Annotated in this window: 211 protein-coding genes, 4 pseudogenes and 1 riboswitch (1 of these 216 only partly in view); of the genes and pseudogenes, 92 read left to right on the top strand and 123 right to left on the bottom strand. The window is 61.1% G+C overall.

The genetic code is table 11. The features are described 5' to 3' along the window. The 5 genes and pseudogenes from BFC21_RS04335 to BFC21_RS04315 form a co-directional block, all read right to left on the bottom strand. A pseudogene (locus tag BFC21_RS04335) lies at positions 1 to 458 on the bottom strand (GNAT family N-acetyltransferase); it reaches 28 nt to the left of the window's first position. An 11-nt stretch (positions 459 to 469) separates the two neighbouring features. Continuing rightward, entirely contained in the window at positions 470 to 802 is a 333-nt protein-coding gene (locus BFC21_RS04330; protein ID WP_371914960.1) for a GNAT family N-acetyltransferase, read from the bottom strand. 109 nt (positions 803 to 911) lie between these two features. Then, positions 912 to 1396, bottom strand: a pseudogene (locus BFC21_RS04325) (DUF2867 domain-containing protein). Positions 1397 to 1441: 45 nt separating this feature from the next. Continuing rightward, positions 1442 to 1837, bottom strand: coding sequence for a GFA family protein (locus BFC21_RS04320; RefSeq protein ID WP_088377319.1), 396 nt, complete (start codon positions 1835 to 1837; stop codon positions 1442 to 1444). Continuing rightward, positions 1837 to 2484, bottom strand: coding sequence for a class I SAM-dependent methyltransferase (locus BFC21_RS04315; protein ID WP_088377318.1), 648 nt, complete (start codon positions 2482 to 2484; stop codon positions 1837 to 1839). Before BFC21_RS04315 ends, BFC21_RS04320 begins: the two co-directional genes overlap by 1 nt. Positions 2485 to 2630: 146 nt before the next feature. Here BFC21_RS04315 and BFC21_RS04310 point away from each other — a divergent pair, with 146 nt between their 5' ends. The 3 genes from BFC21_RS04310 to BFC21_RS04300 are packed head-to-tail and all read left to right on the top strand — an operon-like array spanning position 2631 to position 6409. After that, positions 2631 to 4049, top strand: coding sequence for an FAD-binding oxidoreductase (locus BFC21_RS04310; RefSeq protein ID WP_088377317.1), 1419 nt, complete (start codon positions 2631 to 2633; stop codon positions 4047 to 4049). A gap of 52 nt (positions 4050 to 4101) precedes the next feature. Continuing rightward, complete coding sequence (locus BFC21_RS04305; protein WP_088377316.1) at positions 4102 to 5040, top strand: LysR family transcriptional regulator; 939 nt, start codon at positions 4102 to 4104, stop codon at positions 5038 to 5040. 40 nt (positions 5041 to 5080) lie between these two features. Next, positions 5081 to 6409, top strand: coding sequence for an MFS transporter (locus BFC21_RS04300; protein WP_088377315.1), 1329 nt, complete (start codon positions 5081 to 5083; stop codon positions 6407 to 6409). A gap of 9 nt (positions 6410 to 6418) precedes the next feature. Here BFC21_RS04300 and BFC21_RS04295 read toward each other — a convergent pair whose 3' ends face one another. Both BFC21_RS04295 and BFC21_RS04290 read right to left on the bottom strand, forming a co-directional pair. Then, positions 6419 to 7447: an LLM class oxidoreductase gene (locus BFC21_RS04295; RefSeq protein WP_120265737.1), complete on the bottom strand. Its 1029-nt coding sequence runs from the start codon at positions 7445 to 7447 to the stop codon at positions 6419 to 6421. 14 nt (positions 7448 to 7461) lie between these two features. Beyond that, positions 7462 to 8085 carry a glutathione S-transferase family protein gene (locus BFC21_RS04290; protein WP_088377313.1) on the bottom strand — a complete coding sequence of 208 codons (624 nt, stop codon included), beginning with the start codon at positions 8083 to 8085 and terminating at the stop codon, positions 7462 to 7464. 139 nt (positions 8086 to 8224) lie between these two features. Between BFC21_RS04290 and BFC21_RS04285 the strand changes: the two genes are divergently transcribed. Next, complete coding sequence (locus tag BFC21_RS04285) at positions 8225 to 9112, top strand: LysR substrate-binding domain-containing protein (RefSeq protein WP_120265736.1); 888 nt, start codon at positions 8225 to 8227, stop codon at positions 9110 to 9112. Here the strand turns inward: BFC21_RS04285 and BFC21_RS04280 are convergent. From BFC21_RS04280 to BFC21_RS04270, 3 genes are all read right to left on the bottom strand, one after another. Beyond that, complete coding sequence (locus BFC21_RS04280) at positions 9087 to 9581, bottom strand: ATP-binding protein (protein WP_088377311.1); 495 nt, start codon at positions 9579 to 9581, stop codon at positions 9087 to 9089. The genes BFC21_RS04285 and BFC21_RS04280 overlap by 26 nt on opposite strands. Before the next feature lie 159 nt (positions 9582 to 9740). Continuing rightward, positions 9741 to 10916 carry a collagen-like triple helix repeat-containing protein gene (locus tag BFC21_RS04275; RefSeq protein WP_120265735.1) on the bottom strand — a complete coding sequence of 392 codons (1176 nt, stop codon included), beginning with the start codon at positions 10914 to 10916 and terminating at the stop codon, positions 9741 to 9743. Positions 10917 to 11196: 280 nt separating this feature from the next. Further along, a complete protein-coding gene (locus BFC21_RS04270) occupies positions 11197 to 12042 on the bottom strand; it encodes an SDR family NAD(P)-dependent oxidoreductase (protein ID WP_088377309.1) in 846 nt (281 codons plus the stop codon). 185 nt (positions 12043 to 12227) lie between these two features. On the opposite strand from BFC21_RS04270, the gene BFC21_RS04265 reads away from it, so the two are divergent. Then, positions 12228 to 13133 carry a LysR substrate-binding domain-containing protein gene (locus BFC21_RS04265; RefSeq protein ID WP_088377308.1) on the top strand — a complete coding sequence of 302 codons (906 nt, stop codon included), beginning with the start codon at positions 12228 to 12230 and terminating at the stop codon, positions 13131 to 13133. Between the two features lie 6 nt (positions 13134 to 13139). On the opposite strand, the gene BFC21_RS04260 is transcribed toward BFC21_RS04265, so the two are convergent. Further along, positions 13140 to 13748, bottom strand: coding sequence for a LysE family translocator (locus BFC21_RS04260; protein ID WP_088377307.1), 609 nt, complete (start codon positions 13746 to 13748; stop codon positions 13140 to 13142). A gap of 66 nt (positions 13749 to 13814) precedes the next feature. On the opposite strand from BFC21_RS04260, the gene BFC21_RS04255 reads away from it, so the two are divergent. Then, positions 13815 to 14738, top strand: coding sequence for a LysR family transcriptional regulator (locus BFC21_RS04255; protein ID WP_120265734.1), 924 nt, complete (start codon positions 13815 to 13817; stop codon positions 14736 to 14738). 3 nt (positions 14739 to 14741) lie between these two features. On the opposite strand, the gene BFC21_RS04250 is transcribed toward BFC21_RS04255, so the two are convergent. Then, positions 14742 to 15437 (bottom strand): tRNA (adenine(22)-N(1))-methyltransferase TrmK, encoded by a 696-nt coding sequence (locus BFC21_RS04250; protein WP_088377305.1) that lies wholly within the window; start codon positions 15435 to 15437, stop codon positions 14742 to 14744. Between the two features lie 1427 nt (positions 15438 to 16864). On the opposite strand from BFC21_RS04250, the gene BFC21_RS04245 reads away from it, so the two are divergent. The 4 genes from BFC21_RS04245 to arsH are packed head-to-tail and all read left to right on the top strand — an operon-like array spanning position 16865 to position 19722. Next, positions 16865 to 17212 carry a metalloregulator ArsR/SmtB family transcription factor gene (locus tag BFC21_RS04245; protein WP_088377304.1) on the top strand — a complete coding sequence of 116 codons (348 nt, stop codon included), beginning with the start codon at positions 16865 to 16867 and terminating at the stop codon, positions 17210 to 17212. A 24-nt stretch (positions 17213 to 17236) separates the two neighbouring features. Continuing rightward, on the top strand, positions 17237 to 18520 hold the full coding sequence (locus tag BFC21_RS04240; RefSeq protein ID WP_088377303.1) for an arsenic transporter: 1284 nt from the start codon (positions 17237 to 17239) through the stop codon (positions 18518 to 18520). Between the two features lie 24 nt (positions 18521 to 18544). Continuing rightward, positions 18545 to 19015: an arsenate reductase ArsC gene (locus tag BFC21_RS04235; protein WP_088377302.1), complete on the top strand. Its 471-nt coding sequence runs from the start codon at positions 18545 to 18547 to the stop codon at positions 19013 to 19015. Between the two features lie 11 nt (positions 19016 to 19026). Then, the gene (arsH, locus tag BFC21_RS04230) at positions 19027 to 19722 is read left to right on the top strand and encodes an arsenical resistance protein ArsH (RefSeq protein ID WP_083369504.1); all 696 of its coding nucleotides are present in this window, start codon (positions 19027 to 19029) and stop codon (positions 19720 to 19722) included. An 11-nt stretch (positions 19723 to 19733) separates the two neighbouring features. Here the strand turns inward: arsH and BFC21_RS04225 are convergent, their stop codons facing one another. The 3 genes from BFC21_RS04225 to BFC21_RS04215 all read right to left on the bottom strand — a co-directional run bounded on the left by BFC21_RS04225 (position 19734) and on the right by BFC21_RS04215 (position 21201). Beyond that, a complete protein-coding gene (locus tag BFC21_RS04225) occupies positions 19734 to 20042 on the bottom strand; it encodes an AzlD family protein (RefSeq protein ID WP_016780775.1) in 309 nt (102 codons plus the stop codon). After that, the gene (locus BFC21_RS04220) at positions 20039 to 20749 is read right to left on the bottom strand and encodes an AzlC family ABC transporter permease (protein ID WP_088377301.1); all 711 of its coding nucleotides are present in this window, start codon (positions 20747 to 20749) and stop codon (positions 20039 to 20041) included. The genes BFC21_RS04225 and BFC21_RS04220 overlap by 4 nt, the downstream gene beginning before the upstream one ends. Before the next feature lie 122 nt (positions 20750 to 20871). Then, positions 20872 to 21201, bottom strand: coding sequence for a DUF2834 domain-containing protein (locus BFC21_RS04215; RefSeq protein WP_088377300.1), 330 nt, complete (start codon positions 21199 to 21201; stop codon positions 20872 to 20874). A 114-nt stretch (positions 21202 to 21315) separates the two neighbouring features. Between BFC21_RS04215 and BFC21_RS04210 the strand changes: the two genes are divergently transcribed. Beyond that, complete coding sequence (locus BFC21_RS04210; protein WP_088377299.1) at positions 21316 to 22137, top strand: helix-turn-helix domain-containing protein; 822 nt, start codon at positions 21316 to 21318, stop codon at positions 22135 to 22137. A 40-nt stretch (positions 22138 to 22177) separates the two neighbouring features. On the opposite strand, the gene BFC21_RS04205 is transcribed toward BFC21_RS04210, so the two are convergent. From BFC21_RS04205 to BFC21_RS04150, 12 genes and pseudogenes are all read right to left on the bottom strand, one after another. Further along, positions 22178 to 23224, bottom strand: coding sequence for a hypothetical protein (locus BFC21_RS04205; protein WP_088377298.1), 1047 nt, complete (start codon positions 23222 to 23224; stop codon positions 22178 to 22180). Between the two features lie 20 nt (positions 23225 to 23244). After that, positions 23245 to 24150 (bottom strand): annotated as a pseudogene (gene flgL / locus BFC21_RS04200) (flagellar hook-associated protein FlgL). A gap of 35 nt (positions 24151 to 24185) precedes the next feature. Beyond that, positions 24186 to 25553 carry a flagellar hook-associated protein FlgK gene (gene flgK, locus BFC21_RS04195; protein ID WP_088377296.1) on the bottom strand — a complete coding sequence of 456 codons (1368 nt, stop codon included), beginning with the start codon at positions 25551 to 25553 and terminating at the stop codon, positions 24186 to 24188. After that, positions 25550 to 26647 (bottom strand): transglycosylase SLT domain-containing protein, encoded by a 1098-nt coding sequence (locus BFC21_RS04190; RefSeq protein WP_120265733.1) that lies wholly within the window; start codon positions 26645 to 26647, stop codon positions 25550 to 25552. The genes flgK and BFC21_RS04190 overlap by 4 nt, the downstream gene beginning before the upstream one ends. Before the next feature lie 11 nt (positions 26648 to 26658). Further along, a complete protein-coding gene (locus BFC21_RS04185) occupies positions 26659 to 27762 on the bottom strand; it encodes a flagellar basal body P-ring protein FlgI (RefSeq protein ID WP_120265732.1) in 1104 nt (367 codons plus the stop codon). A gap of 14 nt (positions 27763 to 27776) precedes the next feature. Then, the gene (gene flgH / locus BFC21_RS04180) at positions 27777 to 28439 is read right to left on the bottom strand and encodes a flagellar basal body L-ring protein FlgH (RefSeq protein WP_016780767.1); all 663 of its coding nucleotides are present in this window, start codon (positions 28437 to 28439) and stop codon (positions 27777 to 27779) included. 8 nt (positions 28440 to 28447) lie between these two features. Continuing rightward, on the bottom strand, positions 28448 to 29233 hold the full coding sequence (gene flgG / locus BFC21_RS04175) for a flagellar basal-body rod protein FlgG (RefSeq protein WP_088377293.1): 786 nt from the start codon (positions 29231 to 29233) through the stop codon (positions 28448 to 28450). 20 nt (positions 29234 to 29253) lie between these two features. Further along, the gene (locus BFC21_RS04170; RefSeq protein ID WP_088377292.1) at positions 29254 to 29982 is read right to left on the bottom strand and encodes a flagellar basal body rod protein FlgF; all 729 of its coding nucleotides are present in this window, start codon (positions 29980 to 29982) and stop codon (positions 29254 to 29256) included. Between the two features lie 9 nt (positions 29983 to 29991). Beyond that, positions 29992 to 31179, bottom strand: a complete 1188-nt coding sequence (gene flgE, locus BFC21_RS04165) for a flagellar hook protein FlgE (RefSeq protein ID WP_088377291.1) — start codon at positions 31177 to 31179, stop codon at positions 29992 to 29994. Further along, positions 31176 to 31901 carry a flagellar hook capping FlgD N-terminal domain-containing protein gene (locus BFC21_RS04160; protein WP_088377290.1) on the bottom strand — a complete coding sequence of 242 codons (726 nt, stop codon included), beginning with the start codon at positions 31899 to 31901 and terminating at the stop codon, positions 31176 to 31178. The genes flgE and BFC21_RS04160 overlap by 4 nt, the downstream gene beginning before the upstream one ends. Continuing rightward, positions 31901 to 32329, bottom strand: a complete 429-nt coding sequence (flgC, locus tag BFC21_RS04155; protein ID WP_016780762.1) for a flagellar basal body rod protein FlgC — start codon at positions 32327 to 32329, stop codon at positions 31901 to 31903. The genes BFC21_RS04160 and flgC overlap by 1 nt, the downstream gene beginning before the upstream one ends. Positions 32330 to 32334: 5 nt before the next feature. After that, a complete protein-coding gene (locus BFC21_RS04150) occupies positions 32335 to 32685 on the bottom strand; it encodes a flagellar basal body protein (protein WP_088377289.1) in 351 nt (116 codons plus the stop codon). 110 nt (positions 32686 to 32795) lie between these two features. Between BFC21_RS04150 and flgA the strand changes: the two genes are divergently transcribed. The 3 genes from flgA to lafA (BFC21_RS04135) all read left to right on the top strand — a co-directional run bounded on the left by flgA (position 32796) and on the right by lafA (BFC21_RS04135) (position 35717). Further along, positions 32796 to 33596: a flagellar basal body P-ring formation chaperone FlgA gene (flgA, locus tag BFC21_RS04145; RefSeq protein ID WP_088377288.1), complete on the top strand. Its 801-nt coding sequence runs from the start codon at positions 32796 to 32798 to the stop codon at positions 33594 to 33596. A gap of 118 nt (positions 33597 to 33714) precedes the next feature. Beyond that, positions 33715 to 34596 (top strand): lateral flagellin LafA, encoded by an 882-nt coding sequence (gene lafA / locus BFC21_RS04140; RefSeq protein ID WP_120265731.1) that lies wholly within the window; start codon positions 33715 to 33717, stop codon positions 34594 to 34596. Positions 34597 to 34829: 233 nt separating this feature from the next. Continuing rightward, the gene (lafA, locus tag BFC21_RS04135) at positions 34830 to 35717 is read left to right on the top strand and encodes a lateral flagellin LafA (RefSeq protein WP_120265730.1); all 888 of its coding nucleotides are present in this window, start codon (positions 34830 to 34832) and stop codon (positions 35715 to 35717) included. 123 nt (positions 35718 to 35840) lie between these two features. Here the strand turns inward: lafA (BFC21_RS04135) and BFC21_RS04130 are convergent, their stop codons facing one another. From BFC21_RS04130 to BFC21_RS04095, 8 genes are all read right to left on the bottom strand, one after another. Beyond that, positions 35841 to 39359 carry a glycosyltransferase gene (locus BFC21_RS04130; protein WP_088377285.1) on the bottom strand — a complete coding sequence of 1173 codons (3519 nt, stop codon included), beginning with the start codon at positions 39357 to 39359 and terminating at the stop codon, positions 35841 to 35843. A 118-nt stretch (positions 39360 to 39477) separates the two neighbouring features. Further along, positions 39478 to 40098, bottom strand: a complete 621-nt coding sequence (locus BFC21_RS04125; protein ID WP_120265729.1) for an acetyltransferase — start codon at positions 40096 to 40098, stop codon at positions 39478 to 39480. Then, positions 40095 to 41231 carry an aromatic ring-hydroxylating dioxygenase subunit alpha gene (locus BFC21_RS04120; protein WP_095004804.1) on the bottom strand — a complete coding sequence of 379 codons (1137 nt, stop codon included), beginning with the start codon at positions 41229 to 41231 and terminating at the stop codon, positions 40095 to 40097. Before BFC21_RS04120 ends, BFC21_RS04125 begins: the two co-directional genes overlap by 4 nt. Positions 41232 to 41251: 20 nt before the next feature. Next, a complete protein-coding gene (locus BFC21_RS04115; RefSeq protein WP_120265728.1) occupies positions 41252 to 41917 on the bottom strand; it encodes an acetyltransferase in 666 nt (221 codons plus the stop codon). 18 nt (positions 41918 to 41935) lie between these two features. After that, the gene (locus tag BFC21_RS04110; RefSeq protein ID WP_244904357.1) at positions 41936 to 42715 is read right to left on the bottom strand and encodes an SDR family NAD(P)-dependent oxidoreductase; all 780 of its coding nucleotides are present in this window, start codon (positions 42713 to 42715) and stop codon (positions 41936 to 41938) included. Continuing rightward, a complete protein-coding gene (locus BFC21_RS04105; RefSeq protein ID WP_120265727.1) occupies positions 42712 to 43752 on the bottom strand; it encodes a ketoacyl-ACP synthase III in 1041 nt (346 codons plus the stop codon). Before BFC21_RS04105 ends, BFC21_RS04110 begins: the two co-directional genes overlap by 4 nt. Positions 43753 to 43756: 4 nt before the next feature. Then, on the bottom strand, positions 43757 to 43978 hold the full coding sequence (locus BFC21_RS04100; RefSeq protein ID WP_095004800.1) for an acyl carrier protein: 222 nt from the start codon (positions 43976 to 43978) through the stop codon (positions 43757 to 43759). Positions 43979 to 44003: 25 nt separating this feature from the next. Next, a complete protein-coding gene (locus tag BFC21_RS04095) occupies positions 44004 to 45131 on the bottom strand; it encodes a DegT/DnrJ/EryC1/StrS aminotransferase family protein (protein WP_088379467.1) in 1128 nt (375 codons plus the stop codon). Positions 45132 to 45544: 413 nt separating this feature from the next. Between BFC21_RS04095 and BFC21_RS04090 the strand changes: the two genes are divergently transcribed. After that, complete coding sequence (locus BFC21_RS04090; RefSeq protein WP_244904356.1) at positions 45545 to 46351, top strand: winged helix-turn-helix domain-containing protein; 807 nt, start codon at positions 45545 to 45547, stop codon at positions 46349 to 46351. 55 nt (positions 46352 to 46406) lie between these two features. Here the strand turns inward: BFC21_RS04090 and BFC21_RS04085 are convergent, their stop codons facing one another. From BFC21_RS04085 to BFC21_RS04005, 17 genes are all read right to left on the bottom strand, one after another. Then, entirely contained in the window at positions 46407 to 47351 is a 945-nt protein-coding gene (locus BFC21_RS04085) for an OmpA family protein (RefSeq protein ID WP_120265725.1), read from the bottom strand. Continuing rightward, on the bottom strand, positions 47338 to 48213 hold the full coding sequence (gene motA / locus BFC21_RS04080; protein ID WP_095004796.1) for a flagellar motor stator protein MotA: 876 nt from the start codon (positions 48211 to 48213) through the stop codon (positions 47338 to 47340). Before motA ends, BFC21_RS04085 begins: the two co-directional genes overlap by 14 nt. Beyond that, the gene (locus tag BFC21_RS04075) at positions 48198 to 48950 is read right to left on the bottom strand and encodes a FliA/WhiG family RNA polymerase sigma factor (RefSeq protein WP_120265724.1); all 753 of its coding nucleotides are present in this window, start codon (positions 48948 to 48950) and stop codon (positions 48198 to 48200) included. Before BFC21_RS04075 ends, motA begins: the two co-directional genes overlap by 16 nt. A gap of 7 nt (positions 48951 to 48957) precedes the next feature. Then, positions 48958 to 49416 carry a flagellar basal body-associated protein FliL gene (fliL, locus tag BFC21_RS04070; protein ID WP_095004794.1) on the bottom strand — a complete coding sequence of 153 codons (459 nt, stop codon included), beginning with the start codon at positions 49414 to 49416 and terminating at the stop codon, positions 48958 to 48960. A 57-nt stretch (positions 49417 to 49473) separates the two neighbouring features. Then, complete coding sequence (locus BFC21_RS04065; RefSeq protein ID WP_120265723.1) at positions 49474 to 50574, bottom strand: flagellar hook-length control protein FliK; 1101 nt, start codon at positions 50572 to 50574, stop codon at positions 49474 to 49476. After that, positions 50571 to 50894 carry a hypothetical protein gene (locus BFC21_RS04060; RefSeq protein WP_095004792.1) on the bottom strand — a complete coding sequence of 108 codons (324 nt, stop codon included), beginning with the start codon at positions 50892 to 50894 and terminating at the stop codon, positions 50571 to 50573. The genes BFC21_RS04065 and BFC21_RS04060 overlap by 4 nt, the downstream gene beginning before the upstream one ends. Further along, positions 50878 to 51261: a flagellar export chaperone FliS gene (gene fliS, locus BFC21_RS04055; protein ID WP_095004791.1), complete on the bottom strand. Its 384-nt coding sequence runs from the start codon at positions 51259 to 51261 to the stop codon at positions 50878 to 50880. Before fliS ends, BFC21_RS04060 begins: the two co-directional genes overlap by 17 nt. A 9-nt stretch (positions 51262 to 51270) precedes the next feature. Continuing rightward, positions 51271 to 52596, bottom strand: coding sequence for a flagellar filament capping protein FliD (gene fliD / locus BFC21_RS04050; protein WP_120265722.1), 1326 nt, complete (start codon positions 52594 to 52596; stop codon positions 51271 to 51273). Between the two features lie 279 nt (positions 52597 to 52875). Further along, positions 52876 to 53310 (bottom strand): flagellar export chaperone FlgN, encoded by a 435-nt coding sequence (flgN, locus tag BFC21_RS04045; protein ID WP_120265721.1) that lies wholly within the window; start codon positions 53308 to 53310, stop codon positions 52876 to 52878. After that, positions 53307 to 53588, bottom strand: a complete 282-nt coding sequence (locus tag BFC21_RS04040; protein ID WP_095004788.1) for a flagellar biosynthesis anti-sigma factor FlgM — start codon at positions 53586 to 53588, stop codon at positions 53307 to 53309. The genes flgN and BFC21_RS04040 overlap by 4 nt, the downstream gene beginning before the upstream one ends. 76 nt (positions 53589 to 53664) lie before the next feature. Then, a complete protein-coding gene (locus BFC21_RS04035) occupies positions 53665 to 54102 on the bottom strand; it encodes a flagellar export protein FliJ (protein WP_095004787.1) in 438 nt (145 codons plus the stop codon). Between the two features lie 25 nt (positions 54103 to 54127). Further along, positions 54128 to 55447 (bottom strand): flagellar protein export ATPase FliI, encoded by a 1320-nt coding sequence (gene fliI / locus BFC21_RS04030; protein WP_095004786.1) that lies wholly within the window; start codon positions 55445 to 55447, stop codon positions 54128 to 54130. Positions 55448 to 55450: 3 nt separating this feature from the next. After that, positions 55451 to 56143: a flagellar assembly protein FliH gene (gene fliH / locus BFC21_RS04025; protein ID WP_095004785.1), complete on the bottom strand. Its 693-nt coding sequence runs from the start codon at positions 56141 to 56143 to the stop codon at positions 55451 to 55453. 10 nt (positions 56144 to 56153) lie between these two features. Further along, on the bottom strand, positions 56154 to 57206 hold the full coding sequence (locus tag BFC21_RS04020; protein ID WP_371914932.1) for a FliG C-terminal domain-containing protein: 1053 nt from the start codon (positions 57204 to 57206) through the stop codon (positions 56154 to 56156). Beyond that, positions 57181 to 58848, bottom strand: a complete 1668-nt coding sequence (gene fliF, locus BFC21_RS04015; RefSeq protein ID WP_095004952.1) for a flagellar basal-body MS-ring/collar protein FliF — start codon at positions 58846 to 58848, stop codon at positions 57181 to 57183. The genes BFC21_RS04020 and fliF overlap by 26 nt, the downstream gene beginning before the upstream one ends. 20 nt (positions 58849 to 58868) lie before the next feature. Beyond that, positions 58869 to 59201: a flagellar hook-basal body complex protein FliE gene (locus BFC21_RS04010; RefSeq protein ID WP_095004784.1), complete on the bottom strand. Its 333-nt coding sequence runs from the start codon at positions 59199 to 59201 to the stop codon at positions 58869 to 58871. A 45-nt stretch (positions 59202 to 59246) separates the two neighbouring features. After that, positions 59247 to 60539 carry a sigma-54 dependent transcriptional regulator gene (locus BFC21_RS04005; protein WP_186350196.1) on the bottom strand — a complete coding sequence of 431 codons (1293 nt, stop codon included), beginning with the start codon at positions 60537 to 60539 and terminating at the stop codon, positions 59247 to 59249. 544 nt (positions 60540 to 61083) lie between these two features. On the opposite strand from BFC21_RS04005, the gene BFC21_RS04000 reads away from it, so the two are divergent. The 13 genes from BFC21_RS04000 to BFC21_RS03940 all read left to right on the top strand — a co-directional run bounded on the left by BFC21_RS04000 (position 61084) and on the right by BFC21_RS03940 (position 71705). Continuing rightward, positions 61084 to 61923, top strand: a complete 840-nt coding sequence (locus BFC21_RS04000) for a FliM/FliN family flagellar motor switch protein (protein WP_095004782.1) — start codon at positions 61084 to 61086, stop codon at positions 61921 to 61923. Further along, positions 61920 to 62291: a FliM/FliN family flagellar motor switch protein gene (locus BFC21_RS03995; RefSeq protein WP_095004781.1), complete on the top strand. Its 372-nt coding sequence runs from the start codon at positions 61920 to 61922 to the stop codon at positions 62289 to 62291. Before BFC21_RS04000 ends, BFC21_RS03995 begins: the two co-directional genes overlap by 4 nt. Further along, complete coding sequence (gene fliP, locus BFC21_RS03990) at positions 62288 to 63055, top strand: flagellar type III secretion system pore protein FliP (protein WP_095004780.1); 768 nt, start codon at positions 62288 to 62290, stop codon at positions 63053 to 63055. Before BFC21_RS03995 ends, fliP begins: the two co-directional genes overlap by 4 nt. Further along, complete coding sequence (locus tag BFC21_RS03985; protein ID WP_095004779.1) at positions 63055 to 63327, top strand: flagellar biosynthetic protein FliQ; 273 nt, start codon at positions 63055 to 63057, stop codon at positions 63325 to 63327. The genes fliP and BFC21_RS03985 overlap by 1 nt, the downstream gene beginning before the upstream one ends. 4 nt (positions 63328 to 63331) lie before the next feature. Continuing rightward, entirely contained in the window at positions 63332 to 64132 is an 801-nt protein-coding gene (fliR, locus tag BFC21_RS03980) for a flagellar biosynthetic protein FliR (RefSeq protein WP_120265720.1), read from the top strand. Next, positions 64125 to 65255, top strand: a complete 1131-nt coding sequence (gene flhB, locus BFC21_RS03975; protein ID WP_095004777.1) for a flagellar biosynthesis protein FlhB — start codon at positions 64125 to 64127, stop codon at positions 65253 to 65255. Before fliR ends, flhB begins: the two co-directional genes overlap by 8 nt. A gap of 2 nt (positions 65256 to 65257) precedes the next feature. Beyond that, positions 65258 to 67354 carry a flagellar biosynthesis protein FlhA gene (locus BFC21_RS03970; protein WP_120265719.1) on the top strand — a complete coding sequence of 699 codons (2097 nt, stop codon included), beginning with the start codon at positions 65258 to 65260 and terminating at the stop codon, positions 67352 to 67354. 265 nt (positions 67355 to 67619) lie between these two features. Next, entirely contained in the window at positions 67620 to 67838 is a 219-nt protein-coding gene (locus BFC21_RS03965) for a hypothetical protein (RefSeq protein WP_120265718.1), read from the top strand. Between the two features lie 85 nt (positions 67839 to 67923). After that, the gene (locus tag BFC21_RS03960; protein WP_086799585.1) at positions 67924 to 68688 is read left to right on the top strand and encodes a hypothetical protein; all 765 of its coding nucleotides are present in this window, start codon (positions 67924 to 67926) and stop codon (positions 68686 to 68688) included. Between the two features lie 28 nt (positions 68689 to 68716). Beyond that, positions 68717 to 69142, top strand: a complete 426-nt coding sequence (locus BFC21_RS03955) for a hypothetical protein (protein ID WP_088377283.1) — start codon at positions 68717 to 68719, stop codon at positions 69140 to 69142. Between the two features lie 76 nt (positions 69143 to 69218). Beyond that, positions 69219 to 69884 (top strand): response regulator, encoded by a 666-nt coding sequence (locus BFC21_RS03950; RefSeq protein ID WP_088377282.1) that lies wholly within the window; start codon positions 69219 to 69221, stop codon positions 69882 to 69884. Continuing rightward, a complete protein-coding gene (locus BFC21_RS03945; protein ID WP_088377281.1) occupies positions 69860 to 71215 on the top strand; it encodes an ATP-binding protein in 1356 nt (451 codons plus the stop codon). Before BFC21_RS03950 ends, BFC21_RS03945 begins: the two co-directional genes overlap by 25 nt. Positions 71216 to 71264: 49 nt before the next feature. Next, positions 71265 to 71705 (top strand): EamA family transporter, encoded by a 441-nt coding sequence (locus tag BFC21_RS03940; RefSeq protein WP_088377280.1) that lies wholly within the window; start codon positions 71265 to 71267, stop codon positions 71703 to 71705. 37 nt (positions 71706 to 71742) lie between these two features. Here the strand turns inward: BFC21_RS03940 and BFC21_RS27500 are convergent, their stop codons facing one another. Next, positions 71743 to 73011 carry a hypothetical protein gene (locus BFC21_RS27500; protein WP_256557625.1) on the bottom strand — a complete coding sequence of 423 codons (1269 nt, stop codon included), beginning with the start codon at positions 73009 to 73011 and terminating at the stop codon, positions 71743 to 71745. Positions 73012 to 73334: 323 nt separating this feature from the next. Here BFC21_RS27500 and alr point away from each other — a divergent pair, with 323 nt between their 5' ends. From alr to BFC21_RS03910, 3 genes are all read left to right on the top strand, one after another. Beyond that, complete coding sequence (alr, locus tag BFC21_RS03930; RefSeq protein ID WP_088377278.1) at positions 73335 to 74564, top strand: alanine racemase; 1230 nt, start codon at positions 73335 to 73337, stop codon at positions 74562 to 74564. Positions 74565 to 75497: 933 nt separating this feature from the next. Continuing rightward, on the top strand, positions 75498 to 77609 hold the full coding sequence (locus BFC21_RS03915) for a TonB-dependent siderophore receptor (protein ID WP_088377277.1): 2112 nt from the start codon (positions 75498 to 75500) through the stop codon (positions 77607 to 77609). Between the two features lie 92 nt (positions 77610 to 77701). Further along, the gene (locus BFC21_RS03910; protein WP_088377276.1) at positions 77702 to 78937 is read left to right on the top strand and encodes an alkaline phosphatase family protein; all 1236 of its coding nucleotides are present in this window, start codon (positions 77702 to 77704) and stop codon (positions 78935 to 78937) included. A 121-nt stretch (positions 78938 to 79058) separates the two neighbouring features. Here the strand turns inward: BFC21_RS03910 and pepN are convergent, their stop codons facing one another. The 6 genes from pepN to BFC21_RS03880 form a co-directional block, all read right to left on the bottom strand. Next, positions 79059 to 81716, bottom strand: a complete 2658-nt coding sequence (gene pepN / locus BFC21_RS03905) for an aminopeptidase N (protein ID WP_120265716.1) — start codon at positions 81714 to 81716, stop codon at positions 79059 to 79061. Between the two features lie 12 nt (positions 81717 to 81728). Next, on the bottom strand, positions 81729 to 82559 hold the full coding sequence (locus BFC21_RS03900) for a DUF2797 domain-containing protein (protein ID WP_088377274.1): 831 nt from the start codon (positions 82557 to 82559) through the stop codon (positions 81729 to 81731). Next, positions 82556 to 82816 carry a YeaC family protein gene (locus BFC21_RS03895; RefSeq protein WP_016780738.1) on the bottom strand — a complete coding sequence of 87 codons (261 nt, stop codon included), beginning with the start codon at positions 82814 to 82816 and terminating at the stop codon, positions 82556 to 82558. Before BFC21_RS03895 ends, BFC21_RS03900 begins: the two co-directional genes overlap by 4 nt. 145 nt (positions 82817 to 82961) lie before the next feature. Next, the gene (locus BFC21_RS03890) at positions 82962 to 83834 is read right to left on the bottom strand and encodes a rhomboid family intramembrane serine protease (protein WP_088377273.1); all 873 of its coding nucleotides are present in this window, start codon (positions 83832 to 83834) and stop codon (positions 82962 to 82964) included. Continuing rightward, on the bottom strand, positions 83831 to 84805 hold the full coding sequence (locus tag BFC21_RS03885; RefSeq protein ID WP_369782744.1) for a metallophosphoesterase: 975 nt from the start codon (positions 84803 to 84805) through the stop codon (positions 83831 to 83833). The genes BFC21_RS03890 and BFC21_RS03885 overlap by 4 nt, the downstream gene beginning before the upstream one ends. Next, entirely contained in the window at positions 84802 to 85692 is an 891-nt protein-coding gene (locus tag BFC21_RS03880) for an NAD(+) kinase (RefSeq protein ID WP_016780735.1), read from the bottom strand. Before BFC21_RS03880 ends, BFC21_RS03885 begins: the two co-directional genes overlap by 4 nt. 101 nt (positions 85693 to 85793) lie before the next feature. Between BFC21_RS03880 and BFC21_RS03875 the strand changes: the two genes are divergently transcribed. Beyond that, entirely contained in the window at positions 85794 to 86750 is a 957-nt protein-coding gene (locus BFC21_RS03875) for a DUF1853 family protein (protein ID WP_088377271.1), read from the top strand. 93 nt (positions 86751 to 86843) lie between these two features. Then, positions 86844 to 87392, top strand: coding sequence for a cytochrome b (locus tag BFC21_RS03870; protein WP_016780733.1), 549 nt, complete (start codon positions 86844 to 86846; stop codon positions 87390 to 87392). Positions 87393 to 88192: 800 nt separating this feature from the next. Here the strand turns inward: BFC21_RS03870 and BFC21_RS03860 are convergent. Further along, on the bottom strand, positions 88193 to 89107 hold the full coding sequence (locus BFC21_RS03860) for a 1-aminocyclopropane-1-carboxylate deaminase/D-cysteine desulfhydrase (RefSeq protein WP_120265714.1): 915 nt from the start codon (positions 89105 to 89107) through the stop codon (positions 88193 to 88195). 154 nt (positions 89108 to 89261) lie between these two features. Between BFC21_RS03860 and mrdA the strand changes: the two are divergent. Continuing rightward, positions 89262 to 91156 (top strand): annotated as a pseudogene (mrdA, locus tag BFC21_RS03855) (penicillin-binding protein 2). Between the two features lie 131 nt (positions 91157 to 91287). Here the strand turns inward: mrdA and BFC21_RS03850 are convergent. Further along, on the bottom strand, positions 91288 to 93330 hold the full coding sequence (locus BFC21_RS03850; RefSeq protein ID WP_120265713.1) for a c-type cytochrome: 2043 nt from the start codon (positions 93328 to 93330) through the stop codon (positions 91288 to 91290). 269 nt (positions 93331 to 93599) lie between these two features. Between BFC21_RS03850 and tauA the strand changes: the two genes are divergently transcribed. Both tauA and BFC21_RS03840 read left to right on the top strand, forming a co-directional pair. Then, entirely contained in the window at positions 93600 to 94574 is a 975-nt protein-coding gene (gene tauA / locus BFC21_RS03845; protein ID WP_088377266.1) for a taurine ABC transporter substrate-binding protein, read from the top strand. Between the two features lie 144 nt (positions 94575 to 94718). Further along, complete coding sequence (locus BFC21_RS03840; RefSeq protein WP_083369498.1) at positions 94719 to 95714, top strand: GlxA family transcriptional regulator; 996 nt, start codon at positions 94719 to 94721, stop codon at positions 95712 to 95714. A gap of 1387 nt (positions 95715 to 97101) precedes the next feature. On the opposite strand, the gene BFC21_RS03820 is transcribed toward BFC21_RS03840, so the two are convergent. Next, positions 97102 to 98448, bottom strand: a complete 1347-nt coding sequence (locus BFC21_RS03820) for an MFS transporter (protein WP_120265709.1) — start codon at positions 98446 to 98448, stop codon at positions 97102 to 97104. Between the two features lie 271 nt (positions 98449 to 98719). Next, a complete protein-coding gene (locus BFC21_RS03815) occupies positions 98720 to 99931 on the bottom strand; it encodes a M24 family metallopeptidase (protein ID WP_088377265.1) in 1212 nt (403 codons plus the stop codon). Positions 99932 to 100148: 217 nt separating this feature from the next. On the opposite strand from BFC21_RS03815, the gene BFC21_RS03810 reads away from it, so the two are divergent. From BFC21_RS03810 to BFC21_RS03790, 5 genes are all read left to right on the top strand, one after another. Continuing rightward, entirely contained in the window at positions 100149 to 100847 is a 699-nt protein-coding gene (locus BFC21_RS03810) for a response regulator transcription factor (protein WP_088377264.1), read from the top strand. Then, positions 100847 to 102193 carry a sensor histidine kinase gene (locus BFC21_RS03805; protein ID WP_095004758.1) on the top strand — a complete coding sequence of 449 codons (1347 nt, stop codon included), beginning with the start codon at positions 100847 to 100849 and terminating at the stop codon, positions 102191 to 102193. The genes BFC21_RS03810 and BFC21_RS03805 overlap by 1 nt, the downstream gene beginning before the upstream one ends. 193 nt (positions 102194 to 102386) lie before the next feature. Continuing rightward, positions 102387 to 104609, top strand: a complete 2223-nt coding sequence (locus BFC21_RS03800) for a TonB-dependent siderophore receptor (protein WP_088377262.1) — start codon at positions 102387 to 102389, stop codon at positions 104607 to 104609. 18 nt (positions 104610 to 104627) lie between these two features. Continuing rightward, on the top strand, positions 104628 to 105509 hold the full coding sequence (locus BFC21_RS03795) for an alpha/beta hydrolase (RefSeq protein WP_120265708.1): 882 nt from the start codon (positions 104628 to 104630) through the stop codon (positions 105507 to 105509). A gap of 170 nt (positions 105510 to 105679) precedes the next feature. Beyond that, positions 105680 to 106117, top strand: a complete 438-nt coding sequence (locus BFC21_RS03790) for a YqaA family protein (RefSeq protein WP_088377261.1) — start codon at positions 105680 to 105682, stop codon at positions 106115 to 106117. A gap of 13 nt (positions 106118 to 106130) precedes the next feature. Here the strand turns inward: BFC21_RS03790 and BFC21_RS03785 are convergent, their stop codons facing one another. Then, positions 106131 to 107117, bottom strand: a complete 987-nt coding sequence (locus BFC21_RS03785; RefSeq protein ID WP_088377260.1) for a hypothetical protein — start codon at positions 107115 to 107117, stop codon at positions 106131 to 106133. Between the two features lie 478 nt (positions 107118 to 107595). Here BFC21_RS03785 and BFC21_RS03780 point away from each other — a divergent pair, with 478 nt between their 5' ends. The 9 genes from BFC21_RS03780 (at position 107596) to BFC21_RS03740 (ending at position 117074) form a co-directional block, all read left to right on the top strand. Next, entirely contained in the window at positions 107596 to 108003 is a 408-nt protein-coding gene (locus BFC21_RS03780) for a biopolymer transporter ExbD (protein WP_016780717.1), read from the top strand. A gap of 3 nt (positions 108004 to 108006) precedes the next feature. After that, positions 108007 to 108771, top strand: a complete 765-nt coding sequence (locus BFC21_RS03775; RefSeq protein ID WP_120265707.1) for an energy transducer TonB — start codon at positions 108007 to 108009, stop codon at positions 108769 to 108771. Positions 108772 to 108816: 45 nt separating this feature from the next. Further along, the gene (locus BFC21_RS03770; protein WP_120265706.1) at positions 108817 to 111057 is read left to right on the top strand and encodes a TonB-dependent receptor; all 2241 of its coding nucleotides are present in this window, start codon (positions 108817 to 108819) and stop codon (positions 111055 to 111057) included. A gap of 65 nt (positions 111058 to 111122) precedes the next feature. Continuing rightward, a complete protein-coding gene (locus tag BFC21_RS03765) occupies positions 111123 to 111770 on the top strand; it encodes a MotA/TolQ/ExbB proton channel family protein (RefSeq protein WP_088377257.1) in 648 nt (215 codons plus the stop codon). Positions 111771 to 111789: 19 nt separating this feature from the next. Continuing rightward, positions 111790 to 113523, top strand: coding sequence for a bifunctional UDP-sugar hydrolase/5'-nucleotidase (locus tag BFC21_RS03760; protein WP_120265705.1), 1734 nt, complete (start codon positions 111790 to 111792; stop codon positions 113521 to 113523). Further along, entirely contained in the window at positions 113520 to 113936 is a 417-nt protein-coding gene (gene cdd, locus BFC21_RS03755; protein WP_088377255.1) for a cytidine deaminase, read from the top strand. Before BFC21_RS03760 ends, cdd begins: the two co-directional genes overlap by 4 nt. A 41-nt stretch (positions 113937 to 113977) precedes the next feature. Continuing rightward, positions 113978 to 115237 carry a NupC/NupG family nucleoside CNT transporter gene (locus BFC21_RS03750; RefSeq protein WP_088377254.1) on the top strand — a complete coding sequence of 420 codons (1260 nt, stop codon included), beginning with the start codon at positions 113978 to 113980 and terminating at the stop codon, positions 115235 to 115237. A 77-nt stretch (positions 115238 to 115314) separates the two neighbouring features. Then, a complete protein-coding gene (locus tag BFC21_RS03745; RefSeq protein WP_088377253.1) occupies positions 115315 to 116403 on the top strand; it encodes an endonuclease/exonuclease/phosphatase family protein in 1089 nt (362 codons plus the stop codon). A gap of 50 nt (positions 116404 to 116453) precedes the next feature. Then, positions 116454 to 117074 (top strand): TetR/AcrR family transcriptional regulator, encoded by a 621-nt coding sequence (locus BFC21_RS03740; RefSeq protein WP_088377252.1) that lies wholly within the window; start codon positions 116454 to 116456, stop codon positions 117072 to 117074. A gap of 283 nt (positions 117075 to 117357) precedes the next feature. Here BFC21_RS03740 and BFC21_RS03735 read toward each other — a convergent pair whose 3' ends face one another. Genes BFC21_RS03735 through BFC21_RS03720 form a run of 4 tightly spaced genes read right to left on the bottom strand, consistent with a single transcriptional unit; the run spans position 117358 to position 121050 of the window. After that, positions 117358 to 118224, bottom strand: a complete 867-nt coding sequence (locus BFC21_RS03735) for an ABC transporter permease (RefSeq protein WP_086796764.1) — start codon at positions 118222 to 118224, stop codon at positions 117358 to 117360. A gap of 18 nt (positions 118225 to 118242) precedes the next feature. Beyond that, positions 118243 to 119103 carry an ABC transporter ATP-binding protein gene (locus BFC21_RS03730; protein WP_120265704.1) on the bottom strand — a complete coding sequence of 287 codons (861 nt, stop codon included), beginning with the start codon at positions 119101 to 119103 and terminating at the stop codon, positions 118243 to 118245. Between the two features lie 5 nt (positions 119104 to 119108). Further along, a complete protein-coding gene (locus BFC21_RS03725; RefSeq protein ID WP_016780706.1) occupies positions 119109 to 120128 on the bottom strand; it encodes an ABC transporter substrate-binding protein in 1020 nt (339 codons plus the stop codon). A gap of 25 nt (positions 120129 to 120153) precedes the next feature. Further along, positions 120154 to 121050, bottom strand: coding sequence for a TauD/TfdA family dioxygenase (locus tag BFC21_RS03720; protein WP_088377250.1), 897 nt, complete (start codon positions 121048 to 121050; stop codon positions 120154 to 120156). A gap of 265 nt (positions 121051 to 121315) precedes the next feature. On the opposite strand from BFC21_RS03720, the gene BFC21_RS03715 reads away from it, so the two are divergent. Both BFC21_RS03715 and mntP read left to right on the top strand, forming a co-directional pair. Further along, complete coding sequence (locus tag BFC21_RS03715; RefSeq protein WP_088377249.1) at positions 121316 to 121753, top strand: hypothetical protein; 438 nt, start codon at positions 121316 to 121318, stop codon at positions 121751 to 121753. Between the two features lie 1318 nt (positions 121754 to 123071). Next, a riboswitch (yybP-ykoY riboswitch) is annotated at positions 123072 to 123242 on the top strand. Positions 123243 to 123248: 6 nt separating this feature from the next. Then, positions 123249 to 123818, top strand: a complete 570-nt coding sequence (gene mntP, locus BFC21_RS03685) for a manganese efflux pump MntP (protein ID WP_088377248.1) — start codon at positions 123249 to 123251, stop codon at positions 123816 to 123818. A gap of 41 nt (positions 123819 to 123859) precedes the next feature. On the opposite strand, the gene BFC21_RS03680 is transcribed toward mntP, so the two are convergent. Beyond that, the gene (locus tag BFC21_RS03680; protein WP_095005572.1) at positions 123860 to 125044 is read right to left on the bottom strand and encodes a sugar transporter; all 1185 of its coding nucleotides are present in this window, start codon (positions 125042 to 125044) and stop codon (positions 123860 to 123862) included. A gap of 247 nt (positions 125045 to 125291) precedes the next feature. Here BFC21_RS03680 and BFC21_RS03675 point away from each other — a divergent pair, with 247 nt between their 5' ends. Beyond that, on the top strand, positions 125292 to 126512 hold the full coding sequence (locus tag BFC21_RS03675) for an MFS transporter (RefSeq protein WP_088377246.1): 1221 nt from the start codon (positions 125292 to 125294) through the stop codon (positions 126510 to 126512). A gap of 55 nt (positions 126513 to 126567) precedes the next feature. Here the strand turns inward: BFC21_RS03675 and nikR are convergent, their stop codons facing one another. After that, positions 126568 to 126975 (bottom strand): nickel-responsive transcriptional regulator NikR, encoded by a 408-nt coding sequence (gene nikR, locus BFC21_RS03670; protein ID WP_088379465.1) that lies wholly within the window; start codon positions 126973 to 126975, stop codon positions 126568 to 126570. Between the two features lie 90 nt (positions 126976 to 127065). Here nikR and nikA point away from each other — a divergent pair, with 90 nt between their 5' ends. From nikA to BFC21_RS03630, 7 genes are all read left to right on the top strand, one after another. Further along, entirely contained in the window at positions 127066 to 128640 is a 1575-nt protein-coding gene (nikA, locus tag BFC21_RS03665; protein WP_120265701.1) for a nickel ABC transporter substrate-binding protein, read from the top strand. Between the two features lie 3 nt (positions 128641 to 128643). Continuing rightward, positions 128644 to 129585: a nickel ABC transporter permease subunit NikB gene (nikB, locus tag BFC21_RS03660; protein WP_088377244.1), complete on the top strand. Its 942-nt coding sequence runs from the start codon at positions 128644 to 128646 to the stop codon at positions 129583 to 129585. Beyond that, on the top strand, positions 129582 to 130427 hold the full coding sequence (gene nikC / locus BFC21_RS03655; protein WP_016780697.1) for a nickel ABC transporter permease subunit NikC: 846 nt from the start codon (positions 129582 to 129584) through the stop codon (positions 130425 to 130427). The genes nikB and nikC overlap by 4 nt, the downstream gene beginning before the upstream one ends. Next, positions 130424 to 131197, top strand: a complete 774-nt coding sequence (locus BFC21_RS03650) for an ATP-binding cassette domain-containing protein (protein ID WP_120265700.1) — start codon at positions 130424 to 130426, stop codon at positions 131195 to 131197. Before nikC ends, BFC21_RS03650 begins: the two co-directional genes overlap by 4 nt. Continuing rightward, complete coding sequence (locus BFC21_RS03645; RefSeq protein ID WP_120265699.1) at positions 131194 to 131979, top strand: ATP-binding cassette domain-containing protein; 786 nt, start codon at positions 131194 to 131196, stop codon at positions 131977 to 131979. Before BFC21_RS03650 ends, BFC21_RS03645 begins: the two co-directional genes overlap by 4 nt. 374 nt (positions 131980 to 132353) lie before the next feature. Next, entirely contained in the window at positions 132354 to 133136 is a 783-nt protein-coding gene (locus tag BFC21_RS03635; RefSeq protein ID WP_088377241.1) for a helix-turn-helix transcriptional regulator, read from the top strand. Between the two features lie 103 nt (positions 133137 to 133239). Beyond that, entirely contained in the window at positions 133240 to 134979 is a 1740-nt protein-coding gene (locus tag BFC21_RS03630) for a dipeptidase (RefSeq protein WP_120265697.1), read from the top strand. 119 nt (positions 134980 to 135098) lie between these two features. Here the strand turns inward: BFC21_RS03630 and BFC21_RS03625 are convergent, their stop codons facing one another. The 11 genes from BFC21_RS03625 to BFC21_RS03570 form a co-directional block, all read right to left on the bottom strand. Beyond that, complete coding sequence (locus BFC21_RS03625) at positions 135099 to 136199, bottom strand: P1 family peptidase (protein WP_120265696.1); 1101 nt, start codon at positions 136197 to 136199, stop codon at positions 135099 to 135101. A gap of 89 nt (positions 136200 to 136288) precedes the next feature. After that, positions 136289 to 137389 carry a polyamine ABC transporter substrate-binding protein gene (locus tag BFC21_RS03620; RefSeq protein WP_088377240.1) on the bottom strand — a complete coding sequence of 367 codons (1101 nt, stop codon included), beginning with the start codon at positions 137387 to 137389 and terminating at the stop codon, positions 136289 to 136291. Positions 137390 to 137525: 136 nt separating this feature from the next. After that, complete coding sequence (locus tag BFC21_RS03615; RefSeq protein ID WP_120265695.1) at positions 137526 to 138962, bottom strand: FAD/NAD(P)-binding protein; 1437 nt, start codon at positions 138960 to 138962, stop codon at positions 137526 to 137528. A gap of 85 nt (positions 138963 to 139047) precedes the next feature. Further along, on the bottom strand, positions 139048 to 139965 hold the full coding sequence (gene catA, locus BFC21_RS03610) for a catechol 1,2-dioxygenase (RefSeq protein WP_088377238.1): 918 nt from the start codon (positions 139963 to 139965) through the stop codon (positions 139048 to 139050). 41 nt (positions 139966 to 140006) lie between these two features. Beyond that, positions 140007 to 140297, bottom strand: coding sequence for a muconolactone Delta-isomerase (gene catC / locus BFC21_RS03605; RefSeq protein WP_088377237.1), 291 nt, complete (start codon positions 140295 to 140297; stop codon positions 140007 to 140009). 134 nt (positions 140298 to 140431) lie between these two features. Next, entirely contained in the window at positions 140432 to 141550 is a 1119-nt protein-coding gene (locus tag BFC21_RS03600) for a muconate cycloisomerase family protein (RefSeq protein ID WP_120265694.1), read from the bottom strand. A 26-nt stretch (positions 141551 to 141576) separates the two neighbouring features. Continuing rightward, a complete protein-coding gene (locus BFC21_RS03595; protein ID WP_120265693.1) occupies positions 141577 to 142338 on the bottom strand; it encodes a 1,6-dihydroxycyclohexa-2,4-diene-1-carboxylate dehydrogenase in 762 nt (253 codons plus the stop codon). Between the two features lie 19 nt (positions 142339 to 142357). Then, a complete protein-coding gene (benC, locus tag BFC21_RS03590; protein WP_088377234.1) occupies positions 142358 to 143368 on the bottom strand; it encodes a benzoate 1,2-dioxygenase electron transfer component BenC in 1011 nt (336 codons plus the stop codon). Between the two features lie 70 nt (positions 143369 to 143438). Continuing rightward, positions 143439 to 143927 carry a benzoate 1,2-dioxygenase small subunit gene (gene benB / locus BFC21_RS03585; protein ID WP_088377233.1) on the bottom strand — a complete coding sequence of 163 codons (489 nt, stop codon included), beginning with the start codon at positions 143925 to 143927 and terminating at the stop codon, positions 143439 to 143441. Next, positions 143924 to 145282, bottom strand: a complete 1359-nt coding sequence (gene benA, locus BFC21_RS03580; RefSeq protein ID WP_088377232.1) for a benzoate 1,2-dioxygenase large subunit — start codon at positions 145280 to 145282, stop codon at positions 143924 to 143926. Before benA ends, benB begins: the two co-directional genes overlap by 4 nt. Before the next feature lie 221 nt (positions 145283 to 145503). Continuing rightward, positions 145504 to 146460, bottom strand: coding sequence for an AraC family transcriptional regulator (locus BFC21_RS03570; RefSeq protein WP_088377231.1), 957 nt, complete (start codon positions 146458 to 146460; stop codon positions 145504 to 145506). Between the two features lie 191 nt (positions 146461 to 146651). Here BFC21_RS03570 and BFC21_RS03565 point away from each other — a divergent pair, with 191 nt between their 5' ends. Next, complete coding sequence (locus BFC21_RS03565; protein ID WP_088377230.1) at positions 146652 to 147983, top strand: amidohydrolase; 1332 nt, start codon at positions 146652 to 146654, stop codon at positions 147981 to 147983. 67 nt (positions 147984 to 148050) lie between these two features. On the opposite strand, the gene mnmH is transcribed toward BFC21_RS03565, so the two are convergent. Beyond that, positions 148051 to 149148 (bottom strand): tRNA 2-selenouridine(34) synthase MnmH, encoded by a 1098-nt coding sequence (mnmH, locus tag BFC21_RS03560; protein ID WP_088379463.1) that lies wholly within the window; start codon positions 149146 to 149148, stop codon positions 148051 to 148053. Then, positions 149148 to 150182, bottom strand: a complete 1035-nt coding sequence (gene selD / locus BFC21_RS03555; RefSeq protein ID WP_083369490.1) for a selenide, water dikinase SelD — start codon at positions 150180 to 150182, stop codon at positions 149148 to 149150. The genes mnmH and selD overlap by 1 nt, the downstream gene beginning before the upstream one ends. A 585-nt stretch (positions 150183 to 150767) precedes the next feature. On the opposite strand from selD, the gene BFC21_RS03550 reads away from it, so the two are divergent. Further along, positions 150768 to 151097: a hypothetical protein gene (locus BFC21_RS03550; RefSeq protein WP_016780679.1), complete on the top strand. Its 330-nt coding sequence runs from the start codon at positions 150768 to 150770 to the stop codon at positions 151095 to 151097. 51 nt (positions 151098 to 151148) lie between these two features. Here the strand turns inward: BFC21_RS03550 and BFC21_RS03545 are convergent, their stop codons facing one another. From BFC21_RS03545 to BFC21_RS03510, 8 genes are all read right to left on the bottom strand, one after another. Further along, positions 151149 to 151637, bottom strand: coding sequence for a hypothetical protein (locus BFC21_RS03545; protein WP_088377229.1), 489 nt, complete (start codon positions 151635 to 151637; stop codon positions 151149 to 151151). Between the two features lie 156 nt (positions 151638 to 151793). Then, entirely contained in the window at positions 151794 to 152723 is a 930-nt protein-coding gene (locus tag BFC21_RS03540; protein ID WP_088377228.1) for an electron transfer flavoprotein subunit alpha/FixB family protein, read from the bottom strand. Positions 152724 to 152725: 2 nt separating this feature from the next. Then, positions 152726 to 153490 carry an electron transfer flavoprotein subunit beta/FixA family protein gene (locus tag BFC21_RS03535; protein WP_120265691.1) on the bottom strand — a complete coding sequence of 255 codons (765 nt, stop codon included), beginning with the start codon at positions 153488 to 153490 and terminating at the stop codon, positions 152726 to 152728. 36 nt (positions 153491 to 153526) lie between these two features. Further along, complete coding sequence (locus BFC21_RS03530) at positions 153527 to 154954, bottom strand: cytosine permease (RefSeq protein ID WP_088377227.1); 1428 nt, start codon at positions 154952 to 154954, stop codon at positions 153527 to 153529. A 76-nt stretch (positions 154955 to 155030) separates the two neighbouring features. Continuing rightward, a complete protein-coding gene (locus BFC21_RS03525; protein WP_095005160.1) occupies positions 155031 to 156173 on the bottom strand; it encodes an acyl-CoA dehydrogenase family protein in 1143 nt (380 codons plus the stop codon). Beyond that, positions 156170 to 157330: a CaiB/BaiF CoA-transferase family protein gene (locus BFC21_RS03520; protein WP_088377225.1), complete on the bottom strand. Its 1161-nt coding sequence runs from the start codon at positions 157328 to 157330 to the stop codon at positions 156170 to 156172. The genes BFC21_RS03525 and BFC21_RS03520 overlap by 4 nt, the downstream gene beginning before the upstream one ends. A gap of 299 nt (positions 157331 to 157629) precedes the next feature. After that, complete coding sequence (hutC, locus tag BFC21_RS03515; RefSeq protein ID WP_088377224.1) at positions 157630 to 158382, bottom strand: histidine utilization repressor; 753 nt, start codon at positions 158380 to 158382, stop codon at positions 157630 to 157632. Positions 158383 to 158462: 80 nt separating this feature from the next. Further along, positions 158463 to 159167 carry a YoaK family protein gene (locus BFC21_RS03510; RefSeq protein ID WP_088377223.1) on the bottom strand — a complete coding sequence of 235 codons (705 nt, stop codon included), beginning with the start codon at positions 159165 to 159167 and terminating at the stop codon, positions 158463 to 158465. A 260-nt stretch (positions 159168 to 159427) separates the two neighbouring features. On the opposite strand from BFC21_RS03510, the gene BFC21_RS03505 reads away from it, so the two are divergent. Further along, positions 159428 to 160102, top strand: coding sequence for a histidine phosphatase family protein (locus BFC21_RS03505; protein ID WP_088377222.1), 675 nt, complete (start codon positions 159428 to 159430; stop codon positions 160100 to 160102). Positions 160103 to 160118: 16 nt separating this feature from the next. Here BFC21_RS03505 and BFC21_RS03500 read toward each other — a convergent pair whose 3' ends face one another. Further along, positions 160119 to 161057 carry a DMT family transporter gene (locus tag BFC21_RS03500; RefSeq protein WP_088377221.1) on the bottom strand — a complete coding sequence of 313 codons (939 nt, stop codon included), beginning with the start codon at positions 161055 to 161057 and terminating at the stop codon, positions 160119 to 160121. Between the two features lie 203 nt (positions 161058 to 161260). On the opposite strand from BFC21_RS03500, the gene BFC21_RS03495 reads away from it, so the two are divergent. Further along, positions 161261 to 162181 carry a LysR substrate-binding domain-containing protein gene (locus BFC21_RS03495; protein ID WP_088377220.1) on the top strand — a complete coding sequence of 307 codons (921 nt, stop codon included), beginning with the start codon at positions 161261 to 161263 and terminating at the stop codon, positions 162179 to 162181. A 14-nt stretch (positions 162182 to 162195) separates the two neighbouring features. Next, a complete protein-coding gene (locus BFC21_RS03490) occupies positions 162196 to 162417 on the top strand; it encodes a YgdI/YgdR family lipoprotein (RefSeq protein ID WP_016780667.1) in 222 nt (73 codons plus the stop codon). 61 nt (positions 162418 to 162478) lie between these two features. Here BFC21_RS03490 and BFC21_RS03485 read toward each other — a convergent pair whose 3' ends face one another. The 3 genes from BFC21_RS03485 to BFC21_RS03475 are packed head-to-tail and all read right to left on the bottom strand — an operon-like array spanning position 162479 to position 165245. Further along, positions 162479 to 163771 carry an FAD-binding oxidoreductase gene (locus BFC21_RS03485; protein ID WP_088377219.1) on the bottom strand — a complete coding sequence of 431 codons (1293 nt, stop codon included), beginning with the start codon at positions 163769 to 163771 and terminating at the stop codon, positions 162479 to 162481. Further along, positions 163768 to 164424 carry an amino acid ABC transporter permease gene (locus BFC21_RS03480; RefSeq protein ID WP_016780665.1) on the bottom strand — a complete coding sequence of 219 codons (657 nt, stop codon included), beginning with the start codon at positions 164422 to 164424 and terminating at the stop codon, positions 163768 to 163770. The genes BFC21_RS03485 and BFC21_RS03480 overlap by 4 nt, the downstream gene beginning before the upstream one ends. Before the next feature lie 59 nt (positions 164425 to 164483). Then, on the bottom strand, positions 164484 to 165245 hold the full coding sequence (locus BFC21_RS03475) for an ABC transporter substrate-binding protein (protein ID WP_088377218.1): 762 nt from the start codon (positions 165243 to 165245) through the stop codon (positions 164484 to 164486). Positions 165246 to 165416: 171 nt separating this feature from the next. Between BFC21_RS03475 and BFC21_RS03470 the strand changes: the two genes are divergently transcribed. Both BFC21_RS03470 and BFC21_RS03465 read left to right on the top strand, forming a co-directional pair. Then, the gene (locus tag BFC21_RS03470) at positions 165417 to 166193 is read left to right on the top strand and encodes an IclR family transcriptional regulator (protein ID WP_120265690.1); all 777 of its coding nucleotides are present in this window, start codon (positions 165417 to 165419) and stop codon (positions 166191 to 166193) included. Positions 166194 to 166381: 188 nt separating this feature from the next. After that, complete coding sequence (locus BFC21_RS03465; protein WP_086796594.1) at positions 166382 to 167437, top strand: permease; 1056 nt, start codon at positions 166382 to 166384, stop codon at positions 167435 to 167437. Between the two features lie 35 nt (positions 167438 to 167472). On the opposite strand, the gene BFC21_RS03460 is transcribed toward BFC21_RS03465, so the two are convergent. From BFC21_RS03460 to BFC21_RS03420, 8 genes are all read right to left on the bottom strand, one after another. Continuing rightward, positions 167473 to 168486, bottom strand: a complete 1014-nt coding sequence (locus tag BFC21_RS03460) for an AraC family transcriptional regulator (RefSeq protein ID WP_088377216.1) — start codon at positions 168484 to 168486, stop codon at positions 167473 to 167475. Between the two features lie 125 nt (positions 168487 to 168611). Beyond that, complete coding sequence (locus BFC21_RS03455) at positions 168612 to 169649, bottom strand: Rieske 2Fe-2S domain-containing protein (protein WP_095005164.1); 1038 nt, start codon at positions 169647 to 169649, stop codon at positions 168612 to 168614. A 197-nt stretch (positions 169650 to 169846) separates the two neighbouring features. Then, complete coding sequence (locus BFC21_RS03445) at positions 169847 to 170683, bottom strand: SDR family NAD(P)-dependent oxidoreductase (protein WP_088377214.1); 837 nt, start codon at positions 170681 to 170683, stop codon at positions 169847 to 169849. 16 nt (positions 170684 to 170699) lie between these two features. Next, positions 170700 to 171467, bottom strand: a complete 768-nt coding sequence (locus BFC21_RS03440; protein ID WP_086796585.1) for an SDR family oxidoreductase — start codon at positions 171465 to 171467, stop codon at positions 170700 to 170702. A 90-nt stretch (positions 171468 to 171557) separates the two neighbouring features. After that, entirely contained in the window at positions 171558 to 172808 is a 1251-nt protein-coding gene (locus BFC21_RS03435; protein WP_088377213.1) for a helix-turn-helix transcriptional regulator, read from the bottom strand. Between the two features lie 149 nt (positions 172809 to 172957). Next, positions 172958 to 175354 carry an RND family transporter gene (locus BFC21_RS03430; protein ID WP_371914959.1) on the bottom strand — a complete coding sequence of 799 codons (2397 nt, stop codon included), beginning with the start codon at positions 175352 to 175354 and terminating at the stop codon, positions 172958 to 172960. 22 nt (positions 175355 to 175376) lie between these two features. After that, entirely contained in the window at positions 175377 to 176360 is a 984-nt protein-coding gene (locus BFC21_RS03425; protein WP_088377211.1) for a YCF48-related protein, read from the bottom strand. A 302-nt stretch (positions 176361 to 176662) separates the two neighbouring features. Further along, entirely contained in the window at positions 176663 to 178018 is a 1356-nt protein-coding gene (locus BFC21_RS03420; RefSeq protein WP_088377210.1) for an MATE family efflux transporter, read from the bottom strand. 204 nt (positions 178019 to 178222) lie between these two features. Between BFC21_RS03420 and BFC21_RS03415 the strand changes: the two genes are divergently transcribed. From BFC21_RS03415 to BFC21_RS03365, 11 genes are all read left to right on the top strand, one after another. After that, positions 178223 to 178906: a response regulator transcription factor gene (locus BFC21_RS03415; protein ID WP_016780653.1), complete on the top strand. Its 684-nt coding sequence runs from the start codon at positions 178223 to 178225 to the stop codon at positions 178904 to 178906. After that, positions 178884 to 180272, top strand: a complete 1389-nt coding sequence (locus BFC21_RS03410; RefSeq protein WP_088377209.1) for a HAMP domain-containing sensor histidine kinase — start codon at positions 178884 to 178886, stop codon at positions 180270 to 180272. Before BFC21_RS03415 ends, BFC21_RS03410 begins: the two co-directional genes overlap by 23 nt. A 551-nt stretch (positions 180273 to 180823) precedes the next feature. Beyond that, the gene (locus tag BFC21_RS03405; RefSeq protein WP_120265689.1) at positions 180824 to 182647 is read left to right on the top strand and encodes an ABC transporter ATP-binding protein; all 1824 of its coding nucleotides are present in this window, start codon (positions 180824 to 180826) and stop codon (positions 182645 to 182647) included. A 687-nt stretch (positions 182648 to 183334) separates the two neighbouring features. Continuing rightward, positions 183335 to 184153, top strand: a complete 819-nt coding sequence (locus BFC21_RS03400) for an energy transducer TonB (protein ID WP_120265688.1) — start codon at positions 183335 to 183337, stop codon at positions 184151 to 184153. A 53-nt stretch (positions 184154 to 184206) separates the two neighbouring features. Then, on the top strand, positions 184207 to 184911 hold the full coding sequence (locus tag BFC21_RS03395) for a MotA/TolQ/ExbB proton channel family protein (RefSeq protein ID WP_029611376.1): 705 nt from the start codon (positions 184207 to 184209) through the stop codon (positions 184909 to 184911). Further along, entirely contained in the window at positions 184911 to 185312 is a 402-nt protein-coding gene (locus BFC21_RS03390; RefSeq protein WP_016780647.1) for a biopolymer transporter ExbD, read from the top strand. The genes BFC21_RS03395 and BFC21_RS03390 overlap by 1 nt, the downstream gene beginning before the upstream one ends. Positions 185313 to 185565: 253 nt before the next feature. Beyond that, a complete protein-coding gene (locus tag BFC21_RS03385) occupies positions 185566 to 188280 on the top strand; it encodes a TonB-dependent receptor (protein ID WP_088377205.1) in 2715 nt (904 codons plus the stop codon). 136 nt (positions 188281 to 188416) lie between these two features. Further along, positions 188417 to 190294: an extracellular solute-binding protein gene (locus BFC21_RS03380; RefSeq protein ID WP_120265687.1), complete on the top strand. Its 1878-nt coding sequence runs from the start codon at positions 188417 to 188419 to the stop codon at positions 190292 to 190294. 1 nt (position 190295) lies between these two features. Then, positions 190296 to 191366 carry a microcin C ABC transporter permease YejB gene (locus BFC21_RS03375; protein WP_016780644.1) on the top strand — a complete coding sequence of 357 codons (1071 nt, stop codon included), beginning with the start codon at positions 190296 to 190298 and terminating at the stop codon, positions 191364 to 191366. Then, the gene (locus BFC21_RS03370) at positions 191366 to 192388 is read left to right on the top strand and encodes an ABC transporter permease (protein WP_088377203.1); all 1023 of its coding nucleotides are present in this window, start codon (positions 191366 to 191368) and stop codon (positions 192386 to 192388) included. Before BFC21_RS03375 ends, BFC21_RS03370 begins: the two co-directional genes overlap by 1 nt. A gap of 8 nt (positions 192389 to 192396) precedes the next feature. After that, on the top strand, positions 192397 to 194004 hold the full coding sequence (locus BFC21_RS03365) for an ABC transporter ATP-binding protein (protein ID WP_088377202.1): 1608 nt from the start codon (positions 192397 to 192399) through the stop codon (positions 194002 to 194004). Between the two features lie 229 nt (positions 194005 to 194233). Here BFC21_RS03365 and BFC21_RS03360 read toward each other — a convergent pair whose 3' ends face one another. Next, entirely contained in the window at positions 194234 to 194812 is a 579-nt protein-coding gene (locus tag BFC21_RS03360) for a hypothetical protein (RefSeq protein WP_157700489.1), read from the bottom strand. Positions 194813 to 194851: 39 nt separating this feature from the next. Between BFC21_RS03360 and BFC21_RS27130 the strand changes: the two genes are divergently transcribed. From BFC21_RS27130 to BFC21_RS03345, 4 genes are all read left to right on the top strand, one after another. After that, complete coding sequence (locus BFC21_RS27130; protein WP_162939284.1) at positions 194852 to 195130, top strand: hypothetical protein; 279 nt, start codon at positions 194852 to 194854, stop codon at positions 195128 to 195130. 51 nt (positions 195131 to 195181) lie between these two features. Continuing rightward, positions 195182 to 195988, top strand: coding sequence for an ABC transporter substrate-binding protein (locus BFC21_RS03355; protein ID WP_088377200.1), 807 nt, complete (start codon positions 195182 to 195184; stop codon positions 195986 to 195988). 75 nt (positions 195989 to 196063) lie between these two features. Beyond that, on the top strand, positions 196064 to 196792 hold the full coding sequence (locus BFC21_RS03350) for an amino acid ABC transporter permease (protein WP_088377199.1): 729 nt from the start codon (positions 196064 to 196066) through the stop codon (positions 196790 to 196792). Positions 196793 to 196795: 3 nt separating this feature from the next. Continuing rightward, on the top strand, positions 196796 to 197470 hold the full coding sequence (locus tag BFC21_RS03345) for an amino acid ABC transporter permease (protein WP_095005175.1): 675 nt from the start codon (positions 196796 to 196798) through the stop codon (positions 197468 to 197470). A 151-nt stretch (positions 197471 to 197621) separates the two neighbouring features. Here BFC21_RS03345 and BFC21_RS03340 read toward each other — a convergent pair whose 3' ends face one another. The 4 genes from BFC21_RS03340 to BFC21_RS03325 all read right to left on the bottom strand — a co-directional run bounded on the left by BFC21_RS03340 (position 197622) and on the right by BFC21_RS03325 (position 202147). After that, the gene (locus BFC21_RS03340; RefSeq protein ID WP_088377197.1) at positions 197622 to 197957 is read right to left on the bottom strand and encodes a DUF3325 domain-containing protein; all 336 of its coding nucleotides are present in this window, start codon (positions 197955 to 197957) and stop codon (positions 197622 to 197624) included. A 1-nt stretch (position 197958) separates the two neighbouring features. Beyond that, positions 197959 to 199497: a PepSY domain-containing protein gene (locus BFC21_RS03335; RefSeq protein WP_120265686.1), complete on the bottom strand. Its 1539-nt coding sequence runs from the start codon at positions 199495 to 199497 to the stop codon at positions 197959 to 197961. Then, a complete protein-coding gene (locus BFC21_RS03330; RefSeq protein WP_016780635.1) occupies positions 199494 to 199784 on the bottom strand; it encodes a hypothetical protein in 291 nt (96 codons plus the stop codon). The genes BFC21_RS03335 and BFC21_RS03330 overlap by 4 nt, the downstream gene beginning before the upstream one ends. A gap of 104 nt (positions 199785 to 199888) precedes the next feature. After that, positions 199889 to 202147, bottom strand: coding sequence for a FepA family TonB-dependent siderophore receptor (locus BFC21_RS03325; RefSeq protein ID WP_120265685.1), 2259 nt, complete (start codon positions 202145 to 202147; stop codon positions 199889 to 199891). A gap of 305 nt (positions 202148 to 202452) precedes the next feature. Here BFC21_RS03325 and BFC21_RS03320 point away from each other — a divergent pair, with 305 nt between their 5' ends. From BFC21_RS03320 to BFC21_RS03310, 3 genes are all read left to right on the top strand, one after another. Then, positions 202453 to 202794 (top strand): FKBP-type peptidyl-prolyl cis-trans isomerase, encoded by a 342-nt coding sequence (locus BFC21_RS03320; protein ID WP_088377194.1) that lies wholly within the window; start codon positions 202453 to 202455, stop codon positions 202792 to 202794. Positions 202795 to 202867: 73 nt separating this feature from the next. Then, positions 202868 to 203938, top strand: a complete 1071-nt coding sequence (locus BFC21_RS03315; RefSeq protein WP_120265684.1) for a DUF1615 domain-containing protein — start codon at positions 202868 to 202870, stop codon at positions 203936 to 203938. A 163-nt stretch (positions 203939 to 204101) separates the two neighbouring features. Continuing rightward, positions 204102 to 204641, top strand: a complete 540-nt coding sequence (locus BFC21_RS03310; protein ID WP_120265683.1) for a DUF1523 family protein — start codon at positions 204102 to 204104, stop codon at positions 204639 to 204641. Between the two features lie 35 nt (positions 204642 to 204676). Here the strand turns inward: BFC21_RS03310 and BFC21_RS03305 are convergent, their stop codons facing one another. Further along, the gene (locus BFC21_RS03305) at positions 204677 to 205216 is read right to left on the bottom strand and encodes an Rrf2 family transcriptional regulator (RefSeq protein ID WP_088377191.1); all 540 of its coding nucleotides are present in this window, start codon (positions 205214 to 205216) and stop codon (positions 204677 to 204679) included. Between the two features lie 276 nt (positions 205217 to 205492). Here BFC21_RS03305 and BFC21_RS03300 point away from each other — a divergent pair, with 276 nt between their 5' ends. After that, a complete protein-coding gene (locus tag BFC21_RS03300; protein ID WP_088377190.1) occupies positions 205493 to 206698 on the top strand; it encodes an NAD(P)/FAD-dependent oxidoreductase in 1206 nt (401 codons plus the stop codon). 9 nt (positions 206699 to 206707) lie between these two features. On the opposite strand, the gene BFC21_RS03295 is transcribed toward BFC21_RS03300, so the two are convergent. Both BFC21_RS03295 and BFC21_RS03290 read right to left on the bottom strand, forming a co-directional pair. Beyond that, the gene (locus tag BFC21_RS03295) at positions 206708 to 208009 is read right to left on the bottom strand and encodes an MFS transporter (RefSeq protein WP_088377189.1); all 1302 of its coding nucleotides are present in this window, start codon (positions 208007 to 208009) and stop codon (positions 206708 to 206710) included. Between the two features lie 273 nt (positions 208010 to 208282). Continuing rightward, the gene (locus BFC21_RS03290) at positions 208283 to 209146 is read right to left on the bottom strand and encodes a GGDEF domain-containing protein (protein ID WP_088377188.1); all 864 of its coding nucleotides are present in this window, start codon (positions 209144 to 209146) and stop codon (positions 208283 to 208285) included. Between the two features lie 183 nt (positions 209147 to 209329). On the opposite strand from BFC21_RS03290, the gene BFC21_RS03285 reads away from it, so the two are divergent. The 4 genes from BFC21_RS03285 (at position 209330) to BFC21_RS03270 (ending at position 213747) form a co-directional block, all read left to right on the top strand. Further along, a complete protein-coding gene (locus BFC21_RS03285; RefSeq protein ID WP_088377187.1) occupies positions 209330 to 209701 on the top strand; it encodes a GFA family protein in 372 nt (123 codons plus the stop codon). A 488-nt stretch (positions 209702 to 210189) separates the two neighbouring features. Further along, positions 210190 to 211548: an 8-oxoguanine deaminase gene (locus tag BFC21_RS03280; RefSeq protein WP_088377186.1), complete on the top strand. Its 1359-nt coding sequence runs from the start codon at positions 210190 to 210192 to the stop codon at positions 211546 to 211548. Positions 211549 to 211644: 96 nt separating this feature from the next. After that, complete coding sequence (locus tag BFC21_RS03275) at positions 211645 to 213159, top strand: nucleobase:cation symporter-2 family protein (RefSeq protein ID WP_120265682.1); 1515 nt, start codon at positions 211645 to 211647, stop codon at positions 213157 to 213159. Positions 213160 to 213381: 222 nt separating this feature from the next. Beyond that, on the top strand, positions 213382 to 213747 hold the full coding sequence (locus BFC21_RS03270) for a hypothetical protein (RefSeq protein ID WP_162939283.1): 366 nt from the start codon (positions 213382 to 213384) through the stop codon (positions 213745 to 213747). A gap of 45 nt (positions 213748 to 213792) precedes the next feature. Here BFC21_RS03270 and BFC21_RS03265 read toward each other — a convergent pair whose 3' ends face one another. The 9 genes from BFC21_RS03265 to BFC21_RS03225 form a co-directional block, all read right to left on the bottom strand. After that, positions 213793 to 215004 carry a YeeE/YedE family protein gene (locus BFC21_RS03265; RefSeq protein WP_088377183.1) on the bottom strand — a complete coding sequence of 404 codons (1212 nt, stop codon included), beginning with the start codon at positions 215002 to 215004 and terminating at the stop codon, positions 213793 to 213795. A 570-nt stretch (positions 215005 to 215574) separates the two neighbouring features. Further along, entirely contained in the window at positions 215575 to 216855 is a 1281-nt protein-coding gene (dctM, locus tag BFC21_RS03260; RefSeq protein WP_016780617.1) for a C4-dicarboxylate TRAP transporter large permease protein DctM, read from the bottom strand. Continuing rightward, positions 216852 to 217490, bottom strand: coding sequence for a TRAP transporter small permease (locus BFC21_RS03255; protein WP_086796503.1), 639 nt, complete (start codon positions 217488 to 217490; stop codon positions 216852 to 216854). Before BFC21_RS03255 ends, dctM begins: the two co-directional genes overlap by 4 nt. Before the next feature lie 87 nt (positions 217491 to 217577). Continuing rightward, complete coding sequence (locus BFC21_RS03250; RefSeq protein ID WP_016780615.1) at positions 217578 to 218570, bottom strand: TRAP transporter substrate-binding protein; 993 nt, start codon at positions 218568 to 218570, stop codon at positions 217578 to 217580. 78 nt (positions 218571 to 218648) lie between these two features. Next, positions 218649 to 219476: a CoA ester lyase gene (locus BFC21_RS03245; RefSeq protein WP_120265681.1), complete on the bottom strand. Its 828-nt coding sequence runs from the start codon at positions 219474 to 219476 to the stop codon at positions 218649 to 218651. 16 nt (positions 219477 to 219492) lie between these two features. After that, positions 219493 to 220698, bottom strand: a complete 1206-nt coding sequence (locus BFC21_RS03240) for a CaiB/BaiF CoA-transferase family protein (protein WP_088377181.1) — start codon at positions 220696 to 220698, stop codon at positions 219493 to 219495. Then, the gene (locus tag BFC21_RS03235; RefSeq protein WP_088377180.1) at positions 220695 to 222065 is read right to left on the bottom strand and encodes an MmgE/PrpD family protein; all 1371 of its coding nucleotides are present in this window, start codon (positions 222063 to 222065) and stop codon (positions 220695 to 220697) included. Before BFC21_RS03235 ends, BFC21_RS03240 begins: the two co-directional genes overlap by 4 nt. Positions 222066 to 222102: 37 nt before the next feature. Beyond that, positions 222103 to 223266, bottom strand: a complete 1164-nt coding sequence (locus BFC21_RS03230; protein WP_088377179.1) for an acyl-CoA dehydrogenase family protein — start codon at positions 223264 to 223266, stop codon at positions 222103 to 222105. A gap of 21 nt (positions 223267 to 223287) precedes the next feature. Next, a complete protein-coding gene (locus tag BFC21_RS03225) occupies positions 223288 to 224115 on the bottom strand; it encodes a MaoC family dehydratase N-terminal domain-containing protein (RefSeq protein ID WP_095005191.1) in 828 nt (275 codons plus the stop codon). 123 nt (positions 224116 to 224238) lie between these two features. On the opposite strand from BFC21_RS03225, the gene BFC21_RS03220 reads away from it, so the two are divergent. Next, positions 224239 to 225168 (top strand): LysR family transcriptional regulator, encoded by a 930-nt coding sequence (locus BFC21_RS03220; protein ID WP_016780609.1) that lies wholly within the window; start codon positions 224239 to 224241, stop codon positions 225166 to 225168. A gap of 2 nt (positions 225169 to 225170) precedes the next feature. Here the strand turns inward: BFC21_RS03220 and BFC21_RS03215 are convergent, their stop codons facing one another. After that, positions 225171 to 226229, bottom strand: a complete 1059-nt coding sequence (locus tag BFC21_RS03215) for a GlxA family transcriptional regulator (RefSeq protein WP_120265680.1) — start codon at positions 226227 to 226229, stop codon at positions 225171 to 225173. An 82-nt stretch (positions 226230 to 226311) separates the two neighbouring features. Here BFC21_RS03215 and BFC21_RS03210 point away from each other — a divergent pair, with 82 nt between their 5' ends. After that, positions 226312 to 227433: an aryl-sulfate sulfotransferase gene (locus BFC21_RS03210; protein WP_120265679.1), complete on the top strand. Its 1122-nt coding sequence runs from the start codon at positions 226312 to 226314 to the stop codon at positions 227431 to 227433. 104 nt (positions 227434 to 227537) lie between these two features. On the opposite strand, the gene rssC is transcribed toward BFC21_RS03210, so the two are convergent. Together rssC and rssB are read right to left on the bottom strand one after the other, a co-directional pair. Next, on the bottom strand, positions 227538 to 228020 hold the full coding sequence (rssC, locus tag BFC21_RS03205) for an anti-sigma factor antagonist RssC (RefSeq protein WP_016780601.1): 483 nt from the start codon (positions 228018 to 228020) through the stop codon (positions 227538 to 227540). Next, on the bottom strand, positions 228017 to 229201 hold the full coding sequence (rssB, locus tag BFC21_RS03200; RefSeq protein WP_088379462.1) for a two-component system response regulator RssB: 1185 nt from the start codon (positions 229199 to 229201) through the stop codon (positions 228017 to 228019). Before rssB ends, rssC begins: the two co-directional genes overlap by 4 nt. Between the last annotated feature and the right edge of the window lie 145 nt (positions 229202 to 229346).

Below are 229346 nucleotides of genomic sequence, written 5' to 3'. Positions count from 1 at the left end.
TGCACCCTGATATGGGGGTGGCTGGCCAAGGGCTCCCATTCGTCCATAAAGACGAAATCCTGATTCAGATAGAAACCGCAAGCTCTGCCATTGTCCGGGGATACGTCCAGATACACACTGTCATGACCACTCTGCCGCGCCCGGGCTTTCACTGCGCCCACCAGTCGGGCAGCTGCCCCGGCGCCCCGCCATTGAGGCGCAACCCACATGCCGATCAAGTTATAGCGGGCCGCCTGGCTGATCCCCGCACCTATCATGCCGACCGGCTTGCCGCCCTCGAAGGCCAGCCAGAACTACGTACCGATCTGCGACGAGGCACGCTCCTGCCATTGTTCATCGGTGTCGCTGGCCGCCGTTTGATAGCTCACGCCAAATGCCGTCGGCGCATCCTGAAGTGCTGCCAGGCGAACCTGCTTCAACAACATCCAGTCACTGGTTTGCGTCAATCGAATGTCCATGCCCTTCCCTGCTACGTCCGTGATTTTTCAAAGCGAATATCACCTTCAGGCAAATTCGCCACCGCCTGCCAGCCAAGGGTCCGGTAAAAACCGCTGGCACGGCTGTTTTCAGCAGTCTCCAGCCAAATCGTGGGGTGATGCTGAAACAGAAACTGCTCGGCCCTGGCCATAAGACTGCGACCGAGTCCGAGCCCCTCGAATTCAGCCCGGACAAAAGCGGCAAATACACAGCCATCTGCGGCATCTGCCATGGCAAACCCCACCGCAACACCCTCGACCTCGGCCACCCAGATGCAGGGAGCAGCTTCCATCGCCTGGCATAGGGCGTCGGGGGTAATGCCCATTTCAGTTAACTGTTGATGAGAAAGAGCGTTCTCCCTGACGCTGGTGCGGATGGCAAAAATCGTCGGGATATCTGCCTGATTGGCAAGCCTTGTGGTTATGTTCATGAGTTCAGGGCTCCATCCCTTGCAACTTGCGCTGCAGGCGCTTGAGATAGCTGTTGACGATAAGTTTGTGGCTGGCCCCACCGGCAGCATATAGAGGCGGCCAAAGGTGTTATGGGTGACCACAGAGGAGGTGATTGTCAGTACGCGATCAGCCAACGAAACACAGGTCATGACATCCAGATGCCGGTCACGCTCGGTCAGCACCAGTACCTCGGGGGCGCTGTGCTCTACCAGAAAGAAATCCAGATAATCGCCGGCCTGCACGACCTCGCGCCGGGTACCGGAGAAACCCCCGATGCGCTTGACGCCAAATAACGAAGAAATTGCGTCCCGGGTTCGAAACGCCAGGCGCATCAGCGGCCCCTGCTCGGCCGTCATCAGGTTCCAGGCTTGCAGAGCCGTGATCTGCACAGGCAGCAGGACTGATCTGCTGTCGTGGTAATCCAGTTCGGGCAGCGGGCGCAGGGTTTGAATGGATGCACGGGTCACTAACGGTTATCTCCCTGATAAAAGTTAAATAATGCCACTGACACACTAGCGCCCCGGCTGCCATTGCGGGTATACCGCAAGGTCTTCATGTTCAAGCCATGGGGCATCCTGCTCAGCCCAGATATGGTATTGCGGGCGATCGCCCGGGTCCTCGTCCAGGGTCGCAACACGAACAATCACCGCCGCGGCGCCATCACGTTCAGCCACAAGGTGGCAACCGCACAGCGAGCAAAAGCGCCGCAGCTTGCCGGGGGACGACTCGTAGTTGCTGAGCTTTTCCTGCCCCCTCGTCCAATGGAAGTGCTCACGCAATACACCGGCCGTGGTGACAAATGCAGCAGCATGGGTTTTGCGACACGACTGGCAATGACAATGGCTGACAGGCAGGTCGATACGGTCAATTTCATAGCCAACGGCACCGCAGGCGCAACTTCCCTTCATCACCGGCTCCTTGGTTCAGTACGGTATTTATCGTCGCCTTGCGGCTTGCTGGCAATGATATCGAAGCGGTGCCAGGCCATGTCCCCCTGCAAACGGGCACCCGGCTGTTCGAACTCGCGCAACAGATGCAGCTCAAGATTACCGCACAGCAAGCGCGCCTGCGCTTCGGTGTGAAAGGTCATATGGGCAAGTGCCGCCCAGCCGTGCCGCTCGCCAAACAGATGGCCGACAAATACACCACCCGGCTCAAGCGCCGTAGTCACAAGCCGCCAAAGGGTCTCAAAATACTCTGGCCGACAGAACGGCAAGGCAAGACCGGCATGGATCAATCTGGATGCCGGTAACTGCGTCAGCTGTTCAAAATCGCAGGCCAGGGTCGCCAGCCGGCCGCCGCTGACACCCTGTAACAAGGCAGATGTTCGCGCAATGGCGCCGGCTTCGCGGTCAATGGCCAGTACGTCCCAGCCTGCGGCCAGCAATTGCCGGGTTTCCATTCCAGCCCCACACCCCAGGTCCACGGCCTGACGTGCCCCCTCATTCGCGCTGATCAGGCTCAAGGCCCTGCTCAGCAAGGGCGATTGCCCGCGCTGTTCACTTGCCTGGTAATAGGCTTCCCAGTCACTCAACTCAAGTTCCTTCTTGATCATCACATTTGTCATAGACCATCTCAAAAACAGATGGCTCCATCTGAAATCAGCACTACGAGTGTGTACCAAAGGCTGCCTAAGATAAGCCATAACTCCCCACATATGCCGCCTGCCACAGGTGGCGCAGAACAAACGGAGATTGCCTGATGAGCCTTCCTGCTGCCTGTGAGCATCCGCCCCTGGCCGAATCCTTGCGCGAGGAGCTGAGCCAATTGCTCGGCACCCGCTTCTCCACCTCGGCCAGCGTGCGCGAACACCACGGCAGCGATATTTCCGCGCTGGACCCCATGCCCCCGGATGCCGTGGCCTACGCCAACAGCCTTGAGGATATCGTCAGTATCAGCAGCGCCTGTTATCGCCACGATACACCGATGATCGCCTATGGCAGCGGCACCTCGCTGGAAGGCTGGCTGCAGGCCTCCCACGGTGGTGTCAGCATGGATGTGTCGGGGATGAACCAGGTGCTTGCCATTCGCGTTGACGATATGGACGCCACCGTACAACCGGGGGTAACCCGCAAACAGTTGAATGCGGCGTTGCACGGCACCGGGTTGTTTTTCCCCATCGACCCTGGTGCCGATGCGTCCCTGGGCGGCATGGCGGCGACCCGTGCTTCCGGGACCAACGCCGTGCGCTACGGCACCATGCGCGAAAACGTGCTGGCCATGACGGCGGTGCTGGCCGACGGCCGGGTGATCAACACCGGCGGGCGGGCGCGCAAGTCTTCCGCCGGCTATGACTTGACCCATTTGCTGGTCGGCTCGGGCGGGACGCTGGCGACCATCGCCGAGCTGACCGTCAAGCTGCACCCGATTCCTGAGGCCATTTCGGCAGCCGTGTGCCGTTTTCCCAGTGTGGACCTGGCCGTGCGCGCGGTGATCCAGATCATCCAGCTCGGTGTGCCGGTCGCCCGCATTGAACTGCTCGATGCCTTGACCATGCGCGCCCTCAACGCCTACAGCAGCACGCAGTTGCGCGAGGCGCCCTCCCTGCTCTTTGAGCTGCATGGTTCTGAAGCTGGCGTGAAAGAACAGATCGAGACCGTGCGCATGGTCGCCGATGAACACCAGGGCATGGACTTCGAGTGGGCCGTGCATCCAGAGGATCGCAGCCGTCTGTGGCAGGCCCGGCATGACGGCTACTTCGCCGCCCTCGCCCTGCGCCCCGGTTGCCGCGCCCTGACCACCGATGCCGTGGTGCCGATTTCGCGGCTGGCCGAATGCATTGAAGCCACGGCGGCGGATCTGGCGCAAAACGGCTTTCTCGCACCGATTTTCGGCCATGTCGGCGATGGTAACTTCCATGCCGTGATCCTGGTCGACCCGCACAACCCCGACGAGATCGAACGCGCCGAAGCCGTGGCCCATCGCCTGGCCGAGCGGGCCATTGCCCTGCAGGGCAGTTGCACCGGCGAGCACGGCATCGGCTTGACCAAACAGCACTTTATGGCCGTTGAGCACGGGCAAAACGCCGTGGACGTCATGCAGTCGATCAAGGCGGCGCTCGACCCGAAACAGCTGATGAACCCCGGCAAGATTTTCCCTCGCGCACACTCCGCAGGCTGACCCGCGCTACCATCATCGGCCCATATAGCCGAGCCCTGCAGGAAGCACCGCAATGGAAATCCGCCAGATCAAATACTTTGTCGCCGTGATCGATTGCGGCAGCCTGTCCAGCGCCGCCCGCCAAGTGCATGTGGCGCAATCGGCATTGAGCAAGCAGATGTCGGCGCTGGAGGACGACCTGGGAGTGCAGCTGTTCCATCGCAGCCACAACGGCGTGGTCGCCAGCGAGGCCGGCAAGGTGTTTTACGAATACGCCCAGGGCATGCTCAAGCATCTGGGCGATGCCCGGGCTGCGGTCAGCAGCAGCCCCGACGCCCTCAGCGGTTCGATTACCGTGGCGCTGCCGCAAAGCGTCGCCACCCTCCTGGCCATGCCGCTGATGCGTGCCGTGGCCGCCCGTTACCCGCAGGTGGCCTTTCATCTCAATGAGGAACTGACCGGCAATGTCATGGACCAGTTGCTGCACGGGCGCATTGATCTGGCCCTGTTCAGCGCCATCGACCTGCCCCCGCAAGTGTTGTTCAGCGCATTGATCGAAGAGGATTTTTACCTGATCCACCGTGCCGATGCCGCCGATGCCCCCGCTGCCGGCGAGGTGTGCCTGGAGCAGGCGCTGGCCCGGCCGCTGGTGTTCCCCAGCCAGGCCCACGGCCACTGCACCCGCACGCTGGTTGAACACGCGGTTAAACAGCACGGCCTGGCCGTGGGCGAAATCGTCATGGAGGTCAACTCCGTGCATATTCTTAAAAGTGCGGTCGAGGCCGGCATCGGGCACACCATCATGCCGCTGAACCTGGCCGTACGCGAAATTGAAGACGGCCGTCTGGTTGCCCACCGCATTGCCGCTGAAGGCCTATCCCGCACCCTGGGCATTTGCAGCTGTGCGTCGATGCCTGCCAGCCACCTGAAAACCCTGATCAGCGAATTGATCCGCGAAGTCGTGCGCGCCATGTGCGCGGGCGGTGACTGGCCGGGAGGCCGTGCGCTCTGATCTGCAAACCGCCCCTAAAACAACAACAATGAGGCTCAACATGAACACCCAAGCGCCGCTCCCCGCCGACATGCCGGACCACGCCCTGCACTCGGCCTACCGCAAGACCGCGTGGCGGGTCATTCCGCTGCTGATGGTCTGTTACCTGGTGGCCTATCTGGACCGGGTCAATGTCGGCTTTGCCAAGCTGCAGATGCTCGATGACCTGAAGTTCAGCGAAGCGGTCTACGGGCTGGGGGCCGGGGTGTTTTTTGTCGGTTACCTGATGTTCGAGATCCCCAGCAATATCGCCCTGCACAAGTACGGCGCCAGGCGCTGGATCGCGCGGATCATGATGAGCTGGGGCCTGCTGTCGGCGGCCATGATGTTTGTCGAAACGCCCATGAGCTTCTACCTGCTGCGGTTTTTGATCGGCATTGCCGAGGCGGGTTTTTTCCCGGGGATCATTTTCTATCTCACCACCTGGTTTCCGAGCCATCGCCGGGGTGTGATGATTTCCCTGTTTATCGCCGCCCTGCCGATCTCCAGCATGCTGGGTTCACTGATTTCCGGCTTGATCATGCAAACCCTCGATGGCGTGGCGGGTTACGCCGGCTGGCAATGGCTGTTCGTGATCGAAGGCTTGCCGGCCGTGGCCCTGGGCGCCGCCGTGTTCTTCCTGCTGCACGACCGGATTGCCGACGCCCGCTGGCTCAGCCCCGACGAAAAACGCGGCATGCAAGCCGCGCTGGATCGCGAAGCCAGGGCTAAGGCCCATCATTCGGTGCGCGATGGCCTGCTCAACCCGAAAATCTGGTTGCTGGGCGCGGTGTATTTTTGCCTGGTGCTGGGCCAGTACGTGATCAGTTTCTGGATGCCGACCATTATCCGCAACAGCGGTGTCGCCGAACCCTGGGCTATCGGCGTGCTGAGCGCGATTCCCTACTCGGTGGCAACCGTGTGCATGGTGCTGGTGGGGCGCAGCAGCGACCGGGTTCGCGAGTATCGCTGGCACCTGGCGATCTGCGCCTTTATCGGCGCTGGCGGAGTGGTATTCGGTACCCTGTTCGGTGCCAGCCTGTGGTTGTCGATGATCGGCCTGACCATCGGCACTGCGGCGATGATCAGCAGCTTGCCGGTGTTCTGGGGCATGCCCACCGCCGTGGTCGGCGGCGCCGCAGCGGCGGCCGGGATCGCGCTGATCAACTCCCTGGGCAATGTCGCCGGCTTTTTCAGCACCATTGTGGTCGGCTGGCTGACCCAATTGACCGGCAACACCCAGGCGGCCATGTACTTTATGGCTGGCGCGCTGGTGCTCGGCGGGCTGCTGGGCCTGAGCGTGTCACGCACACGCAGCACGCCGGTTGTGGAGATGAAAACGGTAAGTTGATCGTTGTCTTCACCATGCCAGCCCGGCCCCCTCCGGCACCTGATGTGACGGAAAATGCGGCAGTACGTCTTCAGCCAGTTCCTGGATGACGTCTGCCGCAGGCCGGGCCGAAAACTGGATACCCAAGGCCGCATGGTTGACACCTGCCGCTTGCCATTCACCCAGCAGATCAAGCAGGCCATTGCGTCCGGTGCGCAACACATAACCGCCCTGTAAAGGCGTACGGGGGTAATCAGGATCATCAACCAGGTCAAGCCATTCATTGGTCATATGCGGCCTGAACCCGCCATCCGGGATCAACTGGCGCCAGGCCCGGATCTTCTCGCCCAGGCGCTGCGGCCCCTGGCGGTCATGGGTCGATTCGGGAAAGGTCAGCCAGCCATCGGCGTGCTCGCCGATCCAGGCCAGTGACTGACGGGATGAACCGGTGATCATCAGGGGGATGGCGCCCGCCACGGGCCGGGGCAGAAATTCGGCTCCGGCCAGGTGCCCCAGCGCAGAATCGATAACGGGCGCACGGGCCTGCATCAGCTGGCGGAAATACGTCACGCTCTGGGCAAACCGCTCACCCCGCCGGGCGTGTTCAAGACCATAGGCGGGGAACTCAATGGCCCGGTCTCCCGAGGCAATACCCATGACCAGCCGTCCATTCGACAACTGATCGATGGTGGCACTGGCCTTGGCCAGGTCAATGGGATGGCGCAACGAGAAGATCGCACTGCCGGTTGCCAGCGCAAGTGAACGGGTGTGAGCCGCCAGAAAGGCCAGATAGGTAAAGGGATCGAATACTTGCCCCGCATCACCAAAGGCAGGATCGAACAGCGGTACGTCGCGCACCCAGACTGCGGCAAAACCATATCGGTCGATGTCGCGAACCAACTCGGCCTGCCCGGCCAGCACCGCCATGTCACCTTTGTAAAAGCGCAATGGCAAAAAAATCCCGAGGGTCAGCTGATTGGCCGCGAACATGCGCCGATAACCGCGGTGGCTGGCGAATGCGGGCGAGGACTGGCCTGTGGCCTGATCGGTAGTGTTCATGTTGGCCCCCAGATTCAAGCGCCTGTGGCGCGCGTTGGCAGAACGATACCGCGCTGCACGGCGGGTCTGGCGCCGATACGTTGGTACCAGGTACTCAGGTGCTTATAGGCGCTGAAATCGAAGTCGATGACCTGGGCGATATGGGTCCAGCCAAACTGGGCGATATCGGCAATCGAATACTCGTCACCGGCCAGATAGGGATGCTCGGCCAAGCGGTTGTCCAGAGTGGCAAAGGCTTCATCCATCAAGGATCGGTAGCGTGCAATGGCCTGGGGATTTTTGTCTGCGGCAAACAGCTCGAAGTGAACGCGCTGGCCCATCACAGGCCCCACGCTGGCAGCATGAAACATCAGCCACTGGATGGCTTGCCAGCGCCTGGCGGGTTCGACGGGCAAGAGCCGGCCAGTGATATCAGCCAGATACAGCAGGATGGCTGCCGATTCGAACAGCGTAATGCCGTTGCTGGCGTCGACCAGCACCGGGATGCGCCCGTGGGGGTTGAGGCGTAAAAACGCCGGGCTGCGATTTTCGCCCTGGTCAATTTTTACGTGCCGCAGGTGGTAGGTTAAACCGAGTTCCTCCAGGGCAATGGTGATCTTGAAACCATTGGGCGAGCTGTCGGTATACAACGTGATCATGGGGTTCATGCAGGGCGTCCGGTTAGATATAGTTTTACTGAACTTGCACAGCCTCTCTAAACTCAGGACATCATCGCTTTCACTGTACGTCAGCGGAAACGATCCTTTCTGCACACCGGATTCAGGAAAACTAAAGCCTATGGCGACTTCACTGCCCCTTCTCGCTTTGCGAGCGTTTGTCGAAGTTGGCCAGCAAGGCAGCATCAAGGCAGCGGCGCAAACGTTGAATGTCACCTCAGGTGCAGTCAGCCAGCAGATCCGCCTGCTGGAAGACCGGGTTGGCATACCGCTGTTTACCCGCGAGCGCAGCGGCTTGCGGCTCACGCAGGCCGCTGCCGCTGTACACCCGGCCCTGTTTGAGGCCTTCGGGCAAATCGAACAGGCCATGCAGGCACTGCAACAAAGCACTGCGCGCCAGACCCTGACGATCAGCACCGTGGCCACCTTTGCCGCGTCATGGCTGGTGCCGCGCCTGGGGCGATTCAACCGCTTGCATCCGGATATCGAGGTGCGTGTCGAGGCCACTTCCGCGCTGGTGGACATGCACCGCGGGCGTGTCGATATTGCCCTGCGCCACGGGCTTGGGGTGTATCCCGGCCTGCAGGTGACCCGCCTGATGGCGCCCGTGCTGGTCCCCGTTGCCAGCCCGGCTTTGCTGGCCGACTACCCGCCGCTCACGCAGCCGCAGGACTGCCTCGACCTCCCCCTGCTGCACGACGCTGACCGTGCCGACTGGCTGTTGTGGCTCAGCGCCCATGACGTGGGCAAAGACACGCGCGCACAACGCGGCACGGCTTTCGAGGACGATTTTTTATTGATCCGCGCAGCCGAAGCCGGCCAGGGGCTGGCCTTGGTGCCCCAGGAGTACGCAACCGAAGAAATCGCTGCAGGCCGACTGGTGCAAGTCATGGACAAGCCGTGGCCGGCACGCTTTGCCTACTACGCCGTCACACGGGTGGAGGCAATGCAACGGGATGAGGTCAGGGCATTTATGCACTGGATCATGCAAGAAGCCGGGGGTAAGTGACAATCACCAAGCCCTCGTCTGTGCCCGGGGCACGGAAGTAGCTGGTGATCAGGTCAAACTCGGCATCCGAGGCCGCAAAGTCATGCTCGGCAAGCCGGTTGCGCACATGCAGCCGCGCACGACACACCTCATCGTCCACCTCGAGATAGTGCAGGCAGTGCGGCATTCGTGCCGTTTCTGCCAGGCCCAGCAGCCACTCGCGGCTGGCGATGGTATTGGCCGGAAAATCCAGCACCACACTCACTCCGCACTCCAGCATGTCGACCACCAGAGGCCCCAGCACACTGCGGATCCTCAGGCTGTAGCCTGTGTAATCAGTGACCGAGTTGATCGCACCGGGATACAGGGAGGCGAGCCATTTATCCTCGCTCAGCAAAATCGCGCTGTGTTGCACAGCAAGGGTTTTGGCCAGGGTTGATTTGCCTGATGCAATCTTGCCGCACATCAGATGCAGTGTCGCTGTGACCATGGGAAAGCTTCCTTGAGTGCGGACATGGATAATGCCCAGCGCTGGCAGAGGACGCAATTGCCAATAAAACAGGCCATAGGTGAACGAAAAACAGTCCGGTCTGCACCTGAACAGCAGGGGCACAGGCCGAACCGTACAACACCGTCCGCGCGCGCCCCGTCAGTTTTTGTTGAGCAAGCCGCCAAGCAGGCCACCAAGACCACCGGAAGCGCTTGCCCCACCCGAGGCACCGGTACCGGTCTGGGTACCGGTAGTACCGCCCAGGCTGCCAAGCAAGCCAGTGCTGCCACCCAGCAAACCACCTGAGCCGCCGGTGTTTGTCTGCGTACCGGTTGCGCCGGTGGCAGCGCCCAGCCCGCCCAGCAAACCGCCCAGCCCGCCGGTAGTGGTGCCGGTGCCGGTGGTTGTCGCCGGGTTCAGGTAACCGCCGGATTTATCCAGTGCCCCACCCACACCACCCAGTACGCCGCCCACCACATTGGTGAGCGGGTTCTTGCCGGTATCGACCACCTTGTCACCCAGCCCGCCGACCACGCCGCCAACCTTCGTCAACAACCCGTCCACTGGCTGCCCCAGGCCGGTGGTGGTGCCCACCTTGCCTGTAACGTTTTCCACCAGTGAGATCACGGGTACTACAACCTTGTCATTCAAACCGCCGGTAGCCTTGCCCAATTGCCCGCTGGTCACGTTGGTAGTCAGGGTGTTGCCGAGCATGGTCACGGTGGTGCCAACCTGGTTAACCAGCCCGCCTGCGGTGTCGGTGACCTTGCCCACGACACCGCCCACCAGCGGTACCTGGCTGATCGGTGTGTTGCCGACCAGACCGCTGACACCGGTACCGAGTGATGAAACCCCTTTGCCAATATCACTGACCCCGTTGGTGACACCGGCAACGGTGATTCCCAGCGAGTTTTTGTCCGTACCCAGCGAACCCAGGCCGTTGGTGACGCCATCGGTAATGGACGTCACGGCATTGCCGGTATTGACCACCAGACCGCCCGCCGCGCCGACCACCGGAACGCTGGTCAGGGTGGTGCCCACGCCGCTGACCAGGGTACCGACACCGCCCAGGCCGGTGCCGACTTCAGCGGCGACCTGCCCCGTGACCAAAGGCGGGGTAACTGACGGGTTGGTCGGTGTGGTCGGTGTGGTCGGATCGGTCGGGTCAGTCGGTGTAGTGGGATCCGTGGGTGTGGTCGGGTTGGTCGGCGTCGTTGGCGTGCTTGCGCTGTCACTGCTGTGATGCCCGCCACCGCCGCTGTGGCAGCCCGCCAGGCTGGCGCTCATGACCAACAACAGGGCCGTGCTTGTTTTCAACCAGAGTGAGGTGTTCATAATCAGCTCCCTTGAATCTGTCATGCCTGAGTTCGAAAGCTCCCTGCACTCGCATCAGAGGGAGTTTCCATCCTTCAAACATGACAACGCCACGCGCGAGAACCCACAACTCACTCCTTGGTATTAACACTCTCTATAGGGCGGCCGTGACTGCACTTAAGGACTAATACTGCAGTGATAAAAACCACCGCTGATCCACCCGCCCAGGGCTTTTTTACGCCATTGCGCCAGCCCCTCCCTACTTAAGTGTTAAGCACAATTAACCCGACCGACCCCGGCCTCAACACTCCTTGATCCGCGCCCACAGCCGGGCGACCTGCTCGGCGCTGCCGGCCTTGATCCGGGCCAGATCCAGGGGGTAGTCCACCCCCAGGTTCTCGACAAAGCGGGTTGCCGTGAACTGGCCATTGCTGGCCCGCAAAATATAGCCGCTGTCCTGGCACTGATCCGAGGCCAGAAAGATCACCCCCGGGGTCACCCACTGGGGCTTGAGATTGTCCGGTTCGCCGTTGACACCCCACATCCGGGTCTTGGCCACCGGCGAAATCGCGTTCACCAGAATGCCATCGACCGCGCCTTCCATGCTCAGGGCATTCATGATGCCCAGCTGTGCCATCTTGCCGGCGGCGTAGGCCGTCAGGCCCGGCTGGGCATAGGGCTGGTACATGGCCCGGTCCGAAGACGTCAGCACCACCCGCGCCGCCGATGATTGGCGCAGGTACGGCCAGGCATGCTTGCACAGCCAGATCGGGCTATACACATTGACCCCCAGCGCCCGCTCGATAAACTCGGGTTGTGCCTCTTCAATGGCCTGGTAACCGACCCAGCCGGCGTTGTGGATCACAATATCCAGTTGCCCGAACGCTTCGACGGCTGTTTCGACCAACTGCCGGCACCCCGCCTCGCTGACCAGCTCACCGTGATGGCCGATCACGCTGTAGCCTTGGGCGGCAAGCGCCTGCGCGGCATCAAGGGCAACGCTGGCATCCGCCCCCGCACCCTGGCTGTCTGCACCAATATCACTGATCAGCACATGGGCGCCCAGCCGTGCCAGCTCGCTGGCATAACTTAAGCCCAGGCCCCGCCCAGCGCCCGTGACAATTGCGGTTTTGCCGGTAAAGTCCATAGGGCTGTCCTCTTGATTGAGACGTCACCGTAGCAATCAACAGGCGTGTTGTTTAATACCGATCGACAGACCGATTGATACCCGGCGCATATCAGCGCCTCCCTGATAGGAGCGCGGCGCCTGCATCGCGAGCAAGCCCGCTCCCACCGCGCAGATACCACGGTTCAAAGGAAGGAACACTGCACATGATCGAAACCCGACTGCTCCGCCAGTTTATCGCGGTGGCCGAGGAGCTGCATTTTCACCGGGCTGCCGAGCGCCTGCATATGGCCCAGCCCCCCCTGAGCCAGGCGATCAGCCGTCTGGAAGACAAGCTGGGCTTGCGCCTGTTCACCCGCAGCAGGCGCGAGGTGGTGCTGACACCCGCAGGCCAGGCCTTTGTGCAGACGGCCTATCGCACACTCAAGGAGCTGGAACAGGGGGTCGCATACGCACGCCAGGTGGCGCAAGGGGTTGCCGGTGTACTCACGGTCACGGCGGTGTCTATTGCGTACTACGAACCGTTGCTCAACACGCTCAGGCAGTTTCGCCAGGCCTTCCCCTTGGTCCAGTTGGTGATCAAGGAGATGCCCTCCTCCTGCCAGGCCAAGGCGCTGCTGGCCGCCGAGGCCGATATCGCCTTTATGCGCAAACTGCCCTTCAGCGCAGCCGCCCTCGAATCGCGCCTGTTGCTCGACGAAGCCATTGTCATGGCCCTGCCCCTGGATCATCCCAAGGCCCAGTCAGGGCCTGTCGAGCTGCGCGATTTCGCCGACGAAGACTTTGTCTTCACCCCACAAGCCCTGGGCAGCGGCTATCACGGCCAACTGGTCGGCCTGTGCGAAGCCGCCGGGTTCTTTCCCCGGGTGGTCCAGGAGGCTGCACAGCTGCATACCCTGATCGGGCTGGTCAGTTGTGGTTTTGGCGTGGCCCTGGTGCCACAGTCGATTGCCGCCTCGACACTGCGCGACAAGGTTGCGTTCCGCCCAATCCGGCCACTGACAGGGCCTGCCAACCCGACCCTCGGCCTGTACATGAACTGGCATGCCGACAACCCGTCACCGCTGATCCAGCGCTTTATTGCCATGTTCGACAGCAACGTGGAGCCCTGACCAGGCTCAGCGCCCCACTGCCAGCAACACCCCAAACCCCACCAGCAACCCACCGAATACACGGTCTACCCAGTGCCGCACGGCCAGCAGCTGCTGGCGTACCGTCCCCGTTGAAAAACACAGTGCAACCAGCGTGAACCAGGCCATATGTGCTACTGAAATAAAGCAGCCATAACCGATCTGCACGGCCAGCGGCGTTTCGGGCCGAACCACCTGGATAAACAGGCTGACAATAAACAGGGTGGTCTTGGGGTTCAGGACATTGGCGAAAAAACCTGTGCGCAGCGCCGCCAGATCCGACAGCGGAACCTGCTTGCCAGCGGCTGCCACCCCTCCTGCCCTGGCCCGCAGCATCTTCACTCCGAGGTAGATCAGGTAACAGGCACCCGCCAGCCTGAGGGTATTGAACAGCCACGGCGACTGCTCAATCAGCAGGCCTACACCCACCAGGGTATAGGCCACATGCACCAGCACGCCAAGGCCGATACCCAGGGCCGTGAACACCCCGGCGCGGCGCGACTGCAGCAAGCTGTTGCGCGTGACCATTGCAAAGTCCGGCCCCGGGCTGATAATGGCCAGCAGGGTTATTGTGATTACAGCTATCAGTTCTGTCATGGCGTATCCTGTCGATAATTCAAAAATATGCGCCATGTTATGGCCGACAGGCCCTGAGCAATAACGATGCTTTCTGATAACAGTTGTGAGCCAGACTCACCATTAAACCAGGCACGCCTGCCTTCGCTGCTGGCCCTGCGCTGCTTCGAAGCAGCCGCTCGCCTGGAAAACTTCAGCCGCGCCGGCGTCGAGTTGCACCTCACCCCCGGGGCCGTCAGCCGTGCCGTGCGCCTGCTCGAAAATGAGCTGGGGGTGGCGCTGTTCGAACGCCGCAGCCGCCGCGTGTTTCTAACCGATGCCGGGCGCGTGTTGGCCAGGGCCACAGGTGACGGGTTCGGCCTGATATCCCGGGCGATCAACGAACTGCGCGCCAACGCCGCCCGAAAGCGCAGCTGGGTGCTGTCGTGTGAGCCGACATTGCTGATGCGCTGGCTGATCCCGCGCTGGCCGGACTTTCAGGCTAAGCACCCGCAGATCGACGTGCAGTTGGTCGCGGGCGGCGGGCCATTCACATTCAATGGCACCATCGACCTGGCCATCCGCCGGGACGATTTCCCCTGGCCTGACAGTTACCACGCCGAGCCCTTGTTTGCGGAAAAGATCGGCCTGGTGTGTCGCCCGGACAACGTGGCGCAGTGGTTCGCCGGGCAGCCTGCCGACGCCGTGCTGCGCCCCGAGGCACCGCCCCTGCACTCGCGCACACGACCCCAGGCTTGGCAGGAATGGGCCGGCGCGACGGGCATGGGGTTGCCCGAGGCGGCGGGGCAGTATTTCGAGCACTTTTATTTCAGCCTGCAGGCGGCCGTCGCAGGGCTGGGCGTGGCCATCGGCCCCTGGCATCTGGTGCGTGACGATCTGCACAGCGGCGTGCTGAGCGCACCCTTGGGTTTTGTCGAGGACGGTTCAGGTTACTGCCTGCTGTCACCCGCACCGTTGCCCGCCACCAGCCCTCAGGCACACTTGCTGGCATGGCTGCGCAGCATGAGTTGAAGGTCAGGCCAGCAGTTCGCTGATCCACCTGGCCTGCCGGGCAATTTCCTCCATTCGGGCCTCGGGCACGGCCTGGCGCGCTTGGGCCAGATTGCTCAACACTTTGCGCTTCTCAACCAGCATGCGTTGCCACTTGCCCAGAAACAGCGGGCTGCGCGCCTGCATCTGCAAGGGGCCAAAGTACAGTTGCTCGGCGCTGTAACTCACCGGTCCGATGCGTTCGGCGACGATGATTTCGTAGTAGAAGCGGTTTTCCTGCAGCAACTCTTCGCAGAGGATGTGGTAGTGGTTTTCCATCAACCATTGGCGCAAGGGCTGCTCGCCGCCATTGGGTTGCAGGACCAGGCGCTCCCGTCCGCTGAGGTGGGCACTGCCGCTTGCAAGAATATCGCGGATGGTCTCGCCGCCCATGCCGCAGATGCTGACCACGCTAATCTCGTCCTGCGCAGCAATCGCCGCCAGACCATTGGCATGGCGCACGCTGATGTGTTGCTCAAGGCCGTTTTCGCGCACGGTACGCCGGGCCGCGTGAAAGGGCGTCAGGGCCACCTCGCCTGCCACGGCAGCGGCAATGGCCCCGCGGCGCAACAACGCCACCGGCAAATAAGCATGATCCGAGCCGATATCGGCCAGGCGCGCACCGGCTGGCATATGGGCGGCCACGCGCTCCAGGCGCATGGACAATGTGTGTTCGTTCAACTGCTGTTCCTTTTCGCCACGGATGCCCGCCAGTGTGGGGGGCGGCACATGATGCGCGGTGAGCAGGCCCGGGTAAAGCACCGGCACACGCCGCCTCTGTGGGAGTAGGAGCGGGCTTGCTCGCGATTCGGGCGATACGGTCAATCAGGCACACCGCGGCGCGGCCATCGCGGGCAAGCCCGGCTCCCACAGGCACTAGGCCGACCTTGTGGGAGCGGGCTTGCTCGCGATTCAGGCGATACGGTCAGTCAGGCACACCGCGGCGCGGCCATCGCGGGCAAGCCCGGCTCCCACAGGCATTGCGCCGATTTTGTGGGAGCGGGCTTGCTCGCGATTCGGGCGATACGGTCAGTCAGGCACACCGCGGCGCAGCCATCGTGGGCAAGCCCGGCTCCCACAGGCATTGCGCCGATTTTGTGGGAGCGGGCTTGCTCGCGATTCGGGCGATGCGGTCAGTCAGGCACACCGCAGCGCGGCCATCGCGGGCAAGCCCGGCTCCCACAGGCATTGCGCCGACCTTGTGGGAGCGGGCTTGCTCGCGATTCGGGCGATATGGTCAGTCAGGCACACCGCGGCGCGGCCATCGCGGGCAAGCCCGACTCCCACAGGCATTGCGCCGACCTTGTGGGAGCGGGCTTGCTCGCGATTCAGGCGATACGGTCAGTCAGGCACACCGCGGCGCAGCCATCGCGGGCAAGCCCGGCTCCCACAGGCATTGCGCCGACCTTGTGGGAGCGGGCTTGCTCGCGATTCGGGCGATGCGGTCAGTCAGGCACACCGCGGCGCGGCCATCGCGGGCAAGCCCGGCTCCCACAGGCACTAGGCCGACCTTGTGGGAGCGGGCTTGCTCGCGATTCGGGCGATGCGGTCAGTCAGGCACACCGCGGCGCAGCCATCGCGGGCAAGCCCGGCTCCCACAGGCATTGCGCCGACCTTGTGGGAGCGGGCTTGCTCGCGATTCGGGCGATACGGTCAGTCAGGCACACCGCGGCGCGGCCATCGCGGGCAAGCCCGACTCCCACAGGCATTTCGCCGATCTTGTGGTAGCGGGCTTGCTCGCGATTCGGGCGATGCGGTCAGTCAGGCACACCGCGGCGCGGCCATCGCGGGCAAGCCCGGCTCCCACAGGCATTGCGCCGATCTTGTGGGAGCGGGCTTGCTCGCGATTCGGGCGATACGGCCAGTCAGGCACACCGCGGCGCGGCCATCGTGGGCAAGCCCGACTCCCACAGGCATTGCGCCGACCTTGTGGGAGCGGGCTTGCTCGCGATTCAGGCGATACGGTCAGTCAGGCACACCGCGGCGCGGCCATCGTGGGCAAGTCCGGCTCCCACCTCTACCGAGCACGTCTTGCGGGAGATCGGGGTTGCCACAACATATGGATATCCGTATATTCGTATTTCCATATGTACGCATAGAGAGTCATCATGCTCAGTCCCGCCGCCCTGTTCAAATGCCTGTCTGATGAAACCCGCGCCAGGGCCACCCTGCTGATCGCCCGCGAGGGCGAGCTCTGTGTATGTGAGCTGGTCTGTGCCCTTGACGACAGCCAGCCAAAAGTTTCGCGCCATCTGGCCCAGCTTCGTGGTTGCGGGCTGTTGCTCGACCGCCGCCAGGGGCAGTGGGTGTATTACCGGCTTAACCCGCACCTGCCGGACTGGGTACGCACTGTCATCGACACAACCCTGAGCGCCAATACCGACTGGCTGGCCCATGACAGCGCACGACTGGCCGCCATGGGCGACCGCCCGCTTAGTACGCCAGCCTGCTGCTGACCCTATAACCAGCCGAGATTTATCATGCTCAGCGCTTTCGCTATTTTTTTAGTCACTCTGGTTCTGGTCATCTGGCAACCCAAAGGCCTGGGCGTAGGCTGGAGCGCATCCTTGGGTGCGGGCCTGGCATTGCTGGCAGGTGTGGTCTCGCTCAGCGATGTTGCCCTGGTGTGGGCCATTGTCTGGAATGCCACGGCCACCTTCATCGCCGTGATCATCATCAGCCTGCTGCTCGACGAGGCCGGTTTCTTCCAGTGGGCAGCCTTGCATGTGGCACGCTGGGCCAAGGGTGACGGCCGGCGCCTGTTTGTATTTAGCGTGCTGTTGGGGGCCGGGGTATCAGCACTGTTCGCCAATGACGGCGCTGCGCTGATCCTAACCCCGATTGTTATCTCGATACTGCTCGCCCTGCGATTCAGCGCCGCATCGACCCTGGCATTCGTCATGGCAGCGGGGTTTATTGCCGATACGGCCAGCCTGCCGCTGGTGGTTTCCAACCTCGTCAATATCGTATCGGCAGACTACTTCCATCTGGGCTTTAGCGAATATGCCGCCGTCATGGTGCCAGTCAATCTGGTTGCCATCGCCAGCACCCTGCTGGTGCTGTACGTTTTTTTCCGCCGGGACATTCCGCGTCACTACTCGCTGGAGCAACTGGCCGAGCCACGCAGTGCCATACGCGACCCGCTGACCTTCAAGGTGGGCTGGGCGGTGTTGGCCTTGCTGCTCGCGGGTCTGTTTGCGCTGGAGCCACTGGGTATCCCCGTGAGTGCGATTGCCGCCGTGTGCGCCGCCCTGCTGTTCGCTGTGGCTGCCCGCGGCCATGTCATTTCAACACGGCGGGTGTTGCGCGAAGCACCCTGGCAGGTGGTGACGTTCTCGCTGGGCATGTACCTGGTGGTGTACGGGTTGAAAAATGCCGGGCTGACCCATCACTTAACACTGGCCCTCAACCAGCTGGGCGAATCCGGCCTCTGGGCCACCACCCTGGGCACCGGCGTGCTCGCCGCACTGTTGTCTTCGGTGATGAACAACATGCCCGGGGTCTTGCTCGGCGCCCTGTCGATCCAGGCCAGTGAGGCCAGCGGGGTGATCCGCGAAGCCATGATCTACGCCAATGTCATCGGCTCCGACCTGGGCCCGAAAATCACCCCCATCGGCAGCCTCGCCACGTTGCTGTGGTTGCATGTGCTGGCACGCAAGGGAATTCGTATCACCTGGGGTTACTACTTCAAGGTGGGGCTGATCCTGACCCTGCCGATTCTGCTGGTCACCCTGTCTGCCCTGGCTTTGCGCCTGAGCCTTTAACTACCACCGCAAAGAGCAAATACCATGCGCGTTCTGTTTATGTGTACCGCCAATAGCTGTCGCAGCATCCTGTCCGAAGCCATGTTCAACCACCTGGCGCCGCAAGGGTTCCAGGCCATCAGTGCTGGCAGCTTTCCCAAGGGCCAGGTGTTGCCCCGCAGCCTGATAACCCTGCAAGAAGCCGGCATCGGCATTGACGGCCTGAGCAGCAAGGGCAATGACGCCTTCGCAGCCAACCCGCCGGATATTGTCATTACCGTCTGCGACAAGGCCGCCGCCGAGGCGTGCCCGGTGTATTTCGGCCCGGCCATCAAAGCCCATTGGGGGCTGGCAGACCCCTCGGAGGTCAAGGGTGACGAGGCCACGGTAGCCGCCGCGTTCCACGCCACCCTGGCACATATCGAAACGCGCTGCCGGGCCTTTCTTGCCCTGCCCTTTGCCCGGCTTGAGCCCGCGGCACTCAAACGCGAACTCGACCGCATCAGTACCCTGTAACCGGAGCCACCATGAACGACACACTGCCCAATCTCGACAGCACATTGATCCCTGCCAAAACCGCTCAACCCGACAACCCGCACAAGCCACGCATCCTGCTGTTGTATGGCTCGACCCGCGAACGCTCGTTCAGCCGCCTGCTGGTCGAGGAAGCAGCCAGATTGCTCGAACACTTCGGCGCCCAGACACGGATCTTCAACCCCTCTGGCCTGCCGCTGCCCGATGATGCGCCGAATGATCACCCCAAAGTCCAGGAGCTGCTGGAACTGATGCAATGGTCTGAAGGCCAGGTGTGGTGTTCACCGGAGCGTCACGGTGCCATGTCGGCGGTGTTCAAGGCGCAAATCGACTGGGTGCCACTGGCCCTGGGTGCCGTGCGCCCGACGCAGGGTAAAACCCTTGCCGTGATGCAGGTGTGTGGCGGCTCCCAGTCCTTTAACGTGGTCAATCAACTGCGTGTGTTGGGGCGCTGGATGCGCATGTTCACCATCCCCAACCAGTCCTCGGTACCCAAGGCCTATCTGGAGTTTGACTCGCATAACCGCATGAAACCGTCTGCGCTGTATGACCGCGTGGTCGATGTCATGGAAGAGCTGGTGAAGTTCACCCTGTTGCTGCGCGATCGCCCGGATCTGGTAGACCGCTATTCCGAGCGCAAGGAGTCGGCCCAGGAGCTGAGCCAGCGAGTCAATCAGCCGTCAATTTGAACAACAGCCCTTCACAGATGCCTGAACAGCGCAGCCGCGATCACCCCGGCGGCAATCGCCGGCAGCGGTTTCTTGAGCAGCAGCATCACAGCCGCCGTGGTCAGCAACGCCAGTCGTGCGCCGTTATCGCCGTTGAGGGCCAGGGGCGCGAGCAAGGCAACCAGCACCGAACCCGACATGGCGCTGATAAATTGCTGCACCCGGTAGTTGATGGGCACAAAGGACATCACGAAAACCCCGCCCAAACGGGTGATCAGCGTGACCACAGCCATGATCAAAACAATGATGAAGGTGCCGTAGCCGGCGGTATCGATGCTCATTTTTTCTTCTCCATCCACACCGCGCCCAACACACCGCCCGCCAATGCGCCGACCACCACATGGCTGTTTTCAGGCAAATAGCGGTACGCCAGCAGCGACGAAGCAGCTGCCACGCACCAGATAATCAGCATGCGCAGGTTTTTTTGCCCGCCAATCACCATCGCCAGCAAAAAGCAGCCCATGACCATGTCCAGCCCCAGGCTGACCGGGTCCTGGATTTCACTGCCAAAATACACCCCCAGCCAACTGCCCAGCACCCAGGCTGCCCACAGAGCAATGCCACCGCCCAGGATCAGGCCGATACCCGATTTGCCGCTGTTGAACGCCTGCATCGACATCGCCCAGTTGGCGTCCGAGATCACCATCATCACGCCATAGCGCTTGGCCGCAGGCAGCTCGCGCAGCCAGGGATACAAGGTCGCGCCCATCAACAGATGGCGGGCATTGATGGCGAACACCGTGACGATCAGGGGTACGACCGGCACCTGCGCGCCCCACAGATCAAGGGCGCCAAACTGCGAGGCGCCGGCAAATACCAACGCGCTCATCAACAAACTGGCGCTGTTGTCCAGACCGGTCTGCGCGGCAGCCAGGCCGAAGGCCACACCGAAGACCACGACAAACATGGAAATGGGCAACAGTTGCTTGAAACCATCCCCTACCTCGGCCCAGTTCAGCTCGACCACGCTGTTATCACTGTTCGACAACCCATCACCCCTTCGGCGCTACGCCATACTGTTTTTGTGCCAGCATTATGCGGGGGTCAATCCAATGCACACCAGTGCGCAAGTGTCCGAGATGTCGCAATAACAAGGTTTGTGGGGCGTTTTCAGCGATACCCGGCAGAGGGTGCGGGGGTGCGGGCAAACCCCTCGACCACGATATACAGCAGCGGGCCGATGGAAACGAACACCGCCGTCAGCAGCAGGTATGGCAGCACACTGGCCAGCGAGCGGCCTTTGCCACGCGCATCGCGGTACATCCACACGCAGGCCAGCGCCGCCAGCAGGTACAGGTCGATCACCACCTGGGCGGTGTCCGGGCTGGCCATCAACCCCAGTGCGAAAGCCACCAGGGACTGTTGGGCCGTCAACATCGTGAAGGCCGTATAAAAAGAGAAACCGAGCAAGGCGGCAAGGGCGAGGTAGGGTTTTTTCATTGGATTTACCGAATTGACGAAGTGGACAAGGCCCCAGTAAGTGATACTTTTGCCCCACCGGCAATGACCTCACGGGTCATGGACCCGGCCGTTTACCCCTGCCAGAGTTTATGGATGAACAACCCGACCTTTCCCCGCATCAACGCCCCGACAACGGCTGGCCCGCAACTGCGCTTGCTGCGCCGTCAGGCCCGCATGAGCCAGCTGGAGCTGGCCTTGATCACGGGAATTTCCCAACGCCATTTGAGCTGTATCGAGACCGGGCGCGCCAAACCCGGGCCCGGCACCTTGCATAACCTGCTGATGGCCCTTGAGGTTCCGCTGGAGCAATGCAACAGCCTGTTTCTGGCCTCGGGTTATGCGCCCCGTTACGAAACCACTCCGCTGTCTTCACCGGCAATGGACGCCGTGCGTGAAGCCATCAGCCATGTGTTGCACGCCAACAATCCGGCTCCGGCGATCGTGCTGGGCAGTCATTGGGAGGTGCTGGCAGCCAACGCCAGTACTGCAGCCCTGTTCAATCTGGTCGGGTTGCCCGCAGAGGCGGCCCAAGGTTTGAACCTGCTGACCACCCTGGTGCAACCCGGTGGCCTGGGCGATCACCTGATCAACCACGAAGAAATAAGAAACCTGGCCTGGCAACGGGCGAGCCGCGAGGCCCTGGCCAACCCCGCGCTGGCAAGCCTTATGCAAACCCTCAAAGCCCCGGACACCCCCGCAGCCCCGCCACGGGAAATGCCGCCACTGGTCTTGACCCGTATTGCCTGCCCTCATGGCGAGCTGAACTTCATGTCCACCTTCACCACCTTCGGCATGCCGCTGGACATCACCGTCACGTCACTGCGCATCGAGCACCTGATACCGGCCGATGCCGGCACCTGGCAGGTCATGACCCGCGCCTACGAACAGTCACTGTTGCTCCCGCAAGAGGCTTGACAGCTGCAGGGCATGGTACTGGCGCAGCCAGCCCGAGGCATCAGCCCATCAGCCCGACCACCCGGTGCCGCGACACATTGGCCTGGCACTGCACCAGTTGTGCCACCTGCAGGTAGTCACGGCCCTGCCCCGTGTCACGCGCAAAGGCTCGCGCGGCGAAATCATGGGCCCAGCGTTTTTCATCCCGGCTTTCGTGGCGGCCGATCTGCTCCCGGGCGTGCCCCTGGCGCTGGTTGAGCTGCTCAATCACTCCGTTGACCCTGACCAGCCCTTTGTCCACCGTGTCCAGCAACTGGCGCAGTTCGGCGCGGCTGGTGCCTTGGGGAGCCACCAGCGGCGCGCCCAGCAGGTTCTCTTCCCGGCTTTGCACCGGGCTGAAGCTGGCCCGGGGGAAGAGTTTGTCTTCACCCTGGATCGACATCTGGTCCTTGAGCTTGCCCCACTGCGACTCCGCGGCCGAGAAACGCAACTGCGACTGCGCGGTGACTTCGGCATGCAGGCCGGCCTGGGCCAGGCTGGTGTTGAAGCGACGCAGGATCTGGCTGTCGCTCAGGTCATCGTCCAGCACCACGGCAATCGGCCCCGGCATGTGGCGCCCGGCACTGAACAACAGGGTCTCGCTGCCCGAGGCCTGCACACCTTGCAGTGATTCCAGGCCCTTGATGGTAAAGCGGCTGCGCAAGGGCTGATCCAGGTTCAGGCCCAGCTGCGCATCAACGCTGGCGGCGGACAACCGGCTACGGTTCTCCAGCAGGTGGTTGAGGCGCTTGACCGAGCGCCCCAGGGTTTCAACGTCCGGGCCACCCTTGGTGGCGCCGCTGAGGCCACGCCCCAGATCGCGTTTGAAACTGCTCAGTTGCTCGGTCACCTGAGTCAGGTAACGGTGCGCGGCCTGGATAGAAGACGACTGCTGGTTCAATTGCAGGCTCAGCCCCGCCATTTTACCCGGCTGACGCGGCGCAGGGGCAGGCTCGGGCGACCTGGCATTGCCGACGCGCTGCTGGGGGGCGGTATCACGCAACTGGGCCCGGGTACGCATGCCCAGGTCATAGGAGGCGATGGCCGAACGTTCGTTTACAACTTTCATGTCTGGTGTTCCGGCTCGGTTTACATCAGGTCAAACAAGGAGATGGCCGCCACGCGGGTATAGACCTTCTGGCTGGCCTGCATCGACAGTTCGTAGCCACTGATCTGCAAGAAGGCAGCGCCCACGTCCAGCTGCGACAGGTCACCCTGGATCTTCTGGTTGACCAGCGACACATCGGCATTGCCGTTGCCCAGCAGGGTCAGGGTGTTCTGCCGTCCGCCCAGGTCGGTCAACTGGCCCAGCACCCGGCCGTGGGTCTGGTCCAGGGACTCCAGCGTGTCCTTGAGCTGCTGGCGGGTGGCCGGGTCATTGGGCGCGCTCTTCAGGCTGTCGATCAGACCGTGCAGATCGTTGAGCAGGTCGGCACCGGCGCCCAGAATGGAGTGGGCAGTCACGTTGTCATCAATCATTACCCCGTTGCCGACCACTGCCTGGCGTTACTGATCATTGCCAGTGACGGTATAGCTGCCAGTGGCCGCATCGAAGGTGACTGCCGGGGTGTTGCTCAACGTGCCGGAGAACAGGTAATTGCCCGCCTCATCCTTGGCATTGAAGTAGCTGACAATGCTCTGCTCCAGGCTCGCCATTTCCCCCGCAATGGCTGACAGGTCCTCGCCGCTGTTGCTGTCGTTGCTGGCCCACAACAGCAGGTCGCGCACACTGAGCATGGCGTCGGAGGTGGATTTCAAATAGGTCTCCTGCACCATCAGGTTGTCCGATACGCGGCCAATATTGAGGTTGTATTGCCCCAGGCTGGCCTGCTCGCGCTCGATGCGCATCAACCGCGCGCTGGCAATCGGGTCGTCCGAAGGTTTCTGGATGCGCAGGCCGCTGCCGATTTGCGCCTGCAACTTGCCAATGGCTTCGGCGTTGCGGTTCATGTTGGCGTGCATCAGGGCAGAGGTTTGGGCGTTGCTGATTCGCATGGTCGTGAGCCTTTAATCAAGTCGGGGGCCGGGTGTCAAACAGCCGCCAGAATGGTGTCGAAAATGCTGTTGGCCGTCTGGATGACCTTCATGTTGGCTTGCAGGGCCTTGTTGTATTCCATAACGGCCTGGGCTTCTTCGCTGTCACTCACCGCACTCACGCTGTCGCGCTGGTTCTGCGCTTGTTCAACGACGGTCGAGGCGGACTTGAGGTCGGCCTGGTTCTGCCGGCTGGCACTGGCCACGTCACCCAGCATGCCGCTGTAGGCTTCATTGAGAGTGACTGAATTACCGCCCACCGTGACCCGGGTGTTTTTCAGTTCGATCAGCGCCAACAACACCTTGTTGTTACCGCTTTCCCCGGCCGTGTCAGAAAACGCCAATTCCTCAGGCTTGAGGTCATTGATCTGGAGCAGGCCGTTGCTGCTGTTGGGGTTAAACGCAAGCAGCGGCTGCCCCGGGTTGCCATTGAGGTCGTAGCCGCCGGACAGGGTATCGTTGACCAGGGTGGCCAGGGCCCCCGCCATCTCCTTGAGGCTTTCACGCGCCGGCAGCAGGCTGTTCTGCTCAACACTGTAGAGCCCGCCGAAGGCACCGCCCAGGCTGTCCTGGCGCAAGGGGAAGCTGGTACCTGCAAAGGTCAGGGCCACTTCCTGCTCGCCCGCCGCGTTAAGGCTGATCGACAATTGCCCGGCAGTCTTGCCACTGACTAGCGGCTGGCCGTTGGCCAGGGACACGGTCAGCGAACCGTCACGGCTTTCGCTGACGCGCAGGTCGGCGTATTTGCTCAGTTCGCCCACCAGCGACTCGCGATGGTCGCGCAGCGCCGAACTGTCGGCACCGGTGGACTCGGCCTGGACGATCTTCTGGTTGAGCAGCGCCAGGTTTTGGGTCAGGCCGTTGATTTCGTTGCCCATGGCCGAGCGCTGCTCATGCAGGGCCTTGAGCTGGTTGTCGATATTGCTGTTGAGCCCGTTGAAGCGCTGGCTGAGGTTCTTCATCTCGGACAGGATCTGCTGGCGTAACGGGATATCACCGGGGCTGCTGCTGGCCGCACTCAGGGCCGCATAAAAGTTGTTGAGCCCGGTGCCCAGGCTGGAGCCTTCGCCCGCCATTACCCCTTCGAGCGAGCTGAGGTAGTCCTGGCCGGCCTGGTAGTAATGCATGTCGGTGGTAGCGCGCCACAGCTGTTGGGTCTTGAAGTTGTCGCTCATACGCTTGACGCCGATGACATGGACCCCGCCGCCCACCTGCTGCTGGCCTTGCCCGCCGACCGAGCCCAACTGGGTAGTCAGCCGGCTGTAGCCTGGTGTGTTGACGTTGGCAATGTTCTGCGCAGCGCTGTTCAGGGCGATTTGTGCCGCCGATACACCGGAATAACCGATCTGGCTCATAAGGCTCATGTTTCAATCTCCTTGCGCGCAACCCGCATATTCTGGGCAAAGGCCGGTGAACGGCGTTCGGTTGCACGGTTGACGGTGGAAGTAGGGTCCTGAGGGTTTAAGGCGACCCTATCGGCCGCGGACTTAAATGCCGTCTCCTCAACACGCACCGTGCGCGGCAGCGCGGGCTTGCCCAGGTCCGCGAGAATCGACCGGGTGTAGTTGCGGGTTTCCTTGAAGGGAATGCGCTCTACCCACTGGCTGACGCTGATCGCACCCTTGCGCGGGTCACCATTGCTCTTGAGCCATTCGTCTACCCGCCCGGGGCCGGCGTTGTAGGCAGCCACCGCCAGCGCCGTGGCACCGTCATAGCGCTTGAGCAACTTGTCCAGGTAGGCCGTGCCCAACTGCTTGTTGTACTCGCCATCACGGACCAGGCGCTGCTCGCTGTAGTGCAGGTTAAGCTCCTGGGCCATTTCCCGGGCGGTCCCCGGCATCAGTTGCATCAGGCCGCGGGCGCCCTTGGGCGATACCACCGCCACGCGACCACCGGACTCGTGCTGGATGACTTTTTCAACCAGCGCCATCAACCCGGCGGCACCTTTGCCCAGGCTGTCGATACCGCGCTGCCAGGTGTTGACAATGGGCGCCAGCAAGCTGTCCACCATGTGCGGTTTAGGGGCGGCAGGCGGCATGTCGTAATGGGTTGCCCGCACCGCGGTCAACGCCTTGTTTGCCCCCAGTAACCCCACAGGGGCCAGTGGCGTGGCGCACTGCCCGTCGTGCAGCGGCGCAGCCGCCGGTGTGACAGGCGCCTGGCCGTGGGACAACTGCTTGACCAGCATGTTGGCAATGCCGCTCTTGCGCTGGCCGGCCAGGTTCTGGGCCAAGGCTTCATCATGGAACTCGCGCAAGGTATCGCCCTGGCGACTGCGCATTGGGCTGTCTTCGGACAGCACGTCACCTGCCTTGCGCATTTGCTTGAGGATCTGCTGCAGAAACATCGCTTCGAACTGCTCCGCGACATTTTCCAGTTTGGCCTGACGCACCGCAGCTGCATCGCCGGGGGTGTGCTGCAGCGGTTTACGGTGTTGCGAAATAGGGGTAATGCTCATGGCGTTGGACCTTAAATCACGATCAATTCAGCGTTCAGGGCACCTGCCTGTTCCAGTGCCTGCAAGATGCTCATCACATCATCCGGTGTGGCCCCGAGGCTGTTTACCGTCTTGATGATGTTGTCCAGGTCGGCGCCATCGGGCCAGGCGAACATGGGGTTGCGCTGCTGGCTGACGTCGATGCCGGTGCGCGGTACAACGGCGGTCTGCCAGCCGGAGAACGGCCCCGGCTGGCTGACCTGCGGGGTTTCACTGATGGTCACGGTCAAGCTGCCGTGGGATACGGCCGCAGCCTTGACCCGCACCCCCTGCCCCACCACCACGGTGCCGGTGCGGCTGTTGAACACCACCTTGGGCTGCACCCGGCCTTCCTGCACGTCCAGCGACTCCAGCACCGCCATGTAGCTGACCCGCTGATTGCTGGAAATCGGCGCGGTTACCGCCACCTTGGTGCCGCTCAGGGCCGTGGCGCTGCCGGCGCCAAAGCGCGCATTGACCGCTTCGGCAACCCGGCTGGCGGTCTGGAAGCTGGGCTTGCGCAAGTTGAGCATGACGTCGGCGCGCTCATTGAAATCGCTGGGGATCATCCGCTCGACCGTCGCCCCGTTGGGGATCAGCCCCGAGTTGGAGCTGTTGACCGCCACACTCGAACCGCTGCGCCCCGAGGCCTTGACCCCGCCCACCACCACCGCCCCCTGGGCCAGCGCATAGACTTCACCGTCCACGCCCATCAGCTGGGTCAGCAACAGTTGGCCGCCGCGCAGGCTTTTCGCATCGCCCAGGGACGAGACCGTGACATCCAGGGTCTGCCCGGCACTGTACGAAGCAGGAATGGTTGCCGTCACCGTTACCGCCGCCACGTTTTTCAACTTGGGGTCGACATTGGCCGGCAGATTGATGCCGAACTGCTTGACCAGGTTGACCACTGACTGATTGGTAAACTTGACCTGATTCTTGTCGCCACTGCCATCAAGCCCCACCACCAGGCCATAACCGATGACCTGATTGGCACGGATACCTTCGATATCCACCAGATCCATCAGCGGGGTTGCCCGCACGGGCAAGGCCAGCAACAGGGCCAGTACAATCAGCCCACTATTGAGAACGCTACGCATAAAAAACTGTCCACTCACATCGGAAACAAGGGGCTGGCGAAAAAGCGCGTCAGCCAGCCTGGCGAGTTGCTGTCATTGAGCACCCCTCGCCCGGCATAGGAAATACGGGCGTTGGCCACGCTCTGGGAAGACACCTGGTTGTAGCGGTTGATGTCGTCAATGCGCACCAGCCCCGCCAGGCGAATAAACTCGTCCCCCTGGTTCAGGCGCAATGCCTTCTCACCCTTGACCAGCAAGGTGCCGTTGGGCAGGACCTGATGCACCGTCACCGCAATCGAGCCGCGCAGGGTGTTCTGCTGCGAGCTGTTGGATGAGCCGGAAAAGTCCCGACCCGCGCCCAGCTTGGTTTCCAGATTGGGATAGGCCTTGCCCATGATGGTCGGGATATCGATGCCTACACCGGACTTCTTGCCGAAGCTGGTGCCGGCACTTTTGCTCGACTGGGTCGACTCATCGAGCACGATGGTCAGAATGTCGCCCACCCGAACTGCCCGCTTGTCCTGGTACAGCGAACCGCCGTACCCCTGACGGTACAGCCCGCCACTGCTGGTGGCCGGCACGCTGTAATCCAGCGGCGGCGGTTCGAAGACACTGGAGTCCTCATCAGGCAGCATTTCGTTGAAGCTCTGGCAACCACCGAGCAGTAATGCCAGAGACAACAGGATGAAAATACGCATAGGCCTGCTCAGACAGTCTGGTTGAGGAATTTCAACATACCGGACGAGGCGTCCAGTACCTTGGCATTGGCTTCATACGCGCGCTGGATGGCCATCATCGAGACCATTGCTTCCACCACTTCCACGTTGGAGCCTTCCAGTTGGCCCTGCTTGATCTGCCCCAGGCCATCCTGGCCGGCGACGCCTTCGACCGGCGCACCACTGGCAACCGATTCCTGGTACAGATTGCCGCCCAGGGCCTGCAGGCCGGCCGGGTTGGCAAAGTTGACCAGGGTGATCTGCCCCAGTTGAACCGGCTCGGTACCCCCGGGCAAAATCGCAGTGACAATCCCGTCAGTGCCCACCATGAAATTCTTGTGCCCTACCGGCAGCTGGATTGCCGGGGTCAGCGGCAGGCCCTGGGTGTTGACCAGCATGCCTTCGGCATTGAGTTGCAATTGGCCGTTTTCGGTGTAGAAGGTTTCACCGTTGGGGCCTTCAATCTGGAAGAACCCCGGACCACTGATGGCCAGATCCATCGGCTGGCCGGTGGTCTGCACGTTGCCTTCGGTAAACACCTTTTGCGTGCCCACCACCCGCACGCCGCTGCCCAGCTGAATGCCCGTAGGCACGGTGTTGACCTCGTCAGCCTGGGCGCCGGGCGGGACTTCAATGCTGTAGAACAAATCTTCGAACACCACGCGGTCGCTTTTGAAACCCACGGTGTTGACGTTGGCCAGGTTGTTGGCCACGGCGGCCATCGCCTTGTCTTGCGCGGCCAGGCCGGTCTTGCTGATCCAGAGTGCAGAGCTCATGTGTCAATTCCTGGCGGGCATCAATTGCCGCGCATCAAACTGTTACCCGACGTGGACAAGTCCTCGGCGGCTTTCATCATCTTTACCTGGGTCTCGAACAACCGGCTCAGGCTCATGGTCCCGACCAACTGATCGATGGCCGAGACATTGCTGGCTTCCAGAAACCCGGACACCAGTTGCACGTTGTCGTCGGTTGCCGCCGGCACGCCATTGCGGGTCACCAGCAACCCGGCGTTGTCCTTGCTCAACTGCCCGGCAGGCACGTCCACCAGTTTGATCTGATCGATTTCGACCATTAGCGGCTCGCCGCGGGGCAGCACCGAAATGCGTCCGTCACCGGCAATGCGGATAGAGTCGAACTGGGGCAGTACGATCGGCCCGCCCTCGCCCAGCACGGCACGGCCGTTGAGGGTCAGTTGCATGTCGGCATCCACCTGCAGGCTGCCGTGACGGGTATAGGCTTCACCTTCCGGCCCCTGTACCGCGATCAGGCCCGGGCCCTTGATGGCAAAATCCATGTCCCGACCGGTGGCCATCAGCGCGCCTGGCGCCAGGCTGACGCCATTGCCCTGTGAGTGGGCCAGGTGCCGGCTGTCATAGCCGTAGCCCTGCACGGCAACACTGGCCGACTGCTCAAGGTCGCTGCGAAAGCCCGGGGTATTGACGTTGGCCAGGTTGTTGGCGCGCACGTCCAGCGCCGTCATGGTGCGGCTGGCGGCGGTCATTGCGGTGTATCCCAAACGATCCATCGGTCATCCTCAAATGGAGTTGAAGAGCACTTGGGTCAGCTCTTTGTTGGTCGACAGCACCTTGCTGTTGGCCTGGTAGTTGCGTTGGCCTTCCATCAGGCCGACCAGTTGCTGGGTCATGTCGACGTTGGAACTTTCCAGCGCGCCTGCCGTCAGGTCGCCAAACAGGCCGGTGCCCGGGGCGCCGATCAGCGGGATACCCGACTCGCCCGTGGCGCTCCAGCGGGTGTTGTTTTCGTTTTTCAGACCATTGGGGTTGGCGAAGTTGGCCAGCACCACCTGGCCTTGCAGCATCCGTTCACCGTTGCTGTAAGTGGCGTAGACCTTGCCGTCTTTCTCGACCGTGACACCGGTGTTTTCACCGGCGGAATAGCCGTTGGGGTTGTTGGTAGTGACTGAGAAATCCGAGGCACTCTGGGTGCTGCGGGTGTAGTCGATATCGATGCTCATGGCATTCACCCCCGGCAGGGTGAAGCTGATATTGACCGGCGCCAGCGGCGTGCTGAGCTGGCCCGAGGTATCGAACGTCATGCCTTCGGGGCCACCCACTGCGGTGTTGCCAACGTAGTAATGGGTTTCCCAGGTGTTGTCCGCGGTCTTGACGAAATATTGGGTCAGGGAATGCTGCTTGCCCTGGGAGTCGTACACCGGCGTGGTCTGGCTGCTGGTGTAGCTGTTGACGTTGGCCGGATCAAATGGTGTAACGCTGACCACTGCCTTGCTGGCATCCAGGTTGGCCACGAAATCGACCCGGTCGGTGGCTTTGGCCGGCAGGTTGCCGTTCTGCAGGCGCAGATCGCTGACGATACCCACCTGCAGATTACCCGCAGCATCCACGGGGTAGCCCTGCAGGTATTGGCCGCTGGCATCCACCAGGAAGTTGTCGCGGTCCTTGCCGAAGGCGCCGGCGCGGGTGTAGTTGATATCGCCGCTGGGGCTGCGGGTTACGAAAAAGCCGCTTTCGGAGATCGCCAGGTTGAGGTTGTTGCCCGTGGCAAAGTGCGAGCCACCCAGGCTCATGCTCTGGGTATGCCCCAACACTCCGACCCCCATCGCCTGGGTGCCGGAGTACAGGCTGCCAAACTCGGTACGCGACGACTTGAAGCCCACGGTGCCGGAGTTGGCAATGTTGTTGCTGATGGTATTGAGCTGCTGGGACACGGCGTTGAGCCCGGTCAGGGCGATATTGAAACTCATGAACGTTGACCTTGTGCAAATTGACTGAGGGAGCGCTGGAAAGGATTGAGCCCGGTGGGCGCCATGACACCGGCAAACACCGAGTCTTCACTGAATTCGGTGATTTTGTAGAAAGGCACCTCACCGACACCTTCGATGGACAACACCGGGCCATCACTGCCCAAGCGCACGCTGTTGACCTTGCCCTTGACTTCAACCTTCAGGCTTTCACCGCTGGCAGACTTGACTTCAATAGCGTACTTGCCCGGTTTCAAGCCCAATGCCTGGGGGTCGATATCAAAGCCGACCCGGCCCGGCTCACTGGGTGGCAGCGGAATTTCGGTTTTCACGCCGTTGGCGTCGGTCAGTACCGCAACCAGGTCCGAAGCGCTGTGTTGCAACTCCACTTCGGCCTGCACTTTCTTGTCGCTCAGGTCCAGTTGGTCGGTGCTGACCTTGACGGTCTGGCCCACCAGGGTGGACGCGCTCAGGTACTGCAGGTTTTCCAGCAGTACCATGTTGTTTTCGGTCAGGAATGACATTTTTTCCAGGCTTTGCACCTGGGACATGGTGGCGAACTGGCTAAGGAACTCGCTGCTGTCCACCGGCTTGGTGGGGTCCTGGTTCTTGATTTGCGCAACCATCAATTGAATGAAGGTGTTCTGCATTTCAGCGCCGTTGGTTTTTGGCCCCTGCTGCCCGGTATTACCCGTGTTGCGGGTGTCGTTATTGACGGTGCTCATCAGGCTTCTCCCAGCTTGAGCAGGCCCTGCTGCATGCTCTTGATACGATTGAGGACTTCCACCCCGGTTTCAAAACTGCGGGTCGCGGACATCATGTCGGTCATTTCTTCGATTTCACTGATGTCCGGGTAGAACACCGAGCCGCTGCTGTCGGCCAGAGGATGGTCGGGCTCATAACGTTTTTTCGCTTCGCGCCCCGAGGTCACCACATCCATGACTTGCACATGGGCTCCGCCCATGCCAACGCCACGGGTCAACTGGTTGTTTTCATAGACGGCGGCAAACACCGGCTTGCGGGCCTGGTATACATCCTTGGCGGTACCTGCGGCCGAATCGATGTTGGCCAGGTTGCTGGCTACAGTGTTGAGGCGCACGGTCTGGGCATTCATGGCAGAGCCGGCGATCTGGTAGATAGAGTCAAAAGCCATAAGGGTCAGCGTCCTTCGATGGCCTGTTTGAGGCCGCGAAATTTCATGTTGAGAAAGGTCAGGCTGGTCTGGTAATCCGAGGTGCTCTTGGCGAAGGCCGCCTGTTCGACGCTCAACTCCACGGTATTGCCGTCCTGCGATGCCTGGGCCGGCACACGGTATTGCAGGCGAGCCTGCGCACGGCTGCCGGACGCGGCGCTGTTGCGGTTCATTTCTGCAGCGAAATCCAGATCCCGGGCCTTGAACCCCGGGGTGTCTTCGTTGGCCAGATTGGCCGCCAGTATTTCGGTACGTTTCATATGCAGCCCAAGCGCACGCGTATGCACACCGAGGGCCTCATCTATCCTTATACTCATTGCAGGTACCATTGATTGAAGGTGAGGCCGTGCCTCTTGCCCGCAGGTAATAGCAGGAACCGTGCCCACTTCTAAAAACAACAGTAACATCATGATTTATAAGACTATTTATGAAACTCACAGAACAATCGGTGACCGTCCGGCTTCCGCTTCCAGGCCCTGACGGGCAATCGGGAGGAAGCGGCGTTTCCCCCGCCGGGGCGCTGTGTGCCCTGCTGCTGGCATTGGCTAGCAGCAACGCACCAGCCAATGAAGCGCTGGACCGGCAAGTCGACCAGGCCGTACACCAGCACTTCACGCGACAGCTGGCCGACAAAGCCGCCGAGGAAGGCTGGCAAAACCCGCGTTTTACCCAGAAGGTCTTTGCCCTGCCCGACGGCGCCCCCACCGGGCCCTGCGAGCAGCCATTGCAGACCAGAGGCACAGAACAGCACTGGAGTGGCTACGGGCGCCTGCGCCTGACCCTTGCCTGCCCTGCACCCGCATGGTCGGTTGACGTGACCGTCCAGGCCACGGTCTATATCCAGGCCGTGATGGCAACCCGGGTGATCGAGCGCGAACAGCTCATCACCAGCGCCATGCTCGGCTATCAGGAAGTGGCGGTGAGCCGCCAGAGCAGCGGCTATTTCAACCGGATTGACCAGGTCGCCGGTCTCAGCGCCAAGCGTCGCACCCGCAGCCAGCAAGTGCTTAGCCGCGACATGCTGGTCGAGCCCTGGCAGGTGCGCCGCGGCGAGCGCGTCACGGTGGTGGCCAATCACGGCGACATACACGCCAGCACCGAAGGCGAAGCCCTGCAGGACGGGCACATGGGCATGCTGATCCGGGTCAGGAACACCGCCAGCGGCAAGGTTATCGAGGCCCGGGTGATCGGCCGCGCCAGAGTCACCAGCACCCTGGAACGCCCCTAAAAATAATTCTCAGCGAGATTTAAGCGGGCGCCGATACCTGTCGCCCTTGAGTGTCAGCGGCAACAAAAGATGCGCCGCACTTAACTTCGATACTCAATGCAAAACAGGAATTTCGCTCATGGCCCTGACCATCCACACCAACTACTCGTCGCTGCTGACCCAGACCAACCTGAACAAGACCAACAACGCCCTGGCCACCAACCAGCAGCGCCTGGGTACCGGCCTGCGCATCAACTCGGCAGCCGACGACGCCGCCGGCCTGCAGATCGCCACCCGCATGAACGCGCAGACCAAAGGCATGGCCGTGGCCCTGCGCAACGTCAGCGACGCCTCCTCGCTGCTGCAGACCGCCGATGGCGCGCTCAATGAAATGACCGACATCATGCAGCGCATGAAAGACCTCGCCACCCAGTCTGCCAACGGCACCAACAGCGATGCCGACCGCAAGTCGATGCAGGCCGAATACAACGAGCTGGGCAAAGAACTGGGCAATATCATGGACAACACCAGCTTTGCCGGTGAAAAGCTGTTCAGCAGTGACCCAACCAACAGCACCTCCAAATTCAATAGCGCGGTCAACTTCCAGATCGGCGCCACATCAGCCGAGACCCTGGAGTTGAACGTTTCGAGCGGTGTCGCGAGCCTGGCCACTTCCCTGTCAGGGATTTCCGCTCCGTTCAGCGACAGCACAGTCTCAGGCAGCGAGATCACCACCGTCAGCGGCGCCCAGAACATGATTGATAAATTGACTGGCGCACTGGACAAAGTCGGCGAGCTGCGCGGCCAGTTCGGCGCCAATATCAACCGCCTTAACCACACCGCCAACAACCTGGCCAATATCAAGGACAACACCGAAATGGCCCGTGGCCGCATCATGGATGCCGACTTCGCCAGCGAAAGCGCGATGATGAGCAAGAACTCCATGCTGATGCAGTCGGGTATTTCCATGCTCAAGCAAACCGGGCAAATGCCAAGCATGGTCATGTCGTTGCTGGGCTAACCCCTGCAGGCAAACCCGGTATCAACAAAGCGCCCCCGAAGTGATTCGGGGGCGCTTTTTCAGCTGCCTTTTATTTGCTCCCGGCAAGGCGCAGCAGCACCTGCAACGGCTGGAAAATAGTGGCCCATACGGTTTAAGTGCAACGAGCAACCTGTCGCCTTTAAGTGTCAGCGGGCAACAAAAACTGCGCCGTTCTTTACTCCGTCACTCAATGCAAAACAGGAATCTCGCTCATGGCCCTGACCATCCACACCAACTACTCGTCGCTGCTGACCCAGACCAACCTGAACAAGACCAACAACGCCCTGGCCACCAACCAGCAGCGCCTGGGTACTGGTCTGCGCATCAACTCGGCAGCCGACGACGCCGCCGGCCTGCAGATCGCCACCCGCATGAACGCGCAGACCAAAGGCATGGCCGTGGCCCTGCGCAACGTCAGCGACGCCTCCTCGCTGCTGCAGACCGCCGATGGCGCGCTCAATGAAATGACCGACATCATGCAGCGCATGAAAGACCTCGCCACCCAGTCTGCCAACGGCACCAACAGCGATGCCGACCGCAAGTCGATGCAGGCCGAATACAACGAGCTGGGCAAAGAGCTGAGCAATATCATGGAAAACAGCAGCTTTGCCGGTGAAAAACTGTTCAGCAAAGACGGTACCAGCGGCAAGTTCGGCGCCGAAGTATCCTTCCAGATCGGTGCTACCAAGGATGAAACCCTGGCGCTGAATGTTTCCAGCAGTCTCACAACACTGGCAAGTGGTATGAACGATGTCTCCCAGTCGTATACCAGCGGCAACGTCTCGGGCGCCGTCTCGGGCACCGAGATCACCACCGTCAGCGGCGCCCAGGACATGATTGATAAATTGACTGGCGCACTGGACAAAGTCGGTGAGCTGCGCGGCCAGTTCGGCGCCAATATCAACCGCCTTAACCACACCGCCAACAACCTGGCCAATATCAAGGACAACACCGAAATGGCCCGTGGCCGCATCATGGATGCCGACTTCGCCAGCGAAAGCGCGATGATGAGCAAGAACTCCATGCTGATGCAGTCGGGTATTTCCATGCTCAAGCAAACCGGGCAAATGCCAAGCATGGTCATGTCGTTGCTGGGCTAACCCCTACAGGCAAACCCGGTATCAACAAAACGCCCCCGAAGTGATTCGGGGGCGTTTTTTTTAACGGCAGCTTTACGTTGGGCAAAAAAATGGCCCGCCAGGCGGGCCGTGTCTACCTGGCGATCAATCCGCCAGCCAGGCCTTGCGCCACTGTTGCAGGCCGACCTCGTCCAGCATCCAGTCCCGATGTATACAGTCGCGCAGCGTATCCCCCGCCACAGCCGCCGCATCCAGGTCGTTGACATGCATGCGGATTGCCTCCACCCAGTCACGAAAACGGTTATTGACCCGGGTCACCGGCAGGTCACCGCGATAGCTCGGTCCGTCGCTGCACACTACCGGGATGGCACAGGCACCGTACTCCAGCAGGCGCAGATTGCTTTTGCAGGCGTTGAACAGGTTATCTTCAAGCGGTGCCACGGCCAGATCCAGATCCAGCCGGGCCAGTGCCGCGGGGTACAGGTCAATGCGGATGCCCGGGTGGAATTCTTTGACAAAGGGCCGCAAGCGCTGCGGGCACATGCCAAAAAACACCCAGTCGACTTCGTCGCACAAGGCCTTGACCACATCGGCGATCAGCTCCAGGTCACCGGTATGGCCAGAGCCTCCGGCCCAGCCGACCCGGGGCTTGCGCGAAGTCCTGCGTGCGCTTGGCGGCAGGGCTGCCCACCACTGCGGGTCAAGGCGGTTCTTGACCACATGGATCTTCGAGTGAAAGTTGCCCAGGGCCTCCGCCAGCGGTTCAGTGGACACCACAAAACGATCGGCGCAAGCCAGGCCCCGGCGCAGCGACCGCATGATGTCCTTGGGTACACTGCCACGGTGGACGCTTTTCAGCGGAACGTTGGGGTAGTAGTCGTCCAGCTCATAGACCTTGAACACCTGGCTGAAGGCCTTGATTTTTTCGATCGCCTCCAGGCTCTGCTCCTGCAGGGGCCGTTGCATGACCAGGGTATCCGGGGCATAGCGTTGCAGCTGCATCAGCCCGGGCAAACCGTGGATTAATGCGCCCTCGGCGTGCCCGGCGTTTTTCAGCGCCTGCAGTGGCTGGATGATGCGGTAATGCCCGCACCCATACACATCCGCAGCCCGCGCCAGAATGACCGGCAGGGGTTTCCAGCTTAGCGGCTGCCAGGCCAGTTGGGCATCGGCGAGTTTGAAGCCACCGGCATCGCCCAGGGACAGGCTGGTGTTGTAGGCCGGGTCGCGGGGCAACTCGGCTGCCCAGCGGCGCTGGAATGAGTGGCGTACAGCCAGGGGCACGGCGGTTTGCGGGTGGTCATGAATGATCGCGGCGTGGGGTGTCCATACAGTCAGATAGCCCGTGCGGGCCACGCGCAGGCACAGGTCGATATCCGCAGCACCCTGCTCGAAAACCTCGGCATCCAGGCCATTTACCGCCTCGAACACCTCTCGGCGAATCATCAGGCACACGTCAGACACCGCACTGTAGTTCTGGTCGACAAACAGGCGGTTCATATAGCCCGAAGCACTCATCGCCTGCCCGGCAAAACCGTGGCCGGCGCTCTCTTCAAGGCCGAGGATGATCCCGGCATGGGTGATCGTGCGTGCAGTAGACACCGCCTTGGCCCCGACAATCGCCACCTCCGGACGCTGGGCGTGGTTGAGCAACTCATCCAGCCATTGCTCCTGCATCAGGACCGTGTCGCTGCGCAGCAACAGCAGGTATTCGCCCCGGGCTTGTGCCGCACCCAGGTTAATGGCCGATGCCCGCCCCCGGGCGAGCGGCAGATCAACCACCTGCAGGCGCTCGCCCAGCAGCCGTCGGCTGCCGGCAAGCCAGGCGGCGGCCTGCGGATCGGCGCAGGCATTGTTGACGATCAACAGTTCGTAATTCGGGTAGCGGGTGTGCTCCAGCAGGCTGATAACGCAGCGCTGCAGGGCCGGCAGGTCCGTATCGAGCACTAGCACGATGGACACCGACGGTCGCTGTGGGTGACCGTAACGAATCCTGAACTGACCGCTGCGCAGGCTCAGCACCTGCGCCTGGGCATAGCCCCGCTCCTGCAGGTGCAAGCCCAGCACTTCGGCAAACTCGGGGCTGTCGGCCAGCGCAGCGCGCTGGTTGATGACCAGCGGCTCGCACAGATGGCCAAAGCCGACCATGCCCTGGCGGTTGATCATGCGCAGGATCAGCTCCAGCTCCAGCGCCGCTGGATACTGCTCATTGAAACCACCCGCCTCGGCCACCGCGCTGGCGCGAAATAGCCAGTTGCGGGCCAGCACACCCGGCATGCTGAGCAGATAGTCGAGGTTAAAATCCGGGCGCAGGGCCGGGCTTACGACATCGCCGTGTTCATGCACCATTGCATCGCCGTAGATGGCTCGGCATTGGGGATCGTCCAGCAACTCCAGGGACGAAATCAGCATCCCGCTGTCGGTCAGACGGTCCCCCGCCTCCACCAGCATCAACCAGCGATGATCGCCACTGCGGGCAATTCGGTTGATCTGTGCGACAAAGCCGTCGCGCTGGCAGCTGCAGTACTGCATGTCATCGCCCGGTGACTGGCGGCGGGACTGCGGCGTGAGCACAATCCCCTGCAACATGGCCCCTGTGCTGCGTGCATGGACAATGCTGGCGAGGGTCGCCTGCAGCGCCTGGCTGTCGCCTGCGGGGTCAAGCACTATCACGGCAATCGTCGGCCCCTCGGCCATTTGTGCCAGGCGCTGGCCAATCAGTCGCGACTGCGGCTCGCTAGGCACCCGCGCTGCCAGCCACTGGCGTTGCTGCTCCTGTTGTACAAGGGTGTTACGCACGTCATTGAGGTGGGCAATGATATCAACCTGCTGTACCACCTCGGGGTTGTCCAGTCGCGCCACGGCCACCTGCCGTGGCCCCTCCACCGGTTGGTGCCAGCCCAGCTCACGAAGCTGGTGACGAAAGTTGTCATGCCCCTGCTGGCCAATACCGGGCGTGTCGCGCCCCTGCTGGCTGAACTGCTCGCTCGACACCCGCACCCACGTCAGGGTCTGCGGCAGGTACGCCAGGTGCCCGTACTGCAGGAGCTTGACGTAAATGCTCAAGTCGCCGACCCAGTCAATGGGCTGGCCATTAAGCGACATCAATTGATCGCCGTAGGCCAACACATCTGCCCGTCGGCACAGCACGCAACTGGGCTCGCCGATAAAGTTCAGGGTGTGTTCGGCCAGCAGCGAGACCAGACCCGGGCCATCGATCCGCACCGGCTGGGGAAAGGCCGTCACAGTGGCCAGAATATCCGCCAGGGGCTGCCCGGCACTGTCGATGCGCTCGCGCCTGGAGGTTGCCAGGGCAATGTGCGGATCGGCCTCCATCGTCGCAACCAGGCGGGTAACACAGTCCGGGGCCAGCACATCGTCGTCGTGCAGGAACTTGATGTAAAAACCGCGGGCCAGCCGTATGCACTCGACGGTGTTGCGCATTTCATGCAAGGGCTGCTGATTGCGTTGATAGCGAATAGGCACCTGCTGGCTGCCCGCATAGCGCTCGACAATGGCGCCGATCACGGCCCCGTCACTGTCATCGCAAACGATGATTTCCAGGTTGTCATAGGTCTGCGCGCAGGCGCTGGCAAGCGCCGTTTCAAACCAGGAGGCTTTGTAGGCCGGTATGATCACACTGACAAGAGGCAAATCTTTCATGGCGTTACACTTCTGTTAGCAAAGGGGGCTGCGGGGAGAAACCGGAAAAAAAACATGAGAACCTCGACACAAACAGGCCTGGCCTGCCTCCATGCGCCAGGGAGGGATAAAGGGATTTTCAATGGCGGTAAATCCTGGCGCCTTCGGGCAATACCGCGTCATAAAAGCTGTAGTCCGCCAATTGCGAAGGCAGCGTCGCCCCCAGCAGCCACTCGCAGCGCTTGCCCACTGCGCTGCCGGCCAGGGCCAGGCTGCCCGTGCCCAGGGTTGCCCCCGCGCCTACACTGACCTGCTCGCCCAGCACCACGGCACTGCCCAGGGTCACACAGGTGCCCAGGCTGACCCCGCGCTCAAGCATCACTGCGCGGCCCAGCCAACACCCGGTGCCCAGCGAGCACTGCGGGCCAACGCTGGAACCCGGGCCGATATACACATTGCCGGCAATCTCTGCTGCCGGGTCCAGCGTGACTCCGGGCGCTACCAGGCTGACCAGCGGGTAACCGGCCAATTGCACGCGGGTAATCAACTGGTGGCGAACATCGTTCACGGCCCGCCCATCCATCGCCACGAACACCCGGGTTTGCCCGGGGGCATGGGCCGACAGCAAGGGGGCCAGATCGAAGTTGAATTGGTCGCAGGTCACCAATGGCAACCTCAGTGCCTCACTGAACAGTTCACTGGCCACTGCCCAGGCATCGTCCAGTGCAGTGCCGGCACCCAGGATCACCACCCGGCTCATGGCTGCTCTCCCAGAACATTGGCCCGATACCACAGGTGCTGGTCCACCAGCATGCCTTCGTAGTCGCCATGACAGACCTGACCGCTATGCAGTCCAAATCCTGCCTGCATGCGTTCCAGCACTTGGGTGTCCTCGGCGATCACCTGGCGCTCACCACGGATCAGGGTGCTGAGCAAGGCGGTGAAATCGGTGCGTGTGTCCTTGCGTCGGGCAGTCATCATCCACAGGTGATAATCCGTTTCACCTGGCGCGACCGGGTCATATTGCTGCAACAGAAAATGCCCGCCCTTGACGCTGCAAAAATTGACGTTGGGGTAGACAAACCAGTTGTTGTAGTGGGTGCCATCGCCATAGGTGTCACAGTCCTTGGCAAACCAGGCGGGTGCAGAGTTCATGGGCAGCCCGCCGGTGTAACTCAATGCGCACAGCTTGACCGCGTCGGGGCGGCGAAGCCGCTGCACCACGGACGCTGGCGGCTCGCCCGGCAAGCAGGCCCCAGGCGCCTGAACAGGGGCCTTGAGGGCCGGGAAAAAAGTTTTAGGGTGGATAAACGGCACATGGTTGAAGTCTTTGACGTTCTCCATATTCAGCTTCCAGTTGTAACGCACGCGGTGGCAGCTGTAGACCAGGTGGCTATCCAGGTACGCCGACACATCGCGCAACTGCGCGAGGAAGTCTTCGCTGAACTGCTCGCTCAACGCCAGCGGATCATCCCCCAGGTTGACGAAGATCAATTGCCCGACCACCTCGACCGGCAAAGCCTGCAGGTGCAGCGCCGCCTTTTCGGCGGCATCGAACTGGTACAACCGGGCATTGGGCGTGGAACGCAATTGGCCTTCGGGGCCAAACGTCCAGGCGTGGTAGGGGCACACCAGGGGCCGGGTACCGGAGCAGGCAGTCTGGATCGGCGACTTGCGGTGCGGGCATTGATTGACAAAGGCCCGTACCCCGGCCTGCGTGCGCTGCACCAGCACCGGGATACCGGCCAGGTGCCGGGTAAAGAATTGATTGCGCCCGGCAACCATCGAACTGAAACCGGCAAACAACCATAGCTTGCCGAACAGCCGTTGCTGCTCCAGCAAAAAGGTGCGTGAATCGGTGTAATGCTGGATATCCAAAACGTGACGCGACATGCAAACCTCGATAAACGCGCTTAGGCCACAACCGCAGTGGTGCGCCCGGTGTCATGGGCCGTCGCAATAATCCGTGCCGGATTGCCCAGCACCGTCGCGCCCGGCGGAACATCGCGCAGTACCACTGCGCCCATGCCGATCACCGCACCATCGCCCACCCGTATACCCCGAGACAGCAACGCCCCGGAATGAATCACCACCTCGTTGCCAACCGTCACATAGCCCGCCACGATGCAACGTGGGCTGATGTGGACATAGTCACCCAGGGTCACATCGTGGCCCAGCAGGGTTTGCTGCTCGATAAAGCCGTAGTCGCCAATGCGGCAGTCAACCCCGGCACTGACGTCATAGCCGAAAAAAGTGGCGCCGTAGCGGGTGCGCAAGTCCAGATAGCAGCGCGTGTGGATCGAAACGAATGTGGCGCCCTTGGCCAGCAGCGGTTCGACTTGCGCGCGCCGGCTTTGCGGGTTGCCCACCGCACACACAAACACATGCTGCGGGCCGGGCTCGAACGACGCCGGATACCCCAGCCACGGGAACGTTGCGTCCGGTGCCAGCACCTGAGGCCCACGCTCATCCAGATAGCCTGCGATCAGCCATTCGGTGCCGTGGGCGTAATCAGCGACCAGTTGGGTCAAGGCCTGACGCCCCAACCCTCCGGCGCCGACAATTACTAATTGTTTCATTACTGTTCCTGAAAAGACTCAACCGATGGTGACGCCGCCATCCATGACCAGTGTGCTGCCGGTCACCCAGCGACTGGCGGGTGACAGCATGAAAACGGTGGCGTTGGCGATGTCTTCAGGCTCACCGATACCCAGCGGGTAACGCTTGAGCTGCTCATCGAACGCGGCCGTGCATTTGCGCGCCTGCTCCAGCAAGGGGGTATTGGCCAGCCCCGGCGCCAGGCAATTAACCCGGATGCCGCGCTTGCACACTTCCATCGCCAGGCAGCGGGCCATTGCAATCAGCGCTGCCTTGGTGCCCGAGTACGCTCCCACACCGGCCACGCCGATATGGGCGGCGATGGAGGCGACAAACAGGATCGAGCCGCCGTTGGCCATCAAGTTGTTGCGCAGGATTTTCTGCGTCAGCAGCATCGGCGCTTCCACATTGATGCGGTGCAAGGTGCGCAAGTGTTCTTCTGAGAACAGCCGGGTCGGGCAAATCAGCGACGTGCCGGCGTTATGCACCAGGCCGTGAATTTCACCGCCCAGCGCCTCAACCAACGCGGCCCTGCCACTGTCCTCGGTCAGGTCGGCGAGCACACCCGTGTGCGGCAAGGCACTGATGCCGTGCAGTTGCTCAAGGGTGCGGCCCAGGCGCCCGGCATCGCGCCCAGTCGCAATCACCACCGCGCCCATGCGGGCACAGGCCAGGGCAATGGCCAGGCCAAAACCGGAACTGGCACCGGTAACCAGCACCCGTTTGCCTGCCAGGGTGAACGGGTTAAAGGGCTCAGCCATCCAGGTTGGTGCACTCATGATTCGATCATCGGCGGGAAACAGGCCTGGTTGATGTCCACCAGGCAAGTGCCCCAGGACAGCCCTATGCCAAAACCGCACAACAGCACGCGGTTGGGGCCAGCCAACAGTTGTTCGCGGATGCACGCCGTCATGGTCACCGGCAATGAAGCACCACTGGTATTGCCATACTCACGCAGCGTGCCGGGGACTTTCGCTTCAGGCAGGCCGAGTTTTTTACGCAGGGTCTCGTTGATCATCCGGTTGGCCTGATGAAACACGAAATAGTCCACCTCGTCCTTGCCGACATTGGCGTAGCTGAGCAGGGCTTCGACCGCAGGCGGGATGCGCCGGGTGGAAAATGACAGCACCGCCGGGCCATCGAGCACCAGGTCCACCGCACGGCTCCAGGGCGCCAGCGGATCGTCGAGGCGTGCCAGCAGGTGTTCGTGGGAGATCGGCTCACGATGCCCGCCAACCGGCTTGATAATGGCCTGGTAGCCGCTGCCATCGCTGTTGAGGTCGAAGTACATGGGGGGCGCACTGGCATCGAACTCCAGGGCGGTGGCAGTTCCGGCGTCGGAGAACAGCGGATCATGGGGGCCGGACGCCTTGTCACCGACCAGCACCAGCCCCTTGCGCACGCTACCGCTGGCGATCATTGACCCCAGCAGGTGCAAGGCAAAGGGATACGCCGAGCACCCCAGGTTGACATCAAAGGCCAGGGTTGAATGGGCCAGGCCCAGGCGGTCCTGGAGAATGATCGCGGTGGCCGGTACCAGATAGTCGGGGGACTGGGTGACCACAATCAGCGCGTCCACCTCCTCCCGCGCCCAGCCCAGCTCGTCAAGCAGGCTTTGCGTGGCATCAAAGGCCAGATCGGAAAAGCACTGCCAGGGTTGCGCCACCCGGCGGTATTCGATGCCGATATTGCGGACCAGACGCTCACGTTCGCCGCGCATGGCCGGCGGGCAATCGGTCAGGTTGGAAACCCGGCCCTTGGGTACACAGCTGGCCATGCCGGCAAAGCGGACATGGTGAAGGATACATTGCGGCATTGACTCAACCCACCCAGCGGTACAGGTCGCCCACAGTCACGGCCTGGTACAGGTCATCGCCGGACACGGTTTTTTGATACTCCATGTCAAACATCACGATCACGCCCAGCGCAGCCAGCGAGTCCCATTCGGGCAAGGTACGAAATTCGGTGTCCAGGCTTATATCCACCGGGGTGACAAAATCGGTGGCGTTAATAAAATTGGCAATAAAGTTTTCAGCAGTCATGGTTGTGTCTCAGGTTGCAGCGCCGCTATGGCGCCTGGTGATAGCCGGGCGAGGCGACAGCGCAGTGGCGAACAGCAGCCACCACACGCTCGACATCACTCGGGCTCAGGTCTGGATGAATCGGCAGGCACAGGATCTTGCGGGCGATTTGCGTGGCCACCGGCAAGGGCTGTGGCACATGTCCGGTACGATCGGCGTAGGCCTGCATGTCGCTGACCAACGGGTAGAAATAGCGCCGCACATACACCTGTCGCGTCTTGAAAAAGTCGTACAGGGCATCGCGGCTGACCGGGAACGTGTCCTCGACCAGAATTGGGAAATAACCGTGGTTCTGTGCCTCACGGCACAAGGTGATACCGGGGATATCAGCCAGCCGCGTGCGGTACAGGCCGTCGATCGCGGCACGCCGCTCCAGGGCCCGGTCAATATGCTCAAGCTGCAACAGGCCGAAAGCCGCGTTGAACTCGCTCATCTTGCCGTTGATACCGCAACTCACCACCGAGGTTTCATTGACGAAGCCGAAGTTGCGCAACTGGTCCACCCGCAGCTTGGTTGCCGCGTCGGGGCAGACAATGGCGCCCCCCTCAAAGGTGTTGAACACCTTGGTGGCATGCAGGCTCAAAACGCTCATGTGGCCGTGGCGCAATACACTGCCGCCGCCCTCCTCGACTGCAAACCCGTGGGCAGCGTCATACAGCACACGTAACCCGTAACGGTCGGCCAATTGCTCGATAGCGCGCACATCGCACGGTACTCCGTAGCAATGAACGGCGAGGATGGCGCGGGTTTGCTCGGTGATGGCCGCCTCAATGGCAACGGGGTCAAGGTTGAAGGTGTGCGGGTCTATATCGACAAACACCGGTGTCAGGTGATTCCACACCAGCGCATGGGCCGTGGCGGCAAAGGTATAAGGCGTGGTGATCACCTCACCTTCGATTTGCAGGGCCTGCAGTGCGGTCAACAGGGCGGTCGTACCATTGTTGAACAATGACAGATGTTCCACCCCCAGATACTCGGCCAGTCGACGTTCGAAGGTCTGATGAAAGGGGCCGTTATTGGTCAGGCACTTGCTGTCCCAGATCTGCTGCAGGTACGGCATGAATGCCTGCAATTCCGGCAGCAAGGGGCTGGTTACATAAATATCGTGGTCCATGAACAGCATCTTCAAAGGGTTCGGCGATCCGAAGGGAGCGCGAGACCGGGCCTGGCGCAGTATCGGCCCGATTGGCATGGCCGCCGTCTTGTAACCGGGATGAAAAACCCGGCTGAAACAGGCAGCCTGCCACTCAAATGCAGAAGCCGTGCCAACCCCAAAAAGATGACTTATCTACTTGATCTATATGTATTTTTTCAAAAGACAGCAGGGTTATATAAAACGCCTTGGCTTCCCTTTTCTGCGCAAGCGCTTCCCCCTGCAGGAAGCACCACTTCCGCCTCTGCGCCCTGGCGGGAGCCCATGGGAAATGGAGATAAGATATATCTTGTAAATCAACTTCAGAATTACCCTACAGAAGGTGAAATACCCCAAATAGTAAAGTGGTATTCCCTACATGGTGAATGCTCTTGATGAACACTCTTTTTGCACATGCCACTGCCATGCACAGCCAGCAACATGCTGTCTTTTGCCCGGTGCTTTACACGCTGACCTTGTTCAGGGACGAAGACAAACGCACAGTCGAACTGGGCTATTCTGCTGGCAGGCTGCTTGAGCGCCTGTTACAGCAACCGGGTGAAGTGATTGAGCGGGACACCCTGGTGGCCTATGCCTGGGCGGACCGTATCGTCGGTCCCGGCAGCCTCAACCAACAGGTGTACACCCTGCGCAAGATCCTGGGTGACGAAAAAAACCTGCAGATCATTCAGACCGTTCCGCGTCGCGGCTACCGCCTTAACCCGACCTTCGTCATTGAACTGAGTACGCTGGCCAACAAGCCCCAAGCCACCACACCCGCAACGGTTCCCGCCCCGGAACCGGTATCGGCATCACCGGCCTCGGCACCTGCTGGTTTTTTTGCCGGCCTGCGCCGTCAGCTTGTGGCCATCGGCACCATCACCATCGCCGTGGCCGGGTATGTCTTTACCCAGCCTGCCCAGGAACTCTATGCCAGCGTGCAAAAAGTGGGTGCCAGTACCGTGATGTACGTTGATCAACAAGAGCCACAGGTCCAGCAACTGATCAATACCACCCGCACGCTCAGCGATCGGTTGCTGCGCCTGAGTGAACAACCGGTCGAGCTGGCAATCGTCGGCAACGCCAATGGTGACTACCAGGTCTATTGCTCGCTCCATACAGGCCAGCACCATGTGCTCAACCTTCATCGCAACGAAATCCACAGTGTCAGCGACGCGCGCCTGCGCAGTTGCGTGGATTGACCTCCCGGTTTGCAGCCTGCGCGGCCTTGCGGCCGCGCAAAAAACTACCCTGCCCCTACTTCACGCCTCGTTTGTCATCCGCCTCGATGTACTCGACGCGGCTCGGCGCGTAGCTCACATGCCCTTGGGCAAACAACTGGCGGTACAGCGCCTCGGCCTGATGAGTCAGTAGCAGCAACTCGATACGCCGGTTAAGTCCACTCAGCGGCTCGTCCGGGCGCAGCGGCATCACATCGGCCTGTGCCGAAACCTGCAACACCCCCTTGGCCGACAAGCCCGCTGCCACCATCACACCCCGCGCCTGCAAGGCACGCTCGCCCGACAGGTTCCAGTTGTCGTATTCGCGCTTGCCACGATACGGCGTGGCATCGGTATGGCCGCTGATAATCAGCTTGTTGTCGATCTTGCCCAGCTCCTGGGCCAGCGCCACCAGCAGGGTACGAAAATGCGGGTTGATGGTGGCGCTGCCGCGCTCGAACATAAAGCGGCGCGCATCATCCTTGATCAGGATCCGCAGCCCCTGGGGCACGACTTGCACCTCGATATTGGCCATTGCGTCCGTGCGCGCGGCCAGCTGGTTCATCAACCGGGCCAGGGCCTGCAAATCGGCCTCGGTGTCATAGTGCGCAGTGTCCCGCGGTGCGCTGTCTTGCGGTTGCGCCGGTTCAATCCGGGACAGTACCGGCTCTTGCCACGGCGCAGCCGCTTCCTGGGCCTGAGTGGCTTGCCCGGCCACGGGGTTTTCCAGCGGCACGGCGCTCAGACCATCAAAAATACCGGCCCCGCCGTCGAACACGGTTTCATAACCATCGCCCTTGAGGGCCATACGCTCTTCGTCAGCCTGGGGCTGAATGATCCACAACACCATGAACAAGGCCATCATGGCCAGGGTGAAGTCGGCAAACGCAACCTTCCACGCACCGCTGTGCAGTACCTCATGGCCGCGCTTGGTGCGGCGTTTGACGATGATCTGCTCGCCCAGTTCGTTACCCCTTCTCATTGAACCTGTCCTCGTAGTTGTTAACCCAGGTTTCCAGGCGTTTGAAGGTCGGTTTGACGTCCTGTTCGATCAGCTTGCGGCCTGCATCCACGGCCAGCAGTGTCGGCTTGCCCGCCAGATGAGCCACCAGGGTGGTGCGCACGCATTCCAGGGCCGACATTTCCGTGCGGATACGCTGGGCCATCGAGTTGCTCAGTGGCTCCATCAGGCAGTAGCAAAAGAAGATCCCGAGGAAGGTCCCCACCAGTGCCGCCGCCACATGGGCACCGATCTCGGCCACCGAGCCACCGATGCTGTCCATCGTGATAATGATCCCGAGGATCGCGGCCAGGATCCCGAACCCCGGCATTGCCTCCCCCACCTTGAACAGCGAGCGCGAGGGCAGCAACAAGGCTTCGTGCATGGCATCCAGTTCCTGCTCCAGGAAGCCTTCCAGTTCATGGGCACTGATCTTGCCCATTGCCATCAACCGGAAGTTGTCGGCAATAAAGGCCATCAGGTTTCTTTCCTGGAGGATCAACGGGTATTTGCTGAACAGGTCACTTTGCTCAGGCTCCTCGATATGCGCATCCAGCGCCTTGAGCCCCCCGTCCTCGACGGTTTCCAGCAATTCGTAGAGCAACATCAGCAGCTCGCGCTGAAACTGTTCTCCGCGACGGCGGAAAGAAAAAATCCCCTTGATTTGATGCCACATTTCAATCAGCACTTCCTTGGGGTTGCCGATAATCAGGCTGCCCAGTGCTGCGCCCAAGACAATCAGCAGTTCGGAGGGCTGCCACAACACCTGCAATGAACCACCCGCAACGGCAAACCCGCCCAGCACGCAGCCGAGGATGATGATTGCACCTAAAATTTTCTGCACGTCAAATTACTCTTGGTTAAAAAATGGTGAGCCTTTTCGATCGCCTGTTTGCTCAGCTGGCAAACCCTGGCATCGCTGATATCCAGTACCAGGCCGATTTCCTTGAGGCTCAGTTCATGCTGGTAGTAGAGCGTCAGCACCAGCCGCTCACGCTCGTCGAGCTGGGCCAGTGCCTGGGTCAACAGACGTTCGCCGAGGACATATTCCTCGACGCCGCTGCCTGATTGCTGAAACTCCCGCGACCCCTCGAGCAGCAAGGCATCCAGGCTCTCGATGGCCTCTGCGGCTTCTGCCCGCAGGTAGCTCTGGTACTGGGCTTCGCTCAGCCCCGTGGCCCTGAGCACCTCTTCATCTCGCGGGGCCCGACCCAGTTGGCGGGTCAGGCTGCGCAAGGTATCGCGCACTTTGTGGGCCTGCTGGCGCACTTGTCGCGGGCGCCAGTCGAGGCGGCGCAGTTCGTCCAGGATCGCTCCGCGTACCCTCAGTGCGGCAAAACGCGCGAACTGTTCATCCGGCGTGCCGTAGCGCCGTAATCCCTGCAACAGGCCCATCAGGCCAATCTGCTCCATGTCCTCACGGTCCAGCACCTGGCTGGCCTGCAACGACAACTGGTTGACGATGCGCTTGACCAGCGGCAAATAATTGAGGATCCAGTGTTGCTCAACATCCGGGGTCAGGGTCTGTGCGCAACGCTCTGCGCAACCCGAGCCGTAATCGGCCAAAAGATGATTAGTCATGGCGCGTTTACTGCACCAGCAACTTGCTGACCAGCACCGCCTCGAACGGAACGGTCATGCTTTTATCGGCAAAGTCCTGGCGCAAGCGGCTTTCGATCCGGCCCTGCACGTCACTGACAGGTAACTGGCGCAGCTCGTCGAACGGCAGTTGCGACAGCGAACTGATCACCGAGTGACGCACCAGCGGTTCGATCTGCTTGAAGGTGGCCGTATTGAGCTTGCTGTCTGCCTGCAGGGCCAAGTCGAGCACCATATAGCGCTCACGCTTTGGCCCCGGCAGATTCACGATGACTTTCTCGATCGGGTAAAACGTAAAGTCGCTGATCGGTCGCACTGCAGCGGTGCCAGCCACCGCACCTTTGCCGGTGATGACCGGAGCCAGGTACAGATACCCCCACGCCATTGCCCCCACGGCCAGCACCGTGTTCAGCCCCACTAAAGATAAAATGACACGCGACATCAACATGAAAAGATTCATCCACTTGTAATTCGGTTTCGGGTAAGCCGTACAACGGCGCTTGGGTTAAACAGTCACCAGCACACCGTTGTCGCGCTGCGTGGATGATTCGGCCGATGCCTGCGCTTGCGGCGCAGCCTCGGCAATGGCATGTTCACGCGGTGACCTGCCCTGATCGCGTGGTGAGTGGCCTTGGGAGTCACTGGACACTTGCACCTGCACTTGCACCTGCACTTGCAGGCTGTTGTGTTCCACCAGCTCCTGGCGCAGCCGTTCACTGGTGGACGCCAGCAATCGGGCTACATCGGCCTGGGCCGCCGAGATATGCACACTCAGGCGCCCGGATTCATGGCTGACATAGATCTCCAGGCTGCCCAGTTCGGGCGGGTCCAGGCGAATCGTGGCCTGCTGGAAACGCTGCTGGACCTGCACCTCTACGGTCTCGCGCAGGGCGTGCAGCATCTGCTCGCCCCAACGGGCCTGCGGCGTGTCCAGCTTGAGCCCGCGTTCAAGCACCGGCCCGTGAGCGGGCGCCCCCTGCGCCAGGGCCGCAGGCGCGGTTGCCAGTTCCGGGCCAGGCAGCGCCTGAACGAGGGCGGCCAACGGTGCGCTGTCGCGGGGGATGGCCAGCGCCAGCAAGATGTGCGCGGCCGGCGGCTCACGTCGTTGGAGCTGTATCGCCAGGCCTTCAGCAGCCGGGCCGCGGTCCGTTCTGGCCGGCCCGGCCAGCGGTGCCAGCACATCGGTATCCTGCGCGTCGGCATCATGGTCGCCTGCCGGCTGCTGGCCGTTGGGCGCTGCCATGCCTGGCGGCACGGGGGCTGTGTTGGGTTCAGCGTTCAGACCCGGGCTGGCAGAGACCGCCAAGTCACGGGCCTGCACCTGCACGGCCTGCTGGCTGAGCATCATGTAGAGCCATTGCTGCGGGTCCATCGCGGGGTCCTGTTGCACATCGGCTGGCTGCCCGGGCTGCTCCTCGTGAGCCAGCTCGCTGGCCACCAACGGCGGCATGTCAACAGACGGCGGTAAAGGCGCTTCGAACTCGGCGAGGGGTGCCAGGTACGCCAACACCCCCTGATCATCCGCCATCGGGGCGGCTTCCACCGGTAGTTCACGCAGCTCCAGGGCTGCCGCAAACCCGCTGGGCAGAGTAAGGCTCACGTTCATGCCTGGCCCTCCTCCTGCACACTGTCGAGCAAGGAGTAGGCAAGACGACCTTCCCCATGCTGAGCAAGACTGCCAAGCAAATCGCCCAGGCGCTGGTGTTCACGCATGCACGCCTGCCGTGCCCGGGCATAGCAAGCCTTGAGCGGCGCCAGACGGGCCTGCAGATCAGCTCCCGGTTGCCCGTTGGCACTCAGGCGTTGCAGGCCCTGGCGAATCAGCCGATCGATTTCACCGACACGCGCCCAATCCTTTTGCTCCAGCGCCCCGGCCAGCAACTGCCCCAGGTGATCCAGGCGACGCAGATCAATGGCGTGCGGCATTGACACCTTCCCAGCCGTCACGTATCTGCCCCAACAGATGCGCGACTTCATCAATACCGGCCACCGACAGCGACACACTGACATCCACCAGACGGTGCATGCAGTAGTCATACAGCCGTGACAGGTCATGGACCAGTTCACCGCCCTCTTCATAATCGAGCGTGCTGTTGAGTGCATTGAGAATGTTCATGCACTTTTCCAGCGACAGGCCCTTGAGTTCGTAGTGGCTGGCTTCGATATGCCCGCGTGCCCTGTTCAATTCGTCGAGCAGACCATCGAACAACACCAGTACCAGTTCATACGGTGAGGAGGCACACACGCGGACCTCAAGGTCGACCGCGCGGTACCCGTCATAGCTATCATTCATTATTCATAATCATCCAAACATGCTGAAGGTTTGCTCCATCGACGCCATAACCTGCGCCAATTGGGTGTACTGCTTGAGGTAACGCTGATAGTGGTTCTGGTATTTGTTCTCCAGCTCGTCGTACTTGACTTCGATCCGCTGCAACATGCTGTTGAGGTTGTCCTTGCGGGCCTTCATCGCCCCGGTCGTGCCACTGGTGTAAGTCGCCAGGCTCTTGTCCAGGCTGTCGATCAGGTTGCCCTGGCCGGAGAAGAGCGCTTCGAACGCATCCGGGTTGGCATCGAGCATCTTTTCGAACGACTTGGTGTCGACTTTCAAATTGCCCTTGGAGTCCGCGAGGATGCCGAACTCCATCAGCGTGATACCGTTGAACGGGGTGCGCAGCACCGTATTGATCATTGACTCGACTGCGCGGATCCCCGAGTCACCGGCCAGCGGGCCGCGCTTGCCGCCCTCGACGCCCGCCGCAGTGAGGGTGTCGAAGGTGCCGAACAGGGCATTGATGGCCGAGATAAACTCATTGAGCTTGGCGTTGGTTGCACTCTGGTCGCGGCTGATATTTACGGTCAGCGGCTCGTCACCGCTCTGGTGGACCTTGTTGAACGTCAGGCTGACGCCGTCGATCATGTCCTTGAAGGTGTTGGAGCTTTGCTGCAGCTTCATGCCGCTGGCGTCAGCGCCCAGGTAAACGATGGCATCCTGACCTTTGGCCAATTCCTGCTGGCTGCCCAGGCTGGTCTCCAGCGCGCTGCCGGTGGCGTCAGTGCGCAATTCGATGCGGTTCTTTTCCCCGCTGTTTTCAGCGGCCAAAACCAGCGTTACCTCACCACCGCTGCGCACCAGCGTGGCCTTGACGCCCTTGTTGTCAGGGTGGGCATTGATTGCGGCCGCCAGTTCTTCCTGGGACAGCTTGCCGTCGCCATCGCTGTCGCCGGTGCTCAGGTCAATGGCAAACTCGACACCGTCCTGCTTGATATAAAAATTTCCGGAACGGGCGGCATCGTCGCCCAGACCGCTGAGTGCAACCTGATGCCGACTGGCCAGTTGCTGAACAAAAAACTGATAACTGCCTTCCTTCGCGCTGGGGCCAAGGGTGGCGCTGGCCATGCCTTCCTTGCTGAAAGCCGCAGCGTTGATCAGCATGCTCTTGTCGGTTCCCTTGAGGCCTTTGACGGCCGAACCCAGCGCCTTGAGCGCGGTGTCCAGCGTCGACACAGCCGCCAACTGAGCCTTGTACTTGGACTCATTGCGCTGAGCCTGCAGCAGTTCACGCTGAACTTCATATTCAGCAAGAATCTTGGCCTGGTTCTGGATGTAAGTGGTATCGATAGCCATGTCTAATCTCTCCTTGCGGGGGTAGTTAGCAAAACCAGTGCCAACATTTAACTAGTTGATTTATAAGAACTTATTTCAGACTGACGAGAAATTTAGTTTCCGCCTTGAGGGGGGAAGCCTGCCCGGGGTGGAAGGCGTATTTCCGCTTTTTCGCCCACCAAGAAGGCTCAGCGCCTGTTCGTTACAGGCGACCTCGAGGCGGGGTGGGTCAACCCCTCGGGAACAGTGGCAACACACAATGAAAGGCCCGTGCCCGGCGCTGGCGGGCACCGCATCGGGTCAGAAAGTAGGGGAATACACCTGGGCACAATCGGGCTTGGCCAACTGCTGGAAAATCTCGCTGTGCATCGCCAGCAACTTGCCGTTGCGCTCATTCAGGTCACGGCAGCGTTCGACACTGCTGATCAGGGTGTGCCAGGCCCGGGCCAGGGGCGCCTGACGCTGCGGGGGGTAGAGACCGATCAGGCTTTCCATCGCGCGGCTGTCGGTCCCCAGATGAAAGACTTCCAGCACCCGGCTGCGACGACGGGCACGCGCCCCGGCGGTATCCATCAGCGCCGAGATCTGTTCATTGGCCGCAGCAATGGCGTCACAGTCGCGCGCCATCAGGCTTGCTTGCAGGCGGCTCATGCAACCCAGCAGGTGGGCAAACCCGGCCAGGTCGTCATGTACATCCTGCTCGACCACCCTGAGCAGCTGTGCGCGCTGGCTCACCGCTCGCCCCGGTGGTAGGTGAGCATGGCCGCGCTCAGCGTGGCACTGTCCGTGCTCAGTTCGCCGGCGGCCAGGGCGGCCTTGAGGTTCGCGACCTTGCCCAGGTCCACTTGCGGCAATTGCCCAAGCGCTGCCTGGATGCGCTCCAGGCCCGGCTTGACCGGCGCAGTTGCGCTGATCGCGGCCACGGGGCCGCCTGGGCTGCGCTCGCTGCTGCCGGAGGCGGCAATCTCGGCGAGCGGGCTGATAGTGATGGCAGGCTGTCGTGTGATTTCCATGATTAAGGTCCTGAGCGGGGGAATACTGAGTAAAGGCGACCCGTTGTGGGAGGCACTTAAATGCGCAAGGCAAAAATCAGCCAAATACATCCCGGGCCTTGTTGCGCCACCAGGTCTGACTCGCCAGGCCGTCCTGGATTTTCTGCTCCTGCTGCGCCAGCGTGGCCAGCCACTGGCGCATCCGGTCTTCGATCACTTGCGCCAGCACCTTCTCCTGGCGCACCACCTGCTGCAATTCATCCTGGATCCGCTTGAGGGTTTGCTCGGCCAGCTTGAGCTCACGCACCTGCAGATTGGTCATGGCATGCAGGGTGGCCTTGTACTGCTGCTGGTTATGCCGCTGCAACGGGGTGGTGGTGGCCGTGGTGAAGCCGCACAAGCGGGTCAGCCCGGCAATATTGTTGCGATAGCGCTCGCACAGGTTCTGCTGATAAGTCACCCGGCCCATGATCTGGCGCGCCTGGACAGCACGCAGCTGGGCCAGGCGGTTGAGCACATTGATACGTTCTTTCATGTTCGCCGGCTCGCGTCATGGCCCATCATTTGACGATGCTCTGCAGCGTGTCGATGCACACGCCCAGCGGCGCCCCGGCCTCCACATCCTGGCGCAGGTAACGCTCCAGATTCGGCGCGAGCCTGACGGCGCGATCCGTGCCCGGGTCCATCCCCGGGGTGTAACCGCCCAGCGGGATCAGGTCTTTGATGCCGTCATACACACTGCTGCATTCCTTGAACGAACGGGCCGCATCCAGGTGCTTGCGCCCGGCCACCTGGCTCATGCAACGGCTGACCGACGCGGCCACATCAATGGCTGGGTAATGCCCGACATCTGCCAGCTTGCGCGACAGCACGATATGGCCATCGAGAATGGCCCGGGCACAGTCAACGATGGGGTCCTGATGATCGTCGCCTTCGGCCAGCACGGTGTAGATCGCACTCAGGCTGCCCTGGCTGCTTTCGCCGTTACCGGCACTTTCCACCAGCTCCGGCAGCATGCCGAACACCGACGGCGGGTAGCCCTTGGTGGCGGGCGGCTCGCCCAGGGCCAGGGCGATTTCACGCTGGGCCATCGCGTAACGGGTCAGGGAATCGATCAGCAACAGAACATGCTTACCCTGGTCCCGGTAATAAGCCGCAATGCTATGGCACAGCTCTGTCGCCTTGAGCCGCATCAGCGGTGACTCATTGGCAGGTGCGACCACCACCACCGCCTTGCGCAGGCCTTCGGGGCCCAGGGAATGCTGGATAAACTCCTGTACCTCGCGGCCCCGCTCACCAATCAGGCCGACCACCACCACTTGGGCTTCGGTCTGGCGGGTAATCATGCCCAGCAACACGCTCTTGCCTACCCCGCTGCCCGCGAACAGGCCGACGCGCTGGCCCTTGCCCAGGGTCAGCAGGCCATTGATCGCCCGCACCCCCACATCCAGCGGCTCGTTCACCGGCTGACGCTTGAGCGGGTTGACCCTGGGCAGCTCTACTTGCAATTCGTCCCGCCCGGTGAGCCGACCCAGGTCGTCCATCGGTTCGCCCAGACCGTTGAGCACACGGCCAAGCCAGGACTCATCAATCTGCAGCGCTGCTTCCTGTGGGGCGGCAAACACCCGCGACCCCGAACTCAGGCCCACCGGTTTCTTGAACGGCATCAGGTAGGTGATGTCACGGTTGAAGCCCACCACCTGAGCCTCGAGCATTTGCCCGTCAGCCTGTTCGACAGCGCAGCGCTGCCCGGTCACCTGCTGGCAACCCAGGCTTTCGAGCAGGATCCCGGACATGCGCACCAGCCGCCCGCTGACCTTGGCCAACTGAACCGTATCCAGCGAGCGCAAAGCCTCATCCAGCGCAAAGGGTTTGAGCACGCCCTACTCCTCAATCAAGTGCAAATGTTCAGACAGGGTGGCCACGCACGCATCCAGGCGCTGCTGGCAGCCTACGTCGACCTCGGCCTGCGGGGTGACGATCCGGCACTCCCCCAGCGCCAGCGTGTCGTTGGCCACCAGACGCCAGCTTGCCGCGCGCTCGGGCACCAGATCCCTGATCCGCGCAAACTCCTGTGGGTGCAGGTTGATATGCGCCTCCAGCGCCTCCAGCGGCATGCTGGCCAACGCCTCTTCTGCCAGGGTGAGCAATTGCGTCGGGTTGAGGGTCAGTTCGCAACGGATCACCTGCTCCGAAACTTTCTTGACCAGCGCCAGCAACTCCTCGCGCCGAGCCAGCTCAACCCCCTCAACAAAGCTGCGCAACTGGCGATTGATGGCGTCCAGCGGCGCACTGGCCTGATCGAAGGACTCGCGCCCTTGCGCCCGCCCCTGTGCCAGCCCCTCCTGCAAGCCCTGCTGCAGGCCGCTGTCATAGCCTTGCTGGTGACCCTGCGCCTGGCCCTGGTCGAGACCTTCCTGATAGCCCTTCTCCATGCCTTCCTGAAAGCCGTCGGCGATTGCCCGTTGCAGGGCAATCGGGTCGTTTTTCCATTCCGGGGCCAGCCCCTGCGGCAAGGGCGGAAAACGGTAGGGCCGCCAGTCACGGGGCTTGCCTTTGAGTATTTTGATCGACACTGCGCGCCCCTTACTCTACGGTCTGTTCACGGAACAGTTGCACCGCGAGGCCACCTTCGGTCGCCATCTGCCGCACCACCGCCATGATTTCCTTGCGCACCTGCTCGACCCGGCTAATGGGCACCGGGCCCTGTCGACGGTTCTGCGCTTCCATCTGCTGCATCTGTCGACGCGGCATCGCCCCCTGGATCGCCTTGACCAGCGCCGGCTCTGCGCCCTTGAGGGCCACCACCCACTCGCTCAGCGGAATGGCTTCGAGCAGGGCCGACAACACTTCCTGGCTCTGGCGCGAGAGGATAAAGAAGTCATACATCTCATCCTCGATGCGCTCCACCAAGGACGTGTCATGGGCACGCAACAGTTCGAACATCTGGTCGCGGTCACCCTTGTAGCGGTTCATGATATCGGCCGCCTGCTTGACCCCGCGCACCTGCGAGCCCTGGGTCGACAGCACCGACAGGCTGCGATCGATCAGTTGCTCCAGTTCCTTGATGACTTCACCGTTGATCTCGTTAAGGTTGGCAATGCGGTACAACAACTCGTCCTGGCGCCAGGCGGGCATGCTTTCCAGCACTTCGCTGGCCATCCCCGGCGGCAGGAAGGCGAGAAACACCGCCTGCATCTGCGCGTGTTCCTTGGCAATCAGCGAGGCAAACTGCTTGGGGTCGACCCATTCGAGCTTGACCATCTTGGCGCGAATTTCCTCGCCATAGATGCTGTCCAGCAAGCTACGGGTAATGTCGCTGCCCAGCGCCTTGCCCAACATGCCCGACAGGTAACTGCGCGAGGCACCCTTGATGCTGCTTTGCTCCTTGTAGTCGTCAAAGAAGCGGCTGATGACTTCACCCACCATCGGCTGCTTGACGTTGCTCAAGCGCGCCATCGCCTGGCTGATAATGACAATCTCTTCACGGGAAAAATGCCGCAGCACCCCCGCCGAGACGCTGTCGCCCATGCTCAACATCAGGATCGAAGCCTGCTCAAGAGACGTCATGTTGCGGTTCAATGAGTTGCGGGCGCTCAATATCTGCATGACATCAGGCTGGGTTGACATTGGTTTCATTGCGGCCTATCCACTGCTTAATTACTTCCGACACACGTTCGGGGTCGTTTTTTGCCAACATTTGCAAATGCTCGATTTGCAGCTCAAGCCCTGAGCCCGGTGCCGGCAGGCAAATTTCTGACAACGGGTTCGTTTCGCCCAGCATGGTTGCGAAGTTGCTGTTCTCAATGCCCTTCTGCAGCGGCTGGGGCAGCATGGCGCTGTCCTGATGCAACTCGCCGCTGCCCTGCACCTCAGGGAGCAGCACCGGCTCCTTGCGCCCCAGCAGGCGACCCAGTGCCGGGCGCACCACCATCAGCAGCAACAACAGGCTGATCAAGCCGAACAGAGCGATCTTGACCAGTTGATGCAGCTTGTCGTCCTGCCACCACAACGCTTGTTCGACCGTCATGTCGCCGGCGGCAAACGGGAAGACACTCAGGGTCAGGACATCACCGCGGCTGCTGTTGAACCCCACTGCGCTCTTGAGCATGGTTTCCAGCTCGGTACGCGCTTGCGGCGACCAGCCCCCGTCGGCCTCGGCCGTACCGTTCAAGACCACGGCAATGCTCTGGCTGCGCAGGCTGAACGGTGAGTATTTGACGTGAGTGACACTCTGGTCGTAATCCAGTTTGCGGGTGGACTCCTTGCGGATCGAGGTAGCCCCCTTGTCCGCCGTATTGGCCCGTGCCCCTGCTGCAGGCTGGGCCTGGGCAGCAGTGGGCGGCCGGTTGCTCAGCGAACCGGGGACTCCCAGCGCCAGTTGGTCCAGCACGCTTTCATCCTGCAGCACCTCATTGCGCAGGCGTGGGGTGTCGCCAAAGGCTTGTACGGTCTCTTCTTTCTGGCTGAAATCGATATCGGCGGTGACGCTTATGCGGTAGTTGCCGTGGCCCAGGATGGGCGCCAGCACCTGCTCGACATTGCTCGATGCTTTTTGCTGGTATTCCTCGACCAACTGCCAGCTTTGCGCCGGGGCGCCGTCCATGTTGAGCCCGCGGGACAACAGCGCCCCGTACTGGTCGACCACGCTGACGTCCTTGGCTTGCAACTTGGGCACGCTGTTGGCCAGCAGATTGACGATGGCCCCCACCTGCTCGGGCTGCAGCCGTGCCCCGGGGCTCATCTGCAACATCACCGAGGCCTTGGCCGGCTCCCGGTTGCTGACCACAAAGGAGCTGCTTTCCTGCATTGCCAAGTGTACCCGGGCATTGTCGATGCCCTTGAGGGCCATGATGGTGCGGGCCAGTTCGCCTTCCAGGCTGCGCTTGAGGCGCACATCCTGGACAAACTGGCTGGTGCCTAGCGGCTCATCCTTGTCGAACAGGTCATAGCCAGCGGGTACGGCCACCTGCACACCCTTGGCACTGAGCAGCATGCGAGCGCGGCCCAGGTCGGCCTCACGCACCAGGATCTGGCCGCTCTGGGGATGCAGCTGGTAAGCGATTTTGTCGGCATCGAGCACCTGCATCACTTCCGCCGCCGGGTACGCTTCCCCGGCACCGTACAGCGAACGCATGGCGCCTTGATCACGCCACAGGTAAAACACCACGCCAATGGCCAGCAGGCCAGCCAGAGCGGCCATCAGCCCCAGCCCCAGACGCGGGTCAAGCTTGACTCCGCCCAGCAGCGTCTTGAGTTTATCGTTGATTGTTTGCAGCACGTTCAGCACTCACTCGTCGATTACAACGGCATTCTCATCACGTCATCAAATGCCGTGGTCAATTTGTTGCGTACTTGCAGCAAGGCACTGAACGCGACACTGGCTTTCTGGCTTTCAATCATCGCGCCGGCCAGGTCATCGCTCTTGCCGCTGTCAACGTCGGCCATCGCCTTGCTTGCCACATGCTGCTGGGTATCGACTGCGCGCATGGCCTGTTCGAAGGCAGCACCGATGCCGCCGCCAACGCTCTGATCGAATACCGCGGCAGGTTGAATCATCGGGCCTTGCGCCAGGCTCCTGGCCTGTTCCATCTGGCCCAACAGGTTTTGCTGGACACTCAAAATCGAGCTCATGGGTTATGTTCCACTGGGGTTGGCCTATCGGTTGAAGGTATAAAATCAGAAAGCCGGCATCGATATGCCCTGCTCGCGCATGGCACTCAGTCGATAACGCAAGGCTCGGGGAGTCATGCCCAGGCTTTGCGCCGCCTTGCTTTTATGGCCGTCGAATTTGCGGATGGTGTCCAGCACATGCTGGTATTCGGCCCACTTGCCGGTAGCACGCAAGGCCGCCTTGCCGTCACCGGCATCGAGGTCCGGCAGCCGCGGCGCACCGACAGGCGCAGCCGCGAATGCCAGCCCCAGGTCCTGGGGCTGGATAAACAGCCCCTTGCGCAGGATCAGCGCGCGTTGCAGGGTGTTCTCCAATTCGCGCACATTGCCCGGCCAGTCGTGCTGCAACAGGGCCTGGCAGGCCTGTTCGGTCAGCAGGTGCTCGGCATCTTCCTGGGGCGCATAGCGGCTGATAAAACGCCGTGCCAGCGCCAGCACGTCATCCTGGCGCTCGCGCAGCGGGCAGATATGCAGGGGCAGCACATCCAGGCGGAACATCAGGTCCGAGCGAAAACGCCCCTGGGCTACCTCCTCGCTCAGGTCACGGTTGGTCGCGGCAATGATGCGCACGTCCAGGGCGATCTCCTTGTGCCCGCCCAGGCGCTCTACGCGCTGCTCCTGCAGCACGCGCAACAGCTTGGCCTGCAAGCCCAGCGGCAACTCGCCGATCTCATCCAGCAGCAGGGTGCCGCCGTTGGCCATTTCAAACTTGCCGCACTGGGCCGTCACCGCCCCGGTGAAGGCCCCGCGCTCGTGGCCGAACAGCAGCGACTCAAGCATCTGCTCAGGGATGGCGGCACAGTTGACCGCTATAAACGGGGCATTGTCCCCCGAGGCAAAACGATGGATATAGCGCGCCATCATCTCTTTGCCGGTGCCCGTTTCACCGGTAATCAGAATCGGCGCACGGGTCACGGCCACCCTTTGGGCCATTGCCAGCAGACGACGCCCGGCGGCAGAGCAGGAAACAAAACTTTCCTGAGCACTGGCGGCTGCGGCATGGCGCTGCAGCAATGCCTTGATCTGGGTGCTGCTGAACGGCGCCAGCAGGTAATCCACACAGCCTCTCTCCAGCAGCGCCGTGGCCCTTTCCTGTTCGGCGTATTCCACCACCGGAATCACGCTGATATGCGGAGCGCGGCGGATCAGCGCTTCAGTTTCAGCATTCAACAGTTGAACGGAAAAACCGCTGACCAACACAAACACCAGCGTGGCCTGTTCAAGTACATGGTCATATAACTGCCCATGATGCTCAACGCAGATCACCTCGCAGCGCTGCCCGGACAAACTGTCTACCAATATTGAAAAACCCTTGTTATCTGCAGTGCCCACAACAATAACGGGGGCCTGTTCAATACGAGTTTCAAATGGTGCAGTGCCTGCCTGACTATACGAATTAATAACCGGTTTCACCCTGTATACCTGCGGTTTGGATCGCCTGTTGCTGTTGGCCACTCGCGGTTTGCCGATGCACCTGAGCGGGTAGCCCAAGGCGATACCTGAGCGTGTTCGTTTCGGTTGTTGGCTGCATCCCGGGCAACCGGCGAAGACTCACGTTCCTGTGACGGCTCGAACTGTAGGCAAGGGCGCGAAAAAACTGAAATCATTAACAATCAAATCGTACTGATCGTTATCAAAGCGCGATTTGACAGTTTTTGATTTAGGTATTTGCACACACATTCCTATACTCGCTGACAGCCAAAGGGACCGGCCACACGCTACTCGGCCTTGGCAGGCAGCGGATGCCTGCTCCTCGATTCCAGAACACGAATCACCTGCCCGACGGTCAGGTACGAGACACCAAAGGATGCGCGCTACAACTTTCAGGAACAACTTTTCAACTATGACCCGTTATAGAAAAGTTCAACATCAGGTACCGGCAGACGGACTGTTGTTTTTAAAGCCCGAAAAATTGGGGCGCTATTATCACAAAGTACCTGTTTATATTAAAAAACTGGCTGGCAAATACCCTCGGGCGATCAGCGATTATTTCTTAAGTCACTATCGAATCAACAGTGACCTGCGTGAAGTTATTGTGCTGGAAGCGCGCCACCCCGCTCCGCAATGCCGGTATAGCACGGCCATTGGCAAAATCGGTTTCAGCATCGACCGCCCCTTGTTGAGCGAGTTGCTGGAAAGTTACTACGGTGGCAGCGCCCGACCGGCCCAGGACGAGCCGCCGATCAGTTCTTCGGAAGATCGCATGCGCACCCGCCTGGGTGTCGATATCTCGACCATTTGCGCGCGCATCCTGATGGGCAACATTGCACTGGGCACTGTCGACAGCGCGGTGAGCACCTACGAAGAAATTCACTGGGCCTACAGCATCGAGTTCGTGTTCTGCAGCACCGCCACCCATCTGGAGTCGTCGGTGTACCTCTACCTGGATGCACACGCCGTCGATGAGCTGACTCGCCGCCTCAGCGAGGACTCGCTCGCGCCCCAGGCCGAGGGCGGCGGGAATCACATCGCCGGGCTGCCGGTACGCCTCGACTGCATCCTGGCACGGGCACAAATGCCCCTGGCTTCCGTGCTCGCGCTGCAGGTGGGCGAGATCCTGATGGTGCGCCTGCTGGAGCGCTGCGAAGTGCATATCAAGCAACAAAAATTGTTTCACGGGGCCATCTCCGAAGATGACGGCGCCTTGTTCTTAACTTCTCTCGACAGTGTCAACAACCCATGAACAACTCCATCTCTGATTCCGATTTCGACAACCTGCTCAATGACAACCTGCCGGCCTTTGACGACGACAGCGACATGCCTGCAAGCGCCCCGGCGGCCGCACCCCTGCCACAACAAGACCTGAAGTTCTTCGGCAAAATCCCGGTCACCGTCACCCTGGAGGTGGCCTCCACGGAAATATCCCTGCGCGAACTGATGGACGTTGACACCAGCAGTGTCATTGCCCTGGACAAACTGGCTGGTGCGCCACTGGACGTCAAGGTCAACGGTGCCCAGTTTGCCAAGGCCGAAGTGGTCGTGGTGCATGGTAACTACGGCTTGCGCATCGTCGAACTCAGCGGCTCCAGCCTGAGTGACCTGGCGCTATGAGATTGATCAAACCGATCGGCTTTGCCCTTTTGGTTCTGCTCATGATCCTGGTGCCGAAATGCGCCTGGGCGGCCAATGGCGAAATCTCGTTGCTGAACCTTACTGACGGTGAAAATGGCCAGCAACTGAGCATCAAGCTGCAAATCCTGGTGATGATGACGCTGCTGGGGTTTCTGCCGGCCATGTTGATGATGATGACCAGCTTTACCCGCTTCATCATTGTCCTGGCCATCCTGCGCCAGGCCCTGGGCCTGCAACAGAGCCCGCCCAACCAGATCCTGATCGGCATTGCGCTGTGCCTGACCATGCTGGTGATGCGCCCGGTATGGCAGGAGATCTACCACGATGCCTACCAGCCGTTCCAGAACGACCAGATCACGATGGACCAGGGCCTGGACGTGGCCAAGAAGAGCATCAGCGGCTTTATGCTGGCGCAAACCAACAAGGCCTCGCTGGAGACAATGGTGGGCCTGGCCAACGAAACAATGCCCGAGGACCTCAAGGAGCTGGACTTCTCCCTGCTGCTGCCGGCTTTCGTGCTCAGCGAAGTCAAGGCCGCGTTCCAGCTGGGTTTCATGATCTTCCTGCCGTTTCTGGTGATTGATCTGGTGGTGGCCAGTGTGCTGATGGCAATGGGCATGATGATGCTGTCACCCATGATGATTTCGCTGCCCTTCAAGCTGATGGTGTTTGTGCTGGTGGACGGCTGGGCCTTGTTGATGGGCACCCTGGCCAGCAGTGTCCAGCCCTTCGGAGGTGCGTGATGATGACCCCGGAAATCGCCGTCGGCCTGGTGGGCCATGCGGTACAGATCACCGCGCTGATTGTCTGCGTGCTGGTAGTGCCCAGCCTGCTGGGCGGCCTGTTGGTCAGCGTGTTCCAGGCGGCAACACAGATCAACGAACAGATGCTCAGCTTTTTGCCGCGGTTGCTGATTACCCTGGGCATGCTGATGTTCGGTGGCCACTGGATCCTGCGCAAACTCAGCGACCTGTTTATCGAAACCTTCAAGATGGCCGGGGCCCTGGTGGGCTGAATCGATGAACGCGACCGAACCCCTGCTGCAGGCCAGCCAGTACCTGCACACACTGCAAGGCTACTGGTGGCCGTTTTGCCGGCTGCTGGCGGTGTTCAGCATGGCCCCGCTGTTCAATCACAAGGCCATGTCGAAAAAACTCCGGGTGTTGCTCGCTCTGGTGGTCACGGCCGCCATTAGCGGCGCCCTGCCCCCCATGCCGCAGGTCAACCCGTTGTCGGCTGAAGGCGCCTTGCTGGCACTGGAACAGATCGCGTTCGGCCTGATCCTGGGGTTGTGCCTGCAACTGGTCTTCACCGTGTTCAGTGTGGTCGGCGAAGTGGTCTCGGCGCAGATGGGCATGACAATGGCGCGCTACAACGACCCGGTAAACGCCGTGTCGTCGTCCTCTATCGTCTATCAGCTGTATTTCGTGCTGCTGGTATTTCTGTTTTTGTCCATCGACGGCCATCTGCTGACCCTCAGTGTGCTGTTCAAGAGTTTCAGCCACTGGCCGGTCGGCAGCGGCCTCAACTACCAGAGCTACACGACGTTCATGCAGGCCATTGCCTGGGTATTCAGCGCCGCCGTGCTGCTGACCCTGCCGATGGTGTTCTGCGTGGTACTGGTGCAGTTCTGCTTTGGCCTGCTCAACCGTATTTCGCCGTCAATGAACCTGTTTTCCCTGGGTTTCCCGATCACCATCCTGGTGGGGCTGCTGTGCATCTACATGACCTTGCCCAACCTGCCGGAAAATTACCTGCACCTGACCCGCGACCTGCTGGACAACATCGCTGCGATGCTCGAAGGAGGGCCCGATGTCTAACAACAGCGCCCAGGAGAAAACCGAAGACGCAACGCCCCAGAAGCTGCGCAAGAGCCGTGAAGACGGCCAGGTCACCCGCTCCAAGGACCTGGCCACCACCGTCTCGCTGATTGCCACCTTGCTGATCCTGCGGATGGTGTTTTCCAGCTATTACCAGGGGCTGGAGCAGAGCTTCCGGATTTCGTTCCTGAACTTTCACGCCAGCGAAATCACCCAGCAAGACCTCGGCCTGATTCTCAGTCACAACCTGGCCCTGTTTGTGAAAATACTCGCGCCGCTGCTGCTGACCAGCCTGCTGGTGGTGGTGTTTTCCCTGATCCCGGGGGGCTGGTTGTTTGTGGCCAAGAACTTTTACCCTAAATTCAGCAAGCTCAACCCGATTACCGGGCTGGGGCGCATCGTGTCCAAGCAGAACTGGGTCGAGCTGCTCAAGTCGATGGCCAAGATTGCCGTGCTGATTGGCGTGGCCTGGTTGCTGATCAGCGACGCCATCCCGCAGCTGATCGCCCTGCAGCGCACCAGCCTGCCCACGGCTATTGGTACGGCCTTCAACATGGCGTTCAATATCCTGATCGCGCTGATGGGGATTTTTGTGCTGTTTGCAGCCATCGACATACCCATACAGCGCTATTTCTTCCTGAAAAAGCTGCGCATGACCAAACAGGAGCGCAAGGAAGAACACAAGAACCAGGAAGGTCGACCCGAGGTCAAGGCACGGATCAAGCAGATCCAGCGTCAGATTTCCCAGCGCCAGATCAGCAAGGTGATCCAGAACGCCGATGCCGTGATCGTCAACCCGCAGCACTATGCCGTGGCCATCAAATATGACACCAACAAGGCCCAGGCGCCCTTCGTGATCGCCAAGGGTGTCGATGACATGGCTCTGTACATCCGCAAGCTGGCCATTGCAAACACACTCGAAGTGCTTGAAATACCGCCCCTGGCGCGGGCCATTTACTTTACCACCCAGGTCAACCAGCAAATCCCGGCACCGCTGTATGCCGCGGTGGCGCATGTGTTGACCTACATCCTGCAACTCAAGGCATACAGGAACGGCATGCGTGCCAGACCGCAGTTGCCCGACAACCTCCCGATACCTGCAAGCATGGCGAACAAGGCGTAATCATGAACGTACTGAACATATTCCTCCCGACGCTGCGCAGCGGCCGGATCGGGATCCCGCTGGTTATCCTGTCCATCCTGGCCATGATTATCCTGCCGTTGCCGCCCTTGTTACTGGATATCCTGTTTACCTTCAATATCGCGATGGCGGTGCTGGTGCTGATGGTCAGCGTGTCATCCAAAAGCCCGCTGGACTTCTCGCTGTTCCCCACGGTAATCCTGATTACCACCCTGCTGCGTCTGACCCTGAACGTGGCCTCGACCCGCATCGTGCTGCTTGAGGGCCACAATGGCACGGGCGCGGCGGGCAAGGTGATCGAGTCGTTCGGCGAGGTGGTGATCGGCGGCAACTTCATTGTCGGGATGATCGTGTTTGTGATCCTGATGATTATCAACTTCATGGTGGTCACCAAGGGCGGCGAGCGGATTTCCGAGGTGACGGCGCGTTTTACCCTGGACGCCCTGCCCGGCAAACAGATGGCCATTGATGCCGACCTCAATGCCGGGCTGATCACCCAGGATCAGGCCAAGCAGCGCCGCCAGACCATCGCCAAGGAAGCCGATTTTTACGGGGCAATGGACGGTGCGTCGAAGTTTGTGCGCGGTGACGCGATTGCCGGGATCCTGATCCTGCTGATCAACCTGTTCGGCGGCTTTGCCATCGGTCTGTTTGTCTACGACCTGCCCGCGGGCCTGGCCTTCAAGCAATTTGCCCTGCTGACCATTGGTGACGGCCTGGTGGCACAGATCCCGGCGTTGCTGTTGTCGACCGCCGCCGCGCTGATCGTGACACGGATCAACGAGTCTGCCGAAATCACCACTCAGGTGCGCCGTCAGTTGCTGGCCTCGCCTGCACTGCTCTACACCGTGGCCGGGATCCTGCTGGTACTGGGCCTGGTGCCCGGCATGCCGCATCTGGCCTTCCTCGGGTTTGCCGCCATTGTCGGGGGTGTGGCCTGGAGTGTGTCGCGCTTTCAGCCACCCGCCGAAGCCGTTGAACTTGAAGCCGTCAGCGCATTGAGCGTGGCCATGAACAACGAGCGCAGCCACAGCCTGGCCTGGGATGACATCCCCCATGTCGAGCGGTTGTCGGTGTCTCTGGGCTACAAACTGGTGGGTCTGGTCAATGAGGCCGCGGGCGCCCCCCTGACCCAGCGCGTGCGCGGCCTGCGCCAGACCCTCTCGGAGAACCTGGGCTTTCTCCTGCCCGAGATCCAGATCCGTGACAGCCTGCGACTCAAGGCGGCGCACTACAGCATCCACATCAACGGCGAGCAGATCGAGGGCGCCGAAATCCATGCCGACCACCTGATGGCCATTCCTTCGGCCGAACTGTACGGTGAAGTGGACGGTATTCTTGGCATCGACCCTGCCTACAAGATGCCGGTGGTGTGGATCAACCCCGCCGACAAGAGCCGCGCCCTGAACCTGGGCTACCAGGTGGTGGACTGCGCGGGGGTGATCGCCACGCATCTGAACAAGGTGATTCGCGACAACCTCGCGGACATCTTCAAACATGATGACGTCGACAGCCTGATGCAGCGCCTGACCGAACTGGCGCCCAAGCTGGCCGAAAACCTCAGAAGCCAGCTGTCGTATACCCAACAACACCGGGTGTACCGCCAATTGCTGGTGGAGAACATCTCGGTGCGCGACATCGTCACCGTAGCCACGGCGCTGGTCGAAAGCAGCGAGACCACCAAGGACCCGGTGCTGCTGGCATCCGACGTGCGCTATGCCTTGCGCCGCAACATTGTGGCGAGTATCAGCGGGCGCCGCGATGAAATCAGCGTATTCGTGCTCGACAATGCCCTGGAAAACACCCTGCTGGGGGCCTTGAGCATTGCCCAGCAGGCAGGACCGGTGAGCCTGGACAACATTCCCGTGGAGCCCAACCTGCTTAACCAGCTGCAAAATGCGATGCCGGTGGTCAAGGAAAAACTGCGCAAGGACGGCCACCCGCCGGTGCTCACCGTCATGCCGCAATTGCGCCCGTTGCTGGCGCGTTATGCGCGGGTCTTCAGCCCGGGGCTGCATGTGCTGTCGCAGAATGAAATCCCGGAGAACGTCAGCGTTAATATCATCGGCACACTGGGGTAAACAGGCTGCGAACGCCACAAATCCCCTCTGTGGGAGCGGGCTTGCCCGCGATTGCATCACCGCGGTGCAGCACAAACACCGCGCCGGCGCATCGCGAGCAAGCCCGCTCCCACAATCACTCTATTTCACCGTTTATTTGACGATTTTTTCTCAGCGCCGGCTCTACATTCGCTGCGATTAGACATGCTAATGATTCCTGTTTATTCACGACGCCTCAGCGTCGCCTTCCCCCTGAAAAACTCAAATAAACAGGACTGCCCGCGCCATGACTCCCCGTCGCTTTGCCCTGCTCAGCAATGCCCTGCTCAGCAATGCCCTGCTGGCCGCAGCCCTGGTCAGCACCGTTGACGCCCATGCGGCAACTGGCGACGCCGGCATCGTGGTCTTCTACCAGTCGCCCTGCGACACACAAACCGCGTTGTTCCTCGGTGACGCCGTGCTACTGCCCGCCACCCTGGGCCTGGCCCATGTACTGCCCCATTGATGCGTGCCGGCTCAGTCCCGGCTAAGTCTTGCGCCGTACCTTTGCCCTGCGCCACACAACGCACCATACCGCAGAGGTCAAGACCATGAACAACGCAGCCCGCTGGCTGAACAAAGTGCCCGAGGTGACCCTGTCCTTCTGGGTGATCAAGATCATGTCCACCACCGTGGGCGAAACAGGTGCCGATTATCTGGCCGTAGATGCCGGATTCGGCGCCGGCCCCACCAGCCTCGGCATGGCCATGCTGCTGGCCGTAACGCTGTTCTGCCAATTGCGCACCCGCGCCTGCACCCCTTGGCTCTACTGGCTGAACGTGGTGCTGGTGAGCGTGGTGGGCACCCAGATCACCGATATCCTCACCGACAAGCTGGACGTCAGCTTGTACACCAGCACGGCGCTGTTTTCGCTGCTGCTGGCGGTCACCTTTGCGCTCTGGTATCGCAGCGAGCGCAGCCTGTCGATCCGCGATATCACCACTGCGCGGCGCGAGCTGTTCTATTGGGCCACGGTGCTCTGCACCTTCGCCCTGGGCACTGCGGCAGGGGATCTGGCCACCGAGGCCCTGGGCCTGGGCTTTACCCTCGGCGCGGTGATCTTCGCGGCGCTGATAGGGGTCACGCTACTGGCCTGGCGCATGGGCGCCAATGCGGTGCTGACATTCTGGATCGCCTACATCCTGACCCGACCGTTTGGCGCGTCCCTGGGTGACCTGTTGACCCAGGCCAAAACCTACGGCGGGCTGGGCATGGGCGCCAGCTGGACCAGCGCGCTGTTCCTGTGCGTGATCGTGCTGCTGGTCGGCGCCGCGCAACTCAATGCCGGCAGCAACCGCAAGGCGATCGCCGAGTAACCTTTCACCGTCAACCAAGGACATCCCCATGCGCCATGCACACCGCGTTATCCGTCACTTCGCCCTGGCCACCACACTCGTGGTTCTGGGCCTGAACGCCGGCTGCTCCAAACCCGCCGACGCGCCGACTCACCAGGTCAGCGCCAGCCAGAACCCGAGTGCCTCGAAGTTGGGCGACCTGTCGCAGTTTCATGCCATTGCCGCAGAGGTCGGGGCACTGGTGGCGAACAACGATCTGGCCGCGGCCAAAACCCGCATCAAGGACCTGGAAACCGGTTGGGATGCGGCCGAGGCCGGCATCAAGCCGCGCGCGGCCAGCGACTGGCATGTGCTGGACAAGGCCATCGACCGGGCCCTGGAAGCCCTGCGCGCCAGCACGCCCAACCCCGCCGACTGCAAGCTGGCAATGGACAACCTGCTCAAGGCCTTTGACAACCTTAAAGGTGGCGCATAAGCGCAAAACGCCAGCGAATAACGGCACAGATGCTTCACTTGGATCTGAGCCACTGGCTTTTATGATGGAGAGGGACATGCGCATATTGCTGGTCGAAGATGACCCCATGATTGGCGACGCGATACAGGGTGCGCTGACGGATGCCAGCTATGCCGCCGACTGGGTGCAGAACGGCGCGCACGCCCTCAGTGCCCTGGCCACGCACACCTACGCGTTGGTGCTGCTGGACCTCGGCCTGCCCGGCCAGGACGGCTTTGAGGTACTGGCCCGCATTCGGGCGCGTAACAACCCGGTGCCGCTGCTGATTATCACCGCGCGCGACAGCCTCGATGACCGCTTGCGCGGCCTGGACGGTGGCGCCGACGACTACCTGCTCAAGCCATTTGCAATGGCCGAACTGCTGGCGCGCATGCGCGCGGTGCTGCGCCGCCTGGGCGGCAGCGCCGTGCCCGTGCTTGGCAATGGCGTGGTATCGCTGGACCTGGTGTGCAAGCAGGCCAGCACCGCAGCACACCACGCCGTGCCCCTGTCCAGCCGTGAATTCGCCCTGTTGCAGGCTCTACTGGTACGGCCCGGGGCGATTCTGTCGCGCAGTGAACTCGAAGAGCGCCTGTACGGATGGGGCAACGAAGTCGAAAGCAACGCTGTCGAGTTCCTGATCCACGCTTTGCGGCGCAAGTTGGGCAGCCATGTCATCAGGAATGTCAGGGGGCTGGGATGGATGGTTTCAAAAAACGCCTGAGCGAATCTGTCCAGCTCAGGCTGTCGGTGGCCCTGTCATTGACCATTGTGCTGGTGGCCGTGGCAGCCAGCGCGTTCGTATTTGTTTCGGCTCTCGACGAGGCCCATGAACTGCAGGACGACACCCTGCGCCAGGTGGCCATGTTGTATGACCGCCAGCACATGACCCTGCACTATCCCGAAGGCCCGGCCCTGGAGGGCGATGACGAAGAGTCCCGGGTCATCATCCAGCACCTGGCTGACGGCAGCCAGGCCTTGGCCAATGGTGACGAAACCCTGCCACTGCCACTGCCCGCCACCCTGGTCGATGGCCTGGCCACGGTTGATGTCGGTGGCGAAGCCTTTCGTGTCCTGGTGCACAGCACAAGCCGCGGCGAACGCATAGCCGTGGCCCAGGAGGTGGGCGCGCGCGACAAGGACGCCCGCGAAAGTGCCTGGCGCAGTCTGCTGCCGTTCCTGATCCTGTTCCCGGTATTGCTGCTGGTGGTCGGTGATCTGGTGCGCAAGCTGTTTCGCCCTATCGCCAGCCTTGCTGCTGAAATCGACCGCCGGGGCGAACAGTTACTGCACCCGATTGACGAACAGCACCTGCCTGCCGAAGTACGCCCGTTTGTGGTGGCCATCAACCGTTTACTGGCCCGGGTGGCTCAGGCAATGGACGGCCAGCGGCGCTTTGTCGCCGATGCTGCCCATGAGCTGCGCTCGCCCATGACAGCGTTGTCCCTGCAAGCCGAGCGGCTGGCCGCCTGCTCCTTGCAGGTGTCGGCACGCGAACGCCTGCTGCCCTTGTGCCAGGGCATTGAGCGCAGCCGTCAGTTGATTGATCAGTTGCTCAGCCTGGCTGCCGCCCAGGCCGCCGTTCCCCGCCCGCAAGCCCGGATCGGGGTTCACGCGGTGTACCGTCGAGTGCTCGAAGACTTGCTGCCACTGGCCGAGCAAAAACACCTCGATATCGGTGTTGAAGGCAGCGCAGATGTGCAGTTGCTGATAAACCCGATGGACCTGTTCACCCTGATCAAGAACCTGGTGGACAATGCCATCCGCTATACCCCAGCAGGCGGCACCATCGACCTGTGCCTGACACAGACCGACACCGGTGTATGCCTGCAGGTCAAGGATTCGGGCCCTGGCATCAGCGTCGAGGAGCACGATCGGGTGTTCGATCCGTTCTACCGTACCCTGGGCTCGGGTGAGACTGGCTCCGGGCTGGGGCTGTCGATCGTGAGGGCGATTGCCGAGCGGGTCGGCGCCAGGGTTGCACTGGGTTTTACTGATGAAACCAGCCGGCGCGGGCTGTGTGTTTCACTCTGGTTCCCCTGCGCCAGGGGCTAAAGCTGGCGTATGCTTTGCGCCATTCCCAACCACCACCGCAGCAGGCCTTATGAGCACACCTCTGCTTTCATCCTGGATTTTCTGGGCGCTGCTCTCGGCAGTTTTTGCCGCCATGACGGCCATTTTCGGCAAGATCGGCATTACCGGCATCAATTCCGACTTTGCCACTTTACTGCGTACCGTGGTGGTGCTGGTGAGCCTGGCGTTGATCCTCTATGCCACCCGCCAGTACCAGTCGCTGAGCTCGATTTCGGCACGCAGTTATTTGTTTCTGGTGTTGTCGGGGCTGGCCACAGGAGCCTCGTGGATCTGCTATTACCGGGCTCTGCAACTGGGCCAGGCGTCGCTGGTAGCCCCCGTGGACAAGCTCAGCGTGGTGATTGTCGCCGTGCTGGGGGTGGCCTTTCTGGGCGAGAAGCTCGACATCCGCCAATGGGCCGGGATCGGCCTGATCACTGTGGGCGTGGTGGTGCTGGCGTGGCGGCGCTAGGCTATTGTGCCGTTGGCGGCCGCCAGGCTTGGCACCCTCAGTGCAGCTCGCTGTCAAAAATCACGGTGATGGTGCCCCTATAGGTGCTGCCTGAATGATCGGCGATCATACTGGCCACCTGATCGCGCTCAACGTTGAATTGTAATGTTGCAGCGCCATTGTCGACATAGTGGCTCGGTGAAAAAATGGTCGGGGTAGTGGTCAACAGATAGCGGTTCACGGGTTGACTGGAGGCATCGCGCAGGCCGTTGGGCAGGGTTATCCGGGTGTCCACGGTGACCGTATGGCCTGCGGGGTTGCGTATACCGCACCGCGAGGCCTCGGTGTATTCACATTGCAGCTCGACGCTCAATGGCGTCGATGCCCAGATATTGAAGGCCTGGCTCGCTGCCAGTGCTTGCGGGCGCCGCCCGCGGTCCAACCATTGTTGCCAGCCGCCTGCCGGGTACAGGCTGATGCGATTATAATTGGCCGGAAACTGGAACTTGAGCGTGTGCTGCACATCAAGGGATAAATTGAACGTGACCTCGGTTTCGCTGGTGGTCAGATTGTCGCCAAAATCGAAGTCGCCATTAGGGCCAACCGAGTAGGTGATGGAGCCGACATAGGTGCCGCTTTCCATTCTCAGCGGGTCCGGGGTAGTCATCCGGTAAGCCACGCTGGGATTGCGTAACCGCAACCAGGGGATTTCAAACTTCGCAAGCTTGCCACAGGCTTGCTGCACAGGTGTAAACCAGAAAAAATCTGCATCCAGATAAGAGGGGGCAGTCATCTGAGCCCCAAGTGTGCAGGGGGCGGCAGCAAAATAAGACCAGTTCTCCCCCCACAAAGCATTATGGGCAGAAAACGGTCCTGAATTGACACCGGTTATTGTGTTTACGTACGGATTCGTTCTGATAGTCCCGCTTAAAGCCGTAATGGATAACGCCACTTCGGCCGTTTGCCCCGATGGGCCGGTCACTTGAACGGTTCTGGTATCCGCTGGGACCTTGAACATTGCGCTGTCCCGAAGACTGGAGGGGTTGGCCGGGATGGGATACTGCGTAGTGGGCTCCATTCCCAGACGGATGCTGTACAGCGGCGGCCTGCACATACTGGGAAACGTGAGGCACAACCCGGAATTGGGCGTGGTGTTCTTGAACTCGTTGACATTCGGATTGGCCGGATCCGGCGAGAACACTGCGGTTATTTCGACCACTGCCGCCTGAGCCCTGGGCACTGCAAACAGCGCCAGTATCAGGCAAAACCATAGAAAAAAACCTGCTTGCACCTGCAGATTCAAAGGGGATTTATCAAGCTTGCGCATGGCTGGGGTTTGACCTTGGCAGACCGGTTACCGTGAATCGACACCCCATCCAGCAGGTGCCCGTTAACCAATATTAGACTTAACCGGCTTTCCCCCAGTCCACCCGCAAACGGCAACAAATCGTGTCGTTCCCACTGCCCACACAGCGTACCCGCCCATGCCGGTTGGAAGACGTCTCACGCTTGACTAACGCGCACCCTATTGCGCCACGACACTTTCAGACAGATCTGCGGCCGAGGGAGTGACTTTTCCTACAGGCAGGTTCTAGTATTGCCGCGCCTCACCCTGCCCCCCTAAAAAAATAACGTATGGAAACTGCACAAATGCCCTTCACCCGTACCCTTCTCGCCCTTTCCCTGGGCATGGCTCTCCTGCAAAACCCGGCGTTCGCGGCACCGCCCCTGTCGATGGTCGACGGCGTTGCTCAGGTCAATACACAAGACAGCAACGCCTGGGTCGAGATCAACAAAGCTGCGTTCGTGCACAACATTGGCGTGTTGCAAGCGACTGTCGGTGACAAATCGAAAATCTGCGCAGTGCTCAAGGCCGATGCCTACGGTCATGGCATCGGCCTGTTGATGCCCTCGATCATCGCCACCGGTGTGCCTTGCGTAGGCGTGGCCAGCAATGAAGAAGCCCGTGTGGTGCGCGAAAGCGGCTTCAAGGGCCAACTGATCCGCGTGCGCACGGCAGCACTCAGCGAGCTGGAAGCAGCGCTGCCATACAATATGGAAGAGTTGGTGGGCAACCTTGATTTCGCCGTCAAAGCCAGCCTGATCGCCGAAAAACACGGCCGTCCGCTGGTGGTTCACCTGGGCCTGAACTCCAGCGGCATGAGCCGCAACGGCGTGGAAATGACCACTGCCGAGGGCCGCCGCGACGCCGTCGCGATCACCAAGGTGCCGAACCTTGAAGTGCGCGCGATCATGACCCACTTCGCCGTCGAAGATGCCGACGACGTACGTGCCGGGCTCAAGGCGTTCAACGAACAGGCGCAATGGCTGATGAACGTGGCCCAGCTTGATCGCAGCAAAATCACCCTGCACGCGGCCAACTCGTTCGCCACCCTGGAAGTGCCCGAGTCGCACCTGGACATGGTCCGCCCGGGCGGCGCCCTGTTCGGCGACACCGTGCCGTCGCACACCGACTACCAGCGCGTGATGCAATTCAAGTCCCATGTGGCCTCGGTCAACAGCTACCCCAAGGGCAACACCGTGGGTTACGACCGCACCTGGACCCTGGGCCGTGACTCGAAACTGGCCAACATCACCGTGGGCTACTCCGACGGCTACCGTCGCGCCTTCACCAACAAAGGCATCGTGCTAATCAACGGCCACCGCGTGCCAGTGGTGGGCAAGGTGTCGATGAATACGCTGATGGTCGATGTTACTGACGCGCCGGATGTCAAAAGCGGCGATGAGGTTGTGCTGTTCGGGCAACAGGGCAAGGCCGAAATCAGCCAGGCAGAAGTTGAAGACATCAACGGCGCACTGCTGGCCGACCTGTACACGGTGTGGGGCAACTCCAACCCGAAGGTACTGATCGACAAGTGACCGACAACCTGTCGGCCGCCCACGCGAGGTAAGGCTTGCTACCCGTCGGGATTTTCAGGGCAACAGTCACCCCGCCCTGAAAGCGGAAAATTGTTGATCTTGATCTGGCTCTGGCTCTGGCTCTGGCTGTTGATTTTGATCTACCGCCCCATCGGGAGGCCGAGAGGAGGTTCTGCGCAGTGGGTCGACCGGCATGGATGCCGGGAGAGCCGCGATGGGCCAGGGATGGCCCGTGGCGGCGGGCCCACGGAGCGGGACCGTAACGAGGGAACCTGAGCGCAGCGAAGGCCGGACGCCAGGGGCAAGCCTTTTTGGTTACTTTTTCGGCGTCTGGAAAAAGTGACTCGCCGTAAGGGCGAAACCAATATTCCAGTTAAACGCAAATGCCGGATATGTACTCGGTACACCGGTTAAAACCACCGAGTACATATCCATTGGATGAGTCACGGCTGTCTACGGGTTTCGCCCTTGCGGCCGACTCGCCGAGGCTCGCCGTTGCCCTCGCTCCGGCAGTGTTATGGGGCCACATAACAGCACCTGCGCTCGGCCTTCAGTGAGGGGCATTCGCGTCGTCTGGACAATCGAGTGGCTACAACAACATTAATCCCTTGTGGGAGCGGGCTTGCCCGCGATGGCAGCACTTCGGTCATCCAGATAGAACGAGGTGCCTGCATCGCGGGCAAGCCCGGCTCCCACAGAGGAAATATGTCGGTAACAAATCCTGCATTCAAACAGCTCGGCCGCCTCCTTGGCAGAACCTCCACTCGGCCTCCCGATGGGGCAGTCGATCAAAAGCCAGATCAAAGGAACTCCACAGGGTTTTTGCCACAAATAGTAAAGATGCGTTAACGGCATTGATTATCATTTGCGTAAATGTAATTATTTGTAACTAATTCTCGTTTACGCATTTCCTTGCCGGAGTATTCGCAGATCATGCGCTCACTGTTCAGCCTTCCTACGTCTGCCCTTACGCTTGTCGCACTAGGGATTCTCAACACGGCTTCTGCCGAAGAGAACACCCTCAACCTGCCCTCCACCAGCATCACCTCCACCGCAGACGATGAAGCGCCGCAAGGCTATCAAGCCAAACCCAGTGCCACGACCACACGCCTGAATCTCACCGCCGGGCAGACCCCCCAGGGCATTTCCAGCATCAAGCGCGAGCAGATGGACGACTTCAAGCTCAACAGCATTCGCGATGTCATGGACAGTACTCCGGGGGTCAATGTGCAAAAGGTCGAAACCGACCGCACCTACTTCACCGCCCGCGGTTTCGATATCACCAACTTCCAGTACGACGGCATGGGCATGGGCCTCGCCGGCGGGGTGCTGGTGGGCGATATCGACACCGCACCCTACGAGCAGGTGGATATCCTGCACGGCGCCAACGGTTTGATGACCGGCAGCGGCAACCCCTCGGCCACGGTCAACTTCATCCGCAAACGGCCCACTTATGAACCCGAGGCCAAGGTCAGCGTGAGCGCCGGTTCCTGGGACAAGCGTCGGGTCGACCTGGATGTGTCCGGGCCGCTGACCGATTCGGGCAATGTGCGCGGCCGGCTGATCTATGCCAACGAAGTGGGTAACTCATACCTGGACCGCTACTCCCGGGAAAAGAACATCTTCAGTGGCCTGCTGGCCTTTGACCTGACTGACGACGACACCCTGACCGTCGGCTACGAAGAGCAAAAAAGCAACGCCAACGGTGCCAGCTGGGGCGCGTTGCCCCTGACCGACAGCAGCGGCAACGCCCTGCACTACAGCAGCACCAGCGCCAATATTTCGCAGCCCTGGGTGTACTGGGACGTGCGCACCAGCCACGCCTTTGCCGAATGGCAACACAACTTCGCCAATGACTGGAAGTCCACGCTGACCGTGACCGCGATGGAACACCGCGAAGACACCGACATGTTCTATATCTATGGCGACAGCACCTCCAGCACCGGCTACACGGGGCTGGCGTCCAATTACAAGGGCAAAACCCGCGAACTGGATGGCGACCTCTCGTTCAGTGGCCCCTTCAGCCTGGGCGGTCGCGAGCACCAATTGACCGTCGGCGCCAACGTGGCACGCTCACGCACCCGGGAAACCTCGCTGTACGGCACCTCGTCCTACTACACACCGGTGTCGCTGGAAGATGCCCTCAACGGCGTCATCCCCAAGCCCACCTACAACATGGCCAACGCCGACGCCACGTCAGACTTCACCGACCGACAGAAAAGCCTCTACGCCGGTGCCCGTTTCAGCCTCACCGACGACCTGCACCTGATCACCGGTGCGCGCATGCTCAGCGCCGACAGCGATGGTGAAAACTACGGTTCGGGGCGCGATGTGAGGATTCATGGCAAGGTCACGCCTTACGCCGGGGTGGTTTATGACCTCACACCGCAGTACTCGCTGTACGCCAGCTACACCGAAATCTTCAACCCGCAGTACTACCTCAACACCCAAGGTCAGGTGCTCGACCCGCTGGAAGGCAAAAGCTACGAAGCCGGGATCAAGGGGCACCTGCTGGACAAGCGCCTCGACGTGTCTGCCGCGGTGTTCCACACCAAACAGGACAACGTCGCGACCTACGCAGGCTTCAACCCTTCCCTGGGCGGCTATTTGTATGAGGGCATGTCGTATAAAAGCAGCGGTGTAGAACTCGAAGCTACTGGCGAACTGGCACCGGGCCTGCAAGTCAGCGGCGGCTATACCTATGTCTATATCACCGATGCCGACAACAACCGCGGGCGCAAATTTATCCCGCGCAATGCGCTCACCTCCTCCATGACTTACAAACTGCCGATGGCGCCCAAGGTCAAAGTAGGTGGCAGCCTGAAGTGGCAGAGCAAGGTCGAAAATGACGACACCCCGGCGGCAAATCAGGCCGCCTATGCCCTGGTGGGCCTGATGGCCAGCTACGATATCGATCAGCACTGGAGTACCCAGCTCAACCTCGACAACCTGACCAACGAGAAATACCTGCAAAGCGTGCGCTATGGCCAGAGCAATTACGGAGCACCGCGTAACGTCACGGCATCGGTAAGCTGGAAGTTCTAGAGCGGGTAAAACCGGATGTGGTGTCGGGACAATAACCAGGGGTTGTCTAAACTGCTGGGAGCCGTCAACCATTGCCACGTCGCGGAGATGCCATGAGCCACGCCACTGTTGCGCTGTCCCTCGCTTTCAGTCTGGGCCTGATAACCTGCGGCGCGGTATCCCACGCCGCGCCGCTCCCCCCGCCTGACGCCCCCCAGGCCAATCCCCACAAAGCCCTGCTGATTGGCGTGGACGGTTTGCAATACGAAAAGCTGCGCCAGGCCATTAAACAGGGCATGGCGCCCAACCTGGCGCGGCTGCAACTGGCCAAAAGCTATGTGGGCGGCATCGACGGCACAACCACCGAGCAAACGACGGGCAGCGGCCCGGGCTGGACGACGATACTGACCGGCAGTTGGGTCGACCGGCATAAAGTCCCGTCCAACAACGATGAATGGCGCAACCAGGCCCCCAGTGTGTTCAAGCAGCTCAAGCTCGCAGACCCCCAGCGCAAAACCGCCAGCATCGTCAGCTGGAATACCATTAACCACAACTTCGCTGATGACATTGCCAATGGCTATATCGACCTCGCCGTCGACTGCGCCGAAGACGACCAGTGCGTCGCCGACAAGACCGGTGAGGAACTTGAGCACGGTCAATCGGACCTGGTGTTCGTACACCTGGACGAAACCGACACGGTAGGCCACAGGGACGGGTTTTCACCCGCCTATCAGCAGGCGATCCAGAGCGTGGACAGCCATGTGGGCCAGTTACTGGCAGCATTGAGCCGTCGTCAAGCGACCCACCCGCAAGAAGACTGGCTGGTAATTGTCGCCCCTGATCACGGCCGCCGCCTGCCGGACGGCCACGACCACGGCAAGCAGACCCTGAGTGAGAAAACCACCTTTATTGCCCTGAACAAACCCGGCAACGCACAATTGACAGCCCCCATCGCCCACCCGGCCAACCCCGCCCATAAAGGCCTGTACGGTTATGCCAGCCAGGCAGACATAACTCCGACACTGCTGGCCCACTTGGGCGCCCTGCCCGCTGCCGCGCAATATTCGATGGATGGATTGCCCTTGATCGGGCCTGTGGGGGCCAGGCAATTGACAGTGCGCCAGCTACCCGGCCGGGCAGACGTGAAGTTGACCTGGCACACGGACCGGCCCACCGGCACGCCGGTGCAGATTTATCGCAACGGCGAGCCTATCGCCACGCTCAAGGACACTCAACAGGCGTATGTCGACACCGGGACGCAGGCACTCGAAGGCCCCGTCAATTACACGGTGGTTGTGCATCAAGTGCCGGAGTCACGCTTGATTACCCTGGGCGACAAGGCGCACTGAAATAGGCGCCGGCCCTCACCCCAATCCTCTCCCACAGGGAGAGGGAGCTGATTGGCGGTGTTCTTGAAGTCGCGTGCGCCCAGCCCTCTCTCCCACCGGGAGAGGGGCTTTTGATCCAGCGTTACGCGAGGCTTTTGCTGACCACTTCAAACACGTCACTGGACAGCTCGCCCGAGTCGCGGATACGCACCAGTTCGGCCTTCATCAGCGCCTGTCGCGCCGCGTCGTATTTGCGCCAGCGGGTCAATGGCGCCAGTTGTCGCGAAGCAATCTGCGGGTTGAAGCCATTGAGTTCGATCACCAGATCCGCCAGGAAGCGATAACCCGAACCGTCCGCCGCATGGAAGTTGATCAGGTTTTGCCCGGCAAACGCACCCACCAGGGCACGTACCTTGTTCGGGTTCTTGAGGGTGAACGCCGGGTGCTCCATCAACTCGCGCACACGCTGCAAACCACCCGGCAGGGTGCTGCCCGCCTGCACGCTGAACCACTGATCCATAACCAGCGGGTTGTCCTTGAACTGCTCGGCGAAACTGGCCAGTGCCGCGGCTTTTTCCGCCTCGAAAGGCGAGTTGACCAGCACCGCCAGCGCCGTCAGGCGTTCGGTCATATTGTCGCTGTGCTCGAACTGCTCCAGCGCCGCTGCCAGCACTTGCGGCTTACCGCTAAGCATCAGGTACGACAACGCAATGTTTTGCAGGGCACGGCGGGCAAAGTGCTCGGCTTCAGCGACATAAGGCGTTGCTTTGGACACGGCACGATTGGCCTGGTAGCGCGCCCACAAACCGTCGAACAGGCTGTCGGCCAGTTGCTTACGGGCGAATTCGCGGGCGCTGTGGATCGCCTCGACATCGGCCACGTCGCTAATTTCCGTGAGGTAGGCTTCGCCCGGCAACGACAGCATTTCCGCGACCATTGCCTGATCCAGTTGGTCATTGCCCAACACCGTGCGCAAGGCCTGCACCAGGCGCGGGTCCAAGACCTGCGCTTCACCGCGCTGGTGTTGGCCAATCAGTTCCTGCAACACCTGCACCGACAGTTGCTGGCCGGCATCCCAGCGGTTGAAGCCGTCGGTGTCGTGTTGCATGAGGAACATCAATTGGTCACGGCTGTAGTCAAAGCTCAGCTTCACCGGTGCCGAAAAACCGCGCAGCAAGGATGGCAACGGTTTTTCGTTGACGCCAACAAAGGTGTAGGTCTGCTCGGCTTGCGTGACCGACAGCACGCGACTGGTGCCGGATGCGACCGTTTCACCGGCCAGTTGCAGGGCGATCTCGCCGCCCTGGGCATCCAGCAGGCCCAACTCGACCGGGATCACGAAAGGCAGTTTTTCGACCTTGTCCGGGGTTGGCGGGCAGCTTTGCGCAAAAGTCAGGCTGTAGGTGTGCTGTTGCGCGTCGTAGTGCTCGCTGACGGCCAGGCGCGGCGTGCCTGCCTGGCTGTACCAGCGCTTGAACTGGCTCAGGTCGGCACCGTTGGCGTCCTCCATCGCCTTGATAAAGTCGTCGCAGGTCACCGCCTGGCCATCATGGCGCTCGAAGTACAGGTCGCTGCCCTTGCGGAAGCCTTCGGCCCCTAGCAGGGTGTGGATCATGCGCACCACTTCCGAGCCCTTCTCGTAAACGGTCAGGGTGTAGAAGTTGGAGATCTCGATAAAGCTCTCCGGGCGCACGGCGTGGGCCATGGGACCGGCGTCTTCGGCGAACTGGTGGGTGCGCAGGTAAGCCACGTCCTGGATGCGCTTGACGGTGCGCGAGTTCATGTCCGCCGAGAACTCGGAGTCACGGAACACCGTGAAGCCTTCCTTGAGCGACAGCTGGAACCAGTCGCGGCAGGTCACGCGGTTGCCCGACCAGTTGTGGAAGTATTCGTGGGCGACGATCGCTTCGACCCGCTGGTGCGCAGCGTCGGTGGCGGTTTCGGCGCGGGCCAGCACGGCGCTGGAGTTGAAGATGTTGAGGCCCTTGTTCTCCATCGCGCCCATGTTGAAGTCGTTGACGGCCACAATCATAAAGATGTCCAGGTCGTATTCACGACCGTAGGTCTCTTCGTCCCAGCGCATGGATTTTTTCAGGCTGGTCATGGCGTGCTGGCACTTGTCGATGTTTTCCGGCTCGACATAGATGCGCAGCGCCACGCTGCGCTCGCTCATGGTGGTGAAGGTGTCTTCGACGCACCACAGGTCACCAGCCACCAGCGCGAACAGGTAGGCCGGTTTCATGAACGGGTCTTCCCAGGTCGCCCAGTGCCGGCCGTCTTCGTCCGGGCCGCTGGCAATCGGGTTGCCGTTGGACAGCAGGATCGGGTAGCTGTGCTGCTCGGCCACCACGGTGGTGGTGAACTTGCTCATCACGTCCGGACGATCAAGGTAGTAGGTGATCTTGCGAAAGCCTTCGGCCTCGCACTGGGTGCAGAACATGCCACCGGATTTGTACAGGCCTTCCAGCGCGGTGTTGGTTTCGGGGTGGATGCGCACGCTGGTGTCGACCACGAACTGTTCGCTGGTCGGGTGCAGGATCAGGTGGCTGTCGCTGAGCTGGTAGTCGTCAGCCGCCTGTTCGATGTCGTCGAGGCTGACCGACAGCAGCTCCAGTTGCTGGCCGTCCAGCGCCAGGGCCGGCAGGCCGGGGCCACGGGCCGGGTTGCGGCGCATCAGCAGTTGCGCATGGACCAGCGTGTGGTCCTCGAACAACTCGAAGGTCAGGTGCGTCTCGTCGATCAGGTAATCGGGCGCCTGGTAGTCCTTCAGGTAGATCATTTGCGGTTGTTCGGTGCGCATGCTGGAGTCCTTTTACTGATGCACGGCCAGCTGGTAGGCCGTGTATTTGCGGATATTGATAACGCCGGTGTCAAAGATCAGGTACTGGCCCTTGATCCCCATCAGCGTGCCTTCGACGATCGGGTCTTTATCCAGATTGAAGCTGACAATCTTGGTCGGGTACTGCTCGACCGGGTAGCAAATCTCGATGGGCTCGACGCTATGCAAAGGCTGTACCGCTTGCAGGCCAAAACGCTCCTGCAGGGTGTGCAGGCCCTCGGCACAGCTATCGAACAGCTGATCGCGCACCGCGCTGAGGTCTACCGGCTCGGCATCGCCCTTGAGCAGTGCGCGCCAGTTGGTGCGGTCAGCCACTTGCGAGCGGAACAGGTCTTCGACAAAGCCCGATTGCTGACGCGTGGCGACCCGCACGATCGGCAATGCCTGGCTGGCGCCCTGGTCGAGCCAGCGGGTCGGCAACTGGGTGGCGCGGGTGATGCCGACCTTGACCCCGGAGGAGTTGGCCAAGTACACCACATGGTCAGTCATGCAGAACTGCTCGCCCCACGACGGATCACGGCAGGTGCCCGCGTCGTAGTGGCAGCGTTCGGGGCTCATGATGCACACATCACACTGCGCCAGCTTGGTCATGCACGGGTAGCAGTACCCCTGGCTGAAGCTCTTTTTGGTTTTACGCCCGCAGTGGGAGCAGTTGATCTCTCCCAGGTATTCCAGACGCAATTTTGTGCCGATCAGGGGGTTGACCGGCACCTCGGTATCGCCCAGGCGAAACGCATACTGAACGCTCGGCGTTTGCAGGCTTGCCGACATCTTGCTGATTGCACCGCGACCAATCTCAATCAATGGATGGCATCCGACTTGAACAGGATGTTGGGCACTGGCGCCGATTTGGAGCTGCACTCCTGCGGGCCCATATAACCAGTGCGCTGGTCTTCAGGCAGGTTCTGCACTTCCCAGGCAATCATCGCCTGCAACGACAGCTCGCGCTGTTCAGCGGTGAGTTTGTTGCCGTCAGCCCATTTACCGATTTCCACGGCCAGTTTCAGGCTCTGGTAGATCTCGGGAGTGATGTTTTGAATCATTTCGTTGAAAGAGGACATGGTTCTGTTTCCGCTCTTAAAAAAATCAGATGACATTTCTATCTGTGGGAGCGGGCTTGCTCGCGATTCAGGCAACTCGGTGCGTCTGAATCAACGGGTTGATGCCATCGCGAGCAAGCCCGCTCCCACACGACAATTCGAAATTCTATACAGCCTGCTTGCGCCGCGCCCACAGCCCGCCCAGCAACCCGGTCAGGCAACCGATGACCAGCCCGCCCACATGGGCCGCGTTGGCGATCTGGCCAAAGCCGATCATCGACACCAGCCCCGACATGCACAATGCCAGCCACACCAGCATCATCACCAACACCCCGCGAGGCAGGTTGTACAGCGGGTTGGGCGCCATCAGCTGGTAAATCCACACATGCCCCAGCAAGCCGTACAGCAAGCCGGACAACCCACCAAACAGGCTCGGACCGCCAAACAGGTACTGGGCAAAGTTGGACACCAGGCTGAACAACAGGCTCAAGCCGATCAGGTTGATGCTGCCCTGGCGCATTTCAATGCGCCGCCCCAGTTCCCAGTACCACATGCCGTTCATGGCAATGTGCAGGAAACCGAAGTGGATCAACATCGGGGTAAACAGTCGCCACCACTGCCCCGCCGCCAGGCTGTCGGCCATCGGGGTGAATTCTATGTATTGCCCGTGGATGCTGAAGTCCAGGAACGTCAGCCAGCGCAGGGCCGACAGATTGTCCCCCAGTTGGGTAACGGCAGCCACGATCACGCACAACAGCAACACGATGGCCGTGGCCGGGCTATCGCGCAGCTGCTGCGCAAAACCCGGGCGGTTCATGGCCTGCGGGCGTTCAACAATCGGCAGCTCGTGGTCAGGATCACCTGCAGGGAAACGCTGATAGAGGCTGAGCACATCCTGGGCAATCGACTCGGGCGCCCACAGCACTAGCTCGCCGGCCTCTTCGCTGACCCGATGGGGCACCTGCATGCGCCGCAACAAGGCAACAAAACCACTCAGGTCCACGGACAACGGCAAACGTAATACAGCAACAGCACTCATTGAATGGCCTCAGGGCGATCGACGTTCACCCATACAAATTTGTTCGGATCGAGCCGGGTTTCCTGGTCCAGGCGGTAAGCCACCAGTTTGCCGTACAGCACCGCGCTGTAATCCAGGCACGCCAGGTTAGGGCGGATCGGCGCGGGCCGCCCGCTGCGCCAGTAGTGCCCGACAAACAACAGCGGTTCATCAATGCCGTAGCGTAACAGGGCACTTTTCTCGGTGGAGGACAGCGGCTGCTGTGCCACCCGCTCGGGCAGTGCGTCAGGCTGGAAGACGATATCGCCGTAGGTCTTGGGGTCGTCTTCCCAGAATTTGGTGCGGAAGAACGCCCGCGTCAGGCCATCGCCACCGGTCAGGGTCATGCCGCCGGGCAGGCGCATGTCGGTACCGCGCAACAAACGATTGAAGCTCAGGTTGGCGAAGCTGTCCGGCACCGCTGCGGCCTGCAAGAAGGCCTCGTCGATGCAGCCGTCGGGGTATTGTGCGCGCAAGGTTGCAATCACCTCGCGGTCCCAGCAGGCATGCACCACGCGAAAGCGCCCGGCGTCGACAAACAGCGGCATGTCGTAGAACCACTGCACGAACTCGCGCCATTCGGCGGGATAGTGCTCGAACTGCTCGAGGGTTTCGTGGATCAGCCGGGCATGGCGCGGCGTGTGCTCGCGCACAAACTGCTTGCCACTGCCGGCAGGCGCTGGCGTACACCAGCCCAGCGCGTTGAATTCATGGTTGCCCATCAGGCACAGGGCCTGACCGCTGCGCACCATGTCGTAGACAATATGCAGCGACTCACGAATGCGCGGACCGCGGTCAATGATGTCACCCAGAAACACCGCCATCCGTTGCGGGTGTCGCCAGATACCGGCGAGTTTGCGATAGCCCAGACGCTCCAGCAGGTGCTCAAGGGTATGAGCACAGCCATGCACGTCACCGATCAGATCGTAACTGCGCGCAGGATCGAGCATCAGTCAGCCCTGCCGCCCAGTCGGCTACCCCAGCCAAGCTTGGTCCGACACACTTCATAGTAGTTGTGGTCCAACGGGTGGATCAGGCGCAGCTTCTGCGCTTTTTTGCTCACGGTAATGGTGTCGCCCGGCGCGCAGGTGAAATGGTTCTGCCCGTCGCACGAGACTTGCGGGTAGATCTGCATGTCCTTGGCTACCACGATTTTAAGTTCGCTGTTGCCATCCACCACGATCGGGCGGCTGCTCAGGGTATGCGGGTACATCGGCACAATCACGATGGCGTCGAGCTTGGGGTGCATGATCGGCCCGCCCGCCGACATGGCGTAGGCCGTGGAGCCGGTGGGCGTGGCGACGATCAGGCCGTCGGCCTTCTGGCTGCAGACGAACTGGCCGTCGATATGCAGCTCGAATTCGATCATGCGCGTGGACTTGCCGGGGTGCAGCACCACGTCGTTGAGGGCATCGCCCTGGCCGATGGCTTCGCCGTGACGGCGCACTTCGGCCTGGAGCAGAAAGCGGTTTTCGACCAGGTAGTGGCCGTCAAGCACTTCAGCAACCTTGACTTCCAACTCATCGGGGCGGATGTCGGTCAGAAAGCCCAGGCTGCCACGGTTGATACCCAGCACCGGGACATTGTGCCGGGCCAGGGCGCGGGCGGCGCCCAGCAGGCTGCCATCGCCGCCGACCACAATGACCATGTCACAGACTTCGCCGAGCATTTTGCGTGACGAAGTTTGCAGGCCATGACCGGGCAATACCTCGGCAATCGTGTCTTCAAGGATCACGTGCATGTGCCGCTCGAGCAGGAATTTTTTCAGTCGGCGAACCGTATCGAGCACTTGCGAGCTGCCCAGACGACCTATGATGCCGATATTGCGAAATTGCTCCATGGGGCTCCTGCGGGATTCAATGCGTGCGAAAATAACGATTATGGGCGAAAGACGACGATAGACAAAACCCTTTCAGCCCCGCGAGCGGCTATGCTCGCACAATGACCCTCTTCCCCGACTTGCTCAACCTGCCCCATCAATTGCGTCACCCCGAGGTGCGCGATCTGGCGTGGGTGATCCTCGCCCCGCCCATGCTGACCCGGACGCCCTGGCCACAACGCCATCCCCTGGCAGGCAGCGACTGGGTGCAGGCGCCGCAGCAACTGGCGGCGTGGCTGCGCGAGCTGGACGGCAACAGCCAACCGCTGCAACAGTGGCTGGCCCTGGCGACCACCCGGCGCCTGGGGCGCTACTACGAACGCTTGTGGCAGTTTGCGGTGCAACATGCCCCGGGTGTGGAGCTGATTGCCGCCAACCTGCCGATCCGCCAGGGCGGGCATACCCTGGGCGAGCTGGACTTGTTAGTGCGCGACCGTGACGGCGTGCATCACCTGGAACTGGCGATCAAGCTCTACCTCGGGCCACAGGACGGCGATGGCACAGACCCCGCGCAATGGCTCGGCCCTGGCAGCAACGACCGGCTGGACCGCAAGCTCAGGCACTTCAGCCAGCACCAACTGCCCATGTCCAGTCGCCCGGAGAGCCGCGAAGTGCTGGCAAGCCTGGATGTACAGGGGTTCAGCGCCCATCTGTGGCTAGGTGGCTACCTGTTGTACCCGTGGCCCGGGCAGGCTTGCCCGCCGACGGGAGCCAACCCGCAGCACCTGCGCGGGCGCTGGCTGCATCAGAGCGACTGGCCGGCGTTTATCCGCCAGAGCGCCGCCGGGCGCTGGCAGCCCCTGCCCCGCCATGCCTGGCTGGCCCCGGCGCACTATGGCCCTGAAGGGGTCTGGACCGCGCAGCAGCTCGACACCTGGCTGGCAGAGTTGCACCCCCAGGCCCCGGCGCAACTGCTGGTACGCCTGAGCGAGAATGCAGAGGGTGACTGGGAAGAGGCTGAGCGCTTGTTTCTGGTGTCTGATCTTTGGCCAAATGTGCCTGGCACACCTGAAAGCTGACCCATCTCAGTGCAAAATGGCCCAACAGCTTTAAAGTTAAGGCACTCCGTCAACAAGAACGGGGGCCCAAGACCTGAACCGTGAGGAACCACCATGACCTGGAAAAGCACCGCCCATCATTACAGTCGAATGTCCATCGCCCTGCACTGGCTAATGGTGCTGCTGTTTATCCTGATCTACGCCTCGATTGAGTTTCGCGGCATTTTCCCCAAGGACAGTGACGGCCGCAACCTGATGAAGGACGCGCACTTCATGCTTGGCCTGACGGTATTTGCGCTGGTCTGGCTGCGGCTGCTGGCCCGCAGCCTGGGTGTTGCACCGCCAATCACCCCGGCCCCACCCGCCTGGCAAACCGCCCTGGCCACCTTGATGCACTGGGCGCTGTACCTGTTCATGATCGCCATGCCGGTACTGGGTTATCTGGTGCTGAGCTACAACGACAAGCCGGTGTACTTCTATGGCTTCGACATTTTGCCGCTGACCGCCAAGGACCCGGATTTTGCCAAGCAGATCAAGGGTTGGCATGAACTGGGCGGCACCATCGGCTACTGGTTGATCGGCCTGCATGCCGTGGCCGGGCTGGGGCATCACTACTTGATCAAGGACAACACCCTGCTGCGCATGTTGCCCGGGCGCAGCTGAACCCGCAGCCTGATGAGGGAGTGGCTTGCCTGCGATGCCAGCGACGCGGTCTGGCTGGTAAACCGCAGTGATGCCATCGCGAGCAAGCCCGCTCCCACATGGTCCCCCTGGCAAGTCACAACGTCTTGGGACACCACAAAACCTGTGGGAGCTGGCTTGCCTGCGATGCCAGCGACGCTGCTCTGGCGGATAAACCGCAGTGATCCCATCGCGAGCAAGCCCGCTCCCACATCGTCCCCCTGGCAAGTCACAACGTCTTGAGACACCACAAAACCTGTGGGAGCTGGCTTGCCTGCGATGCCAGCGACGCGGTCTGGCTGGTAAACCGCAGTGATCCCGTCGCGAGCAAGCCCGCTCCCACATCGTCCCCCTGGCAAGTCACAACGTCTTGGGACACCACAAAACCTGTGGGAGCTGGCTTGCCTGCGATGACAGCGACGCGGTCTGGCTGGTAAACCGCAGTGATCCCATCGCGAGCAAGCCCGCTCCCACATCGTCCCCCTGGCAAGTCACAACGTCTTGGGACACCACAAAACCTGTGGGAGCTGGCTTGCCTGCGATGCCTGCGACGCGGTCTGGCTGGTAAACCCCAGTGATCCCATCGCGAGCAGCCCGCACCCACATCGTCCCCCTGGCAAGTCACAACGTCTTGGGACACCACAAAACCTGTGGGAGCTGGCTTGCCTGCGATGCCAGCGACGCTGCTCTGGCGGATAAACCGCAGTGATCCCATCGCGAGCAAGCCCGATCCCACTTGGTCCCCCCTGGCATGTCGCAGCTTCTTTGAACAGGGCGTCGGGTTATGCAAACCCCCGGCGGCCTTGCAAGCCGCCGGTGTGGACAAACACCAGACGCCGCCCCCGGGAAATTAACCCTTCTTTAACCGCCTGCTCCAGCGCCATCAAGGCCTTGGCCGTGTACAACGGCTCCAGCAGCAGACCACTGGCTGCTTCGCTGGCCCGCATAAACCCCAGCAAGGCATCATCCACCCGGGCAAAACCGCCGCGGCTGGCGTCGATCAGTTCAACGTTGCGCGCTGCCAACCCGCCAGCCTGCAAGATGGCCTCCACTTGCGGGGCCACGCCGTGATCCTCTGGCACCGCCAGTGCCCCATATACCCGCCGCCTGCCGGCTTCGCCCAGCACCACACCGGCCAGGGTCGTGCCAGTACCCGCCGCCAGCCACCAACCGTCATAATCGTCCCAACCGACCGTCGCCAGTTGCTCACGCACCTGGTTCACCAGTGGTTTGCAGCCCAGGGCGCCCGCCAGCCCGCCTCCGCCCTCGGGCACCTGATGCAGATTCGGGTACTGCGCCTGCCAAGGCTGCCAAAAACCCGGTTCATGGCGCGCCCGGTACCCGGCAAAACCCAGCCAGTGCAGCTGCATGCCATAGCGTTCAAGGTCCAGCGTGGTGGGCGTTTGCTGGGGATGACCACGCAGCAGCCCCACGGTGGCAAAGCCAAAACGCTTGCCGGCAGCGGCCAGGGCATGCAGATGGTTGGAATGGGCACCCCCCAGGCTGATCAGCCCGTCTGCCCCTGCTTGATGGGCGGCGCGCAGATGCTCGGTGAGCTTGAACCACTTGTTGCCGCTGATCAGCGGGTCGATCAGGTCCAGGCGCAGCACCGCCACTTCCACCCCGGCCTGGTGCAACCAGTCCAGATGCAGGCGCTGCAAGGGTGCATGGGGGTGCCAGTCGATCAAGGGCAGCATGGCTGGGGCTCAATTGAAAAACAGCAAGTTTACCGCAGCCCGTCGATTTTCATGTTCAGAACGGCCAATAAACTGACTCCAGCTGCGGCTTCTTGTTAAGGTGTGCGCCGAATTTTGTAGTGCTGCTATCTGTTTTTTCACGCGAGCCCCCTGAATGCCTGAGCCGATCCCTCTTAAAGATCACGAATCCGAAAAACGGCTGGTCAATAAAAGACTGATCGCCTGTGCGGCACTGGTGCTGGCCATCAGCTGTGCCCTGATCGGCCGCATGTATTTTCTGCAAGTCACCGAGTTCGACTACAACTCCACGGTGTCCGAGAACAACCGGGTGCATGTGCTGCCCATCCCCCCGAGCGCGGTTTTATCTACGACCGCAACGGCGTGCTGCTGGCGGACAACCAGCCCAGCTTCAACATGACCATCACCCGCGAGCGCGCCGGCGATACCGCCAAGGTGCTGGATTCCGTGATCAGCATCCTGCACTTGCCCGAAGAAGACCGCGCGGTGTTCGCCAAAGCGATGAAACAGGCCCGCCATCCGTTTGATCCTTCGACCCTGTTGTACGAGTTGACGGAAGACCAGATCGCCCTGTTGGCCGTCAACCAGTTCCGCCTGCCCGGCATTGATGTTGAGGCGCAGTTTGTGCGCCATTACCCGCAAGGCGATCATTTTGCCCACTCTGTGGGTTATGTCGGGCGGATCAACGAGAAAGAAGCCAAGCAGGTCGATGCCACCCAATACCGGGGTACCCAGTCCATCGGCAAGACCGGCATCGAACGCTTTTATGAAAACGAACTGCACGGCAAGGTCGGTTTCGAAGAAGTGGAAACCAACGCCCAGGGCCGGGTCATGCGTGTGCTGCGCCATACCGATGCAGTGGCGGGCAAGAACATCGTCCTGAGCCTGGACATCAAGTTGCAGGAAGCCGCCGAGGATGCCCTGGGCGACCGCCGAGGCTCGATCATTGCCCTGGATCCGAAAACCGGCGAAGTGCTGGCGATGGTCAGCAAGCCGAGCTTCGACCCCAACCTGTTCGTCACCGGTATCAGTTCCAGGGACTACTCGGGCCTGCGCGACTCCATCGACAAGCCGCTGTTCAACCGCGCCCTGCGCGGGCTGTATGCACCGGGCTCGACGATCAAGCCCGAAGTGGCGATTGCCGGGCTGGACAGCGGCGTGATCTCGGCCTCGACCCGGGTGTTCGACCCTGGTTACTTCCAACTGCCCAATGTCGACCACAAATACCGCAACTGGAACCACAGCGGCGACGGCTGGGTGGACTTGAACGCGGCGATCATGCGCTCCAACGACACCTACTTCTATGACCTGGCGTCCAAGCTGGGCATCGACCGCATGCACGACTACATGGCCGAGTTCGGGTTGGGGCAAAAAGTCTCGCTGGACATGTTCGAAGAGTCCTCGGGCCTGATGCCGTCCCGCGAGTGGAAGCGCAGCACCCGCCGCCAGGCCTGGTTCCCCGGCGAAACGGTGATCCTGGGCATTGGCCAGGGCTATATGCAGGTCACGCCGCTGCAACTGGCCCAGGCCACGGCGCTGATTGCCAACAAGGGCGTATGGAACCGTCCGCACCTGGCCAGGACCGTGGACGGCACACCGCCCGTGGACGAACACCCGATCCCCAACCTGGTGCTGCGTGATCCGCGGGACTGGGATCAGGTCAACCACGCCATGCAACTGGTGATGCACGACCCGCGTGGTATCGCCCGGGCAGCGGCCCAGGGTGTGCAATACCGCATCGCCGGCAAGAGTGGTACGGCGCAAGTGGTGGCAATCAAGCAGGGCGAGCGTTACAACCGCCTCAAGACCGCCGAGCGCAACCGTGACAATGCCCTGTTCGTCGGCTTTGCCCCGGCCGAAGACCCGCAGATCGTGATTTCGGTAATGATCGAAAACGGCGAAGCCGGTGGCCGCGTAGCCGGCCCCGTGGTACGCAAGGTGATGGATGCCTGGCTGCTGGACAACCAGGGCCTGCTCAAGCCGCAATACGCCAGCCCGCAGGTCAAGGCGCATACCACGCCGCATGTTTGAAGCGCGGCCCTCACCCGTAGGCAGAGGCCGCTTGATGGGCGGCGTTACGCAGATCTGCTTTTGCCTTTCGTCCCCTCTCCCTCCGGGAGAGGGTTAGGGTGAGGGGCTTGTGCTTTTGCGCGAGCGTTCCCTTAATACCGCGCATCCACCGGCTTGCCGCCCTTGGGCCAGTCCTTGGCCTTGTCGACAAAATCAGGCCGTGGCTGATGGGAAAAGTACTCGGCCACATCCACCGCATCCTGATCCGATAATCCGCCCTGCCCCAGCGGGAATTTCTCGTGCATGCCGATCGGCATATTGCGCTTCACAAACGCTGCCGCCGTATAGGTGCGCGCCATGCCCGCACCAATATTGAACGACTCGTCGCCCCACAGCGGCGGGTACACAAAGCTGCCATCGGCGTGCTTCAAGCCCTCGCCGTTGTCACCGTGGCACACCGCACATTGCTGCACATACACGGCCTTGCCGTTCACCGGGTCCGGCTTGATGGCCGGGTCCACCTTGCCCACGCCACGCCCTGCCACCTTGTCCCCTGCCACGGTGTTCATTTTCATCCAGTCAAAATAAGCCACCATCGCCTGCATGTCGGCCGAGGCCACCGGCAACGGCTTGCCATCCATCGAACGACGGAAACAGCCATTGATCCGCTCCTCCAGCGTCACGTCCTTGCCCGCCCGTGGCGCATAGCTGGGAAAGAACGCCGACACCCCCACAAAAGGCGAACCATCGGCCACCGTACCCGCGTTCAAATGGCAACTGGTGCAGTTGAGCGCGTTGCCGACGTTGTCCGGCAATAGCGCCTTGGTTTGCAGATGCAGGCGCATGCCACGCACCACCTGATCGGCATTGGCGGCGCTGAGCAGATTGGCCAGACGCGGGGTGACGAAGGCCGTTTCATCATCAGTCGAAGGGTTGAGCTGCTTGCGCATCTTCGCCACTTGCGAGGGTTTGATCGGCGGCGCCGCATTACCCCAACTGCTGCGCACAAAACTGAGGATCTCGGCGATTTCATCATCCTGCAGCCGGGCAAAGCCAGGCATGGTGTACACCCGTGGGTGCGCCGCTGTTTGCGGGGTTTTCCAGCCGGTCAAGGTGATATGCAACAAGGTGGTCGGGTTGGCCGCCACAATGCCCGGGTTGCCATTCAATGGCGGGAACAGACCCTTGACCCCGCCGCCGTCCGGGCGATGGCAGTCGGCGCAGAACTGCGTGTAACCCAGGCCGCCACGACTGCTGTACAGCGTATCCGGTGCCCTGGCAGGCGTCAGCGCTATGGTCGGCATCGGCAAGTCATCCTTGCCTGCGGGCAGCGATTTCAAATAGCTGGCGATGGCCGTCAAGTCGGCATCGGTAAAGTGCTGGGTACTGTGGTGGATGACATCGGCCATATTGCCCGAGACCGTGGCAAAGCGGTTTTGCCCGGTCTTGAGCAACTGCACGGTGTCTTCCACTGTCCACAGGTTGCGCAAGCTCAAGGCGCGCCACTCTTCGACGGTTTCACCCGCCAGGTAATGCTTGCCGGCACTGCCCGTGTCGCTCATGGCCTTTTCCTGAAAGGCGATGCCACGCGGCGTGTGGCACGAGCCACAATGCCCCAGCCCCTGCACCAGATAGGCACCACGGTTCAGCTCGGGGCTTTTGGCCGGATCGGGGGCGAACGGCTGATTGTCGACAAACGCCCAGTTCCACAGTGCCAGCCCCCAGCGCTGGTTGAACGGGAAGCCCATGTCGGCCTCAAGGTTGGCCATCTTCACCGGCGCTACGTCCTGCATCAGGTAGGCGTACAGGGCGCGCATATCGTCTTCGCTCATCTTCGCGTAAGACGGATACGGCATCGCCGGGTACAGATTCTGCCCCGCTGGCGTCACCCCTTGGCGCATGGCCTTGTCGAACTGTTCAAAGCTGTACTGGCCGATGCCGGTTTCAGGGTCCGGGGTGATATTGCTCGAATAAATCGTGCCCATCGGGGTTTTCAGTTCCAGCCCGCCCGCCATCACCGCTCCGCCCTTGGCGGTATGGCAGGCGATACAGTCGCCGAGCCGGGCAATATATTTGCCCTGCGCAATCAGGTTTTTCTCGGGAGCAGTTGCCGGGATCGGCTCACTGGCCTGGCTTTGGACTGAACAAAACAACGTCAGGCCAGCGAGTGCCAGACGTGGGAAGGTAGAAAGCATCGCGTTATTCCTTTAAGGCGTCGATCTGGGGTGATCCCCTCGAAACGGGCCGTGCTGGTATTGTTATGGACTCCTCACCCAGCGTTTGTACCGGCTTTTCGGGGCACGGCGTTTGACCCCGGTCATGGCGACCTCAACCAGGCCGCACTGCGGGGCGCTCTAAGCTAGTTCCAAAACGGTATTTTCCCCTTTGATTTAAAGCACTTAGATTCGCTTCACCGGACCGCCGGACCTCCCCTTCTTCAGCTCCTTACAACAAGGTCCGCCCCATGTCCGTGCGCACACTACTGATTGCTTTTTCCATCGCAGGCCTCAGCTTCGGCGCGCAGGCGGCTGATTTGACCATCGGCTATATCACCGGCATCGACCCCACCAAGCTGGCCCAGGCCGAGGGCAGTTACGAAAAAGCCATCGGTGAAAAGATCGACTGGCGCCGCTTTGATTCGGGGCCCGCCGTGGTGTCGGCACTGGCATCCGGTGACCTGCAGATCGGTAACCTGGGTTCCAGCCCGCTGGCTGCCGCAGCTTCGCGCAATGTGCCGCTGGTGACTTTTATCGTCACTGCGCAAATCAAGGGTTCCGAAGCCCTGGTGGTGCGTGATGGCAGCGGCATCAACGGCCCGCAAGACCTGATCGGCAAAACCATCGCCACGCCCTTTGTCTCGACTTCGCATTACAGCCTGCTGGGCGCGCTGAAACACTGGAACCTCACCCCGCAGCAGGTCAAGGTGGTCAACCTCAGCCCTGCGCAAATCACCGCAGCCTGGAAGCGTGGCGATATCGACGGCGCGTTCACCTGGTCCCCGGCACTGGGGGAAATCCGCAAGACCGGCAAAATTCTTACCGACGCAGGCCAGGTCAGTGAATGGGGCGCCCCAACCTTTGAGGTTTGGGTGGCACGCAGGGACTTTGCCGAAAAACACCCGGAAATAGTGGCCCAATTCGCCAAAGTCAGCCTCGACGCCATCGCCGATTACAACGCCCACCAGGCGGCCTGGAGCGCAGACTCGGCGCAGGTACAGAAAATCGCCAAACTGACCGGTGCCAGCCCCGCTGATATCCCCGAGCTGCTGCAGGGTACGCACTTCCCTTCGACGGCCGAGCAAAAGTCGGCGCAGTTGCTGGGCGGCGGCACGGCCAGAGATATCGCCCAGACCGCCCTGTTTCTCAAGGACCAAGGCAAGATCGAGGGCGTTTTGCCCGACTATTCAGCCTATGTCAGCGATAAATTTTTGCCGCAATAACAAGCTGTTAGCCACTGGCACAAGAAATGCTTCGTTACGCCCTACAGCACAGTGCCTTGCATCGCCAGTTTCGTGCTGGCGATGCGAAAACCTGCGTGAACCCTGACGCCAGAGGCGTCCCGGATCATAAAAAGGAGCGTAAGGATGGCAACGCCTGTTACAGCGTCACCGATCAACCTGCCTGCAGTGAAAACCGTGGGCTTTCTGGTGATACCAAACTTCACCACTATCGGTTTTGCCTCGGCCATCGAAACCCTGCGCATGGCCAATATGGCGGCGCGCTGCGAGATGTTTCGCACCGTGATCATTGCCCCTACCCTCGACCCGGTCATTGCCAGCAACGGCATGCGCATCCTGCCTGACCATGTGATCGGTGATGCACCAAAACTGGACATTTTGCTGGTGGTGGGTTCCAACCCGATCGTCTCCCACCTCAGCAGCCGCCCGGTACTCAACTGGTTGCGCAAGCTGGCCCACGAACAAGTGGCCCTGGGCGGCATCTGCACCGGCAGTTACTGGCTGGCCCGTGCCGGGCTGCTCAAGGGCTATCGCTGCACCATCCACTGGGAAGATATCGAAACCCTCAAGGACCACTTCCCTGGGATCATCATTTCCAACCAGTTATTCGAACTGGACCGCGACCGCTACACCTGCTCGGGCGGCGTGGCCTCAATGGACATGACCTTGCAACTGATTGCCCGCGAACCGGGTGGTCGCGAAATCGCGGCCCATGCCGCCGAACTACTGCTGTGCGATCGCGCCCGCGGCCCGCAGGAGCAGCAGCGCGTACCGCTGCGCCAGAAGCTCGGGACTTCGCAGCCCAAACTGAGTCAGGTGGTGGCAATCATGGAGGCCAATCTGGAAGAGCCGGTGAGCCTGGAAGACCTGGCCCGCTTGAACGAAGTGTCGGTGCGTCAGCTAGAGCGCCTGTTCCACAAGCACCTGCAGCGCACGCCGAGCCAGTACTACCTTGAGTTGCGTCTGGCACGGGCGCGGAGCCTGTTGCTGCGCAGCGAATCACAAGTGCGGGATATCGCCCTGGCCTGTGGTTTTGTGTCGGCGGCGCATTTTTCCAAATGCTATAGCCGCTTGTTCGGTGTATCACCCATTGGTGAGCGCAAACAAGTGGCGTTGCACTGAAGAAATACAGCACCTGCGGCCTTCTGTGAGGGGCATTCGTGTCGTCTGGACAATCGCGTGGCTACATAAGCACCACCAATCCCTTGTGGGAGCGGGCTTGCCCGCGATGCCAGCACGTCGGTCATCCAGACAGAACGAGGTGCCTGCATCGCGGGCAAGCCCGGCTCCCACAGAGGAAATATGTCGATCGCAGCTCCCGCCTCCAGACAGGCCGAGTGCAGATTCTGTAGTGACTCGCCGTAAGGGCGAAACCAATATTGCAGTTAGATGCAGATGCCGGATATGTACTCGACTTAACTGTTTTCCTGTTGCTGCTGAGTAGCGAAGCGAGGCTGCGAAGCGGCCGTAAAACCTGAGACCCGGGGCTATCTGAAAAAAACGGGTGTCTGATTTTGCGACTGCTTCGCAGCCGATCGCAGCCTCGCTTCGCTCCTCAGCGGCTACAAAGATTGCGCAGCACGCACTGACGCCAACAGGCCGGCCGGTCGGCCTTCTGTGAGGGGCATTTGTGTCGTCTGGACAATCGCGTGGCTACATAAGCACCACCAATCCCTTGTGGGAGCGGGCTTGCCCGCGATGCCAGCACGTCGGTCATCCAGACAGAACGAGGTGCCTGCATCGCGGGCAAGCCCGGCTCCCACAGAGGAAATATGTCGATCGCAGCTCCCGCCTCCAGACAGGCCGAGTGCAGGTTCTGTAGTGACTCGCCGTAAGGGCGAAACTAATATTGCAGTTAGATGCAGATGCCGGATATGTACTCGACTTAACTGTTTTCCTGTAGCCGCTGAGGAGCGAAGCGAGGCTGCGAAGCGGCCGTAAAACCTGAGATCCGGGGCTATCTGAAAAAAACGGGTGTCTGATTTTGCGACTGCTTCGCAGCCGATCGCAGCCTCGCTTCGCTCCTCAGCGGCTACAAAGATTGCGCAGCACGCACTGACGCCAACAGGCCAGCCGCTCGGCCTTCTGTGAGGGGCATTCGTGTCGTCTGGACAATCGCGTGGCTACATAAGCACCACCAATCCCTTGTGGGAGCGGGCTTGCCCGCGATGCCAGCACGTCGGTCATCCAGACAGAACGAGGTGCCTGCATCGCGGGCAAGCCCGGCTCCCACAGAGGAAATATGTCGATCGCAGCTCCCACCTCCAGACAGGCCGAGTGCAGGTTCTGTAGTGACTCGCCGTAAGGGCGAAACCAATAATTCAGTTAGATGCAGATGCCGGATATGTACTCGACTTAACTGTTTTCCTGTTGCTGCTGAGTAGCGAAGCGAGGCTGCGAAGCGGCCGTAAAACCTGAGACCCGGGGCTATCTGATAAAACCAGGTGTCTGATTTTTGCGACTGCTTCGCAGCCGATCGCAGCCTCGCTTCGCTCGTCAGCTGCTACGGTTAATCCTGCAACGCCTTGTGCGCGGTCTCCCGACTGGCCAGCATCGCCACCAGTGCGACTGCCGCGGCGGCCAGCAGGTACCAGGCCGGGGCCATTTTGTTGCCGGTCATATGGATCAGCCAGGTGGCAATAAATGGCGCCGTACCGCCAAACACCGCGTTGGCCACGTTGAAGCTGAAGGCAAAACCGCTAAACCTGACCCGCGTCGGGAAGATCTCGGCCAGAAAGCACGGCAAGGTGCCGTCGTTCATCGCCAGGATGGCGCCAAAGGCAATCTGGATCATCAGGATCACCACCAGCGACGGGTTGCCCAGCATCCCGAACAGCGGAAAGGTCAGCAGCAGGAACATCACCGACGCACTGACCAGCATGGTCTTGCGCCCATAGCGGTCCGAGAGCTTGCCCATCAAGAAGATCAGGCCGATATAGGTCGCCAGCGACACCGTGGATGCGATAAATGAATCGCTTTCGCTCATGCCCATCTCGGTTGACAGGTAGGTCGGCATGTAACTGAGCAACAGATAGAAAGCCACCGCATTCAGGCAGGTCACGCCAATGCCGATCAGCACCGGCCGACGATGCACCGTAAGTAACTCACGCACCGGAGCATGGGTGGCGCATTCCTTGGCTTCCAGGCGCTTCTCCATCTCCAGGAACTTGGGCGAATCCTGCAAATGCACACGGATATAGCGCCCCACCAGGCCAAAAGGTGCCGCCAGCAGAAACGGCAGGCGCCAGCCCCAGTCATGGAGGTTTTCAAGCGTCATCAAGGCATGCATGCCCGCGACAAACATCGCCCCGAACAACAGGCCGGCTGCCGTGCTTGCTGGCACGATGCTGGTGTAGAAACCGCGCTTGCCCTCAGGGGCATACTCGGCCAGGAACGCCGATGCCCCGGCATATTCGCCTGACGCCGAAAACCCCTGCACCAGTCGAATCAACAACAGCAATGCCGGCGCCCACAAACCGATCTGGTTATAGGTGGGCAATATGCCGATGCAAAAAGTCGCCACGGTCATGATCAGGATCGACCACGACAAGGCGCTGCGTCGCCCGTATTTGTCGCCAAAATGCCCCCACACCAGCCCGCCGAACGGGCGCACGATAAACGACAGGGCAAACACCGCGAAAGTCGCCAAAAGACCGGTGGTGGTATCGGTTTGCGGGAAGAACGTCAGGGCGATGACCGTGGCCAGATAACCGTAGGCCGCATAGTCGAACCACTCGACAAAGTTGCCCATGAAGCTGGCTGTGGCGGCGCGGCGCAGGGCCTTGCGCTCGCTCAGGCGTTCAATTTGCTGTTCGGGGGTCAGGGGTAGAGCCAGGGTTGCACTTGGGATGCTCATCGGGCACCTCCGGGGATAGAGGTGCGGGAGTGGAAAACGGCAAGCAACGTCGGAACGTGGGACATGACAGATACCCTCATTGTGTTCTTTTTGGCAGGGGTAAACAGGTCAGAAAGCGCTGCGTAATCTGCGTACGCATGCGCGGGTGTTTGGCTTGGCCCGGCTTATGTGTGTGGGAGCTGGCTTGCCTGCGATTGAAACGACGCGGTTAGCCTGTTGCAAGGCGTTGATGCCATCGCGAGCAAGCCCGCTCCCACACGGGGCCTGGTGGTTACTTTTTGATGATGTTGTGCTGCGGGCCATACGGGAAGTGGGTGATATTTTCCCCGCCCTGTTCGTTGACGATCAGGATGTCGTGCTCGCGATATCCGCCCGCGCCCGGACGGCCTTCAGGGATCATGATCATCGGTTCGATGGACACCACCATGCCCGGCTCCAGTACCGTGTCGATATCTTCGCGCAGCTCCAGCCCGGCTTCGCGACCATAGTAATGGCTCAGGGTGCCAAAGGAGTGACCATACCCGAAGGTGCGGTATTGCAGCAGGTCGTGCTCCATGAAGATTTCATTGAGCTGCAGGGCAATGTCCGAGCACTTCATACCGGGCTTGATCAGCTTCAAACCGGCCTCGTGAACCTTGACGTTAACCTCCCACAGGCGCAGGTGCTCGTCCGAGCAATGGTCGAGAAACAGGGTGCGCTCCAGCGCCGTGTAGTAACCGGCAATCATCGGGAAGCAGTTAAGGCTGAGGATATCGCCCTTGTTCACCTTGCGGCTGGTGACCGGGTTGTGCGCGCCGTCGGTGTTGATCCCCGACTGGAACCAGGTCCAGGTGTCCATCAGTTCGGAGTCCGGGAAGGTACGGGCAATTTCGCGCACCATCGCCTGGGTGGCATGCAGCGCCACTTCATATTCCGGCACCTGGTCGCGCAAGGCCTCGACGATGGCCGCGCCACCGATATCGGCAATTCGTGCGCCGTGGCGGATGACCGCGTGTTCTTCCGCCGACTTGATCATGCGCATGCGCATGCAAGGCGCGGCAATATCCACCAATTCGGCCTGGGGGTAGCGGCTGGCGAGCTTGTCGCGATTGAGCAGGTTCATGTGGTCATATTCGATACCGATGCGCCCGGCCTTGGGCAACGCCTGCTGGATGGCGACAAAGTAGTTGTCGCGCTGCCAGTCGGTGTACACGATGTTGTCGGTGCCCATTGTGCGGCGCCACGGCTGGCCACCGTCAATATTGGCGCTGATGGTCACGGCGCTGTCCTGGGTCACCACCAGTGCGTAGTTGCGGCCAAACGAGCAATACAGGAAATCGCTGTAGTAGTTGAGGTTGTGGTACGAGGTGAACACCGCGGCATCGATATTGTTCTGCGCCATATAGGCCCGCAACTTGCCCTGGCGGTTGGCGTACTCCTGGGCCGAGAATGTAGGAGTGACTTTTTCGCCGTTCTTGATCTGGATGGTTTTCGGCATTTGCATGGCATGTATCCCTGTCATTGATCGAGCGTCAGAAGCCGCCGGCAGGCGGGTCGTTGAGGAACATTCGAACAGATACAGGCATGGTTTTTTTGTGCGAATCCGACCTGTAGTTGATCAGATCCGCTGTGCCTGGCGGCCCCTCTTAGCTTGATAGCAATTGCGCAGTACCGCCCATTCTGGGATATTCGCAAATGTGAAATATTCTCATTAGAGTCCCATGACCACTTCCCCCCGGTTACTTCTCGTCGAAGACGACTTCAGGCTGCGCCACGATCTCGAACAGCACCTGCTGCAACGCGGCTTTGCCGTCACCAGCTGTGTCGATGGCATTCAGGGGCTGCGCGCCTTGCAGGGCGAGCGCTACGATCTGGTGCTGCTCGACATCATGCTCCCCGGCATGGACGGGCTGGCCCTGCTTGAAGCTCTGCGCCAGCAGCAGGACGTACCGGTGATGCTGATGTCGGCGCTGGGCAACGAGCAGGACCGCATCACCGGGTTCACCCGCGGCGCTGATGACTACCTGCCCAAGCCTTTCAGCCTGGCCGAACTGGATGCCCGCAGCGATGCCCTGCTGCGGCGCATGGCCATGTTGCAGCGCCCGCCGCCTTCGCTGCCCAACCCGTTGCTGACCTTCGATGAGCAGGCCCGGGACGTGCTGCACAACGGCCAGAGTGCAGGCTTGACCCACTCTGAATTTCGCCTGCTGATGACCCTGCACGCACATGGCGGCGAGCCCTTGAGCAAGGCATTTCTCTACCAGCAGGTGCTGCACCGTATCTACACCCGGCTGGACCGTGGCCTGGATGTGCATGTGTGCAATGTGCGGCGCAAGCTGGCAGCCATTGGTGCCCGGCATCTGCAGATCCAGGCCGTGCGTGGCCAGGGCTATATCCTGGTCGACATGGAAAAACCCTGATGCGTCGCCATCCCTTGTTATGGAAACTGGCCCTGCTGCAAATCGCCTTCTGCCTGCTGCTGACGTGGATCATCTGGATCTGGGGGGTGTCGGCCGAGCGCCGCACCTACTTTCTCTCGGCCGCCGACCAGCAGTACCTGGCCGACTACGCACAGCAGGCTGAAGGCATCTGGCACAGCCAGGGCACGCCCGGGCTGGCACGCTTTACCGAACAACTGGCCGCCAGCGAGGGCACCTGGGTAACCGTGCTGGGGCCAACCCTGCAAAGCCTGAGCAACACCCCGCTCAACGCCGAGAACTATCGCCAGCTGACCTTTATGCGTCAACTGAACTGGCCCATGAGCCGACGCCTGCAGGACGAGTTGCCCTATGTCAGCATCCCCTTTCCCGGGCAGCCGGAGCAGGGCCAGCTGGTGCTGCAGTTGCCCGAACGGCTGTTGCCCGGCGGCCTGACCCCCTGGACCCATGTACTCAGCCACGGCGTGATGCCAACCCTGCTGGCCGCCCTGCTCGGGCTGCTGATCTATCGCCATCTGGTGCTGCCGCTCAACCGTTTACGTGACCGCGCCGACGCCTTGCGTGCCGATGACCTGGACAGCGAAGCACCGCTGCCGTTGATCAAGCGCCGGGATGAACTGGGCGAGCTGGCCCAGGCCTTCGAACACATGGCCGGGCGCTTGCGTCAGAGCCTCAACCAGCAGCGCCTGCTGCTGCGCACCCTGTCCCACGAACTGCGTACCCCGCTGGCCAGGCTGCGCATCGCCCACGACAGTCACCTGCCCGTGGAGCAAATGCGCCAGCGCCTGGACCGGGAAATCGACGATATGCAGCGCCTGCTCGAAGACACCCTCAACCTGGCGTGGATGGACACCGAGCGCCCGCAACTGGCCAGCGAACCGGTGCTGGTGCTGTCGGTGTGGGAAGCCCTGTGTGAAGACGCCTGCTTTGAAAGCGGCTGGCCAAGTGAGCGCCTGCCCTGCCTGCTGGGCCTTGATTGCTGTGTGCAGGTACACCTCGACAGCCTGGCCCAGGCCCTGGAAAACCTGCTGCGCAATGCCATTCGCCATTCACCGCCCGGCGCCAAAGTGACCCTGAGCGGCTGGCGTGAAGGTGATGCCTGGCACCTGTGCCTGAGCGACGAAGGCCCTGGCGTTGACCCGCAGGACCTGGCCAGCCTGTTCGTGCCCTATCAGCGCCTCAAGGGTTCGATAGGCGAAGGCTTCGGCCTGGGCCTGGCGATTGCCCAGCGTGCCGTCGAGCTGCAACAGGGTCGGCTGTGGGCGAGTAATGGCTCGCCGGGGTTGTGCATGCACATGCTGTTGCCAGCTGCACAATCCCCTGACTGAAACAGAAAACCCTGTGGGAGCGGGCTTGCCCGCGATGCCGCCAGCGCGGCTCAGCAGCCAAACAGCGGCGATCCCATCGCGGGCAAGCCCGCTCCCACAGTGAAGTGTTTAGAAAGTTAATGCGCTTTACTCTCAATTAGCAGTCATTATCATTCGTGATCTTCCTGTATCAGGCTGTCCCGGAGATCACTCGATGTTGCAACAAGCGCTGCGCCCTATCGCTCCCTTCGTTCTGTCCAGCTGCTGCTTGCTGGCCAGCTCCGTGCATGCCGCCAGCGCCCTGGAGCTGGAAAACACCAACGTGGTCGCCACGGCCCTGGAAGAAACCAAACAGGCCCCGGGCGTGTCGGTCATCACCGCCGAAGACATCAAGAAACGCCCGCCGGCCAACGACCTGTCGCAGATCATCCGCACCATGCCCGGCGTCAACCTCACCGGCAACTCCACCAGCGGCCAGCGCGGCAACAACCGCCAGATCGACATTCGCGGCATGGGCCCGGAAAACACCCTGATCCTGGTCGATGGCAAGCCAGTCAACAGCCGCAACTCGGTACGCTACGGCTGGCGCGGCGAACGCGACAGCCGTGGCGATACCAACTGGGTGCCGGCCGATCAGGTAGAAAGCATCGAAGTACTGCGCGGTCCAGCAGCAGCCCTGTATGGCAACGGCGCGGCTGGCGGGGTGGTGAATATCATCACCAAACAGGCCGGTGCCCAAACCCACGGCGACGTCACGGTCTATTCCAACTTCCCGAGCCACAAGGACGAAGGCGCCAGCAAACGGGTCAGCTTCGGTCTCAACGGCCCGCTCACCGACAACCTGAGTTATCGCGTGTACGGCAATATCGCCAAGACCGACCCCGATGACTGGGACATCAACGCCGGCCATGAATCGGCCCGTACCGGCAACCAGATCGGCACCCTGCCCGCCGGCCGCGAAGGTGTGCGCAACAAGGATGTCAACGGCCTGCTCAGCTGGCGCATGACCCCGCAGCAGACCCTCGACTTCGAGGCCGGCTACAGCCGCCAGGGCAACCTCTATACCGGCGATACGCAAAACACCAACAGCAACGCCTACGTCAAAAGCCTGCTGGGCCACGAGACCAATCGTAACTACCGCGAAACCTACGCCCTGACGCACCGTGGCGAATGGGACTTGGGTAACAGCATGGCCTACCTGCAATACGAAAAAACCCGCAACACACGAATCAACGAGGGCCTGGCAGGCGGCACCGAAGGGATTTTCAGCAATGGCGACTTTTACACCGCCGTTTTGCGCGACCTGACCGCCCACGGCGAGGTCAACCTGCCGCTGCACGCAGGCTACGACCAGACCCTGACCCTGGGCAGCGAATGGACCCAGCAAAAACTCGACGACCCCAGCGCCAACACCCAGTCCACCAGCGAAGGCGGTACGGTCGCGGGCCTGAGCAGCAGCAACCGCAGCACCGCGTCCTCAGCACAGATTTTCTCGCTGTTCGCCGCCGACAATATCGAGCTGCTACCGGGCACCATGCTCACTCCGGGCCTGCGCCTGGACCATCACAGCGTGGTCGGCAACAACTGGAGCCCGTCGCTCAACCTGTCCCATGCCCTGACCGACACCGTCACCCTCAAGGCCGGCATCGCCCGCGCCTACAAAGCGCCGAACCTGTACCAGCTCAACCCCGACTACCTGCTCTACAGCCGTGGCCAGGGCTGCTACGGCCAGAGCACCAGTTGCTACCTGCAAGGCAATGCCGATCTGAAAGCCGAAACCAGCGTCAACAAGGAACTGGGCATCGAATACAAGAACAATGGCGTCGTCGCTGGCCTGACTTACTTTCGCAACGATTACAAAAACAAGATCGAATCCGGCCTGAGCCCCATCGGCAATGCCGTGGGCGGCATCGGCAGCTATGCCAATGCGGCGGTCTATCAATGGGAAAACGTGCCCAAGGCCTTGGTCGAAGGCCTCGAAGGCACCCTGACCCTGCCCCTGGCGGCGCAAGTGACCTGGACCAACAACTTCACCTACATGCTGCAATCGAAAAACAAGCAGACCGGTGACGCCCTGTCCGTCACACCGCGCTACACCCTCAACTCCATGCTGGACTGGCAGGCCACCGACGACCTGTCGTTGCAGGCCAGCGTGGCCTGGTACGGCAAGCAGACGCCGAAAAAATACGATTACCACGGCGACCGAGTAACCGGCACCGCCAACAACCAGCTCTCGCCTTATGCCATTGCCGGCATCAGCGGCACCTACGCCATTACCGCCAACCTGAGCCTGACCACGGGTATCGACAACCTGTTCGACAAGCGCCTGTTCCGCGAAGGCAACGCCCAGGGTGTGGCCAATATCGCCGGGGCCGGTGCGGCGACGTACAACGAGCCGGGGCGCACGCTTTACACCAGCCTGACCGCTTCGTTCTGACCCTGACGAGACCGCCTGATGAGAAACCTCACCCTGCCCCTGGCCCTGTTGCTTGCCCTGGCCCTGCCGGGGCAAGCGGCCCAGGCCCGGCCAGCGCCTGACCAGCCGATGGACACCCGCCTACTGCAACGCACCGACCTGGACTACCGCTTCAGCCGCTTGCTGATCGACTCGGCCGATGGCCAGCGGCACTATCAGCTGTGGATCGGACGGCCCAACGGCGCGCCGCCGAAAAGCGGCTACCCGGTGGTCTGGATGCTCGATGGCAATGCGGCCGTCGGTGCACTGGATGCCGACTTGTTGCGAGACCTTGCCCGTGGCAGGGCACCGTTGCTGGTCGCCATCGGCTACCGCACACCGCTGCGCATCGAGCGTACGGCCCGCACTTACGACTACACCCCGAACAGGCCCGGCGTTGCGGAGCAAACCGACCCGCTGACCGGGTTGCCCAGTGGTGGCGCGGACGAGTTCCTTGACCTGCTGCGCGATCGCCTGCGCCCGGCGGTGGCGGCCAAGGCGCCGCTCAACCTGCAGGAGCAGACGTTGTGGGGTCACTCCTACGGCGGTCTGCTGGTGCTGCACGCCCTGCTTACCCGCCCCGGTGAATTTGCCCATTACGCAGCGGCCAGCCCGTCGCTGTGGTGGACCGATATCCGCCCCGGTACGGACTTCAAGCAACGTATTAACGGGCACAAGGCCGATTTGCTGCTGATGCGCGGCACGGCCGAACCCGGCAACCCGCGTGGCCCGAGCAACGGCGAGCCGGACAAGGCGATAACCCAACTGGTGCAACAACTGAGCAGCACCCCGGGGCTGCGGATCGACTACCACAGCTTTGAAGGCATGAGCCACGGCGAAACCCTGCCCGCGTCGTTGCGGCGGGTACTGCAAAACTTGTAGCCGCTGGGGAAGGCTGCAACAAGGATCGCCCGCTCCCTGCCAGCCCTGGTGGGAGCTGGCTTGCCTGCGATGCAGACAACGCGCACTGGCAGGCAAACCGAGGTGCTACCATCTCGGGCAAGCCCGCTCCCACAAGGTGCGGGCGAGGTCCTTCTACCCTGGAATTTTGCGTGTTTGAATTAACCAGCTATCTGGGCCTGTTCCTGGCCGCATTCGGCGCTGCATCACTGCTACCCATGCAATCGGAAGCCGTGCTGGTGGGTATGCTGCTGTCCGGCAAATACGTCGCCCTGACCCTGCTGGCAGTCGCCACCCTGGGCAATGTGCTGGGGTCGGTATTGAATTGGCTTTTGGGCCGCTCAGTCGAACGCTTTCGGCACAAACGCTGGTTTCCGGTCAGCGAGCAAAAACTCGACAAGGCCCGGCAGTTCTATCTGCGTTATGGGCGCTGGTCACTGCTGCTGAGCTGGGTGCCGATTATCGGCGACCCGCTGACCATGATCGCCGGGGTCATGCGCGAACCGCTGTGGCGTTTCGTACTGATCGTGACCCTGGCCAAGGGCGCCCGCTATCTGCTGCTGACCGCGGCCACCCTGGGCTGGTCCTAGGCCACGGCGGGGATCAAACCGGTTCTGCGGCGATGCGGTTTTCCATCACCGGCGGGTACTCTGGCAACCAGGACAGCGGCATCAACTGGCTGTATTTCTGATAGAAACACGCCTGAATGCGTCCGCGAATCTGCTCAAGCTGCTCGATCAGGCCTGTCAGCGCCAACTGTTGCGAAACCAGGCGAATTTCATCCTCGGCGGTATCGCTGTCAGGTAACCGGATCGCCTGCAGGGCAATGCTTTCACTGAAATAAGCAGGTACCCGCCGGCCATTGCGATACAGCTGGTTCTCGGCGCGGTAACACTGCACAAGACCGGCCAGAATCATCTCGGCCTTGTTCAACCCACTGGCCAGACGCGGTTTTACATTGCGTTTTTCGTCCAGTGCCGACTGGTAACTGACCAGTTGCTCATTGCACGCCAATACATCCGCTTCAAGCTTCTCAAGGTACTCGCCCTTGAGCGCCAGCAACTCGTTGCGTACATCGGCAATTTCATCCTGATAAACACTCAAGGCTTCATTGCGACGCTTTTGCTGCTTGCCAAAACCGCCGTGGTTTTGTGCCTTGAACGCACACAGTTCGGCCTCACGCTCCCGTGCACTGTATTCCAGGCGCTGCAAGCGGACGGCGTAATCACTCATCAGGCTGTTGGCAGCACGTTCGAAGTCCTGATCAACATGCACGCAGTTGCTCACCATACGGGTGATATCCAGTGTTTCGAGGCGCTTTTCGATCAAGGCGATCCATGACTCGGCCCAGGCCAGGGCTTTGTCACGTTCCGATTCAAGCGTGACGCGGATCTTTTCTTCGACAGCCGTCAACCGGGTGGCTTCCACAGGCGGATAACCCTGCTCCCCGTGACGCCGGGCTTGCTCAATGATGTTGAGATCACGCTTGAGGCTTTCGAACTCGGGCGCTGTCAGCAATGGCTTGCCTGCGCGGTCATGCGTGCAGTCAGCCTGCCCCAAAATATTCAACAACTTTTTGAATAACTGCATGGTGTTCGCTCCGCTAAACCCTTGATCTCAATAGCCGGCACTTCAGATGAGCATCATCATGCCAATGCCTTTGCATAACAACAACAGCTTAGTAGCACTTTGCTATCTGCACAGGTAAAACCGTTGAAAAACAGCGCTATGGCGAATGATTCCTGATGCCAAATCTGTAAATTGACAGCTCTGTCAACTTATTAAAAATTCATCAAGGCAACCCTTCGCCGCCATCACCATTCAAGTAAATGACTGCAAAATTTCCGAAATACGCCGCTTTTACCCGCAAATATGAGTTTAGTTTCGATATTAAAAAAAACAAAAAAATACATAAAATCTGAAATCAAAATGAAACAGCACCCCTCTACCTTTGCAACCTGTCACTTGAGACAGGTTTTGCACGCTTTACGCTCTGGCAAACCACAAGTGAGAAATCTGAACGGATGGTCAGCTTTTTTGACCCCCTCTGTGGACTGGAGTGCATGTGATGCGAAGCTGGGAAGAACCTAAGAAAAAACGCCTGCATATCGAGATCATTCCGATGATCGACGTCATGATGTTCTTGCTGGTGTTTTTTGTGTTGATCAGTCTCAACGTGATCCCGGCACTCGGCATCAAGACTCAGTTGCCCGGCGCCGCCCACGCCCAGCAGCTCAAGCCGCAAAACAAGGCGGTGATCACCCTGGGCCTGCAAGACCGCCTGCAACTGGATGGCCAGGACCTCAACCAGAACGATCTGGTGGCACAACTTAAGGCCATGGAAAAACCTGACGAGAAGATGGTGATCATCCTCAACAGCGATGCCGGGGTTGAAGTGGCACGCCTGGTGAGCGTGATGGATGTGCTCAAGGGCAGCGGTTTTTCTTCCGTTTCCATCGCGACCCGGAAGCTGTAGGCCATGTCGGTTTTTTTCAAATCACGCAAAGCCATCGCCTGCCTGCCGGCCATTTGCCTGCTGGCCGTCGCGGTGCACAGTGCAATGAACACAGACCTGAAGATCACGCCCAAGTACGACGACAGCAGCGTCGAAGTGGCCCTGATCGACCTGGATGAGTTGATGCCACCGCCACCGCCGCTTGAACCCGAGCCCGCAGAGGCCGTCGAGCTGCCGCCGCCCGTCGAGGAAGTGGTCGAGGCGGTGGTGATCGAACCGCCGCCACCGCCCAAACCCAAGCCACCGGCACCAAAACCGCCACCCAAGCCCAAACCGCAAGTGGCCAAGGCCGCGCCGCCGGCCAAAACACAAGCCGTGGTGCAAGCTCCCGCTCCCGCGCCAGCGCCAGCACCCTCCCCGGCCCCGGCCGCCCCGGTGGCGCCGGCTCAGCCGGTAGCCCAGGCCCCACGCGCCAACCCGGCAGACCTGGAGAGCCGCTACATCGCCCGGCTGCTGGCGGAGCTGGAGAAATACAAGCAATACCCGCGAGGTCGCGAAGCGTCACTGCAACGCCCGCAAGGCAATGTGGTGGTGTGGTTGCTGGTTGACCGCAGCGGCAAGGTGCTCGACTCGGGCATTGAAAAGAAGGCGACCAACATGCTGCTCAATCGCGCCGCACAAACCAGCTTGCAACGCCTCGACAAAGTAGTGCCCTTCCCCGAGGAAAGTTTCTCGGGCAAGGACAAATACCGTTTCAGCGCCACGCTTGTATACAACATAGAACCATAACTAAAAGCATTTCAGCTCTGACACTTACGCTTAGGGGAAACTGTTTTGAAACTCAACACTTTATTCGCAACGCTACTGGCCGTTGGGGTTGGCGGCTGGACGCTATCAACGCTGGCGGAAGATACCGTTGATATAGGCAATGTTAAAGTTACCGGGCAAAGTCTGGGCAATGGCCTGATGGTTCAGGAAGAAAGTGCCAAGGGCCGCTCCACTGTAACCAAAGAGGCGATGGACGAAATGGCACCCACTGCCAACGCCATCGACAAACTCAAGTACACCCCCGGCATCAACGTTTCCAGCACCGACGCCTCGGGCGTGAGCGGCACCAGCTTCACCATGCGCGGGATGAACTCCGATCAGGTCGGTGTGTCCTCGGACGGTATCCCGATCAACGATTCCGGCGACTATGCGGTGTATGCCAACCTGCTCGGCGACCCGGAAAACCTCGGTGAAGTGTTTGTCACCCAGGGCTCTTCGGAAATCGACGGCCCGCATATCGGTTCCAGCGGCGGCAATATCGGCCTGGTGACCCTGCGCCCGACCAAAGACTTCGGCGTCTTTGTCAAACAGTCGGTCGGCTCCAACAGTTTGAACAAATCATTTGCGCGAATTAACACCGGCGACCTGAATGGTTTTAAAACCTTTGTTTCGGCCTCCCATACCGAAGGCGAAAAATGGCGCGGCAAAGGCACCGTGCGTGCCGACCGGGTTGAATGGAATACCTTGTTCGAAGATGGCAATGGCAACTCGACCAATGCCATCTTTAAATACAGCACCCAGGAAAACTACAACTACAACACCCTGAGCAAGGCACAGTTCCAGAAGTCTGGCCGCGGCCTCGACTATGCCGAAATCCCGATCTACAACAGCAGCGGCAAGTTGACCCAGTACTACAAGATCAACCGCAACCCGTTTGAAAACGCCTCGGCGTCCCTGACCCAGCGCTTTCAGCTGCGTGACGATCTGGCGCTGACCATCGCGCCCTACTACTTCTGGTCCAATGGCGGCAGTTTCAGCGGCCAATCGGCGACCGGGCTGTCCTCTACCAGCGACAAGGCCGGCAACTACGACCTCAAGGGTCTGGCCTATGACACCTACTACCGGCCATCGTGGACGGAAAGCTGGCGCCCTGGCGTGAACACCAAACTCAAGTGGGACTTCAACGAAGCTCACAGCATCGATGTCGGCTACTGGTACGAACGCGCACGCCAGCGCCAGACCCAACCGTTTATCAGCATCACCGAGAATGGCACCCCGGACGATATCTGGGGCGACTACAACAGTGGTAACCAGCTTAAGGACAACAATGGCGCCACCGTCCAGGGCCGCCATCAGTACACCGTCACCCCGGCACAGAAAGTCTGGGTGCAGGACATGTGGACGGTCACCCCTGACCTGACCCTCACCGGCGGCATTGCCTACCAGTACGTCGAACGCGACGGCAACAACCTCGGCAGCCTGTACAGCACTCCCGAAAAGCGTGATGCCAGGTACCACGAGTTTTTGCCCAACTTCAGCGCGCGCTACCAGATCAACGAGCAGAACCAGGCGTTCTATAACGTCACGCGCAATATGCGCACGCCGCCCAACTATGTGCTCTACAACGCCGGCGACTCCATCAGCCTGGCACCAGAGCTGAGCTGGAACCAGGAGCTGGGCTGGCGTTTCAGCCAGGACGACATGCTGCTGAGCGCCACCCTGTTCCATATCTCGTACAAGGATCGCCAGCTGTCGACCACCAATGCCGACGGTGACTACGAAATGCTTAACGTCGGCAGCGTGGTCAACAAGGGCCTGGAGCTGGAGTGGAGCGGCCTGCTGCCTTACAACTTCAACTACTACACCTCCTATACCTACACCAGCGCCGAGCAGCAGGACGACGTGACCACGCGCAACAAGGAACTGCCCACCTCCGGCAAGCAACTGGCCAACGTGCCGAAAAACATGCTCAACGCCAGCCTGGGTTACGACAACAAGCGCTACTACGGCAACGTGGCCGCCAAGTATGTGGGCAGCTACTACGGCGACCTGACCAACGACCAGGAAATCTCCGGGCGCACCACCTTCGATATCAACGCCGGTGTGCGCCTCCCCGTGGACAAGAAGATCCTCAAGTCGGCGGCCATTCGCGTCTCGATGCTCAACGTGTTCGACAAGGAATACCTGTCATCGGCGCGTACCGTGGTGCTCAACGCCGCACCGGTCAACGGCGTCAGCGCCGCCACGCCGTACTACAACGTTGGTGAAGAACGCACTGCGATGGTCTCTTTCGAAGCCAGCTTCTGACCCCCGCACCCGGGCCTGCCAGCACGGCAGGCCCGGGCCATGAACGTATTTAGAGGACACCCCGAATGAACATGAATCTGCTCCACGACATCACCTTCTACGTCATGTACGGCGCCGCCGCTCTGGCCGCGTTTGTGGTCGTGGAACGCTGCATCTTTTTCAGTTACTCGCTGCGCAAGGCACGCCAGCTGCTCCCGGCAATCAACACCCGGGTGCGCAGTGTCGATGACCTGCCAAAGGCCCTGACTGAACGTGACAGCCTGCCCCTGCAGCTGGTCTCGCAGATCTACGACGGGCGCCGTCACCTGCACTCGCATCAGGAGCTGGAAGACCTTGCCCAGGCCATCTATATCTCGATGCGCGGGCGTCTGTCGCACAGCCTGTGGATTCTCGAAGCGGTGGTGGCCGGCGCGCCATTGCTGGGTTTGCTCGGCACCATCATGGGCATTATCGACACCTTCAAGGCCCTGGCCGAGGCCGGTGTTTCCGACCCGGGTGAAGTGTCCCGCGGCATCGGCACGGCGCTGTATGCCACCGCACTGGGTATCGCCATCGCACTGGTGGGCATGGTCTTCAACAGCCACCTGCAGGATCGCCTCGAACTGATCAACGACAACCTCAAGATGCTGTTGCTGCGCGCCGGCCTGGGTACGCAATACGTCGCCACGGCTGCGTCCGACGCCGTACACGTCGGTCAGCCGCGTACCGCCTGACCCACATCGAGGAGCCCCCATGTCCAATGTACTTTCGCGCCTGCACAGTGCCAGCCTGGTCATCCCGCTGGCGCTGGTGCTGGGTGCCTGCCAGCAGCCGGCCAAACCCGTCGATGTGAATATTGCCGCGATCAACGACTTTCACGGCAATCTGGCCGCCACCCCGTTCACCTATGCCGATGCCACGGCGCCGACAGGCAAGGTGTCACTCAAGGCCGGGGGTATCAACGCCCTCAGCGGGGTGGTTGGCGAACTGCGCAACAGCGACCCGCAACTGCTGTTGATTGGCGCGGGCGACATGATCGGCGGCAGCCCGCCGATGTCTTCGATGTGGGCCGATGAGCCGACGCTCGAAGCCCTCGGCGAACTGGGGCTCAAGTTCAGTGTGGTCGGCAACCATGAGCTGGATCTGGGCAAACTGGAGTTGCAACGCCAGATCAATGGCGGCTGCGTGTCGCCGCGCCCGGACAAGGCCTGCCAGTTTGACAACAACTACAGCGGCACGCGCTTCCCCTATATGGCGGCCAACCTGATCGACGCGCAAACCGGCAAGCCACTGCTGCCCGCCTACCGTATCGAGCAGGCCAACGGCGCCAAAATCGCCTTTGTCGGCGCGGTGTTGCGCGACCTCCCGGCCTATGTCAGCCAGCAGAGCATGGACGGCCTGTACACCATTGACGAGGCCGAGGCGATCAACGCGCAACTGCCCGAACTGCGCAAACAAGGGGTGGATGCCGTGGTCGCGGTGATCCATCAGGGCGGTGAAACCGCCGAACGCTTCGACCAGCAGGATTGCAGCCAGCTCAAGGGCGATATCGTCGACGTGGCCAGGCGTCTGGACCCGCAAATCAAAGTAGTGGTCACCGCCCACACCCACCAGGGCTACCTGTGCCGCCTGGGCGACAAGCTGATCACCCAGGGCAGCTCGTTCGGCCGCCTGCTGACCCATATCACCCTCACCGTGGACCCGGTCAACCACCAACTGCTCGATGCCAAGGCACACAACATCGTGGTCGACCCCGCCCGCTACCCGCCGCTGGCGGAAATTGCCGCATTGCAGGCCGATATCGAAGCGCGCAGCAACGCACACCTGAACAAACCGGTCGCGCGCATTGCCAACCGTGAAATCACCCGCACCCTCAACGACGCCGGCGAGTCGGCGATGGGTGACCTGATTGCCGACGCGCAACTGCACGCCACCCGTGCCCTGGGCGCAGACGTGGCATTGACCAACCTGGGCGGGATCCGCACCGACCTGATACTCGAACCCGGCCAGCAACACCTGACCTATGGCCAGGTAGCCTCCGTGCAACCGTTCAACAACACCCTGAACATCCTTACCCTCAGCGGCACCCAGCTCAAGCAACTGCTGGAACAGCAATGGCAGAACAACGGTTTTGGCTTTTACCCCTTGCAACCATCGGCCTCCCTCACCTATCGCTGGGATGCCAGCAAGCCCCAGGGCCAGCGAATTCTGGCCGACAGCCTGAAAGTCAATGGCAAACCGGTGTTGCCCGAGCAGCGCTACCGGGTCACGGTCAACTCGTTTATGGCCGGTGGTGGCGACAACTTCACCGTCCTCAACCAGGCCAGCCAGCGGGTAGATACCGGCCTCAACGATCTGCAGGCACTGGTCGATTACCTGCAAGCCCGCGACCATACCGGCCAGCCTGCCGGAACAGACGCGGCGCAACAACGGATTGAAAAAGTTGGCCAGGCCCTGGCTGACACCACCGCGAGCAACGGCCCATGAACCGCAGCCCTGAAGCACAGGCGCAGTTCGAACGCCTGTTGCCCGAAGCGATCGCCGCCGCACGCGCGGCCTGGTGCCCGCATTCGGACTTCCCGGTGGGTGCGGCATTGCTGACCCTTGATGAGCACATCATCCGTGGCTGCAATGTCGAAAACGCCTCCTATGGCCTGACCAACTGCGCCGAACGCAGCGCCCTGTTCAGCGCCATCGCCCAGGGCCATGCCCCTGCCAGCTTCAAGGCGATGCTGGTGTATGCCCCCAAAGTGGCGCTGATCGCCCCGTGCGGCGCCTGCCGCCAGGTCATGCATGAACTGATGAGCGCTGGCTGCCCGGTGTATTGCGTCGGCCACGATGCGACGGCCGCCCGCGACTGGACGGTCGAGCAATTGCTGCCCGGTGCCTTCGGTTTCTGAACCGCTGCGACCTTGATGCGCAACAGACGGGAATATGCTCAATGAGCTTTATTGGAGTGGTGGTTTTGATTGCACTGGCGGTGCTGTTGTCCAGTAACCGCCGGGCGATCAAGTTGCAGACCGTAGCCGGGGCATTCGCATTGCAGGCAGGCCTGGGGGCCTTCGCCCTCTATGTGCCGTGGGGCCAGGCAACCCTGACGGCTATCAGCGATTCAGTAGCCCTGCTGCAAGATTATGGCAACGAAGGCATCAGTTTTGTGTTCGGGCCATTGGCAGGCAGCCAGATGAGCGAAGTGTTTGGCAGCCAGGGTTTTGTATTTGCGATCAAGGTGCTGCCGTTGATTGTGTTCTTCAGCAGCTTTATCGCCATCCTTTACTACCTGGGCGTCATGGGTGTGGTGATCCGCGTGATCGGCGGCGGGTTGCAGCGGGTACTGGGCACCAGCCGTACCGAGTCGATGTCCGCCACGGCGAACATATTTGTCAGCCAGTCTGAAGCGCCCATTGTGGTGCGCCCGTTTCTGGAGGGCATGACCCGCTCGGAACTGTTCGCGGTGATGGTCGGCGGCATGGCTTCGGTCGCAGGTTCGGTGCTGATCGGCTACGCCAGCCTCGGCGTGGAGCTTAAATACCTGATTGCCGCCAGCTTTATGGCCGCCCCCGGCGGCTTGCTGATGGCCAAGCTGATGGAGCCGCAAACCGCTGTACCGCGCGACAGCTTCAGCGATATCGAAATCTACCCCGACGACAAACCGGCCAATGTCATCGACGCCGCCGCACTGGGGGTCAGTAACGGCCTGCAACTGGCCCTCAATGTGGGCGCAATGCTGCTGGCCTTTATTGCCCTGATTGCCCTGCTTAACGGCATCCTGGGCTGGGTGGGCAACTGGTTCGGCTTTGCCCACCTGAGCCTGCAACTGATCCTGGGGCATGTGTTCGCGCCGCTGGCTTTTGTCCTCGGTGTGCCGTGGAGTGAAGCGATGGTGGCAGGCAGTTTTATCGGCGAAAAACTGGTGCTCAACGAGTTCGTCGCCTACGTCGATTTCGCGGCCTATCTTGACCCGGTACAAGCCGCCGCCAAAGGCATCCAGGTGCTGTCGGGGCCCACCCAGGTGATCGTCACTTTTGCCCTGTGCGGTTTTGCCAACCTGTCGTCGATCGGCATCCTGCTCGGCAGCCTGGGCGTCATGGCGCCCTCCCGGCGTCAGGATATCGCCCGCCTGGGCCTGCGCGCCGTGATCGCCGGCACCCTGTCCAACCTGATGAGTGCTGCGTTGGCAGGGGTGTTTATTTCCCTGTGAACCCAATCCCGTCTTGAGCCACTCACAGCACAGGCTGGCTCCCACCATCAAAAAAACGGTATCCCGGATAAGCACCTATGATTATTTTGCGTAACCCGCTGTTGATCGCCCTTGGCGCCCTGTTTTTGAGCGCCTGCACCCACCACACCGAACCTCAGGCCGCACGCGTCTCGCTGATGACCTGGAACGTCGAAAACCTCTTCGACACCGAGCACGATGCCGGCAAGGAAGACTTTGCCTACCTGCCCCTGAGCGTGAAACGCGCCCACCCGGAGTACCTGGCCAGCTGCGCAAAAATCCAAGTCCGGGCGTGGCGCAAGGAATGTGAAGAAAACGACTGGACCCAGGCCTTGCTCGATGAAAAGCTCAAGCGCCTGAGCGCAGTGATCAAACAGATCGACCAGGGCCGCGGCCCGGACATCCTGATGCTCAATGAAGTCGAGAACATCGCGGTGATCGAACAGCTCAACGCGCGCCTTGAACAGTCCGGCTACCAGACCCGCGTACTGATCGAGGGCCAGGACGAACGCGGTATCGACACCGCCGTGCTCAGCCGCCTGGCGCAATGGGACAGTGCCCGCCTGCACACTGTGCCTTACCAGGCGCTGGGCAATGACGACCCGGCGCGGGTCAGCAAAACCCGGGGCATTCTCGAAGTACGCCTGCTGTTGCCCGACGGTCAGAAGGCGGCGATTTTTTCCCTGCACCTGCCCTCCGGCGGCGCCCCGGGCTACCTGCGCCAGCAGGCCGTGGCCTACCTGGCCCAACTCAAGCGCGAGCTGCCCGCCGATGTACTGCCCATAGTCGGCGGCGATTTCAATATCAATGCCGGCGAAGAACAACAGCACGGCTATATCGCCAAAGACCTGGCCAGCACCTGGGCGGTCTCCCAGTTCATCGGCTGCCAGGGTTGCAAGGGCAGTTACTACTACCACAGCAAACGCGAGTGGTCGTTTTTTGACATGCTTCTGTTCCCGCCGCAAATGACCCGCGCCAGCGGTTTCAACGGCTGGCAGGTCGACCCGCAGAGCATTCGCCTGGTCCATCAGAGCCCGTACCAGGTCAACCGCTGGGGCTCGCCGGCGCGCTTTGATGGCGGTCGTCACAGCGAAGGCGTTTCAGACCACTGGCCGTTGTATGCCGAGATATTTCGCAGCGGCAATTGATCTATGCTCACTGTCTGCCTCGCACCTCATCGCCTTAAGTCTGGAACCCGATGACCAACCCCAAAGTAAAGATCCGCCGCAAGAACATAGAGAAAATCCTGCTGGCGGCCGAGAAGGTGTTCGCCGAGCAGGGCTATGCCGGAACCAAGATGGCCGATATCGCCCAGCAGGCGCAGTTGCCGCGCTCCAACCTGCATTATTACTTTTCCACCAAGGACGAGCTGTACCGCGAAGTATTGGTCAACCTGCTGGACACCTGGGAACTGGAAGGCGCGTGTTTCGAGAATTTCGACGACCCGCGGGTGGTACTCACCAGCTACATCATGGAAAAGATGAACCATTCACGCACCCGCCCCCACGGTTCCAAACTGTGGGCCAACGAAATCATGCGCGGTGCGCCGCTGTTCCAGGACATGCTCGACGAGCACATGGCCAAGGGCGCCAAACTCATGGAGCTGAAAATACGCCAGTGGGTGGACGACAAGCGTATCAACCCGGTCGAGCCCTCGGCGCTGCTGTACATGATCTGGGCTTCGACCCAGCACTATGCCGACTTTGACTATCAGGTCTGCGCCCTCAACGGCCATCAGCCGCTGTCCGACCAGCAGTTTCATCAGGCGACACAGACCATTACCGCCGTGATACTGCGCGGTGTGGGGCTGAGCCTGTAAACACTCTGCTGGCGGTCAAAGGTTCTTTGTAGCAGCTGACTCGCGGAGCGAGGCTGCGTCCGGCTGCGTAGCGGCCGTGAAGCCCGGGTGTCGGGCCCAACTGGCACACCGCATGCGTCTGGTTTTACGACTGCTGCGCAGCCGGACGCAGCCTCGTACTACTCGTCAACTGCTACAGGTGCAAGCGTAATCCGGGTGTGAATTCGGTAGCCGCAGCCGCAGCCGCTCGCAGCCTCGCACGGCTCGTCAGCGACTACAAACTACAAAGGTCCGGTTTTGGTGGTCAGCGCTGCATGCCCCAACGCTTGACCGTGACCCGCTCCAGGGTATCGAACACCAGGTTCTCCACCAGCAGGCCGATCAGGATCACCACCGCCAGACCGGCAAATACCTTGTCGGTGTACAGCTCGTTGCGGTTCTGGAAAATGTACCAGCCCAGGCCACCCTTGCCGCTGGTGGCACCAAATACCAGTTCGGCTGCGATCAGCGTGCGCCAGGCAAAGGCCCAGCCGATTTTCAGGCCCGCCAGTATCGAGGGCAGCGCCGCCGGAACAAGGATAAACAGCACAAAGCGAATCCCCTTCAACCCGTAATTGCGCCCGGCCATACGCAGGGTTTCCGATACCCCGAGAAATCCCGCATAGGTGTTCAGCGCCAGGGCCCAGAGCACCGAATGCACCAGCACGAAGATCAGGCTGTTCTGCCCCAGGCCGAACCACAACAGTGCCAGCGGCAACAGGGCAATGGCCGGCAGCGGGTTGAACATCGAGGTCAAGGTACTCAGCAGATCACGGCCCAGCTGGGTGGAAACCGCCAGCGTCGTCAGGGCAAATGCCAGCACGATGCCGATCAGGTAGCCCTTGAGCAGCACCACCAGGGAAATCCCCACCTTGCTCAGCAATTCACCGCTGATCAGGCCGTCATACAGCGCACTGGCGGTTTGCAGAAACGTTGGCAGCAGCAAGTCGTTGTTCTGGTAGCGGGCCACCAGCTCCCACAGCACTGCCAGCACGATCAGGATCAGGCTCTTGCGCAACCAGCCCTGCTGCCACAGGCGCTGGCCCAAGGGCAGTTCACGCTCAAGCGGCACGCTCAGCAAAGGCTCCAGGACCACTTCATATTCCTGGCGTACAGATGATGATTGGCTCATCGGGCAATCCTCCACGGCTCAATAAGCGATACGGATATCGGCGAAGTTCAACGGTTGTTCGCCGCTGCCGGCGTCAGGCTCATCGAACAGCAAGCGATGAATGCGCTGCGCCGTGTGCTGAAATTGCGCACCGCCAAGGCTGTGCAGGTTGTATTGATGGCTGTTGATCTCGGCCCGCACGCGCCCCGGATGCGGCGACAGCAGCAGGATACGGTTGCCGACCACCAGCGCCTCTTCGATGGAGTGAGTGACAAACAGCAAGGTAAAGCGCACCTCCTCCCAGAGCAGCAGCAGTTCTTCCTGCATCTTGCGCCGGGTCAGGGCATCGAGGGCGGCAAAGGGTTCGTCCATCAACAGGATTTTCGGCTGCATGGCCAGGGCCCGGGCAATGGCCACGCGGGCCTTCATGCCACCGGACAAGGTGTGCGGGTAAGCATCGGCAAACGCGGCCAGGCCGACCTTGTCCAGATAATGCAGGGCCCGTTCCTCGGCCTCGCGCCGTGGCAGGGTTTTCGACGCCAGTAGCGGGAACATCACGTTTTGCTTGACGGTTTTCCAGGGCGGCAGCTGGTCGAACTCCTGGAACACCACCATGCGGTCCGGCCCCGGCGCCGTCACAGACTGGCCTTGCAGACGGATCTGCCCTTCGCAGGGAGCATGAAAACCGGCCACGGCCTTGAGTAAAGTCGACTTGCCGCACCCCGAAGGACCCAGCAGGATAAAGCGGTCGGCCGGATCGATTTCAAAACTGACCTGATGAGTCGCCCGCACCACACGCTGGGGCGTGCGGTACTCAAGACTGACCTGGTCGACCGACAACAGGGCTGGCCCTGTTGCGCTCAAGTGGCTGGCCGTGTGGCCTTGCACGCAGGCATTCATGATTATCAGCTCCCCTGCAGCGGTTTTGCGTCCTGGAAGAAGTAATCCTTCCAGGAATCAGGTTTGTTTTTGATTGCCCCCACGCGGTACAAGAATTCGGCCAGCGGGTAGGTGTTTTTCGGCGTCACACTGAACTCGTACTGCGGGTTGTCGATGATTTTCAGCAGCTCGGCGCGGTCGATATTGGCCTTGGTCACGCGGATATAAGTGTCCGCGGCGGCGCCCTTGTCGTTCTGGGCAAACTCGGCGGCTTCAGCCAGGGCCTCGACAAAAGCCTTGTAGGTTTTCGGGTTGTCGTTGCGGAATTTCTCGGTGGCAAACAGCACCGTTGGCGAGTTGGGGCCGAGCAAGTCGTAGGTGTTGAGCACCACATGCACGTTGGGGTTTTTCAGCGCCTGATCCTGGAACGGCGGGTTGGAAAAATGCCCGCTCAGCTCCGTGCCACCGGCGATCAGGGCAGCGGTGGCATCCGGATGCGGGACGGCGATGGTGTATTTGTCCAGGCGGTTGAAGTCCTTGTCGCCCCACTGTTTGGCAGCCGCGTATTGCAGAAAGCGCGACTGCACTGAAACGCCCACGGCCGGTACCGCGATACGGTCTTTTTCGGTGAAGTCGGCGATGGTCTTGACCTGCGGGTTATTGCTCAGCAGGTAGTACGGAAAGTTGCCGAGCGAGGCCACGGCCTTGACGTTCTGCTTGCCGTGGGTGCGGTCCCAGATGGTCAGCAGGGGGCCAACCCCGGCGCCGGCAATATCGATGGAACCGGACAACAAGGCATCATTGACTGCAGCACCGCCGGACAACTGGGTCCAGTCGACCTTGATATCGATGCCCTCCTCCTTGCCGTGTTTTTCAATCAGGTTCTGATCGCGCACCACGTTGAGCAACAGGTAAACAATGCCGAACTGCTCGGCAATCCGGATTTCACCTTCGGCCCGGGCGACATTCGGCGCCACAAGGCTGCCGGCAAGCAGGCTGATACTCAGGCCCAGACTTGCGGCCACGGTTTTGAACGATGCGGGCATGGCAATGCTCCTTGAAATGAGTCAATCAGTAAGGCGCGTTGCCCTGGATGGTGGTGCGATAGAGCTTGCGGCGCAGATGGGCTGGGCATCCGGCGGCCAGATGAATCAGCGAGCGGTTGTCCCAGAACACCAGGTCATGGGGCTGCCACTGATGGCGATAGATGTTCTGCTCCAGCACGCTGTGGGCGTAAAGCTCGGCCAGTAACTGGCGGCTCTCGTCTTCGGGCAGGCCGATGATGCGAGTGGTAAAGCCCTCACTGACAAACAGCGCCTTGCGGCCGTTTTCCGGGTGGGTACGCACCACCGGGTGTACCACCTCGTTGACCTGCGCCAGTTGCTCCGGGGTCAGGGTCGGGCGCCAGTTGCCTTCGAATTTTGTTTCGCTGTAACGGGCCGTATACGAATGCGCGGCCGAGCGCCCTTCAACCGCCTTGCGCAAGGTGTGCGGCAAGCCATCCCACGCTTTGTGCATATCGGCAAACAGGGTATCGCCGCCCTCGGCGGGCAGTTCCTGGGCATGCAGCATCGAGCCCAGGCTTGGCAGTTCTTTATAAGACAGGTCCGAGTGCCAGAATTTACCCGCATCGCCCAGGCCGATGGACTGACCGTTCTCAATGATGTTGGAGACGATAAGAATTTCCGGGTGACCCGTCAGTAGAAACTGCTTGAGCACATGGATCTGCAAGATGCCGAAGCGGCGGCTGAAGTCGATCTGCTGCTGCGGGGTAATGTGCTGGTCGCGAAAGACCACCACATGATGTTCCAGATGAGCGCGATGGATACGCGCAAAGTCCTGGTCACTGACCGGCAGCGCCAGATCCAGACCGATGATCTCGGCTCCCACGGCGCCGTTGAACGGGCGGATGTCGAAGGCTTGAGGGGCGATGCTCAGGGCAATCGCAGAGGCAGACGGTGCAGACATAAATCACTCCCACGCAGGGCACGCCCAATGGCGCGCTGATCGATCAGAAACTCACGGAGGCTCCGTGCTGGTTCATTTCGTGCGGCGCGTCGATTGGTCGACCTGTACGCAGGGGTATGACTTTATAGATATAAGAAATTAAATTTAAATACTTTTATTGCATAAGCATATGAGCGCTTGCCCGGCTTTTTTCCGCCGCGCCATTAAAGAGCCAGCGCAACCTGCCGATGGCCTGTAAGACAACGAGTCTAAAGGACGCATCGACATGGTTGGCAGCATCAATCCCCTGGCATCGAGCCTGAACATTCAGAGCACGCCCGCCGCCACGGCCAGCAAGACGACGGACAGTACTGCCGTAAGTGATGCTGGCGCGACGGCCACCGAACAGGTCAAGCCGCGGGCAGCGCGAGACGCCAATGCAGCGCCGCCGGCTGACACGGATGACGACAGCTCGGACACGGTCAAGCAGATTAAAAAGCAGATCGCGCAGTTGCAAAAGCAGCTGCAGCAGCAGATGCAGGCGCTGCAGAGTATTCAGGCCAGTGACCAGAACGAGGCCAGCAAGGCTGCAGCCGTAGCCGGAGCACAGGCCCAAGTGACGGCGACGGCAGCAGCGTTGCAGGCGGCGACGGCCGCCTTGCTGCAAGCATTGACGGCCCAGGGCAGCGGCAGCTCGGGATCTATGGTCAGCACGTCGGCATGAAGGGTGACAGGTAATCCCGGAAGAGATCCGGTATTACAATCGAGTGGCTACAAAGCAACGCCAAACTCTTGTGGTTGCGGGCTTGCCCGCGATGGTATCGCTGCGGTGTACCTGCCAGACCGTGTTGTCTGCATCGCAGGCAAGCCAGCTCCCACAGATTATGCATGGCCAGCAGAATTCACGGCTTGCAGGATCATTGTGGGAGCGGGCTTGCTCGCGATGGTATCGCTGTGGTGTTCTGGCCAGACCGCGTCGCCAGCATCGCAGGCAAGCCAGCTCCCACAGGTTTTGCATGGCCAGCAGAATTCACGGCTTGCAGGATCACTGTGGGAGCGGGCTTGCCCGCGATGGCATCGCCGCGCAATACCTGACAGACCGCGTCGCTTGCATCGCAGGCAAGCCAGCTCCCACAGGTTATGCAAGGCCTGCAGAGTTCACGGCTTGCAGGATCATTGTGGGAGCGGGCTTGCCCGCGATGGTATCGCTGCGGTGTACCTGCCAGACCGTGTTGTCTGCATCGCAGGCAAACCAGCTCCCACAGGTTATGCATGGCCAGCAGAATTCACGGCTTGCAGGATCATTGTGGGAGCGGGCTTGCTCGCGATGATATCGCTGCGGTGTACCTGCCAGACCGCGTCGCCTGCATCGCAGGCAAGCCAGCTCCCACAGGTTATGCAAGGCCAGCAGAATTCGAGGCTTGCCAGAATCCCTTGTGGGAGCGGGCTTGCCCGCGATGGTATCGCTGCGGTGTACCTGCCAGACCGTGTTGTCTGCATCGCAGGCAAGCCAGCTCCCACAGGTGATGCATGGCCAGCAGAATTCGCGGCTTGCCAGAATCCCTTGTGGGAGCGGGCTTGCCCGCGATAGCAGCGCTGCGGTGTACCTGCCAGACCGTGTTGTCTGCATCGCAGGCAAGCCAGCTCCCACAGGTTATGCATGGCCAGCAGAATTCACGGCTTGCAGGATCATTGTGGGAGCGGGCTTGCTCGCGATGATATCGCTGCGGTGTACCTGACAGACCGCGCCGCCTGCATCGCAGGCAAGCCAGCTCCCACAGGTTATGCAAGGCCAGCAGAATTCACGGCTTGCAGGATCATTGTGGGAGCGGGCTTGCCCGCGATGGTATCGCTGCGGTGTACCTGCCAGACCGTGTTGTCTGCGTCGCAGGCAAGCCAGCTCCCACCAGCGATGGGGTGCGCTCACCCTTTGGGGCCTCATGGTGGGCTTCAGCGGCTAGCGTTTTTGCGCAACCTTACAAACGAACAACCCAACACAAAATTTACCCTTTCACCCTTCCTGCACATTTTGCTGTTATCCTCAGCCCCTCTTTGGGGAGTAGCTGGCCGTCATGCAAGTGGCGGCGCTCTGGTCAACATTCTCGGCAACCTGCCGTGGCCACAGCATCCATCTGGATTTGCGAGACCAACGTCATACCTGTGCTGAAGTCGGGCGCGCAGTGCTATGTCGTTGTCTCAAGCCCGGCTGGATGACTGAATTGAACCCAATTGCCCTGATTCTCCTGGCATTCGCCATGTCCACCGACGCTTTTGCCGCCGCCATCGGCAAAGGCTCAAGCCTGCACAAACCCCGTTTCAGCGAAGCCCTGCGCACCGGCCTGATCTTCGGTGTGATCGAAGCCATCACCCCCGTGATCGGCTGGGCCATCGGCCAGGCAGCCAGCAGTTACGTTACCCAATGGGACCACTGGATCGCCTTCACCCTGCTGCTGGGCCTGGGCCTGTACATGATCTACAACGGGGTAAAACCTGATGGAGACGAACCCGAGGACAAACCCTCGCAACACTCGTTCTGGATTCTCGTGGTCACCGCCGTGGCGACCAGCATCGACGCACTGGCGGTAGGCGTCGGTCTGGCCTTTGTCGACGTCAATATCTTCGTCGCCGCAGCCGCCATCGGCCTGGCGACCATGACCATGGTGGTCATCGGCACCATGCTGGGTCGCGCGCTGGGTAGCCTGGTCGGCAAGCGCGCCGAGATTGTCGGAGGGGTGGTGCTGATGATCGTGGGGGCCACGATCCTGTATGAGCACCTGAACGCTGCATGATACGGCCGGGGGTCTGGCCCTGCGCCAGCCCCCCGTTTTATTCAATCCGGCGAACCGCTGCGGTTGAGCCGCTGCATGGTCCAGGCAAACCACGCCAGGGCCAGCCCTGCCAGCGTGCCCCCCACCAGACCGATCCATGCAAAGCCCAGGTGGCTGCCCACCGTGCTGCCCAGCAGCGCTCCACCACCGATGCCGATATTGTAAATACCGGAAAACATCGCCATTGCTACATCGGTCGCATCAGGGGCCAGCGTCAGCACCCGGGATTGCATCGCCAGCCCGAATGCCATGATCGCAATCCCCCAGACAATGCTCAGCGCCCCCAGGGTGCCAATCCAGCTACTGGCCGGCAGCAACAGCAACAGGCACAGTGCAAGCAGGCCTACCGCCGTCAGCAGGAAAGCCAGCGGGCCGTACTTGTGAAACCAGCTGAAGCACAACGAACCGATAATCCCTGCACCGCCGAACAACAGCAGGACCACGGTCACCGTGCTGCCGCTCATGCCCGCCACGTTTTGCACAAAGGGTTCTATATAGCTGTAAGCAGTGAATTGCGCAGTAATGACCAGCGCAGTCAGCACATACACCGCCACCAGCGCGGGGCGTTTGAACAGCACCGGCAGGCTTCTGAGCGAGCCCGAATTCTGGCTCGGCAACAACGGCAAGGTGCGCACCAGCCATAGCACCAGCAGCACCGCCAAACCGGCAATCACCAGGAAGGTAGTACGCCAGCCCATCGCCTCCCCGAGCAAACGCCCCAGGGGCACCCCCATCACCATCGCCAGCGAAGTACCGGTGGCCAGCAGGCCCAGCGCCTGAACCTGCTTGCCCTCCGGCGCCAGCCGCACTGCCAGCGAGGCGGTAATCGACCAGAACAGGGCGTGGGACAACGCTACCCCAATGCGGCTAACCAACAGGACGCCAAAGCTGTTCGCCAGGCTCGATAACACATGGCTGGCGATAAACAGCCCGAACAACACCAGCAGCAACTTGCGCCGTTCGACGTTGCGCGTCACCAGCATGATCGGCAGGGAAGCCAGCGACACCACCCACGCATAAATGGTGAGCATCAACCCGACCTTGGCCGTGGTCATGTCAAAGCTGGCACCGATGGCGCTGAGCAGCCCCACTGGCACGAACTCGGTGGTATTGAACACAAACGCGGCCAGTGCCAGCGCGATAACCGGCTGCCAGTTGGTCTGGGAGGTAGAAGTGGGGTTGGTCATTTAAGGGGGGCGCTACTCGCTATCGGTAATCTGACAGGTTCATGACCGGGGGTTTCGAGCCAGAACCACATGGGTCTGTAGTTTATAGCCTTCTCGCGGGGCCGGTGGTGAACATCAGGCAATTTTCTGTACGGGTTTGTTTAGAACAGGCCCACCTCAGGATTCAAAGGTTTGCATCCTGAGTCTGCCGGGTTGTCTGTTATTAAGGTTCGACGCAAAACAATAATCGAACCTCAAGGAAGACCCCATGTCATCCCCCCAACCCGCTCAGGCCAAGGTCGTTTTCGGCCTGTTCTGCCTTGCCAGCTACCTGTTGTCACTGGCCTACGGCATCACGTTTTTATTGGCCATGCAGCTCAGCGCTCACGGCGGCACTGAATCGGATGCGGGTACGATCATCTCGGCGGCCATGCTCAGTACCTTTGTTGCGGTGGTTTTTGCCGGGCACCTGACTGACCGTTTTGGTGCGCCCCGCACCATCGCCGCCGGTGCGCTGCTGCTGGCTGCGGCCTGCCTGGGGTTCGCCTGCGTGCCAGGCTATGGCGCGGCGGTGCTGGCCTTCGGTTTGCTGCTGGGGTTGGGCTGGGGGGTGTTTTACACCCTGGGGCCAATTGTCGTGGCCCTGCTGGTGGAGCCCATGCAACGGGTCAAGTACTTCGCCTTGCTGTCGGGCAGCATGATGACCGGGATCGGCACAGGCCCTTTGCTCGGTCGTGTAGCACAGGGGTTGGGTTATCCGCTGGCGGCGGCATTTGCGGTGGCGGCCGGCGCCAGCTTGCTGGGTGGCCTGCTGTTCTTGTTGCTTGGCCCGAAGATCAAGGGTCAGGGGCCGGTCACGGTGTGCAAGATCACGCCCCGGGCCGCCGCGCTGGTACTGCGCTCCAAAGCGGTCTTTGCCATTGTGATGGTCGGGCTGGGCGGCGCAATCTTCGGGGGGCTGTCGAGCTTCCAGACCTCGTATGCCGCACTTAACCAGCTGGATTATTCCTTATTTTTCCTGGGTTTTATGAGTGCAGCCATCTCCTGCCGCTTGCTGGTCGCAGGGTTTATCGTCAAACGCGATCCGTATCTGATGTCGTGCCTGCTGACGGCCCTGATCGTGGTGTCGGTGCTGATGCTGATGTTTTTCGTCAGCAGCGCTCTCACCTATCTGCTGGCTGCGGTGGTGCTTGGGGTCGGCTATGGCCTGACCTATTCGGTGATCAACGGGCTGGCCGCCAACGAAGCGCCCACTGGCTACACACCACAGGCACTGGTGCTGTTCAGCATGGGGTATTTTGTCGGGGTATTCGGTTTTCCGTGGCTGGCCGGGCGGGTGATTGTCAGCTACGGGATGACTGCATCGCTGTGGATCATACTGCTGATCGCCCTGGGCAACTGGGCGATCACCCTGGGGCGGCTGGTGTGGCGGCGCAGCCGGGGTTTGGCCGGGGCGTGTCCGGTGTCGTCAGGTTCGGGCGCTGTTTAACGGCAATACCGTCACGCCTTCAACACGAGCCCGCCGCCTGCGCAGAGGCCTGGGCTCACTCAATATCCCCCAACGGGATAATCTGCGCACTGCCATGTCGCACTCCGCGTTCGGCCATCACCTGACGCGTGAGTTGCGTGACCTCCCCCACCGACCCCTTGAGCACCGAGACTTCCATGCACTTGCCCTCGTCCAGATGCACATGCAACGTCGACAGGGTCAGGTCATGGTGCTCATGAAACGCCGTGTTAAGGCGCTTGGACAGCTCCCGGGTGCCATGCTCATACACATAACTCAGGGTCGCAACACAAGCACTGGTGGGGTTGCCCTGCTCCGGCTCCAGCAGCCCGGCGCGCAATAAATCTCGTATGGCCTCCGAACGCCCCTGGTAGCCGTGGCTGCCTACCCGCTCATCAATCGCTGCCAACAAGGCATCGTCCAGCGAAATAGTGACCCGTTGCATCTGATTGGCCTCGCAGTTATGAACTTTTGACATAGACTTCATACCCGACATCTGATGAGGCTAACCGCCATCAATTGAGGGAGACGCAGTGTGAAGCAGTCACGGACTAAAAAACAGCTGGCCTTGTGGATGATTGGCGCCTGCCTGAGCACAGGTATTTCCACGGCCCGGGCCGCCGAGCCGGCCCCCACACTTACCTACTCCTGGCCGACCAACGCCGGCCCGCTCGACCCTCGTGGCTACTCGCCCAACCAGATGTATGCCCAGGCGATGGTCTATGAACCCCTGGTGCGCTACACCGCCCAAGGCACCCTGGAACCCTGGCTCGCCACGCAATGGCAAGTGTCGCCCGACGGCAAGACCTACACCTTTACCCTGCGCGACGGTGTGACCTTCAGTGATGGCAGCCCCTTCAACGCCAGCGCCGCCAAGGCCAACCTTGACGCGGTGCTGGCCAACAGCAAGCGTCACCAGTGGATGGAACTGGTGGCCACCCTGCAAAGCGTCGAGGCACCGGACGAACACACCCTGGTGCTCACCCTCAAACACCCTTATTACCCGACCCTGATGGAACTGGCGCAGGTGCGTCCGCTGCGCTTTGCCGCGCCCGACGCCAAGCCCGGCGTACCGGTGGGTACCGGCCCCTGGGTACTGACGCAAACCCGCCGTGGCGAGTTCGACCGTTTCGAGCGCAACGCGCACTACTGGGGCGCCAAACCGGGCTACGGTTCGGTACTGGTGAAAGTCATCTCCGACCCGGACAGCCGCGCCATTGCCCTGCAAACCGGCGAGATTGACCTGATCCAGGGTGCCGACGGCGAAATCTCCCCCGGCACCTTTGTGCGCCTGCGCGATTCGGGCTTCAAGACTGCCATTTCCGCACCGCTGGCCACCCGTACGGTGGCGATGAACACCGCTCTGGCACCGACCAATGAACTGGCCGTGCGCCAGGCGATCAACCAGGCCGTGGACAAGGACACCATCATCGCCAGGGTGCTGCACGGCCAGGAGCCGCGCGCCGATGCGCTGTTCGCCAGCAACATGCCGTATGCCGATCTGGGCCTCAAGGCCCTGCCCTATGACCCTGAACAGGCGAAAAAAACCCTCGAAGCGGCGGGCTGGAAAGTCCCTGCAGGCAAACGCATTCGCGAAAAAGACGGCCAGCCGCTAAGCACCGAACTGGTGTTCCTGGGCCCCAGTGCCCTGCAAAAAAACCTCGCCGAAATCATTCAGGGCGAACTGGCCAAGGTCGGTATCGAGGTCAAGTTACGCGCCGAAGAGGACGGTGCCCTGGTGCAACGCCAGCGCGAGGGCAAGTTCGGCATGATCTTCGCCGACACCTGGGGCGCGCCGTATGACCCGCACTCGTTTGTCAGCTCCATGCGTTACGCCGGCCACGCCGACTACATGGCCCAGCGCGGCCTGCCGATGAAGGACGCCATCGACCGGAAAATCGCCGAGGTACTGGGCGAAACCGATGAGGGCAAACGGGCCGACGATTACCGCGACATTCTCACTACCCTGCACGATCAGGCGGTGTACCTGCCGATTTCCCACCTCACGGCCATCAGCGTCAACGGCAAGAGCGTCGACAACGTGCAGTTCGGCAGCACGCTGTTTGACGTGCCGTTTGAAGTCATGCACCCAACCACCGGGAAGCCATAAACCATGCTGCGCTATATCATCCTGCGGCTTGTGCTGCTGATCCCGGTGTTGCTGGGGGTGTCATTGATCGTCTTTGTGCTGCTGCACCTGGGCAACGGCGACCCGGCCCTGGACTATCTGCGCCTGTCGCAGATCCCGCCCACCGACGCCGCGCTGGCCGAGGCGCGCCATGCCCTGGGCCTGGACCGGCCGCTGCCCGAGCAATACCTCACCTGGCTGTGGAATGCCCTGCATCTGGACTTCGGCATGTCCTATATCACCGGGCGCCCGGTGCTCGATGACATCCTTTATTACCTGCCCGCAACCCTGCAACTGGGCGGGCTGGCGTTACTCACCACGCTGGTGATGAGCATTCCCCTGGGCCTGGCGGCGGCCCGCTGGAAAGGTCGCTGGCCCGATCAGGTGGTGCGTTTCATCACCTTTATCGGCGTATCGATGCCCAATTTCTGGCTGGCTTTTTTACTGATAGCGCTGTTCTCGCTGTGGTTGGGCTGGCTGCCACCGATGGGCCGTGGCGGCCCGCAGCATCTGCTGATGCCGGTGCTGGCGATTGCCCTGATGTCGATGTCGATCAACGCCCGCCTGCTGCGCGCCAGCCTGCTGGATGTGCGTGAGCATCGGCATGTGTTCTACGCCCGGGCGCGTGGTCTGAATGAAAAGCGCGTATGGCGTGACCATATCCTGCGCAATGCCTGGATGCCGCTGGTGACCGCCACCGGCATGCATATCGGCGAGTTGCTCGGTGGCGCGCTGGTGATCGAAACCATCTTCGCCTGGCCCGGCGTGGGGCGCTTTGCGGTCAGCGCGGTGCTCAACCGCGACTTCCCGGTCATGCAATGCTTCACCCTGCTGCTGACCACCCTGCTGGTGCTGTGCAATCTGGTGGTGGACATCTGCTACGCCTGGCTCGATCCGCGCACACGTTTCTCGGGGGTGATGGCATGAGCACCGTGGCTGCTGTTTACACCGGCAAAAAAAACGGGGCGCGCATCGGTTATGCGCTGGTCGCCCTGCTGCTGTTGATGGCGCTGTTCGGCCCCTGGCTGGCGCCTTACGACGCCACTCTGGTGAATCTCGACGAACGCCTGCTGCCCGCCAGTGCCAGCCACTGGCTGGGCACCGACCACCTGGGTCGCGACGTACTATCGCGGCTGATCGTCGGCACGCAACTGTCCCTGGGCAGCGTGGTGCTGGTGCTGGGCCTGGTGTTGGTACTGGGCGTGGTGATTGGCGGTATCGCCGGGATTGTCGGGGGCAAGGTCGACATGTTCCTGATGCGTCTGTGCGACATGTTCCTGACCTTCCCCACCCTGGTGCTGGCGTTCTTTCTGATCGCCTTGCTGGGTACCGGCCTGACCAACGTGATCATCGCCATCGCCCTGTCCCATTGGGCCTGGTATGCACGCATGGTGCGCGGCATGGTCCTGGCCCAGCGCAACCGTGACTATGTGCTGGCGTCGCGACTGGCCGGTGCCTCGCGCCTGACCCGGCTGCGCCAGCATGTGATGCCCAACGTCGTCGGGCAGCTGCTGGTGCTGGCGTCGATGGACATTGGCCACATGATGCTGCATGTCTCGGGCTTATCCTTTCTGGGCCTGGGCGTCAGCCCGCCGACCCCCGAATGGGGGGTGATGATCAACGATGCCAAGGAATTTATCTGGACCCAGCCGCAACTGCTGCTGTGGCCGGGGCTGATGATTTTTATCTCGGTCATGGCCTTCAACCTGCTGGGCGACGCCTTGCGCGACCGCCTGGACCCCAGCGTACTGGCGGAGATCAAGGAATGAAGCAGACATTGGTGATTCGCGGCCTGACCCTCAAACACCGGCAACGCACCCTGGTCGACCGCGTCGACTTGACCCTCAAGGCCGGTCAGGTGCATGCCCTGGTCGGGGCCAGCGGTTCAGGCAAGTCGCTGACCAGCCTGGGCATCCTCGACCTGCTGCCCCCCGGCGTACACAGCACTGGCGCCAGCCTGCTGCTGGACGGCCAGCCGGTGGCTGCTGCGCAATTGCGCGGGCGCCAGGTGGCGCTGGTGCTGCAAAACCCGCGCAGCGCCTTCAACCCGGTGCGCTCCCTGCGCCAGCACGCCCTCGAAACCCTCCAGGCCCGTGGCCTGCAAGGGGTCGAGGCCGAGCAACTGATCCAGGCCACGTTGCATGAAGTGGGCCTGCACGATGACCAGCGGGTACTGGACTCATTTGCCTTTCAATTGAGCGGCGGCATGCTGCAACGCATGATGATCGCCCTGGCCCTGCTCGCCGACAGCCGCTTCTTGCTGGCCGACGAACCCACCAGCGATCTGGATGTGGTTGCCCAGGCGCGCTTTCTCGACCTGCTGCAGCGGCTGGTGGAGCAGCGCAACCTTGGCGTGCTGTTGATCACCCATGACATGGGCGTGGTGGCACGCTGCGCCGATCAGGTCAGCGTCATGGCCCACGGCCGTATCGTCGAACAGGCCGATGTGCACCAACTGTTCAATGCCCCGCAAAGCCAGGAAGCGCGCACGCTGCTGGCGGCGCACCACTCATTGACAATGGAGAGCTGCGCGCCATGAGTTTTATTCAAGTACGTGACCTTGAGCACGGCTACAGCGCCGGCGGACTGTTCAGCAAACGGCATCGGGTGCAGGTGCTGAGCGGCTTGAACCTGGACCTGCACGAAGGCCAAAGCCTTGGCCTGCTGGGAGGCAGCGGCAGCGGCAAAAGCACCCTGGCGCGCCTGCTGATGGGCCTGGAAAACGCCGACCGGGGCAGCATTGTGTTCAAGGGTCAGCCGCCGTTTTTGCAGCGCGTGCAGATGGTCTTTCAGGATGCGCTCAGCGCCTTCAACCCCCAGCGCAGCATTGGCTGGAGCATTGCCGAGCCTTTACGCCATCTTTCGGACATGGACGCCGCGGCGTGCAGGGCCCGGGTTGAGCAGTTGCTCCAGCAAGTCCAGCTTGAGGCCCGTGACATCGACAAGCTCCCGGCACAACTGAGCGGCGGGCAATTGCAGCGCGCCGGCATTGCCCGGGCCATGGCGATCGGCCCGCAGTTGATCATCCTCGACGAAGCCCTGTCCAACCTGGACCGGGTGCTGCAAGTGCAGATTCTGGATTTACTGGCGCTGGTACGGCGCGAGTCGGGCACCGGCTTTTTGCTGATCACCCATGACCTGAGCCTGGTGCAGCGGTTTTGCCAGCGGGTGGTGGTATTGGCAGAGGGCAAGCTGGTGGAAGACCTGCCGGTCACGGCGCAGATGCGCTTTACCCACCCCGCTGCGCGGACCTTGCAGGAGGCGGTGTTGCCGGCGATGCCGAGGGCAAAAGGAGTTCGTTGTGAGGCAATGAGCCTTTAGCATTCGCGTCGTATGGACAAGCCAAGCGTTTGAAGCAGGGATAATCCCTTGTGGGAGCAGGCTTGCCCGCGATGGCAGCACTTCGCTCATCCAGATGGAACGAGGTGCCTGCATCGCGGGCAAGCCCGGCTCCCACAGAGAAAATATGCCTGTCGCAAATCCTGCATTCAAACAGGTCGGCCGGGCGGCCGCTTCGCGTCCGATCGCAGCCTCGCTGCGCTCCTCAGCGACTACTGAAGATAAAAGTCACGGCCTGCCAGTTGCACCCATTCAATGTTCATCTCGGTTGCCTGCACGGAGGGATGAGCCGAGTATGGTGCGCGGCACCGCGCCAACAAATGACTTCGATGGGCTAACACCCAGTGGGTAGTGAGATGAATCTGAGCTTGCAGGATGTGGCCTGGCATGACGCGATGGGCCGCGTGATCGAAACCCTCGACCGCCCCAATTTCTGGACTGCGCTGGTGCGTCTGCTGGGCCGCTATGTGCCCGTGGACAACTGGGTGGTGCTGATCTACAGCGCCGGCAAGCCGCAGGTACTGGCCGAGTCCCCCGGTGCAGACGGTGGCATGGATTCGTTGTTCCAGGACTACCTCAAGGGCCTGTACCTGCTCGACCCGTTCTATATTGCCAACCGCGAAGCACCACAGAGCGGGTTAGTCCGCCTGCAGGACGTGGCCCCGGAATGCTTTGAACAGACCGACTACTATCAGCGCTATTTCCGCCTCAATATCGTCACCGACGAAGTGCATATCAATGTGCAACTCGATAGCCAACGCACCCTGAGCCTGTCCCTGGGCAGCCAGTGCCGCTTCAGCCTGGAACAGGGCGCGTTGCTGGGGTTGGTACGGCCCTGGGTAGCAGCACTGATGCGCCAGCGCCTGATGTTTGAACGCGACCCCGGGGAGGCACCGGAGCAGCCTGGCAACTGGCAAAGCCACCTTGAAGCGGCTGCCGAGCAGTTGACCACGCCGCTGACCGCACGGGAAATGGAAGTCGCCCTGCTGCTGCTAAGTGGTTGTTCGAACAAGGAAATCGCCCGCAAACTGGTGATTTCGGCCGAGACCGTCAAGGTCCATCGCAAGCACATGTACGGCAAGTTGGGAATCAAGTCACAGTCCGAACTGTTCTCGTTGTTTTTACAGGCGCAGGAGTAAAAACAACCTACCGTCGCACGTCCTTGCAGTGTAAGTTTGGAAATGTTTTGTTTCATTTACTTCATTTTTCAACTCAATGACCTGTACAGGAATGCCCTGCAAAATGGACTTTTCACTTAAGCAACTGGCCGCTGCAACCCTGATGATGGCCAGCCTTGCTGCGTTCAGCAGCTCTGCCCACGCCACCATCACCCCGCAACAGAGCGCGGTCATCCTCAAGACCTTCAGCGACAGCAAGGTCACTGACTTCCGGCAGTTTCTGGGGGCTTTGGGCAAGAGCGAGCTGGCACAAAAAGATAACCTTGGCCCGACCATCAGCGCCTTTATCGACAACAAGGCATTGACCGCAGAGCAGCAGAACGAAATCTATCGTCTGCTGGGCCTGTATACCCGTCTCAAATATGGCAAGGCAGCCACTGAAACCCTGCGCGAACTGGTGGCCATCCCGACGGTAAACCTGGACGACGTGCCCCAGTACGAAAACCCGCAGTTCCTCAAGATCGCCGACAAGATCAAGGACCTCGCCAAGGCCTTCAACCTGAACTTTCGCAATATCGACAACCGCGTCTATGAAGTCTCCCTCGAAGGCAGTGGCGATGAAGTGGTCGGTATTCACGCCCACGCCGACGTCGTGCCGGTAACCGCGGAAAACTGGGTACTCAAGGACGGCACCAAGCTCGACCCGTTCAAGGTCACGCTGATCGGCGACCGCATGTACGGGCGCGGTACCGAAGATGACAAGAACGGCATCGTGGTGGCGATGTACGCCATGAAAGTCATCAAGGAAGAACAACTGCCACTGGCCAGGAACTTCAAGTTGCTGATCGACACCACCGAAGAAACCAGCGGTGATGCCATCCCTTATTACTTCGAGCACAACCCGGTGCCCAATTACAACCTGGCGCTGGATGGCGGTTACCCGGTGGTGATCGCCGAGAAAGGCTACGGCACCGTTATGGCCAGCTTTGCCCGGCGGCCCGGTGCTGGCCAGGGTGCAGAAATCGTTTCGCTGACCGGCGGCATGGCCACTAACCAGATCCCGTCGACCTCGGTCGCCACCCTGCTCACCGCCCAGCCTGCTGAACTGGCGGCCAGCCTGAACAAGGCCGGGGCTGAATATGCCAAGCGCAATGGCGGTGATTTCGAGATCAATGCCAAGGTGGTGGGCAAGGATGTAGTGCTGACCGTGACCGGTGTTTCGGCTCACTCCTCGGAGCCCGAGTCGGGGGTCAACCCGGTGGCGCGGATGCTCGATTTTATCAGCAGCGTTGACGGCCAGATTGCCCTCAAGCACAACCACATTACCGACGCTGCGCACTATGCGGCCGACAACTGGGGCCTGGACTACAAGGGTGGCAAGCTGGGGGTCGGTTTTGCCGATGAGTTCATGGGGCCGCTGACCACTTCGCTGACGTTTGTAGGGCTGGACGACAAGGCGCTCAAGCTGGCGGTGAATTTGCGCGTGCCCAAGGGCAAGTCGCCTGAATCACTGAAAGCGCAGATTGCCGAAAAGCTGGCGGCCTGGAGCAAGAGCAAGCAGGTGCCGGTGACCTTCGACTACACCATTGCCGAGCCGATGTACCGCAACCCCGAGGGTGAGTGGGTCAAGGCGTTGCTGGCGGTGGCCAGTGAAAACCTGGGCATGGAACACACGTTCGGTACTTCGGCGGGTGCAACCTCGGTGCATGAACTGCCCAACGGTGTGCAATTTGGCCTGGCCATGCCCAATGTGAAATACACCGGGCATACGGACAATGAGTTCAAGACGGTCGAGCAGTTTATGCTGGACCTGCAGATCGTTACCGAGATGATGGCCCGGGTGGGGCAGTTGCCGAAACTCTGACAGGTACAGGACCGCGTAGTCGCTGCCGAGGAACGAAGGCTGCGAGCTTTTTGTTCGAGTCGCTGCAAGGCAAGAGCTCGCAGCTTTCGTTCCTCGGCAGCGACTACGGGATTACGGGATCAAGCGGCTTTCCAGCCCACCTGCTGCAACGCCGCCAGTAAACGCTCAGGCTTGAGCGCCAGCACGGTGTTGCCACATCCGCTCAGGTCATCCGCACCGAGCATGGCATTGAGTATCGCCTCCTCTACCGCATCCGCCGCCGCCACAAACAGCGGCGAGATGTAGTCGTTGTTGACCATCCGCAAGGCCGTGGTCGGCTCACCCGGATGGCCGAAGTTGGCCGCCGGCAAGTTGCTGTTGCCCACCGCAAAGGCAATAAAAATATCGCCGCTGGAGTCTTCAGTACCGCCCCCCACTCGCGCCAGCCCGACACTGGCACGCTGCGCCAGACGGGTACACTGGTGCGGCAACAACGGGGCATCGGTAGCAAGGGTAATCACGATCGATCCCATGCCCGGCACACCCACCTTTTTCTCGCGTTTAAACGGTGACGGCACGTCACCCAACATCGTACCCACCGGGTACCCCCCCACCCGCAAGGCTTCGCGCACTCCGTAGTTGGCCTGCACCAGCACACCGACGGTCCAGCCACCCTGCTCCGGGCTCAGCACCCGCGAGGAAGTGCCGATACCGCCCTTGAACTCGTGACAGATCATCCCCGTGCCACCGCCCACACTACCCTCCTGCACCGGTCCTGAGCTGGCATCCTGCAGCGCCAGTTGCACATGCTCGGCCGTAACATGCTGGCCCCAGATATCGTTGAGCGTGCCGTCATAGGTTTCCAGCACCACCGGCATGCACCAGTAGGTGTGCTGCTTGCCCATCTCGCGCTCGGCCGCCACCAGCGCATCGCGCACCACGCCGACGCTGTGGGTATTGGTATAGGCAATCGGCGAGGTCAGCAAACCCGCTTCGCGAATCCACTCCAGGCCCGTGGCATCGCCGTTGCCATTGAGCACATGCACGCCGGCAAAGCACGGTTGCAGGTGCGTGGCTCCCGCACGCGGTTCAATCACGGTGACACCGGAATGGATGGATACGTCGCCGGTTTCAACGTTGAGCGTGTGATGACCTACGCGCACACCCGGCACGTCGGTAATGGCGTTGAACACGCCGGGGGTGCCCGAACCGATGGTGATGCCAAGCTCACGGATACGCATGGTGCTGTTCTCGTCGTTCGATTAAGTGCCGCCAGTGTAGAAACCCGGCAGGCACTTGACGATAACCCCCATGCACTACCCCCGAGGGGTTACTTGTCCGACTTGATACTGGTCCACACCCGCGTGCGCACGCGTTCCATTTTTTGCGGCAGCGGCTGCACCACATACAAGGACTTGAGTGCCTCGCTGGTCGGGGTCAGGTTGGGGTTGGCGGTGATGTCCTGGTTGATCAGCGCCAGCGAGTCCTTGTTGGCATTGGGGTAGCCAAGAAAGTCGCTGATCCCGGCAATGACCTTGGGCTCCAGCAGGTGGTTGAGGAACTCGTGGGCCTCTTCGACATTTTTCGCACTTTTAGGGATGGCGAAGGTGTCAAACCAGATCGGCGCGCCCTCCTTGGGCAAGCGCCAATCCACCACCACGCCGTTACCGGACTCTTTGGCGCGGTTGCCGAACTGGTAGAAGCTGCCCGAATAGCCGATGGCCACGCAGATGTCGCCATTGGCGATATCGGTCATGTACTTGGCGGAGTTGAAGTAAGTCACATAGGGGCGGATCTTGAGCATCAGCGCCTTGGCTTTTTCATAATCGGCCGGGTTCTGGCTGTTGGGGTCCAGGCCCAGATAATGCAACGCCAGCGGCAGGATTTCCGAAGGCGAATCGAGCATCGCCACGCCGCAGGATTTCAGCTTGGCCATGTTCTCGGGCTTGAACACCAGGTCCCAGCTGTCCACCGGCGCATTTTCCCCCAGGGCCGCCTTGACCTTGGCCGGGTTGAAGCCGATCAGCACGGTGCCGTACATGTAGGGCACGGCGTACTGGTTGCCAGGGTCGTTGGTGTCCAGCAGCTTGAGCAGTGCCGGGTCCTGGTGCTGCCAGTTGGGCAGCTTGCTCTTGTCCAGTTTCTGGAACACCCCGGCCTTGATCTGGGTATCGAGGAACTGATTGGACGGCACCACCAGGTCATAGCCGGAGTTACCGGTCAACAGTTTGGCTTCCAGGGCTTCGTTGGTGTCAAAAGAGTCCCAGGTGACCTTGATGCCGGTCTGTTTGGCGAAGTCCTTGGGCACGGACGGCAGGATGTAGTCGGCCCAGTTATAGACCCGCAACTCGCGTTGCTCGGCATGTGCAGCGCTGGCCAGCAGGGTCAGCCCGCAAACAGTGGCGCCCATCAAGCGTTTTATCGTGTGCATGGATCGGTTCCCCGGGTCGGCGTAGGTGAGTTTGATTCTTGCCGACACAGGGGGACGATCACAGAGGGAGGCAGGCCAAAAGGGGATTTTGATGGCCATTGTGCGTGTCCGGTTCTATGTCCGGACAATAGCAGGATCAGGGGTTGTTCACGCCGCTGAGCTGCAGCCGCTGCGCCAGCGCCTTGGCCTGTAACGCCACATCCGTGACTGCGGTGCTTTCCCACCACATGCCGCGCAGCGGTGGCCCCATCGCAAACAGCCGCTGCGCGGGCTGCAACCGGGCATTCAGCACCGCGCCGCCAGCATCGGCAGCAATGCCCAGCCCCAGGTTGCCGGGCACTACCAGCCCGCGCTGCAGCAATTGCCGGGGCAAGGCCTTGTCCACGCGGCGCCAGTCGTATTCGATGCCCGTTGAGTTGATCAGGCCGTCGCCCTGCACCCACACCGCTTCGGTCTGCCCGCGATAACGCAGGCGAATACGCAGCTGCGAGCTGTCCACAGCTTGCAGCGACGCCGCATGGATCGTCAGCCGCCCTGCTTCCAGCAACCGTTGCAGCAAGGCATTGCCCTGGGGCGGTGAGCGATGGTGATGGCTTTCCCACCAGGGCCGCACATGGCGCACAAACTGGCGACGCTGGGCGTCACTGGCCTGGCTCCAGAGCCTGGCGATATGCACCCGCACCGTGTCCAGCGGCGCCTGCCAGTCGATGCCCCGGGTTTGTGCCAGGGCACATTGGCGACGCAGTTCACGCAACAACTGCAAAGGGCTGCGCACGCCCGGCGCCAGGCTCAGGAAATCTTCCCAAACTGGTGGCTGACGCCGCACATGGGGCAACAGGCCGTGACGGGAAAACACCTCGATCGGCCCCCGATGCCCGGCCTGGTTCAGCGACTCAAGGGCATCGACCATAGTCAGCCCCGAGCCGATAATCAGCACCCGGGCATCCACTGGCAATGCACGCATGGCCTCGACATTCCACGGGTCCAGCGCGGCCGCATTCAAGCCGCTGGATTGACGCTGCGCCGTGCGCGCCGCCGGGAACATGCCGGTGGCCAATACCGCTGCGCCTGCCAGCAACACTTCGCCGCGCTTGAGCGTGACCTGCACGCCGTGTTCAAGGGTGTGCAAGTCGACGGCTTCATCGCATATATGGCTCAGGCTTGAGCCGTTGCGTTCGCCAATCGCCAGCGCTTCGGCCAGGCGCTGGCGGGCATAGTCACCGAACAACCCCCGGGGCGGGAACAGTTCGGCCACCGGTACAGGCTGAGCGGCGGACTCGGGCCAGCCACCCGCAGCGATATGCGCTTGCAGCCAGCGGGTCAGGTCGTCGGCATCATCGGGGTCGACGCTCATGCGCGCGGCATTGCCATTGAGGGTATGCCCCAGCTCGGTGGCGCTGTAGGCCTCGCCCCGGCCCAGTTCGGGGCGGGGCTCCACCACCGTGATGCGCCGGGCACCCGGCAAGCGCAGCAGTTGCATGGCCAGCAAGGCGCCGCTCAGGCCACCGCCCACAATCAGGACATCAGTGTCGCGGATGGCAGGGGTTGCCTGTGCCATGTGCGGTTCATTCATGGAGGGCTCTCTCGTACTTGGGTGCAGGATCGACCGCTGATCCTGCATCCAGCTCCCCACGGTGTCCAGCCCCGCAGCGATTGACTTATTGCAGCGCCCGCGGGCGGTGGCTGCGCTGTTCGGCAGCAGGAGCGACGGCCTGTTGCAACTGAAAGTCAAACGTCAACTCGGCATAACGCCCCGCAACATCACGGGCACCGTCGTCGCGAAACTGCACATCGCCCACCAGGCCTTCGCGGGTGGCATAGGCAAAGTCGTCCCACAGGTATTTATCCCCGGACAGGTTGATCTGGGTAGTCAGGTGCCGATGCCCCGGGGCCGAGATAAAGAAATGCACATGGGCCGGACGCTGGCCGTGACGGCCCAGTTGATCGAGGCATTCCTGGGTCGGCCCCTGCGGGTCGCAGCCATAGCCCGAGGGCACGATGCTGCGGGCGCGGTAGCGGCCTTCGGCGTCGGTGATAATGCGCCGGCGCAGGTTGTACTCGGACTGGCTGCGATCAAAGAACGAATAGGTGCCCTTGGTGTTGGCGTGCCACAGATCGACCGTGGCCCCGGCCAGCGGCTGGCCTTGAGTGTCGAACACCTGGCCTTCGAGAAACATCACGGTGGCACCCTCTTCGCGGCCATCGTCCATGCGCGCCTGGCCTTCAAACACCGGGGCCCCGGCCACATACAGCGGGCCTTCGATGGTGCGCGGGGTGCCGCCTGTCTGGCCGGCCTGCTCGTCCTTGGCGTCCTGCAACAGGTCGATAAAATGTTCGATGCCCAGCCCCGCCACCAACAACCCGGCTTCCGAGCGAGCGCCCAGACGGTTGAGATAATCCACCGACTTCCAGAATTCATCCTCGCTGATGTCGAGGTCTTCGATAATTTTGGCACTGTCCTGCAAGACCCGCAGGATGATGCTTTTCAGGCGTGGGTTGCCGTTGTCACTGGCAAAGCCGGCGGCTTCTTTGAAGAAGCTCTGGACGGCAGCGGTATGGGAAATTTTCACGGTCATGGGGCTCACCTCATCTTGTTCTTGTGCAAGGGATAAAAGCGTTAACGGTCGTCGCTGTGGATCGAGGAAGGATGACGACACAGCCCTTCGATCTGGATATCCATGTAGGGAAAGAGCGGCAATTGCAGCAGGGTGTCGTGCAGGGCCTCGACACTGGCCACGTCAAATACGCTGTAGTTGGCGTAATGCCCGGCGATGCGCCACAGATGGCGCCAGGTGCCTTCCTGTTGCAGGCGTTGGGCCAGTTCCTTTTCGTCGGCCTTGAGTTGCGCGGCCTTGGCGGGGTCCATGTCGAGGGGCAGGTTGACGGTCATTTTTACGTGGAAAAGCATGGGGTTCTCCTTGAAGAAATAGGGGAAGTGGCTGTGGGAGCGGGCTTGCTCGCGATAGCATCAGCGCGGTTGGCCTGATGCAGCGAGTCGTCTGCATCGCGAGCAAGCCCGCTCCCACAGGGGTTTTCAGAGTGTCAGCGGCTGAAACGGGCCAGACGCTCTTCGTCCAGGCCCAGGCCCAGACCCGGGGTGCGCGGAATGTGCAGCTCAAAATCCCGGTATTGCGGCGCCTCGGTCACGATGTCTTCCGTCAGCAGCAGCGGCCCGAACAGCTCGGTGCCCCAGGTCAGTTGCTTGAGGGTGAGGAAGGCATGCGCCGACGCCAGGGTGCCCACCGAGCCTTCAAGCATGGTGCCGCCGTACAGGGCGATACCCGCCGCTTCGGCAATCTGCGCCGTGCGCAGCACCGCCCGGGGGCCGCCGTTTTTGGCGATCTTGAGGGCAAACACGCTGGCTGCACCGTCCGCCGCCAGGCTGAAGGCGTCCTCCACGCTTTCGATGGATTCGTCAGCCATGATCGGCGCCGGGCTGCGCAGGTTCAGGCGCACTTGCCCGGAGCGGTTGACCCGGGAAATCGGCTGCTCGATCAGGTCGATGCCGTTGTCGCCCAGCACCTGGCAACCGCGGATGGCCTGGGATTCGTCCCAGTACTGGTTGACGTCCACGCGCACGCTGGCGCGCTCGCCCAGGGCTTTTTTGATCGCCAGCACATGCTTGAGGTCCTGTTCCAGCGGGTTGGCGCCGATTTTCAGTTTGAAGATGCGATGGCGGCGCCTGTCGAGCATCTGCTCGGCTTCGGCAATGTCGCGGCCGGTGTCACCGCTGGCCAGGGTCCAGGCCACTTCCAGGCTGTCGCGTACCCGCCCGCCGAGCAGTTCGCTGACCGGCAGGCCCAGGCGCTTGCCCTGGGCGTCCAGCAGCGCGGTTTCGATACCGGATTTGGCGAAGGTATTGCCCTTGGCAATCTTGTCCAGGCTTTGCATGGCCGCGTTGATATTGGCCGCCGGCTGGCCCACCAGCATCGGCGCCAGATGCGCATCGATATTGGCCTTGATGCTTTCCGGGCTTTCGTAGCCGTAGGCCAGGCCGCCAATGGTGGTGGCTTCGCCAATGCCTTCGATGCCGTCGCTGCACCGCAGGCGCACAATCACCAGGGTCTGCTTGCGCAGGGTGTGCATGGCCAGGGTGTGCGGGCGGATGGTCGGCAGGTCGACGATCTGGGTGGTCAGGTTTTCAATCAGGATGGAGTTCATGGCAATTGTCCTTTTTGTCAGGGAAGTCAGCCGAGGTCGCCGCCGCCCACCGGCAGGGTTACGCCGGTGATATAGGAGGCGTCGTCGCTGGCCAGGAACAGGATCGCGCCCACCTGCTCATCGAGGCTGGCGTAGCGTTTCATCAGGCTGCTGTCGAGGGTCTGGTCGACGATTTGCTGGTACCAGATCTTCTCGTCAGGGCTTTGCGCGGCATCGTTGCGCGCAATCCGCCGCGGCGGTGCTTCAGTACCACCCGGTGCGGTGGCATTGACGCGAATGCCGCGCCCGGCATTCTCGAAGGCCAGGCAGGCCGTGAGTGCATTCACGCCCCCCTTGGCCGCGCCGTAAGGCACGCGGTTTACGCTGCGGGTTGCGATTGAAGAAATATTCACAATCGCCCCGCGGCCCTGTTCGAGCATGTAGGGCAATGCCGCATGGCAGCACCACAGGGTGGGAAACAGCGAGCGGCGCACTTCGGCCTCGATTTCTTCGGCCTGATAGTGCTCGAACGGCTTGGCCCAGATGGTGCCGCCCACGTTATTGATCAGCACATCGAGACGGCCAAATGTTTTTACCGCCTCAGCCATCACCCGTGCGCAGTCGGCGTAGTGTTCAAGGTCGGCGGTCAGGGCCAGCACGCCCTCGCCCTCAAGCTCAAAGACCAGCTCGGAACGGTCCACCGCAATCACCTGCGCGCCTTCGTCCAGCAGGCGTTCACAGACGCGGCGGCCGATGCCCTGGGCGGCGCCGGTGACCAGCGCGACCTTGTTGTCGAATCGGTTGTTCATGGCAAGCTCCAGTCAAGTTTCACGCCGCGGCGGCAAACTTCTCGTAGTAGAAATTGGCCGGGGTAATGCCCTGCTCGCGGATGTAAACGTTGACCGCTTCCACCATCGGCGGCGGGCCGCACAGGTACACATCGACATCACCGTGGTTGAGGTGGCCCGGCTCGATATGCTGGGTGACATAGCCCTTGAGCGGGTGCTGGCTCTGCGGGTTGGCCACGCAGGCGCTGAAACTGAAGTTGGCAATGCACTCGCTCAAGGCTTGCAGGCGATCGAGTTCAACCAGATCGAAATCATTGCTCACGCCGTAAATCAGATGCACCGGATGGGCACTGCCCTGCTCGGCGATTTTTTCCAGCATGGCGGTAAAGGGCGCCAGCCCGGTGCCGCCCGCGAGCAGCAGCAAGGGCCGCTGGATCTGGCGCAGGTAGAAGCTGCCCAGCGGCCCGGCCAGGGTCATGCTGTCGCCCGCCTTGGCGATGCCGGTCAAAAAGCGGCTCATCAGCCCGCCCGGCACGTTGCGGATCAGAAAGCTGACCTCGCCATCCTTTTGCAGGGTGCTGAACGAATAGGCACGCGTCTGCTCGCTGCCGGGCACGCTGAGGTTGACGTACTGGCCCGGCAGGAAGGCCAGGCTGCTCAGGGACTCGCCCTTGAGCGACAGTGCGATTGTGCTTTCGGACAACTGGCGCACATCACTGATGGCAGCCTCAAAACTGGCCTGGCGGGTCTTGCACACGGATGAAGAGGCAGGCACCCGCACCACGCAATCACTGGCGGCACGCATCTGGCAGGTGAGCACATACCCCTGCTCGACCTCCTCTGCACTCAGGGCGTCTTCGATATAATCCTCGCCCAGCTCATAACGCCCGGCCTCGGCAAAGCACTTGCAGGTACCACAAGCGCCGTCACGACAGTCCAGCGGTATATTGATGCCCTGGCGGTAAGCGGCATCAGCCACGGTTTCCTGGCCATTGGTCTCGATAAAACGGGTCACGCCGTCTTCGAAGTTGAGGGCAATTTGAAAGCTCATAATGTACCTCGCAGGCAATGCCGCGCCCCGGGCGCCCACAGGCACCGTGCAGCACGCATCACAGCGTTGATCAGATGTGGTAGATGTCGATGACCTGACGCACGTAGTCATTCTTGAGCACGACTTTCTTGGCCTTGATCAGCGGCTGCGGGCCGCGCATGTCGAGGGTGTAGAAGCTGGTGCCGAAGTAGCTGTCGCAGGTCTTGTAGCGATAGCTGAGGGTGTGCCAGTTGAACCGCACATGGCACAGGCCGTCGGCTTCGTCGACGATCTCGATATTGCTCAGGTTGTGCGAGGTACGGGTGTCGGGGATGGTCGCACTGGAGCGCTCGGTCTTGATGCGAAACACACGGTCTTCCAGGCCACCACGGTTGCCGTACCAGATCAGCGAAATTTCGCTTTGCGGGTCTTCGGTCAAGGTGTCGTTGTCATCCCAGCACGGCATCCAGAAGCTGGCATCGGCGGCGTATAACTCCAGCCATTGATCCCACTGGCCGTCGTCCAGGTAACGTGCTTCGCGGTACAGAAAGTTGCGCACAATCGCGTAGAGGCTGTTCATTGCACGGCCTCCACGGGGATCAGCGCCGGTTCGCCGGCGGCGGCCTTGAGCATGGTTTGCTGCCAGTACTTGTGTTGCAGCACAAACAGGCCTTCGTCCTCGGTGCGCACACCAGAGAGCAGCGGCTTGAGATCGATTTCCTCGGCCGCCGCATCGGCGCCCTCGACCCAGTGTTCGGCCCCGCGGGACATGTCATTCCAGCCGCGCCCTGCGCCGTAACCGGTCTGGCAGGAGCGGAACTCTTCCAGGTCATCCGGGGTAGCCATGCCACTGACGTTGAAGAAATCTTCGTACTGGCGGATGCGTTTGGTGCGCGCCTCGCTGCTCTCGCCCTTGGGCGCGATGCAGTAGATGGTGATCTCGGTCTGGTTCACGCTGATCGGTCGGGCAATACGGATCTGCGAGCTGAACTGGTCCATCAGGTACACGTTGGGGTACAGGCACAGGTTGCGCGAGTTCTCGATCATCCAGTCGGCGCGGGCCTGGCCAAAGTCGCGGGCCAGTTCGTCACGACGTTCCCAGGCGGGGCGATCCTGGGGGTTGGCCCAGCGGGTCCAGAGCAGCAGATGGCCGTGGTCGAACGAGTAGAAACCGCCGCCGCCCTTGGCCCAGCTGCCGGCGCTCATGGTCTTGATCTCTTCACCGGCTTCGCGCAGGGTGCGCTGGTTTTGCGTGGCAGCGTAGTTCCAGTGCACGGAGCTGACGTGATAGCCATCGGCGCCGTTTTCGGCGGTGAGTTTCCAGTTGCCTTCGTAGATATAGGAGCTGGAGCCGCGCAGCACTTCCAGGCCATCGGCGGACTGGTCGACGATCATGTCGATGATCTTGGCCGACTCGCCCAGGTGCTCGGCCAGGGATTTCACGTCTGGGTTGAGGCTGCCAAACAGAAAGCCGCGATAGGACTCGAAGCGCGCCACCTTGGTCAGGTCATGGGAGCCTTCGCAGTTAAAGCCTTCGGGGTAACCGGCCGCAGCCGGGTCCTTGACCTTGAGCAGCTTGCCACTGTTGTTGAAGGTCCAGCCGTGGAACGGGCAGGTATAGCTGGCGCGGTTGCCGGTCTTGTGCCGGCACAGCATGGCGCCGCGATGGCTGCAGGCGTTGAGAAAGGCGTTGAGTTCACCGGCCTTGTTGCGCGCGATGAAAATCGGCTGGCGGCCCATGGTGGTGGTCAAAAAATCGTTGACGTTGGGGATCTGGCTCTCGTGGGCAAGGTAGATCCAGTTACCCTCGAAGATATGCGTCATTTCGAGTTCAAAGAGATCGGGGTCGGTAAACATCTCGCGCTTGCAGCGGTAGATGCCCTTCTCCTTGTCGTCTTCCAGCATGGCATTCAAGTAATCGATACCCAGGGACATGGCCAGGGCCTCCGTTGTTATTATCCAGGCCGGGTCAGGTTAGGGAGTCGAGGTGAGGGGCACTATCCGATTACTGCCAATCGTTATCCGATTAGTGCAGGCCGCCGGTTATTGCTGTGGGAGCGGGCTTGCTCGCGATGCTGGCGACGCGGTGTTCCTGTGGCACCGCAGCGATCCCGTCGCGAGCAAGCCCGCTCCCACCCCAGCAGGTGACGGCACATTCAATGCCGGCGCTTGAGGGTGCTCGAAGGCAGTTCGCCAAACTGCAGGCGGTAGCTCTCGGAGAACCGCCCCAAATGCACAAAACCATAATCGAGCGCCAGCTCGGTGAGGCTGCGCACCGTGCAACCGGGGTCGCTCAGGCAAGTGTGGATACGCGCCAGCTTGCGCTGGCGGATGTACTGCAAAGGGGTCACGCCCAACTGGCGCTCGAACAGGCTATAGAGCGAGCGCTGGCTGATGCACGCTTGCGCAGCCAGGTCTTCGCTGCTGATTTCGTGCTTGAGGTTGCGCTCGATGTAATCAAGGAGGCGCTCAATACTGGCACTGGCGGATGCCAGGTTTTCGCGGCTGATATTGGTCTGCATCAGGGTCAGCAACTTGCTGGCGACAATCTGCGTGTAATGCTCCTGCACCCGCAGCAGCGGGTCACTGGCCTCGGACTCCTGGCACACCATGCCCAGCAAGCCAAGAAAGCCTTCCAGCTCATCGAGCCGGTAGTGATTGCGCATAAAGCGCACACCGCCCACTGGCCGCCGCCAGCGCTGATCGTCACACACCGACTCAAGCAATTTGACCGGCAGCTTGAGGATAAACTTTTCACAGTCCTGAGAATAAGTCAGATCCACCGGATCATCCGGGTTGATCACCAGCAGCTCCCCCGGCCCCAGATGCTGCTCGCGGTTCGCGCCGCGCCACAGGCAATTGCCGCGCAGCAGCACCTGCAAGTGAAAGATGCTCTCCAGTGCCGGCGAGGTCACGCGCACACTGCCGCCATAACTGATACGGCACAGGTCCAGCTCGGCGAACTTGCGATGATTGAGGCTGGCCAGCGGCCGGGTGGTTCGGGAAAGGCCAATACAGTGCTGGCCAACATGCCGGTTCACATAATCGGACACGGCATGGGGGTCAGCATGTCGGAACACACTACTGCGCTCGCTCAGCAGGCAGCTATCCATCGGTCAGGTACTCGGTCTTGTCATTATTATTGGCGTCACAGGCGCCAGAGTAGGCACGCCGACCCGGGCAGGGCAATTGGACCCTCAGCTAATGTGCGGTAATCGAACGCTTTTAGCCGGGTGGTTGCGCCGCCCCTGCAAAAAACTGGCTTACCCTGTGCGCCCTAAAAACAACAAACAAGAGACCTTCAATGCTGCCCCGCCTTCGCCACGCCCCTTTGTACCTCGCCCTGTTGAGCGCACTGTCCAGCACCAGCCATGCGGCTGACCTGAGCTGGGTCGACCCCGCAGTCGCGGCGGTGAATGACCAGGTGATTTCGCTGCGCCACACCCTTCACCAGAACCCGGAGATGGGTAATCAGGAATTCAAGACCGCCGCCCTGGTCGCCGAGCAGCTAAAAAGCCTGGGCCTGGAGGTGCGCACCGGGGTGGGCAAGACCGGCGTCGTTGGCGTGCTCAAGGGCGGCCTGCCCGGGCCGGTCGTGGCCCTGCGTGCCGATATGGACGCCCTGCCCGTCAAGGAAATGACCGGCCTGCCCTACGCCAGCACGGCCACCGGCACCCGCCTGGGCAAAACCGTGCCGGTGATGCACGCCTGCGGCCATGACACCCACACCGCCATGCTGCTGGGCGCAGCCAGAGTGCTGGCCGAACATCGCGACCAGGTAGCTGGCACCGTGGTATTCCTGTTCCAGCCTGCCGAAGAAGGCGCGGCGGATGTCGACGAGTTCGAGACCGATACCCTGATCGGCGCCCAGGCCATGATCCGCGACGGTGCCCTGGACTCACCCAAGGTCGAAGCGATCTTCGGCGTGCATGTGATGGCGGGCTACCCCACCGGTCATCTGTATTACAAGGCCGGTACGGTGCTCAACAGCAGCGACGGCTTTCGCCTCATCGTCAAAGGCCAGCAAACCCACGGCTCGGCGCCCTGGAGCGGGGTTGACCCGGTGGTTGCCAGCGCCGCCATTATCGACGGCCTGCAAACCCTGGTCAGCCGCCGTGCCGACCTGTCACAAGGCATGGGGGTGATCAGTGTCGGCACGCTCAATGCCGGTTCTGCGGCCAATATCATCCCCGAGACCGTGGAAATGACCGGCACCATTCGCAGCAACAGCGCCGCGGTGCGTAACACCCTGCTGAAAAAAATGCCGCCGCTGGTGCAAGGCATTGCCAGCGCCTACGAGGCCGAGGCCGACCTGCTGCTGGTTAACCATGCGCCGGTCACCAGCAACGACCCGCAACTGACCGCAGCCATGCTCCCGGCCCTGCAACTGGCTGCGCCAGGCAAGGTGCAGTTGCTGCCTGCGTCCCTGTCGCCAAGCGAAGACTTCTCGTACTACGCCGAAAAAGTCCCGGGCTTGTTTGTATTTTTGGGCGCTACGCCTGAAGGGCAGGACATGAGCAAGGCCGCCAACAACCACAGCCCCTACTTCACCGCCGACGATGCCACCCTGGCCACGGGGGTGAAGACCCATGTGCAGTTTGTGATGAATTATCCGGGGCGGGTGCGCGGCAGCTGAAGCGCAGGCAAACACCTTGCCCGCGCTGACAGCACGGCGCTGACGGGGGTGCCGTCAGCGCCACAGGCTAGTGGCTGGATATGCTGCGCAGATACTCCAGCACTGCGGCCTGATCCCCGGCAAAGGCTATGCGCGAGCCCTTTTTCTCGCGCTGGAAGGCGTACATCGGGTCGTAATACTCGCGCAGCAGGGCTTCGATCCAGACCCGGTGCAGGTCTACCGCACCGCAACGTTCCTGCTCCTGCAAGGCCTCTTGCATGACCGCCTGCAAGCGCTGGTGGCGCTCGCCGCCCAGGCGCCGCTGGATATTGGCCAGGCTTTCGAGCAGGCGCCGGGAGAACAGGGCAAAGCCATGTTCGCCATTACTGGCGGTGAACTCGGCACACAAGTCCACCACGTAGTCACGCAGGATGCGTTCAACCCGGCTTTCCAGGCGGTCTTCAAGCCAGACCACAGGGGCGCCCTGCATACGTTGATACAACGTCAGCGGCAAGGCGCAGCTACCCACCGTGCGGCTTTCGTCTTCAACCACAAAACCTGCATGGCCCTTGGCGCGCTTCTTCAGCACGTCAATGGCCAGCCGGTTTTCAAAGTCGATATTCGACGGCTGCGCCGTGGCCCGCTTGCCGAAACTTGAGCCGCGATGGTTGGCATGGCCCTCCAGGTCCAGGCCATTGTTGAGCTGCACCAGCACATCGGTCTTGCCAGTGCCGGTCATGCCGCCGAGCACGGTCATGTCGCATTGGGCCACGGCATCGTCCAGAGTCTGGATCAGGAAGCTGCGCAAGGCCTTGTAACCGCCAGTGACGCGCGGGTAATCGATCCCGGCATCGTGCTTGAGCCACTGCTGGACGATCTGCGAGCGCATGCCGCCACGAAAGCAGTACAGGCAACCCTCGGGGTTGGCCCGGGCAAAATCGGCCCAGGCCTGCAGGCGCTCTGCCTTGACCTGCCCCGACACCAGCTGGTGGCCCAGCACCACCGCCGCCTGCTGGCCTTGCTGCTTGTAGCAGGTGCCCACCCGCTCGCGCTCACGGTCGGTCATCAGCGGCAGGTTGACCACCCCGGGGAACGCCCCCTTGTGAAATTCGATCGGCGCGCGGGTGTCCATCATCGGCCGGTCATTGAGAAACAGTTCGCGATAGTCGGTGACGTCATCAGCCATCATGACACCTCAACCGCGTAGGTCTGTCGCTCAACCAGCTGGCCGATCGGCTCCAGGGTCAGGCCATGCTCACTGGCCATTTGCAGGAATGCCTGATTACCTTCCGGGCTTACGGCAACCAGCAGGCCGCCACTGGTTTGCGGGTCGCAAAGCACCCGCTTGTGCAGCTCTTGCAGCGGCGACAGTTGGGCGGCGTAACTGTCATAGTTGCGCAAGGTGCCACCCGGCACGCAGCCCTGTTCCAGGTAATACTCGACCGAGGCCAGGCGCGGCACCCTGGCGTATTCGATCTGTGCGGTCAGCTGGCTGCCATCGGCCATTTCCACCAGATGGCCGAGCAGGCCAAAACCGGTCACGTCGGTCATGGCCTTGACCCCGTCGAGTTTGGCAAACTGGCTGCCCACCTTGTTCAGCGTACACATCCAGTCCCGCGCCAGGCCAACATCGGCGGTGCGCAACTTGCCCTTTTTCTCGGCCGTGGTGAGGATGCCGATGCCCAGGGGCTTGGTCAGGTACAACAGGCAACCCGCCGTGGCGGTGTCATTGCGCTTCATCTGGCGCTTGTTGACCACGCCAGTCACGGCCAGGCCGAAAATCGGCTCGGGGGTATCGATGGAATGCCCGCCCGCCAGCGGGATGCCGGCGTCATCACACACGGCGCGACCACCGCGGATCACTTCGCGGGCCACTTCAGGCGGCAACAGATGCACCGGCCAGCCCAAAATCGCAATGGCCATCAATGGGTCACCGCCCATTGCATAGATGTCGCTGATGGCATTGGTGGCGGCAATACGGCCGAAATCGTAAGGGTCATCGACGATCGGCATAAAGAAATCGGTGGTCGAAACCACCCCGCGCTCGTCATCCAGGGCATAGACCGCAGCATCGTCACGCGAGGCATTGCCGACCCACAGCTTGGGGTCGAGGTTTTGCGCGCCGCTGCCGGCAAGGATCACTTCCAGTACCTGAGGCGAAATCTTGCACCCGCACCCCGCACCGTGGCTGTACTGGGTCAGGCGGATCGGCTCGCTCATAAAGGTACCTCGGGTCAATTTCAAAGCTGCAGATACTAGCAGAGCCGAGCATTGCATGCGCCGGCAAGCCACGCGCGCACTCGGTACCCGGCCTGCATGGCGTCTGCATCAAGGGGTGACCGGCATACTGAAAAGCGACCTGCCGGTCACATATGTAGTGCCTGAAAACAATCACTACATACGTATTGACGGCACGATTTTCCCCCAGCATTATGCAGACGTCTTCCCCACCGGAAGCGCTGGAAAGGGTTGTTGCAAGCATGCTCGACGAGCTGTCGGGCTGTTCCGGGATAGGTACTGCCCACAAGGCAGAATTGATGAAGCTGACCTGGCTTGATCGTCCGCGTCAAAGACGACAGGGGCTAGCGAAACGTCCTCAAGAAGCTTGTGGCTGATGCGTCATGTCACTCAGGCATCCTGGTTCACGCTGCTCTCCTTCGCTTTACGCTCTTTATGTAGTGCTGGGTTTTACTACTACATATGACGAACTCAAGGCAGATCTGCTTTAGATGGACACTACGCGGCACTGCAGGTGCAGGTGCGCGAATCAATTAGACAGATCAACGAGTGGTCAAGGAGTTAGCTATGAACCTGAATAACCAACCGACTGTTAACGAGCTGGCTCGACTCTTCGCTGCCCAGAAAGACACGCTGAACGACCACATCCTGTGGATCAGCGATGCCGGTGATGTGCGTATCGATCCTGTAACGTCGTGCAAGGAAGAAACCAGATTCGAGGAAGAACGCCCACAAATGCGTGCCCACCTCAAAATGTACCGCCGTGGCCAAGGCTACGTGGGCAAGAAGGCTGCAGCCGATAGCGACTACATGGCGCGCGTGCTGCAAACCTTGACCCTGACCTGGCAAAAAGCGCAAACCGCGCCTGCGCTGGTCAAGGTTAACAGCTACAGCTGATAGCCCCGCCGTACAAGAAAGCCCCGGATAACCCCCGGGGCTTTTTCAATTTCAGGTTTGCGGGGTTTTAATGCAGACCTCCGTGCCTCGGCCGCCGCCATTGTAGTCAGGCAGGTAATAGGACTTGTGCAGCGTGGTGGTGTATTGCCCCTTGCTGTCCTGGTCCCGGGTGATGGTCGCGAGCCCGACTCCGCGATCGGTGGCGGCCTCCAGGCTGTCATTGGCAAAATACATCGCCAGTTGCTGGCCCTGGGCCGCGGCGTAGCCGGTATAGATGGCCTTGTCGCTACCCAGGTCAACTTCAAGCTTGAACGTGTAGGCACCAAAGTTCTGACTGAAGTGGCTGGATTTTTCATCCACCTTGAAACTCAGATCGCCCTTGAAGGCGCCGTCATGGCTGTCAAAGCCCGTGCATTTATAATCGCCGGCTATATGCAACGGATCATTGACTGCCACATCGGCCAGCACAGAACCGGCACAGGCCAAACTGGCCACGACTACCAGTGTGTTCACTACATTCTTGGTAAAGTTATCCGACATATTTACCCTCGAAACTACGTAATAAGGATGGGATGTAACCGTCGGAAATCTACACGTCTACCGCTACTGGCATCTACAGAACTACAAAACGGATTGTGGCAAGAATTGTCCTGCCGCCAGGGGTTACTTCCTGTGGGAGCAGGCTCCCACAGGGTGTCAGACCGCCTGCTCCAGTTCAGGCACGGCATCGAACAGGTCCGCCACCAGGCCGTAATCAGCCACCTGGAAAATCGGCGCCTCTTCGTCCTTGTTGATCGCCACGATGACCCTGGAATCCTTCATGCCGGCCAGATGCTGGATCGCGCCGGAAATGCCCACTGCGATATACAGCTGGGGTGCAACGATTTTACCGGTCTGACCGACCTGCATGTCGTTGGGTACAAAGCCAGCGTCCACCGCCGCGCGGGATGCGCCGACCCCTGCTCCCAGCTTGTCGGCCAGGGCATACAGGTACTTGAAGTTGTCGCCGTTCTGCATGCCACGACCGCCGGAAACCACGACCTTGGCGGCGGTCAGCTCAGGGCGGTCCGACTTGGCCAGTACCTCGCCCACGAACGACGACGTGCCTGCATCGTGAACCGCTGCAACCGCTTCAACCGCTGCCGAACCCCCTTGGGCGGCAACCGGGTCGAAACCGGTGGCACGCACGGTGATCACTTTCACTGGAGCAGTGGATTGTACGGTGGCAATGGCGTTACCGGCGTAGATCGGGCGGGTGAAGGTGTCGGCGCTGACCACCGAGATGATCTCGGAGATCTGGTCAACGTCCAGCTGTGCAGCAACGCGCGGCAGGATGTTTTTGCCGTTGGAGGTCGCGGCGGCCAGGATGTGGCTGTAGCCGGCACCCAGCTCTGCAACCAGCGGGGCAAGGTTTTCCGGCAACTGATGGGCGTAAGCGGCGTTATCCGCAACCAGAACTTTGGCCACGCCAGCGATCTGTGCAGCCACCTGCGCCACGCTGCCCAGCCCCTGCCCGGCCACCAGCAGGTGAATGTCAGCGCCGATTTGGCCAGCCGCCGCCAGCGTGTTCAGGGTTGCCGATGCAATACCGACACCATCATGTTCTGCAAGTACCAGGACCGTCATGTTCAGATCACCTTCGCTTCGTTTTTCAGTTTCTCGACCAGTTCAGCCACCGACTTGACCTTGATACCCGCGCTGCGTGCAGCCGGGGCTTCAACTTTCAGGGTCGAGTGGGTCGAAGCAGTCGAAACACCCAACGCGTCTGGCGTCAGCACTTCAAGCGGCTTTTTCTTGGCTTTCATGATGTTTGGCAGGGACGCATAACGCGGCTCGTTCAAACGCAGGTCGGTGGTGATGATCGCCGGCAAGCTCAGCGAAACAGTTTGCGCGCCGCCGTCGACTTCACGGGTCACGGCAACCTTGTCACCTGCCACTTCAACCTTGGACGCGAACGTACCCTGGCCGAAACCGGTCAGTGCAGCCAGCATCTGGCCGGTCTGGTTGTTGTCGCTGTCGATGGCCTGTTTGCCCAGGATCACCAGCTGAGGCTGTTCCTTGTCAACAACGGCCTTGAGCAGCTTGGCCACGGCCAGCGAGGTCAGGTCTTCGGCGGACTCGACGAGAATGGCGCGATCTGCACCCAGAGCCAGCGCGGTACGCAGCTGTTCCTGAGCAGTGGTCGGGCCGATGGAGACGACGACGATTTCAGTCGCAACGCGCCCTTCCTTTATGGAGAGTTCTTTCAGGCGTACGGCTTCTTCCACGGCGATTTCGCAAAAGGGGTTCATCGACATCTTGACGTTGGCGAGGTCAACGCCGGAGTTGTCCGCCTTGACGCGAACCTTGACGTTGTAATCGACCACGCGCTTGATACAGGCCAGCACCTTCATTGTTGCTCCCTCTATGGCTACTTGAATGGAAAAGCCCTAAACCGTTGCGGGCTCAACAGGCAAAATCAATTGATCCGGCACCGACTGCCCCGAGTTGCGCGCCACGAAGTAATACACCAGCGCCGGCAACGTCAGGCCAATGATCCACGAGATATCGGTGCCGCCCAGAGGCTCCACCAAAGGCCCGGTATAAAAACTGGTGGCGATAAACGGCAACTGCACCACCACCCCGAAGGCGTACACCACAATACCGCGCAGGTTCCAGCGGCCGTATCGGCCATTCGGGTTAGACAGCGCCGGTACGTCGTAGCGCTCTTTGCTGATCAGGTAGAAGTCCACCAGGTTGATCGCGCTCCAGGGCGTGAAAAAAGCCAGCAAAAACAGGATAAATGCCGAGAAATCCTTGAGGAACGAATGCTGCCCGAGCAAGGCCAGCGCGGTGGCAAAACCGACCATCAGCAGGATGTAAAACAGGCGCAGGGTTTTCGAGATTTCATGGTTGCCGCGAAAACCGCTGACGATGGTGGCCAGGGACATGAAACTGCCGTAGGCATTGAGCGTGGTAATGGTCACCTTGCCGAACACCACGCAAAAATACAGCAGCGCCGCCATCGCCCCGCTCGCCCCCATGCCGACGATGTACGACACCTCATGCCCGGCAAACTGGTTGCCCGCCAGCGCCGCCACGAACACGCCGAAGACCATCGAGATCTGCGAGCCCAGCACCGAGCCCAGGCCCACCGCCAGAAAGGTTTTCAGCGATGAGGTCGAGGCTGGCAAGTAGCGCGAGTAGTCCGCCACATAAGGCCCGAAGGCGATCTGCCAGGACGCGGACAACGAAATCGCCAGCAAAAAACTGCTCAGGGCAAAGTGCTTGTTGCTGAGCAACAGGCCAATGTCGTTTTGTGAAATCAAGGTGTAGAACAGATAGAAAAACGCCAGCACCCCGACCACGCTCGCCACCCGGCCAATCATATGGATGGTGCGATAGCCCAGGATGGTCAGCAGCACGATCAGCGCGGCAAAGATCAGGATGCCCCACGAGTCGCTCACCCCCACCAACTGCCCCACCGCCTGCCCGGCCAGCACCGAGCCGCTGGCCGAAAAGCCCACATACATCAGGCACACCAGCACGATGGGAATCACCGCGCCGTAGACGCCGAACTGCACCCGGCTGGAGATCATCTGCGGCAAGCCCAGTTTCGGCCCTTGCGCCGCATGCAGCGCCATGATGGTGCCGCCCAGCACCTGCCCGATGAGCAGGCCGATCAACGACCAGAACACATCGCCGCCCAACACCACGGCCAAGGCCCCGGTGACAATGGCGGTGACTTGCAGGTTGGCCCCGAACCACAGGGTGAACTGACTGAACAGTCGCCCGTGACGCTCCGACTCGGGGATGTAATCAATGGAACGCTGTTCGACCAGCGAGGCCCGCGGTGAATCTTGGTTGAGCGTGGACATAAGCAGTTCCTTCAGGCTAGCACCCGGGGTGCGCCGTGTTGTTATGGGAAAGACTTTTCCAATCCTTGGCCGCTGGTTATCTGGCCGCGTCGAGCAAGGCGCGGGAGATGATGATTTTCTGCACCTCGGAGGTGCCTTCAAAAATCCGCAGGATCCGCGCATCGCGCACATAGCGCTCCAGCGGCAAGTCGCGGCTGTAACCGTAACCACCGTGCAGTTGCAGCGCGGCATCGGTAATAAAGCCGGCGCATTCGGCGGCCACCAGTTTTGCCGTGGCCGAGTCCAGGCTGAAACGCTCGCCACTGTCACGCCGGGCGGCAGCTTTCATGGTCAGCAGGCGCGCACTTTCCAGTTGCGCGTACATATCGGCCAGGCGCCATTGCGTGCCCTGATACGCCGCCAGCGGCTTGGGCCCGATCTGGCGTTCGCGCACCCAGCTCAAACTCGCCTGCAATGCCGCATGGGCGATGCCCAGGGACATGGCCGCCACTTCTACCCGACCGCGGTCCAGCACCGCCATCGCCGTGTTGAAACCCTGGCCTTCAATACCGAGCAGTGCCGACGCCGGCAGCCAGCAGTCCAGCGCCAGTTCATAGATGGTACTGCCGCGCAGGCCCATGGTTTTTTCCGGGCTGGAGAAGCTGATGCCCGCCGTGCCCCGGGGCACCATAAAGGCGCTGATGCCCTTGTGGCCGGCGTCTGCGTCCGTCTTGACGTAGAGCACGATAAAGTCGGCTTCCTTGGCGTTGGTGATGTAGTGCTTGCTGCCACGCACCCGCCAGCCGCCTTCTTCACGCACGGCGCGGCTGCGCATGTCGGCCGGGTTGGAGCCCGCTGCCGGTTCAGTCAGGGCAAAGGCGCCAAGCAGTTCACCGCTGGCCGCGCGTGGCAACCATTCCTGCTTTTGCTCCTCGGTGCCGCCCAGCAGGATCGAGTCCGTGGCCAGGAAGTGCGCGGTCATGGCCGACGCGGTGGAGGCACAGGCCCCGGCCACCGCTTCCACCACGCGGCTCATGGCCAGGCTGCCGATGCCCGGGCCGCCATATTCTTCTGGCAGGTTGATGCCCATGCAGCCCAGGTCGCCCAATGCCTTGATACTGGCCAGGCAGAACGTTTCGGTTTCGTCATAGTGCTGGGCCAGGGGCTGAATCACTTCGCGGGCCATTTGTTCGGCACTGTCGACGACGGCCAGTTCTTCTGCGGTCATTTCAAAGTTCATGGGTGTACTCCTGCCTTGCAAAAGCCGAATTCGGCGTTGTCGGCGCCCAGACGCGGGGCGATGGTAGTGCTATGAGGCTTACGGCCATTGAAGAACACCGGTTGCGGCACCAGTGCCAGCGCCGCGCCTTCGGGTTGAACCTGCAACTGGCGGACCCGGGCATGTTCACTGCTGGCCGCCTGCTGCAAGTCCCACACCGGCGACGACGGCACACCGGCCTCGAGCAGGCCGTCGCACAACTGTTCCACGCTGTGCTGCGCGGTCCAGCTTTCAATGGCGGCATGCAGTGCCGGCTCGTGCAAGGTGCGCTGGCTGTCATCGATAAAACGCGCATCGCTCGCCAGCTCCGGCTGGCCCATGCACTGGCACAGGCGCTCGAACAAACGATTGCTCGCCACCGCAATCACCACCAGGCCATCCGCTGCGCGGTAGGTGTCAAACGGGGTGGAGACCGGATGCCGATTGCCCACCAGCCCGGGCGCCACGCCCTTGGCATAGAGGTTGGACAGGCCGGTCACCTGCAGGCTGAACAACACATCAAACATGGCCACATCGATGTACTGCGCTCCCGGAGCATGCCGCTCCCGGGCAAACAGCGCCGAGCTGATCGCCCAGGCTGCATACACCCCGGCACACAGGTCGCCGATCGCCTCGCCACTGCGGGTGGGGCCGGTGGCAGCAAAACCGGTCACGCTCATCAGGCCGGACATGGCTTGCGCCACAATGTCGTAAGCCGGGCGCTTTGACAGCGGCCCTTGCTGGCCAAAACCGGAGATGCTGGCGTAGATCAGCCGCGGGTTGTGCTGCTTGAGGCTGTCAAAATCGATGCCCAGGCGCTGCGTCACGCCGGGGCGGAAGTTCTCCACCAGCACATCGGCATCAGCCACCAGCTCATAAAAACGCTGGCGCTGCGCCGGGTTTTTAAAGTCGATCTCAACGCTGCGCTTGCCGCGGTTGATCAGGCCGAAATACACGCTTTCACCCTCCAGAAACGGCCCCAGGTGGCGGGCATCATCGCCCTCCTCGGGCACTTCGAACTTGATCACGTCGGCCCCCAGGTCCGCCAGCATGGCGGTGCAATGAGGCCCGGCCAGCACACGGCTGATATCCAGCACTCGCACCCCCTGCAGTTGTTGCGTAAACGGATTGTTACCCATGCTCCCCCCTAAAAGACTCAAGCAGCCAAGCTGCTGCGCACTTATACCAACCTGTATGTACAAGTAAATGCAAGCGAGGGGCCAACACGCCGCAAGCATTGCGCTCACAGCTTCAACATTAGATTTAAAGACCTTTAAAATCAGACAGTTAAAAAAGTTATGTTTTTTAAAAGAAAAAACTCAGACGGGGTCACACTGCAAAAAGTTGCCGCAACTTTGTGCATATGCAGGCAGGAAGGTAACAAAAACGCACCAAAAGTAACGCGAGTAACACACCGCTACCCGCGACCCCTGCCCCCTCAGTTGCCGCACTGCCCTTGCAAGCGGTAGCGTGAACCCGGGTAGACCAGCCGGGCGCAGCCTACCAGCCCCTGGGCAGCCCAGGTGCGACGGCGAATCAGCAGGCACGGCTCGTTGCGCTTGACGTTCAACAGCCGGCATTGCGCCGACGTGGCATGAATCGCTTCGACTTCATGCTCGCCACCGGTCAGTGGCGCCAGGTTCATCAGGTAGGCATAGGCCGTGGTGCGGGTGAAGTCCTGTTGCAGGTACTCAGGGGCAATCTCGGCGTTCACATAGCGCTCCTCGATCTGCACCGGCACCTCGTTTTCGTAATGCACCATCAGCGAGTGGAACAAGCGCGTGACCCCCTCCAGGGCAAACGGCAGCACCGGCGTGGCCTTGGCCGCCACCTCTTCGAGCACAATCACCTCGCAGCGATGCACATGGCCACGGTCAGCGATTTCCTGGGCGATATTGCGAATCTCGAACAACGCCGCATTGCCCTTGGGCACGGCAACAAATGTACCCACCCCCTGCATGCGCACCAGCAGCCCTTCGATGGTCAGCTCGCGTAATGCGCGGTTGATGGTCATGCGGCTCACCCCCAACAGAGTGAGCAGTTCACTCTCGGACGGCAGCCTGGAGTTGGGCAACCAGGCCCCGGAACGGATTTTTTGCGTGATGGCCTGCTTGACCCGGGCATACAGCGGCGCCGGGCTCTCAATGGAAAATGACTCAAGGGGTGAATGGTCATCGACTGACTTGGACACAACAACTCCTGTTCGTAGGGCTGGGCATGCAGCCGGGCTGCGCCAGTTTACGCGCAGGCCGGGCCAAGCTAAACGGGGGATTAACGCGGCATGTAATCGCGTTGCCAACGTCGCGGAATGCGCAACGACACCAGCCCCAAAACAGCCGCCAAACCGGCGCTGAACAACATGGCCCTGAGGCCGAACTGCACCTCCAGCACCGCGCCCAACACTGCCCCCAGCAACATCCCGGTCCAGGGCACCAGTTGCACGCGCCAGCCACTGCGGCGCTCACCCAGCAACCAGCGGCCCAGGCCGCGGCCAAAACGCGACAACGCCCCGGTCACATAGGTCAGGCCCACCGGCAGGCCATTGACCTGCTCCACCGCCGCATTGAGCATGCCCATTGCCACGATTGCCGCCAGCAACGCCGGGACCTGGCTGGCGAACGGCAGCAAAGCCGATGCACACAACAAGCCGGCAATCACCAGCATCAGCGGCAAGGCCCGTCGCCCGCCCCAACGCCCCAGCAACACCCCCAGGGCATTGCCGACAATAAACGCCAGCACCGCAAACAGCAGGCGCACCGCCATACCCAGGTCACCGTCACCGATGGCCACTGCCAGGCGCGTGGTGTTGCCACTCATAAATGAAACAAAATCACCGGTGGCCAAAAAGCCGATGGCATCAGTCATGCCCGCCAGCACAGACAGGCTGGCCACCATCGCCAGCCCTACCCGGCCGCGCCAGGCACGCACTCGCACATGCACGGGGTTGCTCGGTTTTCGCAGTGGCGCTGGAAGCATGGCGCAAGCCTCTGTAGGAATACCCGACTAAAGAGTGAACGATTTTGTCATATAAAAAAGCCACCATAGCACTCGTCCTGTAGGACTATTCCTGTTCTAGCGCAGGTAAAATCGAACCAATTGCGAAAAAGGCATCTAATAAACGCTTCTGCCAAGGATGAGAAGCTCAGGTTTGCAGCAATGACAAGGATCCACACAGGGGCGGCCATGCCCGCTGTGCCAGGCCGGTCAGCCTTAACAGCTGTATGCAGAAGACGCCCATGAACCAGTCTGTTTGGATTAAACCTCGACTCAAGCCCTATGCCCTGGCGGCGATCCCGCTGCTCCTGATTGCTGGCGCTGTGGCATTGGCGGTACACGCGGATGACGTCTTTGCCCGGCCGGTAGACGGTGTGCAAACCCTGGTGTTTTTGCGCCATGCCGAAAAACCCGCCGATGGCCTCGGCCAGCTGACCTGCCAGGGGCTGAACCGGGCGATTGACCTGGCCACTCTGCTGCCGCAACGCTACGGCAAGGCTGACTACGTGTTTGCCGCCAACCCTTCGCGCCAGGTCGAAGAAGGCGCCGACGATGACGCCTACAGCTATGTGCGCCCGCTGATGACCATCAACCCGAGCGCCATCAAGCTGGGCTTGCCGATCAACCTGGAGTACTCGGCCAACGACACCCGCCAACTGGCCAAGGAGTTGACCGACGACCAGTACCACAGCTCAACCATCTACACCGCCTGGTCCCACGGCTACTTGCCGGAACTGATCAACAGCGTTGCCAGCCAGGCCCTGGGCCAAAAGACTTCGTTGACTGAAGACTGGTCCGGCGGCGACTTTGACTCGTTGTATGTGCTGACCCTGACCTGGAAAGACGGCAAGGCCAGCCTGCTCAGCCGCGTCGACAAACAAGACCTGAACAATGGCTCCAAGGCGTGCCCGACCTGATCTGCCTGTACCCGGATCACGGCGCGAGCACGGTGCGCGCCGGGGCATGGCGGCGCACCGCCCAACTGACCCCGCCCAGCAGCATCAACACCGCCAGGGCTTCTACCCCGCTGGGCCAGCGTTGCAGGTAGATAAAGCCGTAGAGCAGCGCAAACACCGTTTCAAACACGATCAACTGCCCGCTCAGGGTCAACGGCAAACGCCGGGACGCGGCATTCCACATGCGATTGCCAAACCACGAGCCGAGCACGGCGCAGGCCAGGTTGACCAGCCAGAACATCTGCCAGCGCTGCTCCGGGGCCTCGACGGTCACCGCGTCCACCGCCAGCCAATGGGCAACCCCCCAGATCAGCACACCCAGCACCCCGGTGGTCACTCCCCACAACGTCGACCACTCGCCACTGTCAAAGCGGCTGAGCTTCAAATACCGCGCATTCTCGATGGCGAACCAGCTCCAGCACAACAAGGCGCCGATACCGCACAGCACACCGAGCACCTTGGTGCCCAGCGGCTGTGGTGAGGTGTCGCCGAACAGGGCTTCGAGATTGATGCACAGCACCCCGCCGAGCACCAGCAGCAACGGCCATGCCAGCCGCGCCAGGGGTACCGCACCGGCATCGCGGCGGCCCAGCCAGGTAATGCTCAGCGGCAATACCCCGATAATCAGCGAGGCCGCTGCGATACCCACCCACTGCACCGAGGCGGCCAGCAGCATGTAATAAATCAGATTGCCCAGCAGGGCGAACTTGACCAGGGTCAGCACATCGCGGCGGCTGAGCTGGAGCAGCAAGCGCCGGGCATTGGGCAACAGCAACACCAGTGACACCGCGCCATACACAATAAAACGCCCACAGCTGAGCAACAGCGGGCTGAACTCCGGCAACAGCTTGGGCACCAGGAACACCAGCCCCCACACCGCCCCGGCCATGCCGGCATAGACTATCCCGCGTTTCATGTCGCGCTCTCAGGTTGATCGATATCGAGCGATAATAGGCGGCTCGCAATACAAGAACAAAAGATCAATTGGCATGCTGGCATTCCACCGAGGAATGGCTTATACCCTGTGGGAGCGGGCTTGCCCGCGATGGCAACACTGCTGTTCAGCTGACAGACCGCATCGCGGGCAAGCCCGCTCCCACACCATTCAAAAAGGCCGCCATGAACCGCTACACCAAGAACCTGCCGCCCCTGGCCACCCTGATCACCTTCGAAGCCGTAGGCCGCAATGGCAGCTTTACCCGTGCCGCCAGCGAGTTGTGCCTCACCCAAAGCGCCGTCAGCAAACAGATCCGCGCCCTGGAAGACCACCTCAAGCTGGCCCTGTTCGAGCGCCAGGCCCGCGGCATCAGCCTGACACTCGCCGGCGCCAGCCTGTTCAGTGAAGTCAGCACCCTGCTCGAACGCCTGCAACACAGCGTCAACCGGATCAAGGCAGCCCACGCGCCCAATGCCGTCACCGTGCTGTGTACCCATGCGGTCGCGCAGTTCTGGTTGTTTCCACGTTTGCTCGCCTTCAACACCGAGCACCCGTCGATCACGGTGAACATTCATGCCAGCAACGATATCGACGAATCCAGCGTCGCCGATTACGACTTCTGCATCTTGTACGGCGCCGGCCAGTGGTCATCCCTGAGTGCCGAGCCGCTGTTTGCCGAGAAGGTCTACCCGGTGGCCCGCCCCGACCTGGCATTGAACAGCGTCAACCAACCCGCCGACCTGCAACGCCTGCCCCTGATCGAACTGGATGCATCGGGCTGGAACTGCATGGACTGGCGCGACTGGTTCAACCATTTTGGCCTGGAACACAAGGCCGATGCGCAACGCCCCACCTTCAACCAGGTCACCCTCGCTTATCAGGCGATCGTGCAAGGCATGGGGGTGGGTCTGGGCTGGGACTTTATGGTTCGCGACAAAATCGAGCGAGGTGAACTGTGCCGCGTCGGTGCGTTTGAATTTTTAAGTACAAACGCCGATCATCTGGCGCACTCTCGGCAAAAAACGCTGTCTGATGCAGCAATGACTTTCCAGCGCTGGCTGCTTGATCAAGCCCGGCGCGACCCCTCTCCAACTTGCTCATAGCTCAAGGTACATGCATGAAGATCAAGGTTACCGGTTTACCCCTGCTGTTAGTGGCCTTGCTGGGGCTGGCGGGCTGCGCGACCCCAAGCGTGGTGACCCTGCAAAACGGCACGCAATACCTGACCAAGGACCTGCCCGTCACCACCAACAAGGACGGTTTCTACGAGTTTGTCGACATCGCCGGCAAGCACGTCAAGGTCAGGGCCGAGGATGTGTCCACCATCAAAGCGGATTGAACACGGGCAGCCAGCGGCAAGCAGCGCATTTTAACTTGCCGCTCACCACGCACCAAAGCCGTTACTCATTCAACGCATCCAGCAGTCGGTAGTAGCTGATACCCGCCGCCACATACAGACGTTGCAGGCTGTGGAAGGGGATGCGGCGAATCGGCGTGACCGGGAACGGGAAGTCATTGCTGGCCCCCGAAACCCGTGCTGCCAGGTGCTTGCCCAAGGTGGTCGCCATTGCAATGCCGCGGCCGTTGTAACCCATCAGGATCGACAGGCCCGGTTGCGGTTCGTGCAACTGCGGCAGCACGCTGTGGTTAAGCGCTACCCGCCCGCTCCAGCGGTATTCGATCGCCACGCCTGCCAGCTGCGGAAACAAGCTGATCAGCGAGCGCTCCAGATGCGCCCAGTCTTCGGCGCGGCGCGGCTCGGAAAACGGCCCGCGCCCACCCAGCAATACACGCCCCTGGGCATCCTGCTTGAAGTACAGCAACAGGCGCCGCGCATCCGAGCACACTTCCCCACCCGGCAAAATGGTTTTGCGCAGCTCCGGTGAAAGCGGTCGGGTCGCGATCAGAAAGCTGTTGGCGGCCAGTACCGTTTGCCGCAGCCCCGGCCACAAGCCGTCGGTATAGCCATTGGTGGCCAGTACCACGCGCTCGGCCGTCACGGTGTGGCCCTGTGCTGCCGTCAACTGCCACAGCGGCCCCACACGACGCAAATCGGTAACCCGGGTGTCGCTGTGGATGGTCACGCCACGCCCCAGCGCCGACCTGGCCAGGCCCCGGGCATAGTTCAGCGGGTGCAGGCTGCCAGCACGCGGGTCAACCCAGCCGCCGACGTAATTTTGCGTACCGATACGCTGGCAAACCGCACTGGCATCGAGCAACTCGGCGGCTACGCCTCGCTGCTGCCATTGCCGGGCGCGGTGTTCCAGGGCCTTCATGGTGGTGCTGGAAAACGCCGGCTGGATCCAGCCCTTGCGCGTGGCATCACAGGCAATGCCGTATTCGCGGATCAACGAGAACACTTCATCTGCCGCCCCGCCGCAGGCCTCGATAATCTTTTCGCCACGCTCGGCGCCAAAGCGTTCGAGCAACTGGTCCGGGTCGTACTTGAGCCCGGGGATCACCTGCCCGCCGTTGCGCCCCGAAGCGCCCCAGCCCGGCTCACCGGCATCCAGCACGCAGACACTGACGCCCGACTCGGCCAGGCGCAGTGCGGTCACCAGCCCGGTGTAACCGGCGCCGACAATTGCCACATCCACCCGCTTGTTTTCCGCCAGCGCCTGGGTCAATGCGCCGGGGCGGGCCGTGGCCGACCACAGTGAAGGCGGCAATATCAGTTTCGACGGTGCTTTCATGTGCGCCTGCGCAGTGCAAAACGTCGTTCCAGACGACGCAAACCATAGGACAGCGGCAAGCTCATCGACAGATAGAGCAATGCCACCAGGGTGTAGACCGTCATGTTTTCAAAGGTCGACGATGCGATCAGTTGCCCCTGGCGGGTCATTTCAGCCACGGTGATGGTCGACACCAACGACGAGTCCTTGAGCATCATCACCAGGGTATTGCCATAGGGCGGCAAGGCAATCCGAAACGCCTGGGGCAGGACGATACGGCGCATGATCATCAGGCCGCGCATGCCGAACGACTCGGCAGCCTCGATCTGACCCAGGTCGATGGCCTGGATCCCGGCACGGAAGTTTTCCGCCTGATAGGCCGAATAGGCTATACCCAGGCCGATCACCCCGGCCTGCATGGCACTGAGCTGGATACCGAAATCGGGCAAGACAAAATAGATATAAAACAGCTGCACAATGATCGGCAGCCCGCGAATCACATTGACCACACCAATGGCGAACAATGCGATGGCGCGAATTTTTGACACCATCATCAGCGCAAACATCAGGCCGATCACGGAACTGAGCAGGAACGAACCTGCCGTGACCTGCACCGTGACCACTGCGCCTTTGAGCAGAATCGGAAGAAAGTCCAACGCATCCTGGAGAAACATAAACTACCTGCGCACCGCTACAAGAAGCGGCCCACCGCGTTGCGGGGGCCACAGAATCATCAGTTCAGCTGCCACTTCTCGATGATGCGTTGCAGCGAGCCGTCAGCCTTGATGGCGGCGATGCCCTTGTTCACCTGGGCCAGTTTCTCGGCGTCCCCCTGGCGCATCACCAGGCAGACATCCCCCATGACCACCGGCACATAGGTGCTCGACAGTTTTACGTCCGGGTTTTTACCCTGGGCCAACTGGTAGGCAATGATCGGGCGATCACCGAATGCCGCCTTGATGCGGCCCAGCTTGAGGTCACGCATCAGGTCGGGAATGGAGTCGTAGCTGCGCACTTCCTTGAAGCCGCCGTGCTTGTTCAGGGCATCGAGGAAGACCGTGCCAACCTGGGCACCGACCACTTCACCGGCCAGGTCGTCCATGCTTTTGTAATCTTTGTGGTCATCGGCCTTGACGATCAGGCCTTCGCCGTAGCTGAAAATCGGATCGGAATACTGCACAACCTTTTCACGCTCGGGGGTCTTGAGCATGGCGGCGGAAATCAGGTCGATCTTGTTGGTGGTCAGCGAAGGGATCAGCGCCGCAAAGGTGGTTTGCTGGATCTCGGTGTCGAACCCGCCAGCCTTGCCCACGGCCTCGGCCGCGTCGACCATCATGCCCTGGATTTTTCCGCTCTTGATATCGAGAAAGGTAAACGGGATGCCCGTTGCCGTCGCCCCGACCTTGTAGACAGGCTCTGCAACAGCGCTGGCTGGTCCAATCAACCCGGCCGCCATTGCGCATACAAGCGTCAGCACTTGAAAAGGTTTTTGCATAGCGAATCTCCCTGTGGTCGCTTTTATTGTGGTGCTGCGGCACTCAATAACCCTTGCACCCTCTGGTACAAAATGCCGCCATCGACTATAACCAATTTACTTAAATCGTAAAGAGATTTATAAATATCGCATATCGATATTTATAAGCCTGAAACAAGCCAAGGATGCGCCATGAGCGATAACAACAACCCTCTTTTCAACCAGTCACTGGAAAAGGGCCTGGCCGTACTTCGCGGCTTCGGAGCTGCACGGCGCACCATGACCCTGGCCGATATCGCGGTAGCGGCGGACATCAGCAAAAGCTCGGCCCAACGCATGGTGCACACCCTTGAAGAGCTCGGCTATGTACGCAAGCACCCGCAAAGCCGGCGCTTTCAGCTGACGCCCAAGGTGATGGAAATCGGCTACAACTATCTGGCCGCCGATATCCTGGTCGATGTGGCCAACCCTTATCTGTCCGAGCTCAACCAGATCACCGGCGAGACCGTCAACCTGACCGAGCCCGACGGGCTGGACATGGTGTATGTGTCGCGCTTTGTCGCGCCGAAATTCATCCCGATCCATATGCCCATCGGCAGCCGCATCCCCATGTACTGCACCGGGGGTGGGCGCGCGTACTTGAGCGGCCTGGCGGATGACGAGATTCGCCGCGTGCTGCAGGACAGCCCGCTGACGGAACTGACGCGCTACACCCTGACCGATGCCGAGGCCATCTTTGAGCGGGTGCTGGCCAGCCGCAAACAGGGCTATGCCACCAACAAGGAAGAAATGTTTTTGGGCGACATGACCCTTGCCGCGCCGATTTTCAACAACAATGGCCTGCCAGTGGCCGCCGTGCATGTGGTGGTCCCCAGCAGCCGCTGGACCCTGCAGGACGCCGAAGACAAACTGGCCTCGTCCGTGATCCAGTGCGCACGGGCCATCAGCAATTCGATCAGGACGCTGTAAACCCCTGCCCATTCGCCCAACACACGGATGCAGACGCTGCGCTCTGCACGGCGAACCGCAGGGATGCCATCGCAGGCAAGCCTGCTCCCACAGGTCTGGCGGCGCCGGCAGAATCCGGGCCGCCCCCACAGGGAGCAAGGCGCTTGAGGTATCATGCCGCGCTATTTCCCTGCGTTCGGTAATTCTTTATGCCCAGTATCTCCCCAGCCACGCCCGCCCGAGGCTGGTCATTCTGGTGGAAACCCCTGCTGTTTCTGCTAGTCGCCGGTATTGGTCTGTACTACGTCAAGTGGTCGCCCTACTACTTCAAGGCGTTTGTCGCCGCCGACAACCACAGCATCGGCGCTTCGATCCTCAACGATAACCAGGGCGAGCCCATCGCCGCCGCACTGGCCTATGCCCAGGTGTACTTTCTGGCGATCTGGAAGGCTGCGGTACTGGCGGTGATCCTTGGCTCGCTGATCCAGGTGCTGATCCCCCGGGACTGGCTGCTGCGCCTGTTCGGCAAGGCGGGCCTTGGTTCGACCCTGCGCGGCGGCCTGTTCGCCCTGCCGGGCATGATGTGTACCTGCTGCGCCGCCCCGGTGGCCGCCGGCATGCGTCGGCAAAAAGTCTCGGTGGGGGCCGCCCTGGCTTTCTGGATCGCCAATCCGGTGCTCAACCCGGCCACCCTGGTGTTTATGGGCTTTGTGCTGGGCTGGGGCTTTAGCGCCTTGCGCCTGGTGGCAGGCCTGGTGCTGGTGATTGGCGTGTCGCTGATCGCACAACGTATTTCGCGCCCTGAAAGCATCCCCGATGCCGCGCTGGATGCGGTGTCCGAAGCCAGTGCGGTGGATCAGCAGAACTTCTTCAGCCGCTGGGGCCGCACCTTGTGGCAACTGTTCTGGAACACCATCCCGGTCTATCTGCTGGCGGTGCTGTTGCTGGGCGCGGCACGGGTGTGGCTGTTCCCCCATGTGGACGGTGCCATGAGCGACAGCCTGGTGTGGCTGGTGCCGCTGGCCATTGTCGGCACGCTGTTTGTGATCCCGACTGCGGCAGAAATCCCGATTGTGCAAACCATGATGGCCTTGGGCATGGGCACTGCCCCCGCCGTGGCATTGCTGATGACCTTGCCGAGTGTGAGCCTGCCGTCGCTGCTGATGCTGCGCAAGGATTTCGATACCCGGGTACTGGTCAGCGTGGCGCTGATGACCATGCTGGTCGGCGTGCTCAGCGGTCTGGTGGGGATGTGGTTGCTCTGACATCGGCCCGCTCCCACAGAGGCAAGTCAGGCGCGTTAACTGTTACCCAGGATCAACCCGCGGTAATGCCCCGGGTTGGTCCCTGACCATTTGCGAAAGGCCTTGTAAAACGAGCTGGTGTCGGCAAAGCCCAGGCGCAGGGCGATGTCGGCAAAGCTGTGCTCGGGTTCGGCCAGCCAGGCAATTGCCAACTCCTTGCGCACACTGTCCTTTAGCCCTTGATAGGTCTGCCCTTCGTCGGCCAGACGGCGTCGCAGGGTCGAGGCCGACATGCACAGGCTCTGCGCCAGGGCCGGGGTTTCGGGCCACTGCGCTGCATGCAACCGACGCAGGGCCTGCTTGATCTGGCTGGCCAGGCTTTGCGGGTCACGGTACTTGACCAGGATATTGGCCGGGGCCTCGGCCAGAAACCGCTTCAGTTCCTGGGCGTTACGCCTGATCGGCGCATCCAGGCAGTCGGCGGCAAAGATCATCCGCGTGCGCGGCCGCTCAAAGCGCAGGTTTTCGGAAAACATGACCTGGTAGTCTTCGCAGTAGTCCGGCGCGGCACAGCGCAACTCGATGGCCAGAATCGGAATTCGCCGCCCGGCCAGCCAACAGGCCACGCCGTGAACGATCATCCAGTAAGTGAAATAGGTAAAGCCGCGGGCGGGGGGCTGAACGGGCTCCTGCAGAACAATCTCCGCCAGGCTCTGCTGGCGCACCAGTTGGGCCGGTAACCGCTCAAGCATCAACGACAGAAACCCCAGCACCACCTCCAGCCCCTGGGCCAGGGTCGGCTGGGCCATCGCCGTACGGCACATGAATGCCAGGCTGCCGGAGCGCAGCTTGCGCGGGTCCATGCCAAAGAACTCGTCATCCATGCGCCTTGCCAACAACCGCCACATCCGTGCATAAACCAGCGCTGGCACCCGCGCATCCGGCACGGCCAGCAACCCGGGATCCATGCCGACCTTGTGCAGCACTTCGTCCGTGGCGCTGCCCGGCGCACAGCTGTGCAGCAGCGCCTCGCGTACCAGTTGAATGGAGATGGTGTCCTTGTTGCGCATTGGCGCCGTCCCGCCCGATCACGTTTGGATGACGGCCATCTTAAGCAGCGCGGATCAAAAAGCCAGCAGTAACTTGACCCCGAACAGGCAGCGCCAGCGGCGCTGCCTGTGGCTCAGGTGCGCAATCAGCGGTTATCCACCGTGGTGATCTCACGGCGTTCGGCCATGCTCTGCGGCACGCTGTCTTCGTCGGTGAAAAACTGCTGGTACCACTCGCGCAACTGATACACCGGGCCGTCGCCTTCGGCCAGGACCGGGTTGTTGACGCGCACCTTGTGGGTCCAGATATCCACGTCCTGATAGAACGAGTCGCGGTTGCGCTGCACATAGTCCAGTGCCAGGGCTTCGTTTTGCTCCTGCGTCCAGCCCGCTACTTTCTTGACCATGCAGCCAAATCGCAGCTCAAAGCTGTTGGGGCCGATCGGCACATGGCAGTTGAGCAGGATGGACTTGATTTCCAGCCCCTCGAACACCGCACGCATGCGCGTAAAGTGAGTGGCCGGGCCGAAGTAAGCCGACTCTGCAACCAGGTCGCCGCCCAGCCGCTCAGAGTCGCCGTGGAAGATCTGGTGGGCGATATGGCCTTCGAAAATATTGTGGAAGTACTTGGTCGGCGTGCCATGCACCGGGCCGAAATGCTGGGCATCCACCAGGTTGTCGACCAGCTCGCGAGGGTTGGTTTCAATGATCAACTTGTCCATGTGCCAGCTGTGCAACCACTCATCGCTGTCCATCTCCGGCAGATGCGGGATCACCACCTCGTCGGCGGGCGGCTTGCCTTCGGGGTTGTTCCACACGAACAGCAACTTGTTCACTTCACAGGTCTGCCATGCGCGGGTTTTGGCCTTGGGTGGAATGCGCTTGCAGTACGGGATCTCGACACACTTGCCGCTGGCATCGTACTGCCAGTGGTGGAAGGGGCACACCACGCGATCGTTCTCGATGGTGCCCTGGGACAGGTCAGCGCCCATGTGCGGGCAATGGGCGTCGAGCACACTGATCTCACCCGTGGACGTGGCAAATGCCAGCAACCGCGAGCCAAACACATTCAGGGTATGCAGCTTGCCATCACGGTACTCGTCGGCTTCACCCAGACAATGCCAGCCGCGGCCGAAGCGCGGCGACAAGGCGTTCTCGACGTGAATTTGTGCGAGTTTAGTCATTTTTATTATTCCTCAGGTTAAGGGCCAGGGCGCTTTACCCGATGATCTTCACCGAGGTGCGGGGCGGGTTCATCGTTCAGATGGACTAGAGCCCCCTCACCCTGTGGGAGCGGGCTTGCTCGCGATGCAGGCAACGCGGTACCTCGGTTGAACTGCGTCGATACCATCGCGAGCAAGCCCGCTCCCACAGAGGTGAGTCAGCGGCGCCAATCCTCGACAATCCCGTGCTCCCGCGCAAACGGCTGGCAATGGATAGTCTTGCACTGGTGATCGACCGCGCCTGCATCGGTGGCCAGCCACAGCATTACCGCTGCTGGCACTTCGGGTGGCGCAGAGCCTGCACGCAAGGCAATCACGCCTTTGTCACCGATGGTCGCGCGCAATGCATCGGTGGTGACCACGCCGGGGTTGAGGGTGTAGGCACGAATCCCCTGCTCCCCCAGTTCCACCGACAATATGCCCGACAACCGCGACACTGCCGCCTTGCCCGCACCATAGGCATACCCCCAGCCGCCCTTGCCCGCTGCCACTGGCGGATCGGTTTCGCCAGCGCCGGAGGTCACGTTGATCACCACCCCGCCGCCCTGCTCCAGCATCTGGCTGACCACAGCGCGAGTCAGCAGGAACGGGCTCAGCATATAGCCCTTGAATACCCGTTCCAGGGTCTCGGGCTGCAATTGCATAAACGGCGCATTCAGATCGCTGCCCTGGTAAATGGCGTTGTTGACCAGCACATCCACCCGGCCATATTCGGCAAACACCGCCTTGCTTGCGGCCAGCACCGAGTCGCTGTCGAGCAGGTCCATAGGCACCACCAGCACCTTGCGCCCCAGTTCGCGAACCGCCGCCGCAGTGGCATTCAAACTGCCCGGCAGCGGCGTGCCATCAGGGTTGCGCAAACCGTGGGCATGGCTTTCCCCCTCGTCCAGGCTGCGGGCGCTGATGGCCAGGTCAAACCCCGCACGCGCAAACGCCAGCGCGGTTTCCCGACCGATGCCGCGACTGGCACCGGTAATAAATGCCACTTTGTTCATAGACACCCCTTAACGGTCAGAAACGCTGCGTACGCACCATCGCGTCCATGCCACCGTCGACAAACACCACACTGCCAGTCATGAAACTGGCTTGCTGCGATTGCATGAAAGCCACGACCCGGGCCAGTTCTTCAGGCGTGCCCGAGCGCCCCAGTGGCGCGACAAACTCACGTACTGCCTTGCCAAACCGGGCATCGTCCTTGGCGGCCTGATGCAGCGGGGTTTCCACAGCGCCCGGCGCCACCACGTTCAGGCGAATACCTTGCGGGGCCCACTGCACCGCCTTGCGCCGCGCTGCGCAGGTCACTGCATATTTGGAGCCGGCATAGGCCAGATGCGTCTGCCCCAGGCTATTGGCCAGTTCCAGCGCCTGCGCCTCATCACCTGCCAGCATCGCGGCAACCATCGGTTCTTGCTCAGCCCCGGAATGGGTGGCCGCCACCGAACCGATCACCAGCGCCGCCGGGTGTTCACCCTTGGCCAGCGCATCGGCCAGCCCGTCCAGTAGCTCACTGACGCCAAAGTAATTCACCGCCAGCACCAGGCCGCTGGAAGGCGCCGTCACCCCGATCCCGGCGCAGCACACCAGCCCGTCCAGCACCCCGCCGCTCTGCTCAAGCACCTGCGCCACTGCCGCCTGGCGCCCGGCACGGGTCGACAGGTCGGCAATCACTTCAGCATTGGCCCGGTCAATCCCGATAATACGGTGGCCCGCAGCCCGTAATTGCGCGCACACGGCGGCGCCGATCCCGGAGGCGGAACCGCTGACAGCTGTAACTGGCATAAGATTTTCCTTGGTAATGCAGGCGCAACGGCCTGGCTGACGAAACACCGGCGGTGGCGCCCATCGCCACCCCCAGCGCAGATAACATCCTTAAGCGCTTTTACGCACCGGGCGCGCCAGTTGTGGCGCCGGCACCACCACGGACTCAGCCGCTCGCAAGGCGCACTTGGGCTTTCCCAACGCGACCACACTGTTCAGCAGAATCCTTACCAGCTCGGTCTGACGGCGCACCCCGGTCTTGGAGAAGATCGAGCGCAAGTGCGCCCGGGCGGTGTTGCGCCGGATATTCAGGTTTTCGGCAGCTTCTTCCAGGGACAGGCCGTTGGCCAATTCCATTGCCAACGCCGTTTCGGCCTTGGTCAGGTTGAACAACTGCTTGGTCACCACCTCACTGGCCAGGGACTTGCCCACCGAGTCACGGATATAGATCACCGCCGCCGGTTTGCTCTTGCCCTCGGCCCATTCCAGCGAAGGGATTGCCTCAACTACCAGCCCCAGGCTGACCTGCCCTGAAGGCCGGGTCACGGACATCGCATCGGCCGTCACCCCGCCATCGCGCACGTCCTGACTGAAGGCGTGCTTGACCAGGCGTTGCAGCTCGCGGTTGTCGCTGGGGTAAGTGGCTTCCAGCCGCCCGCCCACCAACTTGAGGCCATCGGCATTCTTGAGGATTTCCTCGGCCACCGGGTTCAGGCGCAGCACCTTGCCGGTTTCGTCGAGCACGATGGTCGCCACAGACAGGCGGCTGATGGCCTGGGCATACAACTCGCTCATCGACTCGCTGCGATCAAGCAGGTTGTGCAAGTGCAGGGCACGGCGCAAATGCGGCAGGAAGCTGCTGCACAGCGCACGTTCAGCACTGGAGAATGCCGGGGAATTTTTTGGCCGGGTGATGCGAAAGCGCAGCTTGCCGCCCTCGGGCGTGGAAATATCGGCGCCCATCACATGGTAGACATTTTGCGGCCCGCAATAGGCCTTGAAATAAGCCGAGTGTACCCACTCGGCTTCGCTCATCAGGTCTTCAACGGTAAATACCTGATCCAGTGCCTGCCCGATAAACGGGGTGTTGGTTTGCGGGTAGGTCTGGTAGGTCAGCTCGCCCTCGCCTTCTATGTCTCCGGCCACGATCATCAAGCCCATGTCCGGCTGATCAGGCACCCGCAGAATCAGGGTCGCGTAGTTGGCCTGAAACATTTTGCGCACGGCACACAGGGTACGGCCCATGATCTTGGGGTCCAGCGCGCCATCGTAGAAGCTGCCAACCATTTGATCGTAATCGGCCAGTTCAAGCCCAAGACCGGCCAGGGTCTGGTGATTCAAGGTCACTGTATCCACGGACATTTCCTCGCATTGGGCCAGGTTCAAGACCGGCCCTTTTTATTGTTCTTATTACTCGCGGTGAACCTTTGCGCCACATCCGTAAAGCTGCGCAAAAGCGACTCAGTGTGTCTGTATGCTTGCCCTCATACAAGCCCGGCAAGGGGTCTGTTTCAGCGGTTTGACGAGTCCTTGGCGGCGACGCTCGGCTTGAGCGGGTAATGCCCGGCAGGCACCTGCGCGACTGCGTTCCGGGCTTTGACCAGCGGTCGCCCCAGATTGAACCAGGCCGCCAGTGCAGGCAGCAGGAAGATTGCGCCGAGCACGTTGACCAGGAACATGAAGGACAGCAGCACGCCCATGTCGGCCTGGAACTTCAACGGAGCAAAGGCCCAGGTACACACGCCGATGGACATGGTCAGCGCGGTAAACACCGCCGCCGTACCCCGTTGGCACATAGCCTGGTAGAAGGCATGGCGCAGGTCCTTGCCATCGGCCATCTCATGGGCAATGCGCTCATACAGATAAATCCCGTAGTCGACCCCGACCCCGACACCCAGCGCCATCACCGGCAAGGTCGCAACCTTCAGGCCGATGCCCAGGGTCGCCATCAGCGCATTGCAGAGGATGGCGACAATGGCCAGCGGCACCAGAATGCACAGCACCGCGCGCAATGAACCAAAGGTCAGCCAGCAGAACAGCGCCACCGAGCCGAACAGCGCTGCGAGCATCACCACCTCGGCCTGCTTGACGGCCTCGTTGGACGCCGCCATCACCCCCACGTTGCCCCCCGCCAGCAGGAACTCCACATTGGGCCCCTGCAAACCGGCGATGATGCGTTGGGTTTCGTCTACCACATGGCTCACCGTCGAGCCTTCGTGATCGGTGAGGAACACCAGGATCTGCATGCGCTGGCAACTTTCGGTCACCAGCCCGTCGTCCGGCATGTAAGCGCGCGAACCCTGGCTCAGGCCGCGCTCGGAGCCCGGAATCGCCGACCAGCGCGGGTTGCCTTCGTTATTACCGGCAATCACCGCCTTGCCCATGCCCGCCACGCTCTGCACCGACTGCACACCGGCCACGCTGCGGATCTGGAAGTCGAAGGACTCAATGGCACGCATCACTTGCGGCGCCAGGCAGCCTTCCTCGATACCCTTGACCTGTACGAACACCGACATCACATCCAGGCCGATGGAGTAGCTGTTGATGATCTTCTGGTTGTCCTGGTTGTAGCGCGAATCGGCGCGCAGTTCCGGCGCGCCCACGCCGATATCGCCCACTGCCAGGTCCCGGGCCTTCCAGGCACCGACACCGAGCAGCAACAGGCTGAGCACAAACACCACCAGCGCAGGCTTTGGCTCGGCCAGTGCCGACAGCCGCCACCACAGGGCATGCTTGCCCTGCACCTTGAGCCCCTGGGCCATCGCGCCCGGCTCAAGCTTGAGGTATGAAAGGATGATCGGCAGCATCAGCTTGTTGGTGATGATCATCAGCATCACGCCGATGCAGGCAGTCACCCCCAGCTCATGGACGATGGGAATATCGATCAGCATGATCACGCCGAAACCCAGGGCGTTCATCAGCAGCGCCAGAGAACCGGGGATGAAAATCTTGCAAAAGGCGCCCCGGGCCGCTTCTATCGAAGAACTGCCTGCAAGCACATCCTGCTTCCAGGCATTGGTCATCTGCACCGCATGGGACACGCCGATGGAGAAGATCAAGAACGGCACCAGAATCGACATCGGGTCGATGCCCAGCCCCAGCAACGGCAGCAGCCCCAGCAGCCAGACCACCGGCAGCAGGGCCACCGCCAGGGCTACCAGGGTCAGGCGCCAAGAGCGCGAGTACAGCCACAGCATCAGCGCGGTGATCACAAAGGCAATCACAAAGAAGCCGATCACCGTGGTCAGCCCTTCAATCACATCCCCCACCAGCTTGGCGAAGCCGACGATATTGATCTCGATATCATCATTGCTGTACTTGGCGCGAATCTCCTCAAGTTGCCTGGCCACTTCGGCATAGGACACCGACTTGCCGGTCTGCGGATCGAGGTCCTGCAAGTCAGCGCGCACCATCGAGGAGGTCAGGTCATTGGCCACCAGGCGCCCGACCTGCCCGGAGCGGGCAACGTTATTGCGCACCTGGGACAGCTCATCGGCCGAACCGGTAAAGCGTGGCGGCACCACGACGTCGCCAAAAAAACCGTCTTCGGTGATTTCGATATAGCGCACATTGGCGGTGAACAGCGATGTCACACTGGCGCGGCTGACACCATTGATGAAGAAAACGTCATTGGTGACCTTGCTCAGGGTGTCGAGGTACTCGGGGTTGTAGATATCGCCCTCGCCCTTCCACTTCACACTGACCAGAAAGCGGTTGGCGCCGGTGAAGTACTGGCTGAAGTTGAGAAAGTTGACCATAAAGGCGTTGCGCACCGGGATCTGCTTGTTAAAGCCCGGGTCCAGCTGGGTGTGGGTGGCGCTGTAGCCCAGGGCCAGGGTCAATAAAACAAACAGCGCCAGCAAGCCCTTGCGCCAGGTCATCAACAGGTCGGCAACACGTTCGACCATACGGTTTATCGTGCTTTTATGTTCACTCACGGGCACCTCCCAGTGCGGCAACGCCGCCGTCGGCACCCTGGAACACACCACGCTCGCCGCCCACCAGCAAACGCCGGGAGCCGATCAGGACCGCCGAGGTCAACGTACCCAAACCGGACAGGCGAGTGGCGCTGACCAGCCCGCCATTGCCGTCCAGGCGCACCAGCGAGCTGCCCGCACCGACAATGAGCAGGCCGCCGCCATTGGGCAACAGGGCGTGGCCATAAAGCGGCAACTGATTGCCCACCTTCACCGGCTCCCAGGTGCGGCCAAAATCCTGGCTGACAAACACATGGCCGCGCATGCCGTAAGTCACCCAGCGATCAGGGCTCAGGCGCACCACGCCAAACAGCGAACCGTTGTAGAAAGGCTCCAGCTTCTGCCAGCTGTGCCCGGCGTCGTCGCTGCGCAGCACCAGCCCCTGCTCGCCGACCACCATGCGGCGGCCATCGGCACCCCCGTCCATACCATTGAGGTGTGCGCTGTCCACCTCCAACGGCTGGGCCTGCCAGGAGCGGCCATCGTCTTCTGACTGGTAAAACTTGCCGAAGCTGCCAAAGGCCAGCACCCGCTTGCCACCGGCACTCCAGATACCCAGCAAGGGTTCGGCGACGTCACCGTCATAGCGCACCTCGGACCAGTTTGCGCCCTCATCTTCGGAGCGCAGGATCCAGCCATCATGACCGACTGCCAGCAGGCTCTTGTCCTGCAAGGCCACCAGCGCGGTGAGGGTCAGGTCACGTTGCGGCTTGACCGCAGCAGGTTGCCAGGACAGTCCCTGATCATCGCTGAGCAAAATATGGCCGCGCTCACCGACGGCCACCACGCGTTGATCCAGATACAGCATGCCATTGATCTGCAGGCGATCCGGGCGCAACTGGGCTGACGCGACGTCGGCGCCATGACGGGGAGAGAAGGTAAACGCGATGGTGACAGCGACGATCAGGCACACCCCATAGCCAATCATTGAGCGCATGGTCGATGCCTCGCTGCACGATTCAGTTGCTGGGCAGAATTCATGCGGCCAGTCCTCTTTTTATTATCGTGGATGCTCTGGTGGCGGCCTCGGCGAGGCGTCCAGAACCTGGCTTCGATAATCGGACTGGTGAGTCACAGGCACATCGTCCAAATGGCCTAGTGAGTTGACGGTCATGGGGTGAGGGTCATGTGGGAGCTGGCTTGCCTGCGATTCAGGCGTTGCGCGGGGTCAGGTTAACGCAGGGCTGCCATCGCGAGCGAGCCCGCTCCCACAGAGGGGCGGGCTTATGTCAGTCCGGCTCAAACCAGCCGCTGGATCTGCTTGTGCCGCCATACCAACCGGTAATACGCAGTCTGCAGCACCAGCATGGCCACATAGGTCACCGGGAACGCCATCCACACGCCCTGCAGGCCAAAGTGCGCATCCAGCACATAAGCCGCTGGCAGCTCGATGCACAGCACACAGAAAATCGTGATCCCCATCGGCACCAGCACCACGCCACTGGCGCGCATGATCCCGCCGATCACCGCCTGGAAGCCAAACACCAGCACGCTCCAGAGCATGATGTGCAGCAGATGCTCCGCCCGCACCCGCGCCTCGACATCGGTGATAAACAAGCCCAGCAACCAGTGCGACAGCACATAACCGAGCACCACCAGGGCACCGGTCAGGCACAGGTTGATCAGCAAGCCGGTACGCAGGATCGGGCCGATGCGCTCGATGCGCCCGGCACCAATGGCCTGGGCGCCGAGGATCGAAGCGGTAATGGCAATCGACAGCGCCGGAAACTGCACATAGTTGACGATCTGGGTCACCGCGCCATAAGCCGCCGTGGCCTGGGAGCCGTGGCTGTTGACCAGCGCCAGGATCACCAGCTCCGACAGCGACAGCACCACCATCTGCACCCCGGTGGGCAAGCCAATGCGCAGCACCTTGCCGAGGATCTCCCGGTTGAGGCGCAGCGCAGCCCACAGCTCACGATCCGGGGCCATCACATGATTCTTGTGACGCAGGCGCAACACCAGAAACAGCATGGCCAGTACGTTACCCACCAGCCCCGCATAGGCCGCACTTTGAATGCCCAGGGTGGGCAGGCCAGCCCAGCCCAGGATCAGTGCAGGGGTCAGCAGCAACCCCACCGCCGTAGACACCATCAGCGCCAGCAACGGCGAAACCGTATCGCTGACCCCACGCAAAATCTGGGTGAACAGGATAAAGACCAGCAATAACGGCATGATCAGCATCATCACCCGGGCATAGCCGACGGCCTCCTCCAGCACGTCAACCGGGGTACCCAACGCCAGCAAGGCAGGCCGTGCCAGCAGGCTGCCCAGCACTGCGGCGACCAGGCCGATCGCCGCGCCAAGGGTCAGGGTTGCCCCGGTGATCTGCTTGACCAGTGCGGTTTCCCGCGCGCCCCAGGCCTGACCGATCAGCACTGAAGCCCCCGCCCCCAGCCCGATAACCAGGGCAATAAAGAAAAACACGATGGGAAACATCCCCGACACTGCAGCCAATGCCTGGGTGCCCAGCAACTGGCCAACGTAAATCCCGTTGAGGGTGCCGGAAAAGCTCTGCAGAAAATTGGACAGGACCATCGGCGCCAGGAAGATCAGGTAGATCTGCCACAGCGGCCGTTGCGAGGGGTTTTGCATAAACACAGCGCCTGAAAAAATTATCAGCGGGGGTTATACCGCAAATGTATCCGGATGTTCCTGCTGAACATCATCAGCGCTCCAGCCCCGTCACTTCAACTAACCTTTCTGAAGGCTTGCTGAACATGAAGAAATATTCAGAAACGTTTCAGCTTTTTATGGGCAAAATGTGCTCACCGCTGAAAAAGCCCATCAGGTGACGGTATGACCCGTATTTTGACCATTGAAGACGATGCCGTAACGGCGAAAGAAATCGTGGCTGAATTGACCAGCCACGGCCTTGAGGTTGATTGGGTTGCCAATGGCCGCGAAGGCCTGGTTCGCGCCGTGAGTGGCGACTACGACCTGATCACCCTCGACCGCATGCTCCCCGAGCTGGACGGCCTGGCGATTGTCACCACCTTGCGCACCATTGGCGTGAGCACACCGATCTTGATGATCAGCGCCCTCTCCGATGTCGATGAGCGTGTTCGCGGCCTGCGCGCCGGAGGTGATGATTACCTGACCAAGCCCTTTGCCAGCGATGAGATGGCAGCCCGCGTGGAAGTGCTGCTGCGGCGCAAAAGCCCGGCCGACAAGTATGAAACCTCGCTGCGCGTCTCTGACCTCGAACTCAACCTGATTACCCGCGAAGCCAGCCGCAGCGAGCAACAGCTGAGCCTGCTGCCCACCGAGTACAAGTTGCTGGAATTCCTGATGCGCAATACCGGGCAGATCCTCTCGCGGATGATGATTTTCGAGGAAGTCTGGGGCTATCACTTCGACCCGGGCACCAACCTGATCGATGTGCATATCGGTCGCCTGCGCAAAAAAATCGATCCGCCGGGCCAGGTGCCTCTGATTCGCACTGTTAGAGGCTCGGGTTATGTCATTGCCGAACCCCTCTAAGGGCTGGCGTTCTTCCAGCAGCCGGCTGCTGGCGCTGTACAGTTTTCTGTTTGTGGCCTGGAGCTGCATCCTGATGGGGGTGCTGTATTACGAAGTCTCGGATTACCTGGGCAACCTGGCCAGGCATTCGTTGATGCAGCGCCAGCACCTGTTTGCCCGCTTCGAAGGCGAACAACTGGATGAAGCACTGGCCACCAGCATGACGTTCGATATGCGGGCAGTGGATGCCTATGGCCTGTTCGATGAGCAACACAAGCCGCTGAGCGGGCCGATCCAGTCCATCCCTCAGGGCTTGCCGCTGGGCGGCCAGATCCATGCCCTGAGCAGCTGTATCGACTCCGATGACCCCAACCTGCCGCAAGACAGCTGCGATGCCGTCGCCACGCAAACCCCTGACGGCCGCTGGCTGGTGCTGGTGCGCGACAACGGCTCGCTGTTTGCCGTCACGCGGATCATTTTGCATGCGCTGGTCTGGGGCCTGTCGCTGACCATCATTCCCGGCATTGCCGGCTGGCACTTGCTGCGCCGCCGCCCGCTGCAACGCATCCGGGCCATTCAGGCCAGTGCCGAAGCCATTGTTGCCGGCGACTTGACCTACCGCCTGCCGCTGTCCAACCGGCGCGACGAACTGGACATGCTGGCCGCCATTGTCAACGCCATGCTCGATCGCATCGAACTGCTGATGCACGAGGTCAAGGGCGTATGCGACAACATTGCCCACGACTTGCGCACCCCGCTGACCCGCTTGCGCGCCCAGTTGTACCGGATGCGCCAGCAAGCCGTCGAAGGTTCGGCCGAAGCGTTGCAGCTGGACGAAGTGATCGGCGAAACCGACACCCTGATGGCGCGCTTTCGCGGTTTGTTGCGCATCTCCGAACTGGAAGACCACCAGCGGCGCTCAGGCTTCCTGCAACTCGACCCGCTGCCGCTGCTGCAGGAGCTGTACGATTTTTACCTGCCACTGGCTGAAGAGGGCCAGGTGACGTTAACGCTCGAAACGCCAGCCGCCCTGCCCGGCCTTACGGGCGACCGGGCCTTGTTGTTCGAAGCCCTGGCCAACCTGCTGAGCAATTCGATCAAGTTCACCCCGCCCGGTGGCGAGGTGATCCTGCGGGCCACCGACGACAACGGCAGCCCGCGCATCGAAGTGCTGGATACCGGCCCCGGCATCCCCGAGGCCGAGCGGGTGGCAGTGTTCCAGCGCTTTTATCGGGTCGATGACAAACACGGCGGCTTTGGCCTGGGCCTGTCCATCGTGGCGGCCATCGTCAGCCTGCACGGCTTCAGCCTGGAAGTGAACAACCGCGAAAGCGGCGGCGCCTGGCTGACCCTGCATTGTCGGCAAAGCCTGATCAATCCCGGTTAACCGCGTCGCCTTCAATCGCGGGCAAGCCCGCTCCCACGGGATATTCATCGACCAGGTGGGAGCGGGCTTGCTCGCGATTGCAGCACCACGGTGCTCCTGCACCAAACAATCTTCATGTTCAACCGACACAACTTGGCACAGTTTTTTCTTGGTATTTACCGTTCGCAGTTATTTCCCTGGAATCACAGCTTCCAGGGGGTGCAACCCGCACCAGTTGCGAACAAGGGCGGCATACCCGTCCATATTCAGTGCAAAGACGGACCAAAAGTCCCGTCGATGACCCGCTGTTATAAGGAAATTCAACGATGTCAGATGTGCGCTCGCCAACCAGTACCCTCCGCTCTCGGTCCCCCCGCGCCCTGCATGCGTGCCTCCCCGGCCGCACCTGCTGTCCGGGCACCGACACTTAGCCAGCCCTGCACCCTGACGCCCCGCCTTGCACGCAGGGGCGCCGGATAGCTGCATCCCGTGTTTCTGCGTACGCCCTGTTCGCCCGCCTTGCTGCGCGGCGAAAACGGCTCTTTTGGCATTGCTCACAAGACAGGTATGTCATGTCCGAATTTGACGCTATAACCGTCCCCCCCAACCGGCCCTGGGCCCTGGTGTGGCATTACATCCGCCTGTACCCGCGCTGGTACTGGGGCATAACCCTGCTGCAAGTCGGCGCGGCGATGGCCGCCACGCTGATGCCCTATGCCATCGGCCGCATTACCGGTGCGGTCAGTGAGGGCGCGTGGCAACAAGGCGATCTGTTGCAGGCCAGCCTGCCCGCCCTGGGCCTGCTGTTCGCCCTGGCGGTGGTGCAGTTGCTCTGCGCACGGGGCGCCACGCTGTGCATGATCATGGTCAGGCCGCTGCAAAAAATCCGCATCGTGCGCGACCTGTTCGCCTGGTTGCAGCAGCATTCGGCCCGCTATTTCGGCGAGCACTTTGCCGGCAGCCTGGCCCACCGCATCAATGAAGGCACCATCGGCCTGCTGGAAATCACCTGGCTGCTGATCGTGGAAATGCTGCCGATTGTCGCGGTACTGGTCACCAGCCTGGTGATGCTGACCCTGGCATCACCCTGGCTGGGCCTGGGCCTGCTGGTCTGGGTGGTGGCCTACACCTGGCTGGCGTACCGACTGTCACTCAAGGCGCAGAAACTGGCGGGCAAACATGCCACTGCCCGCAGCCTGACCACCGGCAAGATTGTCGATGCGGTGGGCAACCTCAACAGCATCCGTCTGTTCGCCCGCCAGGATTACGAACTCAACTATCTGAACCGCTACCAGATCGAGGAAAAACAGGCCGGACAACGCTCGTTCTTCTACCAGGAAAAGGTCCGCATGCTGCAGGACAGCCTGGCCATTGTGCTGCGCGTCGGGCTGGTGGCCCTGGCGCTGTACTTGTGGCATCTGGGCAAGATCGATGTGGGCCAATTTGTGATGGTGGCCACCCTGGGCCTGATGATTGTGGCGCAATGCAGTTTTCTGAGCATGCAGTTCATGCATTTCTTCGAGTGCATCGGCAATATCGAGAGCAGTATCGATACCCTCCTGCAACCCCATGAAATGCCCGATCAGCACAGCGCCCAACCCGTCACTATCGAGAAGGGCGCGATCCGCTTTCGCGACGTCAACTTCGGCTATAGCCCCGACAGGCCGATCTTCAAACACTTCAACCTGGATATTCGGGCCGGGCAACGGGTGGGCATTGTCGGTTTGTCCGGCTCTGGCAAATCAACGTTGTTGAGTCTGCTGTTGCGTTCGTATGACCCCCAGGGCGGCACCATCGAAGTGGATGGCATTGATATTCAAACCATGACCCAACAATCACTGCACACCCATATCGGCCTGATCCCCCAGGAACCCGGCCTGTTTCATCGCTCCTTGCGCGAAAACATCGGCTACGGTGATGTTCACGCCGGTGAAGCGCAAGTCATCCTGGCCGCCAAGCGCGCCCATGCCCATGAGTTCATTCTGCAAATGCCCGAAGGGTATGACGCGCTGATCGGTGAACGCGGGGTCAAGTTGTCCGGTGGTCAACGCCAGCGGATCGCGATTGCCCGGGCCCTGTTAAAAAACGCACCCATATTGATACTGGACGAAGCCACCGCCAGTCTCGATTCAGAAACCGAAAGTCTGATCCAGAGTAGCCTTGACGACATCATGTCGGACAAGACCGTCCTGGTAGTGGCCCATCGCCTTTCAACTATTGCCCACCTGGACCGCATTGTTGTACTGGACAAAGGGCATATTGCCGAAGACGGCACTCACAGCCAGTTACTTGAGCGCAAAGGGCTGTATTACCGACTTTGGCAGCATCAGTCCGATGGTTTGTTAAGTGAACAAGATGAACTAAGGAATGACTTGCCAGTCACGGAACAGGTTTAAATATACCCGCACCTCACTAACTAAACGGCGCACTCGCGCATTTAACCATCTGGTACATAAGCCTTATAACTTACAGTAACGTGCCTATAAGCACCTGCCCGCCGCTGTTCGGCCGGCAGGTGCTTTTTTATTTGAGCACCCTGCGTAACCCCTAAGCCCTGAGCGGTTGATCGTGTACGCACCCTGTTGGCACAGCTGGCATCAGTGCAGCAAAGGGCTGAGCTGGCAACTGCACTGTTAGTTGGCAGTCACTGTTCACTTTGGTGCACTGTTTTATAACACTCTCTTGTAATTGCCTGATTGTCAGACAATAACACCCTATTAATCGCTCAACTAAGCCTGCTGTCATGGATGACGCCTTAGTTCATTGTCCATTCCTTGTCTTTTCACAGTCACTTTTAATTCAGCCCGTCACACCCGCACTAAATAACCTGCCGTAACGCCAACTTTCCTGTCCTTCTGGCATAGCTGTTGCTTTACATAACTTAACGGAACTTTACAAACCACCCGCTACTTCTTCAGTTGCTTCAGCCACAAGGAATACCCATGAACAACCTGCCCCTGATGACGTAATACAGCGCAATAAGTGGCCCCTCACTTATTGCCTCACCGTAAACACAAGTTGTCGTCCCTGCGTGCAAGGGCGAACGGAGCCTTATTGCCCTTCATTTAGTCGAGGGACTGTTAATGAGTGACGAGGTAAAGAATAAAACGCGATCTGCCCCGCTGCTCGACGCCGAACGCGTACAGCAGTGGACGCACATCCCCCATGTACCCAACACCTCGACACCCGGGGGCCTGGTGACATCGCGGGCGCTGCTGCTGGTAGGTCTGGTTGCCCTGCTGCACGCGGGCGCCTGGTGGGTGATGCAGCAGGCCAAGGCCGAACCTGTGGTCACGCCGCCCGAGATTCCGGAAATGACTGTCGAGCTGACCAGCCCGACACCACCGGCGCCCCCCGTGGAAGAACCGCCACCACCACCGCCGCCACCGGAACCCGAAGCGCCACCCGAGGACGAAGATGCGGTCAAGGAGCCGCCCAAGCCGGTGGAGAAACCCAAGCCCGTCGAAAAACCCAAGCCAGTGGTCAAGCCCAAGCCGGTGCAAAAACCGCAGCCGGTCAAGCCAGCGCCACCGGCACCTGCTGCTCCGGCGGCACCGACTGCGCCAACAGCACCCGCAGCACCCGCAGCACCTGCCGCAGCGCCGGGCCCGGTCAAGGAAACCGCAGCTGTGTCAGGGCTGGCCAGCCTTGGCAACCCGCCGCCCGAGTATCCGTCCCTGGCCTTGCGCCGCAGTTGGGAAGGCACCGTGGTGTTGCGCATCAAGGTGCTGCCCAATGGTCGCGCCGGCACGGTGGAGGTCACCAAATCCAGCGGCAAGCAGGCACTCGATGACGCGGCTGTAGAAGCCGTGCGCAACTGGAAGTTTGTCCCGGCCAAACGAGGGGATACCCCCATCGAAGGATTTGCCACCCAGACCATCTCTTTCAAATTGCCGGAATAACCCAGCCGGGTGCCGACACTAACTTTTATTTAGCCGCCGTGTGAGGTGTAACAATGAACGAGTCTCTGTCTTCCATGATTGTCCCCGGGGTGCTCTGGGCACTGGTGCTGTTTTCGGTGGTGAGCTGGGCTTTGCTGCTCATCAAATCATCGCAGTACCTGCGCCAGAAAGCGCAAAACTCGCAATTTAGCAAAGCCTTTTGGGCCGCCCCTGACCTGCTGACCGCCGCCGAACACGCCAGCCAGTACCCCGGCGCCCTGGCCCGCATCGCCAACAGCGGTTTTGAGGCCATGATTGTCGATGACACGCCGCGCACCACCCAGCAACTGGCCCACACCATCAACCGCTCCGACCGCCTGGAGCGCAACCTGCGCCAACAGATCCAAAAGGAACGCCGCGCCCTGGAAAGCGGCCAGGCGATCCTCGCCAGTATCGGCAGCACCGCGCCCTTTATCGGCCTGTTCGGCACCGTGTGGGGGATCATGGAAGCGCTGCAGACCATCGGCGCCACCGGTTCGGCCAGCCTGGAAACCGTAGCCGGGCCCATCGGCCATGCCTTGATCGCCACCGGTGTAGGTATCGCGGTCGCGGTACCGGCGGTGCTGATTTACAACTTCTTCCTGCGCCGCCTCAAGCTGGCCTCGGCCAACATGGACGACTTCGCCCATGACTTCGACGCCCTCGCCCAGCGCAGCGCCTTTGCCATCGACCGCCAGGCCATTTCCAACAAGCGCACCCCCGTGCGGGAGGCAAGCTGATGTCTTTCTCAACCCAGGACAGCGACGAAGTACTCAGTGAAATGAACGTCACCCCGCTGGTGGACGTGATGCTGGTGCTGCTGGTGGTGTTTATCGTGACCACGCCGATGATGACCAACGCGATCAAGATCAACCTGCCCAAGACCGACGCCGTGGCCTCGGCCCAGAAAAAAGACCCGGTGGTGGTCAGCGTCGACCAGGACGGCAAGTTCTACCTGGCCAAGAACGAAGTGGCCCCCGAACTGCTGGAAAAAAGCCTGCAGGACGTCAAGGCCCAAGACCCGGAAGTGCGCGTGCAGTTGCAGGCGGACGAAGGGGTCAACTACGGCCAGGTGGCCAAGGCTATGGCCTCCATCGAGCGTTCGGGCATTACCAAAATATCGGTGATGACCGCGCGCTGACCCTGACCTTGTGGGAGCGGGCTTGCCCGCGATGGCATCACTGCGGCTTGACTGAGCGAATCGCGAGCAAGCCCGCTCCCACAGGCATTGCAACACCCTACGCACCACCCACGCCGCGCAGGGGCCTTTTGGCCCTTGCAGGGGAGCGGCTTGCTTGAAAAACGTGTTTTGCCCCGGGTCGACACAACCCAACTGGAGTCATGAGGGCTCACAAGGCCATTCCAATAAACGTCTGAATAAGTCGGAAATAACCATGCAGATGAAGAGTTCAGGTTTTACCCTCAAGCCGCTCGTTGCAAGCTTGCAACGACACCGTTTTGTGCCGCTGTATCTGGTTGCTCTGGGGATGAGCGCGGGCCAGTTGCAGGCAGCCGAAGTGACTGCAGCGGATGATTCGAGCACCACCGTCAGCAGCGCCGATGCGGCACCTGCGCCAGCCACCACACAGCTGGACCGGGTCGAAGTGACCGGCTCGGCGATCCGCCGGGTGGATGCCGAAACCGCCGTGCCCATCACCATCCTGCGTGCCGAGCAGTTGCGCAACGAAGGCGTGACCACCACCGCCGAGATCATGCAGCGCGTGACGGGCAACCAGTCACTGCGCAACTCGGCCAGCTCCGTGGGTTCCGGCACCGGGGGGTCGAGCTTTGCCGACATGCGCGGCATCGGTGCCAACAAGACCCTGGTGCTGCTTAACGGCCGCCGTTTGGGCAACAACGCCATCGACGGCTCAGCGGTGGACCTGAACACCATTCCATTTGCCGCCATTGACCGCGTCGAAGTCTTGCGCGACGGCGCGTCGGCCTTGTACGGCACGGACGCCATCGGCGGCGTGATCAACTTCATCACCAAAAAATCCATGACCGACGGCACCCTGTCACTGGGCGGCGAAGGTGCAGACGCCAGTGGTGGCGGCGACAGCCGCGATATCAGCGGTAGCTGGGGCTACGGCGATCTGGAAAAAGACCGTTTCAACGTCATGGCCGTCGCCGGCTATAACAAACAAAACGCCCTGCACGCCAAGGACCGCACGTTCGCCAGCAACTATGAACCGGGCCGCGGCCTGGATCAGACTTCCGGCACGTCCAACCCTGCCAACTGGAGCCAGGGCAATATCAATACCAACCCGCTGGCAGCCAATGGTTGCAACGGGGCAAACCTGGTGCTGCGCCAGGGGCTATGCCGCTATGACACGCGCAACTATATCGACCTGCTGCCAGAAACCGAGAAGACCTCCTTTTTCGGCAAGGCCACCGGCAAGATCACCGATGTCGACAACGTCAACCTGGAGTACTTCTGGGCCCGCAACAACAATGCCGTGGGTGTTGCCCCCGCCCCCCTGATCGGCGCCAGCATGGACCCGAGCTCGCCTTACTACCCGGGCAACGGCATAACCCCGGGCACCAGCGATCCGTCCTTCGACCCTACGCAACCAATCGGCCTGAACTGGCGTGAAACCGCTGCCGGTGGCCGCCAGAGCAAAGACCAGAACACCAGCCAGCGTCTGGTATTGAGCTTCGATGGTGTGGCCAAGGGTTGGGATTACAATGTCGGTGCCTCGTACAACCAGAATCAGGTGAACTCCAGTGTGACGGGCGGTTACGCCAGCGACGCGGCCATGCTCAACGGCATTGCCGATGGCATCATCAACCCGTTCGGCCCGCAGACACCTGCCGGGCAGGCCTATATCGACGAGCACCAGTATCACGGCCAGTACATGTCTTCGGTGGGCCGGGTCACTGGTATCGACGGGCGCATGAGCCGTGAGATCGGCGACTGGTTCGGCGCCGGCCCGTCTGGCCTGGCGATTGGCGGTGAATACCGTCAGGAGAAGTTCCACCAGACCTTCGATGGTTTTGTCGCGGATATCTCCAGCCTCGGCGCCGACCCTGACGCCAGCGTCTCGGGTGACCGTAACGTCAAGGCGGTGTACACCGAGCTGAACGTGCCCGTGCTCGACAGCCTGGAACTGTCGGCCGCCGTGCGTCACGACAAGTACAGCGACTTTGGCAGCACCACCAACCCGAAATACTCGTTCCGCTACCAGCCGATCAAGGAGCTGGTGGTACGCGGTGCCTACAGTGAAGGCTTCCGCGCCCCGTCGCTGTACGAGCTGTACAACCCGCAGTACACCACTTACACCCAGGGTTACTACAACGATCCGCGCCTGTGCACCGGCGGTGTCGTGCAACCGGGCGGCAACGCCGGGCGCGACTGCGGCCAGCAGTTCCATAACCGCACCGGCGGCAACACCGAACTGTCCCCTGAAAAAGCCCGTAACGTGACCGTCGGTTTTGTCTACCAGCCGGTGCGCAATCTGTCGATGGGTCTGGATTTCTGGTGGATTCACATCGCCAACCAGATTGCCGAGTTCCCGGAATCCACTGTCTTTGACGATCCCAACGCCTATGCTGACCGCTATATTCGCAATGCTGACGGCTCCCTGAACTACGTACAGACCGGCCTCGCCAACCTGGGTGCCGTTAAAACCAGCGGCGTCGATGTGTCGCTGGACTACAAGTTCCCCAACACCCCCTACGGTCAGTTCGGCCTTGGCCTGCAAGGCACCTATGTGTCGCGCTATGACTACCAGACCACCATCGGCGGCAGCTATACCGACAAAGTGGGCGCATTCAAGGATGACGGCATGGTCGCGCGCTGGAAGCACGTGCTCAGCGGTACCTGGAATCTGGGCGCTTACCGGGCCTCGCTGGTCAACCGCTTCACCAGCGGCTATGACGACGCCGATCCGGACACCCACTCCCGTGTAGCGTCTTACACCCTGTGGGATATCTCCGGTGGCTACACTTTCAACAAGACCGTGGACCTGGATGCGGGGATCAAGAACATGTTCGACCGTAACCCGCCGTTCTCCAACCAGGCCTACAACTTCCAGAATGGCTACGATCCACGTTACGCAGACCCAATGGGCCGTACGTTCTTCGCCCGTGCCACCTATCACTTCTGAGTGAGCACCGCTGCCGGCACACTCCGGCCGGCAGCGGTTTAACTGCGAAATCGCGACCCCGCCGCGTTTTAACGCGCAATGCGGCGGGGATTTTTCCAGGCAGTCGATGGTTCAACACGCGGTACAAGGAAACCCCATGATGTCTGCATTTTTCCTGCCCCTGCTCCGTTCGCTGCTGGTACCCGTGTTGTCTTGCGTGTGCCTGAGCGTCAACGCCGCGCCCGGCCATGCCCTGACGGTGTATGGCGAAGCGCCCAAATACCCGGCCAATTTCCAGCACTTCGACTTTGTAAACCCGGACGCGCCCAAAGGCGGTTCGCTGAGCCGCACGTCAATGGAAATCGGCCAGTTCACCTACCTGTCGCCCTATATCGACCAGGGCACCGGTGTGGCCCAGGTCGATCAATGGGTCAATGCCCCCCTGGCCTTCCGCTCGCTGGACGAGCCCTATACGGTCTACGCGCTTGTCGCGCAAAAAATCGAACGCGACCCCGACGGCCTGTGGGTACGCTTCTACCTGAACCCCAAGGCCCGTTTCGCGGATGACACACCGATCACCGCGCAGGACGTGGCTTTTACCTACGACACCCTGATGACCAAAGGCAGCCTGAGCTATCGCATGCTCTACGGCGAGGTCAAGGACCGGGTCATCGAAGGCCCGCTGCAAATCCGCTTCGACTTCAAGAACAACCAGAACCGCACCCTGGCGCTGGACCTGGCCAGCATGCACGTGCTGCCGGAACACTGGTGGAAGACCCGCGACTTTGCCGCCGGCGGCGGCTACGAGCCACCGCTGGGCAGCGGCCCGTATGCGGTCTCCCAGGTTGATCCGGGGCGCAGTGTGAGCTTCGAACGCAACAAGAACTGGTGGGCCAAAGACTTGCCGGTGAGCAAAGGCCTGTACAACTTCGACCGTTTGAAAGTGATGTTCTACAGCGACATCGACGTGGCCCGCGAGATGCTCAAAGCCGGGGCGTTCGATTACAACCGCGAGTTCTCCGCCACCGGTTTCAGCATCGGCTACGCCAGCCCGGTGCTCAGCGACGGGCGCCTGCAAAAAGGCGTGTTCGCCAAGGAAAAACCCAGTGCCGCCCAGGGGTTTACCTTCAACCTGCAAAACCCGTTTTTTCAGGACCGCCGGGTACGCGAGGCGCTGAGCCTGCTCTGGGATTTTGAGTGGACCAACAAGCAGATGATGCGCAATTTTTATGTGCGCGCGCAGAGCTACTTCCCGAAAAGCGAAATGTCCGCCACGGCCCTGCCCGATGCGCGTGAACTGGAAATTCTCGAACCCTTGCGCGGGCAGATCCCCGATGAAGTGTTCACCCAGGTGTACCAGGCGCCGAAAACCGATGGCAGCGGCTATATCCGCGATAAACAGCTGCAAGCCCTGGCGCTGCTCAAGGAAGCCGGCTGGACACCGAAAAACAACCTGCTGGTCAACGCCAGGGGCGAACCCCTGCGCTTTACCTTTCTCGACAGCCCCAGCGGCTTCGATCGCATGGTCCTGCCCTGGAAACGCACCCTGGCACAGATCGGCATCACCATGGACATCCGCAAGGTCGACTCGGCGCAGTACATCAACCGCACCAACGCCCGCGACTACGACATGATGGTCGGCCAGTTCCCCCGCAACGGCCAACCGATCGTATCGCCGGGCCGCGAGCTGTACGACATGTTTGGCTCACGCAGCGCCACCCAGGCCGGGGCCTCCAACAACATGGTGCTGCGCAACCCGGCCGTCGACAAACTGATCGACGGGGTGGTACAGGCCAACAGCCGCAGCGAGATGGTCCACTACACCCGCGCCCTCGACCGCGTACTGCTGTGGAACTACTACATGATCCCGCACTACTACTCGGTCGGCACCCCGACGGTGTACCTGAACCGCTTCGGCCAGCCCGCCAAAGAAGCCAAGTTCGACGAAGGCCTGGACACCTGGTGGGAAATCAGCAAAACCCCGTTAACCAATGCTGCGTATGGCCAGGCCAGCGCACAGCCGGAGGGTCATTGAGATGCTGCATTACATCAGCCGTCGCCTGTTACTCATCATCCCCACCCTGCTGTGCATTCTGGTGGTCAACTTTCTGATCGTGCAGGCCGCCCCCGGAGGCCCGGTGGATCAAGCGATTGCCCGCTTGCAGGGCTTCGGCGGCTCGGCGGTGGGCGGTGGTGGCGGGGAAATGGCCGCGTCCGCAGCCGGTGCCAGCCGCAGCAGCCGCGGTCTTGACCCGGCGCTGATCGAAGAAATCACCAAGCATTACGGCTTCGACAAACCCATGCACGAGCGTCTGTGGCTGATGCTCAAGAACTACGCGCAACTGGACTTCGGCACCAGCTTCTTTCGCGGCGCCAAGGTCACCGACCTGATCGTGGAAAAGTTGCCGGTGTCGATCTCGCTGGGCTTGTGGGCAACGCTGATCACCTACCTGATTTCAATTCCGCTAGGCATCCGCAAAGCCATCCACAACGGCAGCGCCTTCGATGTATGGACCAGCACCGCAATCATCATCGGCTACGCCATGCCGGCATTTCTGTTCGCCATTCTATTGATCGTGGTGTTTGCCGGGGGCAGTTATGTCAGCTGGTTCCCGGTGCAGGGCATTGTCTCGGACAACTTCGACAGTCTGAGTTTTTTCGGCAAGATCGGTGACTACCTGTGGCACATGGTGCTGCCGGTATCGGCACTGGTGATCGGCGGTTTTGCCACCCTGACCATCCTCACCAAAAACAGCTTCCTCAACGAAATCAGCCGCCAGTATGTGGTCACCGCGCGAGCCAAGGGCCTCACGGAACGGCGCGTGCTCTACGGCCATGTGATGCGCAACGCCATGCTGTTGGTGGTGGCCGGGATTCCCCAGGCGCTGATCGAAGTGTTCTTTGCCGGTTCACTGTTGATTGAAACCATCTTCAACCTCGACGGTATCGGCCGCATGAGCTACGAAGCGGCGGTGTCGCGGGACTACCCGGTGGTGTTCGGCACCCTGTTTCTGTTCACCCTGTTCGGCCTGCTGATCAAGCTGATCGGCGACCTGTGCTACACCCTGCTCGACCCCCGTATCGATTTCTCGGCGAGGACTGCCTGATGTTTACCCTCTCTCCTCTTGGCCGTCGCCGCCTCAAGCACTTCAAGGCCAACCGCCGTGGCTGGTGGTCGCTGTGGATTTTTGTCGGGCTGTTCGTGGTGTGCCTGGGCGGTGAACTGATTGCCAACGACAAGCCCCTGGCGATTCACTACAAGGACAGCTGGTACTTTCCGATTGTCAGCAGTCACCTCGAAACCGATTTCGGCGGCGAGCTGCCCTTTGAACCGGACTACCGCAGCGACTATGTGCGCAAGCTGATTGCCGATCAGGGCGGCTGGATGCTGTTCGCGCCGATTCCGTTCAGCTACGACACGGTCAACTATGACCTGCAGGAACCCTCGCCCAGCCCGCCGAGCGCCACCAACTGGCTGGGCACTGACGACCAGGCCCGGGACGTGCTGGCCCGGGTGATATTCGGCGCACGGATCTCCATTCTGTTTGCCTTGATCCTGACGGCCATCAGCACCGTGGTCGGCATTACCGCCGGCGCCCTGCAAGGCTTCTACGGTGGCCTGGTCGACCTGCTTGGCCAACGGGTGCAGGAAATCTGGGCCGGATTGCCGGTGCTGTACCTGCTGATCATTTTGTCGGGCTTTGTGGCGCCGAGTTTCTGGTGGTTACTGGGCATCATGGCACTGTTCAGCTGGCTGGCCCTGGTGGACGTGGTGCGCGCCGAGTTCCTGCGCGGGCGCAGCCTGGAATACGTCAAGGCCGCGCGGGCACTGGGCCTGACTGACGGGGCACTGATGCGCCGGCATATCCTGCCCAACGCCATGACCTCCACCCTGACCTACCTGCCCTTTATCCTGACCGGCGCAATCGCCACCCTCACCGCCCTGGATTTTCTCGGTTTCGGCATGCCGCCGGGCAGTGCCTCGCTGGGCGAACTGATCGGCCAGGCCAAGCACAACCTGCAGGCGCCGTGGCTGGGCCTGACCGCGTTCTGTGCGCTGGCGCTGATCCTGTCGCTACTGGTGTTTATCGGCGAAGCCTGCCGCGATGCCTTCGATCCCCGGACCTGAGAATTGACATGACCAACACACTGATAGAAATCCGCGACTTGCGCGTGAGCTTTGCCGGGGCAGAAGTGGTTCACGGCCTCAACCTCGATATCCGCCGTGGCGAGTGCATGGCGCTGGTGGGCGAGTCGGGCTCGGGCAAGTCGGTAACGGCGCACTCAATCCTGCGCCTGCTGCCGGGCAAAGACGTGCAAACCCAGGGCAGCATCCGTTATGCCGGCACCGACCTGGTTACGGCCAGTGACAGCCAGTTGCGCAGTTTGCGCGGCAACCGTATTGCGATGATTTTTCAGGAGCCGATGACCTCGCTCAACCCGTTGCACACGGTGCAAAAGCAGATCAGTGAAATCCTGGTCACCCATAAGGGCCTGAAAAACCGGGCAGCGCGGCAACGCACCCTGGAGCTGCTGGAACTGGTGGGCATCCGTGAACCGGCCAAGCGCCTCAATGCCTACCCGCACCAACTGTCCGGCGGGCAGCGCCAGCGGGTAATGATTGCGATGGCCCTGGCCAACGAACCGGAGCTGTTGATTGCCGATGAACCGACCACGGCACTGGACGTGACGGTGCAGCAAAAAATCCTCGAACTGCTGATCGACCTGCAGCAGCGCCTGGGCATGTCCTTGCTGCTGATCAGCCACGACCTCAACCTGGTGCGTAAAATCGCCCAGCGCGTGTGTGTGATGCGCGGCGGCGAGATTGTCGAGCAGGCCAGTTGCGCGGCGCTGTTCCGCGAGCCAAAGCACCCCTACAGCCGCATGCTGATCGAGGCCGAGCCAACCGGTAGCCCGGTGCCCGGCGAATACCGGCATAACCTGCTGGAGGTCAGCGACCTGAAGGTCTGGTTCCCCCTGCCCAAGCCGCTGTTCAGCCGCGAGCGGCACTTTATCAAGGCGGTGGACGGGGTCAGTTTTGAGCTGAAAAAAGGCCGCACCCTGGGCATTGTCGGCGAGTCCGGCTCGGGCAAGTCGACCCTTGGCCAGGCAATCTTGCGGCTGGTGGATTCCGAGGGTGAAATCCGTTTTGGCAACAAGCAACTGAACATCCTCAGCCAGAACCTGTTGCGCCCGCTACGCCGGCAGATGCAGGTGGTGTTCCAGGACCCGTTTGGCAGCCTGAGCCCGCGCATGTCAGTGCAGCAGATCATCAGCGAAGGCTTGCTGGCCCATGATATTGGCACTGAGCAGGAGCGCGAGGCGGCGGTGATCCGGGTTCTGCAGGAAGTGGGCCTGGACCCGCAAAGCCGCCATCGCTACCCCCATGAGTTCTCGGGTGGCCAGCGCCAACGCATCTCCATTGCCCGGGCGCTGATCATGGAACCGGACTTGATACTCCTCGACGAGCCGACCTCGGCGCTGGACCGCACGGTGCAAAAACAGGTGGTCGACCTGCTGCGCGACCTGCAGGCGCGGCATGGCCTGACCTACCTGTTTATCAGCCACGACCTGGCGGTGGTGCATGCACTGGCCCACGACATGATCGTGATCAAGGACGGCAAGGTGGTGGAACAGGGGGATGCGCAGTCCATCTTCGACAACCCGCAACACCCCTATACCCGGGAACTGTTGCAGGCCAGCAGCTTGAAAACGCAGGAAACTGCGCTGGCCGATGTTGTGTAGTCGCTGACGAGCGGAGCGAGGCTGCGATCGGTTTGGTGCGCCACTGCGACGTAGCAGTCGCAACATCAGACAAGTTGAATCCGCTCCTCAGGTTTTACGGGGGGACGCAATGCTGGCAACGCAAACCTTTTCGGTGGGAGCGGGCTTGCTCGCGATGGCATCACCTCGCTGTAATTGAAGGATCGCGTCGCCCGGATCGCGAGCAAGCCCGCTCCCACAGGTCAGGCGGTCAACTCCACAGGCTACGTATCCGCGCCACTGCCCGTGACAACAAGGCTCTGGCCTTGTAGCAAAGGCAATCGGTGTCGGGCGCATACCGCGCAGCGGTGCGCACCAGCCCCAAAGCGACCAGGTCGCGGGTAAAAGAAACTCTGGAGGCATAGAAGGTCTTGCTTGCCCAAGCCGACGCCATAAGGTAAGCCAGGCTCCAGAGCACCACCCCCCAGTGATAGTAGTGCTGGACGCAGTGGTTTACGGTATCCATGACAGCCGCGACGCGGGAATCATTCCTGGCAAACAGATACACGCCCCATACAGCCAGCAAAAAGCTTATCAGCCCCCAGTCAAAGAGTCGCCGCGTATTGATTTTCAGGCTTTGGCAACGCGCTCGTCGCTTCGAGCGGATCGGCACAATCTGGATATCACGGATATGGATAACATTGCCGTGGATGCGCTGATCGTTACTGGACCAGGTCACATCCCCGACCTTGCGGGTCCAGTACTGGCCGTTAAAGCACTTGAAACCCAGCAGAGTAAACCACGGGTGCAACTCGAATTTGCCTAGTGCCTTATCGGTGAAGATCAGCACACATCGAGGGGATATGGAGGCAGTGGTGTGGCCCGGGGAATGGTCGAACAAATCCAGGGTGTACAGGCGGCCCTGGGTGTTGACCTTGAAAAGGCGCTGTTGGAAATCGCTGACAGACCCTTTGGAATAATGAATCAAGGCTTTGGGTTTACAAAACAGCTTCACAGGCAGTTCAGTCCAGAAAAACCGTGCAGCCTAGAGCAGTTTTTGGCAAATGGCCACTATCTAGCGAGCAAGACTAAAGGCGCTTGCACTGCTCAAGCCTCATATCTCCAAATAGAATATATACATCGTTTTATATTCTTTTTTAAAAGCTAATTTTCCTGCAAGACTCTCGTCATAAATCTTCCAACTCATGATGAGAACGAAATGAAAACATTCACTGCCCTCACCGCCCTGACCCTGGCTGTTTTGTCTGGCCTGGCCCACGCCGATCGTCTGGATGACATCAAAAAATCCGGTGTGCTGCGCGTGGCATCCTTTGACAGCAACCCGCCCTTTGGTTTTGTCGATGCCAAAAGCAAACAGATCGAAGGCCTCGACGTGGACTACGCCAAGGCCATCGCCGACAAGCTGGGTGTGAAGTTGCAGTTGCAGCCGACCAACCCGGCCAACCGCGTACCGCTGCTGGTCGCCAACAAGGTCGACCTGGTGCTGGCCAACTTCACCATCACCCCCGAGCGGGCCGAGCAGGTGAATTTCAGCATTCCGTACTTCGCTTCGGGCCAGCAATTTATCGTCAAGAAAGGCACCCTCACATCCCCCGACGAACTGAACAAATGGCGGGTGGGCGTGGACAAGGGCACGGTCAACGAAGGCGTATTGCGCGAGAAATTCCCCAGCGCCAAAGTGGTGGCCTACGATGACACCCCGTTCGCCTTCACTGCCCTGCGCAACGGCAACGTCCAGGCCATCACCCAGGACGGCCCGAAGCTGATCGGCCTGCTGGCCAATGTGCCGGACAAGGACAAATACGAAGTGCCGCCGTTCACCATTTCCAATGACCTGATCGGTGTCGGTATTCCCAAAGGCGAAGCGCGCCTGACCGAGGTGGTCAACCAGACCCTCACCGACCTCGAAGCCCAGGGCAAGGCCCAGAGCATTTATGACGCCTGGTTCGGCCCGACCACCAAGACCCCGCTGACCCGCCTGTACAAGATCGGCGACAAGAGCTAAGCCTCCTTCGCGACACCCTCAGCCCGTCACGGTCAACCGGACGGGTTTGCTCGTTTCTGGATGGACGCTGTTTCTATGTTCGGTGAACTGCTTGCCCCGCAATACCTGCACTGGTTGCTCGATGGTTTTGTCCTTACCCTGATCCTTTCCCTGCTGACCTGCCTGGTGGCGACCGGGCTGGGCTTTTTGCTGTGCCTGGCACGCCTCTCGCCTTTGCGTGTGTGGTCATGGCCGGCACGGGCCTACCTGGCCCTGTTTCGCAATACGCCGCTGCTGGTGCAGCTGTTTTTCTGGTACTTCGGGGTCACGGCCATGCTGCCCGAAGGGCTGGTGATGTGGCTTAACCAGCCCCGCAGCCTGTCCCTGGGCCTGTTTGAAATTGAATGGCCGTCGTTTGAATTTCTCGCCGGGTTCTGGGGGCTGATGCTCTATACCGCCGCCTTCATTTGCGAGGAGTTTCGTGCAGGTGTCAGCTCGGTGCGCACAGAACAACGGGCGGCAGGCCTGGCACTGGGCCTGCGGCCGGCACAGGTGTGGCGCTATATCGTGTTCCCGCAGGCGCTGCGCACGGCGTTGGGGCCGTTGCTGGGGCAGTACATGAACGCCCTGAAAAACTCGTCACTGACCATGGCCATTGGCTTGGCCGAGCTGTCCTATGCCTCGCGTCAGGTCGAGACCGAAACCTTCAAGACCTTCCAGGCCTTTGGTTTCGCCACCGTGCTGTATGTGGCCAGCATCGCGTTGATCGAAGTCATCGGCCAAATGATTGCCCGCAGCAAGTGGTATCGCCAGGGAGGGGTGTAAGTCATGGATTTTTCGGTTATCAGCGATAATTTTTCGTATTTCATGCTCGGCGCCTGGCCCAACGGACCGTTGGGCGGCGCGGCACTGACGCTGCTACTCAGCCTGTTGTCAGGGATCATTTCGGCATTGCTGGGGCTGGTGCTGGGTATTGCACTGGTGATGATTCGCGGCAAAACGCGCTGGTTGCTGCTGGGGGTACTGGGCTTTTTGCGCGCAATCCCGGTGGTGATGCTGATTTTCTGGAGCTACTTCCTGCTGCCCATCCTGTTCAAGGTTGATGTGCCCGCGCTGGCCACCGTGGTGTGTGCGCTGTCGCTGATCGGCGGCGCGTACCTGGCGCACTCGGTGTATGCCGGGATCAGCAGCCTGCCGCCCGGGCAATGGGCGGCAGGCACGGCACTGGGCCTGGGCAAGTGGCAGGTGCTGCGCCTGATCATCCTGCCCCAGGCCTTGCCGATGATGCTGCCGTCCTTTCTCAACCAGTGGATTTCACTGATCAAGGACACTTCGCTGGCGTATGTAATCGGCGTGGGCGAACTGTCGTTTGTCGCCACCCAGATCAGCAACCGGGTAATGGTGCACCCGACGGAAATCTTCCTGTTTGTGGCGCTGGTGTACTTCGTGTTGTGCAGCAGCCTGGACTGGGTTGCCAATCGCTGGGTGCGAAAGCCTGCATAAAACATGTAGCAGCTGCCGAGGAACGAGGCTGCGTTCGGCGGCGCAGCCGTCGTAAAACCTGAGTTCGCGGTTCACCTGACACACCGTGCATTCTGACTCTACGACGGCTGCGCCGCCGAACGCAGCCTCGTCCCTCGGCAGCTGCTACGATTCATGCCAGGGTTGCGATCACCGCCCATACCGGCACAAACCCCATCGGCAACCACACGGCCAGTCGCGGCCGATACGGCAACAGCATCAGCAGGCTAAAACCGCTCAGCGAGAGCATGCCAAACCAGCCCACCGGCCCCATTGCCCAGCCCCAGGCCTGCGCGCAAAACCACAAGCTGAGCCCCAGGCTCAGCCAACCTGCAACCCTCAGCCCACGCCGTAACTGCGTCGACGGCGGCTTGCCCCACACCTGTTTGTAATGGCGCTCCAACCCCTGGCACAACGCAAGCATGCCGACATAGGCAAAACCCAGTGCCGCAAAAAAATCAGCCAGCATCTCAATTCACCTCGGCCATGACGGCGGTTTTTTTGCGCGGCACCCGCTCCACCGCCGGTTGCGATACCTTCCAGCATGCCCATAACAACAAGGCACCCAGGGCCATCGCGGTCAGTTCAACGCCCATGCTGCTGGGCAGTGCCCAAGGCCGGTTGACGGTGAACACACTCAACAACGGCAAGCTCAGGCACATCAACCCCGCCAGCCCCAGTTGCTCGCGCCAGGCCTGCATGCGCGGGCGCACCAGCGCATGGGCAAGGCTCAACGCCCACACACCAAAGAACACATTCAATTCAGCATCCGCCCGGTCGGCCATCCCCGACGGCAACACGCGATTGCTCCACAGCAGGCTAATGCAGGCCAGGCTCAGGCCGGCCATGACAGTGACGTTGATCGCCTCGACCAGCCGATAGAGCGCTTGGGCGACGCGGCTTTCGCTGGCGTATTTACGCCGCCGCTTGACGGTGAACAGCACCAGCCCGCTGGCGATCATGGCGCTGCTGATCAGGCCGCACACAAAGTACAGCCAGCGCATCGGGTAGCCGCCGAACTGGGCAAAGTGCAACCCGGAAATCACCCGATGGGTCAGCACCGTGGGGCGCATCTCTGTGGGGCCGGACAACTGCTCGCCGGTGACGCCGTCAAAGCGCATGCCCTGGCCCTTGGTCAGGGCAATACGGTTGCCCAGGATCGGACGAATCTGGATTTCGGCATTGCTCATTCCGGGGTTGCTGATGCTGATCCCGCCCAACGGCCCCATGACTGCCCGGGCCTGGCTCAGCAACGGCCCCAGGGCTGCCAGCGGTGCAGGCTCTGCGGTTGTCGGGCGTTGTACGGCAATGCTGGCCGGCGTCTTGTCCTGCGCCTTGAAAAAGGCCTCGCGGTCGCCATCGAACAAAGCGTCCATCGCCGCCGGCATATAGATCACCAGGAAAATCGCCAGCCCGGTATAGGTGATCATCAAGTGAAACGGCAGCAACAGCACGGCACTGGCGTTGTGCGCATCAAGCCACGAACGCTGGCCTTTGGCGGGGCGAAAGGTGAAGAACTCCTTGAAGAACTTCTTGTGGATCACGATACCGCTGACCAGTGCTGCCAGCATGCCCATCGCCAACGCACCGACCAGGTAAATGCCGATCATGCGCGGCATGTGCAAGGTGAAGTGGAACAGAAAGAAAAACCGCCCTCCGACTGTTTCCCGCACCGGGATCACTTCGCCGGTATCGGGGTCCAGAGTCACCGACACGCCATCACGACGCCCGCCGGTCGAGGCCTGCAATTGCGGCGAACGCTCATAGGGCAGGCTGATGCCCCACTGCTTTGCGTCGGCCTTGTGGGCCTGCAGGTAAGTCAGTGCCCGTTGCGCGGCCTGTTCATCGCTCAGGTGGTGGGCCGGCAGCTCGGGGGTCATCCAGTTGTCGATCTCCTGATCGAACACGGCCAGGCTGCCGGTCAAAAAGATCACGAACAACAACCAGCCGACGATCAGGCCGCCCCAGGTGTGCAGCCAGGCCATAGATTGGGTCAGGGTCTGTTTCATCCCAGTTGCTCCAGCAGTTGCGGCCAAAAACCGATGGCGGCCAGGGGCACGGCAAGTACCGCACCCATCCAGGCCGACCACTGGTGGCGGGCAGCAAATGCCCACAGAATGGCGAAGGTGTAGATCACAAATGACAACAGGCTGGCGACGATCATCGCGTCCACCTTGTCGAGCGGCAGCAGCCGCGCCAATGCAGCGGTAAAGGCATAGGTAAAGACATAGCCGCCGACCAGTGCTGCCAGTGTGCGAGACACGATCGGCGCCCAGGCCGACGTTGCAAGTTTCATTTTTTCAATCCCTTATCAAGCTCCGGCTTTTTGCCCGTGCCAGATGCGACAACGGCGCGGCACCCGTTTTCACGGATGTCGCGCCTGCATGGGTCACAGTGTGATCAGAACGAACTGGTCACCGAGGCGAAGTACGCCCGACCCGCTTCGTTGTAGGTTTGCGCCCCCGCTTCGTCGGCATTGCCCTTTCGGTACAGCTGTTTGTCGAACAGGTTGTTGATGCCTACCCGCACGCTGAAGTTTTTGTTGAACTCATAGCCGCTGCTCAGGCCCACCAGACCGTACGGGTCGACCGGTTGCTGCACGGATTTGTCGAGTGCTTCGTTGGCGCGGTTGTTGCGCTTGGGCGCTTCCTGCTTGCCGTAGTAAGTGCCGCTGACCTGGAACGACAGTTTTTCAGTGGCGTACCAGTCGAGCATGGTGTTGAGGGTGTATTTGGGGATGATGCTCAGCGGGTCGCCGGTTTCCTTGTCCTTGCTTTCAATCATGTAGGTCAGGTTGGTGTTCCAGTCCAGATCCTCGCGCAGGCTGACAAACAGGTTGCCTTCCACCCCTTGCACGATGGCCTTGCCGCTGTTTTCCCATTGCAGCACGCGACGGCCGTTGGGCAGGCGGAATGCCGCTTCGTTGCTGGCATTGATCTTGTTCTGGTAGTCGTTGCGGAAATAGGTACCGCTGGTGCGCCAGGTGCCCTTGTCGAACGCCAGGCCGATCTCTTTGTTGACGCTGATTTCCGGCTTGAGGTCCGAGTTACCGACCAGGTAGCAGCCACCGATGTTCACTTCCACCGAGCTGCAACCCGCGCCACGGCTGTACAGCAGGTAGTTGGGGTTGGACTGGTACAGGTTCGGGGTTTTGTAGGCCCGGGCGATGCCGCCCTTGATGCTCAGCTCATCGGTGATCTGGTGCGAGGCATTGAGGCTCGGGCTCCAGTTGCCGCCAAATTCGCTGTGATGGTCGAAACGCACGCCGGGAGTGACGATGGTTTTGGCACCGGCTTCAATATTGTCTTCAACGTAGAACGCATAACTGTTGGCCGTGGTTTTGGTTTGCGTACGGTCCGTACCCGGCAACCCCGGTGTACCGTCAGCGCCCGGATCCCAGCTTTGCGGGCGCAGCGAGCCCGGGTCATTGAGTGACTCGTAGAGGTACTCACCGCCCAGTGTCAGCACCTGGGCGGTGCCCATGTTCAACGGCAGGTTGACCTCGCCAGTGGCGCGGGTGTTGCGCAGGCGCGATTCGAACTTGCCAGCGCTCGCAGACGGCGCGCCTTCACCATAACCGGCCAGGCCTTCGTTGAGGCGGGCATTGCGGGTCAGGTCGTGGGTCAGCGAGGCCTTGGTGGAGCCCCAGTCGAACGAACCATTGTGGGTGGCCGAGAAGGTGCTGCGTTGCAGTACGCTGGTTTCCTTGCCGGTCAGGCTGTTGACGAAGTCGCCACCACTGTTAAGCATGGTGTCGCCGGCAAAGATATTGCCCTGGCGGCTGTAACTGGCTTCCAGGTCCAGGGTTTGCTCGGGGGTGAACTGCCAGCTGAGCAAACCGTTGACGTCCTTGTTGCGCACGCCTTCGCGACCCGCCACTACGCTGTCGGGGGAGGCCTGGGCGGCGGTGTTGATGCCCGGGTCATCGGCGTCGGTCTTGTTCAGGCCGCCATACACACGAAACACCAGATCATCCGTGATCGGCCCGCTGAGGTTGAAGTTGGTACGCTTGCTCACGCCTTCGGCGTCGTCTTCGGGCGCCAGGTAGTAGGCGGTCAACGAGCCGCTGAGCTTGCTCGAAGGGCGCTTGGTGATGATATTGACCACCCCGCCCATTGCCCCGGAACCGTAGCGTGCCGCTGCCGGGCCGCGCAGGATCTCGATGCGCTCGACCTCTTCGGCGGGTACCCAGTTGGTTTCCCCACGGGTGTCACGGTCGCCGCTCCAGCCATAGCGCTGGGCGTTGCGCGAAGAAGACGGCTTGCCGTCAATCAGGATCAGGGTGTTTTCCGGGCCCATGCCGCGCAGGTCGATCTGGCGGTTGTTGCCGCGGGCACCGCTGGAGCTGTTGCCGGTGAGGTTGACCCCCGGTTCGCGGCGGATGATATCGGACAGGTCATTGGCCGGCGGGCGCTTCTTGATATCTTCGGCGGTGATGATCGACACCCCCGGCGCCTGCTTCAATTCCTGTGCAGCGGTGCCCAGTACGCGGGTTTCTTCAAGTTGCAGCGCCTGGCGGGTACCATCCACCGGCAAATCGGTGGCCTCTACCGGTACTTCGTCACGCTCGCGCTCAAGTACGTCAGCGAGCAAGGTGGGCGAAGCCAGAGCGGCCATAAAAGCCAGTGAAAGATGACTGCGGTTGAATCGAGACGACATGTCCAGTTGATCCCTTAACAATGGAGTGTGCTCAGCAGGCCAAAGGCTGGAAATTGCTGACGCACGACCTCGAAAGGACCTACGTGTTTAGCTTTCCCCGGCACTGCCAGGGCTGCGATGATAAGCGCTCTCATTTGAGAGTAAAGCGCAAATGACAACAATCCTCATTTGCAAGTTCCGCAATCCCTTTGTTTTAGAGCCTTTTCCTACATAAAAAAATTAATACAAATTGCAACAATGCCCTCGGATCAAGAAATCCCTTGCCCTGTACAATCCTTGATCCTACTTTTTTGAGCCTTATCGCCATGACTGACGAACTGCACATCACTGACCTGTTACCCGGCGACGGTAAAGCCGTGGTCAAGGGCGCCCTGATTACCACGCACTACACTGGCTGGCTTGAAGACGGCACGGTATTTGACTCTTCGCATCAGCGCGGCAAGCCGTTCCAGTGCGTGATCGGCACCGGGCGAGTGATCAAGGGTTGGGACATCGGCCTGATGGGCATGAAGGTCGGCGGCAAGCGCACACTGCAGGTGCCCGCGCACCTGGCTTATGGTGAAAGAAGCATGGGCGCGCATATCACCCCGAACTCCAACCTGCGGTTTGAGATCGAACTGCTGGAAGTGCTGACGCGCGACGATTAAGCGCTGCGACACGTTGCACATTAATAGGAGTTGACCGCTGGTGAATCGATTTTTCAGGTGTTGTTTACCGATTATGCCCCTCGTGGTACTGGCAGGTTGCAGCAGTCAGGGCACGCAGACACTGCCAGGCCTGACGCCCGACCAGACCCGTGCCCGCATCGTGCAACTGCTGCCGGCCAAGACTGCGGACCGCGCGGGCTGGGCGACTGATATCCAGGTGGCGTTCACGGCCCAGGGCCTGGCCCCCACCGATGAAAACCTGTGTTCGGTGCTGGCCGTGACCGAGCAGGAATCGACTTTCCAGGCCGACCCGCCGGTGCCGGAGCTGGCCAGGATCGCCCGCAGTGAAATCAACCGCCGCGCCGGCAAGCTGCATATCCCCGAGTTTGTGGTGCGCAGTGCCCTGAGCATCACCTCGCCCGACGGCAAAACCTACAATCAACGCCTGGACACGGCCCGCACCGAAGGCCAGTTGAGCGCCATTTTCGATGATTTCATCGGCATGGTACCGCTGGGCAAAAGCCTGTTTGGCGGCTTGAACCCGGTACACACCGGCGGGCCGATGCAGGTCAGCATCGCCTTTGCCGAAAAACGCGCCCGGGACTACCCCTACCCCGTGGCCCACTCCATCCGCCAGGAAGTCTTCACCCGCCGCGGCGGCATGTATTTCGGCATCGCTCACCTGCTGGGTTATCCGGTGGACTACACACAACCGCTATACCGCTTTGCCGACTTCAATGCGGGCTGGTACGCCAGCCGCAATGCCGCTTTTCAAAATGCCGTCAGCCGTGTGTCTGGCATCCCGCTGGCACTGGATGGCGACCTGACTATTCCGGGCTCTTACGCGGTCGGCTCCACCGAGCTGGCTGTACGCGCCCTTGGCAAGCAGTTGGGCCTGAGCAATAACGCTATTCGCCGTCAGCTCGAAAAAGGCGACAGCCTGGAGTTCAACGACACTGAGCTGTACCGGAGCGTATTCGCCCTCGCCGACCGCCAGCAGGGCAAGCCATTGCCCCGTGCGGTATTACCGGGCATCACCCTGCAAAGCCCGAAAATCACCCGCAACCTGACCACCGCCTGGTTTGCCCAGCGGGTTGATGAACGGCGTCAGCGGTGCATGAGCCGGGCAGCGGCTAGCCGCTGAATTTCTGTGGGAGCGAGCCTGCAGGCAAACGCACCGCTAAAATGCTACAAATTATGTAGCCAGCGCATGCAGGCCTTGTAGTCCATTGGGCAGGCTGCGATAAGCTGCGCCGCAAGTTCAATCAACAGTCATCAGGAATAATTGATATGTGCGTGGTTTTTGCATGAAATGGCTCAAAGGCATCATTCTGGGAGTCATCCTGCTGGCAGTCGGCGCCGTGGCGCTGGGGCTGTTTTACTTTCTGCCCCAGCACGATGTGGTGATGGTCACGGGGGTTGAGGTCAAGCGCATGGACCACAATGGCGTGATCAGCGCGCAAAACCCGGCCGACGGCCCGACCCGGGATGTGTACTTCATCAATACCGAGGACCCGGTGACCAAGGAGGTCATGGTTTATCGCAACGAAGACACCGGCTGGTCCTTCCCCTGGTATTTCAAGTTCGACTCTGCCGATATCCAGGCCAAGGCCCAGGGTTACTCCCGCGATGCCAACCAGCTGGCGCTGATCCGCTATTACGGCTGGCGTATCAAGATCTTCTCGGTATTTCCCAATATCACCGCGATTGAAGCCACCAACAGCCGCGACGAACCCTTCCCATGGTTCAACACGGTGTTCTTGAGCGTGCTGGCACTGCTATTGATCGTGATTGCCGTCTTTCTCAAGCGTCGCGTCAAGCACCGCCCGCAAATGCCGGTCAACTGATCGCTGCGCCCCTGCGGGGGCGCATACACGGGGCGTCAATCGCTCACGTCCACCAGCGGCACATTGCCCCTGCCGCCACGCCGGCTCTGCATCCACTCATTGACCCCCGCGGAAAACCCCGCGGGTGCCTTGCGCCCGAACGAGCGCGACAGGTCGAGAATGGTCTGCTGGCTCAAGGCTTCTTCCATACGCTTCTGTGCCGTGATCATGGCGCCGTGAATGGCGCAGGTGCCTTGCGTTGCCCACGGTGGCGCGTCGCCCTCGAACAGCGCGCAGCGACCACGCACTTCGCGACACTCGAACATGGCCTTGCGCCCGTCGATGGCTTGCGCGATATCCAGCATCGAGATGTCTTGCGCGAGCCGACCCAATCTAAAGCCCCCGCGCACGCCCTCGGTTGCGATCACCAGCCCGGCCTTGGCCAGCTTGGTGAAAATCTTCGCCAGGTACTCATGGGGCACGCCTTGCAGATCGGCGAGTTCGCGCACGCTGGCCTCCCGGCTGTCGCCCAGATCATCGACCAGAAACAACAGGCAGTGGATGCCGTACTCGACCCCCGCGCTATAGAACGCCATATCAACTCCGACTGATTCATTCCAGACAAAGCTATCAGTAGCCCCCTGTTGAGGCAAATTCAACCTTGGGAAAAGCACCTTCTACTTTTAACAAATTACATTTTAATTAATCTGTATCTCATTGAAATTAATAGCCATTACAGATCAAAAACACTCACCACAAATAATTCCCGACAGAACAGGCCTTGCCAATCGATAACTGCGACAACTATAGTCGTAGTTATCGAGCAGCCCAACGGCACAGCTCACAGCCCCCTCATGACCCGGGAATGACTTATGAAAAAGACTATCTTGATTATCGGCGCCGGCTTCGGCGGTTTCTGGAGTGCCCTGAGTGCCGTGCGCCTGCTCGACCAGCACGACCGCCAGGACATCAGCGTGCAAGTGCTCGCCCCTGTGGCCGAGCTGCGGGTGCGTCCACGCTTCTATGAACCGCAGGTCCACACAATGCGCACCTCGTTGACCCAGCTGTTTGAGGCTACCGGCGTGCAGTTCATACCCGGCCTGGCCCGGCAGATTGACGTTGCACAGCACACCGTCACTTATCAGGACCCGGCCGGGATGACGACCACACTGGGCTACAGCGCGCTGGTGCTGGCGGCTGGCAGCCAACTCAACCTGCCGGATATCGAGGGTTTGCAGGCGCACGCCTTCAATGTCGACTCAATTGAACAGGCCGAACGCCTGGAAACCCATATGCAACGCCTGGCGGCCTTGCCCGACACCCCGGCACGCAGCACGGTGGTGGTTGCAGGTGGCGGCTTTACCGGTATCGAAACGGCCTGTGAAATGCCCGCGCGCCTGCGCGAAATCCTCGGTGCCGATTGCCAGCCCCGGGTCATCATCATCGACCGCGGGCAAAGTGTAGGCGCCTCAATGGGCACCGCCATCGCCCCGGTGATCGCCGAGGCAACCGCAGAGTTGGGGGTCGAATGGTGCCTGTCCAGTTCGGTTGTTGCGGTGGACGAGCACGGCGTCACCCTGGCGGACGGCCAGCGCATCGACGCGGCCACCGTGGTCTGGACAGCAGGCGTCAGGGCCAGTGAGTTGACGGCCCAGGTGCCTGCCGAGCGCGATCCGCTGGGCCGCCTGCATGTCGATGCCCATTTGCGGGTCATCGGTTCGCCAAACGTTTTCGCCACCGGCGACAGCGCCTTCGCTGCCTGCGACGAACTGGGCAACCATGCACTGATGACCTGCCAGCACGCCATTGCCTTGGGCCGCTCGGCGGGCAATAACGCCGCCGCCCAGTTGCTCGGTGTGGCGCCGGTGCCTTACCGCCAGAGCAAATATGTCACCTGCCTGGACCTGGGCGCCTGGGGCGCTGTCTTCACTGAAGGCTGGGACCGCCAGGTCAAGCTGGTGCGCCAGGAAGGCAAGGCGTTGAAAACCCAAATCAACACCCAGTGGATTTACCCGCCCATCGCCGACCGGGCCGTAGCGCTGGCGGCGGCGGACCCGCTGATTCCGGTGGTTGCGTAACCCTGCGGATCAGGGTGTGCCGACAGTCGCCACCTGCTCATCCTGATCCGCACCATCGACCTCGCGCTCATGCTCCAGCACGGCCTGGGCCAGGTCTTCGGTGACGCGCATCTCGACCCCGACAGCCGACATTTGTGCCGCTGCGGTAAAGGGTGCAGCGGTCACAGGCTGCGAGCCCTTGGCGCGGCGCCAGGCAAACAGCAGCACCAGGCCCACGTTCAGTGCAGCCAGGGCCCAGAACAGCCCGGCTTCGCCGACCCGGGTCATCAGCGGCGAAATCACCAGCGGGCTGATAGCACAGCCCAGCGAGTTGATCAGCAGCAGGCCCTGGATCATGCTCACGATCGCCCCCGACGATGCCCGATCTGCGGCATGGCTGACCGCCACCGGATAGATCGCGAAGATACCGCCCCCCAGCAGAAAAAACGCCACTACCAGTAACGGCGAACCGGCGGGCAGCATCAGGATGATCAGCGACAGCAGCGCACAGGCAGCGCCCAGCACGATCAATACCAGGTGGCGATCCTGATGGTCCGACCAGCGCCCGACCGGGTACTGCAACAGCATTGCACCAAGAATCACCCAGGCCATCATATGCCCCACTTCGGTCACGTCCAGGCCGATGCGTTGCAGGTACAAGGGCAACAAGGCATAGACCGCGGCAATGGCAATGCCCGAACCAAAACAGCCAATCACCCCGGTGGGCGTGGCACGCAGCAGTTGCAATGGCATCAGCGGTTCTGCGCGCTCAACAATGGGGGTTGCCCGCGGCAACATGACAATGGGCAACATCGACAACGAAGCCAGAATGGCGGCGATCATAAAGGGTACCGTATCACCGGTCAGGGCAATGGCCCCCAGGTTGACCTGCCCCAGCAACCCCGCACCGTAGAGGGCAATCATATACAGAGCCAGCAGGCGCCCGCGAATCTTGGGGTCGGCGGCCATCAACAGCCAGCTTTCCACCACCAGGAACACGCCGACGCAGGCCCAGCCATTGACCAGGCGCAGGACAAACCATGTCCAGGGCTCGGATGACATGCCCTGGAACAGGATCGAGGTGGCAATCAGCGCTGCGAAGCAGCTGTAGGCGCGGATATGGCCGATGCGCACAATCAGCCGGTCATTGAAGATCGAGCCCAGGGTCAGGCCGATAAAATAGGCCGAAGACACGATACCGACCATGGTCGCCGACTGGCCCATTGTGTCCAGGCGCAGGGTGGTCAGCGAGGCAAGCATGCCGTTGCCGATACTGATGATAAACAGCCCAAGTAACGGCGCCAGCGCCATCGCCAGCAATTGGACAGACATGATTGACTCAAGACCTCATTGATCAATGGCTAACCCGCTCGGGCAAAAGCACAGCGGCACCTGCCGGCAAAAGCCGGGGCGAGACAGAAAAACCGGGGTGTGTGATTGTGCGTCCTCGACGCCACGGACGTGGCGGGCAAGTGACAGGCAAGGCTCAAGACAAGCATCGACCAGGCAGAATCAGGGCGCGCATAGTAGCCGCAGACCGGTATAAGTTGAAGAGAGCGGCCGGGGATTTGTCAGGCCATTTTGCCGCAGGTACCCAGCCCCTGGTCACCCGGCCCTGGAGCGCAGCCTTTTAATCCGGTACATATCGCCATCGGCATGGCTGAGCAACGTATCGGCATCCTCCCCGTCCACGGGGTAAAAGGCCATGCCGATACTGCAGGACGGCATCTGGATCCCGCCGAATTCAGCCCCAAGGGGCTCGGCCATTGCCACACTAATCTGTTCGACCTTCCAGGCCACGTCGTCGGGTGACTGGATATCGGTCAACAGCACAGTGAACTCATCACCGCCCATGCGCGCCACCGTGTCCGATTCGCGCACGCAACCGTGCAGGCGCTGCGCAGCCATGCACAACACGCGATCGCCAATGGCATGCCCGTAGACATCATTGATGCCCTTGAAATCATTCATGTCCACAAACAGCAGGGCCAATGTGCTGTTGCGTCGGCGGGCGGCGCGCAGGGCCGTTTCCAGGCGGTCATTGAACAGCGCACGGTTGGGCAGTTGGGTCAGCGGGTCGTGATGGGCCAGAAAGCGCAACTCGTCCTCGGCCGCCCTCAAGGCTGTCACGTCCCGCGCAACCCCGATCCGCGCACCGACATCCTCAGACCAGAAGGCGGCCCAGAGGATATGCACAACCCCGCCATCCTTGCGGATATAGCGGTTGCGAAAGTCAACATGGGGCTGGCCATTCATCACCCGCACAATGGAGGCGCGCGAAATCGCCAGGTCCTCCGGGTGGATATAGTCCGTGATCAAGGTCCCCGTAAGCTCGTCGGCACGATAACCGAGTAGGGCCTGGCAGGCATCACTGACAAAGGCAATGCGGTTGTCCCTGTCGACCACAAACACCGTGTCCAGCATCAGATGGATCAGTTTGGGGTAGAGCGCCTGCAGGTCAACGGCCATAACTCGGGATGTCCAATTGGAAAAACGCCTTGATCATAGCCTGATAGCAAATCAATGGCCAAATAAGCGTTTTATGTGGCATTTTTGGCGCCAAATATTGGACGACGACTTCATCTCAAACGTCGTTCAAGGGATTGCGGCAAGGTGCTAGAGTCCGTGTTTTTCAGGGTCTGGGACGTACACATGGCAGAGCGATATCAAGGAAGCTGCCTGTGCGCAGCGGTCCGTTATGAACTGCTCACGGCGCCAAAAGCGGTGAGTCATTGCCATTGCGGCCAGTGTCGCAAAGGCCACGGCGCGGCCTTTGCCTCCTATGCCAGCGTTGCGCGCAGCGCACTGCGGGTGCTTCAGGGTGCCGACAAGATCACCGCCTACCCCTCCTCGGCCACGGTGGTGCGCGAGTTCTGCTCGCAGTGCGGTTCGAACCTGTTCTGGTCACGCAGCGAAGGGGAATTCGCCGACTGGGTTTCCATTGCCCTGGGCACCCTCGACACGCCCTTTGTGGCGCACAAGCAAACCCATATTTATATCGACACACCGGTCCACTGGGTTTAAGCGCATAGCTTGCCCGGCCATTGCGGGCGACACCCTTCCGTGAGGGGCCCTGGCGCTGCCAGGGCAATCGCGCGCCTGGAGCAGCCAGAACCCGACATCAGCGGCTAAACATCCCCCCCCTGCTGACCGGAGCTGTCCACTACACACCCGCAAAACCTCATCCCGGACACAATCGGCCCGACCACTGCATTTTTAGTTGTATACAATAATAACCAATTCTGGTTACATCGTTGCGCGCCTACGACACCGGCAAACGCCGCTGCGTATTGCGCCGGTCAACCACCATGCAGCTTGCACAGCCGCTTCAATCCACCGCGCCATACCGGCGCATGTCATCCCGCATTCACTGCGCCCGTGGGTGTGCCAGTGAACCGACCGCCCCTGCCCGGCCCTGCTGCATCCGGCCGCCAGGGCTTGGCTCAAGCCGAAAACCGATGCCGGCAACGGCATCACGTTGAAAGCAAACTCCAAACGGAAGAGGAATACCCATGGCAAAGACTTTACTGGTCAAGAACGCCGAACTTCTGGTCACAATGGATGGTGAACGCAGGGAAATCAGGCGCGGTGGCCTGTTTATCGAAGACAACCTGATCAAGCAGGTCGGCCCCGGCGAATCCCTGCCGCAACAGGCCGACGTGATTCTGGACATGACCGGCAAGGTGGTGATCCCGGGCCTGGTCAACACCCATCACCATATGTACCAGAGCCTGACCCGCGTTGTGCCGGCAGCCCAGGACGGCGAGCTGTTCAATTGGCTCAACAACTTGTATCCAATCTGGGCGCGACTGACCCCGGAAATGATCGCAGTTTCGACCCAAACCGCGATGGCCGAGCTGATTCTTTCCGGCTGCACCACCTCCAGCGACCACCTGTACATCTACCCCAACGGCTGCAAGCTGGACGACAGCATCCATGCCGCTGCAGAGATCGGCATGCGCTTTCACGCCGCACGCGGCAGCATGAGCGTGGGCCGTAGCCAGGGCGGCTTGCCACCGGACTCGGTGGTGGAGAAAGAGAGCCATATTCTTAAAGAGTCCCAGCGTCTGATCGAGGACTACCACGACCCGCGTCATGGCTCGATGCTGCGCATGGTCGTGGCGCCCTGCTCGCCCTTCTCGGTCAGCCGCGACCTGATGCGCGAGGCCGCAGTACTCGCCCGCCAGTACGGGGTATCGCTGCACACCCACCTTGCCGAGAACGTCAGTGACATCGCCTACAGCCGCGAGAAGTTCGGCATGACCCCTGCCGAGTACGCCGAAGACCTGGGCTGGGTCGGCCCGGATGTCTGGCACGCCCATTGCGTACAACTGGATCAGCACGGCATTGAGCTGTTCGCCCGCACCGGCACCGGGGTTGCCCACTGCCCGTGTTCGAACATGCGCCTGGCTTCGGGGATCGCGCCGATTCGCAGGATGCGCGACCACGGCGTGCCGGTGGGGTTGGGGGTAGACGGTTCGGCGTCCAACGATGGCGCCAGCATGATCGGCGAGGTGCGCCAGGCCCTGCTGTTGCAGCGGGTCGGGTTTGGCCCCGATGCGATGTCCGCTCGCGAGGCCCTGGAAATTGCCACATTGGGGGGCGCCAAGGTGCTTAACCGCAATGATATTGGTGCACTGGCACCTGGCATGGTGGCGGATTTTGTCGCTTTCGACCTGGGCCATCTGGCCTATGCCGGGGCCCATCACGATCCGTTGGCAGCGCTGGTGTTCTGTACCCCGACCCACGTCCATACCAGCGTGATCAATGGCCGCGTGGTGGTCAAGGACGGTCAGCTCACCACCGTCGACCTGCCGCGGGTGCTGGAACGCCACAACCAGCTGGCCCACCAGCTGGTCAGCGGTGAATAACCCCTTCAGGCCGTTGAGTGCCTGAGCGGGCTCAACGGATGCAACTGAGAACGTGCTGTTAGACGCATCTAAAATAACAAAAGCGAGCTACTCACCATGACTTCTTCCGCTTCCCCTCGTCCAGAAGACGAAAACCTCGGTACTGGCGCCAACCTGGCTTACGGCCTGCAGCATGTGCTGACGATGTACGGGGGCATCATTGCGGTGCCCCTGATCATCGGTCAGGCGGCCGGCCTGTCCTCTGCCGACGTTGGCCTGTTGATCGCCGCTTCACTGTTCGCCGGTGGCCTGGCCACCCTGCTGCAGACACTGGGCATTCCGTTTTTCGGCTGTCGCCTGCCATTGGTGCAAGGCGTGTCGTTCGCGGGTGTCTCCACCATGGTCGCGATCATTGGCGGTGACGGCAGTGGCGGCCTGCCGGTGGTGTTCGGCGCGGTAATCGTGGCGTCGGTGATCGGCCTGTTGATCACCCCGCTGTTTTCCAGCATCACCAAGTACTTTCCGCCACTGGTGACGGGCATCGTCATCACCACCATCGGCCTGACCCTGATGCCGGTCACGGCACGCTGGGCGATGGGCGGCAACAGTCAGTCACCTGAGTTCGGCAGCATGGCCAACATTGGCCTGGCGGCGATCACCCTGGTGCTGGTGTTGCTGCTCAGCAAGCTGGGCAGTGCCAGTATCTCGCGCCTGTCGATTTTGCTGGCTATCGTTATCGGCACACTGGTGGCGACCGCCGTTGGCATGACCGACTTCTCCCGGGTGCTGGAAGGGCCGCTGGTGGCATTGCCCGAAGTGCTGCACTTCGGCATGCCCGAGTTCCGCCTCGCGGCCATTCTGTCGATGCTGATCGTGATTATCGTGACCATGGTCGAGACCTCCGCCGATATCCTCGCGGTGGGTGAGATCATCGAAACCAAGGTCGACGCCAAACGCTTGGGCAACGGCCTTCGCGCCGACATGATTTCCAGTGCCCTGGCACCGCTGTTTGGCTCCTTCACCCAGAGCGCCTTTGCGCAGAACGTTGGCCTGGTCGCCGTGACCGGGATCAAGAGCCGCTATGTGGTGGCCACCGGCGGGCTGATCCTGGTAACCCTGGGGCTGCTGCCGGTGATGGGGCGCCTGGTCGCCGCCGTGCCCACTGCCGTGCTGGGCGGTGCTGGCCTGGTGTTGTTTGGCACCGTCGCGGCCAGCGGCATCCGCACCCTGGCCCAGGTGGACTATCGCAACAACATGAACCTGATCATCGTCGCCACATCGATCGGCTTCGGCATGATCCCGATTGCCGCACCCAACTTCTACCAGCACTTCCCGACCTGGTTCGAGACCATCTTCCACTCCGGCATCAGCTCAGCCGCAATCATGGCCATCCTGCTCAACCTGCTGTTCAACCATCTGCGGGCCGGTAACTCCGACCAGCAGTCGGTATTCGTCGCCGCCAGCGATCGTATCCTGCGTTCGCGGGATATCAGCTGCCTCAACGATGGCGACGTGTTTCGCGATGGCAAGCTGTTTGACTGCAACGGCAAGGAAGTGCCCGTAATGGAGTCCGACGAGCACCCTGAACAGGCTCCGGCCTTGCGTAAAAAAAGCTTCGAGCAAGAGCACTAGGCAGCAATAACCTTGGCAAAACGGCGCTCAGGCGCCGTTTTTTATGGTGCTGTGGTGAAAGCCGATACCTGCCGACGGGTGCTGGCAAGCAACCGGCAATCGAACTTTTCCCGGTTTACCTGTCTATGTGCATACGCTTTTCTGCCCGGCAAGCGCGCCCCACGCGGCGTTGCGCAGCAGAGAGCCACACATTCGAATGATATTCAGAGGTTATCTTCGCTCATGAAATTCCACGCCCCACGGATGGTGCTTTTGAGCCTGTTCGCGTTTGCGGCAATGGGCTCGGCATCTGCTACACCGACAAAAGCCTTGCCCGCGGCTTTTGCCACTCAACCTGCAGCCCTTGAAGCGGCAGCAGCCAACCCCTGGTCAGCGCTGGCCGGTGAACAACCCGCGCCCCTGCTTGCCCGTGACGACCACCACCGCTACGACAACCGCTGGCAAGCGCGCCGGGACGAGCGACGCAGGGAAAACTGGCGGCGCGATCAATGGCGCCGCGAGCAAGCCCGCCGTGAAGCCGAGCGCCGCCGCCATGACCGGGCCATGCACCAGCGCTACGACAACCATCACCGCGATTATCGCCGCTGATCCAAAAGCGGCTGCAGTCCATCAGGCAGCCCCTGCCCGGATTGTTCAGCAGCCGCTCAACGCCACCTGCGGCCGCTCGCCGGCAAAGAACAACGGTCGCAGGCGCACGCCCACACTGTTGCCGATAAACGCCGCCACCAGCCATACCCAGCCATGCAGGCTGCCCGAAGCGATGCCGCTGAAGTACGCGCCAATATTGCAGCCATAGGCCAGACGCGAACCATAGCCGAGCAGCAAACCACCAATCACCGCCGCCAGCAGCGAGCGCAGCGGAATGTTCAGGCTGGGGGCAAAACGCCCGGCCAGACCTGCGGCCAACAGCGCACCGAGGACAATACCAATGTCCATCACGCTGGTGATGTCTTCCCACACTGGCGCGGCCAGTGCCTTGGCATTGCCCGGCATCTGCCAGAACCCCCAACTGCCGACATCAACCCCCAGCCCGCTGGCCGCCTTGGCGCCCCATAGTGCGAACGCCGAGGTAATGCCCCACGGCCGCCCGGCCAGGGCCAGCGTGGCGTAGTTGAGCAGCGCCAGACCAATCGCCCCCCACACCAATGGCCACGGCCCACGCAAAAAGCGTCGCAGGCCCTGATGCTCACTGGTCACGCCTGCTTCGAGGGTACCGTGCCGGGATTTTTCCAAGCGCACAGTCACCGCGGCGATGATCGCGAACACGGCCAGGCTCAACAGCAAGGCGGGAACCACGCCGAGGCTTTTGACGATAGAGGTCGCTGGAAACGCAGGCAGGGCAAACCACCAGTCAACATGCTGGGTGGCAATCAGCGAACCGCAGATAAAGAAAAACAGGGTCACCAGCATGCGCGCATTGCCGCCGCCCACGGTAAACAGGGTGCCTGAGGCACAGCCGCCGCCCAGTTGCATGCCGATGCCGAAAATAAACGCACCGAACACCACCGACACGCCGATCGGCGCTACCAGCCCGACCACCGGCTGACCAAACAGGGTGCCCGCGCCCAGCGCGGGGAAAAACAGCACCACGGCCACGGCCAGCATCACCATTTGCGCGCGCAAGCCTGCGCCACGGCGATCATTGATAAAGACCCGCCAGGCCGAGGTAAAACCGAATGCCGCGTGGTAAAGCGTCAGGCCCAGTGCTGCGCCGACAATCAGCAACAGCACCTGGCGCGAACCGACACTGTTTTGCAGAAACACGGCGCCCAGCACCAGCAAGACAAAGGCCACCAGCGGCGCAATCGGCTTGCGCGCAGGCGTTATGGAAAGAGAACTGCTCATGGGGAATTCCGATACAGATGAGTTGGGTGGGTTGCGAGGCGCACGAGTATACCTCCCCGAGCGGCGCCTGCCCCAATGAGCAGGCGCCCCGGTCCAACCGACTGACTTGGCAAGGTGCCAAGCTAACCGGTTGGACCGCTACAACCTGTCGCAGACCTGTGGGCGCTGGCTGGCAGCACCTCGTTTAACTGACAGACCGCGCCGCCCGCATCGCGAGCAAGCCCGCTCCCACACTGTTCGCTCCCACACTGTTCACTGCAAGGCGACACACAACCTGTGGGAGTTGGCTTGGCAGCACCTCGTTAACTGACAGACCGCGCCGCCCGCATCGCGAGCAAGCCCGCTCCCACACTGTTCGCTCCCACACTGTTCACTGCAAGGCGACACACAACCTGTGGGAGTTGGCTTGGCAGCACCTCGTTAACTGACAGACCGCGCCGCCCGCATCGCGAGCAAGCCCGCTCCCACACTGTTCGCTCCCACACTGTTCACTGCAAGGCGACACACAACCTGTGGGAGCTGGCTTGCCTGCGATGCAAGCAACTCGTTCTACCTGACAGCCCCCCGTCATTACATCCCCAACCAGTTCGGCAACGCCAACGACACAAATGGCACATAGGTCACCAGCACCAGGAACGCCAGCATCACCAGCAACCAAGGCGACACCGCACGCACCACGCGAGTCAGCGGCATGCCCGTCACCGCCGAGGTGACAAACAGGTTAAGCCCGGTGGGTGGCGTGATCAGGCCGATCTCCATATTCACCACCATGATGATGCCCAGGTGGATCGGATCAATGCCCAGTTGCATCGCAATCGGAAACAGGATCGGCGCCAGAATCAGGATGATTGCCGAAGGCTCCATAAAGGTGCCGGCAACCAGCAACACGATATTGACCACCAGCAGGAATTCAATTGGCGTAAAGCCCTGTTCCACCACCCAGGCGGTGATCGACTGCGGGATCTGTTCAGTGGTCAGCACATGGGCAAACAGCATGGCGTTGGCGATGATAAACATCAGCACCACACTCAGTTTGCCCGCCTCGACAATCACCTTCGGGCATTCACGAATGGTCATGTCCTTGTAGATAAAGATCGCCACGAATGCCGCATAGACCGCCGCCACGGCAGCCGCTTCAGTCGGTGTGAACATGCCCGAGTAAATGCCGCCAAGGATGATCACAATCAGCATCAGCCCCCAACCGGCCCGGCGCCCTGCAGTGACGATTTCCTTGAACGAAGCGCGAGGCAGCGAGGGCATATCTTTCACCCGTGCCATGATGTAGATGGTCACCATCAAGACCAGCCCCAGCAACAGGCCCGGCACAACACCGGCCATAAACAGCTTGCCCACCGAGGTTTCGGTGGCAGTGGCATACACCACCATGACGATCGACGGCGGTATCAGGATGCCCAGGGTACCGGCGTTACACACGATACCGGCGGCAAAATCCTGCTTGTAGCCAGAACGCACCATGCCGGCAATCACGATCGAGCCCACTGCCGCCACGGTGGCCGGTGAAGAGCCACTCAGCGCCGCAAACAGCATGCAGGCCAGGATTGCGGCGATGGCCAGGCCACCCTTGATATGGCCGACGCAGGCGTTGGCAAAATCGATCAGGCGCCGGGCCACGCCGCCGCTGGTCATAAATGCACCCGACAACAGAAAGAACGGGATCGCCAGCAATGTGTAGTGCTCGCTGGTTTCAAACAGCTTGATCGCCAGTGAACGCACCGAGTCGTTACTGAAAAACAGGATGGTCATGGCCCCGGACAAACCCAGGGAGATCGCCACCGGGATGCCGACAAACATCAGCACGAACAGGGCGACAAAAAGGAAGGCAATGGTCATTTTGGAGTCCCCTGCTGGTCGTTCTCCGCCAGTTTCACGGCGTCATCCACTTCACTGTGCAAGCCCAGGCCTTGCTGCTTGCCCTGGATGATGCGGATAAAAATCTGCAGGAAACGCACGAACATCAGGGTAAAACCGATCGGCACGATCATTACGATCTGCCATTGCTTGATACCGAAGCGATCCAGGTCTTCAGCGCTGGTGCCCACGGCATACAAGGTGGCTACCCACTGCTCGCTGGAGTACGCCATGAGCACGCAATAACCCAGGCAAATGGCCACGGCGAGCAAGGCCACCCGCCGCTGGTTGGCTGGCTTGAACTGGCGCACCAGCAAGTCGACACCGATATGCGCACCAATGCGCACGCCCCAGGCCAGGCCGACAAAAATCAACCAGCCGAACATGGCCTTGGTCAGCGCCACGCTCCAGGTCATCTCTTGGGCAACATAGAGAATGCTGTCGCCGATGCCGAGCATGGCCTCGTTGGCGAACGGCAGCGAATCCCCCAATGAATAGAAAATTCCGTAGAGGTTGTTGAATACCACATACGCGAATGTAACCAGGGTCATGCCTGCAAGCAGGAACGCCACCAGCATTTCTTCCGCGTGATTCCAGACACGAACGGCTGCGTGCATGGGTTATCTCCCTTGAAAGAGCGATCGCAAAGCGACAAAAGGCACCGCTGGCGGCACCGTCCGGGGCCGCCAGCAACAATAAGGTGCTTAGCTGTCCTGGTTGGCCTGCTCGGCGGCGGCGATCACATCAGGACCGATATCGCTCTCGAACTTCTTCCACACCGGGCGCATGGCTTCACGCCACAACTCGCGCTGCTCCGGGGTCAGGGTGATGATTTCGCTGTTGCCGGAATCGGCAATGCGCTGACGTGAGGTCTGGTTCAGCGCCTCGGCCTGCTTGTTCACCTCCACGGTGACCTCGGCCATGACTTCGTCCAGGGTTTTGCGCACCTCTTCAGGCAGGCCATTCCAGAACTTGGTGTTGGTGATCACCATATAGTCGATGGCGCCATGATTAGACTCGGTGAAAAACTTCTGCACCTCATACACATTCTGGCTTTCGTAGTTCGACCAGGTGTTTTCGGTGCCATTGACCACACCGGTCTGCAAGCCCTGATATACCTCGGCAAAGCTCATCTTGCGCGGCGCCGCACGCAGGGCCTTGAACTGTTCATCCAGCACCGCAGAAGCCTGTACGCGGAACTTCAGCCCACGCGCATCCTTGGGCTCGTACAGCGCCTTGTTGGCGGATAATTGCTTCATCCCGTTGTGCCAGTAACCAAGCCCGGTAATCCCCTTGCCCTCCATCGACTTGAGCAGCGCCTGGCCTTGCGGGCTTTGCTGGAAACGGTCGAGTGCATTGATATCGGTAAACAGAAAGGGCAAGTCGAAGATCTGGATCGGCCTGGAGTAATGCTCGAACTTGGCCAGCGACGGCGCCAGCAGTTGCACGTCTCCGAGCAGCAGCGCTTCCATTTCCTTGCCGTCACCAAACAGCGAGGAGTTCGGATAGACCTCGACCTTGACCTGTCCCGGCAGACGTTCCTCGGCCAGTTTCTTGAACATCAACGCGCCCTGCCCCTTGGGCGTGTGCTCGGCGACAACGTGGGCGAACTTGATGCTGATGGGGTCGGCAGCGCTCGCAAAACCTGCGAATAAGGGAAGTGCGCAGGCCAGAGCCTTGAGGGTGTGCTTGAACATGGGTACATACCTCTTGTTGTTATTGATTTGGTAGTGCCTGGTGTTGCCTGTAGTGCGTTTGAACCTGTTCGCCCGACCTCAGGCCGGCGCCAGACCGGCCCGGCGCAATACCCGCCGGGCAAGGCCGATTACCGGGGCGTCGACCATCTGCCCGTCGACCACAAACACCCCGCCCCCGGATGCAACGGCATCCAGCACCCGGCGAGCCCAGTCCAGTTCTTCCGGGCGGGGCATATAGGCCGCGTGAATGATTGCCACCTGGCTCGGGTGTATGCACAGCAGGCCGCCAAAGCCCATGTCCCGGGCATCGGCGGCCATTTGGCGCATACCGTCAATGTTTTTGATGTCCGCGAACACGCTATCCAGCGGCGGAGCCAGTTGCGCCAGGATGCTGTGCAGCAAAATGGCGTAGCGCGCCTGATCAAGGATGCGCTGCGCAGCCTCGGTGCCGCTGGCCAGGCCCAGATCCAGGCCCAGGTCCAGCGCACCGAAGCTCAAACGTTCAACACCGCGGGCTGCGGCAATGGCCGGCAATTCAAGCAGGCCCCTGGCGCTTTCGATAATCGGCCACACCGGCTTGCCGCATGCCGTCGCCAGTTCGACCTGCGCGGCGCTTTCGGCCTTGGGCAGCAAGACCGCCACCACGCCGGGCTGGCGACGGCATAACTGAAGGTCCAGCGCCTGCTGCTCGTGCTGTGGCGCATTGATGCGGACCAGTACCCGGGCCTTTGGGTTGGCATCAAGATAGGCATCCAGATTGGCCCGCGCCTGGGCCTTGAGGGGTTCGGCTACGGCGTCTTCCAGATCGACGATCACCGCATCGGCACCGCTTTCCAGCGCCTTGGGTATCCGCTCGGGACGAGTGGCCGGGACAAACAACGCTGAACGAATCGGGGGGTTATCCATCACTGTGCTCCATGCCTTAAACCGCTCCTTGTTGATGCAAACGCTGGATCTCATCCGCGCCATAACCCAGTTCACCCAGCAGCCTGTCGGTGTGCTCGCCCAGGTCGGGCACCGCATCCATACGTGGCTCGAACGCCGTGTTGCGCCCCGGTGGCAAAAGCGCTGGCAACTTGCCCGCCGGGCTGTCCACCTCACGCCAGCGTGCGCGGGCAGCCAGTTGCGGATGAGCCCACACACCGGCCATATCGTTGACATGGGCATTGGCAATCGCTGCCCCGTCGAGCCGGGCAATCACCTCATCGGCGCTCATCCGGGCAAAGGCTTGCACGATAATGGCCCGCAACTCGCTGCGGTTCTCGGAGCGCCGCGCATTGGCATTAAAGCTCGGGTTACTCGCCAGGTCTGGTTGCAGCAACACCTTGTGGCAAAATTGCTGCCATTCGCGCTCGTTCTGCAGGCCGAGCATCACCGTGGCGCCGTCGCCGGTGGGGAACGGTCCGTAGGGGTAGATGGTGGCGTGGGCGGCGCCGGCTCGCGGAGGCGGCGCCGCACCGTCGTAGGCGTAATACAGCGGGTAGTTCATCCACTCCACCAGGCTTTCCAGCATCGACACATCGATACGGCTGCCCTCGCCGGTCTTGTCCCGCAGCAGCAAGGCCGAGAGCACACCGGTATAGGCGTACATGCCGGCGGCGATATCGGCAATCGAGCAGCCGGCCTTGGCCATGTCGTTTTCCCCGGGCCCGCCGGTCACGGACAGAAAACCGCCTTCGCTCTGGATCAGCAGGTCATAGGCTTTTTTCTGCTCATAAGGCCCGCCCTCGCCGTAGCCGGAGATATCGCAGACGATCAAGCGTGGAAAGCGCTTGTGCAGGGTTTCAAAAGACAGCCCCATGCGCTCTGTTGCCCCCGGCGCCAGGTTCTGCACCAGTACGTCGGCACTGGCCAGCAGCTTGTCGAGCACAGCCGCGGCCTCCTGCTGCTTGACGTCAAGGGTCAGGCTTTCCTTGGAGCGGTTGGTCCACACAAAGTGCGAAGCCAGGCCATTGACCCGCTCGTCATAGGCGCGGGCGAAATCGCCGGTACCCGGGCGTTCGATCTTGATCACCCGCGCCCCCAGGTCAGCCAGCTGGCGAGTGCAAAACGGCGCGGCAATGGCGTGTTCCAGACTGACCACGGTAATGCCGTCCAGTGGCCGTGGTTTGTGTGCAGTGGCGCTCATGATGGGCTCCCGGTGCGCGTCAGCACACTCAAGTTGTCGAGATGGCGCAAGTTCCAGACCCGCTCGACCAGCCCGCTCGCTTGCTCGTTGCTGCGCGCCCCCGAGAAAGCCAGCAGGCGGCGAAACTTGTCTTCCAGTTCGGCGCGGCTGAGGGTATTGCCCGGGTCGCCCTTGGGTTCGTCGATGCTCCCGTGCAAGGTAGTGCCCTGCACCGTGGTCACCGTTACCCGGCCCAGCCAGCGCTGCGGATAGGCACTGTCGACTGCCTCGTCCAGTTGCATGCGCACCTTGTCGCGAAAGTTGCTGATGCGCGGATCGGTCAGTGCATGCTGATGAAATTCGGGCAACCCGGCCTTGCCATAAACGGCGATCAGGCCCAGCACGGTGCCCATGGAGAACTTGGCCTGGTGCACACTCTGCGGCACCTCTACGCGACCCAATACATCGATGGCGCCCTGATGCACTCGGGTGGTGACGCTAGCAATGTCTGCTGCACCCAGGCCCTCGCGCTGCATCAATGCCAGCAGCGCATCCGCCGCCGGGTGAGTGTGGCGGCACGAGGCGTGAAACTTGAATGAAGTTTCCGTCAGCGCCCAGCGACTGCCCAGGCGATCGGACAAGCAAGCCGGGTTGGCATCACTGGACATGCCAGCCGCCATGCCTTGCTCGCCTTCGAGAATATTTTTCGCCCCGGTCAGCCCTTCGGCTGTCATGTACGCCGCCAGCAAACCATCGGCCGCTGCCTTGGCGGTATGCAGTTGCTTGGAGTCTGCCGCGTCGCGCAGAAACTCCCACAGGCCCGCCGCCTGGGTACCGGCGCTGCCCAGTAAATGGGTGAACTGCTGCTGGTTGAAACCCATCAGTTTGCCAACGGCCACCGCGGCCGCCAGGGTGCCGACCGTGGCCGTGGTGTGAAAAATGCGGTAATGCGAACGGCCAAGAAATTCGCCAATGCGAATGCCCGCCTCATAACCGGCGACAGCGGCGAGGATCAGCTCGCGGCCGGTTTTGCCCAGGTCCTGTGCTGCCGCCAGCACCGCTGGAAACACCACCGTCGCCGGGTGCAGCACCGAGCTGTTGTGCAGGTCGTCCTGCTCCACCAGATGGGAGCTGGCGCCATTGACCAGCGCGGCAAAGTACGCCGAGGTGGTTTGACCATTGACCAAAATCTCGGCAGGGCCGCTGGCCGGGCCCATCTTCGCGGCGTAGCGCTCGAACAGCGGGATCGGTTGTGCGCCCTGACTGGCCAGGGCCGAGCCCAACCAGTCGAGAAACAGATCTTCAGTACGGCGGATCACCGCTTCGGGCAACTGCTGGTCATGCAGACTGGCCAGGAACCCGGTGAGCGCTTGTGTGTGCTGACTCATGTAGCCTTCTCCATCAATGTCGACAGGCAGAACCGGTTTAGAAGGAACGCGGCAACTCAAGCAGATGCTCGGCCACATAAGACAGGATCAGGTTGGTGGAGATGGGCGCCACCTGATACAGACGGGTCTCGCGGAACTTGCGCTCGACGTCGTATTCATTGGCAAAGCCGAAGCCGCCGTGGGTTTGCAGGCAGGCGTTGGCGGCCTCCCAGCTGGCCTTGGCCGCCAGGTACTTGGCCATATTGGCTGCTGCTCCGGCCTTGCCCCCGGTGTCGTACTCTGCACAGGCGCGCCAGCGCATCAGGTCGGCGGCCTCCAGCTCGATATGAGCTTGCGCAATAGGAAACTGCACGCCCTGGTTCTGCCCGATCGGGCGACCAAACACCACGCGATCACGGGCGTACTGCGCGGACTTTTCATTGAACCAGCGGCCATCGCCGATGCATTCGGCGGCGATCAGCGTGCGTTCGGCATTGAGCCCGTCGAGGATATAGCGAAAGCCTTTGCCCTCTTCGCCGATCAGGCTGCTGGCAGGGATTTCGAGGTTGTCGAAAAACAGCTCGTTGGTCTCGTGATTGACCATATTGGCAATCGGCTGCACGGTCAGGCCATTACCGATGGCTTCGCGCAAATCCACCAGGAAGATCGACATGCCGTCGACTTTTTTCTGCACATCGGCCAACGGCGTGGTGCGGGCCAGCAGGATCATCAGGTCGGAATGCTGCACCCGCGAGATCCACACTTTCTGGCCGTTGATCACATACTTGTCACCCTGGCGTACGGCGGTGGTCTTGATTTTGGTGGTGTCAGTGCCCGTAGTCGGCTCGGTCACCCCCATTGACTGCAAACGCAGCTCACCGCTGGCCAGCCGGGGTAGGTAGTAGCTTTTTTGCGCTTCGCTGCCATGACGCAGCAAGGTGAACATGTTGTACATCTGCCCATGCACGGTGCCGGAGTTGCCGCCACAGTGGTTCACTTCCTCCAGAATCACCGAGGCCTCGGCCAGCCCCAGGCCCGAACCGCCGTATTGCTCCGGGATCATCGCCGACAACCAGCCGGCCTCGGTCATGGCGCTAACAAAGGCTTCAGGGAAGCCCTTGGCTTCGTCAATCCGGCGCCAGTACTCGGCCGGAAACTCCGCACACAGGGCGCGCACACCCTCGCGAATGGCGTTGTAGTCTTCGTTCAGATACGGATTCATTACAGATCCTTATTGGAGTTATTAGTCGAAGCTCACTTCGCCCTGTTGGGCGATGCCCTCTGAATTGCCCACCCACAGCTCGGCCTTGCCCGCCGCCACGACACGCCCGCGCACCACAAAAGGATGGGGCGCAATCAGTGGCCGCACGCCGCGATAGGCAAAGCGCCGCACCTGGGCTTGGGGATTGGCGCGGCAGAAAGCGCGCAGGCTCAGGGTGGCCATCAGCGGCCCGTGTACCACCAGGCCCGGATAGCCTTCGGTGTCGGTCGCATAGGGCCAGTCGTAGTGGATGCGGTGGCCATTGAAGGTCACGGCCGAATAGCGGAACAGCAAGGTCGGGCTGGGGGTGATCGACTCCTGCCAGATGCCTGTGGGCATGGGCTCGCCACCTGCCAGCTTGGGCGGTGTGGGTTCGCGGTAGACGATGTCCTGCTCTTCGCGAATAGCCAGTTGGCCGTCCTGCAGATAGTCATGCTGGACGGTGACGAACAGTAACGAGCCGGTTTTACCGAGCTTTTCCCGCACATCGAGAATCGTGGAAATACGTGTCGCCCTGGCGTCCACCCTGAGTGGCGAGTAAAACTCGACACGCCCGCCTGCCCACATGCGGTTGCGGTTATCGGCGGGCGGCAAAAAACCGCCCCGGGCCGGATGCCCGTCACCGCCCAGGCCATCCTGCGCAATCGCGGGCTGAAAAAAACACCACTGCCACAACGCCGGCAAAGGCTCCCCGGCCTGCGGCACCTTCTCGCCAAAAGTGGCGGCGATACGGGTCACCAGATTCTGGCTCAGATGGTCATGGATTTCTTCAGTGCGGCCGATCCAGTCGGCCAGTGCGTTATCGCTCATCGGTGATTGCCCCGTGGCTTGTTATTTTGGCCATGATTGCCAAAAGCCGGGCGATCTGTGAATCTGCGTTTCGGTAAGGGGGCGTTCGGTTTTGGTTAACGCCGTAACCAATGGAAATCCAATATGCATTTTGATCTTGTCGACCTGCGCCTGTTTATTCATATCGCCGAATCCCCCAGCCTCACCCAGGGTGCGCGCAAGGCGTTTATCTCACCGGCAGCGGCCAGTGCGCGGATCAAAAGCCTGGAAGAAAACCTCGCCAGCCGCCTGCTTTACCGCGACAGCCGCGGCGTTGAACTGACCCCTGCCGGTGAGCTGTTTCTGCAGCATGCACGGGTGATCATGCGCCAGGTGGACTACATGAAAAGCGAGTTCACCGAGTACGACACCGAGGCGTCCGGGCATATCAAGATCTTCGCCAACACCACGGCGGCCAGTGAATTCTTGCCGGAAATCCTGGCCGGCTTCCTGGCCGAACGCCCCGGTGTCACAGTGGACCTGCAAGAGCGCCTGAGCCGCGATATCGTCCGCGGGGTCATGGATGGCTCAACGGATATGGGCATCATTGCCGGCCCGGTCGAAGCCGACAGCCTGCAGGTCATCCACTTCAGCACCGACCAGTTGATCCTGGTCACTCCCCTCGATCATCCCCTGGCCCGCTGCAAGTCGATCAAACTGGCCGACACCCTGGCCTATCCCCATATCGGCCTGCACGAAGGCACGACCCTGCTGCGCTTTTTGCATGAACAGGTCGCCCTGCACGGCAAGACCCTGAACATGCGCATCAAGGTCTACAGCTTCGAGGCCATGTGCCGCATGGTCGAAGCCGGGGTGGGCATTGCCATCCTGCCGGAGTCTTCGGCCCATCGCCATCAACAGACCATGGGCCTGTCGGTGATCGAACTGGACGAGCCCTGGCGGGTGCGCGAACGCAGCATTCTGGTGCGTGACCTGCAGGCACTGCCCAAGGTGACCCGGGCCTTGATCAATAGGGTGCTGGCCCATCACAAGGGCGTTGGCCAGGCGTCAGGCCCAGTATCCGTGCAGCCCTGAGGTCAGTCTTGCAGCACAGCGCATGGGCTCTGGTTCCGGTAATCGTGCGGGCTGATGCCCAACTGCTTGTGAAACACGCGTCGCATGCGCTCCTCGCGACCAAACCCTGCGGTTTCGGCAACCCGCTTGATCTGCTCGCTCGTGGTTTTCAGCAACTGGCAGGCGGCATCAAGGCGCAACAACTCTACTGCCTGGGCGGGGGTATGGCCGGTAGTGGCCACATAAGCACGGGCAAAATGGCGCGGGCTCATGCCAAATTGCTCCGCCAGTTTCTCCACCCGCAAGTCGCTTTGCAGGTTGGCCGCAATCCAGGCGTGCAACCGCACCAGGCGTACGTCCGGGTCGGTGCGCAGGGCCCGGGACTGGGCATTGAGCGACGCACTGAGCTGGGGCTGTTTGGCCGAACGCCAGAGGAAAACAGTGAAATAGCGCGCCAGCTCCAGAGCGGCATGGGCGCCGAGATCCTGCTCCACCAGCCCCAGCGCCAGGTCGATACCGGCAGCCGCCCCTGCGCACGTCCAGAGGTTGGCGTCGTGCAGGTATAACCCTTCGCCCTGGCACTGCAGTGTCGGGTAGCGGGCTTGCAGTTGTTCGGCAAATTTCCAGTGGGTCACCACCTTGCGCCCATCGAGCAGGCCAGCGGCGGCCAGGGCGAAGGTGCCTGTGCCGATGGAACACAACCTGCGTATGGACCCGGCGCGGCTGCGCAACCAGCTGCAGACCTGCACGCTGGCTTCAAGTGCTGACACACCCGGCCCGCCAGCCACGATCAGGGTGTCGATCACTGGTGCCTGCCGGTCGAGCTGCGCCAGGGACAGTGTATTGACGCTGATCCCGGAAACCGAGGTTATCGGGCCTCCCGCAGGCGATACCAGCAACAGCCGATAAGGCGGATGACTGGCAAAAGTGCCGCCCAACAGCCGGGGTATGGCAGCGAACACCTCCAGCGGCCCCGCAGCGTTGAGCAGCAACAGCTCATCGAATGCCAGCACCACCACCGTGCGCGGCATGGCAGCAAAAGAGGGGTGTTTGGCATGGAGCGCCACGGTTTGCCTCGACATACTCGATTCCACGCACACAGGGGAGCCCGACAATGCGCCCCTGTTACGCACAATGCCAGTGGAACCTTGATGGAGCCTGACCATGTCAACCCTGCACAGCACCACCCTGAAACGCCAGAAGACCGGCCTTATCGGCGTCGACCATTCCCGCAGCGCCGGTGGCTACACGCTGTTCGCCCCGCAAACGGCCGCTGGCAATGTATTGCTGATCGACCTGGACGGTGAAATCGTCCACCGCTGGAAGCTGCCCCAGCGCCCCGGCCGCGACGCCGTGATACTGCGCAACGGCAACCTGGGCTACAACGGCAACCACCCTGATTCCCCTGACCTGTTCCCGGGCTGGTCGGTCTGGCATGGCGGCGCCTTCAGCGAGGTCACCCCTGACGGCGAAGTGGTCTGGGAGCACACGGACCTGTTGCACCATCACGATGCCCAATGGCTGGACAACGGCCACCTGCTCTACACCACTGTCGAGCCATTGAGCCCGGAGCTGGCCGGTCGCGTAGTGGGCGGCATTCCTGGCAGCGAGGCGCCGGGCGGGGTTATTTATGGGGATGTGGTCAAGGAAGTCGACCGCCAGGGGCATGTGGTGTGGGAGTGGCGCAGTTGGGAACATCTACGCCCTGAAGACTACCCGCTGCATGATGCGTTCGAACGCTATCACTGGCCCATGACCAACGCCGTCTCGCCGGGCCGCGATGGCAAGGTCATCCTCAGCCTGCGCAGCGTTTCGTCGGTGATTGCCATTGCCCGCGACAACGGTGCGGTGCTGTGGCGCCTGGGCCATGACCTGGTTGCGCAACAGCACTGCCCGAGCGAGCTGGAAAATGGCAATGTGCTGGTCTTCGACAACGGCATCTCTCGCCCGCACAGCAGCATGCCGCACTCGCGAATTCTGGAAATAGAGCCACTGCGCCAGCGGATCGTGTGGCAGTACGCCGATACCCCGGGCTATGCCTTTTTCACCCCGTTCATGGGCGGCGCGCAACGCCTGCACAACGGCAATACGCTGGTGACTGAAGCCAATTTTGGCCGTCTGTTTGAAGTCACCCCGACGGGAGAAGTGGTCTGGGAATATATCAACCCCTACTTCGCCCCGTACCCGGATGCAGCAGCCAGCGCCTATCTGCCGGGTGAAAACAACGCGATCTTCCGCGCGCACCGTTATCAGCGCCGGGAAATACCTTGGTTGGTTGTTAGATAAAAAGCTAAAAGCCCCTCACCCTGGCCCTCTCCCGAAGGGAGAGGAGGCTGACTGGGAGAGGGTTGGGGTGCGAGCTGTTTCAGAGCCGCTTATGCCACTGGAAATCAATGCCGCTCGAGGGCATTCACCAGGTCATGGAAGGCTTCACGGTTGGAGTCGTTAAGCCCCATCAGAATCTTGTGCGCCTCTAGTACCTTCACCCGCACCACCTCTTCGGTCTGGTCCTGTGAAGGCAGGTCGGTCAGGCACTCCGGGCACGGAATCGGCTTGCCGATAATGTTGAACACCTGGTCGAAGCCCATCGACTCCAGCAGGCGGGTGATGTCTTCATGGGTGGTGACCACTGTCGGCAGCAGGCCGATTTTTTGACGCGACAGGATCGACAGTTTCGCCAGCAAGCCCAGGGTGGTGCTGTCGATACTGCGGGTTTCCGTGAGGTCGATCACGATGGCGTTGAAGTTCAGCGCCGTGAAAATCCTCTCGATTGTCGCATCCAGTGCCGAACACAAGGTCAGACGCACTTCACCCACAAACTTCAGGACGAAGGTGCCATCCTGTTCGGCGAACTGAATTCTACCTGTACTCATTTAAGGTTCCTGCTCAACACCAACAAGGCGATATCATCCGGCATCTCACCTAGCGTAGCTAATCCAAACACCCGGCGCAGGCCATCCAGGCTGCCGCCTGCTGTTTTTACCAGTTGCGGTAAAGCAGCTTCTTTCTCTTTGAGCGTCTGCTCGGTCAAAAGGTCCAGAATACCGTCCGACATCAGCGTCAGGCTGAAGGTTTGCGGCAATTTCAGGACCTGGTCTTCATAGGTGGCTTCGTTGAACAGGCCAACGGGCAACCCCCGCCCTTCCAGGTAACTGACACTGTCTGGAGTGTAGAGCACCGGCAAGGGCAAGTGCCCGCCAATGCTGTAGGTCAGTTCACCGGTTTCTTCATTGATCACGCCGCCCACCATCGTCACATGCTTGCCCAGCTTGCAGTTGATCAGGCCACGGTTGATGTGCCCAAGCACTTCGGAAGGCTTGAACTCCGGCAAGGTGCCATTGCGCTTGGACTCGAACAGCAGGCGCGTGGTCATGAACTTGAGCAGCACCGTGACAAAGGCCGAAGAGGCGCCGTGCCCGGAAACGTCTGCCAGATAAAAGGCCACGCGATGCTCGTCAACCCGGAAGTAGTCGACAAAATCGCCAGACAGGTACAGGGACGGGATGATCTTGTGCGCAAAGCTGAACTCATCTGTGGTCCAGGGGCTGACCGGCAGCATGTTCATCTGCACCTGCCGCCCGGCGTTCTGGTCTTCCTGCAGCAAATGCAGGCTGGCTTCCAGTTCGCGGTTAGCCGACTCCAGCTTGTCCCGATAGCGCTGGTTTTCAAGCTGCAGGCGCGCACGATCCAGGGCACGGTGAACCGAATGCTCCAGCACCGCAAGGTCTTCCAGCGGCTTGATCAGGTAGTCGGCAGCGCCCAGGCGCAAGGCCTCGACCACATCGCTCATGACCCCTGCGCCCGAGATGACGATCACCGGCGTCTTTGCCGAGCGCTGGGCAACCTGGCGAATCAGCTCAAGGCCACTCATTTGCGGCATGCGCAGGTCACAGATGATCAGATCTGGCTGCTCTTGCTCGAACATCTGGAGGCCTTGCACGCCATTGCTGGCCTGAAGGACGCTGAAGCCGCTGTCTTCGAGGTAGGCCGCCAGACTTGCGCGTACAACTTCGTCGTCATCAATGATCAGCAGCGTGGCACTGGTTTTTTGCATGTGGGCAAACGGCGCCAGGATTAGGTTGTCGCTGAGGTTCGCAAACGTCGAACTCAACAACTGAAATGGCTTGTGAACATCCCTGATTCAAATCGACTGTATTGCTCGATCCTACAAAGGTGCCCGTGTAAGGCGCAGACGGTAC

The organism is Pseudomonas sp. TMW 2.1634 (genome assembly GCF_001703595.1).
Classification (GTDB): Bacteria; Pseudomonadota; Gammaproteobacteria; order Pseudomonadales; family Pseudomonadaceae; genus Aquipseudomonas; species Aquipseudomonas fragi.
Note: the sequence above shows the minus strand (reverse complement) of the source record. Positions and strands in the feature narration are given on the sequence as shown.

Excerpts from the sequence above, each read along its gene's own strand:
- BFC21_RS03600 (WP_120265694.1), bottom strand. The coding sequence starts at position 141,550 with ATGAACTCCATCCTGATTGAAAACCTGACCACCCAGATCGTCGACCTG.
- BFC21_RS03230 (WP_088377179.1), bottom strand. The coding sequence starts at position 223,266 with ATGAATCCGTATCTGAACGAAGACTACAACGCCATTCGCGAGGGTGTG.
- lafA (WP_120265730.1), top strand. The coding sequence starts at position 34,830 with ATGGCCCTGACCATCCACACCAACTACTCGTCGCTGCTGACCCAGACC.
- BFC21_RS03820 (WP_120265709.1), bottom strand. The coding sequence starts at position 98,448 with ATGAGCATCCCAAGTGCAACCCTGGCTCTACCCCTGACCCCCGAACAG.
- BFC21_RS03785 (WP_088377260.1), bottom strand. The coding sequence starts at position 107,117 with ATGCAGTTATTCAAAAAGTTGTTGAATATTTTGGGGCAGGCTGACTGC.
- BFC21_RS03390 (WP_016780647.1), top strand. The coding sequence starts at position 184,911 with ATGTCTTTCTCAACCCAGGACAGCGACGAAGTACTCAGTGAAATGAAC.
- BFC21_RS03545 (WP_088377229.1), bottom strand. The coding sequence starts at position 151,637 with ATGTCGGATAACTTTACCAAGAATGTAGTGAACACACTGGTAGTCGTG.
- BFC21_RS03500 (WP_088377221.1), bottom strand. The coding sequence starts at position 161,057 with ATGAAACGCGGGATAGTCTATGCCGGCATGGCCGGGGCGGTGTGGGGG.
- BFC21_RS04235 (WP_088377302.1), top strand. The coding sequence starts at position 18,545 with ATGCGCGTTCTGTTTATGTGTACCGCCAATAGCTGTCGCAGCATCCTG.
- BFC21_RS03455 (WP_095005164.1), bottom strand. The coding sequence starts at position 169,649 with ATGACTAAACTCGCACAAATTCACGTCGAGAACGCCTTGTCGCCGCGC.
- BFC21_RS03345 (WP_095005175.1), top strand. The coding sequence starts at position 196,796 with ATGGATTTTTCGGTTATCAGCGATAATTTTTCGTATTTCATGCTCGGC.
- BFC21_RS03860 (WP_120265714.1), bottom strand. The coding sequence starts at position 89,107 with ATGCTGCCCTTGATCGACTGGCACCCCCATGCACCCTTGCAGCGCCTG.
- BFC21_RS03495 (WP_088377220.1), top strand. The coding sequence starts at position 161,261 with ATGAACCGCTACACCAAGAACCTGCCGCCCCTGGCCACCCTGATCACC.
- BFC21_RS03510 (WP_088377223.1), bottom strand. The coding sequence starts at position 159,167 with ATGCTTCCAGCGCCACTGCGAAAACCGAGCAACCCCGTGCATGTGCGA.
- fliR (WP_120265720.1), top strand. The coding sequence starts at position 63,332 with ATGAACGCGACCGAACCCCTGCTGCAGGCCAGCCAGTACCTGCACACA.
- BFC21_RS03400 (WP_120265688.1), top strand. The coding sequence starts at position 183,335 with ATGAGTGACGAGGTAAAGAATAAAACGCGATCTGCCCCGCTGCTCGAC.
- BFC21_RS04090 (WP_244904356.1), top strand. The coding sequence starts at position 45,545 with ATGAACACTCTTTTTGCACATGCCACTGCCATGCACAGCCAGCAACAT.
- BFC21_RS03745 (WP_088377253.1), top strand. The coding sequence starts at position 115,315 with ATGATTATTTTGCGTAACCCGCTGTTGATCGCCCTTGGCGCCCTGTTT.
- BFC21_RS04260 (WP_088377307.1), bottom strand. The coding sequence starts at position 13,748 with ATGACAGAACTGATAGCTGTAATCACAATAACCCTGCTGGCCATTATC.
- benB (WP_088377233.1), bottom strand. The coding sequence starts at position 143,927 with ATGAACAGCCTCTACGCGATTGTGCGCAACTTTCTGTACCGCGAAGCA.
- BFC21_RS04240 (WP_088377303.1), top strand. The coding sequence starts at position 17,237 with ATGCTCAGCGCTTTCGCTATTTTTTTAGTCACTCTGGTTCTGGTCATC.
- nikB (WP_088377244.1), top strand. The coding sequence starts at position 128,644 with ATGCTGCGCTATATCATCCTGCGGCTTGTGCTGCTGATCCCGGTGTTG.
- BFC21_RS03490 (WP_016780667.1), top strand. The coding sequence starts at position 162,196 with ATGAAGATCAAGGTTACCGGTTTACCCCTGCTGTTAGTGGCCTTGCTG.
- BFC21_RS03750 (WP_088377254.1), top strand. The coding sequence starts at position 113,978 with ATGAGCTTTATTGGAGTGGTGGTTTTGATTGCACTGGCGGTGCTGTTG.
- BFC21_RS04035 (WP_095004787.1), bottom strand. The coding sequence starts at position 54,102 with ATGAAAGAACGTATCAATGTGCTCAACCGCCTGGCCCAGCTGCGTGCT.
- rssC (WP_016780601.1), bottom strand. The coding sequence starts at position 228,020 with ATGAGTACAGGTAGAATTCAGTTCGCCGAACAGGATGGCACCTTCGTC.
- BFC21_RS03630 (WP_120265697.1), top strand. The coding sequence starts at position 133,240 with ATGGACTTTTCACTTAAGCAACTGGCCGCTGCAACCCTGATGATGGCC.
- BFC21_RS03760 (WP_120265705.1), top strand. The coding sequence starts at position 111,790 with ATGTCCAATGTACTTTCGCGCCTGCACAGTGCCAGCCTGGTCATCCCG.
- BFC21_RS03305 (WP_088377191.1), bottom strand. The coding sequence starts at position 205,216 with ATGGCGTTCTATAGCGCGGGGGTCGAGTACGGCATCCACTGCCTGTTG.
- BFC21_RS03290 (WP_088377188.1), bottom strand. The coding sequence starts at position 209,146 with ATGGCCGTTGACCTGCAGGCGCTCTACCCCAAACTGATCCATCTGATG.
- BFC21_RS04210 (WP_088377299.1), top strand. The coding sequence starts at position 21,316 with ATGAACAACCCGACCTTTCCCCGCATCAACGCCCCGACAACGGCTGGC.
- BFC21_RS04040 (WP_095004788.1), bottom strand. The coding sequence starts at position 53,588 with ATGGAAATCACACGACAGCCTGCCATCACTATCAGCCCGCTCGCCGAG.
- BFC21_RS03880 (WP_016780735.1), bottom strand. The coding sequence starts at position 85,692 with ATGGAGCAATTTCGCAATATCGGCATCATAGGTCGTCTGGGCAGCTCG.
- BFC21_RS04305 (WP_088377316.1), top strand. The coding sequence starts at position 4,102 with ATGGAAATCCGCCAGATCAAATACTTTGTCGCCGTGATCGATTGCGGC.
- BFC21_RS04115 (WP_120265728.1), bottom strand. The coding sequence starts at position 41,917 with ATGAAACAATTAGTAATTGTCGGCGCCGGAGGGTTGGGGCGTCAGGCC.
- BFC21_RS03340 (WP_088377197.1), bottom strand. The coding sequence starts at position 197,957 with ATGCTGGCTGATTTTTTTGCGGCACTGGGTTTTGCCTATGTCGGCATG.
- BFC21_RS03775 (WP_120265707.1), top strand. The coding sequence starts at position 108,007 with ATGTCGGTTTTTTTCAAATCACGCAAAGCCATCGCCTGCCTGCCGGCC.
- BFC21_RS03530 (WP_088377227.1), bottom strand. The coding sequence starts at position 154,954 with ATGTCCACGCTCAACCAAGATTCACCGCGGGCCTCGCTGGTCGAACAG.
- BFC21_RS03635 (WP_088377241.1), top strand. The coding sequence starts at position 132,354 with ATGAATCTGAGCTTGCAGGATGTGGCCTGGCATGACGCGATGGGCCGC.
- BFC21_RS03240 (WP_088377181.1), bottom strand. The coding sequence starts at position 220,698 with ATGAGCGCCACTGCACACAAACCACGGCCACTGGACGGCATTACCGTG.
- BFC21_RS03650 (WP_120265700.1), top strand. The coding sequence starts at position 130,424 with ATGAAGCAGACATTGGTGATTCGCGGCCTGACCCTCAAACACCGGCAA.
- flgE (WP_088377291.1), bottom strand. The coding sequence starts at position 31,179 with ATGAGTTTCAATATCGCCCTGACCGGGCTCAACGCCGTGTCCCAGCAG.
- BFC21_RS03440 (WP_086796585.1), bottom strand. The coding sequence starts at position 171,467 with ATGCCAGTTACAGCTGTCAGCGGTTCCGCCTCCGGGATCGGCGCCGCC.
- cdd (WP_088377255.1), top strand. The coding sequence starts at position 113,520 with ATGAACCGCAGCCCTGAAGCACAGGCGCAGTTCGAACGCCTGTTGCCC.
- BFC21_RS03875 (WP_088377271.1), top strand. The coding sequence starts at position 85,794 with ATGACCCTCTTCCCCGACTTGCTCAACCTGCCCCATCAATTGCGTCAC.
- BFC21_RS04125 (WP_120265729.1), bottom strand. The coding sequence starts at position 40,098 with ATGAGCCGGGTGGTGATCCTGGGTGCCGGCACTGCACTGGACGATGCC.
- BFC21_RS03525 (WP_095005160.1), bottom strand. The coding sequence starts at position 156,173 with ATGAACTTTGAAATGACCGCAGAAGAACTGGCCGTCGTCGACAGTGCC.
- fliP (WP_095004780.1), top strand. The coding sequence starts at position 62,288 with ATGAGATTGATCAAACCGATCGGCTTTGCCCTTTTGGTTCTGCTCATG.
- BFC21_RS03840 (WP_083369498.1), top strand. The coding sequence starts at position 94,719 with ATGGCAACGCCTGTTACAGCGTCACCGATCAACCTGCCTGCAGTGAAA.
- BFC21_RS04225 (WP_016780775.1), bottom strand. The coding sequence starts at position 20,042 with ATGAGCATCGATACCGCCGGCTACGGCACCTTCATCATTGTTTTGATC.
- fliL (WP_095004794.1), bottom strand. The coding sequence starts at position 49,416 with ATGTTGATGTCGCGTGTCATTTTATCTTTAGTGGGGCTGAACACGGTG.
- flgG (WP_088377293.1), bottom strand. The coding sequence starts at position 29,233 with ATGAGCTCTGCACTCTGGATCAGCAAGACCGGCCTGGCCGCGCAAGAC.
- BFC21_RS03715 (WP_088377249.1), top strand. The coding sequence starts at position 121,316 with ATGGTTGGCAGCATCAATCCCCTGGCATCGAGCCTGAACATTCAGAGC.
- selD (WP_083369490.1), bottom strand. The coding sequence starts at position 150,182 with ATGAGCGAGCCGATCCGCCTGACCCAGTACAGCCACGGTGCGGGGTGC.
- BFC21_RS04130 (WP_088377285.1), bottom strand. The coding sequence starts at position 39,359 with ATGAAAGATTTGCCTCTTGTCAGTGTGATCATACCGGCCTACAAAGCC.
- BFC21_RS03870 (WP_016780733.1), top strand. The coding sequence starts at position 86,844 with ATGACCTGGAAAAGCACCGCCCATCATTACAGTCGAATGTCCATCGCC.
- BFC21_RS04280 (WP_088377311.1), bottom strand. The coding sequence starts at position 9,581 with ATGGTCACAGCGACACTGCATCTGATGTGCGGCAAGATTGCATCAGGC.
- BFC21_RS03675 (WP_088377246.1), top strand. The coding sequence starts at position 125,292 with ATGTCATCCCCCCAACCCGCTCAGGCCAAGGTCGTTTTCGGCCTGTTC.
- BFC21_RS27500 (WP_256557625.1), bottom strand. The coding sequence starts at position 73,011 with ATGCGCAAGCTTGATAAATCCCCTTTGAATCTGCAGGTGCAAGCAGGT.
- BFC21_RS03470 (WP_120265690.1), top strand. The coding sequence starts at position 165,417 with ATGAGCGATAACAACAACCCTCTTTTCAACCAGTCACTGGAAAAGGGC.
- BFC21_RS04285 (WP_120265736.1), top strand. The coding sequence starts at position 8,225 with ATGGCGACTTCACTGCCCCTTCTCGCTTTGCGAGCGTTTGTCGAAGTT.
- BFC21_RS04065 (WP_120265723.1), bottom strand. The coding sequence starts at position 50,574 with ATGAACGTGAGCCTTACTCTGCCCAGCGGGTTTGCGGCAGCCCTGGAG.
- BFC21_RS03310 (WP_120265683.1), top strand. The coding sequence starts at position 204,102 with ATGAAATGGCTCAAAGGCATCATTCTGGGAGTCATCCTGCTGGCAGTC.
- BFC21_RS03395 (WP_029611376.1), top strand. The coding sequence starts at position 184,207 with ATGAACGAGTCTCTGTCTTCCATGATTGTCCCCGGGGTGCTCTGGGCA.
- BFC21_RS03945 (WP_088377281.1), top strand. The coding sequence starts at position 69,860 with ATGGATGGTTTCAAAAAACGCCTGAGCGAATCTGTCCAGCTCAGGCTG.
- BFC21_RS03895 (WP_016780738.1), bottom strand. The coding sequence starts at position 82,816 with ATGTCCTCTTTCAACGAAATGATTCAAAACATCACTCCCGAGATCTAC.
- BFC21_RS03720 (WP_088377250.1), bottom strand. The coding sequence starts at position 121,050 with ATGTCTGCACCGTCTGCCTCTGCGATTGCCCTGAGCATCGCCCCTCAA.
- fliS (WP_095004791.1), bottom strand. The coding sequence starts at position 51,261 with ATGAATGATAGCTATGACGGGTACCGCGCGGTCGACCTTGAGGTCCGC.
- BFC21_RS04085 (WP_120265725.1), bottom strand. The coding sequence starts at position 47,351 with ATGAGAAGGGGTAACGAACTGGGCGAGCAGATCATCGTCAAACGCCGC.
- BFC21_RS04110 (WP_244904357.1), bottom strand. The coding sequence starts at position 42,715 with ATGAGTGCACCAACCTGGATGGCTGAGCCCTTTAACCCGTTCACCCTG.
- BFC21_RS03285 (WP_088377187.1), top strand. The coding sequence starts at position 209,330 with ATGGCAGAGCGATATCAAGGAAGCTGCCTGTGCGCAGCGGTCCGTTAT.
- BFC21_RS03405 (WP_120265689.1), top strand. The coding sequence starts at position 180,824 with ATGTCCGAATTTGACGCTATAACCGTCCCCCCCAACCGGCCCTGGGCC.
- BFC21_RS04150 (WP_088377289.1), bottom strand. The coding sequence starts at position 32,685 with ATGAGTATAAGGATAGATGAGGCCCTCGGTGTGCATACGCGTGCGCTT.
- BFC21_RS03265 (WP_088377183.1), bottom strand. The coding sequence starts at position 215,004 with ATGAGCAGTTCTCTTTCCATAACGCCTGCGCGCAAGCCGATTGCGCCG.
- benA (WP_088377232.1), bottom strand. The coding sequence starts at position 145,282 with ATGTCCCTGGGTATCGATTACTTGAATGCCATGCTGGAAGACGACAAG.
- BFC21_RS04000 (WP_095004782.1), top strand. The coding sequence starts at position 61,084 with ATGACCCGTTATAGAAAAGTTCAACATCAGGTACCGGCAGACGGACTG.
- BFC21_RS03995 (WP_095004781.1), top strand. The coding sequence starts at position 61,920 with ATGAACAACTCCATCTCTGATTCCGATTTCGACAACCTGCTCAATGAC.
- BFC21_RS03965 (WP_120265718.1), top strand. The coding sequence starts at position 67,620 with ATGACTCCCCGTCGCTTTGCCCTGCTCAGCAATGCCCTGCTCAGCAAT.
- BFC21_RS03615 (WP_120265695.1), bottom strand. The coding sequence starts at position 138,962 with ATGAATGAACCGCACATGGCACAGGCAACCCCTGCCATCCGCGACACT.
- BFC21_RS03485 (WP_088377219.1), bottom strand. The coding sequence starts at position 163,771 with ATGAAAGCACCGTCGAAACTGATATTGCCGCCTTCACTGTGGTCGGCC.
- BFC21_RS03355 (WP_088377200.1), top strand. The coding sequence starts at position 195,182 with ATGAAAACATTCACTGCCCTCACCGCCCTGACCCTGGCTGTTTTGTCT.
- BFC21_RS04100 (WP_095004800.1), bottom strand. The coding sequence starts at position 43,978 with ATGACTGCTGAAAACTTTATTGCCAATTTTATTAACGCCACCGATTTT.
- BFC21_RS03385 (WP_088377205.1), top strand. The coding sequence starts at position 185,566 with ATGCAGATGAAGAGTTCAGGTTTTACCCTCAAGCCGCTCGTTGCAAGC.
- BFC21_RS04315 (WP_088377318.1), bottom strand. The coding sequence starts at position 2,484 with ATGATCAAGAAGGAACTTGAGTTGAGTGACTGGGAAGCCTATTACCAG.
- pepN (WP_120265716.1), bottom strand. The coding sequence starts at position 81,716 with ATGCGCACCGAACAACCGCAAATGATCTACCTGAAGGACTACCAGGCG.
- BFC21_RS03795 (WP_120265708.1), top strand. The coding sequence starts at position 104,628 with ATGAGAAACCTCACCCTGCCCCTGGCCCTGTTGCTTGCCCTGGCCCTG.
- BFC21_RS03950 (WP_088377282.1), top strand. The coding sequence starts at position 69,219 with ATGCGCATATTGCTGGTCGAAGATGACCCCATGATTGGCGACGCGATA.
- flgH (WP_016780767.1), bottom strand. The coding sequence starts at position 28,439 with ATGCGTATTTTCATCCTGTTGTCTCTGGCATTACTGCTCGGTGGTTGC.
- BFC21_RS03740 (WP_088377252.1), top strand. The coding sequence starts at position 116,454 with ATGACCAACCCCAAAGTAAAGATCCGCCGCAAGAACATAGAGAAAATC.
- BFC21_RS03595 (WP_120265693.1), bottom strand. The coding sequence starts at position 142,338 with ATGAACAACCGATTCGACAACAAGGTCGCGCTGGTCACCGGCGCCGCC.
- BFC21_RS04075 (WP_120265724.1), bottom strand. The coding sequence starts at position 48,950 with ATGACTAATCATCTTTTGGCCGATTACGGCTCGGGTTGCGCAGAGCGT.
- BFC21_RS03210 (WP_120265679.1), top strand. The coding sequence starts at position 226,312 with ATGTCAACCCTGCACAGCACCACCCTGAAACGCCAGAAGACCGGCCTT.
- BFC21_RS03445 (WP_088377214.1), bottom strand. The coding sequence starts at position 170,683 with ATGAACAAAGTGGCATTTATTACCGGTGCCAGTCGCGGCATCGGTCGG.
- BFC21_RS04215 (WP_088377300.1), bottom strand. The coding sequence starts at position 21,201 with ATGAAAAAACCCTACCTCGCCCTTGCCGCCTTGCTCGGTTTCTCTTTT.
- BFC21_RS03940 (WP_088377280.1), top strand. The coding sequence starts at position 71,265 with ATGAGCACACCTCTGCTTTCATCCTGGATTTTCTGGGCGCTGCTCTCG.
- BFC21_RS03415 (WP_016780653.1), top strand. The coding sequence starts at position 178,223 with ATGACCCGTATTTTGACCATTGAAGACGATGCCGTAACGGCGAAAGAA.
- BFC21_RS04275 (WP_120265735.1), bottom strand. The coding sequence starts at position 10,916 with ATGAACACCTCACTCTGGTTGAAAACAAGCACGGCCCTGTTGTTGGTC.
- BFC21_RS03960 (WP_086799585.1), top strand. The coding sequence starts at position 67,924 with ATGAACAACGCAGCCCGCTGGCTGAACAAAGTGCCCGAGGTGACCCTG.
- BFC21_RS03335 (WP_120265686.1), bottom strand. The coding sequence starts at position 199,497 with ATGAAACAGACCCTGACCCAATCTATGGCCTGGCTGCACACCTGGGGC.
- BFC21_RS03910 (WP_088377276.1), top strand. The coding sequence starts at position 77,702 with ATGAGCCACGCCACTGTTGCGCTGTCCCTCGCTTTCAGTCTGGGCCTG.
- BFC21_RS03730 (WP_120265704.1), bottom strand. The coding sequence starts at position 119,103 with ATGAATGCCTGCGTGCAAGGCCACACGGCCAGCCACTTGAGCGCAACA.
- BFC21_RS03735 (WP_086796764.1), bottom strand. The coding sequence starts at position 118,224 with ATGAGCCAATCATCATCTGTACGCCAGGAATATGAAGTGGTCCTGGAG.
- flgK (WP_088377296.1), bottom strand. The coding sequence starts at position 25,553 with ATGAGCCTTATGAGCCAGATCGGTTATTCCGGTGTATCGGCGGCACAA.
- BFC21_RS04205 (WP_088377298.1), bottom strand. The coding sequence starts at position 23,224 with ATGAAAGTTGTAAACGAACGTTCGGCCATCGCCTCCTATGACCTGGGC.
- flgC (WP_016780762.1), bottom strand. The coding sequence starts at position 32,329 with ATGGCTTTTGACTCTATCTACCAGATCGCCGGCTCTGCCATGAATGCC.
- BFC21_RS03480 (WP_016780665.1), bottom strand. The coding sequence starts at position 164,424 with ATGTTTCTCCAGGATGCGTTGGACTTTCTTCCGATTCTGCTCAAAGGC.
- BFC21_RS03725 (WP_016780706.1), bottom strand. The coding sequence starts at position 120,128 with ATGCCCGCATCGTTCAAAACCGTGGCCGCAAGTCTGGGCCTGAGTATC.
- BFC21_RS03850 (WP_120265713.1), bottom strand. The coding sequence starts at position 93,330 with ATGCTTTCTACCTTCCCACGTCTGGCACTCGCTGGCCTGACGTTGTTT.
- BFC21_RS03255 (WP_086796503.1), bottom strand. The coding sequence starts at position 217,490 with ATGCACGCAGCCGTTCGTGTCTGGAATCACGCGGAAGAAATGCTGGTG.
- alr (WP_088377278.1), top strand. The coding sequence starts at position 73,335 with ATGCCCTTCACCCGTACCCTTCTCGCCCTTTCCCTGGGCATGGCTCTC.
- BFC21_RS04020 (WP_371914932.1), bottom strand. The coding sequence starts at position 57,206 with ATGAAACCAATGTCAACCCAGCCTGATGTCATGCAGATATTGAGCGCC.
- BFC21_RS04060 (WP_095004792.1), bottom strand. The coding sequence starts at position 50,894 with ATGCCGCACGCCATTGATCTGCGTCGCCTGGATCACCTGGGGCAGTTG.
- BFC21_RS03970 (WP_120265719.1), top strand. The coding sequence starts at position 65,258 with ATGAACGTACTGAACATATTCCTCCCGACGCTGCGCAGCGGCCGGATC.
- BFC21_RS04295 (WP_120265737.1), bottom strand. The coding sequence starts at position 7,447 with ATGAACACTACCGATCAGGCCACAGGCCAGTCCTCGCCCGCATTCGCC.
- BFC21_RS03280 (WP_088377186.1), top strand. The coding sequence starts at position 210,190 with ATGGCAAAGACTTTACTGGTCAAGAACGCCGAACTTCTGGTCACAATG.
- BFC21_RS04245 (WP_088377304.1), top strand. The coding sequence starts at position 16,865 with ATGCTCAGTCCCGCCGCCCTGTTCAAATGCCTGTCTGATGAAACCCGC.
- BFC21_RS03625 (WP_120265696.1), bottom strand. The coding sequence starts at position 136,199 with ATGCGTATCCGTGAGCTTGGCATCACCATCGGTTCGGGCACCCCCGGC.
- fliD (WP_120265722.1), bottom strand. The coding sequence starts at position 52,596 with ATGGCTATCGATACCACTTACATCCAGAACCAGGCCAAGATTCTTGCT.
- BFC21_RS03680 (WP_095005572.1), bottom strand. The coding sequence starts at position 125,044 with ATGACCAACCCCACTTCTACCTCCCAGACCAACTGGCAGCCGGTTATC.
- BFC21_RS03550 (WP_016780679.1), top strand. The coding sequence starts at position 150,768 with ATGAACCTGAATAACCAACCGACTGTTAACGAGCTGGCTCGACTCTTC.
- BFC21_RS03890 (WP_088377273.1), bottom strand. The coding sequence starts at position 83,834 with ATGAGTGCTGTTGCTGTATTACGTTTGCCGTTGTCCGTGGACCTGAGT.
- mnmH (WP_088379463.1), bottom strand. The coding sequence starts at position 149,148 with ATGGCTGATGACGTCACCGACTATCGCGAACTGTTTCTCAATGACCGG.
- BFC21_RS03365 (WP_088377202.1), top strand. The coding sequence starts at position 192,397 with ATGACCAACACACTGATAGAAATCCGCGACTTGCGCGTGAGCTTTGCC.
- BFC21_RS03430 (WP_371914959.1), bottom strand. The coding sequence starts at position 175,354 with ATGGTCGAACGTGTTGCCGACCTGTTGATGACCTGGCGCAAGGGCTTG.
- BFC21_RS03410 (WP_088377209.1), top strand. The coding sequence starts at position 178,884 with ATGTCATTGCCGAACCCCTCTAAGGGCTGGCGTTCTTCCAGCAGCCGG.
- BFC21_RS03465 (WP_086796594.1), top strand. The coding sequence starts at position 166,382 with ATGCCCAGTATCTCCCCAGCCACGCCCGCCCGAGGCTGGTCATTCTGG.
- BFC21_RS04310 (WP_088377317.1), top strand. The coding sequence starts at position 2,631 with ATGAGCCTTCCTGCTGCCTGTGAGCATCCGCCCCTGGCCGAATCCTTG.
- BFC21_RS03425 (WP_088377211.1), bottom strand. The coding sequence starts at position 176,360 with ATGCGCTCAATGATTGGCTATGGGGTGTGCCTGATCGTCGCTGTCACC.
- BFC21_RS03270 (WP_162939283.1), top strand. The coding sequence starts at position 213,382 with ATGAAATTCCACGCCCCACGGATGGTGCTTTTGAGCCTGTTCGCGTTT.
- BFC21_RS04265 (WP_088377308.1), top strand. The coding sequence starts at position 12,228 with ATGATCGAAACCCGACTGCTCCGCCAGTTTATCGCGGTGGCCGAGGAG.
- catA (WP_088377238.1), bottom strand. The coding sequence starts at position 139,965 with ATGACCGTGAAAATTTCCCATACCGCTGCCGTCCAGAGCTTCTTCAAA.
- BFC21_RS04185 (WP_120265732.1), bottom strand. The coding sequence starts at position 27,762 with ATGCGTAGCGTTCTCAATAGTGGGCTGATTGTACTGGCCCTGTTGCTG.
- BFC21_RS03375 (WP_016780644.1), top strand. The coding sequence starts at position 190,296 with ATGCTGCATTACATCAGCCGTCGCCTGTTACTCATCATCCCCACCCTG.
- BFC21_RS03320 (WP_088377194.1), top strand. The coding sequence starts at position 202,453 with ATGACTGACGAACTGCACATCACTGACCTGTTACCCGGCGACGGTAAA.
- BFC21_RS03315 (WP_120265684.1), top strand. The coding sequence starts at position 202,868 with ATGCCCCTCGTGGTACTGGCAGGTTGCAGCAGTCAGGGCACGCAGACA.
- BFC21_RS27130 (WP_162939284.1), top strand. The coding sequence starts at position 194,852 with ATGGTCGAACAAATCCAGGGTGTACAGGCGGCCCTGGGTGTTGACCTT.
- BFC21_RS03350 (WP_088377199.1), top strand. The coding sequence starts at position 196,064 with ATGTTCGGTGAACTGCTTGCCCCGCAATACCTGCACTGGTTGCTCGAT.
- BFC21_RS03540 (WP_088377228.1), bottom strand. The coding sequence starts at position 152,723 with ATGACGGTCCTGGTACTTGCAGAACATGATGGTGTCGGTATTGCATCG.
- BFC21_RS03325 (WP_120265685.1), bottom strand. The coding sequence starts at position 202,147 with ATGTCGTCTCGATTCAACCGCAGTCATCTTTCACTGGCTTTTATGGCC.
- BFC21_RS03505 (WP_088377222.1), top strand. The coding sequence starts at position 159,428 with ATGAACCAGTCTGTTTGGATTAAACCTCGACTCAAGCCCTATGCCCTG.
- BFC21_RS03380 (WP_120265687.1), top strand. The coding sequence starts at position 188,417 with ATGATGTCTGCATTTTTCCTGCCCCTGCTCCGTTCGCTGCTGGTACCC.
- flgA (WP_088377288.1), top strand. The coding sequence starts at position 32,796 with ATGAAACTCACAGAACAATCGGTGACCGTCCGGCTTCCGCTTCCAGGC.
- BFC21_RS03235 (WP_088377180.1), bottom strand. The coding sequence starts at position 222,065 with ATGAGTCAGCACACACAAGCGCTCACCGGGTTCCTGGCCAGTCTGCAT.
- flhB (WP_095004777.1), top strand. The coding sequence starts at position 64,125 with ATGTCTAACAACAGCGCCCAGGAGAAAACCGAAGACGCAACGCCCCAG.
- BFC21_RS03215 (WP_120265680.1), bottom strand. The coding sequence starts at position 226,229 with ATGTCGAGGCAAACCGTGGCGCTCCATGCCAAACACCCCTCTTTTGCT.
- BFC21_RS04095 (WP_088379467.1), bottom strand. The coding sequence starts at position 45,131 with ATGGACCACGATATTTATGTAACCAGCCCCTTGCTGCCGGAATTGCAG.
- BFC21_RS04330 (WP_371914960.1), bottom strand. The coding sequence starts at position 802 with ATGGGCATTACCCCCGACGCCCTATGCCAGGCGATGGAAGCTGCTCCC.
- BFC21_RS03810 (WP_088377264.1), top strand. The coding sequence starts at position 100,149 with ATGACCACTTCCCCCCGGTTACTTCTCGTCGAAGACGACTTCAGGCTG.
- BFC21_RS03915 (WP_088377277.1), top strand. The coding sequence starts at position 75,498 with ATGCGCTCACTGTTCAGCCTTCCTACGTCTGCCCTTACGCTTGTCGCA.
- BFC21_RS03565 (WP_088377230.1), top strand. The coding sequence starts at position 146,652 with ATGCTGCCCCGCCTTCGCCACGCCCCTTTGTACCTCGCCCTGTTGAGC.
- BFC21_RS03245 (WP_120265681.1), bottom strand. The coding sequence starts at position 219,476 with ATGGATAACCCCCCGATTCGTTCAGCGTTGTTTGTCCCGGCCACTCGT.
- BFC21_RS03330 (WP_016780635.1), bottom strand. The coding sequence starts at position 199,784 with ATGAAACTTGCAACGTCGGCCTGGGCGCCGATCGTGTCTCGCACACTG.
- BFC21_RS03955 (WP_088377283.1), top strand. The coding sequence starts at position 68,717 with ATGCGCCATGCACACCGCGTTATCCGTCACTTCGCCCTGGCCACCACA.
- BFC21_RS04255 (WP_120265734.1), top strand. The coding sequence starts at position 13,815 with ATGCTTTCTGATAACAGTTGTGAGCCAGACTCACCATTAAACCAGGCA.
- BFC21_RS03765 (WP_088377257.1), top strand. The coding sequence starts at position 111,123 with ATGAACATGAATCTGCTCCACGACATCACCTTCTACGTCATGTACGGC.
- arsH (WP_083369504.1), top strand. The coding sequence starts at position 19,027 with ATGAACGACACACTGCCCAATCTCGACAGCACATTGATCCCTGCCAAA.
- BFC21_RS04170 (WP_088377292.1), bottom strand. The coding sequence starts at position 29,982 with ATGGATCGTTTGGGATACACCGCAATGACCGCCGCCAGCCGCACCATG.
- BFC21_RS04190 (WP_120265733.1), bottom strand. The coding sequence starts at position 26,647 with ATGAGCATTACCCCTATTTCGCAACACCGTAAACCGCTGCAGCACACC.
- BFC21_RS03225 (WP_095005191.1), bottom strand. The coding sequence starts at position 224,115 with ATGAGCGATAACGCACTGGCCGACTGGATCGGCCGCACTGAAGAAATC.
- tauA (WP_088377266.1), top strand. The coding sequence starts at position 93,600 with ATGTCCGTGCGCACACTACTGATTGCTTTTTCCATCGCAGGCCTCAGC.
- BFC21_RS03645 (WP_120265699.1), top strand. The coding sequence starts at position 131,194 with ATGAGTTTTATTCAAGTACGTGACCTTGAGCACGGCTACAGCGCCGGC.
- BFC21_RS03985 (WP_095004779.1), top strand. The coding sequence starts at position 63,055 with ATGATGACCCCGGAAATCGCCGTCGGCCTGGTGGGCCATGCGGTACAG.
- nikC (WP_016780697.1), top strand. The coding sequence starts at position 129,582 with ATGAGCACCGTGGCTGCTGTTTACACCGGCAAAAAAAACGGGGCGCGC.
- BFC21_RS03370 (WP_088377203.1), top strand. The coding sequence starts at position 191,366 with ATGTTTACCCTCTCTCCTCTTGGCCGTCGCCGCCTCAAGCACTTCAAG.
- BFC21_RS03295 (WP_088377189.1), bottom strand. The coding sequence starts at position 208,009 with ATGTCTGTCCAATTGCTGGCGATGGCGCTGGCGCCGTTACTTGGGCTG.
- rssB (WP_088379462.1), bottom strand. The coding sequence starts at position 229,201 with ATGCAAAAAACCAGTGCCACGCTGCTGATCATTGATGACGACGAAGTT.
- BFC21_RS03460 (WP_088377216.1), bottom strand. The coding sequence starts at position 168,486 with ATGCGCAACAAGGACACCATCTCCATTCAACTGGTACGCGAGGCGCTG.
- BFC21_RS04160 (WP_088377290.1), bottom strand. The coding sequence starts at position 31,901 with ATGAGCACCGTCAATAACGACACCCGCAACACGGGTAATACCGGGCAG.
- BFC21_RS04320 (WP_088377319.1), bottom strand. The coding sequence starts at position 1,837 with ATGAAGGGAAGTTGCGCCTGCGGTGCCGTTGGCTATGAAATTGACCGT.
- BFC21_RS03780 (WP_016780717.1), top strand. The coding sequence starts at position 107,596 with ATGCGAAGCTGGGAAGAACCTAAGAAAAAACGCCTGCATATCGAGATC.
- nikR (WP_088379465.1), bottom strand. The coding sequence starts at position 126,975 with ATGCAACGGGTCACTATTTCGCTGGACGATGCCTTGTTGGCAGCGATT.
- BFC21_RS03800 (WP_088377262.1), top strand. The coding sequence starts at position 102,387 with ATGTTGCAACAAGCGCTGCGCCCTATCGCTCCCTTCGTTCTGTCCAGC.
- lafA (WP_120265731.1), top strand. The coding sequence starts at position 33,715 with ATGGCCCTGACCATCCACACCAACTACTCGTCGCTGCTGACCCAGACC.
- BFC21_RS03250 (WP_016780615.1), bottom strand. The coding sequence starts at position 218,570 with ATGTTCAAGCACACCCTCAAGGCTCTGGCCTGCGCACTTCCCTTATTC.
- BFC21_RS03570 (WP_088377231.1), bottom strand. The coding sequence starts at position 146,460 with ATGGATAGCTGCCTGCTGAGCGAGCGCAGTAGTGTGTTCCGACATGCT.
- BFC21_RS04270 (WP_088377309.1), bottom strand. The coding sequence starts at position 12,042 with ATGGACTTTACCGGCAAAACCGCAATTGTCACGGGCGCTGGGCGGGGC.
- BFC21_RS03535 (WP_120265691.1), bottom strand. The coding sequence starts at position 153,490 with ATGAAGGTGCTGGCCTGTATCAAGCGCGTGGTCGATTACAACGTCAAG.
- BFC21_RS04120 (WP_095004804.1), bottom strand. The coding sequence starts at position 41,231 with ATGTCGCGTCACGTTTTGGATATCCAGCATTACACCGATTCACGCACC.
- BFC21_RS03300 (WP_088377190.1), top strand. The coding sequence starts at position 205,493 with ATGAAAAAGACTATCTTGATTATCGGCGCCGGCTTCGGCGGTTTCTGG.
- BFC21_RS03805 (WP_095004758.1), top strand. The coding sequence starts at position 100,847 with ATGCGTCGCCATCCCTTGTTATGGAAACTGGCCCTGCTGCAAATCGCC.
- catC (WP_088377237.1), bottom strand. The coding sequence starts at position 140,297 with ATGCTTTTCCACGTAAAAATGACCGTCAACCTGCCCCTCGACATGGAC.
- BFC21_RS03420 (WP_088377210.1), bottom strand. The coding sequence starts at position 178,018 with ATGCAAAACCCCTCGCAACGGCCGCTGTGGCAGATCTACCTGATCTTC.
- BFC21_RS03475 (WP_088377218.1), bottom strand. The coding sequence starts at position 165,245 with ATGCAAAAACCTTTTCAAGTGCTGACGCTTGTATGCGCAATGGCGGCC.
- BFC21_RS03435 (WP_088377213.1), bottom strand. The coding sequence starts at position 172,808 with ATGTCCGTGGATACAGTGACCTTGAATCACCAGACCCTGGCCGGTCTT.
- benC (WP_088377234.1), bottom strand. The coding sequence starts at position 143,368 with ATGAGCTTTCAAATTGCCCTCAACTTCGAAGACGGCGTGACCCGTTTT.
- dctM (WP_016780617.1), bottom strand. The coding sequence starts at position 216,855 with ATGACCATTGCCTTCCTTTTTGTCGCCCTGTTCGTGCTGATGTTTGTC.
- BFC21_RS03275 (WP_120265682.1), top strand. The coding sequence starts at position 211,645 with ATGACTTCTTCCGCTTCCCCTCGTCCAGAAGACGAAAACCTCGGTACT.
- BFC21_RS03815 (WP_088377265.1), bottom strand. The coding sequence starts at position 99,931 with ATGCAAATGCCGAAAACCATCCAGATCAAGAACGGCGAAAAAGTCACT.
- BFC21_RS04290 (WP_088377313.1), bottom strand. The coding sequence starts at position 8,085 with ATGATCACGTTGTATACCGACAGCTCGCCCAATGGTTTCAAGATCACC.
- BFC21_RS03220 (WP_016780609.1), top strand. The coding sequence starts at position 224,239 with ATGCATTTTGATCTTGTCGACCTGCGCCTGTTTATTCATATCGCCGAA.
- BFC21_RS03520 (WP_088377225.1), bottom strand. The coding sequence starts at position 157,330 with ATGGGTAACAATCCGTTTACGCAACAACTGCAGGGGGTGCGAGTGCTG.
- BFC21_RS04105 (WP_120265727.1), bottom strand. The coding sequence starts at position 43,752 with ATGCCGCAATGTATCCTTCACCATGTCCGCTTTGCCGGCATGGCCAGC.
- BFC21_RS04300 (WP_088377315.1), top strand. The coding sequence starts at position 5,081 with ATGAACACCCAAGCGCCGCTCCCCGCCGACATGCCGGACCACGCCCTG.
- BFC21_RS03620 (WP_088377240.1), bottom strand. The coding sequence starts at position 137,389 with ATGCACACGATAAAACGCTTGATGGGCGCCACTGTTTGCGGGCTGACC.
- BFC21_RS04010 (WP_095004784.1), bottom strand. The coding sequence starts at position 59,201 with ATGAGCTCGATTTTGAGTGTCCAGCAAAACCTGTTGGGCCAGATGGAA.